The 230,686-nt window shown below is 53.4% G+C and carries 201 protein-coding genes, 6 tRNA genes, 3 rRNA genes and 1 pseudogene (2 of these 211 only partly in view); 89 read left to right on the top strand and 122 right to left on the bottom strand.

Features of this window, described 5'->3' with window-relative positions:
- From ARCH_RS09265 to ARCH_RS02495, 6 genes are all read left to right on the top strand, one after another.
- Nucleotides 1-407 carry the 3' portion of a MogA/MoaB family molybdenum cofactor biosynthesis protein gene (locus ARCH_RS09265; protein WP_013169739.1) on the top strand. It extends 103 nt beyond the left edge of the window, so the window shows 407 of its 510 coding nt (coding positions 104-510); its start codon lies off the left edge, out of view; its stop codon occupies nucleotides 405-407.
- A 58-nt stretch (nucleotides 408-465) separates the two neighbouring features.
- Nucleotides 466-1,551, top strand: coding sequence for a TDT family transporter (locus ARCH_RS02515; RefSeq protein WP_138975049.1), 1,086 nt, complete (start codon nucleotides 466-468; stop codon nucleotides 1,549-1,551).
- Nucleotides 1,552-1,704: 153 nt separating this feature from the next.
- Nucleotides 1,705-2,373 (top strand): deoxynucleoside kinase, encoded by a 669-nt coding sequence (locus ARCH_RS02510; protein WP_013169737.1) that lies wholly within the window; start codon nucleotides 1,705-1,707, stop codon nucleotides 2,371-2,373.
- 200 nt (nucleotides 2,374-2,573) lie between these two features.
- A complete protein-coding gene (locus tag ARCH_RS02505) occupies nucleotides 2,574-2,873 on the top strand; it encodes an ArsR/SmtB family transcription factor (RefSeq protein WP_013169736.1) in 300 nt (99 codons plus the stop codon).
- A 42-nt stretch (nucleotides 2,874-2,915) separates the two neighbouring features.
- Nucleotides 2,916-3,209: a hypothetical protein gene (locus ARCH_RS02500; RefSeq protein ID WP_013169735.1), complete on the top strand. Its 294-nt coding sequence runs from the start codon at nucleotides 2,916-2,918 to the stop codon at nucleotides 3,207-3,209.
- A gap of 309 nt (nucleotides 3,210-3,518) precedes the next feature.
- Nucleotides 3,519-4,343, top strand: coding sequence for an aldo/keto reductase (locus ARCH_RS02495; protein WP_013169734.1), 825 nt, complete (start codon nucleotides 3,519-3,521; stop codon nucleotides 4,341-4,343).
- A gap of 117 nt (nucleotides 4,344-4,460) precedes the next feature.
- On the opposite strand, the gene ARCH_RS02490 is transcribed toward ARCH_RS02495, so the two are convergent.
- Nucleotides 4,461-4,661, bottom strand: a complete 201-nt coding sequence (locus ARCH_RS02490; protein ID WP_013169733.1) for a YbdD/YjiX family protein — start codon at nucleotides 4,659-4,661, stop codon at nucleotides 4,461-4,463.
- 146 nt (nucleotides 4,662-4,807) lie between these two features.
- Nucleotides 4,808-7,165 carry a carbon starvation CstA family protein gene (locus ARCH_RS02485; RefSeq protein ID WP_013169732.1) on the bottom strand — a complete coding sequence of 786 codons (2,358 nt, stop codon included), beginning with the start codon at nucleotides 7,163-7,165 and terminating at the stop codon, nucleotides 4,808-4,810.
- 344 nt (nucleotides 7,166-7,509) lie between these two features.
- On the opposite strand from ARCH_RS02485, the gene ARCH_RS02480 reads away from it, so the two are divergent.
- From ARCH_RS02480 to ARCH_RS02465, 4 genes are read left to right on the top strand one after another with little or no spacing between them, the layout of a single operon-like run.
- Nucleotides 7,510-9,066: an anchored repeat ABC transporter, substrate-binding protein gene (locus tag ARCH_RS02480; protein ID WP_013169731.1), complete on the top strand. Its 1,557-nt coding sequence runs from the start codon at nucleotides 7,510-7,512 to the stop codon at nucleotides 9,064-9,066.
- Nucleotides 9,063-9,998, top strand: a complete 936-nt coding sequence (locus ARCH_RS02475; RefSeq protein WP_013169730.1) for a choice-of-anchor M domain-containing protein — start codon at nucleotides 9,063-9,065, stop codon at nucleotides 9,996-9,998. Before ARCH_RS02480 ends, ARCH_RS02475 begins: the two co-directional genes overlap by 4 nt.
- Complete coding sequence (locus ARCH_RS02470; protein ID WP_013169729.1) at nucleotides 9,995-10,717, top strand: metal ABC transporter ATP-binding protein; 723 nt, start codon at nucleotides 9,995-9,997, stop codon at nucleotides 10,715-10,717. Before ARCH_RS02475 ends, ARCH_RS02470 begins: the two co-directional genes overlap by 4 nt.
- Nucleotides 10,714-11,577, top strand: coding sequence for an anchored repeat-type ABC transporter permease subunit (locus tag ARCH_RS02465; RefSeq protein ID WP_013169728.1), 864 nt, complete (start codon nucleotides 10,714-10,716; stop codon nucleotides 11,575-11,577). The genes ARCH_RS02470 and ARCH_RS02465 overlap by 4 nt, the downstream gene beginning before the upstream one ends.
- Here ARCH_RS02465 and ARCH_RS02460 read toward each other — a convergent pair.
- From ARCH_RS02460 to rpmF, 3 genes are all read right to left on the bottom strand, one after another.
- The gene (locus ARCH_RS02460) at nucleotides 11,554-12,549 is read right to left on the bottom strand and encodes a sialidase family protein (RefSeq protein WP_013169727.1); all 996 of its coding nucleotides are present in this window, start codon (nucleotides 12,547-12,549) and stop codon (nucleotides 11,554-11,556) included. The genes ARCH_RS02465 and ARCH_RS02460 overlap by 24 nt on opposite strands.
- Before the next feature lie 28 nt (nucleotides 12,550-12,577).
- Nucleotides 12,578-13,210 carry a hypothetical protein gene (locus ARCH_RS02455; protein WP_013169726.1) on the bottom strand — a complete coding sequence of 211 codons (633 nt, stop codon included), beginning with the start codon at nucleotides 13,208-13,210 and terminating at the stop codon, nucleotides 12,578-12,580.
- 204 nt (nucleotides 13,211-13,414) lie between these two features.
- Complete coding sequence (rpmF, locus tag ARCH_RS02450; protein WP_013169725.1) at nucleotides 13,415-13,579, bottom strand: 50S ribosomal protein L32; 165 nt, start codon at nucleotides 13,577-13,579, stop codon at nucleotides 13,415-13,417.
- A gap of 159 nt (nucleotides 13,580-13,738) precedes the next feature.
- Between rpmF and ARCH_RS02445 the strand changes: the two genes are divergently transcribed.
- The 3 genes from ARCH_RS02445 (at nucleotide 13,739) to epsC (ending at nucleotide 16,023) form a co-directional block, all read left to right on the top strand.
- Nucleotides 13,739-14,392: an IMPACT family protein gene (locus tag ARCH_RS02445; RefSeq protein ID WP_013169724.1), complete on the top strand. Its 654-nt coding sequence runs from the start codon at nucleotides 13,739-13,741 to the stop codon at nucleotides 14,390-14,392.
- Between the two features lie 101 nt (nucleotides 14,393-14,493).
- Entirely contained in the window at nucleotides 14,494-15,420 is a 927-nt protein-coding gene (gene cysK / locus ARCH_RS02440) for a cysteine synthase A (RefSeq protein ID WP_013169723.1), read from the top strand.
- Nucleotides 15,421-15,441: 21 nt separating this feature from the next.
- The gene (gene epsC, locus ARCH_RS02435) at nucleotides 15,442-16,023 is read left to right on the top strand and encodes a serine O-acetyltransferase EpsC (RefSeq protein WP_013169722.1); all 582 of its coding nucleotides are present in this window, start codon (nucleotides 15,442-15,444) and stop codon (nucleotides 16,021-16,023) included.
- A 12-nt stretch (nucleotides 16,024-16,035) separates the two neighbouring features.
- On the opposite strand, the gene ARCH_RS02430 is transcribed toward epsC, so the two are convergent.
- Complete coding sequence (locus tag ARCH_RS02430; RefSeq protein WP_013169721.1) at nucleotides 16,036-16,479, bottom strand: ribose-5-phosphate isomerase; 444 nt, start codon at nucleotides 16,477-16,479, stop codon at nucleotides 16,036-16,038.
- Between the two features lie 36 nt (nucleotides 16,480-16,515).
- On the opposite strand from ARCH_RS02430, the gene ARCH_RS02425 reads away from it, so the two are divergent.
- A complete protein-coding gene (locus tag ARCH_RS02425) occupies nucleotides 16,516-18,516 on the top strand; it encodes a M13 family metallopeptidase (RefSeq protein WP_013169720.1) in 2,001 nt (666 codons plus the stop codon).
- 148 nt (nucleotides 18,517-18,664) lie between these two features.
- On the opposite strand, the gene ARCH_RS10070 is transcribed toward ARCH_RS02425, so the two are convergent.
- Complete coding sequence (locus ARCH_RS10070) at nucleotides 18,665-18,817, bottom strand: hypothetical protein (protein ID WP_170121753.1); 153 nt, start codon at nucleotides 18,815-18,817, stop codon at nucleotides 18,665-18,667.
- Between the two features lie 114 nt (nucleotides 18,818-18,931).
- On the opposite strand from ARCH_RS10070, the gene pepN reads away from it, so the two are divergent.
- The 3 genes from pepN (at nucleotide 18,932) to ARCH_RS02410 (ending at nucleotide 23,813) form a co-directional block, all read left to right on the top strand.
- Nucleotides 18,932-21,478, top strand: coding sequence for an aminopeptidase N (gene pepN, locus ARCH_RS02420; protein ID WP_013169719.1), 2,547 nt, complete (start codon nucleotides 18,932-18,934; stop codon nucleotides 21,476-21,478).
- A 67-nt stretch (nucleotides 21,479-21,545) separates the two neighbouring features.
- Nucleotides 21,546-22,322: a formate/nitrite transporter family protein gene (locus tag ARCH_RS02415; protein ID WP_013169718.1), complete on the top strand. Its 777-nt coding sequence runs from the start codon at nucleotides 21,546-21,548 to the stop codon at nucleotides 22,320-22,322.
- Nucleotides 22,323-22,607: 285 nt separating this feature from the next.
- A complete protein-coding gene (locus ARCH_RS02410) occupies nucleotides 22,608-23,813 on the top strand; it encodes a dicarboxylate/amino acid:cation symporter (RefSeq protein WP_013169717.1) in 1,206 nt (401 codons plus the stop codon).
- On the opposite strand, the gene ARCH_RS02405 is transcribed toward ARCH_RS02410, so the two are convergent.
- Both ARCH_RS02405 and malQ read right to left on the bottom strand, forming a co-directional pair.
- A complete protein-coding gene (locus ARCH_RS02405; RefSeq protein ID WP_013169716.1) occupies nucleotides 23,800-24,039 on the bottom strand; it encodes a PTS transporter subunit EIIB in 240 nt (79 codons plus the stop codon). The two genes, ARCH_RS02410 and ARCH_RS02405, sit on opposite strands and share 14 nt — an antisense overlap.
- Nucleotides 24,040-24,101: 62 nt before the next feature.
- The gene (gene malQ, locus ARCH_RS02400; RefSeq protein ID WP_013169715.1) at nucleotides 24,102-26,243 is read right to left on the bottom strand and encodes a 4-alpha-glucanotransferase; all 2,142 of its coding nucleotides are present in this window, start codon (nucleotides 26,241-26,243) and stop codon (nucleotides 24,102-24,104) included.
- Between the two features lie 239 nt (nucleotides 26,244-26,482).
- Here malQ and ARCH_RS02395 point away from each other — a divergent pair, with 239 nt between their 5' ends.
- Complete coding sequence (locus ARCH_RS02395; protein ID WP_013169714.1) at nucleotides 26,483-27,382, top strand: acyl-CoA thioesterase; 900 nt, start codon at nucleotides 26,483-26,485, stop codon at nucleotides 27,380-27,382.
- 117 nt (nucleotides 27,383-27,499) lie between these two features.
- Here the strand turns inward: ARCH_RS02395 and ARCH_RS09585 are convergent, their stop codons facing one another.
- Both ARCH_RS09585 and ARCH_RS02390 read right to left on the bottom strand, forming a co-directional pair.
- Nucleotides 27,500-27,769: a Txe/YoeB family addiction module toxin gene (locus ARCH_RS09585; protein WP_013169713.1), complete on the bottom strand. Its 270-nt coding sequence runs from the start codon at nucleotides 27,767-27,769 to the stop codon at nucleotides 27,500-27,502.
- Nucleotides 27,759-28,019 (bottom strand): type II toxin-antitoxin system RelB/DinJ family antitoxin, encoded by a 261-nt coding sequence (locus ARCH_RS02390; protein WP_013169712.1) that lies wholly within the window; start codon nucleotides 28,017-28,019, stop codon nucleotides 27,759-27,761. Before ARCH_RS02390 ends, ARCH_RS09585 begins: the two co-directional genes overlap by 11 nt.
- Nucleotides 28,020-28,185: 166 nt before the next feature.
- Between ARCH_RS02390 and ARCH_RS02385 the strand changes: the two genes are divergently transcribed.
- The 4 genes from ARCH_RS02385 to ARCH_RS02365 all read left to right on the top strand — a co-directional run bounded on the left by ARCH_RS02385 (nucleotide 28,186) and on the right by ARCH_RS02365 (nucleotide 31,228).
- Nucleotides 28,186-28,701, top strand: coding sequence for an NUDIX domain-containing protein (locus ARCH_RS02385; protein WP_013169711.1), 516 nt, complete (start codon nucleotides 28,186-28,188; stop codon nucleotides 28,699-28,701).
- A gap of 71 nt (nucleotides 28,702-28,772) precedes the next feature.
- Nucleotides 28,773-29,195 carry a Panacea domain-containing protein gene (locus ARCH_RS09260; RefSeq protein WP_013169710.1) on the top strand — a complete coding sequence of 141 codons (423 nt, stop codon included), beginning with the start codon at nucleotides 28,773-28,775 and terminating at the stop codon, nucleotides 29,193-29,195.
- 275 nt (nucleotides 29,196-29,470) lie between these two features.
- The gene (locus ARCH_RS02375) at nucleotides 29,471-29,860 is read left to right on the top strand and encodes a GNAT family N-acetyltransferase (protein WP_013169709.1); all 390 of its coding nucleotides are present in this window, start codon (nucleotides 29,471-29,473) and stop codon (nucleotides 29,858-29,860) included.
- 948 nt (nucleotides 29,861-30,808) lie between these two features.
- Entirely contained in the window at nucleotides 30,809-31,228 is a 420-nt protein-coding gene (locus ARCH_RS02365) for a hypothetical protein (protein ID WP_013169708.1), read from the top strand.
- Between the two features lie 370 nt (nucleotides 31,229-31,598).
- Here ARCH_RS02365 and ARCH_RS02360 read toward each other — a convergent pair whose 3' ends face one another.
- The 10 genes from ARCH_RS02360 to ARCH_RS02315 form a co-directional block, all read right to left on the bottom strand.
- Entirely contained in the window at nucleotides 31,599-34,220 is a 2,622-nt protein-coding gene (locus ARCH_RS02360) for a SpaA isopeptide-forming pilin-related protein (RefSeq protein WP_013169707.1), read from the bottom strand.
- A 392-nt stretch (nucleotides 34,221-34,612) separates the two neighbouring features.
- On the bottom strand, nucleotides 34,613-34,924 hold the full coding sequence (locus ARCH_RS09575) for a type I 3-dehydroquinate dehydratase (protein ID WP_081440740.1): 312 nt from the start codon (nucleotides 34,922-34,924) through the stop codon (nucleotides 34,613-34,615).
- A 353-nt stretch (nucleotides 34,925-35,277) separates the two neighbouring features.
- Nucleotides 35,278-35,655: an HNH endonuclease gene (locus ARCH_RS09570; protein ID WP_013169706.1), complete on the bottom strand. Its 378-nt coding sequence runs from the start codon at nucleotides 35,653-35,655 to the stop codon at nucleotides 35,278-35,280.
- A 1,009-nt stretch (nucleotides 35,656-36,664) separates the two neighbouring features.
- The gene (locus ARCH_RS02345; RefSeq protein ID WP_013169705.1) at nucleotides 36,665-37,258 is read right to left on the bottom strand and encodes a transcriptional regulator; all 594 of its coding nucleotides are present in this window, start codon (nucleotides 37,256-37,258) and stop codon (nucleotides 36,665-36,667) included.
- The gene (locus ARCH_RS02340; protein ID WP_145961619.1) at nucleotides 37,251-37,748 is read right to left on the bottom strand and encodes a hypothetical protein; all 498 of its coding nucleotides are present in this window, start codon (nucleotides 37,746-37,748) and stop codon (nucleotides 37,251-37,253) included. The genes ARCH_RS02345 and ARCH_RS02340 overlap by 8 nt, the downstream gene beginning before the upstream one ends.
- 520 nt (nucleotides 37,749-38,268) lie before the next feature.
- Nucleotides 38,269-39,915, bottom strand: a complete 1,647-nt coding sequence (locus tag ARCH_RS02335; protein ID WP_013169704.1) for an alpha/beta hydrolase — start codon at nucleotides 39,913-39,915, stop codon at nucleotides 38,269-38,271.
- Nucleotides 39,916-40,046: 131 nt separating this feature from the next.
- Complete coding sequence (gene ettA / locus ARCH_RS02330; RefSeq protein WP_013169703.1) at nucleotides 40,047-41,729, bottom strand: energy-dependent translational throttle protein EttA; 1,683 nt, start codon at nucleotides 41,727-41,729, stop codon at nucleotides 40,047-40,049.
- A gap of 93 nt (nucleotides 41,730-41,822) precedes the next feature.
- Nucleotides 41,823-42,383, bottom strand: a complete 561-nt coding sequence (locus ARCH_RS09255; RefSeq protein ID WP_013169702.1) for a single-stranded DNA-binding protein — start codon at nucleotides 42,381-42,383, stop codon at nucleotides 41,823-41,825.
- A 134-nt stretch (nucleotides 42,384-42,517) separates the two neighbouring features.
- A complete protein-coding gene (locus tag ARCH_RS02320; RefSeq protein ID WP_049765797.1) occupies nucleotides 42,518-43,981 on the bottom strand; it encodes a GTP-binding protein in 1,464 nt (487 codons plus the stop codon).
- Nucleotides 43,982-44,010: 29 nt separating this feature from the next.
- Nucleotides 44,011-45,564, bottom strand: a complete 1,554-nt coding sequence (locus ARCH_RS02315; RefSeq protein ID WP_187286515.1) for a GTPase — start codon at nucleotides 45,562-45,564, stop codon at nucleotides 44,011-44,013.
- Between the two features lie 125 nt (nucleotides 45,565-45,689).
- On the opposite strand from ARCH_RS02315, the gene ARCH_RS02310 reads away from it, so the two are divergent.
- Together ARCH_RS02310 and orn are read left to right on the top strand one after the other, a co-directional pair.
- Nucleotides 45,690-45,762 (top strand) — tRNA-Arg (locus tag ARCH_RS02310).
- Nucleotides 45,763-45,809: 47 nt separating this feature from the next.
- Nucleotides 45,810-46,466 carry an oligoribonuclease gene (gene orn / locus ARCH_RS02305; protein ID WP_013169699.1) on the top strand — a complete coding sequence of 219 codons (657 nt, stop codon included), beginning with the start codon at nucleotides 45,810-45,812 and terminating at the stop codon, nucleotides 46,464-46,466.
- 270 nt (nucleotides 46,467-46,736) lie between these two features.
- Here orn and ARCH_RS02300 read toward each other — a convergent pair.
- Both ARCH_RS02300 and ARCH_RS02295 read right to left on the bottom strand, forming a co-directional pair.
- Nucleotides 46,737-46,811 (bottom strand) — tRNA-His (locus ARCH_RS02300).
- A gap of 196 nt (nucleotides 46,812-47,007) precedes the next feature.
- Nucleotides 47,008-47,937: an ATP-grasp domain-containing protein gene (locus ARCH_RS02295; RefSeq protein WP_041640677.1), complete on the bottom strand. Its 930-nt coding sequence runs from the start codon at nucleotides 47,935-47,937 to the stop codon at nucleotides 47,008-47,010.
- Nucleotides 47,938-48,156: 219 nt separating this feature from the next.
- Here ARCH_RS02295 and ARCH_RS02290 point away from each other — a divergent pair, with 219 nt between their 5' ends.
- The 3 genes from ARCH_RS02290 (at nucleotide 48,157) to ARCH_RS02280 (ending at nucleotide 49,086) form a co-directional block, all read left to right on the top strand.
- A complete protein-coding gene (locus ARCH_RS02290) occupies nucleotides 48,157-48,774 on the top strand; it encodes an N-acetyltransferase (protein ID WP_013169697.1) in 618 nt (205 codons plus the stop codon).
- Nucleotides 48,775-48,877: 103 nt separating this feature from the next.
- A tRNA-Lys gene (locus ARCH_RS02285) sits at nucleotides 48,878-48,950 on the top strand.
- A 63-nt stretch (nucleotides 48,951-49,013) separates the two neighbouring features.
- Nucleotides 49,014-49,086: transfer RNA gene (locus ARCH_RS02280), tRNA-Lys, on the top strand.
- Nucleotides 49,087-49,278: 192 nt separating this feature from the next.
- On the opposite strand, the gene ARCH_RS02275 is transcribed toward ARCH_RS02280, so the two are convergent.
- From ARCH_RS02275 to ARCH_RS02260, 4 genes are all read right to left on the bottom strand, one after another.
- Complete coding sequence (locus ARCH_RS02275) at nucleotides 49,279-50,595, bottom strand: ABC transporter permease (RefSeq protein WP_013169696.1); 1,317 nt, start codon at nucleotides 50,593-50,595, stop codon at nucleotides 49,279-49,281.
- Nucleotides 50,592-51,350, bottom strand: coding sequence for an ABC transporter ATP-binding protein (locus tag ARCH_RS02270; RefSeq protein WP_013169695.1), 759 nt, complete (start codon nucleotides 51,348-51,350; stop codon nucleotides 50,592-50,594). Before ARCH_RS02270 ends, ARCH_RS02275 begins: the two co-directional genes overlap by 4 nt.
- 2 nt (nucleotides 51,351-51,352) lie before the next feature.
- Nucleotides 51,353-52,375: an efflux RND transporter periplasmic adaptor subunit gene (locus tag ARCH_RS02265; protein WP_013169694.1), complete on the bottom strand. Its 1,023-nt coding sequence runs from the start codon at nucleotides 52,373-52,375 to the stop codon at nucleotides 51,353-51,355.
- A 174-nt stretch (nucleotides 52,376-52,549) separates the two neighbouring features.
- Nucleotides 52,550-53,734, bottom strand: a complete 1,185-nt coding sequence (locus ARCH_RS02260; RefSeq protein ID WP_013169693.1) for a hypothetical protein — start codon at nucleotides 53,732-53,734, stop codon at nucleotides 52,550-52,552.
- Nucleotides 53,735-54,007: 273 nt separating this feature from the next.
- Here ARCH_RS02260 and ARCH_RS10265 point away from each other — a divergent pair, with 273 nt between their 5' ends.
- The 9 genes from ARCH_RS10265 to ARCH_RS02215 all read left to right on the top strand — a co-directional run bounded on the left by ARCH_RS10265 (nucleotide 54,008) and on the right by ARCH_RS02215 (nucleotide 64,929).
- A complete protein-coding gene (locus ARCH_RS10265; RefSeq protein WP_261974470.1) occupies nucleotides 54,008-54,130 on the top strand; it encodes a hypothetical protein in 123 nt (40 codons plus the stop codon).
- 303 nt (nucleotides 54,131-54,433) lie between these two features.
- Nucleotides 54,434-56,035 carry a mannitol dehydrogenase family protein gene (locus ARCH_RS02250; RefSeq protein WP_013169691.1) on the top strand — a complete coding sequence of 534 codons (1,602 nt, stop codon included), beginning with the start codon at nucleotides 54,434-54,436 and terminating at the stop codon, nucleotides 56,033-56,035.
- Nucleotides 56,036-56,063: 28 nt separating this feature from the next.
- A complete protein-coding gene (locus tag ARCH_RS02245) occupies nucleotides 56,064-57,143 on the top strand; it encodes a mannonate dehydratase (RefSeq protein WP_013169690.1) in 1,080 nt (359 codons plus the stop codon).
- A gap of 29 nt (nucleotides 57,144-57,172) precedes the next feature.
- Entirely contained in the window at nucleotides 57,173-57,817 is a 645-nt protein-coding gene (eda, locus tag ARCH_RS02240; RefSeq protein ID WP_013169689.1) for a bifunctional 4-hydroxy-2-oxoglutarate aldolase/2-dehydro-3-deoxy-phosphogluconate aldolase, read from the top strand.
- Complete coding sequence (locus ARCH_RS02235) at nucleotides 57,814-58,914, top strand: sugar kinase (protein ID WP_013169688.1); 1,101 nt, start codon at nucleotides 57,814-57,816, stop codon at nucleotides 58,912-58,914. The genes eda and ARCH_RS02235 overlap by 4 nt, the downstream gene beginning before the upstream one ends.
- A 78-nt stretch (nucleotides 58,915-58,992) precedes the next feature.
- The gene (gene uxaC, locus ARCH_RS02230; protein WP_013169687.1) at nucleotides 58,993-60,402 is read left to right on the top strand and encodes a glucuronate isomerase; all 1,410 of its coding nucleotides are present in this window, start codon (nucleotides 58,993-58,995) and stop codon (nucleotides 60,400-60,402) included.
- 158 nt (nucleotides 60,403-60,560) lie between these two features.
- Nucleotides 60,561-61,568, top strand: coding sequence for a LacI family DNA-binding transcriptional regulator (locus ARCH_RS02225; protein WP_013169686.1), 1,008 nt, complete (start codon nucleotides 60,561-60,563; stop codon nucleotides 61,566-61,568).
- Nucleotides 61,565-64,237 (top strand): DEAD/DEAH box helicase, encoded by a 2,673-nt coding sequence (locus ARCH_RS02220; RefSeq protein ID WP_013169685.1) that lies wholly within the window; start codon nucleotides 61,565-61,567, stop codon nucleotides 64,235-64,237. Before ARCH_RS02225 ends, ARCH_RS02220 begins: the two co-directional genes overlap by 4 nt.
- Nucleotides 64,237-64,929 (top strand): YggS family pyridoxal phosphate-dependent enzyme, encoded by a 693-nt coding sequence (locus tag ARCH_RS02215; protein WP_013169684.1) that lies wholly within the window; start codon nucleotides 64,237-64,239, stop codon nucleotides 64,927-64,929. Before ARCH_RS02220 ends, ARCH_RS02215 begins: the two co-directional genes overlap by 1 nt.
- Here ARCH_RS02215 and pflA read toward each other — a convergent pair.
- From pflA to aspA, 5 genes and pseudogenes are all read right to left on the bottom strand, one after another.
- Nucleotides 64,926-65,852, bottom strand: coding sequence for a pyruvate formate-lyase-activating protein (gene pflA, locus ARCH_RS02210; protein ID WP_013169683.1), 927 nt, complete (start codon nucleotides 65,850-65,852; stop codon nucleotides 64,926-64,928). The two genes, ARCH_RS02215 and pflA, sit on opposite strands and share 4 nt — an antisense overlap.
- Before the next feature lie 23 nt (nucleotides 65,853-65,875).
- Nucleotides 65,876-66,124 carry an autonomous glycyl radical cofactor GrcA2 gene (gene grcA2, locus ARCH_RS02205; RefSeq protein WP_013169682.1) on the bottom strand — a complete coding sequence of 83 codons (249 nt, stop codon included), beginning with the start codon at nucleotides 66,122-66,124 and terminating at the stop codon, nucleotides 65,876-65,878.
- 52 nt (nucleotides 66,125-66,176) lie between these two features.
- Nucleotides 66,177-68,264, bottom strand: coding sequence for a formate C-acetyltransferase (pflB, locus tag ARCH_RS02200; RefSeq protein WP_013169681.1), 2,088 nt, complete (start codon nucleotides 68,262-68,264; stop codon nucleotides 66,177-66,179).
- 267 nt (nucleotides 68,265-68,531) lie between these two features.
- Nucleotides 68,532-69,681 (bottom strand): annotated as a pseudogene (locus ARCH_RS02195) (branched-chain amino acid aminotransferase).
- Nucleotides 69,682-69,745: 64 nt separating this feature from the next.
- Nucleotides 69,746-71,191, bottom strand: coding sequence for an aspartate ammonia-lyase (aspA, locus tag ARCH_RS02190; protein WP_013169680.1), 1,446 nt, complete (start codon nucleotides 71,189-71,191; stop codon nucleotides 69,746-69,748).
- A gap of 226 nt (nucleotides 71,192-71,417) precedes the next feature.
- Between aspA and ARCH_RS02185 the strand changes: the two genes are divergently transcribed.
- Complete coding sequence (locus ARCH_RS02185) at nucleotides 71,418-73,019, top strand: aspartate:alanine exchanger family transporter (RefSeq protein ID WP_013169679.1); 1,602 nt, start codon at nucleotides 71,418-71,420, stop codon at nucleotides 73,017-73,019.
- A 125-nt stretch (nucleotides 73,020-73,144) separates the two neighbouring features.
- Here ARCH_RS02185 and ARCH_RS02180 read toward each other — a convergent pair whose 3' ends face one another.
- A complete protein-coding gene (locus tag ARCH_RS02180; protein ID WP_013169678.1) occupies nucleotides 73,145-74,470 on the bottom strand; it encodes a threonine/serine exporter family protein in 1,326 nt (441 codons plus the stop codon).
- A 115-nt stretch (nucleotides 74,471-74,585) separates the two neighbouring features.
- Complete coding sequence (locus ARCH_RS02175; protein WP_013169677.1) at nucleotides 74,586-75,341, bottom strand: class I SAM-dependent methyltransferase; 756 nt, start codon at nucleotides 75,339-75,341, stop codon at nucleotides 74,586-74,588.
- A 168-nt stretch (nucleotides 75,342-75,509) separates the two neighbouring features.
- Between ARCH_RS02175 and nhaA the strand changes: the two genes are divergently transcribed.
- On the top strand, nucleotides 75,510-76,892 hold the full coding sequence (nhaA, locus tag ARCH_RS02170) for a Na+/H+ antiporter NhaA (RefSeq protein ID WP_013169676.1): 1,383 nt from the start codon (nucleotides 75,510-75,512) through the stop codon (nucleotides 76,890-76,892).
- A gap of 170 nt (nucleotides 76,893-77,062) precedes the next feature.
- Here nhaA and ARCH_RS02165 read toward each other — a convergent pair whose 3' ends face one another.
- The 9 genes from ARCH_RS02165 to gatC form a co-directional block, all read right to left on the bottom strand.
- Entirely contained in the window at nucleotides 77,063-77,503 is a 441-nt protein-coding gene (locus tag ARCH_RS02165) for a DUF2871 domain-containing protein (protein WP_013169675.1), read from the bottom strand.
- A 428-nt stretch (nucleotides 77,504-77,931) separates the two neighbouring features.
- A 5S ribosomal RNA gene (rrf, locus tag ARCH_RS02160) occupies nucleotides 77,932-78,048 on the bottom strand.
- Between the two features lie 81 nt (nucleotides 78,049-78,129).
- Nucleotides 78,130-81,217: ribosomal RNA gene (locus ARCH_RS02155) — 23S ribosomal RNA — on the bottom strand.
- Nucleotides 81,218-81,451: 234 nt separating this feature from the next.
- Nucleotides 81,452-82,981, bottom strand: a 16S ribosomal RNA gene (locus tag ARCH_RS02150).
- The 16S, 23S and 5S rRNA genes sit together here, the layout of an rRNA operon.
- Nucleotides 82,982-83,067: 86 nt before the next feature.
- Nucleotides 83,068-83,334, bottom strand: a complete 267-nt coding sequence (locus ARCH_RS09845; protein WP_145961620.1) for a hypothetical protein — start codon at nucleotides 83,332-83,334, stop codon at nucleotides 83,068-83,070.
- A gap of 138 nt (nucleotides 83,335-83,472) precedes the next feature.
- Nucleotides 83,473-84,873, bottom strand: a complete 1,401-nt coding sequence (locus tag ARCH_RS02145; protein ID WP_013169674.1) for an NAD-dependent malic enzyme — start codon at nucleotides 84,871-84,873, stop codon at nucleotides 83,473-83,475.
- 79 nt (nucleotides 84,874-84,952) lie between these two features.
- Nucleotides 84,953-86,446, bottom strand: a complete 1,494-nt coding sequence (gatB, locus tag ARCH_RS02140) for an Asp-tRNA(Asn)/Glu-tRNA(Gln) amidotransferase subunit GatB (protein WP_013169673.1) — start codon at nucleotides 86,444-86,446, stop codon at nucleotides 84,953-84,955.
- Between the two features lie 5 nt (nucleotides 86,447-86,451).
- Nucleotides 86,452-87,951 carry an Asp-tRNA(Asn)/Glu-tRNA(Gln) amidotransferase subunit GatA gene (gene gatA, locus ARCH_RS02135; protein ID WP_013169672.1) on the bottom strand — a complete coding sequence of 500 codons (1,500 nt, stop codon included), beginning with the start codon at nucleotides 87,949-87,951 and terminating at the stop codon, nucleotides 86,452-86,454.
- A 3-nt stretch (nucleotides 87,952-87,954) separates the two neighbouring features.
- Nucleotides 87,955-88,251: an Asp-tRNA(Asn)/Glu-tRNA(Gln) amidotransferase subunit GatC gene (gene gatC / locus ARCH_RS02130; RefSeq protein ID WP_013169671.1), complete on the bottom strand. Its 297-nt coding sequence runs from the start codon at nucleotides 88,249-88,251 to the stop codon at nucleotides 87,955-87,957.
- 57 nt (nucleotides 88,252-88,308) lie between these two features.
- Between gatC and ARCH_RS02125 the strand changes: the two genes are divergently transcribed.
- Complete coding sequence (locus tag ARCH_RS02125; RefSeq protein WP_013169670.1) at nucleotides 88,309-89,568, top strand: phospholipase D-like domain-containing protein; 1,260 nt, start codon at nucleotides 88,309-88,311, stop codon at nucleotides 89,566-89,568.
- Nucleotides 89,569-89,613: 45 nt separating this feature from the next.
- Here ARCH_RS02125 and ARCH_RS02120 read toward each other — a convergent pair whose 3' ends face one another.
- Nucleotides 89,614-92,145: an NAD-dependent DNA ligase LigA gene (locus ARCH_RS02120; RefSeq protein ID WP_013169669.1), complete on the bottom strand. Its 2,532-nt coding sequence runs from the start codon at nucleotides 92,143-92,145 to the stop codon at nucleotides 89,614-89,616.
- A gap of 29 nt (nucleotides 92,146-92,174) precedes the next feature.
- Between ARCH_RS02120 and ARCH_RS09250 the strand changes: the two genes are divergently transcribed.
- The 5 genes from ARCH_RS09250 (at nucleotide 92,175) to ARCH_RS02095 (ending at nucleotide 97,691) form a co-directional block, all read left to right on the top strand.
- The gene (locus tag ARCH_RS09250) at nucleotides 92,175-93,365 is read left to right on the top strand and encodes a sensor histidine kinase (protein ID WP_013169668.1); all 1,191 of its coding nucleotides are present in this window, start codon (nucleotides 92,175-92,177) and stop codon (nucleotides 93,363-93,365) included.
- Nucleotides 93,362-94,054 carry a response regulator gene (locus ARCH_RS02110; protein ID WP_013169667.1) on the top strand — a complete coding sequence of 231 codons (693 nt, stop codon included), beginning with the start codon at nucleotides 93,362-93,364 and terminating at the stop codon, nucleotides 94,052-94,054. The genes ARCH_RS09250 and ARCH_RS02110 overlap by 4 nt, the downstream gene beginning before the upstream one ends.
- Nucleotides 94,051-94,779, top strand: a complete 729-nt coding sequence (locus ARCH_RS02105; RefSeq protein WP_013169666.1) for an ABC transporter ATP-binding protein — start codon at nucleotides 94,051-94,053, stop codon at nucleotides 94,777-94,779. The genes ARCH_RS02110 and ARCH_RS02105 overlap by 4 nt, the downstream gene beginning before the upstream one ends.
- A 3-nt stretch (nucleotides 94,780-94,782) precedes the next feature.
- On the top strand, nucleotides 94,783-97,296 hold the full coding sequence (locus tag ARCH_RS02100) for an ABC transporter permease (protein ID WP_013169665.1): 2,514 nt from the start codon (nucleotides 94,783-94,785) through the stop codon (nucleotides 97,294-97,296).
- Nucleotides 97,297-97,442: 146 nt separating this feature from the next.
- The gene (locus ARCH_RS02095) at nucleotides 97,443-97,691 is read left to right on the top strand and encodes a WhiB family transcriptional regulator (protein ID WP_013169664.1); all 249 of its coding nucleotides are present in this window, start codon (nucleotides 97,443-97,445) and stop codon (nucleotides 97,689-97,691) included.
- 68 nt (nucleotides 97,692-97,759) lie between these two features.
- On the opposite strand, the gene ARCH_RS02090 is transcribed toward ARCH_RS02095, so the two are convergent.
- On the bottom strand, nucleotides 97,760-99,184 hold the full coding sequence (locus tag ARCH_RS02090) for a sensor histidine kinase (RefSeq protein ID WP_013169663.1): 1,425 nt from the start codon (nucleotides 99,182-99,184) through the stop codon (nucleotides 97,760-97,762).
- Nucleotides 99,185-99,221: 37 nt separating this feature from the next.
- Between ARCH_RS02090 and ARCH_RS02085 the strand changes: the two genes are divergently transcribed.
- From ARCH_RS02085 to ARCH_RS02070, 4 genes are read left to right on the top strand one after another with little or no spacing between them, the layout of a single operon-like run.
- Entirely contained in the window at nucleotides 99,222-99,725 is a 504-nt protein-coding gene (locus tag ARCH_RS02085; RefSeq protein ID WP_041640304.1) for a DUF2505 domain-containing protein, read from the top strand.
- A complete protein-coding gene (locus tag ARCH_RS02080) occupies nucleotides 99,722-100,522 on the top strand; it encodes a thymidylate synthase (RefSeq protein WP_013169661.1) in 801 nt (266 codons plus the stop codon). The genes ARCH_RS02085 and ARCH_RS02080 overlap by 4 nt, the downstream gene beginning before the upstream one ends.
- On the top strand, nucleotides 100,519-101,058 hold the full coding sequence (locus tag ARCH_RS02075) for a dihydrofolate reductase (RefSeq protein WP_013169660.1): 540 nt from the start codon (nucleotides 100,519-100,521) through the stop codon (nucleotides 101,056-101,058). The genes ARCH_RS02080 and ARCH_RS02075 overlap by 4 nt, the downstream gene beginning before the upstream one ends.
- A 10-nt stretch (nucleotides 101,059-101,068) precedes the next feature.
- The gene (locus ARCH_RS02070) at nucleotides 101,069-101,740 is read left to right on the top strand and encodes an FMN-binding negative transcriptional regulator (protein ID WP_013169659.1); all 672 of its coding nucleotides are present in this window, start codon (nucleotides 101,069-101,071) and stop codon (nucleotides 101,738-101,740) included.
- A 3-nt stretch (nucleotides 101,741-101,743) separates the two neighbouring features.
- On the opposite strand, the gene mobA is transcribed toward ARCH_RS02070, so the two are convergent.
- The 6 genes from mobA to ARCH_RS02040 form a co-directional block, all read right to left on the bottom strand.
- On the bottom strand, nucleotides 101,744-102,328 hold the full coding sequence (mobA, locus tag ARCH_RS02065; RefSeq protein WP_013169658.1) for a molybdenum cofactor guanylyltransferase: 585 nt from the start codon (nucleotides 102,326-102,328) through the stop codon (nucleotides 101,744-101,746).
- Nucleotides 102,329-102,370: 42 nt separating this feature from the next.
- Entirely contained in the window at nucleotides 102,371-104,563 is a 2,193-nt protein-coding gene (locus ARCH_RS02060) for an FtsX-like permease family protein (RefSeq protein WP_013169657.1), read from the bottom strand.
- A gap of 6 nt (nucleotides 104,564-104,569) precedes the next feature.
- A complete protein-coding gene (locus ARCH_RS02055; protein WP_013169656.1) occupies nucleotides 104,570-105,232 on the bottom strand; it encodes an ABC transporter ATP-binding protein in 663 nt (220 codons plus the stop codon).
- The gene (locus ARCH_RS02050; protein WP_013169655.1) at nucleotides 105,202-105,750 is read right to left on the bottom strand and encodes a PadR family transcriptional regulator; all 549 of its coding nucleotides are present in this window, start codon (nucleotides 105,748-105,750) and stop codon (nucleotides 105,202-105,204) included. Before ARCH_RS02050 ends, ARCH_RS02055 begins: the two co-directional genes overlap by 31 nt.
- Before the next feature lie 323 nt (nucleotides 105,751-106,073).
- Nucleotides 106,074-106,517, bottom strand: coding sequence for a pyrimidine dimer DNA glycosylase/endonuclease V (locus ARCH_RS02045; RefSeq protein WP_013169654.1), 444 nt, complete (start codon nucleotides 106,515-106,517; stop codon nucleotides 106,074-106,076).
- Nucleotides 106,518-106,621: 104 nt separating this feature from the next.
- Nucleotides 106,622-106,695: transfer RNA gene (locus ARCH_RS02040), tRNA-Met, on the bottom strand.
- Nucleotides 106,696-106,852: 157 nt separating this feature from the next.
- On the opposite strand from ARCH_RS02040, the gene ARCH_RS02035 reads away from it, so the two are divergent.
- The 3 genes from ARCH_RS02035 to ARCH_RS02025 are packed head-to-tail and all read left to right on the top strand — an operon-like array spanning nucleotide 106,853 to nucleotide 108,704.
- Nucleotides 106,853-107,242, top strand: coding sequence for a GntR family transcriptional regulator (locus ARCH_RS02035; protein ID WP_013169653.1), 390 nt, complete (start codon nucleotides 106,853-106,855; stop codon nucleotides 107,240-107,242).
- Nucleotides 107,239-107,991, top strand: a complete 753-nt coding sequence (locus ARCH_RS02030; RefSeq protein ID WP_013169652.1) for an ATP-binding cassette domain-containing protein — start codon at nucleotides 107,239-107,241, stop codon at nucleotides 107,989-107,991. The genes ARCH_RS02035 and ARCH_RS02030 overlap by 4 nt, the downstream gene beginning before the upstream one ends.
- The gene (locus ARCH_RS02025; protein ID WP_013169651.1) at nucleotides 107,988-108,704 is read left to right on the top strand and encodes a hypothetical protein; all 717 of its coding nucleotides are present in this window, start codon (nucleotides 107,988-107,990) and stop codon (nucleotides 108,702-108,704) included. The genes ARCH_RS02030 and ARCH_RS02025 overlap by 4 nt, the downstream gene beginning before the upstream one ends.
- 123 nt (nucleotides 108,705-108,827) lie before the next feature.
- On the opposite strand, the gene ARCH_RS10065 is transcribed toward ARCH_RS02025, so the two are convergent.
- Complete coding sequence (locus ARCH_RS10065) at nucleotides 108,828-108,971, bottom strand: hypothetical protein (protein WP_187286514.1); 144 nt, start codon at nucleotides 108,969-108,971, stop codon at nucleotides 108,828-108,830.
- Nucleotides 108,972-109,198: 227 nt separating this feature from the next.
- Nucleotides 109,199-112,258 carry a UPF0182 family membrane protein gene (locus tag ARCH_RS02020; protein ID WP_013169650.1) on the bottom strand — a complete coding sequence of 1,020 codons (3,060 nt, stop codon included), beginning with the start codon at nucleotides 112,256-112,258 and terminating at the stop codon, nucleotides 109,199-109,201.
- Nucleotides 112,259-112,399: 141 nt separating this feature from the next.
- On the opposite strand from ARCH_RS02020, the gene ARCH_RS02015 reads away from it, so the two are divergent.
- Nucleotides 112,400-112,948 (top strand): PPA1309 family protein, encoded by a 549-nt coding sequence (locus ARCH_RS02015; RefSeq protein ID WP_013169649.1) that lies wholly within the window; start codon nucleotides 112,400-112,402, stop codon nucleotides 112,946-112,948.
- Between the two features lie 3 nt (nucleotides 112,949-112,951).
- Here ARCH_RS02015 and ARCH_RS02010 read toward each other — a convergent pair whose 3' ends face one another.
- Nucleotides 112,952-114,070, bottom strand: a complete 1,119-nt coding sequence (locus tag ARCH_RS02010) for a YlbL family protein (protein WP_013169648.1) — start codon at nucleotides 114,068-114,070, stop codon at nucleotides 112,952-112,954.
- A gap of 123 nt (nucleotides 114,071-114,193) precedes the next feature.
- Here ARCH_RS02010 and ARCH_RS02005 point away from each other — a divergent pair, with 123 nt between their 5' ends.
- On the top strand, nucleotides 114,194-115,558 hold the full coding sequence (locus ARCH_RS02005) for a zinc-dependent metalloprotease (protein WP_111724922.1): 1,365 nt from the start codon (nucleotides 114,194-114,196) through the stop codon (nucleotides 115,556-115,558).
- A gap of 92 nt (nucleotides 115,559-115,650) precedes the next feature.
- Entirely contained in the window at nucleotides 115,651-116,604 is a 954-nt protein-coding gene (locus tag ARCH_RS02000; protein ID WP_013169646.1) for a hypothetical protein, read from the top strand.
- Here the strand turns inward: ARCH_RS02000 and ARCH_RS01995 are convergent.
- A complete protein-coding gene (locus ARCH_RS01995; protein WP_013169645.1) occupies nucleotides 116,548-118,581 on the bottom strand; it encodes an ATP-dependent DNA helicase UvrD2 in 2,034 nt (677 codons plus the stop codon). The two genes, ARCH_RS02000 and ARCH_RS01995, sit on opposite strands and share 57 nt — an antisense overlap.
- 111 nt (nucleotides 118,582-118,692) lie before the next feature.
- A complete protein-coding gene (gene nudC, locus ARCH_RS01990; RefSeq protein ID WP_013169644.1) occupies nucleotides 118,693-119,481 on the bottom strand; it encodes an NAD(+) diphosphatase in 789 nt (262 codons plus the stop codon).
- A gap of 127 nt (nucleotides 119,482-119,608) precedes the next feature.
- Here nudC and glgX point away from each other — a divergent pair, with 127 nt between their 5' ends.
- From glgX to ARCH_RS01945, 9 genes are all read left to right on the top strand, one after another.
- Nucleotides 119,609-121,765, top strand: coding sequence for a glycogen debranching protein GlgX (glgX, locus tag ARCH_RS01985; protein WP_013169643.1), 2,157 nt, complete (start codon nucleotides 119,609-119,611; stop codon nucleotides 121,763-121,765).
- 620 nt (nucleotides 121,766-122,385) lie between these two features.
- Nucleotides 122,386-123,492, top strand: coding sequence for a tryptophan--tRNA ligase (gene trpS, locus ARCH_RS01980; RefSeq protein ID WP_013169642.1), 1,107 nt, complete (start codon nucleotides 122,386-122,388; stop codon nucleotides 123,490-123,492).
- 185 nt (nucleotides 123,493-123,677) lie between these two features.
- The gene (locus tag ARCH_RS01975; RefSeq protein ID WP_013169641.1) at nucleotides 123,678-126,044 is read left to right on the top strand and encodes a glycogen/starch/alpha-glucan phosphorylase; all 2,367 of its coding nucleotides are present in this window, start codon (nucleotides 123,678-123,680) and stop codon (nucleotides 126,042-126,044) included.
- 350 nt (nucleotides 126,045-126,394) lie between these two features.
- The gene (locus ARCH_RS09245) at nucleotides 126,395-127,072 is read left to right on the top strand and encodes a methylated-DNA--[protein]-cysteine S-methyltransferase (RefSeq protein ID WP_081440738.1); all 678 of its coding nucleotides are present in this window, start codon (nucleotides 126,395-126,397) and stop codon (nucleotides 127,070-127,072) included.
- A gap of 100 nt (nucleotides 127,073-127,172) precedes the next feature.
- Nucleotides 127,173-129,248, top strand: coding sequence for a maltotransferase domain-containing protein (locus ARCH_RS01965; protein WP_013169639.1), 2,076 nt, complete (start codon nucleotides 127,173-127,175; stop codon nucleotides 129,246-129,248).
- Entirely contained in the window at nucleotides 129,245-130,930 is a 1,686-nt protein-coding gene (gene treS, locus ARCH_RS01960; RefSeq protein WP_013169638.1) for a maltose alpha-D-glucosyltransferase, read from the top strand. The genes ARCH_RS01965 and treS overlap by 4 nt, the downstream gene beginning before the upstream one ends.
- Complete coding sequence (locus tag ARCH_RS01955; protein ID WP_013169637.1) at nucleotides 130,917-132,296, top strand: phosphotransferase; 1,380 nt, start codon at nucleotides 130,917-130,919, stop codon at nucleotides 132,294-132,296. Before treS ends, ARCH_RS01955 begins: the two co-directional genes overlap by 14 nt.
- A gap of 38 nt (nucleotides 132,297-132,334) precedes the next feature.
- A complete protein-coding gene (glgB, locus tag ARCH_RS01950) occupies nucleotides 132,335-134,521 on the top strand; it encodes a 1,4-alpha-glucan branching protein GlgB (RefSeq protein WP_013169636.1) in 2,187 nt (728 codons plus the stop codon).
- Nucleotides 134,522-134,744: 223 nt separating this feature from the next.
- Nucleotides 134,745-135,308 carry an NADPH-dependent FMN reductase gene (locus ARCH_RS01945; RefSeq protein ID WP_013169635.1) on the top strand — a complete coding sequence of 188 codons (564 nt, stop codon included), beginning with the start codon at nucleotides 134,745-134,747 and terminating at the stop codon, nucleotides 135,306-135,308.
- Between the two features lie 93 nt (nucleotides 135,309-135,401).
- Here the strand turns inward: ARCH_RS01945 and ARCH_RS01940 are convergent, their stop codons facing one another.
- The 3 genes from ARCH_RS01940 to ARCH_RS01930 all read right to left on the bottom strand — a co-directional run bounded on the left by ARCH_RS01940 (nucleotide 135,402) and on the right by ARCH_RS01930 (nucleotide 139,235).
- A complete protein-coding gene (locus tag ARCH_RS01940; RefSeq protein WP_013169634.1) occupies nucleotides 135,402-136,316 on the bottom strand; it encodes a sugar ABC transporter permease in 915 nt (304 codons plus the stop codon).
- Nucleotides 136,317-136,318: 2 nt separating this feature from the next.
- Nucleotides 136,319-137,935 (bottom strand): ABC transporter permease subunit, encoded by a 1,617-nt coding sequence (locus ARCH_RS01935; RefSeq protein WP_013169633.1) that lies wholly within the window; start codon nucleotides 137,933-137,935, stop codon nucleotides 136,319-136,321.
- Between the two features lie 67 nt (nucleotides 137,936-138,002).
- Nucleotides 138,003-139,235: a sugar ABC transporter substrate-binding protein gene (locus ARCH_RS01930; RefSeq protein WP_013169632.1), complete on the bottom strand. Its 1,233-nt coding sequence runs from the start codon at nucleotides 139,233-139,235 to the stop codon at nucleotides 138,003-138,005.
- 323 nt (nucleotides 139,236-139,558) lie between these two features.
- Between ARCH_RS01930 and ARCH_RS01925 the strand changes: the two genes are divergently transcribed.
- Both ARCH_RS01925 and ARCH_RS01920 read left to right on the top strand, forming a co-directional pair.
- The gene (locus ARCH_RS01925; protein ID WP_013169631.1) at nucleotides 139,559-140,569 is read left to right on the top strand and encodes a LacI family DNA-binding transcriptional regulator; all 1,011 of its coding nucleotides are present in this window, start codon (nucleotides 139,559-139,561) and stop codon (nucleotides 140,567-140,569) included.
- Between the two features lie 21 nt (nucleotides 140,570-140,590).
- The gene (locus ARCH_RS01920; RefSeq protein ID WP_013169630.1) at nucleotides 140,591-142,267 is read left to right on the top strand and encodes a glycoside hydrolase family 13 protein; all 1,677 of its coding nucleotides are present in this window, start codon (nucleotides 140,591-140,593) and stop codon (nucleotides 142,265-142,267) included.
- Here the strand turns inward: ARCH_RS01920 and ARCH_RS01915 are convergent.
- The 3 genes from ARCH_RS01915 to ARCH_RS01905 are packed head-to-tail and all read right to left on the bottom strand — an operon-like array spanning nucleotide 142,264 to nucleotide 145,274.
- Entirely contained in the window at nucleotides 142,264-143,196 is a 933-nt protein-coding gene (locus ARCH_RS01915; RefSeq protein ID WP_013169629.1) for a tetratricopeptide repeat protein, read from the bottom strand. The genes ARCH_RS01920 and ARCH_RS01915 overlap by 4 nt on opposite strands.
- Before the next feature lie 4 nt (nucleotides 143,197-143,200).
- The gene (locus tag ARCH_RS01910; RefSeq protein WP_013169628.1) at nucleotides 143,201-144,208 is read right to left on the bottom strand and encodes a hypothetical protein; all 1,008 of its coding nucleotides are present in this window, start codon (nucleotides 144,206-144,208) and stop codon (nucleotides 143,201-143,203) included.
- A complete protein-coding gene (locus ARCH_RS01905; RefSeq protein WP_013169627.1) occupies nucleotides 144,201-145,274 on the bottom strand; it encodes a hypothetical protein in 1,074 nt (357 codons plus the stop codon). Before ARCH_RS01905 ends, ARCH_RS01910 begins: the two co-directional genes overlap by 8 nt.
- 144 nt (nucleotides 145,275-145,418) lie before the next feature.
- On the opposite strand from ARCH_RS01905, the gene ARCH_RS01900 reads away from it, so the two are divergent.
- Nucleotides 145,419-146,726 carry a coiled-coil domain-containing protein gene (locus ARCH_RS01900; protein WP_013169626.1) on the top strand — a complete coding sequence of 436 codons (1,308 nt, stop codon included), beginning with the start codon at nucleotides 145,419-145,421 and terminating at the stop codon, nucleotides 146,724-146,726.
- A gap of 9 nt (nucleotides 146,727-146,735) precedes the next feature.
- On the opposite strand, the gene ARCH_RS01895 is transcribed toward ARCH_RS01900, so the two are convergent.
- The 22 genes from ARCH_RS01895 to argS all read right to left on the bottom strand — a co-directional run bounded on the left by ARCH_RS01895 (nucleotide 146,736) and on the right by argS (nucleotide 165,686).
- The gene (locus ARCH_RS01895) at nucleotides 146,736-147,515 is read right to left on the bottom strand and encodes an alpha/beta fold hydrolase (protein ID WP_013169625.1); all 780 of its coding nucleotides are present in this window, start codon (nucleotides 147,513-147,515) and stop codon (nucleotides 146,736-146,738) included.
- A 56-nt stretch (nucleotides 147,516-147,571) separates the two neighbouring features.
- Entirely contained in the window at nucleotides 147,572-147,859 is a 288-nt protein-coding gene (locus tag ARCH_RS01890) for a hypothetical protein (RefSeq protein WP_013169624.1), read from the bottom strand.
- Nucleotides 147,859-148,554, bottom strand: a complete 696-nt coding sequence (gene nucS / locus ARCH_RS01885; protein WP_013169623.1) for an endonuclease NucS — start codon at nucleotides 148,552-148,554, stop codon at nucleotides 147,859-147,861. Before nucS ends, ARCH_RS01890 begins: the two co-directional genes overlap by 1 nt.
- 175 nt (nucleotides 148,555-148,729) lie before the next feature.
- The gene (locus tag ARCH_RS01880) at nucleotides 148,730-149,134 is read right to left on the bottom strand and encodes a DUF2550 family protein (protein ID WP_013169622.1); all 405 of its coding nucleotides are present in this window, start codon (nucleotides 149,132-149,134) and stop codon (nucleotides 148,730-148,732) included.
- A gap of 3 nt (nucleotides 149,135-149,137) precedes the next feature.
- The gene (gene atpC, locus ARCH_RS01875; protein ID WP_049765794.1) at nucleotides 149,138-149,419 is read right to left on the bottom strand and encodes an ATP synthase F1 subunit epsilon; all 282 of its coding nucleotides are present in this window, start codon (nucleotides 149,417-149,419) and stop codon (nucleotides 149,138-149,140) included.
- A complete protein-coding gene (gene atpD, locus ARCH_RS01870; protein WP_013169620.1) occupies nucleotides 149,389-150,849 on the bottom strand; it encodes a F0F1 ATP synthase subunit beta in 1,461 nt (486 codons plus the stop codon). The genes atpC and atpD overlap by 31 nt, the downstream gene beginning before the upstream one ends.
- Nucleotides 150,850-150,885: 36 nt before the next feature.
- Complete coding sequence (locus tag ARCH_RS01865; protein WP_013169619.1) at nucleotides 150,886-151,791, bottom strand: F0F1 ATP synthase subunit gamma; 906 nt, start codon at nucleotides 151,789-151,791, stop codon at nucleotides 150,886-150,888.
- Between the two features lie 2 nt (nucleotides 151,792-151,793).
- The gene (gene atpA / locus ARCH_RS01860) at nucleotides 151,794-153,419 is read right to left on the bottom strand and encodes a F0F1 ATP synthase subunit alpha (RefSeq protein ID WP_013169618.1); all 1,626 of its coding nucleotides are present in this window, start codon (nucleotides 153,417-153,419) and stop codon (nucleotides 151,794-151,796) included.
- A gap of 40 nt (nucleotides 153,420-153,459) precedes the next feature.
- Nucleotides 153,460-154,275 (bottom strand): F0F1 ATP synthase subunit delta, encoded by an 816-nt coding sequence (locus tag ARCH_RS01855; protein WP_013169617.1) that lies wholly within the window; start codon nucleotides 154,273-154,275, stop codon nucleotides 153,460-153,462.
- Nucleotides 154,275-154,835: a F0F1 ATP synthase subunit B gene (gene atpF / locus ARCH_RS01850; protein WP_013169616.1), complete on the bottom strand. Its 561-nt coding sequence runs from the start codon at nucleotides 154,833-154,835 to the stop codon at nucleotides 154,275-154,277. The genes ARCH_RS01855 and atpF overlap by 1 nt, the downstream gene beginning before the upstream one ends.
- A gap of 5 nt (nucleotides 154,836-154,840) precedes the next feature.
- The gene (gene atpE, locus ARCH_RS01845; protein WP_013169615.1) at nucleotides 154,841-155,050 is read right to left on the bottom strand and encodes an ATP synthase F0 subunit C; all 210 of its coding nucleotides are present in this window, start codon (nucleotides 155,048-155,050) and stop codon (nucleotides 154,841-154,843) included.
- Nucleotides 155,051-155,079: 29 nt separating this feature from the next.
- Nucleotides 155,080-155,910, bottom strand: coding sequence for a F0F1 ATP synthase subunit A (gene atpB, locus ARCH_RS01840; RefSeq protein WP_013169614.1), 831 nt, complete (start codon nucleotides 155,908-155,910; stop codon nucleotides 155,080-155,082).
- Between the two features lie 145 nt (nucleotides 155,911-156,055).
- Nucleotides 156,056-156,472, bottom strand: coding sequence for a hypothetical protein (locus ARCH_RS01835; RefSeq protein WP_041640303.1), 417 nt, complete (start codon nucleotides 156,470-156,472; stop codon nucleotides 156,056-156,058).
- Between the two features lie 35 nt (nucleotides 156,473-156,507).
- Entirely contained in the window at nucleotides 156,508-157,656 is a 1,149-nt protein-coding gene (locus ARCH_RS01830) for an MraY family glycosyltransferase (RefSeq protein ID WP_013169612.1), read from the bottom strand.
- Nucleotides 157,653-158,300 carry an L-threonylcarbamoyladenylate synthase gene (locus ARCH_RS01825; RefSeq protein ID WP_013169611.1) on the bottom strand — a complete coding sequence of 216 codons (648 nt, stop codon included), beginning with the start codon at nucleotides 158,298-158,300 and terminating at the stop codon, nucleotides 157,653-157,655. Before ARCH_RS01825 ends, ARCH_RS01830 begins: the two co-directional genes overlap by 4 nt.
- Nucleotides 158,301-158,304: 4 nt before the next feature.
- Nucleotides 158,305-159,150, bottom strand: a complete 846-nt coding sequence (gene prmC, locus ARCH_RS01820) for a peptide chain release factor N(5)-glutamine methyltransferase (protein ID WP_013169610.1) — start codon at nucleotides 159,148-159,150, stop codon at nucleotides 158,305-158,307.
- Entirely contained in the window at nucleotides 159,147-160,259 is a 1,113-nt protein-coding gene (prfA, locus tag ARCH_RS01815) for a peptide chain release factor 1 (protein WP_013169609.1), read from the bottom strand. The genes prmC and prfA overlap by 4 nt, the downstream gene beginning before the upstream one ends.
- Before the next feature lie 119 nt (nucleotides 160,260-160,378).
- Nucleotides 160,379-160,591, bottom strand: coding sequence for a 50S ribosomal protein L31 (gene rpmE, locus ARCH_RS01810; RefSeq protein ID WP_013169608.1), 213 nt, complete (start codon nucleotides 160,589-160,591; stop codon nucleotides 160,379-160,381).
- A gap of 193 nt (nucleotides 160,592-160,784) precedes the next feature.
- A complete protein-coding gene (gene rho / locus ARCH_RS01805; RefSeq protein ID WP_049765883.1) occupies nucleotides 160,785-162,476 on the bottom strand; it encodes a transcription termination factor Rho in 1,692 nt (563 codons plus the stop codon).
- A gap of 338 nt (nucleotides 162,477-162,814) precedes the next feature.
- Complete coding sequence (locus tag ARCH_RS10060; protein ID WP_013169606.1) at nucleotides 162,815-163,069, bottom strand: hypothetical protein; 255 nt, start codon at nucleotides 163,067-163,069, stop codon at nucleotides 162,815-162,817.
- Between the two features lie 101 nt (nucleotides 163,070-163,170).
- Nucleotides 163,171-163,998 (bottom strand): homoserine kinase, encoded by an 828-nt coding sequence (locus ARCH_RS09240; RefSeq protein WP_013169605.1) that lies wholly within the window; start codon nucleotides 163,996-163,998, stop codon nucleotides 163,171-163,173.
- A gap of 14 nt (nucleotides 163,999-164,012) precedes the next feature.
- Nucleotides 164,013-165,686: an arginine--tRNA ligase gene (gene argS / locus ARCH_RS01790; RefSeq protein WP_013169604.1), complete on the bottom strand. Its 1,674-nt coding sequence runs from the start codon at nucleotides 165,684-165,686 to the stop codon at nucleotides 164,013-164,015.
- 140 nt (nucleotides 165,687-165,826) lie between these two features.
- Between argS and ARCH_RS01785 the strand changes: the two genes are divergently transcribed.
- A tRNA-Arg gene (locus tag ARCH_RS01785) sits at nucleotides 165,827-165,899 on the top strand.
- 97 nt (nucleotides 165,900-165,996) lie between these two features.
- On the opposite strand, the gene ARCH_RS01780 is transcribed toward ARCH_RS01785, so the two are convergent.
- The 4 genes from ARCH_RS01780 to ARCH_RS01765 form a co-directional block, all read right to left on the bottom strand.
- Nucleotides 165,997-166,773: a glycerophosphodiester phosphodiesterase family protein gene (locus tag ARCH_RS01780; protein WP_013169603.1), complete on the bottom strand. Its 777-nt coding sequence runs from the start codon at nucleotides 166,771-166,773 to the stop codon at nucleotides 165,997-165,999.
- Between the two features lie 3 nt (nucleotides 166,774-166,776).
- Nucleotides 166,777-167,787, bottom strand: coding sequence for a M23 family metallopeptidase (locus tag ARCH_RS09235; RefSeq protein ID WP_111724924.1), 1,011 nt, complete (start codon nucleotides 167,785-167,787; stop codon nucleotides 166,777-166,779).
- Nucleotides 167,788-167,881: 94 nt separating this feature from the next.
- Nucleotides 167,882-168,913, bottom strand: a complete 1,032-nt coding sequence (locus ARCH_RS01770) for a hemolysin family protein (RefSeq protein ID WP_013169601.1) — start codon at nucleotides 168,911-168,913, stop codon at nucleotides 167,882-167,884.
- A complete protein-coding gene (locus tag ARCH_RS01765) occupies nucleotides 168,910-170,226 on the bottom strand; it encodes a hemolysin family protein (RefSeq protein WP_041640301.1) in 1,317 nt (438 codons plus the stop codon). Before ARCH_RS01765 ends, ARCH_RS01770 begins: the two co-directional genes overlap by 4 nt.
- A gap of 180 nt (nucleotides 170,227-170,406) precedes the next feature.
- Between ARCH_RS01765 and ARCH_RS01760 the strand changes: the two genes are divergently transcribed.
- The 5 genes from ARCH_RS01760 (at nucleotide 170,407) to ARCH_RS01740 (ending at nucleotide 177,225) form a co-directional block, all read left to right on the top strand.
- The gene (locus ARCH_RS01760; RefSeq protein ID WP_013169599.1) at nucleotides 170,407-174,123 is read left to right on the top strand and encodes a multifunctional oxoglutarate decarboxylase/oxoglutarate dehydrogenase thiamine pyrophosphate-binding subunit/dihydrolipoyllysine-residue succinyltransferase subunit; all 3,717 of its coding nucleotides are present in this window, start codon (nucleotides 170,407-170,409) and stop codon (nucleotides 174,121-174,123) included.
- A gap of 534 nt (nucleotides 174,124-174,657) precedes the next feature.
- The gene (locus tag ARCH_RS01755) at nucleotides 174,658-175,272 is read left to right on the top strand and encodes a GDSL-type esterase/lipase family protein (protein ID WP_041640647.1); all 615 of its coding nucleotides are present in this window, start codon (nucleotides 174,658-174,660) and stop codon (nucleotides 175,270-175,272) included.
- 69 nt (nucleotides 175,273-175,341) lie between these two features.
- On the top strand, nucleotides 175,342-175,653 hold the full coding sequence (locus ARCH_RS01750) for a type II toxin-antitoxin system Phd/YefM family antitoxin (RefSeq protein WP_013169597.1): 312 nt from the start codon (nucleotides 175,342-175,344) through the stop codon (nucleotides 175,651-175,653).
- A complete protein-coding gene (locus ARCH_RS01745; protein ID WP_013169596.1) occupies nucleotides 175,650-176,054 on the top strand; it encodes a type II toxin-antitoxin system VapC family toxin in 405 nt (134 codons plus the stop codon). Before ARCH_RS01750 ends, ARCH_RS01745 begins: the two co-directional genes overlap by 4 nt.
- A gap of 91 nt (nucleotides 176,055-176,145) precedes the next feature.
- A complete protein-coding gene (locus tag ARCH_RS01740) occupies nucleotides 176,146-177,225 on the top strand; it encodes a DUF5692 family protein (RefSeq protein ID WP_013169595.1) in 1,080 nt (359 codons plus the stop codon).
- Nucleotides 177,226-177,306: 81 nt separating this feature from the next.
- On the opposite strand, the gene ARCH_RS01735 is transcribed toward ARCH_RS01740, so the two are convergent.
- On the bottom strand, nucleotides 177,307-178,332 hold the full coding sequence (locus tag ARCH_RS01735; RefSeq protein ID WP_013169594.1) for a hypothetical protein: 1,026 nt from the start codon (nucleotides 178,330-178,332) through the stop codon (nucleotides 177,307-177,309).
- A gap of 161 nt (nucleotides 178,333-178,493) precedes the next feature.
- Here ARCH_RS01735 and ARCH_RS01730 point away from each other — a divergent pair, with 161 nt between their 5' ends.
- The 3 genes from ARCH_RS01730 to ARCH_RS01720 all read left to right on the top strand — a co-directional run bounded on the left by ARCH_RS01730 (nucleotide 178,494) and on the right by ARCH_RS01720 (nucleotide 180,999).
- Nucleotides 178,494-179,735 carry a DUF5692 family protein gene (locus tag ARCH_RS01730; RefSeq protein ID WP_013169593.1) on the top strand — a complete coding sequence of 414 codons (1,242 nt, stop codon included), beginning with the start codon at nucleotides 178,494-178,496 and terminating at the stop codon, nucleotides 179,733-179,735.
- A gap of 78 nt (nucleotides 179,736-179,813) precedes the next feature.
- The gene (locus tag ARCH_RS01725) at nucleotides 179,814-180,779 is read left to right on the top strand and encodes an SPFH domain-containing protein (protein ID WP_013169592.1); all 966 of its coding nucleotides are present in this window, start codon (nucleotides 179,814-179,816) and stop codon (nucleotides 180,777-180,779) included.
- 4 nt (nucleotides 180,780-180,783) lie between these two features.
- The gene (locus ARCH_RS01720; protein WP_013169591.1) at nucleotides 180,784-180,999 is read left to right on the top strand and encodes a hypothetical protein; all 216 of its coding nucleotides are present in this window, start codon (nucleotides 180,784-180,786) and stop codon (nucleotides 180,997-180,999) included.
- A 256-nt stretch (nucleotides 181,000-181,255) separates the two neighbouring features.
- Here ARCH_RS01720 and ARCH_RS10430 read toward each other — a convergent pair whose 3' ends face one another.
- The 7 genes from ARCH_RS10430 to ARCH_RS01690 all read right to left on the bottom strand — a co-directional run bounded on the left by ARCH_RS10430 (nucleotide 181,256) and on the right by ARCH_RS01690 (nucleotide 186,066).
- A complete protein-coding gene (locus tag ARCH_RS10430) occupies nucleotides 181,256-181,330 on the bottom strand; it encodes a 50S ribosomal protein bL37 (protein ID WP_369801280.1) in 75 nt (24 codons plus the stop codon).
- A 138-nt stretch (nucleotides 181,331-181,468) separates the two neighbouring features.
- Nucleotides 181,469-181,750 (bottom strand): anti-sigma factor, encoded by a 282-nt coding sequence (locus tag ARCH_RS01715; RefSeq protein ID WP_013169590.1) that lies wholly within the window; start codon nucleotides 181,748-181,750, stop codon nucleotides 181,469-181,471.
- Between the two features lies 1 nt (nucleotide 181,751).
- The gene (locus ARCH_RS01710) at nucleotides 181,752-182,357 is read right to left on the bottom strand and encodes a sigma-70 family RNA polymerase sigma factor (RefSeq protein ID WP_013169589.1); all 606 of its coding nucleotides are present in this window, start codon (nucleotides 182,355-182,357) and stop codon (nucleotides 181,752-181,754) included.
- A 132-nt stretch (nucleotides 182,358-182,489) separates the two neighbouring features.
- Nucleotides 182,490-183,650, bottom strand: coding sequence for an N-acetylglucosamine-6-phosphate deacetylase (locus ARCH_RS01705; protein ID WP_013169588.1), 1,161 nt, complete (start codon nucleotides 183,648-183,650; stop codon nucleotides 182,490-182,492).
- A complete protein-coding gene (locus ARCH_RS01700; RefSeq protein WP_013169587.1) occupies nucleotides 183,647-184,423 on the bottom strand; it encodes a glucosamine-6-phosphate deaminase in 777 nt (258 codons plus the stop codon). The genes ARCH_RS01705 and ARCH_RS01700 overlap by 4 nt, the downstream gene beginning before the upstream one ends.
- Before the next feature lie 42 nt (nucleotides 184,424-184,465).
- Nucleotides 184,466-185,149 (bottom strand): N-acetylmannosamine-6-phosphate 2-epimerase, encoded by a 684-nt coding sequence (locus ARCH_RS01695; protein ID WP_013169586.1) that lies wholly within the window; start codon nucleotides 185,147-185,149, stop codon nucleotides 184,466-184,468.
- Nucleotides 185,149-186,066 carry an ROK family protein gene (locus tag ARCH_RS01690; protein ID WP_013169585.1) on the bottom strand — a complete coding sequence of 306 codons (918 nt, stop codon included), beginning with the start codon at nucleotides 186,064-186,066 and terminating at the stop codon, nucleotides 185,149-185,151. The genes ARCH_RS01695 and ARCH_RS01690 overlap by 1 nt, the downstream gene beginning before the upstream one ends.
- A 71-nt stretch (nucleotides 186,067-186,137) precedes the next feature.
- On the opposite strand from ARCH_RS01690, the gene ARCH_RS01685 reads away from it, so the two are divergent.
- From ARCH_RS01685 to rsgA, 4 genes are all read left to right on the top strand, one after another.
- Nucleotides 186,138-186,917 carry a FadR/GntR family transcriptional regulator gene (locus tag ARCH_RS01685; RefSeq protein WP_261974469.1) on the top strand — a complete coding sequence of 260 codons (780 nt, stop codon included), beginning with the start codon at nucleotides 186,138-186,140 and terminating at the stop codon, nucleotides 186,915-186,917.
- Between the two features lie 67 nt (nucleotides 186,918-186,984).
- A complete protein-coding gene (locus ARCH_RS01680; protein ID WP_013169583.1) occupies nucleotides 186,985-187,497 on the top strand; it encodes a hypothetical protein in 513 nt (170 codons plus the stop codon).
- On the top strand, nucleotides 187,497-188,882 hold the full coding sequence (gene aroA, locus ARCH_RS01675; RefSeq protein WP_013169582.1) for a 3-phosphoshikimate 1-carboxyvinyltransferase: 1,386 nt from the start codon (nucleotides 187,497-187,499) through the stop codon (nucleotides 188,880-188,882). Before ARCH_RS01680 ends, aroA begins: the two co-directional genes overlap by 1 nt.
- Nucleotides 188,879-189,907, top strand: a complete 1,029-nt coding sequence (gene rsgA / locus ARCH_RS01670; RefSeq protein WP_013169581.1) for a ribosome small subunit-dependent GTPase A — start codon at nucleotides 188,879-188,881, stop codon at nucleotides 189,905-189,907. The genes aroA and rsgA overlap by 4 nt, the downstream gene beginning before the upstream one ends.
- A gap of 1,249 nt (nucleotides 189,908-191,156) precedes the next feature.
- On the opposite strand, the gene ARCH_RS09230 is transcribed toward rsgA, so the two are convergent.
- On the bottom strand, nucleotides 191,157-191,789 hold the full coding sequence (locus tag ARCH_RS09230; RefSeq protein ID WP_013169580.1) for a SatD family protein: 633 nt from the start codon (nucleotides 191,787-191,789) through the stop codon (nucleotides 191,157-191,159).
- Between the two features lie 117 nt (nucleotides 191,790-191,906).
- On the opposite strand from ARCH_RS09230, the gene ARCH_RS09225 reads away from it, so the two are divergent.
- Together ARCH_RS09225 and ARCH_RS01650 are read left to right on the top strand one after the other, a co-directional pair.
- A complete protein-coding gene (locus ARCH_RS09225; RefSeq protein WP_013169579.1) occupies nucleotides 191,907-192,311 on the top strand; it encodes a hypothetical protein in 405 nt (134 codons plus the stop codon).
- A 433-nt stretch (nucleotides 192,312-192,744) separates the two neighbouring features.
- The gene (locus tag ARCH_RS01650; RefSeq protein ID WP_187286513.1) at nucleotides 192,745-193,509 is read left to right on the top strand and encodes a CAMP factor family pore-forming toxin; all 765 of its coding nucleotides are present in this window, start codon (nucleotides 192,745-192,747) and stop codon (nucleotides 193,507-193,509) included.
- A 53-nt stretch (nucleotides 193,510-193,562) separates the two neighbouring features.
- On the opposite strand, the gene ARCH_RS09220 is transcribed toward ARCH_RS01650, so the two are convergent.
- Nucleotides 193,563-195,002, bottom strand: coding sequence for a PAS domain-containing protein (locus ARCH_RS09220; protein ID WP_013169577.1), 1,440 nt, complete (start codon nucleotides 195,000-195,002; stop codon nucleotides 193,563-193,565).
- 124 nt (nucleotides 195,003-195,126) lie between these two features.
- On the opposite strand from ARCH_RS09220, the gene ARCH_RS01640 reads away from it, so the two are divergent.
- Both ARCH_RS01640 and ARCH_RS01635 read left to right on the top strand, forming a co-directional pair.
- Entirely contained in the window at nucleotides 195,127-196,314 is a 1,188-nt protein-coding gene (locus tag ARCH_RS01640; protein ID WP_013169576.1) for an exonuclease SbcCD subunit D, read from the top strand.
- On the top strand, nucleotides 196,304-199,363 hold the full coding sequence (locus ARCH_RS01635; protein ID WP_013169575.1) for an AAA family ATPase: 3,060 nt from the start codon (nucleotides 196,304-196,306) through the stop codon (nucleotides 199,361-199,363). The genes ARCH_RS01640 and ARCH_RS01635 overlap by 11 nt, the downstream gene beginning before the upstream one ends.
- On the opposite strand, the gene ARCH_RS01630 is transcribed toward ARCH_RS01635, so the two are convergent.
- The 3 genes from ARCH_RS01630 to ARCH_RS01620 are packed head-to-tail and all read right to left on the bottom strand — an operon-like array spanning nucleotide 199,349 to nucleotide 201,548.
- Entirely contained in the window at nucleotides 199,349-199,798 is a 450-nt protein-coding gene (locus tag ARCH_RS01630) for a DUF6912 family protein (RefSeq protein ID WP_013169574.1), read from the bottom strand. The two genes, ARCH_RS01635 and ARCH_RS01630, sit on opposite strands and share 15 nt — an antisense overlap.
- Nucleotides 199,777-200,967 (bottom strand): MinD/ParA family ATP-binding protein, encoded by a 1,191-nt coding sequence (locus tag ARCH_RS01625; protein WP_013169573.1) that lies wholly within the window; start codon nucleotides 200,965-200,967, stop codon nucleotides 199,777-199,779. The genes ARCH_RS01630 and ARCH_RS01625 overlap by 22 nt, the downstream gene beginning before the upstream one ends.
- Nucleotides 200,964-201,548 (bottom strand): SAF domain-containing protein, encoded by a 585-nt coding sequence (locus ARCH_RS01620; RefSeq protein ID WP_013169572.1) that lies wholly within the window; start codon nucleotides 201,546-201,548, stop codon nucleotides 200,964-200,966. Before ARCH_RS01620 ends, ARCH_RS01625 begins: the two co-directional genes overlap by 4 nt.
- A 109-nt stretch (nucleotides 201,549-201,657) precedes the next feature.
- Between ARCH_RS01620 and ARCH_RS01615 the strand changes: the two genes are divergently transcribed.
- A complete protein-coding gene (locus ARCH_RS01615) occupies nucleotides 201,658-201,870 on the top strand; it encodes a helix-turn-helix domain-containing protein (RefSeq protein ID WP_013169571.1) in 213 nt (70 codons plus the stop codon).
- Between the two features lie 17 nt (nucleotides 201,871-201,887).
- On the opposite strand, the gene ARCH_RS01610 is transcribed toward ARCH_RS01615, so the two are convergent.
- Nucleotides 201,888-202,436, bottom strand: coding sequence for a hypothetical protein (locus ARCH_RS01610; RefSeq protein WP_041640298.1), 549 nt, complete (start codon nucleotides 202,434-202,436; stop codon nucleotides 201,888-201,890).
- A gap of 520 nt (nucleotides 202,437-202,956) precedes the next feature.
- On the opposite strand from ARCH_RS01610, the gene ARCH_RS10055 reads away from it, so the two are divergent.
- The 4 genes from ARCH_RS10055 (at nucleotide 202,957) to ARCH_RS01590 (ending at nucleotide 204,557) form a co-directional block, all read left to right on the top strand.
- Nucleotides 202,957-203,163: a LysM peptidoglycan-binding domain-containing protein gene (locus ARCH_RS10055; RefSeq protein ID WP_049765792.1), complete on the top strand. Its 207-nt coding sequence runs from the start codon at nucleotides 202,957-202,959 to the stop codon at nucleotides 203,161-203,163.
- Nucleotides 203,160-203,735, top strand: coding sequence for an Rv3235 family protein (locus tag ARCH_RS09215; protein WP_049765791.1), 576 nt, complete (start codon nucleotides 203,160-203,162; stop codon nucleotides 203,733-203,735). The genes ARCH_RS10055 and ARCH_RS09215 overlap by 4 nt, the downstream gene beginning before the upstream one ends.
- 175 nt (nucleotides 203,736-203,910) lie before the next feature.
- Entirely contained in the window at nucleotides 203,911-204,147 is a 237-nt protein-coding gene (locus ARCH_RS01595) for a FitA-like ribbon-helix-helix domain-containing protein (protein WP_013169567.1), read from the top strand.
- The gene (locus ARCH_RS01590) at nucleotides 204,144-204,557 is read left to right on the top strand and encodes a type II toxin-antitoxin system VapC family toxin (protein WP_013169566.1); all 414 of its coding nucleotides are present in this window, start codon (nucleotides 204,144-204,146) and stop codon (nucleotides 204,555-204,557) included. The genes ARCH_RS01595 and ARCH_RS01590 overlap by 4 nt, the downstream gene beginning before the upstream one ends.
- 94 nt (nucleotides 204,558-204,651) lie before the next feature.
- On the opposite strand, the gene ARCH_RS01585 is transcribed toward ARCH_RS01590, so the two are convergent.
- The 19 genes from ARCH_RS01585 to ARCH_RS01495 all read right to left on the bottom strand — a co-directional run bounded on the left by ARCH_RS01585 (nucleotide 204,652) and on the right by ARCH_RS01495 (nucleotide 228,218).
- A complete protein-coding gene (locus ARCH_RS01585) occupies nucleotides 204,652-205,908 on the bottom strand; it encodes a class I SAM-dependent RNA methyltransferase (protein WP_013169565.1) in 1,257 nt (418 codons plus the stop codon).
- Between the two features lie 115 nt (nucleotides 205,909-206,023).
- On the bottom strand, nucleotides 206,024-208,831 hold the full coding sequence (gene secA, locus ARCH_RS01580; protein ID WP_013169564.1) for a preprotein translocase subunit SecA: 2,808 nt from the start codon (nucleotides 208,829-208,831) through the stop codon (nucleotides 206,024-206,026).
- A gap of 104 nt (nucleotides 208,832-208,935) precedes the next feature.
- Nucleotides 208,936-209,952, bottom strand: coding sequence for a polyprenyl synthetase family protein (locus tag ARCH_RS01575; protein ID WP_013169563.1), 1,017 nt, complete (start codon nucleotides 209,950-209,952; stop codon nucleotides 208,936-208,938).
- The gene (gene nuoN / locus ARCH_RS01570) at nucleotides 209,949-211,550 is read right to left on the bottom strand and encodes an NADH-quinone oxidoreductase subunit NuoN (protein WP_013169562.1); all 1,602 of its coding nucleotides are present in this window, start codon (nucleotides 211,548-211,550) and stop codon (nucleotides 209,949-209,951) included. Before nuoN ends, ARCH_RS01575 begins: the two co-directional genes overlap by 4 nt.
- The gene (locus ARCH_RS01565; RefSeq protein WP_013169561.1) at nucleotides 211,547-213,079 is read right to left on the bottom strand and encodes an NADH-quinone oxidoreductase subunit M; all 1,533 of its coding nucleotides are present in this window, start codon (nucleotides 213,077-213,079) and stop codon (nucleotides 211,547-211,549) included. Before ARCH_RS01565 ends, nuoN begins: the two co-directional genes overlap by 4 nt.
- A gap of 19 nt (nucleotides 213,080-213,098) precedes the next feature.
- On the bottom strand, nucleotides 213,099-214,970 hold the full coding sequence (gene nuoL / locus ARCH_RS01560) for an NADH-quinone oxidoreductase subunit L (RefSeq protein WP_049765882.1): 1,872 nt from the start codon (nucleotides 214,968-214,970) through the stop codon (nucleotides 213,099-213,101).
- 73 nt (nucleotides 214,971-215,043) lie between these two features.
- On the bottom strand, nucleotides 215,044-215,343 hold the full coding sequence (nuoK, locus tag ARCH_RS01555) for an NADH-quinone oxidoreductase subunit NuoK (protein WP_013169559.1): 300 nt from the start codon (nucleotides 215,341-215,343) through the stop codon (nucleotides 215,044-215,046).
- The gene (locus tag ARCH_RS01550) at nucleotides 215,343-216,335 is read right to left on the bottom strand and encodes an NADH-quinone oxidoreductase subunit J (RefSeq protein ID WP_013169558.1); all 993 of its coding nucleotides are present in this window, start codon (nucleotides 216,333-216,335) and stop codon (nucleotides 215,343-215,345) included. The genes nuoK and ARCH_RS01550 overlap by 1 nt, the downstream gene beginning before the upstream one ends.
- A complete protein-coding gene (gene nuoI / locus ARCH_RS01545) occupies nucleotides 216,335-217,018 on the bottom strand; it encodes an NADH-quinone oxidoreductase subunit NuoI (protein ID WP_013169557.1) in 684 nt (227 codons plus the stop codon). Before nuoI ends, ARCH_RS01550 begins: the two co-directional genes overlap by 1 nt.
- On the bottom strand, nucleotides 217,011-218,291 hold the full coding sequence (gene nuoH / locus ARCH_RS01540) for an NADH-quinone oxidoreductase subunit NuoH (RefSeq protein WP_408607772.1): 1,281 nt from the start codon (nucleotides 218,289-218,291) through the stop codon (nucleotides 217,011-217,013). The genes nuoI and nuoH overlap by 8 nt, the downstream gene beginning before the upstream one ends.
- Nucleotides 218,292-218,341: 50 nt before the next feature.
- On the bottom strand, nucleotides 218,342-220,939 hold the full coding sequence (locus ARCH_RS01535) for an NADH-quinone oxidoreductase subunit G (protein ID WP_013169555.1): 2,598 nt from the start codon (nucleotides 220,937-220,939) through the stop codon (nucleotides 218,342-218,344).
- A gap of 12 nt (nucleotides 220,940-220,951) precedes the next feature.
- The gene (gene nuoF / locus ARCH_RS01530) at nucleotides 220,952-222,277 is read right to left on the bottom strand and encodes an NADH-quinone oxidoreductase subunit NuoF (RefSeq protein WP_013169554.1); all 1,326 of its coding nucleotides are present in this window, start codon (nucleotides 222,275-222,277) and stop codon (nucleotides 220,952-220,954) included.
- Complete coding sequence (nuoE, locus tag ARCH_RS01525) at nucleotides 222,274-222,954, bottom strand: NADH-quinone oxidoreductase subunit NuoE (protein ID WP_013169553.1); 681 nt, start codon at nucleotides 222,952-222,954, stop codon at nucleotides 222,274-222,276. The genes nuoF and nuoE overlap by 4 nt, the downstream gene beginning before the upstream one ends.
- Nucleotides 222,954-224,303 (bottom strand): NADH-quinone oxidoreductase subunit D, encoded by a 1,350-nt coding sequence (locus ARCH_RS01520; RefSeq protein WP_013169552.1) that lies wholly within the window; start codon nucleotides 224,301-224,303, stop codon nucleotides 222,954-222,956. The genes nuoE and ARCH_RS01520 overlap by 1 nt, the downstream gene beginning before the upstream one ends.
- Nucleotides 224,303-225,001: an NADH-quinone oxidoreductase subunit C gene (locus tag ARCH_RS01515; RefSeq protein ID WP_013169551.1), complete on the bottom strand. Its 699-nt coding sequence runs from the start codon at nucleotides 224,999-225,001 to the stop codon at nucleotides 224,303-224,305. The genes ARCH_RS01520 and ARCH_RS01515 overlap by 1 nt, the downstream gene beginning before the upstream one ends.
- Nucleotides 224,998-225,555, bottom strand: coding sequence for an NADH-quinone oxidoreductase subunit B (locus tag ARCH_RS01510; protein ID WP_013169550.1), 558 nt, complete (start codon nucleotides 225,553-225,555; stop codon nucleotides 224,998-225,000). The genes ARCH_RS01515 and ARCH_RS01510 overlap by 4 nt, the downstream gene beginning before the upstream one ends.
- Before the next feature lie 3 nt (nucleotides 225,556-225,558).
- Nucleotides 225,559-225,918: an NADH-quinone oxidoreductase subunit A gene (locus ARCH_RS01505; protein ID WP_013169549.1), complete on the bottom strand. Its 360-nt coding sequence runs from the start codon at nucleotides 225,916-225,918 to the stop codon at nucleotides 225,559-225,561.
- A 91-nt stretch (nucleotides 225,919-226,009) separates the two neighbouring features.
- On the bottom strand, nucleotides 226,010-227,293 hold the full coding sequence (locus tag ARCH_RS01500) for an NAD(P)/FAD-dependent oxidoreductase (protein WP_013169548.1): 1,284 nt from the start codon (nucleotides 227,291-227,293) through the stop codon (nucleotides 226,010-226,012).
- A gap of 184 nt (nucleotides 227,294-227,477) precedes the next feature.
- Nucleotides 227,478-228,218, bottom strand: a complete 741-nt coding sequence (locus ARCH_RS01495) for a class I SAM-dependent methyltransferase (RefSeq protein WP_013169547.1) — start codon at nucleotides 228,216-228,218, stop codon at nucleotides 227,478-227,480.
- Nucleotides 228,219-228,256: 38 nt separating this feature from the next.
- On the opposite strand from ARCH_RS01495, the gene ARCH_RS01490 reads away from it, so the two are divergent.
- Nucleotides 228,257-229,576 (top strand): isochorismate synthase, encoded by a 1,320-nt coding sequence (locus ARCH_RS01490; RefSeq protein WP_013169546.1) that lies wholly within the window; start codon nucleotides 228,257-228,259, stop codon nucleotides 229,574-229,576.
- 174 nt (nucleotides 229,577-229,750) lie between these two features.
- On the opposite strand, the gene ARCH_RS10260 is transcribed toward ARCH_RS01490, so the two are convergent.
- Nucleotides 229,751-230,686: the 3' portion of a S1C family serine protease gene (locus ARCH_RS10260; RefSeq protein WP_013169545.1), read on the bottom strand. Its footprint extends 732 nt past the window's final position; 936 of the gene's 1,668 nt are visible here — the last part of the coding sequence; its start codon lies off the right edge, out of view; the stop codon is at nucleotides 229,751-229,753.

Raw genomic sequence — 230,686 nt, 5'->3', positions numbered from 1 at the left:
CGATTGACGTTTCAGTAATCCCCACGCTTTATTCGCGCGACGACGTTCGGGACATCGCGCAGGCAGTCGAAGTTGCGGGACTCAACCAGGTGGATGTGGTGATCACAATCGGCGGCACGGGAATCTCACCGCTCGATTACACTGCGCGCGCGATGGACCCTCTGCTACGGTTCGATATCCCCGGAATCCCTGAAGCTATCCGCGCCTACGCATACAGCCACGGCGATACGTCCGCCTTACTGTGGCGATGCCGAGCAGGTGTGCTGGTGGCAGGGCCGAAACGAATCCTCGTCGTCAATACAGCCGATACTGACCTTGGAGTGGAAGCCGCTCTAAACACACTCATCCCACTACTCCCTATCGCCCTCACAACGATCCACAAAAATAACAACACCCGGCAACTATGACATTCCTTAACCCGCAAGAAGTTTCATCCGTACGGAAGAAAAGCGAATAATAAACTACGTGAAACAACAACGCGCAATAATACTCCCGCCAATGGGCCCCGCATGGTTTTCGTCCGTGATGGGAACCGGAATCCTCTCAAATCTTTTGGGTAGGCACATCCATGCCCAACCATGGCTCATCGTCCCATCCGCATTCCTGCTGGGTGTGGGCGCGCTTCTCCTCACCCTCTACACATATAGTTACTGCGCGCGTTGGATAAAAAACACGAACAACATTCGCAGCAAACGCCACTTGCTTCCAGCAGTCGATCCAAACTGGGGCACTGTTTCCATGGGATACCTGTCCATAGGCGCAGCACTACTTACAGTTGGCCCGCACATCGGCCTATCGTCGATCGCTGTTCCAGGAGACACAATCTTGTGGTGGATCGGCACGCTCATTGGCATCATCACCAACTTTTCTTTCATGGCGCACGCAATCTTCCGCCACCTTGGGCAACCCGTTCCAGCCTGGGGGCTCGCAGTTGTTGGCCCAATGGTGTCTGCAACCACCGGCGCCATACTCCTCACCCACTACGCCTGCCTAGGAATGCAGTTCTTCATTCTCACACTCTCATTCCTCTGCTTCATCATCGCGCTCGTCAATGGTGCGATCATCTTCGCGCTCGCCTACGGGTCACACATGCGTTTCAACAAACTTCCAACTGCAGTAGCGCTAAGCGCCTGGATCCCTTTGGGAGTCGTGGGCCAATCGACGGCGGCAGCAGTAGCGATAGCGTCGTCGTCGGGACTCTTCCTCACGCAACTCGCCCACCCATACGCAACCCACATGGCAATCGGATACGGGTGCATCATGCTTCTCACAGCGATCCCCGTAATCGCGTTCGCGGCGCGGCAAACCATCTCAGGTTTCGCACGCAACCTGCCGTTTTCGCCTGGCTGGTGGGCACTCACCTTCCCCATCGGGACTCTCGCGCTCGGCGGCGCGTTCCTCTCAGAAGTACCGATGATCGCCGGAACGCTCCTCGCAACAATCGCAAGCATCATCGGCTGGGCAAGCCTCACAACCCTCTGCTTCACCTGGACTTTCTGCGCAATCGCAAGCTTGTGGGCAGTCAAAAACGGGCCACGCACCACAAACTAGCCACACAATCACACACCCATACCACTAAATCTGCCGATACGGTAGCGATACCGCCCATCTTAGACTTAATCACTTAACGTCAGGGAAGGTGCCGTCACGAATCAAGCAGTCATAAAATGGGGGCATACATTCTGCATAAATCTAAGGAGAACCATGCTCGTCGTTGGAGGAATGATCGGGGTTGGCAAAACTACTCTCGCATCAGTAATCGCAGCCGATCTTGATATCGATCTCTACACCGAAAACGTCGATGGAAACGATATTCTGCCACTCTTCTACACCGCATCAGAAGAAGAACAGATGCTCAAACGTTACCCATTCCTATTACAACTCGAGTTTCTCACCTCACGCTACCGGGACATCAAACACGCACTCTTCGGCGGGCCATCAATCATGGATCGCTCCATCTACGAAGATTGGTACTTCGCCAAAGTCAACACCGATCTTGGGCGGATTTCCAGCGAAGAGTTCAAGCTCTACGCCAAAATCTTGGACGAAATGATGAAGGAAATCGCGCAATTCCCCAAGAAAGCGCCGGAACTCATGATTTATTTGCACGCCTCCTTTGATACGATTTTGAACCGGATCGGCGCGCGCGGGCGCGATTTTGAGCAGGATGAAAAGCTCGTTTCCTATTACCGCTCCCTCTGGGAGGGATACGACGATTGGGTGTATAACCACTACTCCGCCTCCCCTGTTCTGTTGGTGAATGCTGACGAATTTGATTTCTTCCGCGGGGAGGATCGCACGTTGCTTGTTGATCAGGTTGCCAAGCTAAAGGACAACCCAACTGCGCAGTACATGACGTTGGCTCGGCCGTAAGTTTGGGCGGCCGCGGGGGTTGCCCCAGATACCGGAGCCCGATTGGCGGCACGGAGCACAGCATGGCGCTATATGGCGCTGCTGTCTTCCGTGCCGCTTTTTAGTGCCGTGGCATGTGCCTTATTGATGACAATAACGAGTATCATTACCATTTAAATAAACATATTGCTATTTATTTATATGTGTGCCATGATTGAGCTATGGACATCCAGAAAGGCCTCCCTCAGGCAGCAGAACTCTTCAAGGCGCTCGGCAACGAATCCCGCCTTGAACTGCTCGTATTGCTTGATAAGGAACCTCTTGGGGTAAGCGCGCTCGCAGAACTAGCGAACATGTCTCAACCACTGGTGTCTCAGCACTTACGAACGCTCCGGGCCGTTGGGCTCGTCACCGCAACCCGCCACGGAAAAGAAATGATCTACAGCGTAGCGGATGCACATGTGGCTCACGTCGTCACAGACGCCCTGATCCACGTTCAAGAAACACTCGATCCGCAATAGCTATAAACCCGAAACAACCACTAACAAGAAAGAAGTACGATCATGTCACACGATCTACATGCAGAACACACCGTTGAAGAACACATGCACGGCGAAGGCTGCGGCCACGAAGCCATCCAGCACGGCGATCACGTTGACTACGTGCACGGCACCCACCACCACGCTCTTCACGGCGATCACTACGATGAACACGAAGCGGTAGCAGAACACACCGTTGAAGAACACATGCACGGCGAAGGCTGCGGCCATGAAGCCGTAGCCCACGAAGATCACGTTGATTACATCCACGATGGTCACCGCCACGCTCTTCACGGCGAACATTACGACGAGCACTGAGAAGTTCTCTGTACCTAACGATTGATGGCTTGGTAACGATGCTACCAAGCCATCTTTCTATGTTCTTTTAGGCGTTTCGTAGTTTTAGTTCCCGCTACGGCTTGTAGGTCAGAGGCTACCTAGCGTCTCTCAAAATACACTCGAAACCCTCCTCAAATGATCTGGATTTATGCGACACCTCGGGGCATCCCCTTTGAGATGACGTTCCGCAAGTCAATAAGGTATGAGCGAACATAGCTTCAGCAGCAGGTGGAAGCAGGTAAATTGGTGTTTTACCGATGATCCATCCCCCTACAGAAAGGATTCATCATGACTTCCACGGTTTTACTCAATGATGCTCGCCAAATTCCGCAGATTGGCTATGGCACGTTTCTTGTTCCGCCGGAAGATGCGGAAGCACGCGTATCCGAAGCACTCGAAGCCGGCTACCGCCATATTGATACTGCTGCTATTTACCGCAATGAGGAAGGTGTTGGGCGAGCAATCGCCGCTTCTGGTATTGCACGCGACGAACTCTGGATCACCACGAAGTTGTGGAATGATCATCGCGGGCCAGAACAAACCCGGGCTGGGATGGAAGAATCGCTCAGCAAACTTGGACTCGATTATGTGGATCTGTACCTTATCCACTGGCCAGCGCCCGCCAACGGCCCAATCGCCTCTACGTGGGAGACGTTTGGCGAATTGCGTTCTGAAGGACTCACCCGTTCAATCGGCGTATCCAACTTCGATTACCGTTACATGCCGGATCTGTTCGCCACCGGCCTAGTACCTGCTGTGAATCAGATCGAACTTCATCCGCAATTCCAGCAACGCCAAACCACTGCTATGGCTGATTTCCATGATGTACGGATTGAAGCATGGGGGCCGCTTGGCCAGGCCAAGGTCGATTACAACTCCGGTGTGATCGCTGATATTGCGGCACGGTACTCTGTGAGCTGGGCACAGGTTGTGTTGGCATGGCATGTGGCTAAGGGACACATTGTGTTCCCGAAGAGTTCTACTCCACAACGGATGGCAGAAAATCTAGCAGCTGGGATGCTTATGCTTATGCCGTCTGAAGTTGCCGCGATCGATGCGTTAGATAAGGGCGTTGCAGGCCGTGTTTCGGCTGATCCGGCTGACGTAAGCTAATAGCTCCGTTACTCTCTTGCCGTCCGTTAACAAAAAATTCACCTATTTCCGGTGATAGGCCTCCTATAAGGCTCATCACCGGAAATAGGTGAATTTTGTGTAAAAACTAGAGACTATCTAGCAGCAGCGCGCCTGCACATTCCGTTCTGCTTCATCTGAGCGCTCCCGCCAGAATTCGCGTTCGGTCATAGGTTCATGATCAGGATGTTCGCGGCGGTGCCGTTCAACGTATTTATCGTATGCGCCTTCGCCTGTGATCGCACGCCACATGTAACGCGCCCGAAGGTACCGATCTTTCATTTCTTCACGAAAACTCATCGCTCCCTCTCCTTGTGACTTATTTCCTGCAGATTTAGCGCTGGCCAGTAGGATCTAGGCCGAAGGGAGTTATCTATTCTCCCCTAGGCAGACCTGGTTGGGTTGGCCCATAGCCAACCCAACCATCAGTGAGTCCGTGCCAACCATCAGTGAGTCCGTGGCTTTGCGCCCGGAATCAGGTTAGGATCGCCTACCTGCTCGTATTCAACCACAAGTTTCTTCTCAAGTGAAGAGGCAACAAGGTTGGTTGGAGCGTAGAAGTTGGACTCCTGGTATGGATCTTCGCTGTTGGAGTACTTGCCAGACTTGATGGTCTGGAAGATACGGATGAAGCCAGCAACGATTACGAAGGCCACTGCCACAACGAACACGATGGAGAGTGTTCCCTGGATGAAGGTGTTGCGGATAACCGCAGCGTTATCTTCGATAGCGGCTGGATCGGTCAAGGTTTCTGCCTTAGCCAAGGCATCACGCCACTGCTGGAAGTAGCCGATCTTCGCATCGGTGGAGAAGATCTTCTGGTAGGACGCGGTGAAGGTCACGGCTACATCAAATGCGAATGGGATGAGTGGAATCCAGATGTACTTCACGAACCCCTTGCGGGCCACAACAACGGTGCACAGCAACAACGCGATCGCCGCGATGAGCTGGTTAGCGATACCGAAGAGTGGGAACAGGGTTTGGATACCACCACGTGGATCGGTCACGCCCATGAGCAGGAGTGAACCCCACGATGCAACAACCAGTGCGGTTGCGAACCATGCGCCAACGTTCCAGTTTGGATCCTTGAACTTTGGCATGATAGAGCCGAGCGCTTCGGATACCTGGAAGCGTGCCACACGGGTAACGGCATCAACAGCCGAAAGGATGAAGAGCGCTTCGAACATGATGGCGAAGTGGTACCAGAAGCCCATCATGCCCTTGCCGCCACCAACTTGGTGGAGGATGTGAGCCATGGATACTGCCAAGGTTGGAGCACCACCGGTACGGGATACGATGGATGGTTCGCCTACGTCTTTAGCAACTGCCTTGAAGGCGTCTGCGCCGGTAACAACAACTTCGTTGCCGTTAGCGTCTTCTGTTTCCCAACGAGCTTCGATCTTGCCGCCCTTAACGTCGGTAACACCGAGCTTGCTGATCGCGTCAGCGGTGATTTCTTCACGGTTGCCATCGTATTGCTGAACAATCGCGGTGCCGGCGAGCTTGTCAACGGTACCTGCGGAGGTGTTCATGCCGAAGTAGATGCCCTGGTTGAGGGATGCTGCAGCAGCCAATGCCATGATTGCCACGAAGGACTCCATGAGCATGCCACCGTAGCCAATCATGCGAACCTGGGATTCCTTCTGAACCATCTTTGGCGTGGTGCCGGAAGAGACGGTTGCGTGCATGCCGGAGAGTGCGCCACAAGCAATGGTGATGAAGAGGAACGGGAAGAGTTCACCTGCGAACACTGGACCATCGGTATTGGAAGCGAATTCCGTGACGGCTGGCATTTCCAGGATTGGGCGAACAACGATGATGCCAACTGCGAGGATAGCAATGGTACCCACCTTCATGAAGGTGGAGAGGTAATCGCGTGGGGTCAGGAGCATCCACACTGGCAAAACTGCAGCGAAGAAGCCGTAGATAACCATGGCGATAACCAGGGTGGTTGGGCTGAGGTGTAGCCATTCACCGATTGGAGATTCTGCAACGTAGCGGCCGCCGATGATGCACAGAACAAGACCGAAGCAACCAGCGATGGATACCTGGGTGATCTTGCCTGGTTGAACGAAGCGGAGCCAGAGGCCCATGGCGATTGCCAATGGGATGGTCATGCCAACGGAGAACACGCCCCAAGGAGATTCGGCCAGGGCGTTTACACACACCATAGCAAGAACGGCCAACACGATCATGAGCATCACGAGCACGATAACGGTAGCAACGGCGCCACCGATCTTGCCGATTTCATCCTGTGCCATCTTGCCCAGCGAACGGCCGCCGCGGCGCATGGAGAAGAACAGAACGAGCATATCTTGAACCGCACCGGCAATAAGAACGCCGAAGATGATCCAGAGGGTGCCTGGGAGGTAACCCATTTGTGCTGCAAGAACTGGGCCAACGAGTGGGCCAGCGCCTGCGATAGCGGCGAAGTGGTGTCCGTACAGCACAACGCGGTTGGTTGGATCGAAATCGCGTCCATTGTTAATACGCTCGGCCGGGGTAGCGTTGGTATCGTCCGGGATCATGATCTTACGCTGGATGTAGAGCGCGTAGAAACGGTAGCCGATTGCGTAGGTACAAATGGCGGTAATCACGAACCAGATGGAGTTGACTTCTTCGCCGCGGATGATAGCGAGCATGGTCCAACCAAGCGCACCGAGTAGCGAAATTCCAACCCATAGGGCGATTTTGAATGGTGTCCATTTCTGATGTGGCTTCACACCAACTGGTACACCGTCTTTATTTCTGAGAATATATTTTTCTTCCTCCGCGGTGTATACCGGGGTGGTCGGAGCAGACATCTGTGTCCTCCAAACTAGAGTATCTGACATTCACGTCACGACGGCGTTAACGTTCCTCTGTTTGCGACATAGGCGTTCCAACGTCATGTATCACCAGCTTAATTGCTTGCACCTTAGAGACATACAGTACCTTTGGACATATTCTTTAATTTTGTTGATTTTACGCGAAAAAGTCTGGATGGGATATTTTTCATTGAAACTTACCAGGCGTTCAGGTAGCAATAAGCGACAATTTAATGTTAAGTTACCCTAACTTTATGAGGACAGTAACAGATCCCCGCTTCACATACACGATAATGGGAATTATTATTATCTAGTATTTATCTATCACATTCGGAGGTTCCGTGAAGCGATTTCTGGCGATGGCTTGCACAGCCGCCATGCTATCAGGGTGTTCCCCAGCCACCACCACGCACTCCCACCAGATAGTCGCGTCCACCCCATTTTTGGCAGATATTACTCGCAATATCGCCGGTTCGAATTTCACAGTCACGTCACTAACTCCCCCTGGCCGCGATCCGCATACGTACGAACCAACTATGTCTACGATTCGTTCGATCGCGTACGCAGACATGGCGATTACTAACCAGCTCCTCTTGGAGGACGCCGCGTTGATGGATACGATTGCGGCCAATTTGCCTCGAACGTCTCGCGTGGTTGCCTTGGGTGACGAAGCGGTTCCGTTTGGCGCTTACCATATTCCGCTTGTTGAGGACGTTTCACTTTCCACTACCTGGCTTGGTTTGCGCGTTGACGGCGCCGGCGGTTCGCAGGATTCTGTTTCGTTTCACGCCACGGACGTGAGTGGCCCGGCTCCGATGGCCGCGTTCACAACGGGTACGTTTGGGCAGGCAAATGCCTGGTTGACTAGTTCCGATGGTATCTCCGATGCCGATTCGCTCGCATTGCCTACAAACGCTCACACCCACATGTCCTGGGCTTTCATGAAGCCAGGAGTCTACAAGATCGCCTTGGCTGCCGAACTTTCCTCAGCCGCCACGCATGATTTAGGTTCTAGCACAGTCACTTTTGCGGTGGGAGTTGATCCCGCGAAAGTTGCGTCCACGATGATTGACGACGACGGGCGGCCGGCTCGCGTCATCAGCTCCGGTCACGTCGACATCACTGCATCGCTAGCAGACGGGATTAGCCTGCGCGGCGAAGATGGCAACGGCACGTCCTACGTCGTCGATCCCCACAAAACTGTGATCGCCGTTCCTCACTCAACTGCCACCACAATCCCTAACCAAGGAAACTGGCGTTTCCTTGGAAAACCGGGGCAAGACGTGTGGATTTTGGCGCAAGCCGTAATCGGAAAGCACGTCCACGGGGAAATCGATCCACACATGTGGCTGGACGTGCGAAACACGGCTGCCTACGTCGATACGATCGCGCAAGCGCTGGCTTCCTACGATCCCGCACACAAAAACGATTACCTCACCAACGCGCGCACATATAAAGAAAAACTGGCCAAGCTGGACCGTTGGATCAAACTAACCATGGCGGCAATCCCGCCCGAAAACCGGCGGCTTGTAACCAGCCACGATGGCTACGGATACTTCGCCAAAGGATACGGGCTTGACGTGGCCGGATATGTCTCCCCTAACCCGTCTGTTGAACCATCAACGCGCGATCTCACCAATCTTTCCGCAACGCTCGGATCGCTCAACATTCCGGCAGTATTTGCGGAACTCGGCGCAGCAGGCCAATCCCCTGCGCTCATCAACGTGGCCCGTGCTCATAACATCAACGTCTGCACAATCACCGGAGATGTCCTGCACGGAAACCAAACATATATAGATCTTATGACGAATCTGACAACCACCATATCCACGTGTCTGAACCCAGGGGCCCTCCCGCCGTGGCCCGCAGACCAAGACATTCCGAAAGTGACACCATGAAACACCGCATTCTCACCGCACTCACACTGACCACGTTGACTTTGAGCGCCTCCTCCGCATACGCCACCACAGATTCATCTGAAGCCGACCCGGCGCTCACGCAGCGCGTGGACGCTGACGAAGTGATTGCTCCCGCCGGTAAACAGGTAGAACTAGACGCCGGGCACATCGATCTTGGCCCTAAAATGATCGACGGCAAATGGCACTTCATGGCCCGCGACGATTCCCAGGCCACGCCAGTATGGCGCCAGATTGACGACATGCTCTATCGAGTATCCGACAACGGAATCCTCACCGTTCCAAACGATGCCACATATTCGTTTATTAAAAGCGACGATCAGAAGGTATGGGTTGTTCCTCAACAAGAAATCCCAGGCGTTGTGTGGCTGGGCTGGAACACGCAAGATCCAGCCGTGACCGAGAATGTGAACGGCACAGTCACATTGACGTACGGCGGCCACGACGGCCCTGGACAGTTCACCACATTCGTGCAGGCCGGCAACTTCGGCGCGCCGCAACTCCTGTGGACGTCCGATAAGAAGGAACAGCAGCCGATCGATGTCGAACTTCACTCCCATACCCACGCCAACTGGGTGTTTACGAAACCAGGAATCCACCGCGTCACCCTGACTGCGGCAGCAACCTTGAACGATGGCACAACCGTCTCTGAAACCAAAACCCTCACATTCGCGGTAGGAAGCGATACAGACGCTGCCACAGCGCTGGACGAAACGGCGAAACTCACGTCTGACACCACAGAACCTTCCAACGCACCGCACGCCGAAAAACCACGCCCAGCGCAACACGGCCCTTCCACGCTCCCGATCGTGGCCGGGCTTGCCGGAATCGGAATCGTCTCCGCGCTCCTGGCCATCTACTTCTTCAAGCGCCGCGAAAGCGCCACCAAAAAGTCAGCAAAGGACGAACTGTGACCAGACTCCTCCACGTCGATAACGTGGGCGTCAAACTCGGCGGACGCAACGTACTCCACGATATTTCGTTCAGTATCGAATCTGGGCAACTCGTTGGACTCATCGGGCCAAACGGTGCCGGAAAAACCACGCTCATGCGTGCTATTAACGGGCTCATCCCCACGGCCGCTGGAACGATCACACGCAACGCGAAAATCGGGTACGTGCCCCAATCACGGCTGATCGAATGGGACTACCCTATGTCACTCGAACAGCTCGTGGCTACCTCGTTTATTCCAACGCAACGCTGGTATTCTCGGCTGGGAAAGAAAGAATGGCAAGCTGTCTACCAGGCGCTCGATACCGTGGGACTCGCCCACTACTCTGATCGCACCCTGGCCGAACTTTCTGGAGGGCAAAAACAGAGGCTACTCGTGGCGCGGGCACTCGTGACGCAACCATCGTTACTCCTGCTTGACGAACCATTCACCGGGCTCGATCACCCAAACCAGGATTCGCTCACGGAGCTCTTCACCTCACTTGCCAATACGGGAGTTGGCATCCTCATGTCCACCCACGATCTCCCTGGAGCAGTGGACATGTGTTCCCAACTCCTCATGGTCAACCGGACAGTACGCGCCTACGGAACGCCTGCCGACCTGCGCGACCCGCACCTGTGGATGGAGACGTATGGCGTGCGCGAACATTCACCACTACTCAAAAGTTTGGGGCTGGCATGAACATCATCGATTTCTTCACTGATCTGACCAACCCTGCACTTAGTTTCCTGCCCCGGGCACTGATCGTTGCTATTTTGGCGTCAATCGTGTGTGGCGTGGTGGGCACGCACGTGGTGTTGCGCGGGATGTCGTTTGTGGGTGACGCGCTCTCCCACGCTGTTTTCCCAGGCATCGCGGCGGCGTTCGCGTTGCAGGGATCAATCCTGCTGGGCGGGGCCGTTGCGGGTGTAATCGTGACACTGCTGATCACGCTGTTTTCCCAGCACCGCCGGTTGAAAGAGGATTCGATTATCGGCGTGTTCTTCGCTGCCGCGTTCGCATTGGGCTTGGTGATCATGTCGCGAATTCCAGGCTACACCGGCTCGCTCGAATCATTCCTATTCGGTTCGCTTAACGGATCTACCGATTCGGATATGTTGGCTGTGGCCGGGCTAGGATTCGTCATTATTTCCGTGCTGGCGCTGTTCCACCGCAAACTGGTGGCCGTGAGCGTTGATCGCGATTATGCATCCAGCCTTGGAATGTCTACCCTTGCTGCCGATCTGATTATTTACTTGGCTGTAGCAGCTGCCGTAGTGGTATCTGTGCAAACAATCGGCAACATCCTAGTGTTGGCGTTGCTGATTACGCCGGCAGCGGCCGCGCGCATGCTCACCGATCGTGTAGCAACGATGATGGTGATCTCCCCGGCCCTCGGATCGTTGGGCGCGTTCTTAGGGATTTGGGCGTCGTGGACCTGGGACGTACCAACCGGCGCCACAATCGTTTTGATCCTCACCGTGATCTTCGTAGTGGCCTGGTTGTTTGCCCCGCGGCGCGGAGTGATTACTGGGAGGTTACGCGCCCGGCACGCCGGCTAAGCGCCACTCCCACAGTTCATTGTTGCGTTCGGCAACTACACACAGCGTGCCATCCGGTGCCCAAATCGCATCAGAATAGCCGAATTCACCTGGGCCAAAATCGAAAAGAATTCTGCCGGTTCGCATATCCACGATCGCTCCACGCTCCCGTGCTGTGAGCGAATGTGGGTGAATCAGCATGTGGCCTAAAGCTTTCGCGTTACTGCCCGGATGGGGGATCTCTACCCGATCCGGGCAGGTGAACGTTAGACCATCAGACGAATATGCGACAAGGCGGCCCCCTGCCCCACGCCCTTCGAATCCTTGGATGCGAGCATTAAGAATCACTGTGCCGGCAGGATCGTAGGCAAGGGATGTTTCATCAATCTGGGCGTGTGGTGCCGTGATTGGGCCAGAGAGATCTACCAGTTCGCCACGGCGGAAGTGAGCAATACGTACATGGGCCTCATCGCCACACCGCATGGTGTACGGCACGAACGCCATGTCATCAATCGTGATCGTGGAACCCGAGGTAGCAAAAAGGGCATCGGCTCGTGTTTCTTCGTAAAGCACGTCAAGGCGGTGATGTGCCAGCGAATCCAGATCTGCACCGTAGGCCAGCCAGGGCACCAGACGCGGGCCGGTAAAGCGAGACGACATATAGCTGACCGGCCCATCAACCGACCCATACGCCACCGTGATAGATGCTCCTTCAGATGCCACGCAAGCATCGGAGGAAATCGCCGGTTCATCAGTAAAACGAATCGGATCGGAGGGGTGATCCACAGAAACGTACGCCAGGTAATTCGGGTTCGGTAAATCTGATGCCATGACTTCGCCGGTGAACGCACGGCCAGCTCCGCTAGCCGGCGCCGGGCGAACATCAAACAAACACACGGTTTCGCCGGCTACATTGGCCAATGCCGGGATCCGAACTTCTCCCTTATCCGAAGGCGCACATAACCGCCGCGGTTCCCCAATCGCTTCAATCATCTGTTGCCTCTGCCGATCCCTCTACCGGTTAGTTCGCACTCCTGTGTTCTTTAGGAGTTGCTACCGTTGTAAGTGCGAACGGGCGGAGAGTATCAAGTAATTCGGGGCTCTTAGCATTCAACGTGAGCTCATATGCTACGCCGTCAACGGTAAAAGCAAAAATTTCTGAGTGATATGCTCCGCCTGAAACAGATATGTGGTGCGCTGAAACATCCCCAAATTCCACATCTTCTTGAACGTCTACGTTCTTCCCCTGCGCCTGGGAAGCTTCTCGCAGCATCGCAGCATAGTTTTCTGCATTCTGTGCAACGCCTGCGATACCAACAACAGCTAGCACGATGGAACGCGATTCATCAGCATCTTTCCAGAAACCGATCCGGCCGTCTTTCTTATCGTGCTGGCGTATCAGTTCTTTTGGGACTTCCAGGTGCAACACTGGGGCATCGTACACGTTGCGATCTTCTTGAGGTGTTTCTTTCAGATCGGTTTCTTTTAGCGCCCGCTTTAACGTGGTCTCTGACAGCGTAGGCTTCGGTTCTTCTTTCTTAGTTTCTGAGGCCGCTGGCTTGTCCGTTACTTTATCTGTAGCAGACTGTGTATCACTACAACCGGTCAACACAATCGTAGCGGCAGCAAGAATACCGAAGAATTTCCGAGACACGTTTTCTCCTTTGGGCGTGCGTCCAACATCTTCTTCCCAGTCTACGCCATCTTTTCGGCTCAATTAAATGAGCAAAACTGGGCTTCCCACACTGCTTCATCACATCTTACGGTGCGGACAAGATCAGGCCGCTCCACTGCAGCCTTATTCTATGTATACAAAAATAGCCCCGGATTATCCGGAGCCATCTTCGTTTAGCTTATCTCAGTCAAGCAAGCCCTTTTGTGCGGCCTTCGCCAAACGGCGCGGGATACGCACCTCGCGGCCACCAAGGGACTTGACGGTCTGAAGCTCGGTGAGCTCAGCCTTCCACTGGGAGCGGCGAGAGCGGGTGTTGCTACGGGACATCTTGCGCTTAGGTACTGCCATGAGTCCAACCGCTCCTTTCATAACGATCAATGTGCTTGGTTTTCACCAAGTAGCTTGGTTTTCCAAGCAGACAAGCAATTACTTTAGCACGCCTTCCCCTTTTTAGACGGATCCGAGTAGCGTTTTGTGCGAAGAACCACTGGGGTACACTTGGAACCGATGATTACTTTACTCCGTTTACCTGCCGGCACCGAGTTACGATCTGAACTTGAGATCAAACGTTCGCGCTTCATTACGCTGATTCGGCGCGTTGAATCTGCCGATTCTGCACGCCAACTCGTGGCGGACGCGCGCGCAGAATTTCCTGACGCCCGCCACCATTGCAGTGCATACGTAGTTTCGGTTCCTGGCGCCCAGCCACTGTCACATTCTTCTGACGACGGCGAACCGTCCGGTACCGCTGGACGCCCCATGTTGGATGTGCTCACGGGTGGCGGACTAACAGATATCGCCGCGGTTGTTGTGCGCTACTTCGGCGGTACCCTCCTTGGCACAGGCGGTTTAGTGCGTGCCTATTCGGACGCCGTACGGCTTACACTCTCCGACACTCCATTGGTTCAGCCTGTTACTAGGAGCATACAACGCCTGGTTCTCCCCCACGCGAGCGCCGGAAAATTTGAGGCGGAGGCACGTGGGCGAGGCTACGCCGTCGTCGAAACTCTGTACGAATCCGATGGTGTTGTGTTCCGTGTGGCGGTAGATAATGTGGATCAATTCGGCATATTCGTTTCGGAAAACTCGCGCGGGGAAATCGAACCAATCCCAGATGGGAGCCTAATTCTTGACCAACCAGCCGGCACGTGTTCACTCTAAAAACGCTGTGGGCGAAAAGGCTAGGCTTACCAACACAACTGACGTAGAGTATAAACGTTTATTTTTCAACAAAGTGTCCCCGAACAGAAATCCCAGGTCCAATGCTGTACAACAACGCAACCGAACTCATCGGTAATACGCCACTCGTACGAATCAACCGCATCGCAGGCACCGCCGCAACCGTGGCCGCAAAACTTGAATTCTACAACCCAGCAAACTCGGTGAAAGACCGCATCGGCGTGGCCATCATTGACGCCGCCGAAGCCTCCGGTGAACTCGCCCCAGGCGGGACCATCATCGAAGCCACCTCGGGAAACACCGGAATCGCACTCGCCTGGGTAGGCGCTGCGCGAGGCTACAAAGTCATCCTCACTATGCCAGAATCCATGTCCAAAGAACGCCGTGCGCTCCTACGCGGATTCGGCGCTGAACTCGTGCTCACACCCAAGGCAGACGGCATGCGCGGCGCGGTAGAAGCCGCAGAAAAGCTCGTTGCAGAAACTCCAGGCGCAATCAAAGCCTCCCAATTCGCCAACGCAGCCAACCCAGAAAAACACTACACCACCACAGGCCCAGAAATCTGGAATGATCTAGACGGAAACGTAGACATCTTCATCGCAGGAATCGGAACTGGCGGAACCATCACCGGCACAGGAAAATACCTCAAAGAAAAGAACCCAGAACTCCACATCGTTGCCGTAGAACCAGCCGAATCCCCACTCCTCTCCGAAGGGAAAGCCGGACCACACGGCATCCAAGGAATCGGCGCAAACTTTGTGCCAGAAGTTCTAGACACCGAAGTGTACGACGAAGTGCTCCCCGTACCAAGCGACGCCGCAATCGACTTCGCCCGCCGCGCCGCACACGAAGAAGGCCTTATGGTAGGCATCTCCGCCGGCGCAGCACTCTATGCTGCAGCCCAGGTAGCAGCCCGTCCAGAAAACGCTGGCAAGACAATCGTTGCTATCATCCCAGACTTCGGCGAACGCTACGTTTCCACCCCGCTTTTCGCAGGGCTGACCGACTAAACCTCTTAGGCAGAAACCCTCATGCATAACCACCCGCCACTGTTTACACAGATGAAAGAAGACATGCAGGCCGTGCTCAAACACGATCCTGCGGCACGAAACCTCGTGGAAGTCTTCCTGGCCTACCCTGGCGTCCACGCCGTCTGGGGATACCGAATCGCCCACCGTATGTGGGGGCACGAACGGCTCAAAACGCCTGCGCGCATCCTCGCACAGGCCGTACGAACCTTCACTGGAATCGAAATCCATCCTGGCGCGGAACTCGGGCGGAGGCTCTTCATCGATCACGGCATGGGTGTGGTTATCGGGGAAACTGCCGAAGTTGGCGATGACGTGGTGATCTTCCATGGCACAACGCTGGGTGGCGTTTCCATGTCCGAAGAGAAACGCCACCCCACCGTAGGTGATCGCGTTGTTATCGGCTCCGGCGCCAAGGTTTTGGGGCCAATCACCGTTGGGCACGACGTGGCCATCGGCGCGAATGCCGTGGTAGTTAAAGACGTCCCTGACGGCAATACCGCCGTTGGGATTCCCGCCAAAAATCGGCCGGCACGGAACCGGGCGGAAACCGGCGAACAGCTCGATCCGGCAATGTGGATTTAACGAAAGCAGTGATTACTTTTCGTAATCGCTCATCATGTCAATACGTGACTGGTGGCGGGATTCTGGATCGTAACCAGTGCTAAGGAAAACATCAACGAAGCGGGTTGCTTCCTCCAGCGAGTGCTGGCGGGCGCCAAGCGAAATCACGTTCGCGTTGTTGTGTTCGCGTGCCAAGGAAGCGATTTCTTCGTTCCATACGAGGGCCGCACGAACACCAGCAACCTTGTTAGCTGCTATCTGTTCGCCGTTGCCGGAACCGCCAATAACAATGCCGAGCGAACCCGGATCTGCAACTACCGCTTCGCCTGCCGCGAAACACACTGGTGGGTATGCGTCCAATTTATCGTATGTTTCGTAACCGTGATCAGTGACTTCATGCCCCTGTTCACGCAAATGTTCGATGAGATGGGCTTTCAATTCAAAACCGGCGTGGTCCGCCGCAATATGTACTCGCATGTGCACCAGTTTACCCATAACAGGTAGGCTTAATCCATGAGTATTGATAACACCGCCCAACAGGTTGCGGAACAGCTTAACTTCGCCGTCCGCCCTCAAGATGATCTTTTCCGTCATGTCAACGGAGCTTGGATTGATTCAACCGAAATCCCAGCAGATCAATCGTCCGCCGGTTCCTTCATCGATCTGCATAACCAGGCTGAAGAAGACGTCCGGACTATCATCACTGATTTAGCCGCCACGGGGTCGGAAGATCCTGATGCTGCCAAGATTGGCGCGCTCTACAACTCGTTTATGAACGAAGGCGTGATCAACGGCTTGGGCGCTACCCCGCTTGCACCAGAATTCAATGTGCTTGACAGTGCAGCATCCAAGGAAGATCTGGAAATCGCTATCGCCCAGTTCTACACCACGGGCATTGGCGCTCCGTTCGGAATTGGCACCGATGCCGATCGCAACAACCCAGATCAGTACATTCCTTGGGCATACCAATCTGGTATTGGCCTTCCAGATGAAGCGTTCTACCGCGCGGAAGAATACGCTGAAATCTTGGATGCCTACCGAACCTTTATTCCTACCCTCTATTCGCTGGCCACCGGTTCTACCGATGTGGATGCGAAGGATGCCGCCGAACAGATTTTGGCAGTTGAAACCGCTATTGCATCCCACCACTTCAGCGTTGTGGAATCGCGCAATGCGGAACTCACCAACAACGTCATGTCCTACGATGAGTTCACCCAGTTGGCTGGTAGCTTCAACCTCAAGGCTATCTTGGCAGCGATTGGCATTACCGCAGACAACGCTCCAGAAATCTTGTGTATGACACCACGTTCGTTCACTGGTTTGGGTGAGGTGTGGGAGAAGTTCGATATCGATGCGTTGCGCACCTACTTGCGTTGGCACGTTGTTTTAGCACGCGCTCCTTATCTTTCTGACGATATTTCCGCGGCGAACTTCGCATTCTACGGCACCACACTTTCTGGCCAGGAAGTTCAGCGTGATCGCTGGAAGCGCGCCGTTATGCTAGTGAACGATGGCCTTGGCGAAGCCGTTGGCAAGGTGTACGTGGCCAAGCACTTCCCGCCGGCCCACAAGGAAAAGATGGAACAGCTTGTTGCTGATCTTCTTGATGCCTACCGTGAATCCATCTCAACTCTGGATTGGATGACTGAAGAAACCCGCGAGCGCGCACTTGCCAAGCTGGCCGCCTTCACGCCGAAGATCGGCTACCCAGTGCGCTGGAAGGATTACTCTGATCTGGCCATTTCTTCGGATGATCTGATGGGTAATATTCGTGCGATCGCTGCGTTTGAGCACGCTGAAGATATCGCCAAGTTGGGTACCACGGTGGATCGCGATGAATGGCATATGACTCCACAAACAGTGAACGCTTACTACAACCCGGTTATGAACGAGATCGTGTTCCCTGCAGCTATCCTGCAACCGCCTTTCTTCGATGCCGATGCGGACGCCGCCTGGAACTACGGTGGCATTGGGGCCGTGATTGGCCACGAAATCGGCCATGGGTTCGATGATCAGGGTTCGAAGTACGATGGCACGGGCCGTTTGAACAACTGGTGGACTGATAAGGATCGCGAAGAGTTCGAGAAGCGCACGAAGGCGCTTGTGGATCAGTATTCGGCGTATGTTCCAGCGCAGTTCCCAGATGATTCCCCACACCACGTCAATGGTGAGCTTACTTTGGGCGAAAACATTGGCGATCTTGGCGGCCTCACGATCGCACTGAAGGCATACAACATTGCGTGCAAGCGCGATGGTCTGGCTTCCTCGGCGGACGCTCCAGAGATTGCAGGATTCACTGGCATTCAGCGTGTTCTTCTTTCGTATGCACGTATTTGGCAGGAAAAGCGCCGCGATGAATTGATGCTTCAGCGTGTGGCAACCGATCCGCACTCCCCGGCAGAATTCCGTGCCAACGGTGTGGTGAAGAACGTTGATGCATTTGCTGAAGCGTTTGACGTTCAGCCAGGCGATGCTCTCTACCTTGCACCAGAAGATCGCGTTCGGATCTGGTAACGGTACACACCGTACACGCGCAAATGCACTGCCGTAGAAATTACACAAGACCGTAGGAATACGGATACAGGGAGGGAGCCCGGCACCACGCCAGGCTCCCTCCCGCTTGTGTCTAAGATGCTCTCTTATTTCTTACTCGGCTCTATTCTCATGTTTGCGAAATCAACGTTACACAACGATCGTACACCGTACCCCAAACGAAGCTCACGCGGCCTTGGCGTTTGACATCCAATAAGATCGCGCCCAAGGTGGCGATCTCCAGCATGATCATCACGATCCCCATGCGGCGTCGTTTCCCCAAACTACCATCCTCCCCGTTCATCGGCGTAAACTGGATATGTTTCGTGACTTTTCGTCATCGCAAGGCGATGTTCCGCTCGCACCCGGCGTCGCCCCAACCTTGAAAGGACGTTCCGTGCCAGGACAAAACCTCACACGCGTCGAAGCGGCCGCACGCGCCGACATCATCACCTCCCACTCGTACCGGGTGGAACTCGATCTTCGCGGCGATACCACGTTCCGCTCGCAAACAACGGCAAAGTTCGGTGCCACGGCTGGTGCCTCCACGTTCATCGATCTGATCGCGCAATCGGTGGAAAAGATCGTGCTCAACGGCGTGGAACTCCCAACCGCCGCCTACGCAGATTCGCGCATCACCCTGGAAAATCTGAAGGAAGAAAACGAACTCTACGTGGATGCCACCTGCGTGTTCTCGCACACGGGTGAAGGTTTGCATCGCGCCACGGATCCGGCGGATGGCGAAGTTTACCTCTACTCCCAGTTTGAGGTTCCAGATTCGCGCCGCATGTACACGGTGTTCGAACAGCCTGATTTGAAGGCAGAGTTCACGTTTGTGGTGACGGCTCCGGAGGCGTGGAAGGTCTTTTCTGTGTCCCCAACGCCAGAAGCCACCCCAGCCGGCGATGGTTTTGCTACCTGGGAGTTCTCCCCTACGGAACGTATTTCCTCGTACCTGACCTGCATCGTTGCCGGCCCGTACGAAGGGGTCACGGATTCGCACCCGTCTAAGGACGGCCGCGTGATTCCGATGGGCGTGTACGCACGTAAATCGTTGGCAGAGTACTTGGATGGCGAAGAGATCATCACGATCACGAAGCAGGCGATGGACTTCTTCGAAGATGCGTGGGATGTTCCCTACCCGTTCCGTAAGTACGATCAGATTTTCGTGCCGGAATACAACGCGGGTGCGATGGAGCATCCTGGTTGTGTCACGATTTTGGACGATTACGTGTTCCGTTCTCGCCCAACGCAGGCGCTGGTGGAGCGCCGTGCAATCACAGTTGTTCACGAGTTGGCGCACATGTGGTTTGGCGATTTAGTTACGATGAAATGGTGGGACGATTTGTGGTTGAACGAATCGTTTGCCGAGTTCACGTCGCACGTTGCCACGGCTGAAGCGACAGCCTGGAAGGATGCGTGGGTGACGTTTAATTCTTCCGAAAAGTCGTGGGCTCAGATGCAGGATCAGTTGCCGTCTACTCACCCGATTGCCGCGGATATTCGCGATTTGGAAGACGTTCAGGTGAACTTCGATGGTATTACGTACGGTAAGGGCGCGTCTGTTTTCCAGCAGTTGGTTGCGTATGTTGGGCGCGATGCGTTCTTCACGGGCGTATCGAAGTATTTGAAGAAGAAGGCGTGGGGTAACGCCACGTTGGATGATCTTTTGGTTGAGCTTTCTGCCGCGTCTGGCCGCGATTTGACCGAGTGGGTGAAGTTGTGGCTTCAGGAGTCTGGGATCAACATTTTGCGTCCGCGTATGGAGCTTGATGGTTCCACGATTCGCGAGTTTGTGATTGAGCAGGCGTCGGATGGTCGCGCATCGTTGCGCCCGCACCGGATTGGCGTGGGTGGTTATTCGCGTGACGATTCGGGCAAGCTGGTTCGCGTTGTTCACACGGAACTTGATATCGACGCCGAAGCTACCGTTGTTCCTGCATTCTCCGGTATCGAACGCCCGGAGTTGATTTTGATTAACGACGGCGATTTGGCGTATGCCAAGGTGCGCTTGGATGATAAATCGTTGGCTTTTGCTGTTGAGAACATCAATTCGTTCACTGATCGTTTGCCACGCACGCTGGTCTTGTTCTCTGCTTGGGATATGACCCGTGATGGTGAGATGGCCGCGTCTGATTATGCGGCGCTCGTGTTGAAGGCATTGGAGACTGAAGATCACGGTACTGTGTTGCGTTCGTTGATCAACCAGCTCACCACGGCTGTCACCTTGTACTCTGCTCCAGCTAAACGCGATGCGTTGCAGGCTGAGGTGGGTGCTCATTTGGCACAGTTGGCGAAGGATGCGCAGCCTGATACTGATCGTCAGTTCCAGCTTGCAATGGCGTCCGTTTCTTTGGCTCACACTGATGAGCAGGTGGATACGGTTGCTGGTTGGCTGGATGGCGTGGATGTTCCAGAAGGCTTGAGTGTTGATGCGAACTTCCGCTGGGTTATCTTGACTCGTTTGGCTGCCGCTGGCCGCGTTGATGCTGCCATGATTGAAGCTGAACGCGTTGAGCGTGACAACACCGCATCGGGCGCCGCTAACGCCGCTCGCGCTCGCGCCGCGATTTCCACCCCTGAAGCTAAGGAAGCATCGTGGGAAGAAATCACGGGGGGCGAGGTTCCAAACTCGATCCAGCGTGCAGCATCCTACGGTTTCACCAACGGCAACCCTGCCTTGTTGGTGCCATTCGTTGAACGCTATTTCGCAAACATCGAATCACAGTGGGAGAACCGCACTGTGGAAATCGCATCGAACTTCATTGGTGGCGCATTCCCAACCAAGCTGACTGGCCGCACCGATCTTGGTGTGGATATTGTGGCGTTGGGCGAAGCATGGCTAGAAGAGAACACTGAGGTAGCTCCGGCTGCTCGCCGTTTGTTCTCTGAAGCGCTGGCACACGCACAGCGTGCAGCCCGCGCCCAGCAGGCTGACGCATAATCGTGCATGATTTGTGTGTGGGACAGGGGCATGCTCCTGTCCCACACCTATGGGATAGAGGACTGTCATGGATTCATTAACTCAGACGATTGAAAACCAGGCCGATGTAGGCGTGGCAAAAGCAAAGAAGGCTCAACATGTTGGCGCCTACCTGGTAGGTGGAGCATTGGCTGGTGCTTTCGTAGGCATCGGGTGTTTGTTCATGTACACCGGCCCGGCCGGGATGTATGTTCACCACTCTGATCTTGCAGGCACCATGATGGGGCTCGTGTTCGGCATCGGGCTCATTCTGGTTGTGTATGCAGGTGGCGAATTGGCTACCTCAGGCATGATGATCATGCCGTTGGCTGCGATCCGCCACAAGGTGTCGGTATTGCGCGCCGCATGGATGATTATGTTTATGCTGATCGGCAACTTGGTTGGTTCAATTGTTCTTTCGGCGCTGATTACGGGCGCTCACGTGTTTAAGCCAGGATCGCTCCCCCACCAGATGCTTGACGGCGTGGTGAGCGGAAAACTGGCAAAAGATTATTCGGAAGTTTTCTTCCGTGCAATCTTGTGTAACGTGATGGTCTGTTTGGCAATCTGGACTATCAGCCGTATGAAAACGGAGATTGGCCAGATCATCGTGATCGTCTGGGCAATCACTGTGTTCGTTGCCGCTGGTTTTGAACACGTGGTGGCTAACATGACCTCGTTCTCTTTGGCCATGATGAACGGAATCGACGGCATTACTGTGGGCAACGCTGCGATGAGCCTGCTGGTTGCCGGCGCGGGCAACCTCGTAGGCGGCATGGTTGTTGTTGGCGGAACGTACGTTCTGGCCGCAAAGATGGAAGCGTAAGGTTCTCGCCAACACATATAATTACATCTTGATTGGGCAGGGGTACGTGACATGTACGTACCCCCGCCCATCTGATGTGGGTGAGCATAGGTGCACCCAAAGGTTGCCCGGCTTCAGCCCCCACAACCCTATAGTTGAACAATAAATCATATTGTTGAGATTGTCCACACTATGAACCCACTAGCCAGGAAAGGGAAAGGATCCTAAGATAGCACACAATAAGCTCTCTATATATCCAGCTGTTTACATATAGAAGACATCTGGAAGAGAAAGGATCACACCCCCATGGAGCCTGCCATTATCGCCAAGCTCAAGAAAAATCTCTTGGCATGGATTGTCTTAGCCATCGTTGCCGGTGCGTTATTGGGAAAAATCCTCCCCACTACTGCTATCGTTCCATTCGCAACATTCAATGACGTCTTCGGAAAATTCCTCGGCTTTTCCGTTCCGCTTATCATCGTCGGTTTAGTAACACCCGCTATCGCAGACCTCGGCAAGTCCGGTGGGCGCTGGGTCATCCTCACCGTCGGCCTCGGCTACATTTCTACAATCTTGGCTGGTCTTGGCACATGGGGCCTCGCTTCTCTTCTCTATCCTTCTTTTCTGGCAGGCCAGGAAGTTCCTGATCTTGCAGAACCGGAGAACGCTGTTGCTTCCCTCATGGATGCCAGCTTCAGCCTACCGCCAGTATTCGGCGTGCTCACAGCACTGATCCTCGCATTCCTCGTTGGCTTTGGCGCAGTAGCAGCACAGGCAGAATCAATCATTTCTTTGCTTCAAGAGTTCCGGGACATCATTTTTATTGTTATTAAGAAATCGATCGTGCCACTCCTCCCGCTTCACGTGTTCGGTATCTTCCTCAACATGTCTAAATCTGGCCAATTCGAAACAGTGATCGTTGCAATGGCTAAGGTGATCGCATTCGCCTTCGCGCTCACGCTCATCATGCTTCTGGGCCAGTTCACGATTGCCGGCACAGTGGCAAAGAAGAACCCGCTCACGTCGTTATGGAATATGCGTGACGCGTACGCAACCGCACTTGGAACAGCATCGTCTGCTGCCACCATCCCAGTCACGCTCCGTTCTACTATGAAGAACGGCGTGTCAGAAGATGTGGCCGGATTCGTTGTGCCGCTGTGCGCAACCATCCATCTTGCTGGTTCCACAATCAAAATCACGGCATTCGCCCTGGCCCTACAGCACATGCTCGGCTTAGATATCGAACCCGGAAAAATCATCGGATTCATTCTCATGCTGGGCATCATCATGATCGCAGCCCCTGGCGTTCCAGGCGGCGCAATCACCGCAGCCCAATCAGTTGTTCAAGGAATGCTCGGATTTACCGATCCGATGTACGGAATCATGGTTGCCCTCTACGTTGCTGTAGACTCCTTCGGAACCGCAACAAATGTGACCGGTGACGGGGCAATCGCCATGATCGTTAACCGTTTCGTCACCCCAGAAAAATCAGCTGCCACTACGCAACAATAAGATCGCAGATTGCCCGCGCGAGTTCGTCCGCACTAGGCCCCACAATCAACTGAATGTAGTGCTTTTGCCGGACAACTCCGTGGGCGCCTGCAGCACGCAACAAATCTTCGTTCACGGCCCCGATCGAGCCCACTTCGATTCGAATACGCGTATACGCAGGCACAGCTTCAATAATATTTTCTGCTCCGCCTAGCCCTAAGACGAAATCTTCCGCCAATTCGTTCACGTCTCTACCTCTTTAAAGATGAGTGTGCGGGCAGGAAACTGCCCGCACACTCATCTACATTACTAGCTATTGAGAGCCTTCGTGAAGGTTTCAACAAGCGAAATCAACCGTGGGTTGGTTGCGAGCTCCTCAACCAACACAACTTTTTCGGTACCATCCGCCAGTGGAATCTTCCAGTTAGCATACTCTTGGTCAGTGCCAGGCTGGTTCTGAGCGCGGCGCTCCCCAACGGCGTCGACAAGCGAAATACACAACAAAGGTGACGGCGTCTTAGCCAAATACACGTGTATCGCTTCGATAACTTCGCGTTCGGACGGATCGTCACCAATCAAACCGTATTCACGCAACCGTGCGTAGACGGTCTCGCGTTCGTGGCGTGCCTGTGCGCGAACTTCTTCCTCCGCTTCAACCAACAAACCAAGCCGAGCACGCAAATCAACGTGCTCCTCAGCCAAATAGCCTGCAGCCGGTGGAAGATCATGCGTATCAACTGAAACCAACGCACCGTAACGGTAATCTTCGGCACGCAACGGATTCCCCTGTTCGTCTTTTTCGAACCAGAAAATCGACGTACCCCACATGCCCCGATCACTCAAATAATCGCGAACCCACGGCTCCACGTTACCCAAATCTTCGCCAACCACAACAGCGCCAGCGCGATAAGCTTCCAGGAGCAAAATGCCAACCATCGCGTCGTGATTAAAACGAACATATGTACCGCGGCTTGCCGGCGAGCCATCCGGAATCCACCACAAACGGAACAGGCCCATCACGTGATCAACACGCAACACGCCCGCGTGACGCAACACCGTACGTGCCATATCACGCAACGGAGCATAATCCATACGCTCCAGCGCATCCGGACGCCACGGCGGCTGAGACCAGTTCTGGCCCTGCTGATTGTACATGTCCGGTGGAGCACCAACCCCAATACCGCGTGCGAACGCTTCAGGAATAGTCCACGTATCGGAACCTGCCGGGTGAACCCCCACAGCCAAATCGTGCGCAACACCAAACGCCATACCGGCAGCCTTAGCGGCACGCTGCGCGTCCGCCAACTGCTCATCCATAACCCACTGAAGCCACGCCCAGAAATCCACACGTTCCTTGAGCGCTGTACGAGCCTTCGCCACGGCGCGGCCATGAATATCCTTCAGATCTTCAGGGAATGGGCGCCCTTCGTAGTGTTCAACCAACGCACACCACAACGCGAAATCTTCCAAGCCCTGGCCTTCATTATGGCGGTACTGGGCGAATTCACGATCACGCGATTGGGAACGGCCAGCCTTGAAAATCACCTCAAGCGCTTCACGCTTCGCCTTCCACGAAGAATCACGATCAATATGCGTATTCTTAACCGAATCCTTCTTCACATTTTCCGCAGCCCACGTAACCAGCGAACGCTCCGGCCCTGAAAGGTAGGCAACTTCACGGATGTTCTCCGGCCGAATATACATCGGGTTGAAGAAACGGCGAGTCACAGGCAAATATGGCGACGGTGAAATCGGTTCAATCGGTTCAGCCGCATGAAGCGGGTTCACTAACAGGTAATCCGCGCCCATCGAACCGAACAACGAAGCCATTTCCAGAAGATCGTCAGTATCGCCAATCCCCCACGATTGAGCAGAACGCGTGGAGTAGAGCTGAGCCATCATCCCCCACGACCGCTTGTCATCCAACGAACCGCGATCCAAGCGGGCTGGGGTAACGATCAATGTGGTGGTATCTTCAGCAAACTTGTCCGTCTCATTGTGGCTCACGCGAGCACGCAACGTGTGGTAGCCCAGTGGCAGACCTTCATCCAACACGAAACTTGCCTGGCCAATCTGATGCCCCTCCACCATGCGTGGAGGAGTGAAATCTTCACACTGGCGGACAGAGCGCTCCGTTCCATCCTCACACAGGATCGTGAGCACAACATCCCAGCCGTGCGGCACATGAACAGGAACCGTGAGTTCACGATCATTCCGGGTAACCACGCACGATGGGAGAATCTGACGCCATGGCGCTTCTTCCTTCGCAACCAACGCGGCTTCAATCATGTCATTTGAGGTTGCATCCACGCCCATCGCGGCAAGCACTGCAATCAGGGTGTCTTGATCTACGGAAACGTGTTCGCCGTTAAAGCCCCAAAATTCGGTAGCAACATTGTAGGCGTCTGCTAGCCGATGTAGTTTTTCAAGATCAAGCGAGTGATCTGGCATTATTTCTCCTTGAAGGGTGCCATGTAGCGCCGTCGCTACTCTTCTTGTTATCAATTGTGCCAGAATGAAACGGTTTTCTGTAACTGACATGCAAAGTTTTCCAAACTACTGTGGAAAGAAATCTCCGGGGCCATTCGCAGCCTCACAACCACACCTTAAATTCTCCCCTCATCTTGCCGTATGATGGACAAGAAAACAGACGGATAACCTACTCGCCACAACTTTTTACGGAGAACCCCATGCCAATCTATCTCCCAGTCCCAGCAAGTTCGGAAGAACCGCTCGCGTCCATTTTGCGTACGTTGCGTTTAGAGGTGCGCGAACCGGGGAGTTACGTTGGCACGAATCTTTCACAGTTCAACGGGCGCGTGTATGGCGGCCAAGTGTTCGGGCAGGCAGTGATGGCCGCGTGGGCGAGCGTGATGGATTCGTATCCTGATCGGGACATTCATTCGATTACGGCCGCGTTTATGCGCCCCGGGGATCAGAAGGAACCAATTTCGTTCGACGTGGAAGAAGTGAACGATTCACGTTCGTTTTCGACGCGGCGTGTACACGCCTCCCAGTTCGGGAAGACCATTCTTTCCTGCCGCGCGTCATTCCAAGAGCGGCAGCCTGGGGTTGAGCACGCTTCTGAGGTTCCGTGCGCTCCGGATCCAGAAACGTTGGAATCTTCCGTTGAGTTCTTCGCGAATTTCGATCACCCGGCGTCGAAGCACATGCATACCACCAGCGCTATCGACATGCGTCACGTTGACGGTCCCATTTGGGTACGTCCCGCCGCGAAGCGCGATGGCCACACGTTGATTTGGTTCAAGATTCGCGGGGAAATGCCTGCGGGTTCGTCACAGCTTTTGCACCGGGCGATGCTTGCGTACGCTACCGATCAGTTCATGCTGGAGCCGGTGATGCGTATGCATGGGATGTTTTGGTTAAGTCCCGACATTTCGCTGGCTACCTTGGACCATGCGATTTGGTGGCACCGTGACGTGGACATGTCCGATTGGGTTTTGGCCGAACTCGATTCGCCTTCCGCACAAGGTGGGCGCGGTTTGGCTGTAGCGAAGTTCTTCCAGCACGGCACACACATTGCCACCATGGCGCAAGAAGGCATGACCCGTTCCCGCCTTGTTGGGTAAAGTTTCGGTTGTTTTTGGGCGGCGTTTTTAGGAACGACGACGCGGCTGCGCGCAATCGTTAGTGCCGCTTAACGCATCTGCACGTAATATTTTTAGACCACAGATCGTCGTGAACGCCTATCTAGCACCATAATGTGATCTACATGAAGCGATTTCGATATGCCCATCACGTACACGATAAACAAGACGATTTTTATCATCAATTCGCCTTGACCAGAATCCCGACAACTCTCCCCTCAAAGGTTCTGGCTTACCAATCCCCTCATACATGGAACCACGCTCAATATCTTTAATTAGACTATTTATTCGCTTCAAGGTTTTACGATCCTGGGTTTGCCACCACACATAATCGTCCCATGCTTCGGGAGCCCAAATCTTATTCACCATCATCAACTAACTCGTGCGCAACGCCCCGGCCCGATTCTAAGGAAGCTATGGAGCGGCGTAAGTGCGCAAGATTTTCCTTGCTATAAAAAGGATCGATCGAAACTTCGAATGGAATACGCCCTTCGCGCCCCATCTTTTTAGCAAAAATCGTAAAGGCGGTTGTCATATTCATCCCTAATTCTTTGCACACCGCTTCCATATCGCTTTTCACTTCTTGATCAATACGGAGATTAATCGTTGTCGTTACCATAGCTTCCCTTTCGTCTATCACCTACAATATTTCTATTATTATAATCAATTGTAATTGAGATGTAAATACATTGAAATTACACTATTGCCCTATTTACCAAGCTTACTCCCTTACCGAGTACCAAACTTAACCAATAATTTTTAGATCTAACCCAGCAGGAACCCTCATGAACTCAGAACTTTTCCTTGAATTAACTGACAACGAATGGACGTGTGAATTCATTGACCACGATCGGGACATTGCCAGAGCAATCGTTATTGATGATGATGGATACTTCCATTTCGTGAGAGTCGAACGCGACGACGATTTCGGAAAGGCGACTATCATCGAAACTGCTGGCGGCGGCGTCGAACCTGAAGAAAACCTCGATACTGCAATCAAACGCGAGCTGAAGGAAGAACTGGGTGCGGAGGTCGATGTTCTCTGCAAAATCGGTGTAGTGAGCGATTTCTACAACCTCATCCACAGACACAACATCAATAACTATTTCCTGTGCAAAATCACCGGCACAGGCGCGAAACACCTGACGAAAGCCGAAATCGACGACTTCCACCTCTCCACGCTCAAACTCAAATTCGACGACGCGGTGGCGGAATACGAACGCTGCGCGACCACGCAGCTGGGCCGACTAATCGCCAATCGGGAACTGCCGGTGCTGCAGCGGGCAAAGGAGATGCTGTAACGCCGATCTTTTGACATGCCCGATATACTTGAAGTCTCGGAACACATCAAGAATGAGGAGGGGAAATAAACATGATTCTAAGTCCAGACGTTTCTCACAACGTTGACCCTGCGTCAGTAGCAAACTATATCCTCCACCTTGATACACAGCGTGAAGATTCTGATGTTACGCAGATGAAGCTCCATAAGTTGCTTTACCTAGCTCAAGCTCATTACCTTGCTGTAACAGGATATCGACTCATGGATAGTGATGTAGAAGCATTCGAACACGGGCCAGTAATCAAAGCAGTCTTCCCGATGTTCCGAGAGTACGGCCGCGAAGTCATCGTCAACCACCGCCCTTTGTGCCTTGTGACCTGCCCCAAGATGTCAAAGATTTCGTCAAGCAACTCTGGGATCTTTATTCGGATTACTCTGCAAGTTACCTTCGCAAGCTTACTCACGATCAAGATCCGTGGAAGGATAATTACGTCCCGAACACTCGGCACGTCCTGATTCCCGACAACGAAATACTTAAATTCTTCGCTTACAAAGTTCCCTGTAACGAACGGGTTATTCACCCCGATGCTCTCCTTGTAGACGAAGATTTTCTCGACACGTTAGACGACGACGCTTTAGCTGCCACCGCTCTGGAAGCACTCGCATGAACCAGCCTTGGGCTAATATTGAGGAAGTCAATTCGGCTCACGCCTTGACTTCTTTTCGCTCCGGTTCACTTGAAGTGGACAAATGATTTAAAACGAATTCACTGGCACAACAAAAAATGGGCCGTGTTCGTACGAAAGTGTGTAGCCGATAATAAGCAGGTAGTTGCCTTCTTTTCTTTCAAAATGATCGTTATCGAAGTGCAGTCATTTTCGAAAAGCTTACAAAAATCAGCAAATTCCAATTCTGCTGGGCAGAGCACCGGACTGCTCTTGGCATGGATGGGACGCGATGAAACCGTTGACAACTGTGGAAAAGCACTCATGCGCGAAGTCTTCCTTCATGCGATCACCGCACACAAGATTGCAGCATATAGTTTGCTCGTGGTCGATGCTTTATTAGATAACCTCGTAAGTTTCTATGAGCATTTTGGTTTCAGACGAGTCCCCAGCGATACCCGAAGGCTCGTCATGAAAGCCTCTGCGCTTCTAAAGATAGCTGAACGCTTAAACTGAAGTGCTCCGGGTTTTGTTCTTAGGCTTTTGTTTTGATTTCTAGTATTTTCTGTGGCGGGTTCTGCTTCTAAGATTCGGTTTCTGCCTCGATCGGGGTTCGGTAGCCTAAGCTGTGGTGGACTCTAGTCTCGTTCTACCAGGACACCGACTCGAATGTCGCGATTTCTACCTCGACGTCATCCCGCCTGCGAGTATGGATGAGCTCGTTGTAGACAACGCTGATACTGCGACCCGTGATCCCAATGGTGAATGAGACTTGTTTCCTTAGCACACACGATCAGTTGGTTGAGAGCTTGCAGCGGCAAAGCTTTGGCATGGAATCTGATAACGCCCACCCAACGATGTGTCGGGAGTAAACGTCGGTGACAAACGCGGCGTCCACAAAGCCGTTCTTCGTGCGCACATACGTAAATGTTAGCCACCCACAATTTGTTCACAACCGATATTCCCTCACGGCAAAGAGCATGCCACATGTTCCACACACCCTAGACACCGTCATTATCTCGATGAACAGCACTCATGCGTTTAAACAGCACAGCCACACGCGAAGGCGGCGAGCACGTAAACCACGAGCCTGATACCCACGCAAGGTGAGCCCACCAGCCCGGTTATGCTTCACCGTCTTACAGATAAACTCGACAAAGAAAATACTCCCGGTACCCATCGATAAACCGGATCATGTCTTAACGTGGCCTGGTTGTGACGCGAAAAAAGCTGAGGCAGCCTTCAGCAGTTCGTTAGTGTCGCGTAGCTGGTGATACGACGTAGCCTCGCGTTCTTGGCGGCCACATCTTCAGGCACAGGTTTCTGGGGATGTTTCGCGCACGGCGGGCCTGCTTAAAGTCCATTGACAGGCCGTGTGCCACGAGACGGCCAGCTTTAGAGCTACTGCCTGCGGCTTGCACCAGCATGTTGTCCACCAAGATGTCTTCCACGAGGTGCTCCTCAATGCGCATTATCCTGGCTTCCCTGCCCGGAGCCATCTATCTGCCCTTCGGATTCTGTGGCGGGCATGTCACATTCAAGGGGTGGGTAGCGGTACGCGCCCTCCCGCCGATCAACTCCATCGAAGAACGCCGACTAGCCCACACGCAGCTTGCGCTACGCCTACGCGAGAAATACGATTTGGGCAACGCTAACCTCGCGTGGGTGAGCGGCCTGGAATGGCAGGCTCCGGGGGTTGGAGTGTTCACCAGCGACAACATCATATGCGTATTCAACACTTCAAACGAAGACGTGTTCGTGCCCGTAGAAAATGAGCTCCTGCTACGTTCAGACTCTACACGCAAATGGGCCCTACCCGGCGCCGAAACCGCTCTCCGCACCGGGCCGCCGCAAATATTTTCCACCGCTGAACGAGAAGAATAAAACAAGCTCACATCCGGCACCACCGCCTGGTTTGTACCACCTGCAGTCAAAACCTCAAACAGGTAGGGCGATAAGCGCCGGCCCTAACAACCCGAAACAACAATCTACTACTGAGCATAACCTGAGACAGCACGTAAACCATGCGGCCTTACAGCTGTCAATTCCGGCACCCATCCCGCACCCGTCCTAGGTCAGTCGCGCCGCTACCAGCCCATCATTAGTAAACCGCGCAACTACTAGCCCCGCCCTAGCTCAACCGTGCTACTACTAGTCAAAATTGAGCTGCAGGGTAGTGATGCACATTTGTGCATCACTACCCTGCAGCTCAACAACCTGGATCGCTTTCAGTAAGCGAACCAAACTTTAGGGTTTAGCTCCTCTTACGGCGAGAAACTAGGACGACGCCACCAGCCATCAGCGCACCGGCCAGCAGCGTAAGCGTGCCCACCTGAGCGCCCGTTGTTGCCAAAGGCTTCTTACCAGCCTGCGGCTTGGACGGCGCCGAAGACCCAGAAGTAGAAGACGTATCCGGGTTCACATCGGTCTTCTCAGTCTCGTTGATAACAGTTAGCTTGTTACCAGCAGCACTAGCAACCTGCTTACCATTAACCGTTTGCTGCACATCAGTCGTGGTCACATTGCCATTAGCATCAACACTGAACGTGATATCAGAAACCACCTTAAAGCCCTCAGGCGCAACAGTTTCCTTAAACACATACCTACCAGCAGCAAGCTTAATCTTCTTAGACTCACCCGCAACCGAAGTCCACGACTCTAGCTTCTTAGCATCATCACCAGTAGACCAAACCTCAATCTTGGCCCCAGCAATCTCCTTACCAGCAACATCAGTCTTAGAAATCACCACATCAAAAGACTTAGGAGCCTTAGTCTCGTTGATAACAGTTAGCTTGTTACCAGCAGCACTAGCAACCTGCTTACCATTAACCGTTTGCTGCACATCAGTCGTGGTCACATTGCCATTAGCATCAACACTGAACGTGATATCAGAAACCACCTTAAAGCCCTCAGGCGCAACAGTTTCCTTAAACACATACTTACCAGCAGCAAGCTTAATCTTCTTAGACTCACCCGCAACCGAAGTCCACGACTCTAGCTTCTTAGCATCATCACCAGTAGACCAAACCTCAATCTTGGCCCCAGCAATCTCCTTACCAGCAACATCAGTCTTAGAAATCACCACATCAAAAGACTTAGGAGCCTTAGTCTCGTTGATAACAGTTAGCTTGTTACCAGCAGCACTAGCAACCTGCTTACCATTAACCGTTTGCTGCACATCAGTCGTGGTCACATTGCCATTAGCATCAACACTGAACGTGATATCAGAAACCACCTTAAAGCCCTCAGGCGCAACAGTTTCCTTAAACACATACTTACCAGCAGCAAGCTTAATCTTCTTAGACTCACCCGCAACCGAAGTCCACGACTCTAGCTTCTTAGCATCATCACCAGTAGACCAAACCTCAATCTTGGCCCCAGCAATCTCCTTACCAGCAACATCAGTCTTAGAAATCACCACATCAAAAGACTTAGGAGCCTTAGTCTCGTTGATAACAGTTAGCTTGTTACCAGCAGCACTAGCAACCTGCTTACCATTAACCGTTTGCTGCACATCAGTCGTGGTCACATTGCCATTAGCATCAACACTGAACGTGATATCAGAAACCACCTTAAAGCCCTCAGGCGCAACAGTTTCCTTAAACACATACTTACCAGCAGCAAGCTTAATCTTCTTAGACTCACCCGCAACCGAAGTCCACGACTCTAGCTTCTTAGCATCATCACCAGTAGACCAAACCTCAATCTTGGCCCCAGCAATCTCCTTACCAGCAACATCAGTCTTAGAAATCACCACATCAAAAGACTTAGGAGCAGGAGTAAGGCTCTCGTTGAAAATCTTAACTGTGCTACCTTCGAGGACCACCGAATCGCCTTCAGTATGAACAGTTACGCTGCCGTCGTCGGCAACATCAACCCGCGCGATCGGGAGGTTCGGCTTTTTAATAGGCTTGTAGTTTTGGGGTGCTTGGAGTTCCCTCAGCAGATACTCACCGGGCGACATCTTAATTTCCTCCGCCACATCCTTACTATCCCAAGCGAAATCCCCTGCTTTCCCATTAATAGTGGAGCTATTGCGCTGGGGTCGCAACTGCAGCTTCGCTCCAGCAACGAACGTCTTCGTATCTTTATCTAGCTTCCCAAAGTTAACTTTAAACTCGCCATCTCCTGGCTCGTTAGGATTATTCGGCTTCGGCGAGATCGGCTTATCATTCTTGTCAACAAACTGGCTGCTCAACAGGTTTTGCCACTGGGTATATTCGGCCGGCGGAGTAACGTTGTTGGTAGGTAGGTAAACATTTAGCCTAGAACCCTCAGGAACTGACTTTAGCTCGAATTTCGTACCAAAAGACAACGTCTCGGACTCGCTTTGGCCAATCATTACCTTGTAAGCCTTGAGCGTGTCTCTATCCAAATGACTCGCACCGTCGTAACCGTCAGTCAGACGCCAAATCGCATTCTGCGTAGCATTTCGCAACTGTTCTTTAGTCAGATCGCCATTCTTAATGGCTCCCGTCGCGTCATTGGGATAGCCAACCCACATCAAAGCCAAAAGCTTTTGCGTAAGCTCCGCGCCCTTTTTTTCAGTGAAAATCCCCAGGTTGGATGGGTCATCAGACTTCTTGAACTGCGGAAGGCCGCCCGCTCCCTCCTGCCCCAGCGCCGTGGGACGAGCACGATGAACGTTCATGCAATAGGCGGGCTCCCAGTCCCCTCCCTGCTGTGGCCGCACCTGGAAATGATTAGAGCCATGCTCGGTCATTGAACCTTCAAAAACCTGCTTATCATCCTGCGCCCACGCCGCTACCGCAGTGGACAGTACCATGGCTAGAACCACGAACAGCGCCAAAAATGCGCTACCGCTGTTCAGCCTTTTCAAAACGCTACCCTGCGGAAGCGTTCGGTGGAAATCCATCTTTTCCCCTTATCTAAAGTTATCACTCTAAGAACATCGAAGCTAACGCTTTCTCACAAAGAGAAAACAGACGTATCAACTTAGACCCCACTTAGATGCTAAAACACCCAAACTTGGTCCTAGTGCCAAGGATAGAAAGCTCCAGTGATTCAAATATTCTATCCTACGAAGATACCTAATCTAACAGCTAGATTCACCTTTCTGACATATCCCACACCTGACCATCAAAGCCGCACCGTGCGATACCATGGCCCGCTCATTCACCCGACTCCGCCAAAGCGAGAAATAGAAGATTTAGGTCCTAATCTGCGGATAAACAACCCGTTGCCTGATCAAACTCCACCAGCGCGTCCAACCCAACCTGCCCCGGCGCGGAAACCTCGCCCAAGAAGCTAAACGTAGCCGGCGCCGCGACTACGAACAGTCGCATTCTCATCAGCTCCATCAAGGAACTGTTCAAACCACTCCAGCAGTTCACCTTGCATCTGACGCAAGCTAGCAACAATCTCGTCGGCACCTGGCGTCACCCGAAAATCATGGCTTGATAACACTACCGGAACCCCCGCTTCGAAAGCGCTCAACACCACCCGGCGAGGTTGCTCCAAGCTATACTCCACGTCAAGCAGATCCGCCGCCTTGGCCTCCAAGACCGCGAGCGCCACTGCCCGCAACGGTGCGGGCTTTGTGCGCAAGCTCGGATGCATTCTTGCCCATCAAGGGCACGATAACAGCTGCCCGCTCTCCACCCAGTTCAATGCTTCCGGCATGCACCTCCATCTGCGACATTTCAGCCCCGTCCGCAACCGATTCAGCGGGAGGCCGAAACGCGCCCCTGGGCGCAGAAAAGGTGAGGACAGAGGTCAATACCCTGTTTGATTCGGGGACTTTGCGCGCGGTTGGCCCCGCACGCTGACCTTCCCAACACTTGTAGAGATCGGGAGCCCCCCAACCCCCGCATCACGCTTTCGACGTTGCCGCGTGTTCGGCAAAAGCCACGCAGTTGAGCAACTTTGAGGTTCCGCACCTTCGCGGCGACAGCAGCCAACGTGTGGGCTCGTCAATACGTGTAGACCCGAGGTTCTTGCCACCATCGGTCATCATCGAGCGCGCTCTGGCGCGAGTGGCAGGGTTTGTACAGGCTTCGCAGGTTCTCAAAGTTGTGGGTTCCGCCGTGTTCGAGCGGGAGAACGTGGTGGACTTCCTGCACGGGTGTGTAGCGACCAGCTTCAAGGCAGTCTTCGCAAAGCGGATGGGCGACGACGTAGGCGGCACGAATCTTGCGCCACCGGGAGCCGTAGCGACGGTTGATCTTCGGGTCACGCTGATACTTACGATACCGCGCGTCTTCCGTCTTCGCGTGCTGCTCGCAGTAGCGTTCGTGGGTGAGCTCAGGGCAGCCGGGATGGGAGCACGGGGACACTGGTTTGACCGGCATCGCTGGCTCCTTCCCGGACATGGTGAAGCCCCAAGTTCCGGGGGCTAGTTCACACTCGCACAGACCCCCTTAGGTCGAAACGCGCACCTACCGCGCGGACGTCATGGCAACGAGCACCAGATCACCGGACCTCCAGCGAGCCAACGAACAACCCCAGAAACGACAAAACCCCTGCTCAACAGGGGTTCAAGGGCTCACGCGGCTTTTATCATTTTTGACGTCTTTGTTTCGATATAAATACACTTCACCTGCCTCCTTATATGAGCCAAGGAGATGTTTGAGCGCGTCGAGGTTGGCACCGACGATATAGAGGTTCTCCGAATCCTTCCAGCTGACCGTTATGCGCAAGATCTGGCACCACAACCGTTTGAGTTTCCGTCGAAGTCAAGTACGTCGCATATGATTTTCCAAGGAATTTGAGCTCGTACCCTTCCTTAGTAACGCTAACGTCACCTTTCGTGAGGCTCTCTTGGAACTGGTCGAACATGAATGCGCCATTCTTGTCGAAATACTCCGGCAGTGCAGAGCAGATCCGTTCAATTTAAAAGTCGTTGGGAGTGACTGTTTCGTTGTGCTCGCGTGCATCACGGATCACTGTGCGGTCTCCTGTCCGTTCGGGAGATTTCTTCCCGAGTATCTCTCCGATTAAAGGAGGTTCAGATACAGATAACATTCTAAATAACGCTACCAGATTTCTGTTCTAGAAAATTATAGTAGAACACTTCTATTTTTCTTAGGACTTCCACGTTGAATCCACACTCTATTCCATTACATGCGAGGTTCTACTTTACAACATGTAGACCTGTTATCGAAGACGAGGTCTCGATCGTCGTCGTTATAGGAAGCGAAACCAAACCCTGCTCACAATTCCCTTCAACCGTATTCAAATCGGCCATCATCAGTGAATGAACGCTGCTAAGTGGAAAACTCATCGCATCAGCGATAGTACGAAACCCAGTCTTTCTACTGACAAGAGAATCCAGAACAACGGAAAAGACGCGTGACTTCTCTAACTCATCCGACTCTCTGGTTCTGCGGATTTGAGCCCTTGTCTGCTCAACTCAACGCACATCTTTCGATACGCCCAATCAGTCAAAAGCCCGGACCTATGCAACGCATGAACTGTAGCAAAGGCCGACAAACCAAACGCACCCTTATACGTCATAATCTGTTTTAGATCCGGATTCTTAACGCAATATTCATACTGCGCCACACGAGGAAATAGAAACTCCGTTGCAAAACCATTAAATGAAGGAATACCCAGAGAAGGAAGCGAGAATTTACTCTTGATCCATGTCATTAGTCCAATGCCTAATTTTGCATGGGCAAGGCTGGCTTTTCTTTCTTTTGCCGGCGTACCACGATACGAACGAAATTCAACACTGTGACGGTCTAATTCCGGAAGCAACTCCCCTAAGAAAAACTTCTCTGGGAAATTCAACGTGCTCGCAATCATCGTGAGCTTGTTAAGAGGAGCCCCAGAACGTTCGTAGTTAGTAGCCGTTCGCAAAGTAACATCAATCGACTTAGCAAAGTCAGTTTTAGATAACGTACGTAACTGACGAGCCAAAGTGATTCGTTCTGCTAACAACAATTCAGTCACCTAGCGGAATAATTTCGAATTCGATATCTCCGCCACCGACATCGATTGGTTTCGTATTTTCTTCGTACTCGAACCGACAAGGTTCAAGGATAATCCGCTCTTTCCAACCTGTAAATCTTCCGGCTGCTACGCCTTCAGGGAGAGAAATTTCTGCGCGGATCTCATCTTCATCTCGATAGTAAAGTAGCACCCACACATCGAATGAATCATCTAGCCCGATGCTTACAATCTGCAGTTGCTCATCAATACCGACAATCGGTTCTTGCGTAGAATAAAGTTCACTACTAACTGGTCCTTGCTTCCGCCGCGCATTGGGACCCTGCTCAAGATCCGCCCCATTTAATCCAGTCTCAGACGTTCCAGCTACAAAACTTAAGATGATTCCGCGCTTTTTATTCTCGAGCAACGGTTTCAGTTTTTCATCTTTAATCGACCAAGTTTCGTTTCCTAGCTGAACTAAATTTTGTCTTGCGACCGCCATCGTTTCCATCCATCTAGCTAAACCAGCAGCAGTCTTGGGGTAGAAGGAATTTATATTTTTACCCGCCAATTCACCTGCTTCTAGAGCTTCTCTAATGATTTATTCCGGAATATCTAACTCTAAAAGTCTTCCAGATGCGCTACTTGGTGATTCCGCAAATTCCTGGTTTTCATCGCGATAAACTCGTTCTAGATTATCGGTCATAGCAACACCAGCAACTCTCATTTTTGTGCTTAAAAGAGGAAAACCTTATATTGATCGTACGCCATTCCCGTTCGTCCTGGTAAGTAGATTCAGGGTCCCTATATTCACAAAAACTTCCTGAAAACAGGATGCACCATTCTTCTAGCGCACACGTTGAAACACACGGCTTCAACTCGAATAAAAATTTTATGCAACTTTTCTGATAACCGTTACCTTAACTTCTTTACCGCGCTAATCTGACCTTGCACTTGAGAACTACCCTATCTCCTCCTCCACACGAAGAACGTCCCCCTCGTTAAAAATCAATGTTTTTTGATTCTTGTGGTCACTCCCCCACAACATCCACGCCGCGCATCTCCACCGGCACACCACGTGATTCGATGCTCACGCCGGTTACCGCTACGCCTTTGAACACGTCTGCTGGCAACGGCACGCGAATCGTGGAGATCAAGTACTCGCCGTTGCTTGCTTCGGTTTTCATACTAGCGAGCGCCTTCCCCACTGCCGGATCAATTGCGGAAAGTTCCTTGCTCCATTGTTGCCCGTTCGCCAGAGTGAGAGTGAGGGTTACAATGGGGCCAGCTCCTTGCGCATCGTGCCCTGCGGGTAGGATGTGTAGCGCAACTTCTTGGGCGTTATCAATATGAGTATCCGCGTGTGCTCCCGTGGTATGCATCAGCTGAGAAACTGGTGTTATCACACCGTTTTCAGGTTCTGGGCATATATCTTTGCGTTCTGTGGGAACCATTGGATCCACATGGCCACATAGAGTCGCTTCTTTTCCGGGTATTCCAGTGAAGGACGACGCCGGTATCCGCGTCACGTTTTCCCCTTGCGTTGCAACAAGCCAGCGGACGTCAGTTCCGGCGTATGTAGCTGGTATTGGGGCGTGTGCCTTTAACGGAATGGAAGTTTCTGCGCCACGAATGGTTGCATCGAACCAATCGATGGCTGAGTTGATTAGGAGCTTTTCGTGGTCAGCTGAGCTTGGGCATGCTATGACACTACATGCTTTGCGGTCATCAGCTTCTTTAGTTTGTAGCTGGCGATTGATGAACATGTGGCCGTATCCGGGGATTTGAACACTGACGATCGGTGTTTTCCGCTTTTGTTGAACATGTTCGGTTAGCCACCAGTTAGCGGCCCGCTCCACGTCTCCATCTTCATCACCATTGACAAGGAATGTTGGCATATCAGGGCCTGCTGGATCGATGTCTGTAATATCTTTAGCGTTGTATGATCCACCGTATCCCATGGCTGACATAAGTTTATCTTTCCCGAAAAGATGTTGGGCGGCATCAACCATCATTGCGGAACGTGAGTGGAATACCAGACCTACCTGGTCAAAGTCGAGTGTAGCTTTGTAATCCGATCCTAGATCTTTTGATCCAGACGCCCCAGCGGCAATTCGATCGCGCAACTTCTTCACAATCGCAGTCCACATATCTTTTTGCGAATACGGTTTCGATTCGTCGCCACTCACCCATAACGGCGTGAGGTCCGGGATGAGTACGGCATATCCACGTTCGGCAAGTGCCTCCCCGAAGTAAGCCATGCCTTGATCGAAACGCGTTCCTTCTTTTTTGCCTTTACACGGAAAAGCAAACATGGCATCGGCACAGTTTGGTGCGCGTAGATGGGAAAATAGGATGAGTGGAGCGGCCTTGCCTGCTTCGGGTGTACCCTCTGGAGTCACAAGTACCCCACGCACCGGTGCCACGAACCCGTTCATCTTCACATTACCGACGTCCAGTTGTGTCACGCGCACCTTGCCATCGTGAGTAATTTCGTGGCTCACCGGTGCGAGTTTCCGGTTTGGATCCGCGTGTGGCCCGGTAAGTTCGGAAGTTTCCGTTCCTGTTTTGTTGTTCGACGCCGGTGGTGGAGTTGCGTCCGTACAACCAGCGAGTGCCAATGCTACGTTAGCGATTGAGGCTGTTACCAGGGCCAATATACGTCGATTGCTTTTCATAGTGCTGATGATACTCGCACACAGTGCAGGGGAAAAGTATCTGGGGAGAGCAGAGCGTGTGAGGCTCTGCTCTCCCCAGATTTATTGAACTTTCTTAGCTCTAAATTACGGTTCAGTTCTTAGCCGATGATTTAGCCACGAGTCAACTTGCGATAGGTGGATGCTCCTGGGCGAGCAGCGTCTTCACCCAAACGTGCGATCTTGTTCTTTTCGTATGCTTCGAAGTTACCTTCGAACCAGTACCAGTTGGATGGGTTCTCTTCGGTACCTTCGTAGGCCAAGATGTGCGTTGCCACACGATCAAGGAACCAACGATCGTGGGTGATAACCACGGAGCAGCCGGCGAAATCAAGGAGCGCGTTTTCCAGCGAGCTCAAAGTTTCCACGTCCAAATCGTTGGTAGGTTCGTCAAGAAGGATCAAGTTTCCGCCTTGCTTGAGAGTCAACGCAAGGTTCAAACGGTTGCGTTCACCGCCGGAAAGAACGCCGGCCTTCTTCTGCTGATCGGCACCCTTGAAGCCGAACGCAGAAACGTAGGCGCGCGACGGCATTTCAACGTTGCCAACCTGGATGTAATCGAGGCCGTCAGAGACTACTTCCCAAAGAGTCTTTTCCGGATCGATACCGCCACGGTTCTGATCAACGTAGGAGAGCTTCACGGTTTCACCGATCTTCAAGCTGCCTTCGTCTAGTGGTTCCAAACCAACGATGGTTTTAAACAGCGTTGTTTTACCAACACCGTTCGGGCCGATAATGCCCACAATACCGTTACGTGGCAAGGTGAAGGAAAGGTTATCGATGAGCACTCGCTCCCCGAAGCCCTTCTTAATATCCTTGGCTTCCAACACAACGTTACCGAGGCGTGGCCCTGGTGGAATCTGGATTTCTTCGAAGTCCAACTTACGGGTGCGATCGGCTTCCGCAGCCATTTCTTCGTAGCGAGCCAAACGAGCTTTCGACTTAGCTTGGCGGCCCTTAGCCGACGAACGAACCCAATCGAGTTCTTCCGCAAGGCGCTTCTTGAGCTTCGCGTCCTTCTTGCCCTGAACTTCCAAACGTTCCTGCTTCTTCTCCAAGTAGGTGGAGTAGTTGCCTTCGTATGGGTACAGGTGGCCGCGATCCACTTCAGCAATCCACTGAGCAACGTGATCGAGGAAGTAACGATCGTGGGTAACGGCGATAACGGCGCCTGGGTACTTAGCCAAGTGCTGTTCCAGCCACAACACGGATTCAGCATCCAGGTGGTTGGTAGGTTCATCAAGAAGCAACAGATCTGGTGCTTCCAGAAGTAGCTTACACAGTGCAACACGGCGGCGTTCACCACCGGAAAGCACGTTGACTGGGCTGTCAGCTGGCGGGCACTGGAGTGCTTCCATTGCCTGCTCTAGCTGGGCATCAATATCCCAGCCGTTGGCAGCATCGATTTCAGTCTGAAGCGTACCCATTTCTTCCATGAGAGCATCGAAATCGGCATCTGGTTCAGCCATTTCCATACCGATTTCATTGAAACGGTGAACCTTGGAGATCAGATCTCCAACGCCTTCCTGCACGTTTTCCAGAACGGTTTTTTCTTCGTTGAGTGGTGGCTCCTGCATCAAAATGCCAACGGAGTAGCCTGCGCTCAGGCGTGCCTCACCGTTAGACGGTTCATCAAGCCCTGCCATAATCTTCAAGATTGTGGATTTTCCGGCACCGTTAGGGCCGACCATACCAATCTTGGCACCTGGGTAGAACGACATCGTAACGTCGTCAAGAATCAGCTTGTCCCCGACTTTCTTGCGGGCACGCACCATATTGTAAATAAACTCAGCCACGTTTCTCCAATAGCTAGCAAATGGAACTGGTTAACCACCATCAACCTTAATCGACTTTATCCCTTAGGCTCAACAATTCTGCTACCTTTTTGCTCACGCCATAACCGCATCAAGCACTCCAGCCGGATCGTCGCTTTCTTCGCCTGGCTCATGATCCATCGCCGTCAGTTCATCGTCAACTCCAGTTGCGAACTGACGCTCGACGTCGTCGTCCACCGGCCCCTGATAAATCGTGGGCTCCCCTGGGACTCGCGGTAATGGCACGTTGGAAACTTTCGTAAACGCGGCGGTACCGGTACTTAAATCAATTCCCAGACTATCTGCGATAATCACATTTTCAGACCGCGAAATTCCCTGTTTATCTTGATATTCGCGCACACTGAGCCTGCCACGCACGAGCACCGGAGTTCCCTTCCCAACGCAACTTGCGACATTCGCCGCAAGACTTCCGTACGTTCGCACCGCATACCAGCTGGTTGGGCCGTCGCGAAACTCGCCTTGCGATTTGACGTAGTAGCGCGGCGTCACGCCCACCCGCAACACTGCGGTGCGATGTGTGGTTACCTCCCCCGATTCACTATCTACCGAGTTTGTGAATACGGTTGGCTGCCCGCCTGCAAAACCCCTGATCGTAATTGTTGTTTCGTTGGACATGGTATCTCCCTTCAAAGAGACGTTTTTACCTTACGTTTCCATTGTGGGAGGGAGAACGACGACGTTGCAGTGCGCTTTTAAAATCTGTGGAAAACCCTGTTTTTCAGGTGACTTGTGGACAAACTTTTCTCACATCACGTGAAGGTTTCCAAGGCAATGCGTGTGGTCTTATGCTTGATTAAAACCTCCGCAGGGGCCTCCACCATTTCTTCGTCTACCACAGCAGAAAGGGCTTGGTGTACATCATGTTCATATTGGGTTGCCAGTTGTTCGGCTTGCCACCGTAAATCAATCGTGGCGTATGCGTAGAGAGCGCCACCGATAAGTAAGCCGGAAAGAATCATCCCCAGGCGCCACACGATTGACGTGTACGGAAGCCCGATCGCACCCAGTGTTATTCCTGTAGCAGATACAAGCACAGCAATAGCGGATAAAATCCAGGCCTTCGTGCGTACGATCTGAGGAGGTTCAATGGATCGTACTGCTACTCCCGTGGAGTTACGAATTCGTTCGGCGCTTGCCACGCACGATTCAGCTGCCTGCTGCCAAATGTATGGTAATCCGCGCCGCACCGTATTAATCCAGCTATCACGGATGGCAACAGACATGGATTGGCCGAGCTTTTCAGGTTGGACGTATGCAGTAGCTAATAGTGATTGGCCAGCGTTACGGATAGATTCCGTGGCCGCTCCAACACCACTAGCACCAGCGATTCGTGAGATCATATCATCGCGTTCTTTACCGCGGAGATCAGATTCTTCGTTGCCAACGTTAACCCGCAAACGGCGGCCAATCGCATCCAACTCTGCGGCTGCCGTGGTAGCTGCGATGGATGGCTTATCCATGGCAGTCCTGATCGTATCGCGTAACACCTCTATTCCGTCTCCAAGAAGCGCAGAGGTGGTCACGATCGGTACATCAGGTAGGCCATCTTTGGCAAGCAATGCGCGCACATCGTTAATCAGCAGGTCACGATGCGATTTACGTACCGTATCAATCTGATTAATCACCACAACCATGGCATCTGAACGATCGGACAACTGTTCTAGATAGGACGCGTGAAGAACCTGATCTGCATATTTCTGCGGATCAAGTACCCAGATAAGAACATCAATCATCGGCAAAAGTCTGGCAACTTCCAAGGAATGCTTCACTGCGATCGAATCATGATCTGGCAGATCAACAAGAACAAGCCGTTCGAAAGTTGAAACACCTTCGTTAAGTTCCGATGTGTGGTTAATCCGGCGATCATGATCAACTGCAAGGTAGTCCAGGAGAGCCGTAGCATCCACCCCGTAAACACATGCGGCTGCACGTTCCGTTGTGGGCCGGATATCACCAGAATCTGCAAATTCTAAACCTGTAATCGCGTTGAACAGAGAGGATTTACCCGAACCAGTACCACCCACAAGTGCAACAACAGTCACGTCAAGGCCTAAGTTCATCCGTTCCTGCGTACGGCTCAGATCATCTTGTGCTCGGGCAGAAACGAAAGGATCAAAGAACTGCCCGCCTGCAGCTACTGCCTCTTGGAGATTCTTCAAACGGGTAGCAACAGCTTCTGCGCCTTGCAGGCGCTGTGATTGGCGTTCGTTCATCACGTATCTTTCTTCCCTCGTTCGTTACCTCATGAATGTGCCAAGTATTCACTTGCCCGCAACCGCAACGTGGCGGCATCAGACATGTGAACACTATCAGCAGCATCAACAAAAATATCCGTCAATTCAGTTAACGCTTGGTCCACACGTTCCAGCAAGGCTACTCGAACATCTTGAACTCGCGCTTCTAAACCTGCTGAACGCGCGGCAGAAACAGCACCTGAAATTCCACCCGCGGCACAGCCAAGCAACGCCGCCACACCAGATTCAGAAAGCCAAGGATTATCATGAACCTTCACAGCCACCTGCGAAAGATCGTTCTTCCACGCGGTTGCGGCATGCTCAACAATCGCATCCGTATCCATTACAGTACGCACACGCGCCAAAAGATCTTCAGTATTGACGATGTCCTTCATCCACGCATCTTCAGCATTATGGCTTGCTGTAACCAAAGCTTGGGTGAGAGCAACCTTCACAGCTGTATACAGCACATCAAACGTTGCCGTAGTGGCGTTATCACGCGCCACCCGGTGCCGATCAAAAAAACGAGGCCGCGAACGCGTTACCATCCCGGCAAGAACACCACCCGTAGACGCAAACGATAGCCAAGATGCTGTTGGAGCCCCTTGTCCAAAGCGGCCATGAGTGATGTTTGTACGCAACTTCTCCAAAGGAACCTGCGCACTTTCAATCGCTTTATCTTTCAAATCTTGGCGCGCATGCTCTTGCACCTCAAGCGCATCTGCCAAAGTCAACAGGCTTCCACGCAGACCAGGGAGAGTTGCACGCGTAGTACGTTCGATCAACGATTCCCCCATACGAGTTTCAGCAATCGTTTCCAACCAAGATCGGAGCCCAACCACGCATTCTTCCGGCAATAGCCCTTCATGCGCTCCCTGATCAGGAACAACAAATAAAGGAGCGTCCTGCAAGCCCAAATCCCGCATTCGGCGTGCCAAATCCGCACGCACATTCTGTAACACCCGATCAGATACACGGTCAAGAACAACCGCACACGTTATACCCCGATTGTGAGCGTCTTTGAGCGTGTTCCATGCTAAGGCATCACCATAGCGCGCCGCCGTCGTCACAAAAACCCACAAATCTGCCGCATCCAACAAACGTGCAGACAACTCACGGTTCGAATCATCAATCGAATCCAAATCAGGAGCATCCACAATCACAACCCCAGGAATCGCAGAAGGAACCAACGCCTGATCCCCCATCTGCAACAACGCGTGATCTTCCATCGCAGAAGCATCGTCGGGGTGAGTCAGCACCATCGGGACTCGCGTTGTTGGGCGCAATACCGAAGCTTCAGACACGTTGGCACGCACAAGCGAATTCACAAGCGTAGATTTTCCTGCGCCAGATGAACCGCCAAACACAATCACCGTAGGCAAACGCCGCGCACGAACATGAGGCAAAATACGAGACTCTAGCTGAGTTAACAACTGTCGGCGCGATTCTTCCATTGCAAAAGAACCCGGCATCTCCAGCGGTAAAGATGCATCACGAAGGGCATCGATAGTGCGTTGAACAAGGTCGGCAAGAGTATTGCGAGAAAAAACGTCGGAAGTCACTCTTCCATTAGAGCGTATTTCACCAATATTTTCGGTATCAACACGTAAAAAAGTCATTCTGTGACCCTCCTAAAACAAAAGCGATGTCGTAAAAGTAAAAGTTTCGTGTAAGATTCTGTGCGTGCGCCTCGATAGCTCAATGGATAGAGCAACAGACTTCTAATCTGTAGGTTTCGGGTTCGAGTCCCGATCGGGGTACTGAAATATCTGTATAACCGCTTCGCCGTCTGGCTTGGTATCCTTAGATGGTGAGTAATTTTTCTGCCCAAAATACGCCAATCGTTTGGATCGATTGTGAAATGACCGGCTTGGATCTAGAGAAGGATGCGCTCGTTGAGATCGCAATCGTTGTCACAGATGCCGAGCTTAACCCACTTGATAACGGACTCGATATTGTTATCAAGCCACCTGAAGAAGCGGCTGCGAACATGGATTCCTTCGTTCGCAATATGCACACCACCACTGGCCTGATTAAACGCTGGGAAACTGGAACAACAATCGAAGACGCTGAAAAACAATGCATCGATTACATTAAACGTTTCGTTCCTGAAATTCGGAAGGCTCCACTTGGCGGTAATTCTGTAGGAACTGATCGCACATTTTTAGCTCGCGATATGCCAACTTTGGTGGACCACCTTCACTACCGGATTGTTGACGTCTCTTCGATTAAAGAACTAGCGAAGCGTTGGTTCCCGCGTGCCTACTTTGCTGCCCCGGAAAAGACCGGCAACCACCAGGCACTTGGTGATATCTACGATTCGATTGACGAACTGCGCTACTACCGCAGTGTGCTCTGGCCAGAAGACGATGGGCCTTCCACCGATGAGGCAAAGGAAAAGGCCGCACAGATTAAAGCTGATTTAACAGTCGATCGGGCACAGCGCGCCCACGACGCCCTGTAATTTCCGCTGATTCTGCCAGTTCCTCAGGTTTTGCTGGTTTCGCACTTCGAAGAAGCTTCCCAGCATCTAAAGCCAGCACCAAAAAGCGCCCTGGTGATCAAGAGTGCCGTATATGGCCTCGCTGTTCACTAGGGCGCTTTTTTAGAACCAAAACTAAGGGGTAAAGGCCAAAACCAGGGGGGTAAAGGCCAAAACAAGATCCAATTCAGGATCGCCATCAGTTCTAACCATAAAAAATTCCCGCGATACCGAAATATCGCGGGAATCTGGTGGGGTGGCTGACGGGGCTTGAACCCGCGACCCCCTGGACCACAACCAGGTGCTCTACCACTGAGCTACAGCCACCATTATTGCGCTGCAACGAAGAAAAACTATACAGATTTTCTTGCTCCAGCGCTAATTATTTGAGAGCATTTGGTGCGTGATTACGATCACGAACTAGCTCGGCTTTGCAAGGGCAGTAATTTTTCCCCTACAACTCTTACGATTTGGCACGCACGCCCGCCAGAACCAGTCCCCCAAAAAACAGCTCCCGCCTCTATCACATGTCAACGCGCATCTGAATGGCGTCAGCGAACATGTTGAGGTTAGCTTCGCTCTGGCTGAGGTAGAGCGAGCCGTCGATGAGGGAGATTTCTACAACATAGAATTCTTCTTTGGAGCTTTCATCACCGCGAACAATATCTACGCGGTTGAACAGTAGCAGTTCGTCCTTGCCGTTCACGTCTTTAATGTGACTGTGCAGGGCCTTGCGGATGCGTTCACCCCAACGCCAGGTTTCTTCGGTGGCGTGTGATGCGCGAACAACTTCTTCAACCACTCCGGCTTCACGTGCACTACGGAAGCGCGGGTGAAGCATTGCTTCCTTCTCTACCTGATAGGCCGGGAGGCCGTTGAGGTAGACCAGCGAGGTTTCTCCCTGGCGGTCAATTTCTTCCAGGTAGCGTTGCACCATAACGGTGCGCCCGCGGGAGAGTTCATACATGGCGTGTTCAACAGCTTCGCCACGCTGCTGAGCGTCGATTGCCGAGTAGCGGCCGGTTCCACGGCCACCGGATGCCACGGCTGGCTTCACAACGAAATCGCCAGCTGCTGGGAAACGGGAGTGAATTTGTTGCTTGGACAGGCCTTGTTCCGGTTCAAGCCACATGGTTGGAATGGTTGGCAGGCCATATTTTTCGAGGGCTTTAAGGTAGTGCTTGTCAGAGTTCCAGGCGATGGTTGGAGCCGAGTTGAGCACGCGCGGGAGCGATGCAGACCACTGGAGGAATTCGTCGCGATATTTTGCGTAGTCGCGGACGGAACGAATGATAACCGTTCCGGCTTCTTCCCAGTTCACAGACGGATCATTCCAGACAGCAATACGAGGTTCTAGACCACGTTCACGGAGGGCGTCCGGCAGGTTCCGCTCGTCAGTATCTAGGTTCGGAAGTTCTTCCGAGGTTGCCAGAGTCACGATTGGTGCAGACACACTTACCGCCTTTTCTTTCACAGGTTTTGGTTCTTTATGGCTATTTTGGAGAGTTTTCATCTTGAGGTTTCCCAAAAATGCCTAATCGCATCTAGTCTAACCGTTCTCCTTTAAGTTCGCCTTACTTCGGTGACAGTTACCATATTCACCACGTTTGCCGGTAAACTTGAGGAGTATTTCTATACCGGTATTTTCCGTTTTATCTGCAAGGGGTTTTATATGAATTGGTGGGAAATTTTCGGCTGGGCTGGTTCGGTTCTCGTGGTTGTTTCGCTATGGGTTCCGAGCGTATGGCGCTTCCGTATCCTGAACCTTTCTGGTTCCTTGATTGCAACGATTTACAATATTTATTTCGGAATTTGGCCTTACGCCGCGATGAATGGCGTGATTGTTGGTATCGATGCGTATTGGATTGCGCGCCTTTCGCGTAAGGGGACGACGACGGAGCGTGGTTACGCCGTCGTTGCCGCTTCACCGTCAGATGCTCTAGTTCAGCATTTCATTTCCCGCAATGCTGCGGATATCGCAACTAGCTACCCTCATTTTTCCGCCAGCAAGCTGGAGGGAACTTACGTCCAGTTCATCATGCATGAGGATGAGATCGTTGGATTGTTTGCCATGTCTCAGCAGGGATCTGTTGGCTCTATCGTGATTGATTATGTGACTCCTCGTTTCCGTGATCTTGGCCCTGGCCGCTACATATATACACACATCACGATGTTCGCCAAGGCGGGAATTTCTGAAGTTCGTATCAGCCCAGCTGAAACTGCGGATCCTGCATACTTCTCTAAGCTCGGCTTTACGGAGGATTCAGGTTACTTGATTCGGACGATCTGATTCTTTTGCACACTACCGCAATAGGGTGCGCGTGATCACACTAAAATTTGATGTAAATAATTTGCCCAAGGTGATGCGGACGCGCTACAGTATTACCTGTTGCGCACCGCTAGCTCAACTGGCAGAGCATCTGACTCTTAATCAGAGGGTTCTGGGTTCAAGTCCCAGGCGGTGTACGGAGAAAAATTCTTAGATATTATCGGAGGATTTTGACTCTCAGGAATGAAAATTCTTGATGAGCACCGCTAGCTCAACTGGCAGAGCATCTGACTCTTAATCAGAGGGTTCTGGGTTCAAGTCCCAGGCGGTGTACAATAGAAAAGATCCGCAGGTTTTAACTAACCTGCGGATCTTTTTCGTTAACGTTAAATACTTCACCGCACCCTTGGGCCTCACTGCGCCCCTGAGCCTCACCCCCAAAATAAGCGGCTATCCGTACAGCAGGGCTCTATAGCACACTCCTGTACAGATAGCCGCCAAAGTAGCGCCGTATTACTACAGGTGTTAGAACCGAATCGCATCGATCGGACGCATACGCACCGCAACCGTTGCTGGAATAATTCCGCACAATGCACCCACACCGGCCGAAATAATCACGCCCAGCAACGCCGCCTGCATCGGGTAAGCAACGTTTTCAGCCACCATTCCCAATTCGCCAGGTAGGAAGCTGGCCGATACTAGTTGAGGAACTACTCGGATGGTAAATACAGAGAGTATGACTCCAACGAATCCAGCAACAGTTGTTGCCACCACGGATTCAAGGAATACTGAGAAGAACACACGTTTGGCAGATGCTCCAACGGCACGCCTGATGCCGATTTCACGTACGCGAGTTTTCACGGTCACGATACTCATGGTTAAGAGCCCCAGAGCTCCCAAAGCAATCACCATTCCGCCGATCACGGCAACAGCTGTTTCTAGTACTTTAGCGTTGTTAGCGCTTTGTTCGGCATATCCTTCATCCCAGAAAGCATCAACTCGATACTTGTCCCCAAGGATTGATCCGAGAACTGCCTGACTAACGTCTTTAGCGATTTCTTCCTGTCCTTTTGGCGCAAGGAAGAGCATAGTTGGGTAATCGCCGTGTCCGCTTTTCGGGAAGATAAAAGGTTGAGCGTCGGCAGGAATGTAGATTGATGCCATTTGGCCTTGGACCACATTTTTGATAACCCCAACAACCGTTACTGCCGTGCGATGATCTTTAGATAGCCACATACGCGGGTGGGTTGCTAGCGCAGGACGCCCAATAGTTTCCCATGCGGATTCATTGATGACCACTGGATTCATATTCAACGTGGCATCTTTTTCTGTCAGTAACCTACCCGCCACAAGATCGTGTGCATGGAGAGCGAAATAGGCCGGGTCAACGGCTTCTACCTCTGGATGTTCTCCAGGGCACTGCTTCTCGTAGATCGCCGGGCACGGATTGAAATATGGTGCATCGATTGATTCCAGGCTAGGTGTGGCTCGGGTTGTCCATACGGTCAGTTTTAATCGGCGTGCTGTTTCTTTCACCGCGTCACGGAATTTTTTAAATTCCTGTTGTTGTTCGTTTGATGGGCTGCTTTTTAACGGATTGCCTGCAGATTCTTCACCTTCTGAGCTATTCTTTGCCACAGTGAGTGTGACCGTGCCGGGTTGCCCACCCCAGTGAGCCATCGTTTGCTGGTTCGATGCGCTCACGATGCTTCCAAGCGCAATAACGGTAGACATGGCCCATACAGCAGCTCCCACACCGATTAATGAAAGAATCACGCGGGCTTTATTGATTTTGACTTCTTCCCACGCTTCGATGAGCGCTCCAATAAAGTTATGGATCACGTTAGATCCTCCTCTACCTTGTTGTCGCTCATTGCATGTTGCCGGCGTCCAGGCACACCGATAAAGGCATCGTTCGCTTTTTCCACGTCATGCAAAACCCCATCAGAAATCTGATATACACGGTTAGCACGTTGGGCGATCACCATATCGTGGCTGATCACGATGAGCGCCGCATTGTTCCGTAACGCCGCGCTTTCTAGCACGTCCATCACAAGCCGTCCAGTTTCTGGATCGAGAGCACCGGTAGGTTCATCGGCCAAGATCAAGCGTGGTTGGCGCACAAGTGCTCGCGCAATTGCCACACGTTGTTGTTCACCGCCAGAAAGCTGGCTTGGCATGGCATCCAGCCGGTCTCCTAACCCAACAGATTCGAGGATTTTTGCTGCACGATCTCGTCTGCTAAACAGTGCACGCCCAGAGTTGTAGAGCAACGGAACTTCAACGTTGTTTAGCACAGTGCGTGTGGGAAACAGGTTGAATTGTTGGAATACGAATCCTACTGAGTTTCCACGCAGTCGCGATCGCTGGGTATCGTTAAGTTCCAGCACGTCCTTGCCATCCCACGTGTAGGTTCCAGAGGTTGGCTGGTCTAGCAACCCAACAATATTGAGAAGTGTGGATTTTCCGGTTCCTGAATGACCAACGATAGAGATGTGTTCGCCGGCTTCTACATCCAGATTGGTTCCGCGTAGGATGTGCAGATCTTCCCCGTTGGGGAGCTGAACATCGCGCGTGATGTCGCGTAAAGAGAGCATTGTTACCCCCGGAAACCAGAATCATTCGGAGCATCCTTTTGCTCGTCGTTCTTGGTTTGTGGCGTGAATTCGAGGACTTCAGTATCTTCTTTTAAGCCTTCAGTAATCACGATCATTTGCCCATCGTTGATGCCGAGTTTTACGATCAGTTCCTGTGGTTTCTGTTGCCCGTTGGCTGCTGGAACGTAGACTTTTCCTTCGCGGAATCGGCCTTCAACTGCGGTAAGCGGGAGCAGGAGTGCATTGGTTGCGCTTTCACCAGTGATGCGGAGTTTTGCTTTGATTCCGTCAAATACGGTTTGTCCTGCTGGAATATCGCAGACGAGTTGTGGGGACGACGTTTGTGCTTCCCCTTCGTGTTTGTCTCCCCCGGATTTAGTGGTTGTTGTGTGGAGGTTCGTGCACATGAATGGCGCTGGCCCGTTGGCGATTGATACTTCGGCTTCCTTGGGGATTGATTGCAGTGCATACAACTGATCTGGGGTTACTGAAACGGATGCATAGAAGGAATCAGGAGCGATTGTACCGATTGAATCGTTGATTGCCACGCGTTGTTTGAGGATAGCATCGAGTGTCAGGGTGCCAGTTGCTGGAGCTACTATATTGTTGTAGGAGACGACGCTGCGGGTTTGGGGCGCTGAGGGTGTTGCGGATTCGTCGTCTGATTCGGATCCTGTGGCGGGAGGTTCGGTAACCTCCGTCGTCGTCTTTATTTGAAGAATCGGCGCGCCTTTTTCAATTTTTGCCCCGTCTTCTACGAAGAAGTGAACGATTTCGCCTTCCGCAGTAGATTTCACGGATTTGGAGGCGTTACGAATCAGGGTTGCGTCAAATTCAGTATCGTTTTTGATATCGCCACGCGTTGGAGTAACGGTTGGCATCACGAATTCGCCTCCGCCTACTAGCGGTTCGTGTGTTTTTTGCGATGGAAAGAACGCAAATTTGATCATCGCTACGGCGATCACTGTAGTAATAATCAAACGTAGTATTGTGAAAATCAGTTTTCGGGTTGGGTGCGCATCCATGTCAGAAAATCTCCAGGGCTGTAATCGAACAACGTGTGCCACGAATATCCAGACCGGCAACGTTACCGGAGACACCCAAGAGTTTCGGTGTCACGAACATTTCGACAGCTTACCGCTGATTTTACACAGATTTTCTGAAAATGATACAAAAATTATTCAAACGTTACGTTGTATTCAACGGAAACGACGACGCCGGAGTGCCTGTGCGCCCACTCCCCCAAGAAGGAGTGCGGCACCGCCAAGCGCTACGTCAGAGATCTGCATACCAGTGTCAGCCAGAACTTCCAACGGTTCATAGTTTGTTAGATTGGAAGCAGGCTCCAGAACGGCGGAATCCACCATACGAGGCAATGACTTCGAGCGTCCTATCGCACGGCCTGGATGCGGGATGTGCAATGGCTTAGCAGGATTGGCTGGCAAGACTTTTATTGGGTTAACGTCGATTCGAGGAGCGGAATCTTCTTGATTGGCGCTCTTGGGAACATACACTGGGCCGGCGATCTCGATTGTTGGCGGCTTTCCAACAACGGGCATACCTTGCGGCACGCCTGTTGATGGTTCGTCACCATCCGGAATAGTGTTGTGAGGCCGTTCTCTCACAGTAAAAGCTGTACCGCCTTCCACGATATGGAGCTGTTCTTTGAGAGTTGCAATCTTTTCTTGCGTTGCATGGAGATCGTTAAGCGCTTTCGCCAGAGCGGCTTTCGCAGATGCGAGGCGTGCCTGGGCACGAGTGAGCCGTTTTTCGATCACTTCCGTTTTCTCAGAAGCGATGCGCTCTTCCTCAGCTGCCTGCGTGCAGGAATCAACACTTGCTTTAATTCGGGCCATTGCCGCATCGTGGCGGGCTTGCGCTTGCGCCACATCGTTGTTCGCACGGTCAAGATCACGGGATGTAAATGCTAAGTTATCTTCCAGTTGGTTGCGTACTCGCTCGAGATTATCTCGTAGGTGAATCATCTGAGCAAGCAAAGCACGTGCTTGCTCTTGTTCTGTACGTGCGTTAGCTAGTTCTTCATTAGCCTGTGCCTTTGTCGCTTGAGCGACTTCAAGAACAGCTCTGTTGTTATCACGTTCCGCAGAAATCGTTGCTAAAACTGTGGCTACTCGCTTTACACGTGTTTCTAACTCGTCAATCATTTCGCGTTGAGCTTGTTCGAGTTCTTGCGCATCCTGAAGTTCTGCGATCTGCGCATCTTCTCCCATGTTCTGAATGGTTGCACGATCCACTTCTGGCTCAATCTGGGTAGCCGAACCGTTCTTACCTGAGGCCTGAAGATTCCCACTTGAGGGAAGTAGGCCTGTTCCCACTACGGCAAGCAGGATAACTGGAACTGAAACGATTTTATTTGCTGCCACGTTAGCGAGGGTACGAAGCGGTCCCAGATTACGTCAAGCAATTTTTCAGAATTAACGCAGAACGTTGGAGACTTCACAAGAGATTTCGGGCAAATGTCTCACGGGACCCACGTCCTAATGCTCAGTTAAGGGCTTCATGTTGCCAAAAGTTGCCTTGCTTAGAAAAGTATTTTTAGGGACACCTCAGCTTTCTTCTCACTAGAATGATGGTCAAGAAAATGGCACGAGTCACACGGATGTGGCACTCACTCCCCCACGATCAAAGGTGTAATTATGTGGGCTATCAGTGGTTTTGCAGACGAAATTTCTCACGATCTTACCGAGCAGATCAGCCTGCTTACATCGCTTCACATTTCCTTGAGTTCCGGAGCGCGTGGGGTACGAAGCTGGATCTAGATTCTGCACAGCTAGAGGAAGCGAAAGAGTTCCTTTCCGCCGCGGAACGCGCTAGCGGAAAAATCGGTATCTGTTTCCAGAATCGTTACAACGTACCTAGCCAAACTCTGGCAGCGCTGCTCGATACTGGGGAACTCGGCACTCCGCCGGAACATCGTGGTGGAAAACTCTGACACAGTAACGATCACCCGGTTAGCGGATTGCACTAAGAACGCTGGCAATTTAAGGCAACATCCGGCCATTTTCGGGTGTGCCTTACTAGAGTTGAATCATCCCCCTTATTTTTAGGTAAAGGCGCATGTCATGGAACTAAACTTTAACGGCCTGTCGGGTATTGAAGGAGATATTGTTCTTCCTTCGTTCGATGTGGCTCAGATGCAGAAGAGCGGCAAAGAAACGCCGCGTTGGGTGCAGATTGGCCCAGGTAATATTTTCCGTATTTTTGTTGCTCGTATCGCTCACGATTTGGTGGCGGATGGTCACATGTGGCCGGTTACGGGTGTGCAGACGTTGGCGGCAGAGGAAATGGACCGCCAGTTGGGCAAGCATGATTTGATGTCGCTTGGCGTGACGTTGAATCCGGATGGTTCGCGTGATCTTCGTGTGATTGCGGGGCTTTCGGAGGCGCTTGCAACGCAGCGTGACGATGATTTCGCGCGTTTGGTTGAGATTTTCCGTAACGATTCGCTTTCTCTCGTGTCGTTTACGATTACGGAGAAAGGCTATGCGGTTCACACGTCTGCTGGGGATCTTCAGCCTATGCTGGTTGAGGAGTTGGCTACGGATCCACGTGCGTACCATGCTCACACGATGGCGTTGATGGCTGGTTTGCTGTTCCATCGTTTTGAGGCAGGTGGCGCTCCGATCACCATGCTTTCTACGGATAACTTCTCCCACAATGGCGATAAGTTGCGCGAATCGATCATGATCGTGGCGCGTGGTTGGGAAGGAAACGGCGCAGTTTCGGCCGAGTTTATTGCGTGGCTTTCGGATGAATCGAAGGTTGCGTTCCCGATTTCGGTGATTGATAAGATCACACCGCGTCCGAACGATTCGGTTTCTGCCCAGTTGGCGGAGCTTGGTTTTTCGGATATGGATATTGAGTTTGTGGGCCGTACGCCGGTTGCGGGTTTTGTGAATGCGGAGCCTACTGAGTATTTGATTATTGAGGATAAGTTTGCGGGCGATCGCCCTCCGTTGGAGGATTACGGGGTTCAGATTGTGGATCGTCAGGTGTGTGACGATTTTGAGAACATGAAGGTCACCACCTGTTTGAATCCGTTGCATACCGCGTTGGCTGTAAGTGGTTGTTTGCTTCGTATGCCAACGATTGATTCGGAGATGCGCGATTCGGCGTTGGCTGCGATGGTTCACGAGTTGGGGTGGAACGAAGGTTTGCCTGTGGTTGTGGATCCGGGTGTGGTTGCGCCTGAAGATTTCTTGCGTGAGGTTCTTGAGGTTCGTTTCCCGAATACGTATCTTCCGGATGATCCGGCACGTATCGCGATGGATACGTCTCAGAAGTTGCCGATTCGTTTTGGTGAGACGATCAAGAAGTATATTGAGCGCGATTTGCCGTTGGATTCGTTGCATACTATTCCGCTTGTTTTTGCGTTGTGGTTACGTTATTTGACGGGGATTGCCGACGACGGCGAGGCTTTCACTTTGGCGTCTGATCCTCTTCTTGAGGAGCTTCAAGGGATGTTGGCTGAAGTGTCGGTTGGCATGGAACTGTCCAGCGACGAGGCTCACCGCATCGTGCAACCTATCTTGTCTAACAAGCAGATTTTCGGTGTTGATTTATATACGACTCCGCTAGCTGCCAAGGTTGAAGGCTACTTTATCGAGTTGGTTGCTGGCCCAGGCGCTGTACGTTCCGTGCTTGATCGTGAATACACCGCCTAAAAGACGTGACATTTTTAAAGGAGATATTATGAAGATGACATTCCGCTGGTATGGCGAAGGTTTCGATCCGATCCCGTTGCAATACATCAAGCAGATTCCTGAAATGACGGGCATCATGGGCACCTTGTCCGGTAAGCAGGCTGGCGAAGTGTGGGAAGATCAGGAAATTAAGGATATGATCGCCCCAGTTCACGCCGCTGGCTTGGAGTGCGAAGTTATCGAATCTGTGAACGTTCACGAAGATATCAAGATGGGCTTGGCTACTCGTGATGAGTACATTGCCAACTACAACACCACCCTTGAAAACTTGGCAAACAATGGCGTGAAGGTTGTTGTTTACAACTTCATGCCAGTGTTCGATTGGTTGCGCACCGAACTCGCTCACGTGACTGACGATGGTTCGAACTGCTTGTACTACGATCACGCTGAAGTCGAAGGCATGTCTCCTCGTGACATCGTTGAACGCACCGCTAAGGATTCCGGCGGCTTGACCCTTCCTGGTTGGGAACCAGAGCGCCTCGAACGCCTCGACGAAGTGATGGCACTCTACCAAGACATCGATCACGAAGCTATGCGTGCTAACTACCGTTACTTCTTGGAAGGCATCATCCCAACCGCTGAAAAGGTTGGCATCAAGATGGCCTGCCATCCAGACGATCCAGCATGGGATCTCTTCGGTTTGCCACGTATTCACCGCAACCGTGATGATATGGATAAGATCGCGAAGCTCTACGATTCGGAATACAACGGTTTCTGCGTCTGCTCCGGTTCGCTCGGCTCCAACCCAGATAACGATGTGCCAGCGATCTTCCGCGAGTTTGGCGAACGTGGCTTGCTCAACGCTGCTCACGTCCGCAACGTCAAGTACTTGGGTGAAAAGAAGTTCCATGAAGCTCCCCACCCATCCTCCACCGGCAACTTGGATATGCACGCCATCATGGAAGCTATCTACGATACCAACCCAGACGTCTACATTCGCCCAGATCACGGCCGAATGATTTGGGGCGAAACCGGCCGCCCAGGCTACCCGCTCTACGATCGTGCACTCGGCGCCGTCTACCTTTCTGGCCTGTTTGAATCCATCGCCAAGATGAAGTCTCGCGGCTGATCAACCAGATGTTAAGGAATTAAGAGATTATGGCTATCCCATCAGCTCGTCCATTTTTAGAAAAGAACCCGATCGTCCCCGTCGTCGTCCTCAACCGTGTGGAAGACGCCGTGCCTACGGCTCGTGCGCTACTCGCAGGCGGAATCACTAGTGCTGAAGTGACGTTCCGTACGCCAGTGGCCGCCGAATGCATCGCCAGCATCGCACGCAACGTGCCAGAAATCGCCGTGGGTGCAGGAACCGTCATTAATGCAGAACAAGCCAACGCGGCAATCGATGCGGGCGCAACCTTCCTCGTCTCCCCTGGCTTCTCAGCCACTGTGGCAGACGTCGCTGCAGAACGTGGCGTTCCACTCCTACCAGGTGTTGCCAACCCAACCGATATCATGGCTGCGGTTGAATACGGGCTAGACGTGATGAAATTCTTCCCTGCCGTACCACTCGGTGGCCTCTCAGTAATCAAGGCGTTCGCCGCTCCATTCCCACAACTGAAATTCCTCCCAACCGGTGGAATCTCAGAAAAGAACGCAGCAGAATGGCTCAGCCAGCCATTCATTGCAGCAATCGGCGGATCCTGGATGGTCACCACAAAACTCGTGGATAACGGCGAATTCGATACGATCACAGAACTCTCTGCACAAGCTATGTCCATCGCCAAGGAGGTAACTCGATGACCATCGCTCTGCGCCCAGCAAACGAATGCCGTTACGATATCGTATCGCTCGGTGAAGTCATGCTTCGCCTCGATCCAGGCGAAGGCCGTATCCGCACTGCACGCCACTTTGCTGCATCCGAAGGCGGCGGCGAATACAACGTCGCACGTGGTTCGCGCCGTGCATTCGGCCGCCGTGCCGCCATCGTTACGGCGCTCGTGCGCGACGAAGTTGGCATGCTCATCGAGGATTTGATTCTCCAGGGCGGCGTTGACACGTCGTTCATCACGTGGGTTCCATCTGACGGCGTGGGCCGAAGCGTACGCAACGGCCTAAACTTCACCGAACGTGGATTCGGCGTTCGCGGCGCTGTAGGAAACAACGATCGTGGCAACACGGCCGTTTCCCAGATGGTTGCCACCGATGTCGATTGGGATTATCTGTTCGGCACCCTCGGGGTTCGCTGGCTCCACACAGGCGGAATCTTCACCGCTCTTTCTGAAAGCACTGCTGAAGTTGCTAAGGCAGCCATGCAGGCCGCGAAGAAGTACGGCACGGTTGTTTCATACGATCTGAACTACCGCCCATCACTTTGGAAGTCCATTGGCGGCCAAGAAAAATGCCAAGAAGTTAACCGTGAACTTGCACAGTATGTTGACGTGATGATCGGCAACGAAGAAGACTTCACCGCTTCGCTCGGTTTTGAGGTTGAAGGGGCGAACGAAAACCTCGATAACCTCGAAGTCGAATCGTTTAAAAAGATGATCGAAACCGTGGCTACGCAGTTCCCGAACTTCCAGGCAATAGGCACCACACTACGCCAGGTCCGTTCCGCAACCGTGAACGATTGGGGCGCAGTGGCCTGGAGCCGCGAACAGGGATTCGTGCAAGCAATCCAGCGCGATGGCCTAGAAATCCTCGATCGTGTAGGCGGTGGCGATTCGTTTGCTTCCGGTTTGATCTACGGTTTGATGGAATTTGGAGACATCGAAAAGGCCGTTAACTACGGTGCAGCACACGGCGCACTGGCCATGACCACCCCAGGCGATACCTCGATGGCATCGCTGGCGGAAGTCGAACGGCTGGTAGGCGGCGGCAGCGCCCGCGTACAGCGATAAACACCAATTCTGCGGGGGCGCTTGATCGCCCAAGCGCCCCCGTTCATCTTCTATCTTTTGTGACAAGGACGTACACACATGGCTAGCCCACTTTTCCTCGATCCAGATCGTCTCTTCCCAGCAGACGAAAAAACCCGTGACCTGGCCCGAGAACTCTACACCACCGTAAAGGATCTCCCGATCATCTCTCCTCACGGCCACGTGAACCCACAGATGCTTCTGGATAACGAACCATTTTCAGACGCCACCAACCTGTTCCTCACCTACGATCACTACGTGTTCCGTATGCTTCATTCGGCAGGCATCGATCTCACCAAGATCGGTGTGGGTAAATCAGATCCTGTTGATCCGCGAACAGCATGGCGTATCTTCTGCGAAAACTGGCGCCTCCTTGATGGCACCGCATCTGGCTACTGGCTAACCCACGAATTCGTAACCCTCTTCGGAATCGATGAAGAACCGTGCGCAGAAAACGCCGATAAGCTCTTCGATATTATTGCAGAGAAGCTGTCGACTCCTGAGTTCCGCCCACGCGCACTCTTCGATTCCTTCCCAATCTCCGTTCTTGCAACCACTGATGATCCGCTGGATTCACTCGAATACCATGCCGCTCTTGCTGCAGATGAAACGTTCACTGGCCAAGTTATTCCAACGTGGCGCCCAGATGCATATGTGAATACCCGCAAGCCAGAATGGCGCTCCAAGGTTGAAGCACTCACCGCTTCCGTGGGCCAGCCGGTAGATTCCTTCGAAGGCTACCTGGAAGGCTTCCGCGCTTCGCGTGCTAGATTCATTGAGAACGGCGCGGTGTCCGCCGATTTCGGTGTGGCACACCCACTCGCAGTTGATATGGATGATGCTGAACTTGGCGCACTGTACCACAAGGCTGTTCACGAAGGCTTGACCGCTGAAGAATCTGACATCTTCGAAGGTGCCATGCTCTTCCGCTTCGCTGGCATGAGCGTGGAAGACGGCCTGGTGATGACAGTTCACCCAGGCGTGTACCGTAACCACAACACCGAATCGTTCACCACATTCGGCCCAGATACTGGCCACGATATTCCAGTACAAACCGAATACACGAAGAACATCCAGCCACTTCTTGATAAGTACGGCAACGATCCGCGCTTGCACCTGGTTCTCTTCACCATCGACGAAACCGTGTATTCGCGTGAGTTAGCTCCACTTGCGGGCTTCTACCCATCGGTGTTCATCGGAGCCCCATGGTGGTTCATTGACGCTCCTGATGCGGTTCTGCGTTTCCGCGCAGCCACCACGGAAACCGCTGGATTCTCCCGTTCTTCAGGGTTTATTGATGATACCCGCGCGTTCTTGTCCATCCCAGCACGCCACGATATGTCCCGTCGCCTCGATTCCGTGTTCTTGGCGCGTTACGTGATCGAAGGCCGCATTTCGCGCACTGCCGCGTTCCACTGGATCAAGGCATTGACCTCTGACCAGCCACGCAAGGTGTTCAAGCTGGACTAAGAATAACTGAAAAGCACGCGGATTCTTACCTCGATCATGGTCGATGGTGGGGATCCGCGCGCTTTTCCACAACTTGCGTAAGGTACCAACCTAGCATCTGTAAACATTGTTATGATGTAGGTGTGTAAGGCGGATCTGTTAAGAAAACTGGTAGGTACGTGAGTAAAAAGAAGACAGCCACGATTTATGATGTGGCTAGCGCAGTGGGGGTTTCTCCGTCTACGGTATCTCGCGCTTTTTCTAACCCTGCCCGCGTATCAACAGATACCGCGGAACGTATTTTTGCAGCTGCCCGTGATCTTGGCTTCCGCACATCAGGAGCGGCCTATGCCAGCTCAGATAAAGCCACACGGGTTCTATGCTTGGTTGTTGCCGATATTTCTAACCCTACTTTTGCAGCAATGTATAAAGGCTTTCATAAAGCCGCACACGAACATGGCTATGCGGTAGTGATCGCTAATTCTGATGAATCAGGCGCTCTGGAAGCCCATACTCTCCGCCGTGTGTTGCCTGATGTGGATGGGGTTGCCCTGGCAGCCTCTCGGCTTACCCCGGCTGCGATTCTTCAGGTGGAGAAGAGCAAACCGTTGGTATTGATGAACCGTTACTTGGACGGCCACACGTGCGTGGTGCCAGATACGAACGGCGGTATTACGGCGGTCTGCCGTGAACTGGCTGAACGCGGCCACAAGGACGTCATGTATCTTTCCGGCCCAGAAATGTCTTGGGCGAATGCAATGCGCTGGCGGGCGTTACAAGATCAGTGTGCCGCCACTAGTTTGCAGCTTACTCGCACTAAGTTTTTATCGCCTGATCTGGTAGGCGGTGCTGATGCGGCACGTATTTGGAACCGTGGCAGAACATCGGCAGTTGTGGCATACAACGATTTGATGGCATTTGGGTTCGTTCGCCAGGCACGCCGCCTGGGTGCTTCGATCCCGGATGATGTGTCGGTGATCGGCGTGGATGATTCCGTGATTTGCCATATGGCTGATCCTGAATTGTCATCGCTCAGCACGGGTAGTTTTGATATTGGTTATAAGGCCGCGATGTCGTTGATTTGGCAAGCAGCTAACCATACTCGTAGGGAACGTTCCACGATCGTTGTTCCGATGGAGTTTAAGATTCGTGGCAGTATTGCGTCACGTGGGAGCGAAAAAGAATGAGCCTTTCCGAACCAGGCCTCAATGTTGCACTAGATGCCCTTGAAGACGCGTATGGAATTTCGCCATCTGACGAGGCGATCTATGACGCCTTCGCCAGCTGGGTCGAATCCACCGGTAAGCACATGTATCCGCATCAGGATGAGGCGTTGTTGAACATTGTCTCGGGCGATCACGTGATTGTGGCTACCCCCACCGGCTCTGGTAAATCGCTGATTGCGATGCAGGCGTTGTTTGCCGCGTTGGCTACGGGCCGCACGGCGTATTACACGGCACCGTTGAAAGCGTTGGTTTCTGAGAAGTTTTTTGAGCTTATTCGCCATTTCGGTGCCCATAACGTCGGCATGGTAACGGGCGATTCGTCGATTAACGCGGGTGCTCCGATTGTGTGTGCTACGGCGGAAATTTTGGCGAATATTGCGTTGCGTGAAGGCGCGAGTGCTGACGTGGGTGTGGTTGTGATGGACGAGTTCCATTTTTACGACGATCCACAGCGCGGCTGGGCGTGGCAGGTTCCGCTTTTAGCCTTGCCGCAGGCACAACAGATTTTGCTTTCGGCTACGTTGGGCGATACTCGTTTTTTGGTTGCGGATTTGGAACGGCGCACAGGGCGTTCGGTGAGTATTGTGGACGACGCCGTTCGGCCAGTTCCCTTGCACTTCACGTGGTCTACTGAACCGATCGGTGAGGTTATCAAAGAGCTCGTAGCCACCCACATGGCTCCAGTGTATGTGGTGCACTTTTCTCAGAAGGAAGCAGTATCGCAAGCGTTGGCGTTGCAATCCATGCCTATCGCATCCAAAGAACAAAAAGAACGGATTGCGGCGGCACTCGGTTCCTTCACATTTTCTCCAGGCTTCGGCAAAGTCCTCTCCAAACTCCTCCGATCCGGAATCGGTATTCACCATGCGGGGCTACTCCCCCGTTACCGCCGGCTTGTGGAGAAGCTCGCACAAGCCGGGCTCCTCAATGTTATTTGTGGAACGGACACGCTCGGTGTAGGAATCAACGTCCCTATCCGTACTGTGCTTATGACCTCACTGACCAAGTTTGATGGAACAAAACAGCGCCACATTACCGCCCGTGAGTTCCACCAAATTGCTGGCCGCGCCGGCCGTGCAGGATTCGATACGGTTGGCTACGTCGTCGTCCAAGCCCCTGAACACGACATCGAAAACGCACGCCGCCTGCGCAAAGCCGGCGACGATCCCACGAAGATCAAACGCGTGCAACGGGTCAAGGCGCCAGAAGGAACAATTAGCTGGTCCGAAAATACGTTCACCACACTGATCGAAGCACAACCCGAAACGTTGACCTCGCGGATGCGTGTGGACCACTCGCTCATCCTCAACTTGCTCCAACGCCTCGATCCCATCGCGGGCGCCAAAACGATTCTGTGCGATAACCACGAACCCAAAAAAGATCGCAACACGCTAGTACGCAAGGCAATTACTATCTATCAATCGCTGCGCACAGCCGGCGTCATTACGCACGAAGATCGCGATTGGCGTGCCCAACACGGCGATACGGGCGCTATCCACTTCACTCGTGACGTGCCTTCCGATTTCGCACTCAATTCGCCGCTCGCACCATTCGCGCTGGCCGCGTTCGATTTACTGGAGCCGGAAAGCGCGACGTATGCACTCGACGTCGTCTCAATCATCGAAGCTGTCTCCGAAGATCCACTCCCCGCGCTCTACGCACAACAGCGCCAGGCCCGCGGCGAACTCATCGGGAAACTCAAAGCAGATGGCGTGGACTATGACGAACGCATGGCGCTCGTAGACGAAGTGACCTGGCCAAAACCGCTTGCCGACCTGCTCGAACCTGCCCTCGAACTCTATGCGAAAACCAACCCGTGGGTGCGCGGGCAAGAACTCAAACCTAAATCGGTAGTCCGCCAGCTCATCGAAGAAGCGCTCACCTTCTCCGAATTCATCTCACGCTACGATCTCTCCCGATCCGAAGGCGTGCTCCTGCGCTACATCACCGACGTCTACCGGGCTATGCGCCAATCTGTTCCTATTAACGTTCGCACCCGCGAAGTTGAGGACATCATCGATTGGCTCGGGCGGCTGGTACGTTCCATCGATTCTTCACTCCTCGACGAATGGGAGGCGCTCGCCGACGGGCGCGTTACCTTAGACGAACTCACAACCTTGGGATCAGACGATTCCGTCCATGGTGAAGAAGCCGCCTTTGGTGCTGATGCTGACGGGAACGTTGCCTTCACACGCAACAAGCACGCCTTGCGGGTTGCCGTTCGCAACGCCATGTTCGAACGGATCGAACTGCTCGATCGCGAAGATTACGATGCGTTGCACGATCTCGATTCTGCTGCCGGCTGGGATGCCGACACGTGGGCAGACGCGATCGCCCCGTACTTTGACGAATACGATTTCCTCGGAACCGACAACGAAGCTCGCAGTTCGCGCTTCTTCTCTATCCTGGAAGATCCAAGCTACGCCGATCTTCTTCAGGCGGGAATGGCAGAAGATTCCGCGTCCGATCTGCTTGAATCACACCAGACTGGGCGCGTTTGGTTAGCGTTGCAGGTGCTTGATTCTGGAACCGACGATGCCGCGTGGGGGCTGTGGGCGATCATCGATCTGGATGCGTCGGATGCAGCTGGCACGCTTGTTGTACAGCCGATCCGTTTGGGAGAACGTTGATGGTGGCCATTGCTGAGAGCCTTGGCCGCATTCGTGACATCGTTGATCGGTATGCAGGCGGACGGCACGTGGATATCATGCTGGCTACCAAACACCAGCCGATTGAGCGCCTGATTGAGGCATATGACGCTGGCGGTGTTCTGATGGGACATAATCTTGTAGACCAACTGGTGAGTGCCAATGCTGGCCTTGCCGAACATGGGATTCATCCATACACGTCAATGATTGGCCATGTTCAATCAAACAAGCTTTCTAGCGCAATGACTGTGGCTGATCGGATCGACACGGTTGATTCATTGAAGACTGCTCAACGAATCAACCGGCGCCAAGAAGAACGCGTAGCACGCGGAGAAGCCACCGGCCCCTATCCTGTATTGATACAGATTAATTCAGCGGCAGCAGACACCCAGTTCGGAGTGGCTATTGGTGATGTCATGCAACTCGCTGTGGCTATCGCAGATCTACCACGGGTACAGATTCGTGGTGTCATGACCATTGGTGCTCGCGGATCTGAAACCAATATACGGGCGTCATTCGCTACTACCCGGCGGTTGTCCGAAGAAATGCGCACGTTGCCCGCATTAGCAGATGCGGATGTTATCTCTATGGGGATGAGCAACGATATGCACCTTGCTATTAGCGAAGGTGCAACGGTTGTGCGTGTAGGAACTGCAGTTTTCGGAGAACGTTAGAATACTGTGAGGCCGCGGGAACGGAAGATATCCCGGACTGCTTCGGTAGCTTCCTTCGATGGCGGTTCAACATCGTTCAATTGGTATTCCAACCCGAGCGATGCCCACTTATCACGTGCCATCTGGTGGAACGGAAGCACTTCAACACGTTCAACGCTAGAAGCCCAACTTTGAACAATATCCGCAACCGCATTCACGTTTTCTGGAGCATCAGTGAGCCCCGGAACAAGAACAAAACGGATCCAGATCTTCTTGCCGTTTTCTACAAGACGCTTGCCGAACGCCAACGTTGGCGCAAGATCGCGGCCCGTAGTGCGCTTGTATTGTTCTGGAACACCAGATTTCACATCAAGCAAAAAGAGATCAACGTTTGCGAGCATCTCTTCAGTCATGTTTACGCCCAAGAAACCAGACGTATCAACTGCAGTGTGGATGCCTATTTCTTTACAGCCGGCCAACAAACGGGCCAAGAACTTCGGCTGCATCATCGGTTCACCTCCAGAGAAGGTGACACCGCCCTTCGACACCGTGAAAACCGCCTTGTACCGGGCGATTTTTTCCAGCATATCAGTAGCCCGAACTGCTGTGCCTTCCTTCATCTTCAGGGTGTCAGGATTATGGCAGTACAGGCACCGGAGCGGACAACCAGCAAAGAATGTGGTCAAACGCGTACCAGGCCCATCAACTGCCGTCACGAGTTCCCAGGAGTGGACAGAGCCGATGTCACCAGCTTGCACACCAGAAACATGCTCATGGTGTGACATCGGCCCTGCCAGGGAAACTCCGTCCAGACCCGCTCCACTTAAACGTGGGACTTCATCTTCGATCGGCTGGGGGCGGTATTCGCCAGTGCTCCCTTCAGAGCCCCAATACCGGGTAGCGTCAAATAAGTCGCTGCTCTGGTGTTCAATCGATGTAGTCATAAAAGCGGATCCTTAAAAGATTCTCACATACCCTGGTGGAAGGTACGGGAGATGACGTCGAGCTGCTGCTCACGGGTGAGGCGAACAAAGTTCACTGCGTAACCCGAAACGCGAACGGTGAGCTGTGGGTACTTTTCTGGGTGCTCCATGGCGTCCTCAAGGGTGTCGCGGTTAAGCACGTTGATGTTTGCGTGGTAAAGACCCTGAACGCCACCCTTGGCAGCGCGCTGTGCCTTCATCGATTCGAGACGCTCTTCGTACGTCGTAGCCATGATATTTTCCTTTCGTGGGGATTTAAAATGTTTCGTTGAGCGAAACTGGGCGTCAGCCCTTCTTGATGAAGCCAGCATCCATGATGCCAACCAGGTTATCGACCTGTTCAGCCAAGTCACGGCCGAGGGACGATGGGACAATCGTGTTAGTCAAAGAAATGCCATCAAGAGCATCCTTGTAGTGAAGCTTTCCAACGGAGAGCATCGACGCCAACATGCCGTGGGTATCCATACCGTTTTCTGGGTTTGCACCTGGAGCGAACGGAGTACCTGCACGGTGACCCGATGGGAAGTTACCGGTTGCCTTGCCGTATACAACGTTCGAGGTAATGGTGAGAACCGACTGCGTTGGGATTGCGTTGCGGTACATTGGGATGCGCTTGATCTTCTCCATCACGGTGTGAACGATGGTTGCGGCGATGTCGTCGGCGCGATCGTCGTCGTTACCGTAGGTTGGGAAGTCACCTTCAGTCTTGTAGTCAACGATCAAGCCGGTTTCGTCACGAACCGGGGTGACTGTTGCGTACTTGATAGCAGCCAAAGAGTCAGCAACGATGGACAAACCTGCGATGCCACAGCCCATGGTGCGAACGATCTCAGAATCGTGCAACGCCATTTCCATGGCTTCGTATGCGTACTTGTCGTGGCTGTAGTGGATGATGTTGAGAGCTTCAACGTAGGTTCCAACAACCCAATCGAGCATGTCTTCGTACTTTGCCCAGACTTCGTCGAAATCGAGCGGGCCATCGCCCTGGATGCCTTCAAAACCATCAACGATCTGCTTCCCAGACATTTCGTCACGGCCACCGTTCATGGCGTAAAGAAGAGCCTTAGCAGCGTTCACGCGAGCGCCGAAGAACTGCATCTGCTTACCAACAGCCATTGGGGAAACACAGCAAGCGATTGCGGCGTCATCGCCCCAGTAGCCACGGATCTGCTCATCAGCTTCGTACTGGATCGACGAGGTTTCGATGGACACCTGCGCACAGAAGCGCTTGTAACCCATTGGGAGCTTCTCAGACCAGAAGATGGTGATGTTCGGTTCTGGAGCTGGGCCAAGGTTAACGAGAGTCTGAAGCAGACGGAACGAAGTCTTGGTAACCAATGGACGGCCGTCTTCACCGAAGCCGCCATCGGACCAGGTTGCCCAGTATGGATCGCCGGAGAAGATTTCATCGTAAGCGGTGGTGCGCAGGAAGCGAACGATACGGAGCTTGATAACAAGCTGATCGATGATTTCCTGAGCGTCCTGTTCGGTGATTACACCGGCGGCCAAGTCACGTTCGAAGTAGATATCGAAGAACGCGGAGAGGCGGCCGAAGGACATTGCGGCGCCATCCTGAGACTTCACGGATGCAAGGTAACCGAAGTAAGTCCACTGGACTGCTTCCTGAGCAGTCTGAGCTGGACGGGAAATATCGAAGCCGTAAGAAGCAGCCATGTTCTTGAGCTTCTTGAGAGCCTTGATCTGTTCGGAGATTTCTTCACGATCACGTGCCCAATCCTGGGTGAACGGCTGATCGGCGAAGAGATCCTTATCCTTCAGCTTCTCTGCGATGAGGTGATCCACACCGTAGAGAGCAACACGGCGGTAATCGCCGATGATGCGGCCACGGCCGTATGCATCTGGCAAGCCGGTGATGATGTGGGAAGAACGTGCTGCACGAATACGTGGGGTGTACATATCGAAGACGCCATCATTGTGAGTCTTACGGTACTTGGTGAAGATTTTCTTCACTTCTGGATTGGCTTCCTTGCCAGCTTCCTTGATAGCTGTCTCAACCATGCGCCATCCGCCGTTTGGCATCATTGCGCGCTTGAGTGGAACATCGGTTTGAAGACCAACGACGACGTTGTCATCTTCAGAAATGTAGCCTGGGCCAAAAGCATCGACATCCGCAGGAGTGTCAACATCGACGTCGTACACGCGCTTCTGACGTTCTACCGAAAGGTACTTCTCTTCCAAGGTTTCCCAAACGCGGCGAGTCTTGTCAGTTTCACCTGCAAGGAACGAGGAATCGCCTTCGTACGGCGTGTAGTTCTTCTGGATGAAGTCACGAACATCAATGGCATTCTGCCAAAGGCCGTCCTTAAAGCCTTCCCACTCTGGGTGTGTAGCAGTTTCGGCTGTTTGAGTCACGGTTTACTACTCCTTCTCATTGCAATCAACGCGGGACCTTAGATGTACGCCAGTCCGCACTGACCGCTTTTATTCCCCAGCAACTACTGCTGGCGCTACTTCTAGATTAATAGCCCCCAGCACCCGATACTCAACTCAAAAAGCTATCAGCGCAAAACAGACGGTAGCCCTCCTCACAGTCCGCAATTGACGGGGACTAAAGTCCCCACCATATCATGGGACTAACCAAAATGAGAATATGTGATACAACAGCCGTATCGCTGAATATCACTCCCCTTTCGCCAACTGATACATCCACCCAAAACGATCCGGCGCCACCCCAAACTGAATATCAGTCAGCTTGCGATAAATACTCTGAGAAAATTCGCTATGCTTCACAACAACACGCTCATCCCCCTGCGTCAGCGAACCAATCGCCACCACAGCAGCGGCCGTGCCACACGCAAACATTTCTGCCACATCGCCTGCTTTAATACCGTCCCACAGCTCGGCCAACGTGATGCTCTCTTCACTCACCGCCACCCCGTCGTCGTCCAACAACTCCAAAATCGCAGAACGCGTGGAACCAGGCAAAATCGTGCCAGAAAGCGCAGGGGTGCGCACACGCCCATCAGCCATCACCACAAAAACGTTCATCGCACCCAACTCATCGATACACGTATTCGTTGCAGCATCAAGGAAAAGCACTTCATCAAAACCACGCTCAAACGCGTGCGACTTCGCATAAAACGACGCGGCATAATTCCCGCCCGTCTTCACGTCACCCATCCCACCAGGCCCAGCGCGATGATGTTCCCGCTCAACCCAAATATCAATCGGCGTAAAACCATGCGTGAAATACGGGCCAGAAGGCGATGCCACCACGCCATACTCAAACCGATGCGCGGCACGCACCCCCAAAAACGCCTCAGACGCAAAAATAAACGGACGCATATACAACGTTGCGCCAGGCGTGCGCGGAACCCAACGCTCATCAGCACGAACCAGTCCCGCCAAGGACCCCAAAAAAATCCTCCACCGGGAACTCCGGAATCATCAACCGATTATTCGACACGTTCAGGCGCGCCGCATTATACGCAGGCCGAAAAGTCCACACGGAACCATCCGCATGCCGATAGGCCTTGAGTCCCTCAAAAACCTCTTGCCCGTAGTGCAAAACCGCCCCCGCAGGATCCAATGAGAGCGGCCCATACGGCTCAATCCGCATCCCGTGCCACCCCTGCTCAGGAGTCCACGACCCCCGCGCCATATGATCCGTAAACTCCACGCCAAACCCCAGCCGCTCCATCGCGCCTTCGTACGCTTCCTGCGATGCCGGATTCGGATGCGAGGCCACGGCAAAACGGCCCGCAACCTGATCGGCGCCCGGCCACGCCGCCTGCGCAAACTGTTCGAGTGAAGTCAAAGAGCGTACCATACCTATAGTCTCCTAAACGTTCCCGTTGTCAACTAACTTATGGTACGCCCTTTGGCGCTGGTAGCTAATCGTGGATTTCTTTTTCGGATTCTTCTGGGAAGGTTTCACCCATATAAACGGGGGTCATGAGGTTTTCTACGGAGAGTGTGCGGTTCAGTTCCGTTTCGCTCATCAGCCCGCGTTCCAGCACGATGTCGCGTACCGATTTTCCGGTGCGAGCTGCTTCTTTTCCGATCAGATCGCCGTTGTGGTGGCCGATAATATCGTTGAGATATGTGACAATTCCGATCGAATTCATCACGTAGCTCATGCAGATATCTTCGTTCACGGTAATTCCATCGACGCAGCGTTCACGCAAGGTCACCATTGCCCTGGTGAGGAGCGAAATCGATTCGAAGATTGCCTGGCCGATCACCGGTTCCATCACGTTGAGTTGAAGCTGGCCTGCTTCGGATGCCATCATCACCGTGGTGTCATTTCCCATGACTTTGAAGCAGATTTGGTTCACGACTTCCGGAATTACCGGGTTGACTTTCGCTGGCATAATCGACGAACCGGCTTGCATTTCAGGCAAGTTGATTTCATTGAGGCCTGCGCGCGGGCCAGAGGACAGCAGGCGCAGATCGTTGCAGATCATGGATAGTTTCACGGCTAGGCGTTTGAGCGCACCGTGGACGGAAATATAGGCTCCCGTGTCCGATGTTGCTTCGATGAGGTTTGGAGAGGCGGTAACGTTTAGACCGGTAACTTCCGCGAGTCTGCCGACGACGATCTCCTGGAACCCATCTGGCGTGTTCAGTTTCGTTCCGATTGCAGTGGCACCGAGGTTGACTTCAAGAAGCAGTTCTGAGGCGCGTGTGAGGTTGCGGATTTCTTCACTCATCAAGACGCCGAAGGCATCGAACTCTTGGCCGACTGTCATAGGTACCGCATCTTGAAGTTGGGTACGGCCCATCTTGAGCACGTGGGCATTCTTGGCGCCGATGGCAGCGAACGATGCACGCATACGATCCACTTCTTCAGCGAGTTGTTGGATCATCCGGTAAACCGCGATACGGAATCCTGTTGGGTAGGCATCGTTGGTAGATTGCGATTTATTGACGTGATCGTTTGGGTTGATGACGTCGTATTTTCCCTTCGGCTCGCCAAGCGTTTCAAGGGCCAAGTTGGCCACGACTTCATTCGTATTCATATTGACCGACGTTCCTGCGCCGCCCTGGAACACATCGACGGGGAACTGATCCATGCACCGGCCGTCGTTCAAGATGAGATCGCAGGCGTCGACGATCGCGCGCGACACGCGCGCGGAGAGCACATGCTTATCGCGATTGGCTAGGGCTTCTGCTTTTTTCACGCTCACCATGCCACGGATAAATTCAGGAACGTCGTTGATTGTGACTCCAGAAATATGGAAATTGTCGATCGCTCGTTGGGTGTGAACGCCGTAATATGCTTCATCTGGAATTTCTCTAGTGCCGAGTAAATCTTCTTCGGTACGCGTTTGTACCATCGTCGTCTCCTTGAATCGATAGTGACTCTTCACACACCAGCTTAATCCGCTTAGCGACAGGTGTCAGTATAAGCGGAAAAATGCTCGCAATTTTGTTTGATAATGGCTTTTTCTAGGGATTTCCGGGACTATGTGCTCATAATTTCTCAGAACGCCAGCTATGATTAGGAAGAACTATCTACTATGTCATAGTGTCTTGTCCATCACTACGCTCTTCAGGAGTCCAATGTCGTACTTATTTCAGCTTTTTGCTGACAACCAAGTGCTGCTGCTCTTCTTCCTTGTAGGAAGCGGCACAATTTTGTCCAAATTCCGCGTTCGTGGAGTTTCTCTAGGTGCTGCCGCCGTCCTCTTCCTTTCTATCGGAATCACGGCATGGGCATTGTACTCAGGCTACAAGATCGAAGTTGAACACGATCTTGGCGTGCTGGGTCTGGCGCTCTTCGCATTCGCGATCGGTATTTCATCCGGCCCGAACTTCTTTAACACACTCAAATCCTCAATCGTGCCTGTGTTGTTGATGCTCGCAACATTCGCCCTCGCTGGCGGTGCCGCAGCACTCGTGGGCCGCGCACTAGGCATGGACTGGGCATTGATCGCCGGTACCTTCGCTGGTGCAACCACTAACACCCCGGCCCTGTCGGCTGCTGGTGCAGCATCCGGAAACCCTGCACTGGCAACTGTTGGTTACGCAATCGCTTACCTCTTCGGTGTTATCGGCATGCTCGGCTTCTCGGCTCTCGCACTCTCACGCCGTAGCGCCGATCAGGATAAGCCTTCTCCTATCTGCAACCGCACTATCCGTGTGGAACGTGAAGATCAGCCAACTGTTGCATCGTTGCGTGAAATCATTGGCGGAACCCTTCACTTCTCCCGTATTCGCCGTGGCGAAACTGGCCCCATCTGGTTGCCAGCCGATACAGATGTTCTAGAAAAGGACGATCTAGTTACCGTTATCGGCACTGTTGCCGAAGTTGATCAGGCTATCAAGCTGGTTGGCCACGGTTCCAGCCACTCGTTGATCGCCAATCGCCGTTACCTCGATTTCCGCCGTATCACGATTTCAAACTCTGCTATTGCCGGCCGTAAGATCGGCGAATTGGATGTGGAGGAAAAGTTCGGCGGCACAATTTCCCGTATTCGCCGTGGCGATACGGATATGGCCGCAAGTTCCACCATCCGCCTCCAGCTTGGTGATCGCGTTCGTGTTGTTGCGCCAACTCACTCCATGTCAAAGATTTCCAAGTACTTTGGCGATTCCTCACATGGTTTGACTGACATCAACCCAATCGCACTCGGCCTTGGTATGGCCCTTGGTATTATCATCGGCGAATGGAAGATCCTCACCCCTTCTGGCCTAACCTTCTCAATCGGTTCTGCAGCAGGCACCCTGATTGTTGGCTTGATTATGGGCCGTCTTGGCCGTATCGGCAAGTTCGTCACTACTCTCCCATTCACCACCTGCCAGGTACTTTCTGAACTCGGCTTGTTGATCTTCTTGGCCTACGCAGGAACGAAGGCCGGTTCACAGATTCTTGTTGCCTTTACAGGTGGTGCATGGCTACAGATCCTGCTGCTCGGCATGATGGTCACAGTGATTGTCGGTGGCGGCTTCTACCTCTCTATGCGTCTGTTCACATCCACTGGCGGCACTCGCTTGGCTGGCGCTCTTGGTGGCATTCAGACTCAGCCAGCAGTCTTGGCCTTCGCAAATGATCGTACGTCGTTCGATCCACGCGTTGCTCTCGGCTACGCCATGGTTTACCCAGTAGCAATGGTGGCCAAGATTTTCGTTGGCCAAGTTCTCGGCTCATTCGGAGCAATGTAACCCCCTGTAAAAACATTGAGAATCCGGCACACCCTCGCCGCATATTGCAGGCTGTGCATTCCTATCAAAATGCAGGTACTAGAAGGACCGGGCTAGAAAAGCCCGGTCCTTCTAGCGTTCAAACCTCACACAGCATCTCGCACATCAGAACCAAGGGTATCTGGCAAGTGAGAGGTATCCATATCGTGGCGCCATCCGTTGTCCATCAACACTCGCGCGATCGCCAGGCCAAAGCCAATCGACATGATAACGAAGAATACCTCCGCAAACGTTGCGATCGCTCCTTGGAAATCCCCCTCATTTAAGGCAACCAGGCCCCGATAGAACGGAACACCCGGAATCATAATAACAACGGCAGGAACGGACAAAGATACACGCGAATGCGAAGTCTTCCATGCAATAAGTGTCGCAGCAATGCCAACAACAAGTGCGGCCAAGCCAACCCCTAGTTGCCACGGCAGGTGAAGATGGTTTTGCAACAGTAAACGGCCGGTGTTAGCAAAGGCCCCAGCCATGGCCGCAGCAGCACACACTTTCCACGGGGCGTTGAATAGCACGGCAAACCCATAGGCGGCAACGAACGACGTGAGGATCCGAAGAAGTGTCATGGTCCAGAATGGGAGCGGCACAACAACAGATGCCTCAACATGCCAATCCAAAGCATGCACAACGATCCACACGGAGAATCCGGCAGACCCAATCACCATCAAGCAGTATGAGAACCGGGCCAGTGCCGATTGTACATCGTTACGCACAAAGTCCAACATGGCGGTAGTCAATGGGAAGCCAGGAATGAGATAAAGGATTGACGAGATCAGGCCAGATTCATACTGGCTCAGGTAGAGCAAACCACCGAAGCTACCAACTGCAAGGAGGGTAATGTATACAAGCGTGGAGGCAACAGCACACACGATCCAAATAAGGAAGTGCGCGATTCCGCGCCCCAACAACAGTTTACGAATAAGCTGCCCGATTCCTGCAGCGAAGAACACGGTTGTGCATTCCACGGCACGCCCGCCGTTGAGGAAGCAGAATCCAGCACAGGCGATTGCGGAGGCCAGCACGGTTGTCCAGAGCCCGTAGTGCCGATCGCGTGCGGTTGTTTCTTTGAGAATCAGGCGCAGGTCAGCGGCGCTCATGCCTTCGCGAAGTTGCGAGACGCCTTGCATGATCCGATCCAGCTTTTCGGCGTTCACGCCCACGCGGCGTTGTTCTGCGAAGCTGGTGTAGGATTCTTTTCCATTCCATGCGGTTGCGGTGATGTCTGTCATGGACACGGCCGAATCGAGCCGCGTCAGTCCGATTGCTTTCGCGGCGCGTGCCATGGCGGCTTTCACGCGGTAGGCCCCAGCGCCACAGGCTAGGAGCATGGTTCCGAGCATGAGGATTGAGCGTAGTTTTTCGGCTATCGTTTCGGAGCTAGTGGCTGATTCTGTTGACTGATGGTCCATACTTCTCTCACAACTGCTTAAAAATGGTGGAATATGCGCGAACATTCTATTCCCGCATGTGAGAGATCTACCGGGCCGTAACGCCCAATTATGATTTTTGTCCCCGATCTGTATCTCACATTTTGGGGAGGGTTGCTACCCACATGTATGTCACGTATGGGATTTCTACGGTGTGGTGTTCCTCGTATCCTAATTTTTCGTGGAGGTACCAGCGCAGATTTGCTTGCATTCGCTCTTGGTTCGCGGGTGTGGAGGTAATCCAGGAGGATCGCGTTGTGCCGAGTTTGCATACGTTGCGTGGGGTGAGGTGATCTTGCCACACGTTCACGGTGAGTTGTGGGGTGGAAAATTTTTCGACGACGACGGGCGTATCGGTTACTCTGTGCACGTCTCCTGATCTCATGATTCTAGTCAATCGTTTGACCCAGGGGATGGAGACATCCATCTGGTTGAACAAGATCACGAGCTTGCCTCCTGGTTTGAGGATTCGGGCCGCTTCGGCACTTGCCGCACGAGGATCTACCCAATGCCAGCTTTGAGCGTAAAACACCACGTCACACGAGTTATCTGGAAGGGTAGTGTGTTCTCCTGTGGCATCAATAATCCGAACGATGTCCAAGATCCGATTGGTGAGCTGCTCGCGCATATCTGGGCTTGGTTCGATCGCCCACACGCTCCCCTTAAGCCCCACAATTTCCGGCAGCATCGTCGTCAATTTCCCTGTGCCTGCCCCGATGTCCGCAACGCAAGGCGCCCCATCGACGTCGTCAAATAGGGGCTCAAGTAACGTACGTGAATAACCGGGCCGCACGTCAACGTACGTGGCTGCGCTCGTGCCGGCGTTGTGAAACGGATTCGCTAGGGAAGTCATACCTATTATTGTGAAACAAAGCGGGGAAAATATCTCGAACTAAAGAAAACTTGACCAATCTAACCACTCGCAACGCTCGATAGGCGCGCAACTCCCGTAAAATGGAACATAGGTGAGCCGGGAAGTCTGGTCGGCACGTTTAAAATAACCAACCGGAAAAGAGGCACCGTGACTCAACGCCCCACTGCTCTCCGTCATGTTCTTTCGTACGGAAGCTATGCAGAACACTTGCGTATCGGAAAAATCCTACGCCGCGAAACCACGGGCGGAATCGCCCTCATGATTGCCGCGCTTGTTGCGATCATCTGGGCAAACTCACCGTGGGCAGAATCGTACACTGCGCTGCGCGATATGAAACTTGGGATCGATGCGCTCCACCTCCAGCTGTCAGTTGGGCACTGGGCGGCAGATGGTCTGCTGGCAATTTTCTTCTTCCTGGTGGGGCTCGAACTCAAACAGGAATTCGTGGCGGGCGATCTGCGCTCCCCAAGCCGCGCCGTTGTTCCCGTAGTGGCGGCGGTGGGCGGCGTGGTTGTGCCTGCGCTCATTTACGCGTTCTTCAACTGGAATTCTCCTGAAACGTTGCAAGGTTGGGCGATTCCAACCGCTACGGACATCGCGTTCGCTGTGGCTGTGCTGGCCATTATAGGATCACATTTACCTAGCCCGTTGCGGTTGTTCTTGCTGACGTTGGCTGTAGTTGACGATTTGATCGCTATTACTATCATCGCCATCTTCTATACCGGCGAGATCCACGGCACCTACTTTGCGCTCTTCCTGATCCCTGCTGCGATTTTCGGGGTGCTCGTGCAGCGCTTCCACGTGTTCTGGGTGAAACATCGCTGGGCGTCCTGGTTTATCCTCTTCCCTATCGCCGCTGTGGCCTGGTACTTCCTTCACGAAGCCGGCATCCACGCTACGATCGCTGGTGTTGTGTTGGGCTTCCTTGTGCCTGTGGCATTCAAGCATGAGGGGGCACAAGAGGCTCTCTCGGAGCATCGGCCGGATGTGCATGGCCACGGCGATCACGCTCCGGGGCTTATTTCGATGTTTGAACATGGGATCCGGCCAATTTCGTCTGGGTTCGCCGTTCCGGTGTTCGCGTTCTTCTCTGCGGGCGTGACTGTTGGGGGTTGGGACGGATTCGTGGCGTCTCTTTCTTCGCCAGTTGCTCTTGGCATCTTGGCCGGGCTGATCATTGGCAAGCCGTTGGGTATTGTGGCGTCTACGTTCGTTTTAACGAAGCTGACCCGCGCTAAGCTCGATGACTCTATCGCGTGGGCCGATATGATCGGTGTGGGCTTCTTGGCAGGGATCGGTTTCACTGTGTCGTTGCTGGTTGGCGAACTCTCCTTCGGTTTGGGTGATGCCAATAATGACGCTGCCAAAGTGGGTATCCTGCTGGCGTCGGTGCTGGCTGCGCTGATCGCTGCACTCATTCTTGTTCCGCGCAACAACCGTTACCGCAGGATCGAAGAAGCAGAGCACGCAGACGCCGATGCGAACGGTATTCCGGATGCTTTCGAGCGCGCCAACAAGGAGCTTGCCTAGCTCTTAAGCCAACGCAACGAACTCAATCGGAACCCACGTGCTGCTCCACTGGCCTGCGTGTTCCACCGACTCACGCTGCTCCACCCAACCCCGCGCTGCTCCACAACGCAGGGAGGCCGTATCTTGCGATACGGCCTCACTTGTTACTAAACACAGATGCTAGCGATAATTTATCGGTATAAAACCGAATCCGCGTTAGTACTATCTCCACGGATCGCGGTGTAAAGGATCTGGAACAGGCGAATCAAGCCGAAAGCAAGAATAATATGTCCAAAGCCAGCGATGCCTGAGAATGCTGGAATCCATTCTTCCGGGCCATATACGATATTCACAACTCCCTGAGTGAACATCGCTGCTGTTGTCCATGCCAAGCCCACGTTATAGAGAATAAACCACATGTTAAAGCGCTTATCTTCGGAAAGATCAAAGAGCTTATTTAGTCCGATAAGAATCATGAAGAAAAGCGTGCCGAGCACGAGAGTATGAGTGTGAATCCGGCTCAGTTGGGTATCCCCCACATAGGCGTATGCGCGAGTGAACTCACGATAGAAGACTCCAGAGATAAGCCCGACCGCCAAATATGATGCCGCTGCAATAAATAATTTCCGCATGCCTTCACTGTAGCCTATTTTTAACCATTTAGAGACGAAATACCCCTTGCGACGTCTCTATCTTCAATATTTACACCATAAAACATCGGATTAGCTCAGGCCCGCGGCATGCCGGGCCGAAAATACGCACCTCTAGGCCAACCTCTAGACCAAAATTCACCGCTTCTAGACCGGTGCGATGTCTAAATAGGCGGGAGATTGCACGGGAGTGCTGTATATGGCTCTCTTGTCGTCTGTGGCGCTTTTTGATGACATATGGTGATTGTTGTAGTGTTTTACGCTGTTTGATAACTACTGTGTCGTTTTTAGCGTGTTGTTGGTGTGGGTTATATATAGATTTAGCCCACGTGTGTGGGCTTGGTGTTGTTGTGTTGTGGGGTGTGTTTGAGGGGCTGACCGGTGTGTTGGTTAGCCCCTCGATGGTGTGGTGACGGCGGTGTCCTACTCTCCCACACTCTCTCGGGTGCAGTACCATCGGCGCTGGTAGGCTTAGCTTCCGGGTTCGGGATGGGTCCGGGCGTTTCCCTACCGCTGTGACCACCGTCAAAACGGTTGGATGAATAGTTTCTGTGGTTGGTTTGGGGGTTGGGAGTTGTATAGTGGACGCGTGCGTGTTTGTTACGTGTTTTTGTAGGTGGTTGGCCATTAGTACCAGTCAGCTTCACCCGTTACCGGGCTTCTACGTCTGGCCTATCAACCCTATGGTCTGTAGGGGGCCTTCCGATCGTTAGGATCGTGGAAACCTTATCTTAAAGCAGGCTTCCCGCTTAGATGCTTTCAGCGGTTATCCCTTCCGAACGTAGCTAACCAGCGATGCTCCTGGCGGAACAACTGGCACACCAGTGGTTCGTCCGTCCCGGTCCTCTCGTACTAGGGACAGCCCTTTTCAAGTTTCCTGCGCGCGCAGCGGATAGGGACCGAACTGTCTCACGACGTTCTGAACCCAGCTCGCGTGCCGCTTTAATGGGCGAACAGCCCAACCCTTGGGACCTACTCCAGCCCCAGGATGCGACGAGCCGACATCGAGGTGCCAAACCATGCCGTCGATATGAACTCTTGGGCAGGATCAGCCTGTTATCCCCGGGGTACCTTTTATCCGTTGAGCGACGGCGCTTCCACAAGCTACCGCCGGATCACTAGTTCCTACTTTCGTACCTGCTCGACCTGTCGGTCTCACAGTCAAGCTCCCTTGTGCACTTACACTCGATACCTGATTGCCAACCAGGCTGAGGGAACCTTTGAGCGCCTCCGTTACCATTTAGGAGGCAACCGCCCCAGTTAAACTACCCACCAGGCACTGTTCCTGAACCAGGTTATGGTCCGAGGTTAGACATCCAGTACGACCAGAGTGGTATTTCAACAATGACTCGATACCAACTGGCGTTGGTATTTCATAGTCTCCCACCTATCCTACACAAGCCGTACCGAACACCAATACCAAGCTATAGTAAAGGTCCCGGGGTCTTTCCGTCCTGCTGCGCGTAACGAGCATCTTTACTCGTAATGCAATTTCACCGAGTTCGTGGTTGAGACAGCGGAGAAGTCGTTACGCCATTCGTGCAGGTCGGAACTTACCCGACAAGGAATTTCGCTACCTTAGGATGGTTATAGTTACCACCGCCGTTTACTGGGGCTTAAATTCACAGCGTCGAACCACGAGGGTTCTAACCGTTCCTCTTAACCTTCCAGCACCGGGCAGGCGTCAGTCCGTATACATCCACTTACGTGTTCGCACGGACCTATGTTTTTGATAAACAGTCGCTTCTCCCTGGTTTCTGCGGCCATTACCCCTAGCCCGTGAAGGGCTTCAGGGTTTTGGCCCCCCTTCTTCCGAAGTTACGGGGGCATTTTGCCGAGTTCCTTAACCACGATTCACTCGCTCGCCTTAGTATACTCTACTTGACTACCTGTGTCGGTTTAGGGTACGGGCGGCTAGAACCTCGCGTCGAGGCTTTTCTTGGCAGCACAGGATCACTCTGCTTCCCCACTAGTGTGGGTCATCATCCAGCCTCACCCCTTGATGTTCCCCGGATTTGCCTGGGGAACGGGCTGCGCTGTTAAACGTGGCAAGCCATTAGCCACGCGGAGCTACCACTCTGCGTCACCCCTGTTAACACGCTTGTCTACTACAAGATCAGGTCCCACGCTCCCCGATACCATCACGCCCGAAGACGTGGATGGATGGTTTGGGTGGTTAGTATCCCTTGGTTCGACAGGGACGGTTCTTCGCCGGTACCAGAATATCAACTGGTTGACCATCGACTACGCCTGTCGGCCTCGCCTTAGGACCCGACTAACCCAGGGCGGACGAACCTGGCCCTGGAACCCTTAGTCATTCGGCGGACGGGATTCTCACCCGTCATTCGCTACTCATGCCTGCATTCTCACTCGTACGAAATCCACAACCAATTACTTGTGCTGCTTCACCTCACGTACGACGCTCCCCTACCCAACAAACAAAGTGTTTATTGCCGCGGTTTCGGCGGTGTACTTAGCCCCGCTACATTGTCGGCGCAGAATCACTTGACCAGTGAGCTATTACGCACTCTTTCAAGGGTGGCTGCTTCTAAGCCAACCTCCTGGTTGTCACAGCAACTCCACATCCTTTCCCACTTAGCACACGCTTAGGGGCCTTAACCGGCGGTCTGGGCTGTTTCCCTCTCGACTACGAAGCTTATCCCCCGCAGTCTCACTGCCGTGCTCTGACTTACCGGCATTCGGAGTTTGGCTGACGTCAGTACCCCGATAAGGGCCATCGGCCATCCAGTCGCTCTACCTCCGGTAAGAAACACACGACGCTGCACCTAAATGCATTTCGGGGAGAACCAGCTATCACGGAGTTTGATTGGCCTTTCACCCCTACCCACAGGTCATCCCCTCCATTTTCAACTGAAGTGGGTTCGGTCCTCCACACGCTCTTACACGTGCTTCAACCTGCCCATGGGTAGATCACCCCGCTTCGGGTCTAGAACATGCAACTCACACGCTTTTTAAAACTCGCTTTCGCTACGGCTTCCCCACACGGGTTAACCTCGCTACATGCCACTAACTCGCAGGCTCATTCTTCAAAAGGCACGCCATCACCCCTACCAAGGAGGCTCTGACGGATTGTAAGCGTCCGGTTTCAGGTACTATTTCACTCCCCTCCCGGGGTACTTTTCACCATTCCCTCACGGTACTTATCCACTATCGGTCACACAGAGTATTTAGGCTTACACAGTGGTCTGTGCAGATTCACACGGGATTTCACGGGCCCCGTGCTACTTGGGCACCACATAAAGCAGGCAGGCATGTTCCAACTACCGGACTCTCACCGTCTACGGTCCAGCTTCCCAACTGATTCGTCTACACACCATACATTTATCACTACCCGACCCAGTATCGGCTGGATCAAACATGGCCCCACAACACCACACGCGCAACGCCCGACAGCTATCACACACGCATGGTTTGGCCTCATCCGCTTTCGCTCGCCACTACTCACAGAATATCTTTTCCTGCGGGTACTAAGATGTTTCACTTCCCCGCGTTACCCCCACACACCCTATACATTCAGGTGCGGGTAACCAGAAATAACTCTGGCCAGGTTCCCCCATTCGGACACCCCCGGATCACAGCTCGTTTGCCAACTCCCCGAGGCTTATCGCAGGCTACAACGTCCTTCATCGGCTCTGCATGCCAAGGCATCCACCGAACGCTCTTGAACACTTACAAAAAACCAAAGATGCTCGCGTCCACTATACAATTCTCAACCACCACACCAACACCACACCCACACGCCACAACAACCGTCGCAACACGCAAGCACAGGCAGCACAGGATCTATTATCCCACACCCCAACAGCATGCCAACCCTCATACGATAAACCACTAAAAACCACTACCCAACCACCAGGCTAGGCACCACACAACAATAAACACAATAACGCGTGGTACGTGACTCCTTAGAAAGGAGGTGATCCAGCCGCACCTTCCGGTACGGCTACCTTGTTACGACTTCGTCCCAATCGCCAATCCCACCTTCGACCGCTCCCCCTCAAACGAGTTAGGCCACGGGCTTCGGGTGTTACCAACTTTCGTGACGTGACGGGCGGTGTGTACAAGGCCCGGGAACGTATTCACCGCAGCGTTGCTGATCTGCGATTACTAGCGACTCCGACTTCATGGGGTCGAGTTGCAGACCCCAATCCGAACTGAGACTGGCTTTAAGGGATTCGCTCACCCTCACAAGCTCGCAACCCTCTGTACCAGCCATTGTAGCATGCGTGAAGCCCAAGACATAAGGGGCATGATGATTTGACGTCATCCCCACCTTCCTCCGAGTTAACCCCGGCAGTCTCTCGTGAGTCCCCACCATAACGTGCTGGCAACACAAGACAAGGGTTGCGCTCGTTGCGGGACTTAACCCAACATCTCACGACACGAGCTGACGACAACCATGCACCACCTGTACACCAGTCCGAAGACTCACACATCTCTGCATAATCCCGGTGTATGTCAAGCCTTGGTAAGGTTCTTCGCGTTGCATCGAATTAATCCGCATGCTCCGCCGCTTGTGCGGGCCCCCGTCAATTCCTTTGAGTTTTAGCCTTGCGGCCGTACTCCCCAGGCGGGGCACTTAATGCGTTAGCTACGGTACAGAACCCATGGAAAAGGCCCCACACCTAGTGCCCAACGTTTACGGCATGGACTACCAGGGTATCTAATCCTGTTCGCTCCCCATGCTTTCGCTCCTCAGCGTCAGTAACGGCCCAGTAACCTGCCTTCGCCATCGGTGTTCCTCCTGATATCTGCGCATTCCACCGCTACACCAGGAATTCCAATTACCCCTACCGCACTCTAGCCTGCCCGTACCCACTGCAGCCCCGGAGTTAAGCCCCGGTCTTTCACAGCAGACGCGACAAACCGCCTACGAGCTCTTTACGCCCAATAATTCCGGACAACGCTCGCGCCCTACGTATTACCGCGGCTGCTGGCACGTAGTTAGCCGGCGCTTATTCAACACCTACCCTCAACTTTCGCCTTGTTCAGTGTTAAAAGGAGTTTACAACCCGAAAGCCTTCATCCCCCACGCGGCGTCGCTGCATCAGACTTCCGTCCATTGTGCAATATTCCCCACTGCTGCCTCCCGTAGGAGTCTGGGCCGTATCTCAGTCCCAATGTGGCCGGTCACCCTCTCAGGCCGGCTACCCGTCGACGCCTTGGTAGGCCATCACCCCACCAACAAGCTGATAGGCCGTGAGCCCATCCCCCACCAGAAAAAACCTTTCCAACCCCCACCATGCGGCAAGAGCAGAATATCTAGTATTAGACCTCGTTTCCAAGGCTTATCCCAAGAGAAAGGGGCAGGTTACTCACGTATTACTCACCCGTTCGCCACTAATCCAACCCCGCAAGCAGGAGCCTTCATCGTTCGACTTGCATGTGTTAAGCACGCCGCCAGCGTTCGTCCTGAGCCAGGATCAAACTCTCCAAACAAAAAACCAAACACCCACAAAAGGCATCCAATCAATACATCCGAAAAGCCCAACAGGCTCAACAAAAAAAGACAAACCAAAACTAGCTCATCCAAAAAACAGCATCAAACCAACCAGCAACAAAACCAGCCAGCCCAACACCAAAAAAATATCGTAAAAAAGCTGACACACTATTGAGATATCAAACAACACACCCACACCCAACAACCACCCACCACAAAAGCAGACAACCATCAAGAAGGCCAACATCACGAAGAAAACCATCCCGCAAGAACCGTTCCAGCCCCTCGCAACGAATAAATACTCTACCCACCCACACCCCACACCGTCAAACCAAACCAACGTAACCCCCATCACACACCCACAAAACCCCACCACACCAACAAAAAGTCCCCAATAATCAAAAACCCAGGAGGCTTTCGCCTCCTGGGTCAGGGCGATTCACCCTTGCCGGCAGTTACTTTTTAGATTCCCCAGCCAAAGGCCACCGGTTTAGGCGTCCTTTGCCAAAGATTGCTGGAATTCCTCCCGGATTGCCCGCGCAACCTGCTTGGCGGCAGTTGGATGGAAGACGCCTGGGATGATGAAGTTGGCATTCAGTTGTTCTGGCTGAACAGTTTCTGCGATCGCTTGAGCTGCCACCACGAGCATCCGATCGGTCACGTGTGTTGCGCGCACGTCTAGCATTCCACGGAAGATTCCTGGGAAGGCCAGAACGTTATTGATCTGATTTGGGTAATCGGAACGCCCGGTTGCCACGATGGCTGCGTGGGTGGCGGCTTCGATTGGGTCCACTTCTGGGGTTGGGTTGGCAAGTGCGAACACGATTGCGTCGTCGGCCATGGTTGCGATGTCCGCGCCGGTCAAGATATTTCCAGCTGACACACCGATAAACACGTCCGCACCCTTCAGTACGTGCGTGAGGTTGCCTTCGATTCCGCGTGGGTTCGTGTTTTGTGCGATCCAGTTTCGGTCTTCGCCACTTTCTTCGCGGAATGGGCCGAGTGCCCCGTTGCGTCCCACGCCGATGATGTCACGGGCGCCTTGGCTTTGTAGCAAACGGATGATTGCGTTTCCTGCCGCACCCACGCCCGATACCACGATTCGGATGTCTTCGATCTTTTTGTCCACAACCTTCAGTGCGTTGATAAGGGCTGCGAGGACGACGACGGCGGTGCCATGTTGATCGTCATGGAAAACAGGAATATCGAGTTCGGCACGTAGACGGCGTTCGATTTCAAAGCAGCGCGGTGCAGATATGTCTTCCAAATTGATGCCACCGAAGCCTGGCGAGATCGCCTTGACGATCTTGACGATTTCTTCCGTATCAGTAGTATCCAAGCAGATTGGCCATGCATCGACGTCACCAAACTTCTTAAACAGCGCGGCCTTACCTTCCATGACTGGCATGGCGGCCTTCGCGCCGACGTCACCCAAACCGAGCACGGCCGTACCGTCAGATACCACAGCCACAGTATTACGCTTCACTGTCAACTTACGGGCCAACTTCGGATCCTTAGCAATCAAGGTACAGATCCGTGCCACACCCGGCGTGTAAATCCGCGCCAAATCCTGGCGCGTATTCAGTGGCCGCTTCAACGCGATCTCAATCTTGCCACCCAAATGCGCCTGCACGGTGGAATCGTGAATACCCAACACGTGAACGCCATCTAGCATCTCCAGCTTGGCAGCGATCTGTTCTGCGTGTTCGATATCGTCAACCTTCGCAGTCACATCGGTAAGCAGATTCGATTCATCAGATTCGACCATGTCAACACCGGTCACGATCGCACCGAAATCAGCGAATTCCTTCACTAATGTTGCCGTTGCTCGCGGATCGAACGGAAGCGCGATACGCAACGTCACGTTATAACTTGGCAATGCTTTGGACATTTTTCTCCTTCAATAGCCACAAAATTTAGGTGCGGAAAGCAAAACGCAGGGCCGTTCCGACCCTGCGTTTTTAAGCACATCAGGCCTGTACTCGCTCCATAATAAGTTCTCGAACGCGAGCCGCGTCAGCCTTGCCATGAGTTGCCTTCATAACAGCACCCACAATCGCACCGGCTGCCTGCACCTTACCGCCCCGGATCTTTTCAACAACATCCGGATTAGCTGCCAAGGCGTCATCAACGGCTGCGTTGAGCGCAGCGTCGTCGTTCACAACTTCCAAACCACGCGCGGCCACAACCTCAGTTGGCGAACCTTCCCCAGCCAAAACTCCCGCAAGCGCCTGGCGCGCAAGCTTGTCTGTCAGCTTGCCCGATTCAACCAGGGAATCAAGTTCCGCAACCTGTTCAGACGTTACTGGAACCGAGGCCAACTCCACTTCGTTATCTTTAGCGAAACGGGCCAATTCGCCCATCCACCACTTACGCGCGCCAGCAGACGTAGCGCCCGCCTTCACCGAATCTTCAATCAGACCAAGAGCACCCGCATTCACGATATCGCGCATTTCGGTAGCAGAAACGCCCCACTCAGCCAACAGACGGCGGCGCTTATCTGCAGGCAATTCTGGCAACGACGCCCGCAGTTCCTCAACCCAGTCACGCGGCGGCGCCAACGGCACCAAATCTGGTTCAGGGAAGTAGCGGTAATCGTCCGCGTCAGACTTCGGACGCCCAGGAAGGGTTGTACCATCCAGCTCCTGGAAGTGGCGTGTTTCCTGAAGAATCGAACCGCCAGCATCCAAAATTGCAGCCTGGCGGCACATTTCGAACTCCACTGCCGACGCGATCGACCGGAACGAATTCACGTTCTTCGTTTCGGTACGGGTGCCAAGTGGGGATTCTGGGGTCTTGCGTAACGAGACGTTGATATCCGCACGCACGTTCCCGCGTTCCATGCGAGCTTCAGACACACCGATTGCGCGAGCGATATCGCGGATAGTCTGAACGTACTTCGCAGCGACTTCTGGAGCACGATCACCACAGCCTTCAATTGGGCGGGTAACGATTTCTACCAGCGGCACGCCCGCACGGTTGTAGTCAACCAGCGAATGATCGGCGCCGTGGATACGGCCTTCGCCACCAATGTGGGTGTTCTTGCCGGCATCCTCTTCCACGTGGGCACGCTCAATGTTCACTCGGAATACTGCGCCATCATCAAGTTCCACATCCAGGTAACCATCGAACGCAAGTGGTTCGTCTGATTGGGAGGTTTGGAAGTTCTTCGCCAAATCTGGGTAGAAGTAGTTCTTGCGAGCAAAACGGCACGATTCCGCGATCTGGCAGTTGAGCGCGAGGCCCAGCTTGATCGCGTATTCGATAGCCTTCTTGTTCACCACTGGCAACGATCCTGGCAAGCCCAGCGATACTGGGGTGACGAACGTGTTTGGTTCACCGCCGAACGCGTTTGGCGCGCCGTCAAACATTTTAGTTTTTGTGGACAGTTCCACATGAACTTCGATGCCCAGTACTGGATCGAAATTAGCGACGACGTCCGAGTAGTCCATCAATTCAGTCATTATTCTTAATCCTCCCACATTGCCATATCTGGACGCGATGCGGCCGGATCGGCCACCTTTTCAACCATCGCAGCCGCCTTGTACATCCGAGCATCTTCAAACGTTGGCGCCATAATCTGGGCGCTAACTGGCAGACCGTCAGACAGGCCGATCGGAACGGTCATTGCTGGGGCGCCCGCAAGGTTGGCAGGAATCGTAGTCATATCGTTCTTGTACATTGCCATCGGATCATCAAGCTTTTCACCGAATTTGAACGCTACAGTTGGCGTTGCTGGGGTGAGCAGCACATCAACCTGTTCATAGGCAGCGGCCAGATCGCGCTGGACTAGTGTACGTACGCGCTGTGCCGAACCATAGTAGGCATCGTATGTACCTGCGGAGAGCGCGTAGGTACCGAGGATGATACGGCGCTTCACTTCGGTGCCGAAGCCGGCTTCGCGGGTAGCGGCCATCATCGTTTCCGAGGTGAGGGCACCTTCCGTTGGTTCTACGCGGTTTCCGAAGCGGACCCCATCGTAGCGGGCCAGGTTGGATGACATTTCTGCCGGCATAATCAGATAGTAGGCGGCCATCGCATAATCAAAAGATGGGCAGGAAACTTCAACGAACTGTGCACCCGCAGCCTTGAGTTTATCTACTATCGCGTGGAACGCATCCAACACGCCTGCAGCGAATCCATCACCATCGAGTTCTTTCACGATGCCGAAGGTAACACCGGATAGATCGCCGAGTTCTGCACCTTCTGCGGCGGCAGCAACCAGGTTGGAGAAATCGTTAGTCAGCGAGGTGGAATCGAATGGATCGTGCTTGCTGATGATCTCCTGCAACGCGGCAGCATCGCGAACATCGCGAGCCACTGGGCCCACCTGATCCAATGATGATGCCATAGCAATAATGCCGTAACGGGACACGGCGCCGTAGGTTGGCTTGGTGCCAACCGTGCCAGTCATTGCGCCTGGCTGACGGATCGAACCACCGGTATCGGAGCCGAGCGCCCATGGGGCCAAGTAACCTGAAACAGCAGCCGCGGAACCACCGCCGGAACCACCAGGGATCAAGTTATGACCCCATGGGTTTTGGGTTGGACCAAATGCGGAGTGTTCAGTGGACGATCCCATAGCGAATTCATCCATGTTAGTGTGTCCAAGAATTGGCAGGCGCGCTTCTTTGAGCAGGCGAACAACGGTGGCATCGTATGGTGGCTTCCAACCATCGAGCATCTTAGACGCTGCAGTTGTTGGAATGCCACGCTGGCACATGTTGTCCTTCAATGCCACTGGCACACCAGCAAAGAACGGGAGTTCCTTGCCGGCGGCACGATCGGCATCAACAGCCTGAGCTTCTGCCAGTGCGCCGTCACGATCTACAGCCAAGTACACGTTCATCTTCGGGTTCAAGGCATCGATACGATCCAGGAACATGGTGGTGATCTCTACGGAAGTCACATTCCCGGCCTGCAATAATTCTGCAAGCTCCCACGCGGTTTTCTTATGCAAATCTGCCACGGTTTACTCCTCACCCAAGATTGCTGGAACACCAAACTTGCCATCTTCAGCGTGTGGTGCCATTGCCAAAACTTCATCACGATCGAGGCCTGGAACAACCTCATCTTCACGCCACACGTTAGTGAGCGGAATCGGATGGGATGTTGCTGGAATATCAGAGCTCACAACCTCTTTGAGACGTGAAACAGATTCGTTAATCACTTCGAGTTCAGCTGCGAACTGTTCAAGTTCATGATCTGTGAGAGAAATACGTGCGAGGTCAGCCAGCCGGGCTACCTCTTCCTTTGAAAATGTCGACATACTCTAATGGTATCTTCCCCTCCCCTCTTGTTGCGAAACGTGTCGTAAACTATAGCCATGTCTTTTTGGAAGAATCGCTCAACATCGTCAGCTAAACGGGTGCTGAAATACGCCGTACTTGCTGGTATTGGCGCCCAGATCGCATCGATCGGCGCGATCATTGCTGTTGATGCTCATCGCAAACGGCGTAATCCGCAAAGTGGCGAATTCCCGCATCTCCCGCCCCGGTCAGCGCGCGTCTCCGATTCGGAAGTGACAGTGTACACATTCGGCAATCATCTTTATGATGCGATGATTGAGGCAATCGATAACGCGAAAGATCGCGTCTACTTTGAGTCCTATATTATGAAGGCAGACGACGTCGGCTACCGCTTCCGCAACGCGCTAATTGCAGCGGCCATGCGTGGCGTTCAGGTGTTTATCATTTTAGATACGTTGGGAAACCTCAATCAGGATCCGAAATCGCGCCGTTTCCCGCCGCTCCCATCGTTGCATGTGATTCGTTTTCCTCTGCTACGCCCGTGGATTTTGACTGCGCGTTCTAAAGATTCTGGTTTCGATCATCGCAAGATTTTGGTGGTTGATGGTGAGGTTGGTTTTGTAGGGGGCTACAACATTGGCCGCTTGTATGCCGATCATTGGCGTGATACGCATATTCGCGTGGTGGGCCCGCGTTCGTGGGAGTTAGAGTGCGCGTTTATTGATATGTGGAATGTGTATCGCGCGTCTTATCATCCAGTTCTTCCGGATAATGCGGTGCGCAGTTGGGTATCCACATTCACGGTATCGCAAAATATTCCTGCTTACCGTTCGTATCCGATTCGTGCCACGTATTTGGATACGATCAACCGCGCGTCGAAGAACGTGTGGATCACGATGGGGTATTTTATTCCTGATTATGCGATTAAGGCATCGTTGATTAACGCAGCGAAGCGTGGGGTGGACGTACGGATTTTAATCCCTCAATATTCAAACCATATTATTGCGGATTGGGTTGGGCGCCCGCATTATTCAGAGTTGTTGGCTGCCGGGTGCCGGATTTTCTTGTATAAGGATGCGATGGTTCACGCGAAAACCATGACCGTGGATGGCATTTGGACCACGGTTGGCACCGCGAATTTGGATCGGTTATCGATGGCAGGAAACTATGAGGTAAACGCCGAAATTTTCGACGCCGATCTGGCCGCGATCATGGAAGAAACCTTTGAGTTGGATATGACTAACTGTGTGGAACTCACGCGGGAAGAGTGGGATTCGCGTACAGGTTTGGCCCGGTTGGCTGAGCGGCTGATGCGGCCGCTTGCTCCTTTTGTCTAAAAGGAGCAAGCGCGCGTAAGCGAGTCACATTCCAGCGAATCGCGCTTAGGCGAGTTCGCCTGATTCGAGTAGCTGTTGGAATTGGGCTTCGTTGAGTATTCGAATCCCGAGTTCTTCTGCCTTGGTGGCTTTCGATCCAGCGTTTTCGCCAACAACTACCAGATTCGTTTTCTTTGAAACGGATCCGGTGGCTTTTCCGCCGTGGGCTGCGATGGTTTCTTTGATTCCGTCACGGGTGAAGTGCTGGAGGGATCCGGTGGCCACGATTGTCAGGCCAGCAAGCGTTTGCGGCACGTCCGCATCACTTTCTTCTTTTTTGAAGGTGACGCCGGCGTCCTGCCACCGCTCCACGATCTGGCGGTGCCATTCTTCGCCGAACCAGGCTAGGAACGAGCTGGCGATGATTGGCCCCACGCCTTCTACCGCCGAAATATCCTCCAGACTAGCTTCCCGCATCGCGTCCAACGATCCGAACGTGTCCGCGAGCGCCTGTGACGCCACCGGCCCGACGTGCCGAATGTTGAGCGCCACGAGTTTACGCCACAGATCTTTGTGTTTGGCGCCTTCGAGTTCGTCAAGGATTTTGAGGAGAGTCTTTGAGGGGTGCGTTTCTTTGGAGATTTCGCGTGCGTCTCCAGTTCCTTTCCAGGTTGGTTTCGTCCAGGCTGCGCGAACGTACTTCCAGTTTCCGGTAGGTTCGCCGGCTTTCTTTTCGGCTTGCCAGATCCACACGTCACGGGCTTGGTCTGCAGTGAGGTGGAAGAGTTCCGCTTCGGTGGAGAGGATCGGGTGTTGTGGTTGCGGGATCCCTAGTTCGCGTTGGAGTTCTGGCGCAACGATGTGGTGGTGATCGAGGATCGCACCGTGTTTATCGACTATTCCGCGTTCGATACGCGCTTGTTCGCTTAAGTGGAGTTTGTGGGTTTTTCCAGCGTTATCTTCGACGATAAGCGCAGATCCGGTTGCAAATGCGGTGAGTGCGTCTGCCCTGTTTTTATCTGGGTTACACAGCCAGACTGCCGATTCGTCACCTAACGCTTCCACGTCCAGTGCCCCGCGGGATCCGATATGGACAACGCGTTGTGTCAGTTGGGCTGGGCACGATTTTTGGTTGGTACAGCGAAGATCGATATCACCTTCGGAGATGGCCGCGATTGGCGCACCGCAATCTGGGCAGTGCGTTGGCATCACGAATTCGACTTCGCTTCCGTCACGTTCCGATTCGATTGGCCCCACAACTTCCGGGATAATATCGCCGGCTTTTCGGATGACGACGACGTCCCCGATTCGCACTCCCTTACGTGCTACTTCGGTTGGGTTGTGTAAGGTTGCCTGGGAGACTGTTGATCCGTCCACAAACACGGGTTCCATCACCGCATACGGCGTGACGCGGCCTGTTCTTCCTACCTGCACCCGAATATCGAGCAGACGCGTTTGGACTTCAGTTGGCGGGAACTTGTAGGCCACCGCCCAGCGCGGTACACGAGTTGTATAGCCGAGCCGCTCTTGCGTGGCACGATCGTCAATCTTGATCGCTACGCCGTCGAACTCAAACGGAAGCGACGTACGGGCGTTCTGGAAGCGATCCAAAAAATCATTGATTTCTGCCAAACTCGAATGCGTTTCCGTCACGTTCGAGACGGGCAAACCCCACTCAATAAACATGGAATAGACGCCCTCTTGGCTAGAAAGAGAAGCACGCAAAACGTCGTCGGCACCGTCCAACGCACCCAAACCGTGCGCCAAAAAATCGAGCGAACGCAACGCCACCGAACCCGTATCTTCCTGACGCATCGTGCCCGACGCGGCGTTACGCGGATTCACGAACGGCTTCACGTGGGCTTCGCGACGCTTCGACGGAATCTCCGCAACCTGCTGATCAGACGGCAAACTTGCGTTCGCAGCCCGAATCGCGCGGTTCTGCGCGGCAATCTCACGGTTCGCCGCAGAAATACGTTCGTTACGTGCGTCAATCTGGGCGTTACGTGCATCCACGCTCGCGTTGTACTGCGTAAACGCAGCCACCGGGAAAAACACTTCCCCCCGAATCTCAACCAACTCAGGGATACGATCACCGCGCAACTGATCCGGAATCGACGCGATCATGCGAACGTTACGCGTCACGTCCTCCCCCGTCACGCCGTCGCCACGCGTGGCCGCACGCTCCAACCAACCGTTCCGATACGTCAGGTTTAACGCCAAACCATCAATCTTAACTTCGGTCGTGAACGAAACCCCATCAGGCAATTCCTTACTCACACCCGTAAACCATTCCGCCAACTCATCACGCGAAAACACATCCTGCAACGAATACATGCGCGAAATATGCGTCACAGACGGCAAACCGCCCCGTACAGGTTTCGCACCCACCTTCGTTGACGGCGAATCGGGGCTCCACAACTGAGGAAACTCCTCCTCCAACGCACGCAACTCACGCATCAACGCATCGTAGGTAGCATCCACCATCACCTGATCGCCAGTGGAATAATACGTTTCCTGCGCATCCAACAACTGCGGCGCCAATTCCTGCCAACGAACCTGAGCATCATCAAAATTATCTATAGCCACATGGCTCATCGTACCCAAAAACACGTATCCTAAAAGGCATGAAAGAAGAAACGTCGGATACCTCGCCAAACATGGCAGACGCGGTACTTGCCTGCCTCTTCGGATTATCAGGCTCCGCACCGCTTCTGATCGCATCCGGGGCATTCGCGTTTCCCCACATTTTCTACCTGTGGATCCTCACCCTCATGGCGTCACTCATCATACTCATGAGAAGAACCGTACCAAACGTTGCCTCCACGCTCCTCATCATCACACTGATTTTTAGATGCCTGCTCTTTCCAAACCTTCTTTTCATCACAGACATCATCGTGCTCATCATGGTGTATACCGCCAGCGCTCGCGCCCGCGTTCCCGTAGCTGTTCTTGTTATTTTGTCTGCGATTGGTTCGCTCACATTCATCTGGGTTCAACGCCTGCCGCAATATTCATGGCAAGACGCGTGGTTGTTCGTCACTGTGTTAGCACTTATTGGAACAACATCCCTTGCAGGTTTCGCACGGCGCTCACAACGCGATCAGGCACAAAAATTCCAGGCCGCCGAACGCCTCCTCCAACAAGAAACCTCAGAAAACCAACGCGGCGCAATCGTGCGCGAACGTACCCGAATCGCACGTGACCTCCACGATATCGTGGCGCACACACTCGGCGTCGTCATCGCCCAAGCAGACGGCGGGCGGTACGCAGGGCGAAAAGACCCCGAACAAGCACTCCGCGCACTCGACACGATCTCGGACATGAGCCGCGCAGCACTAAGCGATATCCGATCCATTGTTGGCGTACTCCGCGAACCGTCCGATTTCGATTCCTCACTCACCCCACAACCAGTCACACACGATATTGCCAGCCTGATCGAACGTGTCAAAGAATCAGGAATTGATATCGCGTTCGTTGAACTCGGAGTGAACCATCCTCTACCCGCCGGAATCGGAAACGCACTCTTTCGGATATGCCAAGAATCTGTCACTAACTCGATGAAACACGGTGGGCCACACGTCGCTATCGTCATCAAACTCGAATGGCAAGACAGGGATGTAAGCCTCTCAATCGTGGATAACGGACGAGGAGCATCAGTGATAAGCGACGGAAAAGGAAACGGCATAATCGGCATGTCTGAGCGCGCGGCACTTTTTGGTGGCACACTAGAAGCTGGAGCTCGACCAGGCGGAGGTTTCATGGTTCGCGCAACAATACCGTACGATAGAGACTTCCACGAAAGGAGACCGCAATGACGCAAGAAAAAATTCGTGTTGGCCTTGTTGATGATATGGATCTTATGCGCTCGGGCCTCTCGATGATGATCAACTCGCTCGACGATATGGAAGTTGTTCTTGAAGCGCGCGATGGCCTCCAGGCTATCAACCGGCTACAGCTAGTCCCCGTGGACGTCATACTCATGGACGTTCGTATGGAAGGAATGGATGGCCTAGCCGCAACACGCGCCATCACCAGTACCACTCCGCCAACCGGTGTAGACCCCAAAATCCTCATCCTCACCACCTTCGACGAAGACGATTACATGTTGGAAGGCATCCGCGCAGGCGCCTCCGGGTTCCTCCTCAAAGATGCTCCCACTGCGAAGATGCTCGAAGCGATTCGTACCATTTATCAAGGCGACGCGGTTATCGCACCTTCCACAACACGGCGCCTCGTAGATCGGCTTGCCACTGATTCTATTCGGCTTCACGCCAGCAAACCAGAAGTACTCGACGATCTCACAGACCGCGAGCGCGAAGTCTTCTACCTCATCGCACGCGGGCTCACAAATACAGAAATCGCCGATCGCCTCTACGTTGCAGAAGCTACCGTGAAAACACACGTCACCCGCATCTTCGCAAAGCTGGGCGTACGCGATCGAGTACAAGCCGTCGTGATCGCCTATGAAGCCGGAATCGATACCCCAGGGCGTGGAGACGTATGAGTATTGCCCAACTCGTCAACGTGTCAGTCGCGTCCAGAAAACTTCCTGAAGGCCGCGCCCTCAACAATGTTTCGATGAGTTTCGGCAACGGAAAATTCTCTGCCGTTCTCGGCCCAAACGGTTCCTCAAAATCGCTTCTCATCGAAGTACTTGGCGGCCTCGCTCCCATATCCACAGGCCAGGTCATCACATGCGGAATCGATATCACTCATAGCGGCAATGACGAACTCGCAGAACTGCGCGCATCATCCGTATCCTATGTGTTCAACAAACACAACGTGATCGATACACTTACGATCCGCGAAAATCTCCTCCTTGCACACACGTTTTCATCCCTGCATCTTGACAACGTGCTCTACCGGGATGTGATCGGATCATTTAACCTGCGCAAATACCTAGATCTGCGCCCTTCCGCTACCACAGCAGACGTTCATCAACGCGTTGCCATCGCCCGCGCTGTTCTCAAACGATCACGGCTAATCCTGGCGCATGAACCAACACAGTTCCTCCGCCAAGAACCATCCGAAAACGTACTCGATTCACTACGGCGTTGTAACCGCGAATACGGCATGTCCATCATTATGTCCACCCACAACAACTTTGCAGCATCCTATGCGGATCACGTCCACCTCTTTCTGGATGGCGAACCCACGGGCATGGTTGCCAACCCATCTCTTCAATCCCTTGCTTTCGCTCAAGAAAGCAGCGCATACTGGGCGCGATGATCCATGTTCCCTTTCATCTTCGAGCATGTTGTGGCATTCTGGCGAGCCTACATTCTTCCATCAATCGTCATTATTCTGTCCACCATGCTCATCTACATGGGGCTAGCAACTCAAGAATATATTGATCAATCCGAACCCTACGCGGCCCACGCATCAGTATCAGATGCCGATATTCGCATCTTCAACACGCAACTTCCAGCCCGCGATTTCCTCCGCCAAGTAGAAAACCTACACACAGTCCGGCTAGCCTACTCCCCAACCTCTTTGTGGGGAATGGTGATGACCGCAGCCGGATCCGCCCATCTCAACATCAAAAGCGTGCCGCCGAAATCCCTTCGTATAGAAGATTTCTACCAAGGCACCTACCCAACTACAACCGACGAGATCGCGCTCCCCACCGCCGTCGCCCAACGCCTCAAAGTGTCCCTTGGCGATTCAGTACTCCTCACTATCCCAGCCGTAGGAAAACACGGAACCTTACGCCAACTCACTGTCTGCGGAGTCTACTCCTACAGTCCGCTCAACCGAAACTTCCAGTCGCTCTTTAACGCCATAGTCGGACTCGACACAAAAGAACTCTGGATCGATACCGCAGGAAAACAACCCATAGATAACCACGGGATACTGGTCAGCGGGCGCCCCTCTGTTGGACTCGACAAACTCAAAGAATCAGTCCTCTCAATCCCCGGAACCATTGTTCAAACCCGTGAAGAAGCCTACGAAAAATACCTGACCGCAACACGTGCCTACGTAGCAAACCTGCAAGGATCAGGCCGTGCGCTACTCATCGTTCCGTTACTCGCCACGATACTCACGCTCTATTACACAGGGCGCCATATTCTGCGTACCCGCGAACGGGAATACCGGTTGCTCGTAACCATGGGCGCCACGCAAACCCACATCTTCATACTCGCATTCCTGCAACTGCCTTTCATCGGAATCGCAGCCATCACAATCGGTATGCTGCTCGGGCACATCGGCGGAAAACTCCTCCACGCACTCATCCAACTCCTGCCCGGATTGCACTTCCTTCTCCCGTATTTCCAACCATCGCTCATGGTGAGCATCCAAACCATCGTGGTTATGATCGCTGCTGTCAGTGCCGCAACTATCGCAGCAGTCTGGAACGCCACCTACCTTCCGTTGTTTCATTTCGCAAAAAACACACGTACATCACCTATGCTTCTGCGCGTCACAAACTGGTTCGGAACAGTCTTCCTCACCACGGCTCTCCTTGTGCTTGCAGCTCTGGCTACCCGGCGCGGGCAAATCCCGGACACGTGGGCAACCTATCATGCTACGATAGCGTTGCTATCCATAGCATTCCTGACGTTAATTGCGATGGTGGCACACGTGGCCGTCACTCACCAATTCCGAGACGCGCTGACTCGCGGCAAGGCGCCGCTATCTGTTTCGCTCCGGCCACGCGAAGCCGGCGCATTTGATGTTTTAAACAACTCGCTTTTCAGTTCACGGCTTGTTGTTACCAGCGTGGCAATGTTGGTGGTTGCGTTAACAACAAACGCTTCATCAGCCCATTTAGTAAACACGATCGCTGACGAAATCAGCCCGTACGATATTGCTGTGAGCACGGATGAAGAAAACGGGGTGATGCTCAACGATGACGTGATTCATTCCGTCCTGTCGTATCCCGGCGTGAAAAACACGTTGCTTGTATATAGCGCAAACGTCCATATTAAAGAAAAAGGGGCTGATTTCGAACCATTCGATATGAATATCCGTAGCGTTGATCGGAGGGCTGCAGAAAAATATTTTGCCGACGACGATCATGCGGACATCCCTGAACGCGGTATTATTCAGATCCCGTCTGATGTGATGCGATATCTGAACATCCATAGTGGGGATGCGCTCGCGTTGCCCGCCGCCGATGGCGGCGCCGTGTCTTTTAAGGTTCAGCGAAGCGCAAGCCCGTGGATCGTGATGGAACTGGCCGATTTCCACTTAGTTAAGACCCCAAACGTTGTGAACGAATTATGGGTGAAGGCTCAGGCGGATCAATTGAAGAATTTCGCAAATTTCTTTGTGGATTTCAGAACGTCGATCGTGACTAATCATTTGACCGATGAATTCCGGGTGAAAGCTGGTATTACGTTGGATATCTTGACTATCGCGGAAAAGGCAAGCTGGACTTTGCCGATTTTGACTGGATTGATCGTGTATGCGATCGTTGCAGCGGTGATTGCGTTGCTTTCTGCTACGTCGTATTGCCATGGGCGCCGGCGCCGGGAAGCGCGTCTATTATCCAGTATGGGCGTCCCGGAACGTCACATCCGGCGAGGTTACATGATTGAAAGCTACGGGCTGGTGCTCATCGACATGATCATCGGAACGCTGCTTGGCTTGGCCGCGATGCCGATGATTTGGTTCGATTTATTGGGCTTACGCTATCACAAAAACCTGGCATTCCCATTCATGGATATTGTACTGATTTTGGGTGGAATCATGGTGTTTACAGGGATTTTCGCGTTCACACGATCACTGTGCCGCAGGCCTTAGATCCTGCATACTCACCATCCTTTGTGTGACGTATCCCCAAACTGATGAACGTCACAGCATTAGCTCTTTATTCTTAGAGCAAAAACTGCCAAGGTATCCAGTAGACATTTAAGAAACACCTGACGTTGGAGAGTAGATACATACCCATGGATTGGCGACACGATGCTGCATGCTTGGATGAAGATCCGGAACTGTTTTTCCCGGTGGGTAGCTCCAGTGCGGCTTTGGCGCAGGTGGAGCGGGCAAAAAATATTTGCCGTACCTGCGACGTTGTGGATACATGCTTGAAATGGGCAATGGATACAAACCAGGATGCTGGAGTGTGGGGTGCGATGTCAGAAGATGAACGCCGCACGTTAAAACGCCGCAGCGCACGGGCACGCCGAGTCTCCTAAAGTATAGGGCCACCTAAAGTTTAGGCCGGATCGGAGGAAGTCCTCCCGATCCGGCCTTCTTTTATCGCCTACTTCATCATCATCGTAATAGTAACGAGCGTGCCGCCTTCTTCTGCCTTCTCCCATGTGATTCGCCCGTGGAGTTCAGATGAGACCATGGTTCGCACGATCTGCGTTCCCAAGCCAGATCCTGGACCTTCAGAGCCGATACCAACACCATCGTCTCGAACAGTCACTGTGAGTTCATAGCCGTCTCGCAGAGCATCCACGCTCACATGCCCGCCTTCTGGCAAGCCATGTTCTACAGCGTTGGAGATGATTTCGTTCAACACCACAGACAGCGCGGCAGCCTGTTCGGCACGAATCAACCCGAAAGATCCTGTGAATGAAGATTCCACATGCACATCGTTTACCGCAATATCTACGGCCATGCGAAGCACAGGAATAAACAGTTCATCGAAGTCCACCACTTCGTTGATGGTTTGAGAAAGCTGCTGGTGAACAAGCGCAATCGTTGCCACACGGCGCTGGGCCGTGGCCAGCGCCGTGCGGGTTTCTTCTGACGACGCCCGCCGCGATTGCAACCTCAACAATGCGGACACCGTTTGCAGGTTGTTCTTCACGCGATGATGGATTTCGCGAATCGTGGCATCCTTAGTGATGAGTTCTTTTTCTTGCCGGCGAAGTTCGGAAACGTCACGGCACAAGATGATGGCGCCCAAACGTTCGCCGTCTTTGCGCAACGGCACGCCACGGAGTGAAATAGTGACGGAGTGTGATTCTACTTCGGCCATCCACGCGGCCCGGCCCATCAACACAACGGGCAACGATTCGTCCACGGTGGAGTAGTCATCGATTTTGGCCGTTACTAGTTCAGCTAGCACCCGATCGTGCAACGGCTCATCAACACCGATTCGGCGCAAATGCGATACCGCGTTCGGCGAAGCGAACACCACCACGCCTTCTTCGTTCACATGGATCAGACCGTCAGATACACGCGGAGTACCATGCCGGTATCCTGAAGGAGCTTCACTGAACGGGAATTCCCCGGTAGTAATCATGTAGGCAAGTTGTTCCGCCAACGAATCGTAGTTTTGCTGGGCGTGCGAAAGGATCCGATCAGGATAGAGCGCATTCACGGCCACGACAACGGCAATGTTGCGCCCTCGATAATTGACAGGGATGTAGGTGGACTCCACGACGTCGTCACCCCACGTCACAACTTCCCCGGTGCTCAATGCTTCTTGGATCCGGTTCAATCGCCAACGCTCAGCGACTTCCCCAACCACGTCCACTTCGTAGAGTGTGGCGGCGGTGGCAGGGCGTGCTTGGGCAGCAATCACGGGGCCGTCAACGGTAGCCGTGACAAGGAATAAGTCGGCAAACATGATGTCTGCAAGTAATTGCCAATCCCCTGTAAGCATGTGGAGCCATTCACGTTGATCGAAGGCTAGGGCGGTTCGCTGTTGCAAAATATTTGTAAGTGTAGACACAGTTTAACAATAGAGCTAAATAGTGTTGAATAGAAATATGAACATTACTGAAGATCTTCATTATGCTGCTCCTCTTGAGGATGTCCTTGCACTTTTCCGTTCGGAAGAGCTGGTTTTTCGCCGTTTGCAGGAGGTTGGCCATTCTGATTATGAGTTTGAGGCCGATACGGTTGATGGTAAGCATCGCACCACCGTGTCGCTTGCGATTAACTCGGCCCAACTTCCTGATCAGGCAGCAACTTTTCTCGGCAAGCACATAACTGCACAGATCATTGGTGTAGAAAACGTAGGTGATGTTGGTGCACATATCGATTACACGATCAACACGAAACTTCCGATGTCGTTTAAGGCGCGGATGCTTCTTGTGTCTAGTGGCGCTACCACTGCCGGTAAGCTTGAGATTCATATGGATGTCAATATTCCGTTTGCTGGTTCCATGATTGAGCGGAGTGTCGCTTCGAAGATTCCACGTGTGATTCGTCAGGATACTGAGCTTGTGAATACGTTGTTGGTTGAGCGCCGTGCGAAGGAGAGCGAATGATTGATCGCCAGTATGAGGATTTACTTGCGGACGTTTTGGCGAATGGCACGGTGAAGGGCGATCGTACGGGTACGGGTACGTTGTCTGTTTTTGGCCGGCAGCTTCGGTACGATTTGTCGCAGGGTTTTCCCCGGATTACCACGAAGTTTGTGGCGATGAAGGCTGTGAAGGGTGAACTTTTGTGGTTTTTGCGTGGCGATACGAATATTTCGTGGTTGCGTGAGCGTGGGATTTCGATTTGGGATGAGTGGGCGAACGACGACGGCGATCTGGGCCCCGTCTACGGCTACCAGTGGCGTTCGTGGCCTGCTCCGTCTGGGGAGCATATCGATCAGATTGCGAATGTGATTGATCAGATTAAGAATAATCCGGATTCTCGCAGGCTTATTGTAAGTGCATGGAATGTTGCCGATTTAGATGCGATGGCCTTGCAACCGTGCCATGCGTTCTTCCAGTTTTATGTGGCGGATGGAAAGTTATCGTGCCAGTTGTATCAGCGTTCTGCGGATTTGTTTTTGGGTGTGCCGTTTAATATTGCATCCTATGCGTTGCTTACGCACATGGTTGCGCAGCAGACGGGGCTTGACGTTGGCGATTTTGTGTGGAGTGGCGGGGATTGCCATATCTATTTGAATCATCTTGAGCAGGTGCGGGAGCAGATTTCGCGCGAACCTTATCCGTTCCCAACGTTGGCGTTGACGAAAGCACCAGATATTTTTTCGTACACCATGGATGATATTTCTGCTGCGGATGGCTACCAGCATCATCCTGCGCTTCATGCTCCGGTGGCAGTATGAGACTGGGAGCTATTTGGGCGCAGGCGCGTAATGGCGCAATTGGCAAAGATGGAACGATTCCGTGGCATATCCCAGAGGATTTAGCACTCTTCCGGAAAGTTACATGGGGTAGCCCGGTGATTATGGGCAGGCGAACATGGGAATCGCTCCCGCCACGTTTTAGGCCGCTTCCTGGTAGGAAGAATCTTGTGGTGACTCGCGATCGTGGTTTTCTAGCTGAAGGCGCGGATGTGGTTCACACCGTGGATTCAGCAATTACTGCTGCTTCTGAGTCTGGCGCCGATTTTTCGTGGATTATTGGCGGCGCTCAGCTCTATTCCTCGACACTCCCACTATGCGATCTGCTTGTGGTAAGTCACATCGATATTGAAATCGCTGATGCGGATGCACTTGCGCCCTTAGTCCCAGATAACTGGAGGGCACACCCGGCATGTATCCAGACAAATATAGAGAATCTGGGCTATCATGTATCCGTTCTATCCAACCCCGAGTCAACGATCTCCGAACAAGAGATCCGCGCTCTTCTCGCTTCTTAGGAGTTGTGATATGTACATCGCGCACCAGCACTTAATGAATCCAACCGATGCCCTTGCGTATGCGGTATCTGTTGGGGTTGGTGAACTTGTTACGTCTGGCTTGAATGGGCTCAACGCTACTCGGGTCCCATTCGTGGTTGTTGAGCGCGATTCGCAACTGATTATTCAAGCTCACCTCAGCCGCGTAAATCCGCAAGTGAACGATTTTGGTGAAGCTTTGCTGATCGTCACGGGTGCAGACGCTCATATTCCGGGTCATTATCTTCCGCCAGAAAAACCAGAATCGATGGTACCTAGTGCACCTACGTGGGATTACGTTACCGTACATTTACGTGGCCCGATGGTCACCTTCGATGATCCAGATTGGAAGCGTACGCATTGGGAAGCTCTTGTGGAACAACATGAAAAAGTTTGGACTCTAGCTGACACGAAGGAGGAACGTCTTGAGCGGGTCTTCAACGCAGTTGTAGGCGTGGAAATTACGATCACTGAGCAACTTGGCAAGGCAAAACTCCACCAGAACCTGGCCTCTGACGATATTTCTGCATTGGCTGACAAGCTGGAATCAGACGGCGATACGAAGATCGCGTGCCTCATGCGCGATATCTCGGTGCCGTGGGCTCAGGCACGTGAAGCTCGCGTTGAAAAAGCGCGTCGTGGGCATACTGCTCCAGAGTTCTAATCCTTAGGCAAGCATCTCAGCTAAACGGTACGCATCGTCAGGTGTATCGACGTCGATACACCAGTTACTGCAATCACTCACTGTTGCCACATTCAGGTGACGGAATGCGGAACGAAATGGGCGATCCCGTTCTGTGACAAGGTTTTTTAGTACCCCAAAGCGATATACGCCGTGCATGTACTGGATCCAGTGTTCTGCATCGGCTGTTACTGGAGCAGCCCCATCGCTAGTTGGATCATTGTTTACTGCTTCAACAAGTTGCGAATACATCCGGGAAGCGAGTGGAGCATCGCACGTACCAAACGCAACAAGATCGCTATCTGCCAGGTCAAGGCAATCTACTCCGGCACCTATCCCAGCCAGTGGGCCTCCATACGGCGGATCTTCCAAAACGCGGCGAACCCCTGTAGGAACAGACAATGTTGGTGGGCCAACAACAACCACACGTTCCGCTGGAACATTGTGCATATCAAGTTCGTCTAACACAATATCGAGCAGGCGGCGCCCAGCAACGTTATAGTCAGGTTTAGAAACCCCACCTAAACGCCGGGCAGTACCGCCTGCCAGAATAATTGCTGTGTGTACCACGGGTATCCTCCATTCGATACCGCACACACTACACGTAACTACCTATTCATGCCGGTTGTTCGCTGGTTGAGTCATGCGCTTCATCGTTGGCACAAGTGAGAGCATTGCCAACGCGGCCAGCGTTAACGCAAGTCCAAGCGCCACAAACAACATCACATCGAAACTCGCATCCAACGCTGGCGAGAAGATCTGCAACATCACCCATCCAGTAGCGAAACCTAGCATGGATGCGATCAGAGCCATCACCACCAACGGGCCAACAGATTCGATCAGCATCATCGCCGTCATATCTTTCGGGCGCATACCGTTCAAACGCAGAGACAACAGCGAGCGCCGGCGCTCCAGCAAGCTCGCATACGTGGAAACCAACATAGAAATCACAGCAATAACGAGTGTTCCCGCAATTCCGCCATACACCAGATACGTCATCAACACGATAGTCGCAGCACCTGAAACCGTTGCTTTTTCACCACCGAAAGCGACTGAATACCACTGATCGAGAGTGAAAATATCAAGCCGCGCCAGCGTTGAACGGAATTGCTCCACTGAATCCGGATTCGTCAAACGAACAAGAAGAGACGATTTAGGATCACTCGTTGCCGCACCAAAATCTTGCGCCACATCCGCCTTAAAATCATCAAGGTTATCTGCATAGACGACACCAGCCCGATCAATGGCCGACGCGTGTAGGTTCACTCCAGCTACGCCATCCGCGCACTGAATATCCATAAACCCACCGATCTCAGCACAGTCAACAACACTCCACGCCCCAGCTATATACGGCACCTGACGGATATCATCAACCTCCGGTTCACCTTTCAGCAAGGCCACGGTGCGCGCAGCATCGTCGTCGTCAAAATTAGTTATCACAACGCTGCCCGTACGCAACGAATGAACCTGGCTAGATTCGCGAGCAAACACCGATTCTGCTTCCGAAACCGCCGTGAGGAACAACGTGCCTGCAAACAACGCAAGCAAAACCCCAGAAACGGAACGTGAAATACGTGAAGCGTGCGCACGAACATACGTGAGCCCAATAACCGACGGGGCGCGGCGGGCTCGCTTCGCTAAAAACCCCGCAACCAGGTACGTTACCCACGGGCTCGCAACCACAATGCCAACCATCATTACGATAACGCACCCGAGTAACACGAACGCGTCATCAGTAACTCCCGCATTATGATCCACAGTGATGTAAAGAAACGCAAGAACGCCTGCGCTCACAAGCATCGGAAGAATCCGAAGCGGGCTCGGGCGCCCCTGAGTCTTTTGCCGGCGAACCACGCCCAACGGCGATACGCGAATCCCCCGCATACCCCACGCGTGAGCCGCCACCACCAAACCGGCCGCAACCAAGGCAATAACCCCAGCCTGAAGCGGACTTACGCCGAAGCTATCTGCCCACAAACGCTCCCCATCAATCGGAATCATCGGGTAGATCGGGCGGATCGCAAGCCACCCAAACACGCCCACAAGATACCCAAGCACTGCGCCAACCAGCGCTTCCACAACCATAATGTTGGCAATCTGGCGGCTCGTAGCACCAACTAAACGTAACGCAGCATAACGCTGCTCGCGCTGAACACTCCCCAGCGTTGCCGAAATCGCAATCAGCATCAACACCGGGAAAATCACTACAATCAGCCCCAGATACATAATGATCTGACTAACCCGCAGACTCTCCGGCTCTCCTTGCGTGAAATCGGAAATGCGCGTGCCTGAATCTGGGAGAGCACGACCTCGGAACACCAATAGATCATCCGGGCCAGCCGTGAGCTGCGGCGGCAAATCGCCACGATCTTTCGTTCCAAAACGATCTTCCAAGCGATACTCTGGATGTTCATTCATGATCGCGCGCAGGCCAGGCGATACCAAAAACTCGCCATCCTTCGGCCACGTCATACCGAAAAGATCAGGTGGATTCACCACGCCTGCAGTATCCACATCCACTGGGAAAAACTGACGTGTTCCCACCGTACGAAGCGGATCGTCTACCGCAATGTGGATCTTCACAGACTCTTTCACGTCCGGTTCCGGAGCGCCATCTGCTTGAGCGCGCGCTTCGTTTGCAACTGCCCTGCCCCACGCCGTGTACGTATCGTTGCCAAGAGCATTATGGAACGACGCCGCCGTAAACAAAAGCATCACACCCAAGGCTACCGCCCCAGTAATCAGCGCCAGACGCCCCTTCGTGCGTTGCAACGAATTCTTAAATAAAATCCAAGAAAGATGCATCCGAACTCATCCTTCCAACAAGCCGTCACGCACGATCACTTCACGATCGGCATAGGCAGCGATCAGCGGTTCATGGGTGACCATCACAACGGTCATGCCAGTGTTGCGGGCAATATCCATAAACATGGTCATCACGCTTTCCGAATTGAGGGAATCGAGCGCGCCCGTTGGCTCATCCGCGAACAGCACTGACGGCTTTGGGCACAAGGCACGGGCGATGGCCACGCGCTGGGCTTCGCCGCCAGACAGCTGGCCGGGGAGCGACTGCGCATGATCGTACAGCCCCACCTTTTCCAGCCATTCTGCCGCCTGATAGTAGGCCTTGGACTTAGCCATGCCGTCAAGCAAAAGCGGGACCGCCACGTTATCGAGCGCTGTTAGTTCCGGGACGAGTTGGCTGAACTGGAACACAAACCCAAAATCGCGGCGGCGCAGGATTGTGCGCTCCGCATCGGACATCGTGGTCAGTTCCAGGCCGTTGAACGAAACTGTGCCGCTATCTGGGAGTTCGATGCCAGCCAGCGCATGGAGGAGCGTTGATTTTCCTGAGCCCGATGGGCCCATGATCGCGAGCGCTTCACCACGTGAAACATCGAGCGATATGCCGCGCATGGCGTGGGTGGATCCGTAAGTTTTCGTCAGATTTGTGGCTTTGAGGATTTCAGACATAATTCTTCCTTGAGTTGTGCGAGGCGTGCAGACGCGAGTTCGATCCAGCGTAGGTCTGCTTCAATATGGAAAATCGCGTTGTCGATGAGGAGTTTTTTAGCTATCGGTGCATCCGCTTTGCGGGAGGTGAGCGTGCGCATTCGCTGCAAGTGGTATGCGCGTTGAGCACGTAAGTACGGTGCCGCATCACCATCAACAATGAGGGCGATCACCGTTTTGGCATACATGTTTGCTTGGAGGGTAGGCGATGGGACTTCGGGTTGCTGGAGCCATTCGGCTACGGCATGACGGCCTGTTTCCGTGAGAGCGTAGCGCGTGCGCGCAGGGCCGCCCGGCGTGCCTTCGTCGTCAATTTCTATCACCTTCGCATCGCGTAGGAGCCGGGCAAGTGTGGCATACACTTGCCCGGGCAAGATTGGCTTATCGCCGGCGAAGAGTTGATCGTAGAGCTTCTTTAACTCATACCCGTAGTTTGGTTCACGGGTGAGGAGCCCGAGAAAGGCGTATTGGGGTTCCACGTTCGCTCCTATACACTGAGTGAGTAGTCCTTCTAGTCACTCAGTGTATAGATGTTGCATCCAGTTGTAAAGCACGCCTTGAATTTATTAGCTTTCAGTAGCATCAGGAGATTGTTTTTCTATACAGATAGATTGTTCACCCAAACCGATCCAATCAGTACCAGTACGCTCCCCATACATCCATCGATAGCGGAGGCGCAAGCAGACGGATCGCCAGTACCAGCAGTGAAAGATTCGGTGAAGATCGCCCACAAAATTTTGGATAGTTATCCGCAAGACGCTGCCACCACGTTTAATTACTGAGGCGGCCGGCGTTATGTAGGTTAGGCGATTTTTTCCCAGGGTTCGATTGGCCCTGGAACGACGACGAAGATCGGGTGCGCACGAAACTCTCCCGATATCCACGGTTCGGATGTTAGAAGGTGTGGAGCGCGCACCGCTATCTTTGAGCGCAACCATGCAGCTTCGTATGCGAGTTGGCCGTCTGTAACAGGAATGTTGATCGGATGTTCAGGGATAGCTGGGAACGTTATCTTTGTGGCGTCGAAGGAGTAGCCGCGAGCAGTGGCTTCTTCCTGAAGTCCAGAAAGCCAAGCGCCGATTGCTTTCATTGGTTCCGGTTGAGCTTTGAAGCGATCAAGTTGCGGGTGGTTTTTGTAGCCCTTTGTTAATCCTGCCAAAACCTTTTGGGCAAGCAGGCCTTCACGCCAGCCAGCGATGAGAGCGGCTCGATCAAGTTGTGACGGATGGATAGTCCAGAGTCTCATCTATACCTCCAACGATTTTCGCCGTGTAGAACAGCCACTGTAGAAACTGTACGAAAATTAGGTAAAGAAAAACCCGATCTCGCTTCAGATCGGGTTTTCACTAGTTGCGGGACCAGGATTTGAACCTGGGACCTCCGGGTTATGAGCCCGGCGAGCTACCGAACTGCTCCACCCCGCGTCGGTAGTTATTAGCTTAGTGGGATCGGAGCGAAATATCAAAGCCGCACATGGTGCCCTTGCTCACGTACCCCCTCATAGCAAGTATTGCTTCCATCTTGACAGCACGGCTAGTTGCGTGGTTAATTAGTCATGTAACTAACCAAGGAGGTGATGGTATGGCATCCGATTCTTCAGCCCTGAACTTTAATTCCACTACCCCGATCTATTTACAGATCGCCCAGGATATCCGGGACAAAATCCTCAACCAGGAACTTCAAGCAGGAGCACAAATCATGTCTACCACCCAATATGCGACCACCTATCGCATCAACCCAGCCACCGCCAACAAAGCGTTCACCATTCTTCAAAACGAAGGACTCATCTACAAGCAACGCGGCATCGGCATGTTCGTCACTGACAACGCCGAAGAAATCCTTCGCAAAACCGGCCAGCAAACCTATGTTAATTCAACCCTAGCGCCGGCCATCAACGAAGGGCTCGCGCTCGGATTCACATCCACAGACATTCTTTCACTGATTCACACCCTACTTGAGGAGACAAAATGACAGCCCTTCCACTGCAAGTACACCTTGACAAAGCCGGGTACTCCTATTTCAGACACAACGCCCTCACGTCTGTGAGCACCACAATCGAAGCAGGAAAAATCACCGGACTACTCGGCCGCAACGGATGCGGAAAATCAACCCTCTCCATGATGCTGGCCGGCCAACTCAAGAGTAAAGGACACGTCCGATTCACGTGGGACAGCGAAACGTCGTCGTCCCCAATCTGGAACAACCCGAAACTCATGCCGCACGTGACACTCGTATCCGACGAAACCTCGGTACTACTCGAAAAGAAACTCAGCGACACCATCAAAATCTGGGAGAAAACTCGGCCAGAATTCGATACCGAACTCTGCCACACACTCCTAGACCAGTGGGGAATCAAACTCAAGCGCAAACCAGGCAAACTATCACGCGGGCAAAAATCGGCGTTCTACGCCTCACTCGGCCTCGCCTCCCGCGCCCCACTCACGATCTTCGACGAAGTCCACATCGGAATGGACGCCGTAGTACGCCAAGAATTCTACGACGCGCTGCTTGCCGACTACGTTGCCCACCCGCGCACGATCATCATCTCATCGCACCTCGTCAACGAAATTGAAGACATCATCGAAAACGTTGTGATCCTCGACGCTGGGCATGTGGCAGCATCCGGAACCGCAGACGAACTCCGCGAACGCCACTCCTCCCCCGAAAAACTCGCCTCACTCACCGACGTACTCATCGCCACCACCCGGAGGAACTCATGAAACTCGCATCAAAAGTCTTTTTTAACAAGCAACTTATATGGATGAGCTTAGCCATACTAGGCACCGTTATTGGCGCCCTCCTTGCAAACCTCGGGCTCACCTACTACCTCTCGAACGCTGGCTTCATCGTAAGCGACTTCTATATGGGCGTTACCGAAGGCGCGAACCTCACCTGGTACTCCAAAGCAATCGGAGCCAACGTGCTAGGGCTTTCCTCGCTGTTCCCGTTCATTGCAGTCGCCGTGATCAGCACATACAGCGCGCAACATACCCGCGTTTTTCTTGGGGCAGGAATGGAACGGCGATCCATCTTCTACATCATGCAACTATTGATCATCTCCCTTACCGCATTCTTTACCGTAATCGTGACCTTGCTTTTCTCCGGAACTAGCGCTCTTGGGCTAGCTAGCTATGACGGATACGGCGTTACGACAGTTGTGTACACGGCAATGTTGCTGGTGACGATACAAGAAGTTACCCTACTAGCGATCGCGATTTTCTTACGCTTTTCCGCAGGCATGGCGTTGGCAATCGTGTTTGCGCCCCCGCTCCTGTTCGGCGCGTTCGTGGGATACACCGGCTTCTTCGAGATTCCTCGCGTGATCGAATTCCTCAATAATCCATATGGGTTGATTGGCCTGTATGCGGCTGGCTTCGTGGCCGTGGTTGCCCTAAACTGGGCGATTATTACCCGGTTGCCGATGCGCCGATGAGAGGCACTACGGATCTCCCCTAACTGACGAAAAACTCACCTATTTCCGGTGATGAGCCTTATATGAGGCCTATCGCCGGAAATAGGTGAGTTTTTCGTATGGACGCGGTCCTGGTCGCAGTGGCTAGCTATCGGCTCGAACCTCAATATCGCCCAGGCCCAACCAAACCAGCCCAACCAAACCAGCCCAGGCCAGCCAGCCCAGGCCAGCCAGCCCAGGCCAGCCGCCGCGCCTGATCATTTCGAGAATAGTGACAAATATTGCCACTATTCTCGAAATAATCAGCATTACCGAACCGTAAAGCACCAAACAAGCCAAAACCAACCCGATGTGACCCGTGGATACTAATCAGCAACATCCAACGCCAAAGGGACCGAATATCGAACGGCATGTTCGATATTCGGTCCCTTCTAGGCACAAGCCAGATAAGCTAGCCTATCGGCACGCTACACGGGCTTAGACTCCGCAGAGCTCGCGAATCCAGCAAGCCAACCCTACTTGCCCGCATCAACCTTTTGTTGTGCTTCGGCAGCGCGGGTAATTGCTGCATTCAGCTTCTTCTGGGCATCACCATAGGCCGCCCAATCTCCTGACTTCATCGCGCTATCTGCCGACTTGATCGCGTCCTTCGCATCATTCAACGCGGCGGCAAGATCTGCGGCAGGAGTGCTTGGTGTTGCTGGCTTCCCGGCATCCGGTGCAGATGGACCCGCCGGTGCCGGCTTTTCAGCAGGATCTGGCTTGGCGTCCTTCTTTCCATCTGGCTTGGCTGGAACTTTCACTTGATTGCCATCAACAGGGGCTTCCTTATTGCCTACAATGTTGGCGTCACCAGCATTAACGCCGGCATCGCCACCAAATACCATATCTAGCGATTCTTGGAGTGTTGGCGCGAAGCCTACCGAATCACCGAACAGGGTGAGCACGTATTGCAGGGTTGGGTACTGGGTTCCCTTCGATGCCTGGACGTAAACCGGTTGCACGTAGAGCAAACCGCCGCCAACTGGCAAGGACAACAGGTTACCTTCCAGCACCTTGGTTCCGCCTTGGCGCAAGAGGTTCAGATCGGTAGAGACCTTCGGGTTTGCGAACATTGTGTTTTGAGCCTGCCCTGGGCCAGGGACAGTCAGGTCTCGTGGCAGTTCAAGCAAACGCAACTTGCCGTATCCCGGAGCAATCTTGCCGGTTTCGTTGCCTGCATTCGAATCGGCGGCAAGGAAGCCAGTCATGACGTTTCGCTTGGTGTTACCGCCTGGAATGTATGCAGAGTAGAGAGAGAAGGATGCTTCATCTTGCCCCGGCATTTTCATTGTCAGATAGTACGGAGGCTGGGCTGGAGCCCCGACCTCAGTTTCAGACTTGGCCGTTGGTTCACGTGGAATCTGCCAGAAATCGCCACCGGAGTAGAACGAGAGGGCATCTTCAACGTGGTAGCGAGCCAACAGAGTACGCTGCACCTTGAACAAATCTTCTGGGTAACGTACGTGTGCAATCAGATCGCCTGGCATCTTCTTCAGCGGAGTAATTTGCCCTGGGAAGATTCCGTCCCATGCTTTGAGGATTGGATCCTTATCATCCCACTGATAGAGGGTGACTTTGCCATCGTACGCATTCACAACTGCCTTGACAGAGTTGCGGATGTAGTTGATTTCGTTCGTACCACCTGCGATTCGCGCCCCGGCCCGGTTGTTGGAATCCGCGGTTGCTTCGTTGAGCGTTTCGCGCGCGGAGTATGGGTAGTTATTTGTGGTGGTGTAACCATCGATGATCCAAACGAGTTCGCTTGGGGTGTCCGGGTTCGAATCCATATCGACGACGGCGGGCACGGCTTTCGAATCGAGGGTTAAGTATGGTGCAACCTTGGCCACACGCTTGTGTGGATCGCGATCGAAGAGGATCTGTGAGTGTGAGGTGACTCTATCGGAGAAGAAGAGTTCAGTTGACCTGTACTTGATGGCAAACATGAGTTTGGACCAGAGGTTACCGATGGATGGGCCGCCATCACCCTTGTAGGTGGTGTTGACTTGGCCGTTCGGGGCGGCATCGTTTGGATAGTCAAGTTCCCATGGTTTGGCTTTTTCAGGCGCACCTACGATGGAGTATTCGGGAGATTGCTGACCGAAATACACGCGTGGTTCAAACTTTCCAAGCTCACCGGTTGATGGGATTCCGGCTTCCCAGAAGGCAGGATCACCCTTGGACGTCACGGTGTTGCCGTAGGCGGCAGCCACACCAAAACCGTGTGTGAACACCGTATGATCGTTCACCCAGGAGCGGCGTTCATTATCGAGCCCGTCCAAATTGAGTTCACGAACTGCGATCACTGTATCGCGCAGTTCCCCGTTAATCGTGTAACGATCAACGGTAAGTGGTTCCTTGAAGGAATAGTATTGGCGGTTTTGTTGCAACTGGTTGAATGACGGATCCACGATGTTCGGATCGAGCAAGCGGATCTGTGCAGTTGTTTGAGAATCTTGGCGCAACTGGCCGGCTTCGGCTGTAGTGCGCGCTTCGTATTGTTGCTTTTCTACGTTCGCCAAACCATACGCATCCAATGTTGCGTTAATATTGCGCTGGATAAACTCAGATTCAAGTTCTGCCGCGTTCGGATCAACTTTGAAACGCTGCAACAATGCAGGATAAGCAGCGTTAACAACCAAAGCCACAGCGAAAACGGAGGCGATACCAACCACGGCTGGCTTCCAGCGTTTCACGATTCCCGCATACAAGAACATGAGCGCAACAAGCGCAGACGCGATGGCAAGAATGGTGAGACCAGGCTGGGACGCATTGATATCCGTATAGGTTGCACCAGAAAAACGTTGTTTATTTCCAAGGAGAAGATTGTAACGACCCAACCAATAGTTACCAGCAAACAAGAAAGCACCTGCGGCTAGCAAAATACCCAAATGAAGTTGAGCTTTACCCTTCAAATGTGGCTTGTTGCCGCGGAAGACGAATGCACCATTCGCCCAGTATCCAACGATCGATGCACCGAGAGAGATCACAAGAAGAGTGCTCAAGAAACTCAACACAATCTGTAATGCCGGCAACGAGAACACGAAGAATGACACATCTAATCCGTATTCCGGATCTTTCGTTCCAAACGAAGTTCCGTTGAACCAAAGCAAAAATGTACGCCAGCTCCCGGCCAAACCGGCGCCAAAAAGTGCACCGATCACTAACGGAATTAGCCCATACGTGATCACCGAATGCCGGCGTAACCACTGAACATTCTTAGCTAACGGGTTGGTGGAGACAACGACGTCATCACTAGAACGCGCCTTCCCCAACGCAACTCGCAAATTCAGCGCGAACACAATCGCAGCCAACAGTGCTCCAACAACACCTAAACTAATGGCTGCCCCATATTGAGTCCAGAAAACGCGAGAAGCCCCGATCTGGCTAAACCAAGCCATTTCTGTCCAAAATTCTGCCACAATAATCAGCGCAAAAACGATCACGCCCAACACCACAAGCGTTGGCGTGAATGCTCCTCCAGGAAGCCCTTGCTTCGCAGGCGGACGTGGCATATTCGCCGTTGATGATGACACTACTTGTCCTTAAAACTCGTTTGTAACTCGTGCCGAATGCACAAATTCTCTCCTTAACCGTATCTTACTTGGATGTAAAAAGAAGGTCGATAGAAAAGCAGGAGATATGCCAGAGAAGAACAATATGCGAGAATAGGGAGCATGACTACAGAGATTTCCCCAGAACTAAAGTCCTTGCGCGACGCTACGCTCGATATCGAACGCCACGTGGCAACCGGTGGATGGGATGCCCCAATTCGCCTGTTCGCGCTGGTTCGTGCGCAAGCCGCGCTGGCCGCAAACCCTGAGTTGGCAAACGAACTTCCTGCTGACGTTCACGCCGAATCCATCGCTGATCCCCACCTCCTTTTCTCGGTGGAACAGGAGGACCTTCCACAAACAGCATCGTTGGATGAGTTGTTGGGCCACATCGTGTGGCCTGAAGAAGTTGATGGTGCGGCGATTTCGGTGGAACGGATTGTTCTGCCACCGTCGGCAGAGTCGGATATTCCAGACGACGACGAAGCCGCACTCTCCTACCTACAAAACCACCCGGAGCGCCAGGATGTGCGCATGGTGGTAGCCGCGCTCCGCATCGGGGCCACGTGGAGCGTGATCCGGATGCGTTCGCATGATTCGGATGCGGATGTGCTGTCTGGCGAAAATTTGGTGGAAGGCCTGACCGCAGCCATCAAAGCAACGTTCGAATAAGCTTTATTCGCCCATCCGCATTTTTGGTGCCGCCACTGCGGAGCACGGAACCAGCTTTGACGTATCACCATTCGCGATAGCCTCTGCCGCCTGAATAGAATCGTCGATCGTACGCACAGCCCACACGTTCATTCCGGTGGGAACGTGTCCGCGTGTTTCAGAGCAGTTGGCGGCAGGGGCTAAAAAGTTTTTTACGCCCGCTTCGTTAGCACCGGCAAGCTTTTGGTTAATTCCACCGATTGGCTGGATCGAACCGTCCCATGAAATAGCTCCTGTTCCGGCGATAGAGTTCTTGCCACCAAGTGAACCTGGTGTGAGTTGATCATAGAGTGCCAATGAGAAAATATTTCCGGCGCTTGGGCCACCAATACCGTCAATAAGGTATGAAACTTGGACTGGCAACTCAAGTTTTGTCACCGTGATAAATACGCCCATGACGGAACCAGGGCGTACGCTGCCATCAAACTCTGGCTGGCGTGGCACGGTGGTGACGGGAACAACTGTCTCTTTACCATCGCGTATCACTGTCACTTTGATGCCCGTTCCAGGCTTCACTTTTTCTAGAGCGGATGACAGTTGGCTGAACGATGCTATGTTCTGCGGCTTATCCATATCTGGCGTTTGCACTGCCGAAATGATGTCACCTTTGTTAACTTGCGCATTTTTGTTGGTGCTCCCAGTAATTTCCAGCGTCATTTTCACGTCGAGCCCGGCACGCTCCATGGCCACGGCGGCAGCGGTTTCTTGAGATGACTTCATCATTTCGTGATCGCGTGAGGACACGGCGTCGTTCGTTTCTTCCGAAGCGTAAAGCGCGCGAACCGGAACAACGCGTGCACTGCTATCAAACAGCGCGGATGCCACGGTTCCCCCACTCGCTCCCGTATCCGGATTCCCATATGCAGATACGGTTGTCATATAAAGATGCGTATCGGATGGGTACGGCTTTTGCCCACTGATGCTCACAATCCGTTTCCCGTCATACAATGCTGTCACATCATTGGCGGGGCCGGGAGCCATGACAATGAAGCTCGTTGGCATAACGAGCGTTGCCACGGCAAACAGCCCGAATAGGATTCCGGGAATAAAAGGGGACTTTGCGGGCCACGAAACTTTTTTCACCCTTTAATCATGCCTGAGGGCAAACTGTTCTCTCCACAACGTTCGCCCTGCGCGCACGAACTCACTGACATTGAATAGTGGAAGGCAAGCCAAGTAATCTTAGTATTACAGTGGTGAAGGAGAATGATGGCTGAGGATAACAAGGATCAATGGGAAGAAATGCTCCGTGCGATTATGGGCGATTCTGCTGATGAAGTGATTCGTTCCATGAAGGATTCGGGGATGGATCCGAGCGCGCTTGGGATGGCTATTAGCCCAGATCAGATGAATGCTGTTACCGCTCAGTTGCGTGCAATGTTGGGTTCTTCTGGCGAGGGTCCGGTTAATTGGAAAATTGCGGAGGAAGTTGCGCGCGATACGATTATTCGTTCGCACATGGATTCTTTGTCTGGCACGGAGGGCGATAAGATTCGTTCCGCGTTGTCTGTGGCATCGTTGTGGTTGGATGCGGTGACGGATATTAACCCTACGTCTGGTCCGAATCTTGCGTGGACTCGCCTTGATTGGATTGCTCATTCTCTTCCAACGTTTCGTAAGCTTCTTGATCCGCTTGGTTCCAACATTAACCGCGCGTTTAGTGACGTGATGAAGCAGCAGATGGGTCACCTTCCGTCTGACATGGCTGGGATGCTTGGCGATCCAGCCACGTTGATGGCCGGTTTGGTTTCGTCATTTTTAGGCATGCAGTATGGCGGCGCGTTGGCTCAGTTGGCGATTTCGTCGTTCGGTACGGCCGATATTGGAGTTCCGTTGATGGAGGGTTCGTCGGCTGCGTTGGTGGGCGCGAACGTTTCTGATTTCGCGAGTGATCTTGAGGTTTCTGACGACGACGTTCGCATGTATATCGCCGTGCGGGAAGCCGCTGCGGCTCGTCTGTTCGCCTCTGTTCCGTGGCTCCGTTCGCGAATCATTGATACGGTTGCCGAATTTGCACGGGGTATTGAGATCGATATGCAATCGATTGAGGATCAGGCTAGATCGTTTGATTTCAGTAATCCGGAAGCGTTGCAGGGAATGGATTTCACTGGGGTCTTTTCAATGGAGCAGTCGGAGGCTCAAAAGGATGCGCTTGCCCGCCTAGAGCATATTCTTTCACTGATCGAAGGCTGGGTTGCCGCCGTGTCAGCACGCGCAGTGTTGGCTTATATTCCAAGTGCTGTTGCGTTGCGGGAGATGTTTGCCCGCCGTAATGCCACATCTCATCCGGCTAAGGCCGTGTGGGGCGTGCAGTTGGGCGTGGATCTGACACCACGGCATTTGCGTGCGGCTACAAGTTTCTGGGAGCGTGCTGCCCGGGAGCGTGGCGATGCTGGTCGAGATCAGCTGTGGTCGCATCCCGATCTTCTTCCTACATTGGAGAATTTGGAGAATCCTGATTCGTTCTTTTCTCCTGAAGCTGCCGCGATTGAGTCTGAACTCGATTCGTTCTTGGCCGAACTCCTTGATGGCGGCACGGATGATAGCTCATCGAAGGCTACGGGCGAATAATTTATCCACACGTGTGGATTACTAGATCTGCACGTGTGGCGGTATCCGTATGCTGTTTTCTTATAAGAAGGATTCTTCTGTAAGGAGGACGCATGCAGATTATTCCCGGGTTGCCGGTGTTGTGGCGTGAAGTTGATCAGATCCAGATTGGTTATGATCCGCGAACGGGTGTGATCCTTTCTGGCTTGGCTCCTCATGAGTTGGAGTTCGTTGATTCTCTCTCACGTCCTCAATCAGATTTGGAACTAGCACATCGAGCACGGCAGTTGCATCTCTCTCAGCCACGAGTTCGTGACATCGTGGCGATGTTAGACAAGGCTCAGGTGATTACTACTAGTCAGGTAGGTTCTCCGGATGTTGCTTCGTCATTGCGCGTGCGCGGGCACGCTCCGCAGTACCGTTCAACAGCTCATGTGCGGTTCGCCCGCGGAGATTATGTGAGCGTGGTGGCAGCGCTTATTTTGGCTGATGCTGGGGTTGGAATAATAACGTGCCGTGATAACGCGAGTGTGCAGGAAACAGATCATCCTCAGATGGCAGAAAACTACACAGGAATACCGCGGCATCTGGCGTTAACTCATGTCTTGCGTGCCCGTGGAATGATGAATGACGAAGTAATTCCTCCTACCGTGGCAGTGGAAACTGGCCCGTACGTTATCAACCCCGTAAACGGTAACCACTGGTTATCTGCAGGAATTCCGGTTGTTCACGCGTGTATTGAGGAAGTGGATGTTGTTGTTGGCCCAACCACGATCCCCCATGAATCCGCGTGCGCATCATGTATGTATTTGCATTATGCCGATGCTGATCCGTTCTGGAACCGGTTGGCGATGCAAGCGTTTGGGCGCACCGACGTGTTGGCCGATATCGCATCGATGGAGTTGGCAGGCGCACACATAGCACGTGAAGTGTTGGCGCTTATTGACCGTCTTTCTCCATCACTTACGAACCGCATCGTACGGATTGGCCCTACGCCAGCAACACCTCAGTTATTCGAGGTGCCACCGCATCTCTCCTGTGGATGCAGCGCGGCCGGATCCGATTGATGTTCGGTTAACGATTTCTAGCACGGCTTCGCCAAAATAGGCGAGTTTCATGGCACCCACGCCTTTAATCTTGCCCAGTTCGGCCAAGTTGCGTGGTTTGTTCACGGCGATGTCACGCAACACCGAATCGTGGAGAATCAGGTATGGCTTGCGCCCAGATTCGTCTGCAACACCGCGCCGCCACCGCACAAGATCATTGAAAAGATCCATGTCCTGTGGATGGTACGTTTCGAATTCGTAGGCGAGTTCGGCAGATTTCTTCCGTGCCTGGGTTGCCCGAGATTGAGTGGTTGCCCAGACGTCCTCTAAGAATCGCGAGCGCTTTCTATCTGTTCGCCCACTGTTGCCACGAGCGTAGGAGATTGAGAGATGGTGTTTTGCACGGGTGATGCCAACATAGAATAGCCGGCGTTCTTCTTCAATTCCTTCTCCCGCTTTGGCAAGAGAGATAGGCATGAGCCCTTCGCTCATCCCTACAAGGAATACGCTGTCCCATTCCAAACCTTTGGAGGCGTGGAGTGATGCTAGCGTGACGGAATTGGACACGGGTTCGTTCATCATTTCTGCACGTTCGCGCATTTCAGCCAGGAATTCTTCCACATCAGCCCCGCGTTTTTCTTCCATTTCTGCGGCGATTTCACGAAGCGCGTTCAGGGCGTCCCAGCGTTCCCGGATCGCGCCACGGCCGGTAGGCGCTTCAGGCCGCCACCCCATCTGGATAAGGCCATCAACCACAGTATCTTCTAGCCCCTTGTGTTGCGGTAACCGCGCCACGGAGCGAAGCATAACCATGGCTTCTTTGACGTCTTTTCGTTGGAAGAATCGTTCGGCATCCTTGATGGACACCGGTATGCCCAGATCTGTGAGTGCTGTTTCAAACGCCGCCGATTGGGCGTTTGTTCGATACAAGATGGCAATATCTGAATACTTCGCGCCGTGGTTAACAAGCGACACGATTTTTTGTGCGATCGACGTTGCTTCATCCGTATCATCTGCATACGCATCGAATGCAACGGGCCTGCCAGATGGGAGCATGGATGTCAGGTGTACAGCACCATCCAGCCGTGCTTGGCTAATCACCGTGTTAGCCAAGTCAACGACTTGAGGCGTGGAACGGTAATCTCTGTTGAGTGTGACTATTTTGGCCTGCGGGTAATGCCGTGAAAACTCTGATAGATAAGCAGATTGAGCGCCGGCGAACGAATAGATTGTCTGTGCAACATCGCCCACCACACACAGATCACGCCTATCCCCTAGCCATAAATCAAGCAGGCGGTGTTGCATTGGGGAAACGTCTTGGTATTCGTCCACAACAAAGTGCCGGTACTGGTGGCGAATAATCCTGGCAATTTCCGGTTCATCCCGCATGATTCCAATGAGGAGCAAGATGACGTCCTCAAAATCGATGACGCCACGTTCCGTTTTGGCTTCTTCGTATCGCCTAATCAGATGGGCGATATCTTGGTATGTAGCACCGGCAACAGGATCACGGTGAAGTTCGGTTGCACGTTGTACATATTCTTCCGGCGGGCAGAGTGACACCTTCGACCATTCGATTTCTGCCGCCAGATCCCGAACGGCCGGTTTGCTATTATCCAGCCCCAACGACGCCGCCGCGCCAGATACCAAGGCAATCTTCGATTCTTTGATTTCAGGAACATACCCACCGATAGCCTGCGGCCAGAAATGCCGCAGCTGCGCCAGCGCCGCCGAATGGAAGGTTCGAGCATTCACTGGACGCACACCCAAATCCCGCAACCGTGAACGCATTTCAGATGCGGCCTTGGTGGTGAACGTGACGGCCAGGATATTGCGAGGATCGAATGCCCCACTGTGAACGGCATACGCGATACGATGCGTGATCGCCCGGGTTTTACCAGTTCCCGCGCCGGCAAGTACTGCCATCGGGCCATGGACGTTACGCGCGACTTCACGCTGATCTGGATCCAATGATTCCAGTATCGCTTCAGGGTGCATCGGCCGTTCCTTTCCTACGATCAACACTCATGTTTAGCATCTAGGAATGATTCTATCCACCGCCTCCACCACCTTTTGATGTCAGATGCCAAGATGTGGATTCTTCCTCGATTATCCACACAACCAGTGCATGACCAGAGCACGCCCCACAGAAGCCGCAGATGGCAAGCTTAGTTCTCCCGCATCAACACGCGCCCGCAACTCGTCTTTCCCAATAAAGAAGGCCTCTACAATTTCATCCCCATCAGGCCGAACCTCACGATCTGCGGTATATCCATAGAACGCCACCATCATCGATCGAGGGAACGGCCACGGCTGCGAACCGGCATACTCCACCGCACCAACACGTACCCCTGCTTCTTCCCACACTTCACGCCGCACGGCCGCTTCGAACGTCTCGCCCGCCTCCACAAAACCAGCCAACACAGAGATTCGCCCAACAGGCCATCGGCGGTTTCGGGCCACAAGCAACTCCCCCGCACCGTTAATGATCCCCATAATCACGGCAGGATCCATCCGCGCAAACACCTCATGCCCGTTCTCGCACACACGTTTCCGGCCATAATTCGCAGATTCCAATGCGCTCCCACAACGTTCACAAAACAAGGCCCGCCGATGCCATGCGGTCAACGCCAACGCCGACCACACCAGCTGTATGTCCGCGTTATCCAGATCGGCCACGCCCGCACGCACGTCAATAAAGTCAAGATCGGCCATTTCAGCCCCGTCGTCGTCAATCACGCAAAAATCGTGATCCCCATCGGACCCAAGATACACAAGCCCAACCGGCTCCGTACGCAACCGCTCCCACGCCACCGCGCCCGCGCGCACCCCAATCAGCCCGTCACAAACGCGCATCACCCGAACGCGCCCCAAGCCACAACGAAACTCCGGATCCACCGAGATTTCCCTGCTATTCCAACGTTTACTTAACGGATCAAAGGCACATGTTAGTTCATCCACACCCCAACCCTACCCCGTGAGTACCCGAAATCCGCGCAAATTTGCCACAATATAAGGCGTGACTATGCCGAATACTCCATATATAACCGCCCCGCTGGCCGAACCGAGTCTCACCGTGCCGCCTCGTTTGGGCGCACACCTTGTTGGCGACGGCGTGGATATTGCCATCGAAGCGCCCCACGCATCGGCCGTGTGGGCGTGCTTTATGGACCCCGCGGATCCCACCTCCGAATGGCAGGTTGCGTTGCGGCCGGGAATGCATGGGGTGTGGTCTGGGCACGTTTCGAGTATTTCTGCCGGGCAGTTTTATGGGGTTCGCGCCGATGGGCGCTGGGATCCTGCCGCCGGGCACGTCTATAATCCTGCGAAACTTTTGTTGGATCCGTACGCACGCGCGGTGGGGCGCGCCCCGCGTTTGGATTCGGCGCTGTATGGGCATGCGGTTGACGACGCCGCAGCTCCGCTTGAACAAAGCACGTTGGATTCTGGGCACGTTGCGCCACTGGGCGTGATTGTTGCCGATGAGCCGGCGCGCGGTGCGCGGCCGAATATTCCCTGGGATAAAACCATTGTGTACGAAGCCCATGTTGTTGGGTTAACCAAGACGTTGCCTAGAGTGCCAGAAGAACTGCGCGGAACCTATGCAGGGCTTGGTCATCCGGCCACGATCGAGCACCTGACTTCACTTGGCGTTACCGCCGTTGAATTGTTGCCAATCCACGCCAAGATGAACGAACCATTCTTGGAAAACAAGGGATTGGAAAACTACTGGGGTTACAACACGCTAGGGTTCTTCGCACCGGAACCGAGTTACGCGAGTGCGGCCAGCCAGAGTGCCGGCGCGCAAGCTGTTATCGATGAAGTTAAAGGCATGGTTGGCGCACTTCACGATGCCGGTATCGAAGTGCTGCTGGACGTGGTGTATAACCATTCGTGTGAAGCCGGAGTTGACGGGCCAACCGTATCCTGGCGCGGGCTGGACAGTTCGTTGTACTACCGCCACGATTCGTCGAATCCTGCGGCTCTTAAAGACACCACGGGATGCGGAAATTCGTTCGATTTCCGCCGCACATCCGTGATGCGTATGACCTTAGATTCTCTACGTTACTGGGTGGAGATCATTGGTGTGGACGGGTTCCGGTTCGATCTGGCCGCCACCCTTGGGCGCGAAGGCGATAACTTCAACCCAAACCATCCTCTTTATATGGCGATAGCTACCGATCCTGTACTCTCCGGGGTTAAGTTGATTAACGAACCGTGGGATGTAGGATACGGCGGTTGGCGTACTGGCCAATTCCCTGTGCCAACTGCTGATTGGAACGATCGATTCCGTGATACGTTGCGCGCGTTTTGGCTAACTGAACCAGCAGCGATTCTAAATGGCGGGCATGGCTCCGATCTGCGCGATCTGGCAACTCGTATGGCCGGATCAGCAGATTTGTTCGGGCACGGGCGGCTCCCGGGCGGGCGGGGAGTACATGCGTCGGTCAATTTTGTGACTGCCCACGATGGCTTCTCCCTCAACGATCTCACCGCTTACTCCATGAAACACAACGATCTAAACTTGGAAGAAAACCGGGACGGATCGGACAATAATCTTTCCTGGAACCACGGCGTTGAAGGAACAGCATCCGAAACGATCGCCGCAATGCGCCGCAAATCCGCCCGCAACCTCATGGGCTGCCTGGTGATGGCTGCCGGAACGCCGATGCTCACCGCTGGCGATGAAATCTTGAAAACACAGCATGGCAACAACAACGCCTATTGCCAAAACACTCCTATTTCGTGGCTCGATTGGAATATCGGAGAACACGAAGCCAACATGCTGGCCACCACGTCGTTCCTGCTCCGTTTACGCCAGGAACACTCGGTTTTCCGCCCGGTTCAATTCTTCACTGGCAGCCCGCGTGATGGCGATGAACTGCGCGACATGGAATGGCTGGATGCCGATGGCAACCGTATGAATGATTACACCTGGTTTAATCCGCAAGAACGGTTAGTGCAGATGCTCCGTTCTGGCCGCGGTGTGGATCGTGACGCCCTGGTGATTATCAACGGACAAGACAACTCAGAACGAGTCATCATTCCGTGGGGTCGTGGAAAATCGTTCGATCTGGTGTGGGCAAGCCAATGGGAACGCCCGCGCGATTCCTTCGATTCATACGAACCAGGCGAATCGTTAATCATGGCTCCATTCTCCATGGCGATCCTCTTGTCCTGAACTAACGGCATTCCACCGATTCTTTCTAGCCTATTTTTATCCGCCTCGACGGCACATCTCAAAGATTTAATTCCTACTGAACAACGTGTATCTGCATTCGGGAAATTTGAATCAACTTTTTGGCTTTTTACAACATTCGGTCCGATATTAGGTGGACTGATTACTCAAGTCATTGGGGCTGGCCTCACCCTTTATCGCAAGTACTAGGGCTTTTAGGATCAGCTCTGGGTTTACCAACGCCTGAAAGAGAGGCGCCAGCTATCCACGTCTTACTCTCAACAACTTAGTGAAGGTTTCCGTTATATCGCCGCCGATCCTACTCGCACATATTGGAAGAACAGCGCATACTCTGCCATATCGGAATACTGCGTTCACTTCCTATTTTTGCTAGCTTATTCTCTAGAATCTCTGGTCCTCTCCTTGCCTTAGTTGGCGGAGTTGTTGGCCAGATCTTCGGTGTACAAACTTGCAAGTAGGATACCCGCGACCACTGCGACGTGCATTTTACTCGCTCATGATGATGTCACCGTTGGCAATATGCGACCCGTCCGTCGTCGAAAAACTTGTGTAAAACCAAAGGTGAAATAAAATGTGGTGGAGCAACACGCTAAAATAAAACCATGAGTGAAAATACCCCTGAACTTGCAGTTGAAAACGCAACGTCGGATGCTTCCTTGGAAGCAACGCGCCAGATGAGCGACAAAATCAATCTCGCGATTGATGAAGATCCATCGAAATTCCGTGTCCTTACCGGAGCTCGCCCAACCGGGCACCTCCACATCGGGCACTACTTCGGAACCCTCCAAAACTGGGTCAAACTCCAAAAACGTGGAGTTGATACGTGGCTACTCATCGCGGATTACCAAGTTATTACAGATCGTGACGAAGCCGATTCGATCCAAGAACGCACCATGTCCCTCCTCACCGATTATCTTGCGGTGGGAATGGATCCGGAAGAAACCGTGTTCTTCGCCCACTCGCAAATCCCGGAACTAAACGAACTGGTACTGCCCTTCCTGTCGGTAGTAACTGACGCCGAACTGCGCCGTAACCCAACCGTCAAGGCGGAATTTGAAGCGACGCACGGGCGCCCAATGTCCGGTCTGCTTCTCACCTACCCAGTCCACCAAGCCGCAGATATTCTCTTCTGCAAAGCAAACCTGGTGCCTGTAGGCAAAGATCAGCTCCCCCACCTCGAACAAGCGCGCGTTATCGCCGACCGGTTTGAAAAACGTTACAACAAGGGGAAGAAAGCCAAGCGTATCTTCCCACGTCCGCATGCGTTACTCTCGGATGCAACGCACGTGCTGGGGCTCGACGGGGAAAAGATGTCCAAATCTCGCGGAAACACCATCGAACTGCGCATGAGCGCCGACGAAACCGCAAAGAAACTGAAGCGGGCAGTCACCGATTCGGATCGCCACATCACCTACGATCCAACCAACCGCCCAGAAGTTTCCAACCTTCTTCTCATCGCATCCATGTGTATCGGCGAAACACCAGAAACGATCGCAGAACGAATCGGCGATGGCGGCGGCGGAACACTCAAGAATGTGGTTACTGAAGCGCTGAACGAACACCTCGCCCCAATGCGTGCACGCCGGGCCGAACTTGAAAAAGACCAAGCCTACCTGCGCGAAGTCCTCCAGCGTGGAATCGAACGGGCACGCGAACAAGCTCAAGAAACACTTGACGACGTTCACGCGGCACTCGGAATGCGGTACTAAACCCTCCTTTCTACTATCCAACTACCAAATTGGGACTTTAGAACTATTTTCCCATCTTCGTGAGCGAAGAATGCGACGGAAGCGGCGCCGTCGTCCATGAAAAAATTTTCGCAACGTTACATCTAGGCTACGATTGCCTTGTAAGGTCCTGGGCTGTGCGCCCAGTCAGTCATGAAAGGAAGACCATGACCAAACCAGATACCACAACAGCACTCGGCATGCAGGTGCGTGCTGTTTCTGGCCGTAATGAACATTCCGGCACCCCGATGGAATACTGGACCGCGATGTCCAACACGGTCGTTGATCGAATTGCAGACAACTGGCAGCGCACCGAAGAAACCTACAACGCTACCCGTATGCAACACTACTTTTCCGCGGAATTCCTCATGGGCCGCGCGCTTCTCAACAACCTCACCAACCTTGGCATGGTCGAAGAAGCAACCGAAGCCCTGAACGCATTCGGACAAAACCTCTCCGACGTTCTCGAAGAAGAACACGACGCTGCGCTCGGCAACGGTGGCCTCGGACGCCTCGCAGCCTGCTTCCTCGATTCCTGCGCCACCATGGATCTTCCCGTGCGCGGCTACGGAATCCTCTACCGTTACGGACTCTTCCGCCAGCTCTTCAACGAAGGCTTCCAAGAAGAAGAACCAGACGCATGGATGGAAGAAGGCTACCCATTCGTAGTGCGCCGCGAAGAAGAACAACGCCTCGTTAAGTACGCTGACCTCGACGTTCGCGCCGTCCCATACGATATGCCAATCACCGGCTACGGCACCAAGAACGTCAACACTCTGCGCATGTGGAAAGCCGAACCTACCAAGGAATTCGATTACGACGCCTTCAACTCCCAGCGCTTCACCGATGCCATCGTGGAACGCGAACGAGTACACGACATCTGCCGCGTACTCTACCCGAACGATTCCACCTACGAAGGCAAGGTGCTGCGCGTACGCCAACAGTACTTCTTCTGCTCCGCATCCTTGCAAGCGATCGTTGACAACCACCTGAAGCAGCAGGGCAGCCTGGACAACTTCCACGAATTCAACTGCATCCAGCTCAACGATACCCACCCGGTTCTGGCCATCCCAGAACTCATGCGTATCCTGCTCGATGAACACGGCTACTCGTGGGAAGCTGCCTGGGACATCGCCTCCCATACCTTCGGCTACACCAACCACACCGTTCTTGCCGAAGCACTCGAAACCTGGGAGATGACGATCTTCGATCGCCTCTTCCCGCGCATCAGCGAAATCGTGCGCGAAATCGATCGCCGCTTCCGCGAAGAACTCGCAACCGAAGGCTACCACCCAGGCAAGATCGAATACATGGCCCCAATCCAGGGCAACCGTGTACACATGGCATGGATCGCCTGCTACGCCTCCTACTCGATCAACGGCGTGGCTGCGCTTCACACTGAAATCATCAAGAAGGACACGCTCCACGATTGGTACGATATTTGGCCAGAGCGCTTCAACAACAAGACCAACGGCGTTACCCCACGCCGCTGGCTCAACCAATGCAACCCACGTTTGGCTTCGCTCCTTACCGAGTTGCTTGGGTCCGACGCTTGGGTGCGCAACCTTGACGAGCTCAAGAAGCTGGAGAAGTTCGGCGAAGATCTGACCGTGCTTGACCGTGTAAACGACATCAAGGCCGCCAACAAGGCTGACTTTGCTGCGTGGATCAAGAACCGCCAGGGCGTGACCGTTAACCCTGACGCCATCTTCGACGTTCAGATCAAGCGTTTGCACGAATACAAGCGCCAGCTCATGAACGCCATCTACATTTTGGATCTCTACTTCCGTTTGAAGGATGATCCAACCCTGGACGTTACTCCACGCCTCTTCATCTTCGGCGCGAAGGCTGCTCCTGGATACGTTCGCGCGAAGGCCATCATCAAGCTGATCAACGAAATCGGCCGCCTAATCAACAACGATCCAGACGTTGCTGGCAAGCTGCAGGTTCTCTTCGTTGAAAACTACAACGTGTCCCCGGCCGAACACATCATTCCTGCATCGGACGTTTCCGAACAAATCTCCACTGCAGGTAAGGAAGCCTCTGGCACATCGAACATGAAGTTCATGATGAACGGCGCGTTGACGCTAGGCACGTTGGACGGCGCGAACGTTGAAATCCTCGATTCCGTTGGAGAAGAGAACGCCTACATCTTCGGCGCCAAGGAAGAAGAACTGCCAGAACTGCGCACAAACTACAACCCGCGCGCAACCGCAGAACATACCCCTGGCTTGAAGCGAGTTCTCGATGCCTTCGTAGACGGCACATTGAACGACGGCGGAACCGGCATGTTCCACGATCTGCTCAACTCCCTCTACGAACCAAGCTGGGAGCCAGCAGACGTCTACTACGTTCTTGGCGATTTCGCTTCCTACCGCGAAACCCGTGACCGCATGGCTGCCGATTACACGGATCGCCGCCACTGGGCACGCATGGTCTGGAAGAATATCGTGGAATCTGGCCGCTTCTCCTCCGATCGCACCATCGGCGATTACGCACGCGAAGTGTGGAAGATCGATCCGCAGACGATCTGATCGGGTTGGCTGGTTAGTTGGCCGCTTAGGCTGTGCATAGCCCGCCGACCCTGATTATTTCGAGAATAGTGGCAAATATTGCCACTATTCTCGAAATAATCAGCATTACTAACCCGCCCAGACCTGCATTTTGCTTGAGGATCTGGCACGGCCTCGCCGTATATTGCAGGGCGTGCCGGAATCTCAATGTTTTTGCAGGTGGAGGCAGGGCAAGATCTGCCGCGCCGGCCGGCTGCTGGCTGCCACACCGCCAGCCTGGCCACACCCGCCAGCCTGGCCACACACCCGCCACCCGCTACTTCGCCTCTGCTTCCGTCCCACACGAGATCGCCGACCCGTGCGATAGAGTGATGAGTATGCATATCCGTTTAGCACTACACACGGGCAACAGCGTCATCGATTCTTATGGCCTTGAGGCCACAATCTGCGAAGGCTTCCTGGTAGCAACCACCTTCGTTCCGCACAGAGATACTGGTGAATGGCTGGACACACAACTAATTCAAGCTGGAAGTATCAGTACTGCGGATACTGCCAACACTACTGACCACATCACTACTACAGGTCGGGCCAACGCCACAGGCCGCACCACAGATCACGCCAACGGCACCACCGCCCCAGCAGCCTCAGAGGATCTCCACACCGCGGCGTTGCTCGAAACTGCGTTCGCCGGCTGGCGCAATACCGGAGATCCCAGCCTTTTCCGCCACCTTCCTTTAGCCCCAGCTCACACAGCTTTCGCGGCGCAAATCCGCGCAGCCCTCCTGGCACTCGCTCCAAGCCAAACAATCAGTTACCACTCCCTGGCCGCCTGCACCCACAGCCCTAATGCCATCCGAGCGGCGGCATCGGCCTGCGCCCGCAACCCGCTCCCGCTCATTGTGCCGTGCCACGCGGTGCTCCCAACGCCTGCCCAGCATATGCTCGCCAGCACACCGCAAGCCCTCAACACCCCGGATTTCTCCCCTGGAAAATACGCGTTCGGTTCAGATCTCAAACTGGCGATTCTCCGCCACGAATCATGCTTTTAGTCCCACCGCCCGAAACAGCCGCACCTTTATTCATGTCAGCACAGAGCTTAATTACTCTAAGGATTTTTGAGACGTAGGTAACTCGATTAGACTAGAGGCTGTGAGTACTTTGCAACATAAAACCAGTTCTGCCCGCCGTTCCTCGCGCCGTTCAGTTGCGGCGCCTGATTTTGTGGCTGTGAGCCGTATTCCGATAGTTGAGGTGTCGCCTCAACTGCTTGATGGGACGGCTCCGGTTAAGAGTACGGTGGATGAGTCTTTCCCTGTTCAGGCAACAATTTTTCGTGAGGGACATGATAAGTTTGCCGCGCGTGCGGTGCTTGTTGATGGTGCTGGGCATACGGTCGATTCGGTTCCAATGTGTGACGTTTCGCCTGGTTTGTTTAGGTTTGAGGGGTGGTTGACTCCTCGGGTTCCTGGCCCGCATCGGTTTTTTGTTGAGGCGTGGTCTGATCCGTATGCTACGTGGCTTCATAATGCGGAGATTAAGGTGCCGGCTGGTATTGATGTTGGGTTGGTTTTTGCTGAAGCTGAGGTGTTGTTTAAGGCTGCTTTGAAGGGTACTCCGGTGCGTTCTGGGGAGCGTGCGGCGATTCGTGATGCGTTGACTGTGATTTCGAAGAGGCGCGCGTTGCCTGAGGTGAAGTTGGCTGCGGCGCGTTCTGAGGAGGTTCGGGCTGCGTTTGCTGCGTATCCGGTGAAGGAGCTTGTGTCGCGGTCGCGTGAGTATCCGGTTTTCGTGGATAGGGTGCGTGCGCTTGTTGGTTCGTGGTACGAGTTGTTCCCGCGTTCGGTTGGTGCTACGCGTGATTCTGAGTCTGGTGAATGGACGTCGGGTACGTTGCGTACGGCTGCTACGGATTTGGATCGCGTTGCGGGTATGGGTTTTGATGTTGTGTATATTCCGCCTGTGCATCCGATTGGTTTGACGAATCGTAAGGGCCGAAACAATTCGTTGACTGCGGTTCCGGGGGATCCGGGTTCGCCGTATGCGATTGGTTCCGACGCCGCCGGTGGTCACGATGCAATTGAACCTTCGCTTGGCACTTTTGAAGATTTCGACGTTTTTGTTGGCCGCGCTCATGAACTGGGTATGGAAGTGGCGTTGGATTTAGCGTTGCAGTGTTCTCCTGATCATCCGTGGGTGAAGGAGCATCCGGAGTGGTTTACTGCTCGGCCAGATGGCACGATTGCGTATGCAGAAAATCCGCCAAAGAAGTACCAGGATATTTATCCGTTGAATTTTGATAATGATCCGGAGGGTATTTATAAGGAGATCAAGCGGGTTGTGGAGTTGTGGGTTGCTCATGGCGTCACGATTTTCCGTGTGGATAATCCGCACACGAAGCCGGTTGGTTTCTGGCAGCGTCTGCTGGCTGAGTTCCGTGTGGAGCACCCTGAGGTTATTTTCTTGGCTGAGGCGTTCACGAATCCGCCGATGATGCAGACTTTGGGTACGGTTGGCTTCCACCAGTCGTACACGTATTTCACGTGGCGTAACGAACGTCAGGAGATCGAAGAGTACTTGATGGAAGTCTCACACGAATCGTCGCACCGAATGCGTCCGGCTTTCTGGCCAACAACTCACGATATTCTTACTCCATATATCCAGCGTGGCGGGATTTCTGCAGCAGCTATCCGCGCGATTTTGGCGGCCACGGGTTCGCCTACATGGGGTATTTACAACGGCTACGAACTGATCGAAAACATTGCCCGCCCAGGGGCAGAGGAACATATTGATAACGAAAAGTATGAATTTAAGCCGCGCAATTATGCTCTTGCGGAGCAAAACGGTATGGCTACTCTGCTGACGATGCTCAATTCGATCCGTTCTAAGCACAAGGCGCTCCAGCGTTTGCGTAACGTCACGATCAATCCAACATCGAACGATAAGATCGTGTCGTTTACCAAGGTGGCACGCCCAGAGGAAACGGCGGATGGGGTGATGGATGCGGTGATCGTCGTCGTCAATCTGGATCCGTACGCATCGCGTGACGCAACTGTTTACCTCGATCTTTCCCCGTTCGGAATTTCGCCACGCTGGGATGGCGGGCCGATCATTGAGGTGACCGATGAGATGAGCGGCGAAACTTACCTGTGGAACGAAGCGCCTTATGTTCACCTCGATCCGCATGGCCAAGTAGCACATGTCCTATCCGTGAAGGTTCTATCTTGAGTTCATTGCATTTCCCTACCGAAAAACCGGGCCTCGCCTCCGATCCAGAATGGTTCCGCACGGCAGTCTTTTATGAAGTCCTTTTGCGTGCCTTCGGCGATACGGAAGGGAGCGGTACCGGGGATTTCCGTGGGCTGATTGAGCACCTCGATTATTTGCAATGGTTGGGGGTGGATGCGCTGTGGATTCCGCCGTTCTATCCGTCTCCGATGCGTGATGGCGGCTACGATATTTCGCACTACACGGCCATTAAGTCCGAATACGGAACGATGGAAGATTTTGCGGAGCTGGTGGAACAAGCCCATGAGCGCGGGATCCGGATCGTCATTGATATCGTGGCGAACCATACGTCGGATCAGCACCCGTGGTTCCAGAGTTCGCGGGCGAATCCGGACGGGCCGTACGGCGATTTCTACGTGTGGCGGGATACGGATGAAGAATATGCCGATGCGCGTATTATTTTCATCGATACGGAGAGTTCTAACTGGACTTTCGATCCGGTGCGGCGCCAATATTTCTGGCACAGGTTCTTTTCGCACCAGCCGGATCTCAATTTTGAGAATCCGGCTGTGCAGGACGCGATCATTGACGTGGTCAAGTTCTGGTGTGAGATCGGGGTTGATGGGTTCCGGTTGGATGCCATCCCATACTTGTTTGAAGAAGAGGGCACGAACTGCGAAAACCTGCCGCGTACGCACGAATTCATTGCGCGGTTGCGCCGTGAAATCGACGCCGCCTACCCCGGCCGTATCTTTATTGCCGAAGCGAACCAGTGGCCGCAGGACGTGGTGGAATACTATGGTTCGGACGATTCGCCAGAATGCCACATGTGTTTCCATTTCCCTGTGATGCCGCGTATTTACTATGCGTTGCGCGATCAGCGGGCTACGGCTATTCGGGAGATTTTGAAGGCGACTCCAGATATTCCGGCGGGCGGCCAGTGGGGCACGTTCTTGCGTAATCATGACGAACTCACGTTGGAAATGGTTTCTACGGAAGAACGCGCCAAGATGTATGGCTGGTATGCGGAAGATCCGCGGATGCGAGCGAATGTTGGTATTCGGCGCCGGTTGGCTCCGTTGCTGGGTAATTCGCGTGCGGAAATCGAATTGGCTAACGCGTTGTTGCTTTCCTTGCCTGGTTCTCCGTGTTTGTATTACGGGGATGAGATCGGTATGGGCGATAACATTTGGCTGGAGGATCGCGATTCGGTGCGTACGCCGATGCAGTGGACTCCGGATCGGAATGCGGGCTTCTCCCTTGCCGATCCTGGCAAGTTGTATCTGCCGTTGGTGCAGTCGCTGGTGTATCACTATCAGGGTACGAATGTGGAGTCGCAGTTGGCTCAGCCGGCGTCGTTGTTGCATTGGATGCGTGGCATTATTCAGGTGCGTTCGCAGTATCCGGTTATGGGTAACGGCGCGTTCACGTTGTGCGATACGGATAATGAGTCTGTGTTGGCGTTTACTCGCACGAACGCCGATCAGGTGATGTTGTGTGTGATGAATGTGGCGAATACGCCGCGGGCTGCCACGATTTCGGTTCCTGATTTTGCTGGGTTCGCTGCGCGGGACGTGTTCGGTGGGGCCGATTTCCCTTCTGTTTCGCCTGGTGGCACGTACCAGTTGACTCTGGGTTCGCGCGATTTCTTCTGGTTGGAGTTGTCCGATGATAAGGATTAGTAGTAACGACGTCGGTGCGTGCGTTGCGCCGTGGATGGCCGAAGCGCGGTGGTTCCGTGGCGCAACGGTGGAATCGATGCGTTTTGTGGCGTCGTGTGCGTTGCCGCCATCGCAGCCTGGAGCAGTGACTGTTCTTCACCTGGTGGAGTGCGGTTCGCTCATGTTCAGTGTTCCACTCACCTACTATGTTGGCGGTGTTGCTGAGAATGCGATTGGCGTTGTGGCAGGTTCTGTGGCGGTTGTTGATGCTACGGATGATCCGGTAGGCCAACACGATCTCTACCATCTCTTTTATGGGGTGAGCGAACCTGATGTTGAACCTGCCGTGTGGATCGATGATGCCGGCGCGGAACTTGACCTCACGATGGTTCCGGCTAGATCGATTCGGGATCTTCCTGCACCAGCGAGTTCACACAAGCTCACCTCAGAACAATCTAATACTTCGATCATCTATCGGTACGATCACCTGCCTGAAAACCAGCCTGCCGGCATTATCTGTAAGTTGTTGCGCGTGATTGACCGCGGCCACAATCCGGATGTGGAACTCCAGCAAGCCTTGGATTCTGCCGGATCATGCAGCGTTCCCCGGCAGTACGGATCTGTGAATGGTACCTGGGATGATGGATCTTCAGCCGATCTGATTGTTGCGCAAGAGTTTCTTGCTGGATCCGTTGATGCCTGGCAGGTCATCACCAACGAACTTGCCACCTTTGGGCCAACCATGTCCTCTGGTCAGCGTGAACGAATCGTTGCACTAGGAAGGCTCACTCGCGATATCCATGACCAGCTCAGCACGGCCTGTGGAACGTCAGTAATGTCCAACCACACCGTCGTCGAGCATCTCAAAGAACGTGCGGAACGTGCCATTGCAGACGCACCGCAACTCGCCGAATATCGAACCGATATCACCGAACTATACGATTCGGTGCGTGACCTGGCCTGGCCACGAGCGCAACGAATCCACGGCGATTTCCACTTGGGGCAAGTATTGGACGTGCCGGAACGTGGCTGGGTGGCGCTCGATTTCGAAGGAGAGCCGCTGCGGCCGCTCTCACAACGAACGCAACCAGACATCGCACTACGGGACGTGGCTGGAATGCTACGATCGTTCGATTATGCCGCCGGAACCGCAGAAAAGGCGGGTGCGGATCATGACGCATGCCGATCTTGGGAACGCGCCGCGAGTGCCGCCTACCTCGAAGGATACGGGCACCTCACAGCCGCTGAAACGCACCTTCTTAACGCGTTCGTCCTAGACAAGGCGCTCTACGAAGTCAGCTACGAAACCGCCTCACGCCCAACCTGGGTTGACATTCCACTTGCTGGAGTCAAAACCGCATTATTACGCAAAACACGAACCACGTAATAGATGTACATCACACAGAAACATGGAAAAATAGACCTATGAACGCAAAGCTTGAACCACTCAACGTTGGTACCGATATCCTCGATGCCATCTCACATGGCTACTACCATGCGCCACACGATGTGCTCGGCCCTCATTCGGACGGAACAAACCTGACCATCCGAGTGATCCGGCAACTCGCGGACGCAGTTACTGTAGTTACCCTTGACGGCGAATACCCCGCCGTCCACGAACACAACGGCGTGTGGGTAGCAGTACTCCCAGGCAAGGAAATCCGCGATTACCGAATCCGGGCACGCTATGGAGATTTCGATTCCACCGGCGATGATGGCTATCGATTCCTCCCAACCGTAGGTGAAATGGATACCTACCTGTTTGGCGAAGGCCGCCACGAACGCCTCTGGGAAGTTATGGGCGCTCACCTGCGCACTTACGAAACCGATATGGGTGTGGTTACTGGTACATCGTTCGCCGTATGGGCCCCGAACGCGAAGGCCGTGCGGGTAGTTGGCGATTTTAACGCATGGAACGGAACCGTATCATCCATGCGCACAATGGGAACCTCCGGTGTGTGGGAACTCTTCATTCCAGGCGCTAAGGAAGGTTCGCACTACAAGTTCGAAATCCAATATCCAGACGGATCGTGGCACCAGAAAGCCGATCCGTTCGCACGCCGCACCGAAGTCCCACCATCAACCGCATCTATCATCACCTCTACTCATTTCACGTGGAGCGATGAAGAGTGGGTTGAACAGCGCGGCGCAAGCGATCCGCATGCAGGCCCAATCTCTATCTATGAAGTTCACTTAGGTTCCTGGCGTATGGGCCTGGATTTCAAAGAGCTGGCCGAACAGCTGATCGGGCACATCAAGTATCTTGGATTCACACACGTTGAATTCATGCCGTTGGCCGAACATCCATTCGGGCCGTCGTGGGGCTACCAGGTTACGGGCTACTACTCCCCGACTGCCCGATTCGGGACTCCTGATGAACTGCGCTACCTGATCAACGAACTTCACAAGGCCGGCATTGGCGTGATCATGGATTGGGTGCCTGCCCACTTCCCGAAGGACGATTGGGCATTGGCCCGCTTCGATGGCACTCCGCTGTTTGAAGATCCAAACCCATTGCGCGGTGAACATCCGGATTGGGGCACATACATCTTCAACTTCGGCCGTAATGAAGTGAAGAACTTCCTGGTTGCGAACGCTTTGTACTGGTTGGAAGAGTTCCACATCGATGGCATCCGTGTTGATGCTGTGGCTTCCATGCTCTACTTGGATTACTCGCGTCAGGCTGGCCAGTGGCAGCCAAACCAGTACGGTGGCCGCGAAAACCTGGAAGCAATCTCGTTCATTCAGGAAGCGAACGCTACCGCTTACCGCAATCATCCAGGCATCATGATGATCGCCGAAGAATCCACGTCGTGGGAAGGCGTCACACGGATGACGTCTGAAGGCGGCCTCGGCTATGGCCTGAAGTGGAACATGGGCTGGATGAATGACACCCTGCATTACATGGCCGAAGAACCGATCAACCGGCGCTGGCACCACGGCGAAATCACATTCTCCATGGTGTATGCGTTCTCTGAACATTTCGCATTGCCGATTTCGCACGATGAGGTTGTGCACGGCAAAGGCTCCTTATACGAAAAGATGCCTGGTGATGCGTGGCAGAAGCTCGCCGGCGTGCGTTTGCTGTTTGGTTACCAGTGGGCGCATCCTGGCAAGCAGTTGCTCTTCATGGGCCAGGAATTCGCTCAAATTTCCGAATGGAACGAAGGCAAGGGCTTGGATTGGTGGCTCACCGATAATCCAAACCACGATGGGGTTATGTCCTGCCTTGCTCGCCTGAATGAGGTTTACAAGGAGCATCCGGCTTTGTGGTCTGATGATTTCACTCAGCGCGGTTTCGAATGGATTGATGGTTCGGATGGGGACAACAACGTGTTGACCTTCATCCGTAAGTCGTCTATTGACGACGACGTGGTGGTGGCCGCCATCAACTTCGCTGGTACTCCACATCTGGATTACCGTATTGGTTTACCAGAGGCTGGCGAATGGGAAGAAATCGTGAATACGGATGCCCTTGAGTATGGCGGTTCTGGCGTTGGAAATATGGGCTGCGTTGTGACTGAAGACGTGGCGTGGAACGGGCGTGCACAATCCGCACTCGTTCAGTTGCCACCGCTTGGCGTTGTGTACCTGACTCCAAAGCGCGCATGATACTGGCGTTTTCCATGTGAATGATCGCTGGCTAAGGCTAGACGGTGGAGGAGGTGCTGGATTATCCGGCACCTCCTCCACTTCGTCACATCGAATACATAATTACGCACATGCTTATGTTTGTGTGTTTATTGTTGCTAGCATAGAAAAACAGTGATTGAAAGGGCCTCGTGTCGATGTGCACGTGCCCAACAACGTTAGACGATGCGAACGGAGCAATAACATGACAAAGAAGGTGTCTGTTCTTATTGGTAGCCTGCGTGCAGGATCTTATGCACGCAAAATCGCTCATGTAGCAATGGAGTTCTTCCCTGCAGATTATGATGTGCAGATTGTAGAAATCGGCAATCTGCCGCTCTACAACTTCGATTGCGATGATCCAAACGTTCCAGAGGTTTCCGTTCCAGCAGAATGGACCGCATTCCGTGAAACAATCAAAAATTCCGATGGGATCTTGTTTGTGACTCCAGAAAACAACCGTCTTGTACCGGCATGTTTGAAGAATGCGGTAGATATTGGCTCGAAACCAAACTCAGATGTGGCATGGAAGAACCTCCCCGCTGGCATCATCAGCCACTCGGTTGGGAAGATGGGCGGCTACAGCTCACAAAAGACCTTGCGCCTTGCCCTGTCTTACTTCGATATGCCAATGCCAGGGCAGCCAGAAGTCTTCATCGGCAACTCCCCTGAGCTCTTCGATAACAACGGCATGATGACCGCCGAATCAACACGCGAATTCATCGCGGACTACATTACGCGCTTCACCGCGCTGATCGAAAAGCAGTAAACGCGATCGCAGCATATATCGCTTACTCTTCACAGTAGAACACAAAGGGAGTGGGTTGAGATTTCGCTCAACCCACTCCCTGCTTGAGGATTATCAGCCCTTCACAGCGCCTCCGGTCAAGCCGGAAACGATGTACTTTTGCAAGAACAGGAAGAGCAGAAGGATCGGAACGGCAGCGATAATGGACCCGGCTGCGAACCAGTCCCATGCCTTTTCGTTACCGCCAACCCAAAGGTTCATGCCAACAGCTAGAGTCCAGTTCTCTTGCGACGTGAGAATGGTTCGAGCCAAGATGAAATCGTTGAACGAGCTGATGAAACTTAGCAGGCCAACAACTGCAAGGATCGGAATAACTAGTGGCATGATGATGGTCCAATACACCTGGGAGTGTGTTGCACCATCGATCTTGGCCGCTTCATCCAATTCCATTGGGATGGAGTTGAAGAAGCCGTACATGAGGAACGTGTTTGCTCCCAAAGCTCCACCGAGGTACACGCAGATCAACGCGAGCTTGGAATCGATACCAAGAACTGGGAACACATCCCCCAAGGTGGTGAGCAACAGGAAGATTGCTACGAAGGTTAGCAACTGCGGGAACATCTGAATAACCATGAGGGACATCAGAGTCATTCGCCGGCCAGAGAACCGGAAACGCGAGAAGGCGTAAGCAGCGGCCGCACCCATCAGAACAGTGCCGATTGCAGTAGCAATACCGATGATCAACGTGTTGGAGAACCAGGTCCAGAACATCGTATCGGAGAGCTCAGTGAAGTTATCAACCGATACAGATGTGAAGAGCTTGTTTGCTCCAGTCAGGGTGGTTTTGATGTCCGGGTTCAAAGCCGCCGAAACGATGTAAAGAATCGGGAACGCAGCATACAGAACCGCAAGAACGGCGAGTACGTGCCGAAAGCCGGTTTCCCGGAACCACTTTCCGAAAGGCACCTTGTTGTTCGCCACGGTACCAGTGGCAGCAACAGCCGAACGGGTTTCACGTGTTTTTTCCATGATCACAACGCCTCCATCGACTTAGACTTCTTGAACGAGTACAGTGACACCGCGCCAACAATCAAGAAGATCACGAGCGACATAGCCGCAGCCAAACCATAATTTGGTGCCGCTTCGCCGGTCAAACCTGCAATCTTATAGACCATCGAAATCAGGATATCGGTGTGTCCAACTGGCACGGATGCATCGCCCATTCGCGGCCCGCCACCGTTCAACATGTAAATCAGGTTGAAGTTGTTGAAGTTGAAGGCGAACGATGCGATCAGGAGCGGAGTCAAGGAAATCATCAACTGTGGCAGGGTGACGTTACGCCATACTTGGAACGATGTTGCACCGTCGATCTTTGCTGCTTCAGTGAGTTCGCCCGGGATAGCCTGCAAAGCGCCGGTGACGATCAGGAACATGTATGGGAAGCCCATCCAGAGGTTCACGAGGATCACGGACACCTTGGCCATGGTTGGATCAGTCAGCCACGGAATTTCTGTTCCGAGCAACTGGTTGAAGAAGCCGTAGCTGCGGTTCATCAAACCTGCGAACAGGAACGCAGTCATGAATGACGGGAATGCGTATGGCAACAGCAGCAAGGTTCGGTAGAGTTTGCGGCCCTTGAGGCGTTCGTCGTTCAACACGATCGCCAAGAGCATACCCAGCAGGAATGTGGTAAGAACGGACATGAAGGCGAAGATAACGTTCCACACAAGCACCTGGAAGAACGGCTGTGCGTAACGGCTGTCCCCGAAGCCCTTGAGGAAGTTATCGAAGCCAACAACAACACGCCAACCAACGTTCAGCGTGGAACCGTCATCGGCTTTGAAGAAGCCAGCGTCATCATCTGCATGGTAGACCGTACCGGTTTCAACGTCGGTCATCGTATCGGCGTCGGCATCGTACGTTATCGATGAGGTGAACTGGTAGCCCACCGTACCAGTTTGGGTTCCGATCGCGCCATCTTCCGGATTATCACTGATTGGAACACGCAACTTGGTGACTTCGTCCTGGCGGTTTCCGAGCTCCGAAAGTGGGACGATCGTGTAACCAGAGACTTCAGAAATCTGAGTGCCGGAGAAGGTTCCATCCACTTCCGTTAGCTTGTGACTTTCGGTTCCAGCCTTGAGGACATTCTTGTCAGGATCGACGACGGCGAAGCCCAATTCGCCATCCTTTTCCACAACAACGAGCGGATATTGAGGAGAATTCTCTACGCGCTTAGTTGAGTTTTGCAAAAGAATGGATTCGATCGCTGTGGACTTGTCTAGTGTGTGCTGGTGGCCATAGTTCGTGAACGCAATGTATGCAGTATAGAAGATCACGAATGCCTGGAACACTAGGAGAAACACGAGGCCCGGAGCGAGGTATTTAAGTGCCAAAGTACGGCGTGAGAAATACACCCAATCCAGTGCGACCAAAAGAACGGCCATGAGGCTTCCCAAGATGTTTGATCCAACTCCGAAAGCCGTAAAGATAATAAAAATGCCTAGAGCGTTGACGATGCCCATCAGCACAAGCTTGACAATAAATCCGGTTCCCCATGTGGTTGCTGGCGAATCCAGCTTGGATCGTTCTGCCCGCCGTGCCGCACGCTTCTTCGACGCCTCTGTAGGCTTGATCATCTGCGACATTTTCTACTCCTGATATAAGAGACGGCCCCGCCACTAGTTGGCGGCGGGGCCGTAACTCTACGCGTGATTACTTCTTAGCAATCTCTGCTTGGATGTCACTGATCATCTTCTCCCATGTGGAAGCAGGATCAGCGCCACCCATGACCTGTGCTTCAGTGGTACCCCAGAAGGACCAGACTGCACCCATCTGTGGGAGTGCTGGCATTGGGAGACCGGCTTCGCCAGCCTTAGCGAAACCTGCGGCAACTGGATCGGAAGCGATCTTCTCTGCGGAAGCCTTGAGAGCTGGAGTACGCTGGCCAGCCTTGAAGAGAGCATCCTGAACCTTTTCGGTTCCAACGTAGTTCACGAGGAAGTCAGTTGCGAGGAGCTGGTTCTTGGAGGTTGCGGAAATGAAGCCGCCTTGAACGCCAACGAATGGAGCTGCTGGCATATCACCTGCGGATGGAATTGGATCAACGGCAACGTTCATGCCCTTGAAATCGCCAAGCATCCATGGGCCACCAAGGATGAACGGGACTTCGCCGTTCTTGAAGGCTTCAACTACGATATCGTAGGTCCATGCAGTGTTGAGTTCGCCTGCTGCAGCCTTATCTGCCAGCCACTTGGCGAATGCGCCACCCTTTTCGCCACCGAGGTTGAGTTCTGGGGTGTAGTTGCCTGCTTCGTCAGTCTTGAAAACTGGGCCGGAGAAGGAGGATTCAAATGGGTACATGTGGAAAGGATCGCCCTTTTCACCAATTTGAACCATGAATGGAGTCTTTGCGCCGGTTGCCTTGCCTGCAGCGATCATGTCATCAAATTTTGCTGGAGTCGGTTCTTTGGCAAGGTCCGCGTTACGGATGATGGCAAGGTTTTCAACAGCGTATGGAACGCCGTAGGTCTTATTTTCGTATGTGAAGCCCTTGAGTGCAACATCGGAGAACTCCTTGGCTTTATCACCAAGTTCAACTGGGGCAACAATACCGTTGGTGACGAATTCACCTAGCCAGTCATGAGCACCGAAGGTGATATCTGGGCCCTTGCCTGTTGGAACCTGTGCGGCGAATTCGGAACGGATCTGGTCATTTTCTTTTACAACCAGTTCAACCTTGTGACCGGTTGCCTTTTCGTATTCCTTAGCAGCGATTTCGAATGCTGGTTTACGATCAGCATCAACCCAAATGGTAAGGGCTGCATCCGACTTCGTGTCAGAAGTTGCCGGCTTATCAGCCTTCTTAGCGGAATCATCCGAACCACAAGCTGCAAGGCCAGCAACAGCCAATCCAGCAACAGCCGCGAGTGCAATGCCACGACGCATATTTTTCTCCTCAAGTGTGTAATCCTTGGCATGTGTGAGCTTTTTGCGTGAACTCCACGATTGGTGAGCGACGTTGCTCAGATGCCGTGTCTTTAAGTATAACGACGAAATCTCCCTATGCAACACTTTGCAGAGATCGTGCAAAAAATATGCCAATCTGTTATCAAAAATACCGACTTGTCCGTGTCTACACACGCCTAGATTTATTCCGTAATCCCATGCAAAACAAGCAAATTAGGTTCGATTCGGGGTATCCTTGAAAACCGGAAAGCATTTCATTTCTGCAAATTTTCTTACCGCACGTGTCAAGCAAAGGAGCCCACATGGCAAAGCGGATCCGGTTGGCCGATTTGGCCAAACAGGCAGGAGTCTCTACTGCCACAGTATCGCGAGTTTTGAACGGAAAGCATTCAGTGGCGCCTGAAACGCGGCAGGCGGTGTTAGCGGCGCTTGATTTGTTGGGGTATGAACGGCCAGATCAGCTTCGCGAACGCAGTGGCGGTTTGATTGGTTTGGTTCTTCCGGAGTTGACGAACCCTATTTTTCCTCAGTTTGCTCAGTCGCTTGAGGGTGCGATGAGTCTTCATGGTTACACGCCGTTGCTTGGTACGCAGGTGGCGGGTGGCGCTACGGAGGATTCGTATGTTGAGGCGATGTTGGAGCATCGTGTGGATGGTCTTATTTTCGTGTCGGGTTTGCACGCGGATTCTACGGCTAGTTTGGAACGGTATCACCGTATTTCTGCGCGTGGTATTCCTTTTATTACGATGAATGGTTATAACCCAGAGCTGGGTATGCCTGATTTTTCTGCGGATGATTCGTCTGCGATCCGCCAGGCAGTTCGCCATTTGAAGGGATTAGGGCATCAGAAGATTGGGTTGGCTACGGGGCCGCTTCGTTTTGGCCCGGCGCGCGTGAAAACGGAGACGTATTTGGATGCGATGGCTCGTGTTCTTCCACAGGAGAAGCCGCGTCACGCGCACACACTTTTCACGGTTGAAGGGGGTGTTTCTGCGTGCGCCGATTTGGTATCGCAGGGTTGTACGGGAATTATTTTTGCGTCCGACGTGATGGCGTATGGCGCGATTCGCTATTGCCAATCGTCTGGGTTGCGTATTCCTGACGATTTATCGATTGTTGGTTTTGATGATTCTCCGTTGAATGCGTTTACGAATCCCCCGTTGACTACGTTGCATCAGCCGGTTAAGGCGATGTGCGATGCTGCCGTGAGTACGTTAATTGGCATGATTAATGGGACACATTCTCCGATGGGTCCGATGCGTTTTGAGCCTGAGTTGATTGTCCGTGAGTCTACCGCGTTGCCGCGTCGGTAACGCACGGTTGGAAGGAATATTGTGAAGATTCACCAGCAGAGCACCCCGGTTCAGTGGTGGGAAGATGCTGTTATTTATCAGATTTATCCGCGGTCGTTTGCGTCGTCGTCGGGAAAAATTGGCGACTTGCGTGGGATCACGCAACGTCTTGGTTACGTTGCGGAGCTGGGTGTGGATGCGGTGTGGCTTTCGCCGTTTTACTGTTCCCCTCAGAAAGATGGTGGGTACGACGTTTCGGACTACCGCCGTGTGGATCCGCTTTTTGGTTCTAACGACGACGTGGCAACGATGATCGCACAAGCTCACGATTATGGGCTGAAGGTTATTGTTGATCTGGTGCCGAATCATACGTCGGATGAACATATCTGGTTCCGAGCTGCGTTGGCTGGGGATCATGCTGCTCGCGCACGTTATTATTTCCGTGATTCCGATGGTTGCCCGCCGAATGATTGGATATCGATTTTTGGTGGTCATGCGTGGACCCAAGTGTGCCAACGTGCCGATGCTCCAGGTAGCCCATGGGAGCATGATACGAGCTGGTATCTGCATCTTTTTGATTCGTCTCAGCCCGATTTGAACTGGGATCATTCTGATGTATTGAATGAATTTGATGATGTTTTGCGTTTTTGGCTTCGGCTAGGAGTTGATGGGTTCCGAGTTGATGTTGCCCACGGGTTAGCGAAAGATCCTGAACTACCTAATTGGCAATACCATTGGGATATGGTTGCCGGTGGCAGTGAAGTGCCAGATAATGTTCCGCCACCGCCGATGTGGAACCGCCCAGAAGTCCACGATATCTACCGCCGTTGGCGCGCTGTGTTGGATGAATTTGGCCCAGATCGGATGCTCGTTGCTGAAGCGTGGGTTGATGGGGAAGAAAATCTTGCCACGTATGTTCGGTCAGATGAAATGAGCCAGGCCTTTAATTTTGCATTCTTAATGGCTCCTTTTACTGCCAGTGATTTACGTGAAACGGTCAGGTCGTCGTTACGTGCCATGGATTCTGTTGGCGCCCCAACCACCTGGGTCTTGTCTAATCACGATATCGTTCGCGCCACGTCACGCCTTGGCCTTTCTTCTACAGGAAAGGGGCCGAATGGGATTCGCTCCTGGGAAGAACAACCAGATGCCAAACTCGGGCGTAAACGTGCATTGGCGGCGCACCTACTTCAGGCGGCACTGCCAGGTTCGTCGTACATTTACCAGGGCGAAGAACTTTCGCTTCCCGAACACACGAGTTTGCCAGATGACGTGCGTGAAGATCCCGCATTCTTCCGCACGGAAGGCCGTGAAGCGGGGCGTGATGGCCAGCGTGTTCCGATGCCGTGGAGTAGCACAGAGCCCGCGTTCGGCTTCTCCGCTACAGGAGAAAGTTGGCTACCTCAGCCTGCAGAATGGGCTGAGATCGCCGTAGATGTACAAGAACAACATGCAGATTCGTCGCTCAATCATTTCAAGCGCATGCTCGATCTGCGCAAGGTGTTGAAGATGGGAAGCGCAGCTTTGAGCGACGCCGAACCGACCGCCAATCATCTACACTACGTCTCATCGCGTGACGATCGTGCAGATGTTCACGTAATGTTGGCGTTCGATACGCCAGTGCTCTTGCCTGAGGACGCAAATCTGCTCATCGCCACCTGCGAAATAACCGATGGTGTGTTGCCTGCCAATTCGGCAGTCTGGTTTGAACGGGATTAAAAGAGTGCGTTGGTCAGTGCTTTCCGAGTCTGGGAAACCAGATCGGAGTGCTGACCAACCACGTCGAACAAGGACAGCAGGCGCGTGCGTGCCTTGTCCCGATCATCTGCGCTCGTTGCTTTCACAACCTCCAGTAAGCGGGCAAACGCCGCATCCGCACGCCCAAACGACAGTTCGAGATCGGCAGCTTTGAGGTGAGCATCAACATCGGTAAATGGCGCGCTAGCAGCAGCGTGGAGAATACTCTGTGCTTCTAGTGGCGAACCATCAGGATTGATCGCCTTCACACGTTGCAGGAGTTCAACCTGGTGCAATGCTGTGATCGCTTCTGAATCACCTGGATTTTCTTTGATCGCTGCACTGTAGGCCGCGTAAGCGCCTTCCAAGTTACCAGCTTCCAAAGCTTCCAAGCCTTCCTTGTGAAGTGGTGGAATTTCTGGTTCCGGTGGCGTGCCGTCCGGATCTCCATCCAACACGCCAGTTAAACCGTACTGGGCGGCCGCATCGAGGAGCTTAGTCACGGTTGTCGTCAACGAATCCATGTCAGGTAAACCTTGGAACAGTGGAACTGGTTGGCCTTGAAGCAGAGCGATAGCTGTTGGAACTGCATTCACACCGAAAGCTTGAGCAATCCCGCGTTCGACCGATGCATCAACAACTGCCAGCTGGATTTTCCCGGCATGTGCGTTGACTACCTCGGTGAAATTCTGAACCAGAGTTTGCGAATGTTCAGATTCTGGAGCCATAAACACGAAGAGCACAGGCAGGCTCATCGATGTTTGCACCACGTGTTGTAGATTCGCCTCAGCTGCTTCAGTAACCCACGGACCAGGGATTGTATTACCCGTATCTACAGGCGCTTGAGGTGTTTCAGGTTCCTTCTTCAACGTTGACAGATCGTAGACTCCGCCGAATCCTGGCATGTTCATCGTGTTACTCCGCCTTTGTTACGCTCAATAATGCTGGTACAGATCCGCCAAGGACGTGGATAGGATCCTTCGAACCCTTCGGTGGAATATAGAACGCCACCGACGTTGAATATTGTGCCACCACAGGCTTATCTACCACAGCGATACCATCCTTCTTACCTTCGGCAAGAGCACCGATGGAGGATCCCAGTTTGAGCGTGGCGCGATCTTTGGTGCGGGTTACGGTCATGTTATATCGAAGCTCCCCCACCATCACAAGCCCGCCATCCTTGGTAGAAATAGCACGGATATCCTTGTTAGGAACTGTGAAGGCAATCTTCGCTTCACCCAATTCGTTCAAAGCCGCTGTGAGATCATGAGCTTGCTTCTCCGTCTGTTTATACAGCGGATCGCCTTCATTAAACTTCACATCACCCATCGCCCGCGCATTGATATAGGCCACATACGAATCCAGCACGGTGGCTGGATCAACCGAATACTCAGAAGGTTTTGCTTCAGGATAACCCGGCTTATCATTCTTCGTATTAACGATTTCGATCTTTGGAGGCGCCGGGAACATATCCATGGCAGCCCATAGCTGGTAATTCTGGCGGGCATCTGGTTGTTGCCACACGGTGATTGTTCCAATACCGCGCCCCGTCTTTGTCATATCGATCGCCATAAATGAGCGAGGGAATGCAGAACCTGACGACAAGGCCGATTCTTTTGGATCAATCACTACCGATGTAGGAGCAGTTGTTTCCGTTGCTCGCGCTAGAGCATATTCTGCTTCACGTTGTACACGGAACGGACCTGCGATTCGAGGACCCAACGCACCAGCGTCACGGTTCTGATCCGCTTGTGTTAACGCTTTTGCCACGTCTGACGCGATCATCGCGTACTTCTTTTGCGGAACGATATTCGATGCGCTTTTCGCTACTTCCGGTTCTGGAACTGACGAATCATGTGCACAGCCTGCAAGGGTAAGCGAGGCAGCAGCCATCACGGCTAGAGCAAGACGCGTTTTACGCATTGGTATTACCCTCTTCTTTCTTCCACGGTGTTCCCCACGAGAAATTCCATAAAGAACGCCAATCATCCTTCTCAGACCGTTCATCCATCTTTTCTTCTTCATCATCGCCAGAGCCAACATCTGCTTTTAGCACTGGTTCAGACACAGCTTCTTGAGCGGTATCATCAGCCCTATCAGGCGTCTCTACCGAATCCGTATCCGCGATCGGAATAATAATCCGATCCTCTTCTGCCAATTCTCGGTTTCGGAACACACTACTGCGTATTGTCCCTGGAAGAATCGCAGCGCCAAACGCTGCATCAGTATGAACACGTTGAATATCACGTTCAAGATCAGGATCTGCAAGATCGCCATCATACGATGGCAACACCGATGTTGCTTCATCGGATTGGCCACGCGAGCGAAGCTTCACCGATGCTTTACGTTGAACACAAGTGCGTGCAGCTTCTTCCTGGTGCCAATTCAGCAACAAGAACGCGCCGATGAGCCCAAGAAGAACACTCATCACGTAAAACACGAGCAAGTTTGCCACTTCATGGATGCGCTGCCACTCCAGTGTGATCTTCGGGGCAACGCCCTGATCAGTAGTCGCAATAAGAACCTTGTTCTCCAGATCACTAGCTTTCAGCTCAACATTGGCTGAATTTTTTGCGTGCCCTTCTTTGGCCCACATATCTGATCCAAGAAGCGTAAACGACTTAGCACCCACCGCTTCTTTCACAGCGGTATTCGCTTCAGCAGATCCCTTATTTTCAGCAACCTTCAGTGCTTTCCACGATTCCAAACCGGCAACATCCACAGATCCAGCACCCCCAACGAAAGCCTTCACATCGGTAGGGGTACCAAGTGCCCACTGAACATCGTGACCTTTCGATTCTAAGGTGACCGCAACGACGTCGTTCACAAGCGTTAAAACGCCAGGCGCGGTAGTTGTGAAAACCGCTGACTTCGAAGCAGAAGAAAGCTTGACTGTGGAAACTTTCTGCTGGCTAAACGAAACCACAAAAGTACCAGCCAACATCACAACGCCCATGAAGAGGGCAACTATCCCCAGAATTCGCTTCATTCTTCTGCTTTCCTCAACCACATACTGTATATAACGATTAAATAACATTACCTTATGTGGACGACTCTAACACTCTGATGTGAGTGAAGTGACCTACTACAGGTACTCTTAAACTACACCACTAAGTATATGGAGGAAATTGACGTGGCAGAAGAACCTCTATTCCCCGTCGTCATGCGTGGATATGACCGTGCACAGGTAGACGACCGGATAGACAGCCTAAATACTCACCTTTCCCAAGCGCGCGCCCACGTAGCTCATTTGGATAACGAAGTCCTTCAGCTATCAGCGCAACTTGCTGAGGCAAATCATGCGTTAAAAGAAAACGATCGGCCATCATACTCTGGGCTCGGAAGCCGCGTAGAACGCCTACTGCGCTCCACCGAAGAACAAGCGCTCGATCTCATGACGCGCGCTCGGCAAGAAGCAACCAGCATCGTCGCTACTGCAGAACAGCGCGCCGATGCTCTCCGCAACGCGGCGCTCGAAGACAGCCAAAAAACTCTCTCCCGTGCACACACCGAAGCCGATTCGGAACTCGAACGTGCCCGTGCAGAAGTCGATTCACTCACCACTATTGCACGCCGTACCAGCGAAGAAATCGTCTCTTCGGCAGAACGTGAAGCAGACCGCCTCCGCACTCAATCCGAAGCTGACGCAGCTGCGCTCCGCTCCGCTGCGGAACACGACGCGGCCCAGATGCGCGCCGAAGCCGAAACCGCTGCCACCAACCTGCGTAGCGAAGCCGAAACTGACGCAACCAACCTACGCACTGAAGCAGAAAATGCCGTGGCACAATTACGGGCAGAAACTGAAGCAGAACTCGCCCGCATGCGTGCCGAAACGGAACAAAGTATCGCCAGTGCCAAGGCAGAATCCGAACGCGCTATCGCGGACGCAACCGCAGCCTGCGAACGTTCCATCGCCGAAGCCCACGAAGAAGCAACCGCCAAGCTCACCGCAGAAAATGAACGCCTCACCGCACTCGCAACGGAGATGGTAAGCAAAGCTGAAACCGATGCCCGCACCGCGGAAGAACGCGTGGTTGAAGCAACCCAACGCGCCAGCCAGCTCACCGCAAGTTCAGAAAGCGAAGCAGCCGATCTTCTCAACAGTGCACGTGATGAAGCCGACGCCATCCTCACACACGCACGCGACGAAGCCAGCCGCATCATGAGCGAAGCAGAAACCGACGCCGCCAAGAAGCTCACCTCTGCACGCGAAGAAATCGATGCGCTTCAAGAACAGCGCGAATCGCTGACCTCCTACATCGAAGACATGCGGGCAATCCTCACCGGATCAGACCGCTCGCTCGCACTCTCCCAAGTAGTGAACTCCGCAGCAAATAAGCGCGAAGAAGACGAACCAATGCCGGTTGAAGAAAAATCGGAGCCGGCGGCCGAGGAAGAGCCTCAAGCCGACGACTCCGAGAAGCTCGAAGCAGCCGAATAACCTGGAACTTTAGCGGGCGCAACGCTGAACGAACTCACTCAGCGCCTGTGCCAATTCCTCCGGCTTTTCATCCGCAGTAAAGTGCCCTGCACCCTCGATTTCGAGGATGCGGGGTTCTTTCGCTTTCAAAGCCAAATTCATGAAATACTCCAAGGATGCCGTTGGATCATCCGTGCCGCGAATAAAGAATACTGGGCCTTCCACCAGCTCAACCGCATCGCTACGATCTTCACGTGTAGCAAGCGCACGTTGAATCCACGCCAGGCCTTCCCCTGGGGCAGCCTTGAAACGTGCAACAAGTGATTCTTGGATTTCTGGAGTCACTTCAGAGCCGGTCATAGAATCCTTCCAGTCCTCTAAGATCTCAAAGGCACGGCCTTCTTCTGCACGCTGCGCCATATCACGGCGGAACGCCTGACGATCCTGGTTATCCGCGCCGATCCCCGTATCCATGAGCGCCAGACCACGGATCATTTCTGGATATGTAGCCACGAATTCCGCGGCCACCGAACCACCCATCGAAAGGCCGCCAAGCAAGATCTGCTGGACCCCATGGTGATCGAGCGTTTCCTTCAACGCCTGCACATAGGCGGCCACCGATGGATCTTCTGCGATCTCCGAACCAGCAGGCGATTCGCCAAATCCAGGAGCATCAACCGTAATCACATCAATCGGCGCAAGAAGTTCGCGAACACGATCCCACATCGTGGCATCCAGCGGAAGAGCATGAAGAAGCACTAGCGGACAATCAGAAACATTGCCTGTACGGCGAAAACTTAACATAGTCATATATCCACCGTAGCACTCCCCTGTGTTAAGGCTGAGGAGGATGCGCTGATAGCGATTTAGCGGCGGCGCCCCCGCGCGTTCCAACACCCCGTATGCCAGTGGCGCCGATCTTGCTGGCCAAAATCCTTGCCTAAAATATGATCTTCAGTCCAAGCCACCTCATGAGATTCCCCGCGCCGAATAACCCCCTGGCAGCCAGGGCACACATAGTCTTTGGCACCAGAGACAATATGGTGAACCTTGAAATCGCGCCCGTCACGCCCCTGCTCCACGCGAGTATAGCCCATCAACGCATAAGAGTTAATCTCGCGCACAGGCCGATCATATTTCTTAGAACGGCGCATCAGAATAAACGATCCTCAGGATGATCCACGCCGCGCATCGCATCATAATCCAACACGATACATTCGATACCACGATCTTCTGCAAGCACGCGAGCCTGCGGCTTGATCTCCTGAGCCGCAAAGATTCCGCGAAGTGGCTGCAATGTGGAGTCACGCCCCAGCAACTCAAGATAGCGGGTGAGCTGCTCAACGCCGTCGATCTCCCCACGGCGCTTCACTTCAACGGCAACGTGCCCGCCGTCTTTCCCCAAAAGCATCAAATCAACCGGACCAATCGGGGTAGGGTACTCACGGCGAACCAACTCAAGATCTGATCCCAGAACGTCAACCTGTTCAGCCAAAAGCTTCTGCAAATGGGCTTCCACACCATCCTTCACAAGGCCAGGTTCGATACCCAAATCCTGCGTCACATCATGCAAAATTTCGTAAATGTTAATCAAAAGAACATCGTTCGTCTTATTATGTTCAACCGCCCACGATTCCACAACCCCAGCCTTGCGATCAATATCCGCAACAGGAATTTCCTTAAACGTAGCCGGAGGAGACATCCAGTTCAGCGGCTTGTACGAACCACCATCCGAATGCACCAAAACAGAACCATCTTGCTTGAGCATCAACACCCGCGTAGCAGGCTCCAAGTGAGCATCTAGCCGACCTGAATAATCCACACTACAACGAGCGATAACAATACGCACAGAACTCCCCTTTTGATTCTTCTTGTGATGTGCCATCCAACAAACAGACCATCACAAGTATATATCGAAGGACAAAAGCATACCCGCACCATAGGAAGAAACGCTATCTGGCATTAGCCGGCTAATGCCAAATAGCGTTTCTTTAACAACCGAAATACCCCTAGGAACCCAGGTGTTAGAACAGTTCTGGTTCTTCCACAGGAGGAGCCGAATCAATCCAGGACACGATCCCTGACACAGCCAGCGGAGTTGTCGCCAAGCTCCATTCTTCTGCCCCACGGGTAATGTGGACTACCTGAATCCCGTCCCCTGATGGCGGCATCACCTGGAAATCAAGTTCACCGCGCTTCCATTGGATGTTCGGATACGGGCTCAACGAATGAGTGGAGAACCAGTTGAGCTGGAACGGCTGGAACACGGCAACACCTGTTTGCCAGCGCTCCTGCCCTCCTTCACGCACGGCCACATGGAATGAGCCACTTCGCGAAAACAGAATCCGTAATCGGAGCAGGCTGTATAGCCCCACCACGATAACGATCAATGCTGTTATAACGATTGCCCACCACAGTAGCCACGGCATGTTTTACTGCTCCTCGTGATTTTCAACAACGATCATGACGTCATCATGATCCACTGTGAGGAATCCTTTACCCACGGCGATCTCACGACGTTCACCAGCAACGGTAACGAAGCGGACTGTTCCTGGCATCACCACAGAGAGCACTGGTGCGCGCCCCGGGAGAATACCCAATTCGCCGTCATATGCCGGCACAACGATCTCAGTAACATCTCCGGCATAGAGATTCCCTGAACGTGCAACAATATCGAGCTTCATCAGCGCATATCCTGCTGGATCTTGTGCCATGCGCGTTCGATATCTTCGATACCGCCGATGTTGAAGAACGCCTGTTCTGGGATGTGATCGTATTCGCCATCGGTGATACGGCGGAATGCTTCCACGGTTTCAGCGATCGGAACAGTGGAGCCTTCAACACCGGTGAACTTCTTAGCGGTGTACGTGTTCTGGGAGAGGTACTGTTCGATACGGCGTGCGCGTGCAACGGTGATCTTGTCTTCTTCAGAAAGTTCGTCAACACCAAGAATCGAGATGATGTCCTGGAGTTCCTTGTTCTTCTGCAGAATCGACTTCACCTTGGTAGCGGTATCGTAGTGTGCCTGGCCCACGTACTGTGCATCCAAAATACGCGAAGTGGAGGTGAGTGGATCCACTGCCGGGTACAAACCACGCGATGCGATGTCACGCGACAGTTCGGTGGTTGCATCCAAGTGAGCGAAGGTTGTTGCTGGAGCAGGATCGGTGTAATCATCAGCTGGCACGTAGATTGCCTGCAACGACGTAATCGAGTGACCACGAGTTGACGTAATACGTTCCTGCAATGCGCCCATTTCATCTGCCAAGGTCGGCTGGTAGCCCACTGCTGATGGCATACGGCCAAGCAACGTGGACACTTCCGAACCTGCCTGGGTGAAGCGGAAGATGTTATCGATGAACAAAAGCACGTCCTGGTTTTGCACGTCACGGAAGTATTCCGCCATGGTCAGGCCGGAAAGTGCAATACGCAAACGAACCCCTGGCGGTTCATCCATCTGGCCGAACACAAGCGCGGTCTTATCAAGAACGCCCGCATCTTCCATTTCGTGGATAAGATCGTTACCTTCACGGGTACGTTCACCCACACCCGCGAACACGGACACACCGCCATGATCCTGTGCAACACGCTGGATCATTTCCTGGATAAGAACGGTCTTACCAACACCAGCACCGCCAAACAGACCGATCTTGCCGCCCTGTACGTATGGGGTGAGGAGATCGATCACCTTGATGCCTGTTTCGAACATCTTGGTTTCCGGTTCGAGTTCGTCGAACTGTGGAGCCTTGCGGTGGATTGGCCACCGTTCCTTGACGTCAAGGGTTTCGCCTTCGCCCAAGTTTAGGACATCACCGGTCACGTTGAAAACATGACCTTTAGTTGCGTCGCCAACTGGCACGGTGATTGGGGCGCCGGTATCGATAACGGTGGCGCCGCGAACCAGACCGTCGGTTGGCTTCATGGCGATGGTACGGACGATGTTATCGCCGAGGTGCTGAGCAACCTCAAGAGTCATCTTGAGAACGCTTTCGCCTTCGCCTTGGCCGGAGAGGTCTACTTCGGTGAGGAGGGCGTTGTTAATTTCTGGGAGAGCATCCGGCGGAAACTCCACGTCCACAACAGCGCCCACAACCTGGACGATACGTCCGGTGGTGACTCCCTGCGTATTGTCTACTGCAGTCATTGTTATTCCTTACTGTGTCCCGAGCAGGAGGGACGTTTAGCTCTTACCCAGGCTGTCAGCGCCCGAGATAATTTCTGTGATTTCGGTGGTGATTTCAGCCTGACGCGCGTTGTTAGCCAAGCGCGTGTAGGACTCAATCAGGTTGCCCGCGTTTTCCGTTGCGGAGTGCATCGCCTGCTGGCGTGCCGCAAGTTCGGAAGCTGCAGACATCAGCATGACTGAATGGATACGCTGCCCCACGTACATCGGGAGAAGTTCATCAAAGACCTTCTGCGCTGATGGTTCGAATTCGTAGAGTGGTTCATCGTGTTCAGGGGCCGTTGCTTCTGCATTCGCTTCTTCATCCACGATCTGGATTGGAAGCATGCGACGTACCTGCACCGTTTGGGTAACCATTGAAACGAATCGAGTGAAGATCATGTACAGTTCAGAAACTCCACCGGCGTTCGCATCGGCAAGGAAACGGTTAAGGAATTCGTCTGCGATATCCGATGAGGTGTCATCGGATGGCTTATCGGATTCGCCCGTCCAGGAGCGTTCCACTGGAACATCCCGGAAACGGAAATACGATTCGCCGCGACGCCCAGAGACGTACAAGACGGGTTCCTTGCCCTGTTCCTTGAGCTCATCCATCAACCGTTCTGCTTCACGCAGAACAGATGACGAGTATGCTCCTGCCATGCCACGATCGGACGTCACTACAAAGACGATCACACGATTGGTATCAGTACGTTCTTTGACTAGTGGGTGATCTTCGTGGGCATGAGCTGCAACAGTTGCGATTGACCGAGTGAGTGCCTGCGTGTACGGATCTTGCCCGAGCGCACGATCACGAGCCTTGCCGATACGTGACGCTGCAATGAGCTCCATCGCACGGAAGACCTTTTCGAGCGTTTTGGTTGCTCGGATCTTCTGTTTATAAATCCGTTGTGCGCCTGCCACTATTAGCCTCGCTTCGGGCGAACGATCTGCTCTTGAGACTGTTCGGCCTCTGGCTCATCATCGTTTGCTTGCAGTGTTGCGTTGTTCGCGGTGAAGCCGGCACGGAATTCTTCCACAGCAGCACGGAGTGCGGCTTCGGTGTCAGCTTCCAGTTTTCCGGTGGTTGCGATGTCTGTGAGAACCGACGTGTTGGTACGCAGGTGGCGAATCAGGCCAGCTTCGAACTTCGCGACGTCAGAGACCTCAATATCATCGAGGTAACCGTTGGCGCCTGCCCAAACGGATGCCACCTGATCTTCAACAGCGTATGGAGTGTACTGAGGCTGCTTGAGCAGTGCCATCAGGCGCTCACCACGGGTGAGCTGCTGGCGTGTAGCAGCATCAAGATCGGATGCGAACATTGCGAAGGCTGCCTGTGCACGGTACTGTGCCAGGGTGATCTTCAAGGTACCTGCAACCTTCTTCATAGCCTTGATCTGGGCGTCACCGCCCACGCGAGAAACCGAGATACCCACATCAACTGCTGGGCGCTGGTTGGCGTTGAACAGATCGGACTGCAAGAAGATCTGACCATCCGTAATCGAAATGACGTTGGTTGGGATGTATGCAGAAACATCGTTTGCCTTGGTTTCGATGATGGGAAGGCCGGTCATGGAACCGCCGCCGAGTTCATCGGAGAGCTTCGCACAACGTTCGAGCAGGCGTGAGTGTAAGTAGAACACGTCACCTGGGTATGCTTCGCGCCCTGGCGGGCGGCGAAGAAGGAGGGAAACTGCACGGTATGCTTCTGCCTGCTTCGATAGATCGTCGAAAATGATCAAAACGTGCTTACCCGAGTACATCCAGTGCTGGCCGATAGCCGAACCGGTGTACGGTGCAAGGTACTTGTAGCCTGCTGGATCGGAAGCTGGGGAAGCCACGATAGTGGTGTATTCCAGTGCTCCGTTGCGCTCGAGCGTTGCGCGAACTTCAGCAATCGTGGAACCCTTCTGGCCGATAGCGACGTAAATACAACGCACCTGCTTTTGCGGATCGCCAGATTCCCAGTTAGCTTTCTGGTTCAGAATAGTATCGACTGCAAGGGCGGTCTTGCCCGTCTTGCGGTCACCGATGATCAGCTGACGCTGGCCACGGCCAATCGGAATCATGGCATCAATAGCCTTGATGCCGGTTTGCAGTGGTTCGTGAACAGACTTACGCGCCATAACGCCTGGAGCCTGAAGCTCAAGAGCACGGCGGGTTTCGATGTCCGCGATTTCTCCAAGACCATCGATCGGGTTACCTAGAGGATCGACGACGCGCCCCAAGTAGCCTTCACCGACTGGCACGGAGAGAACTTCTCCAGTTCGGCGTACTTCCATGCCTTCTTCAATGTGGGAGAAGTCGCCAAGCACAACAACGCCGATTTCGCGTTCTTCAAGGTTCATCGCCAAACCAAGGGTGCCATCTTCAAACTTGAGTAGTTCGTTTGCCATTGCACCAGGCAATCCTTCAACGCGGGCAATACCATCTGCGCTGAGGGTGACGTGACCGACCTCTTCGCTGCTGGCTTTTGCGGGCTCGTAAGAGTTCACAAAATTATCCAGCGCAGACCGGATGTCATCGGGCTGGATTGTCACTTCAGCCATTCATCATTCCTTCGCTCGAAGCAGCCAAAAGGCCGCAGTTTTAGTTAGTAAAGGTCTCTCGAAGAGCCGTGATTCGGCTTGCGAGAGTCCCATCAATCACGTCATCGCCCACGTGGATTCGGATTCCGCCAATAACGGCCGGATCGATAGACACGTGGATTGTTACGTCGGTTTTGTAGGTACGGGTAAGAATTACGGAGAGCCGTTCCTCTTGCTCACGGGTGAGTGGGATCGCGCTAGTTACGGATGCCACGATGTGGTTATCTAGTTCTGCAGCCAGATCGAGATATGCGGTGAGAGACTGAGCCAAGGTTCGGCCACGTTCGGTGCGGACGACTGCTCGTGCAAGAAGCTCCTTTGTGAACACGTTGTACGAATCAAACACGTTACGTGCCAGGCCCGCACGTGCCAAAGGTTCGTAGATCGAATCGCTCAGAGTCAATCGCAGCCCGCGTTCGTTTCGGAGGGTACGCATTGCAACGTACAGTTCCTCTTCTACGCCAGAGAGCTGACCAGATCGACGCGCTCCGGCAAGGAGCGTATGAACACCGAGGTGTTCGAGCGCGAGCGTGAGATCGCCGCTTTCAGACCAGCGTTCCCGAGCTAACCCCATAAGGAGTTCGACGACGTCGCCACGAACCTTTCCATCGAAAAGATCGTGGGCTAGTTGGGCGCGATCTTCTGGATCACGAGCGTTATCTTCAAGTGCCGCAACCAAGTGGCTGTGTGAAACAAGAAGATCTGCAACGGAGAAAATAGATTCTGCCGCATCGATTTCTGTTTCAGGAACGGTTTCAAGAACTGCTCCCCACCTATCGCGAGCTCGATCGAGAGCTGCTTGACTTCCCGAACGCATTAGGCCTCCTGTGTAGCTGGCACTGTAGATGCCTCAAGTTCATCAAGGAAACGATCAGTGACGCGCTTTGCTAGTTCGACGTCCGTTAAGCTTTCCCCAACGATTCGTGATGCCAGTTCAGTTGCCAGAGCACCCACATCTGAACGGAGGGTACGCCGTGCGGCATCCGTATCAGCCACGATACGGAGCTGAGCGGTGTCAATGATCTGGCCTGCTTCAGTACGTGCCTGTGCTTGAGCATCCGAAACGATGCTCTTAGCGTTCGCGGTTGCCTTTTCACGGATCTGCTCTGCATCACGGTGCGCATTGCGGATCTGTTCATCAAGATCTGCACGCTCCTCTGTGATTTCCGCACGGGCAATATCTGCTGCTTTGAGGCCATTTTCGATCTTTTCGGCACGCTCATCTAGTGTGCTCATGAAGGCTGGCCACGCAAACTTGTAGATGGCCGTTGCAACAATCAAGAAAGCTACAGTTCCCCAAACCAGATCCGGCACTGCCGGCCACAGAAGGTGAAAGGTTAAACCTTCACCTTGTGCGAGGATTGTTGTACTTTCCATAGATATCACGCAGCGAAGACGAAGCCTGCAGCAAAGCCAATAAGACCGAGAGCTTCAGCAAATGCGATCGAGAGGAACATGTTCACACGCAGGTAGCCCTTGAGCTCTGGCTGGCGTGCAGTTGCTTCCTGGTTCTTCGCACCGATCAAACCTACACCGAGGCCCGGGCCGATTGTTGCAATACCGTAACCGATGGTGGCGATGTTACCGATCATGGATGTTTTCCTGTCTGTTTATATGGTTCTCAGTGTTCTGAGATGGACAACGAAATGTAGGCAGCAGCAAGCATCGCGAAAATGTATGCCTGCAGTGCGCCAACGAACAACTCGAAGGCGACGAAGATGACGCCAGCGAGAAGAGTAAGGCTTCCCAACACGGTGCCGAACGCGCCCGAGATGGTGAAGTAGAGGTAGTGCGTTCCAAGGAAGCACAACACCAAAATGAAGTGGCCGGCAACCATGTTGGCAAGCAAACGCACAGTCAACGTGATTGGGCGAAGAATGAACGTGGAAAGGAATTCAAGTGGCACCATCAAGAAATACAGTGGCCATGGAACGCCTGGTGGCATGAGCTGTTCTTTGAAGAAGCGGCCGATTCCGCGTTCTTTCATACCTGCATACAAGAATCCCACATACACGAACGCTGCATAAATGAGTGGCATGCCGATCAACGATGTACCAGCGATCTGCAGGCCTGGGATAACACCCGTAAGGTTCATAAAGAGAATACCAATGAAGATCGTGGCCAACATTGGCTGATACTTCCCAGCATGTTCCTTACCAAGAATTTCTTCACCAACCTGGACTCGCGAGAAATCCAGAAGGGATTCCACTGCAGCCTGCCCGCGGCTTGGCACCAATTTAGCTGTGCGCGAGTACCACACCATCACGGCAAGTAACACAAGAACTGCAACCAGGCGAACAAGAATCAAGCGGTGGATTTCAAATGGAGATCCAGCAAAGAGGATGGGATCTGGACTGAATTCGTGATCTAAGGTTGGAGCTCTAAAACCATCGCCTGTTGAAGACGAAAGAAGAATCGGCACGGTTCCCGTAGCAGTTAGAAATGAATGCACAGCTCTTTAGATCCCTCAGTATCGCACGGACTGGACTTGGAGACGTTGGCGCGACTTCGCACGGCGACTTCAAGGTATGAACAGAGATAACTCTACCCGAGTTTACGAACCTTAGCCAAAGGGCACGAACGCATTAGTTCACACTTTAGTCCCAACTGCCAATTTCTGGCCCATCGTTACGCATAATAACCAACGAGCTCACAACTAGCCCGATTAAGATACAACAAGCCAAGGTTAGGGCAACCGTTCGCGGCACCAAAACGTTGATCTGGTACACCAGGATGAAGGCCAACAGGATAATTCCCAATTTTCCAACATACCCCACAAGCATGACCGCACTTGTACTATTTGCCCAGATGTGACCCAAGATCGATGCACCCCATGAAAGCCCGTGGATCAGCACTGCCACACCTCCGGCAAACAAAACCGATGGAATAGTGTGCGATTTACCACCCAGATAGAGCACGCCAGATCCAGTCAAAACAGACACAAACACCACGAGCATACTCCCCCACGATGCCCGAGCAATAATCTCCTGCGCAGAATAACGTTCGCCAGGCACCCGGCGTCGTCGTCCCCCAAAAACACCGTTCCCCATCACCGCGCGCTACGCTCCAACGCGCGTTTCACCGCGGCTTTAGTCCTACGCATCTCAAACAAGCGGCGCGCGGAACAAAAACGTGACGTCACAACCGTGGCAACCACAATTCCCACGCACCCAATCAACGCAACCCACCGCAACGGAAACGCCACAGCAGAAACCGCACTAAAAGACGCAACCGCGGTCCACATATACAACACCAAAACCGCGTTCGTATGCGAATGGCCGTGCCGCAGCAAACGGTGGTGAAGATGCCCGGCGTCGGCAGAAAAAGGCGAACGCCCCTGAGCCAACCGGCGCACCACGCCCCACACCAAATCAATCAACGGAATAACCAACACAAGCAGCGGCACAATCAACGGCATGTACGCCGGAATCGCCTGCGGAGTATTCGCGGACGCAGGATCGATCTGGCCCGTCACGATAATCGAGGCGCCGGCGATGATAGTCCCCAACATGAGCGCGCCCGAATCCCCCATAAAAATCTTCGCCGGATGAAAATTATGCGGAAGAAAACCCACACAAATTCCCACCAACGCAGCCACCACGGCAGTCGCAACTGACGTGTAATCCCCCGGCGAATTCTCACGCGTCAAATAATACGTGTAAGCAAAAAACGCCAACGCGGCAATCCCCACCACGCCCGCAGCAAGCCCATCAAGCCCGTCAATAAAGTTCACCGCGTTCACAACCATCACGATCGACACGATGGTGACAAACAACGTGAGGCGCGCAGAACCAACCGTCAGCCCAAGCAACGGCACGCTCACCAACTGAACACCAAACCACACCATCACGCCCGCAGCCAGCATCTGCCCTGCCAACTTGGCATACCAAGGAAGCTCGTAAATATCGTCAATCACGCCGATCGTACAAATAATTCCTGCACCTGCCACCACAGCCCACGCCGTGGAGCCACTCCCCAACACGATATGGAAATACGGAATCTGCGAAGCCACAACCAGTGACACCACGAACCCCACATACATCGCCACGCCCCCTAGGCGCGCGATTGGAACCTTGTGAACGTCACGGGCACGGATCTCGGTCACAGCGCCCATCGCCAGGGAAATTCGGTGTACCAGCGGAACCAAAAGATACGTGACGATCCCGGCAAGCACCATGATCAGCAGGTAGGCTCTCACGCGTTATCCTCCGCACTCTCTTCGATGCGGACGATTCGGCTCAAATCGGCGATGCTCAGGGCTCCCAGGCGCACCACGTCGTACGTGTCTGTGGCCGGGTGCCAGCGCACGATACTTGAGGGGACGCCGCCCGGCGATGTTCCCCCGTCCACGTAGACGGCCACGGATTCGCCCAGCTGGGTTTCCGCGTCCGCGATTGTTGTGGCGGGCGGCTGGCCGGTTTTGTTCGCGGAAGTCACGGCGAGTGGGCCGATGTGTGCTAGAAAATCGCGGGTTGCAGAATCGTCTGGCATGCGCAGGGCCACCGTGCCGAACGTTTCGCCTAGGTCCCATCCGAGTGTTTCGCGGGCTGGCAGAATGATTGTGAGGGCGCCGGGCCAGAATTCTTCCATGAGCGCGCGGGCGCTGGCTGGAACGGTTTCGGCTAGCGATTCGGCCTGTTCTATCGAGGCGACGAGCACCGGGGGTGGCATGGCGCGCGTGCGGGATTTTGCGGCAAGAAGGGCCGTGACGGCATCGTACGAAAATGGATCGGCGCCAACGCCATAGACAGTATCGGTTGGCAGGCACACGACTTTTCCTGCGCGCACCGCTTTCTGCACAGCCGTGCGGGCTTGGGTATCCGTGCTAGAAACAACAACCACGTTTTTATCCCTCTTTTTCTGGTTTTTCTGCGTAGAGCCAGCGATCGCGGCCGGTTAAGTCACGCCCTGTATAGGCGTGAGTGAAGCCGGTTTCGATCGCTTCCGCAACGAGCGCTGGTCCCTGTTCGTCTCCGTGTTCCATGACGAACACGCCGCCTGGGCGCAATAGCGTGTGGGCACGGTGGACGAGGGTGCGCGGCACGTCGAGTCCGTCGTCTCCCCCACCGTATAACGCGAGGTCAGGATCACGGTGGACATCCGCGGGAAGTTCTTGGGTACGGGGAACGTAGGGTGGGTTTGTGATGAGGAGATCTACGGCCGATTCGAGGTGCGCAAGTTCGGTTCGGGCATCGCCGTGGACGATTGTTACACGGTTCCCGTAGCGTTCATTATTTGCGGTGGCCAGGGCGTACGCGGTTTCGTCGCGTTCTACTGCCCACACGCGAGTTCGCGGTTTTTCAGTTGCGATCGCGATGGCGATAGCGCCTGACCCGGTGCAAAGATCGACGACGACGGGGTTCTCCACCGTCATCTTTTCAAGTGCATCTAACCCTGCTTGGGCAACCATTTCGGTTTCTGGGCGAACGATGAACACGCCTGGGCGGCTGGCCAGTTCCAGGTATCGGAACCACATCTTTCCCATGATGTGCTGGACGGGTTCGAAACTGGCACGGCGTGTGATGGTTGCTGCGAATTCGCGGGCGTGTTCTGGCGTGATGAGATCTTGCGGGAATGGGATGCTCCCCCACACGTGTTCGGCGAGTAGGCGAACGTCTGCGTGTGGGGATGGTAAGCCTGAGCTGGCGAGTTGTTCTTCGCCAGCGCGCATGGCATCACCCCAGGTCATCATACTTCTGTGGCCTCTTTGGCGGCTTGTTCGAGCCGTTCGGCTTCGTCCATTTCGCGTAGCGAGGTGATAACTGGTTCGAGTTCACCGTTGAGCACAGCGTCAAGGTTGTGTGCCTTGTAGCCTGTGCGATGATCTGCGATACGGTTTTCTGGGAAGTTATAGGTGCGCACGCGTTCGGAGCGATCCACGGTTCGCACTTGGGAACGGCGCTGATCTGCTTCTTTAGCTGCTTGTTCTTCCAGTTGGAGTTGGCGCAGGCGAGCGAGCAACACACGCATAGCCGCTTCACGGTTCTTGATTTGGGATTTTTCATCCTGCATGGACACGGTGATTCCGGTTGGCAAGTGAGTGATTCGCACGGCGGAATCGGTGGTGTTCACGGACTGGCCGCCCGGGCCAGACGAACGGAACACGTCGATTCGCAATTCGTTATCTGCCACCTGGACTTCTTCAGGTTCGTCCACTTCTGCAAACACGAGCACACCGGCTGCTGAGGTGTGGATGCGGCCTTGAGATTCGGTGGCAGGCACGCGCTGAACACGGTGAACGCCTGCTTCAAACTTGAGGTGTGCCCACACACCATCTGCCGGATCTTCTGGGATCGACGACGATTTCACGGCCAGCTGGATATCCTTGTATCCGCCTAACTCGGTATGTGTGGCGGAAAGGGTTTGTACAGACCAGCCCTTGGATTCTGCGTAACGCTGGTACATGCGAACAAGATCGGCTGCAAAGAGGGCTGATTCTTCGCCACCTTCGCCGGCCTTAACTTCCACAATGGCATCGCGGGAATCGTCTGGATCACGCGGAATCAGAGCATCACGTAGGCTGGCGGCTGCCGTGCTGGCGGCTTCTTCCAGGCGTGGAAGTTCTTCTTCGAACAGTTCGGCGTCGTCGCCACCAAGTTCGATAATCTCACGAATATCGGCTAGATCTGCTTCGGCTTTTTCCCACGTGCGGTACCGGCTAACAACGCGGCCCAGTTGGGCGTATCGGCGGCCGAGGCTACGCAGTTTTTCTGGGCGAGCTAACACCTCGGGCGAAGCCATTTGTTCTTCGATGTGCTGATATTCCGCTACCATCGCGTCAGCTGCGGGAAATGCGCTCATGATCGTCCTTATCATCGCAAGAGAAGGCCATACCTTCTGCTTCGTGTATCTATATCTTCTAGTATTAAGTGTAAAACAAACGCCGGTACGACGAATCGTACCGGCGTTTGTTATTAAAGCTACTTGGTGCGCTTGCCGTAACGAGCTTCGAAGCGAGCCACGCGGCCACCGGTATCAAGAATCTTCTGCTTGCCGGTGTAGAACGGGTGGCATGCCGAGCATACGTCAACACGCAATTCTCCGCCAGCCTTAGTAGAGCGGGTTTCGAATTCGTTGCCGCAGGTGCAGGTAACATGCACTGGTGCGTATTCTGGGTGAATAGTCTTCTTCATAATGAGGAATTCTCCTTGGATCGTTTTATGCTCTGGGTCCACATCGCACGTGAAGGACACGGATCCTTCATCGTTTGCTTGCATGTTCATGCCAGCGGCCATGTGGTGAACCAAAAGCCGACGCATAATTACATCACATCGGCCATGATTTTGCACACTTGTGGTGAGCAAACTCATGGCCGATGTTCAAGGTTTATTCTTCTACGCCAGCACCTTGCACGCCACGCACGATGGACATGAGAAGGGCCGAATTAGATTCGGTCTTCCGCATCCGGCCAAGGAGCTGATCTGAGGCTTCTTGAACGTCCAGCTGCCCCAAGCCACGGCGGAGGTGCCACATGATCTTGAGTTCTTCTGGAGAGAGTAGCTGTTCTTCACGGCGGGTTCCCGATGCGTTGATATCAACGGCTGGGAAGATACGGCGGTCAGCGAGCTGGCGGGACAGACGCAGTTCCATGTTGCCAGTGCCCTTGAATTCTTCGAAGATCACTTCATCCATCTTCGATCCTGTTTCTACAAGCGCGGAGGCGATGATGGTAAGTGATCCACCGTTTTCGATGTTGCGGGCAGCACCGAAGAACTTCTTTGGCGGGTAGAGTGCAGCTGCATCTACACCACCGGACAGGATTCGGCCTGATGCGGGAGCGGCTAAGTTGTAGGCGCGCGATAGGCGGGTGAGCGAATCAAGAAGGATCACCACATCCTGGCCTAGTTCAACGAGGCGCTTTGCGCGCTCAACAGCCAATTCAGCAACGATCGTGTGATCGGAGGCTGGACGATCGAAGGTGGAGGCGATTACTTCGCCCTTGACCAGGCGCTGCATATCGGTAACTTCTTCTGGGCGTTCATCAACCAGAACAACCATCAAGTGAACGTTGGGGGTGTTGTGCGCGATCGCCATAGCGATCTGCTGCATAACAACAGTTTTGCCTGCCTTTGGAGGCGAAACGATCAGACCACGCTGCCCCTTGCCGATTGGCGCAACCAAATCGATCATTCGGGTGGTGAGCGCCTTCTGGGTGGTTTCCATCCGCAGCATTTCTTGCGGGTAGAGTGGGGTGAGCTTGTTGAATTCTGGGCGGGTTGCCGCATCTTCAACGCTCAGGCCGTTAATGGCAACCACATCAACAAGTGGGTTGTATTTGTGCTGGCGGCCGCGTGGATTTTCAGCGTGTGGGCGAACGGAGCCCTGGACGGCATCCCCCCGGCGCAGACCGAAACGGCGGATCGTTTGCGAGGATACGTAGGCATCGTTCTTGCCTGGCAGGTAGCCGCCAGTGCGAAGGTATGCGTTGTTTCCATCGATATCCAAGATGCCAGCGACCGGGATAAGAACATCTTCAGCTGGGGCTTCTTGAGCGGAGTCAGTTTCCGTATTTTCTTGGTAGCGTTCGCGGCGATTGTTGCGATCGCGGCGATTGTTACGTTCACGGCGATTGTTGCGATCGCGGCGGTTGCGCTGGCGGCCATCTTCTTCGCCGTCACGGTTTCCGCGGCCTTCTTCTGCGCGGCGTTCCGCAGCATCTCCGAGAGCATCGAGCGCAGCTACCTTTTCTTCTTCGCTCAGCTTGTTCTTGTTGTTGCGGCGGCGATCATTGTTGCGTTCGCGGCGGTTGCGCTGGTGGCCTTCTTCTGGCAGATCCAGTTCAATTTTCTTTTCGCTCTTTGGAGCGGTTTCTTCAGATTGGGTTGGCTGCTTTGGGGCGCCGTTGGTGGTCTGGTTTTCTTGGGGCGCCGGCTGAGCTGAGGCAGATTTTTCTACACGAGCTGTCTTCTTTGTTGATATGGCACCCTTGATTGCCGCAACATAATCAGCTTTCTTTGATTTCGCAGGCATATCAATGCCCATGGATGTTGCAAGTGCTTTGAGTTCAGGTAGCCGCATAGTTGAGAGGGCGGGCTTACGACCAGTCGTGGTTTCGCTCACGAGGTTCCTTCCTCGGTTTTCTAGATAAAATTAGCCATAACGGCCTAAGTGATCTGTAAGGATTAGCGGCGATGATATGATCAGCCGCGCGGATCAAGGCTCACTAGAGATGAGTTTTCGGCCAGAAATGACCATCCGCACTATCAGCATACAGCGTTTAGCGCTAAAACGCTATGTGATGCTTGCCTTACCTTCTCACCTCAGAGAAATATGCCTTGCTTTTCTGATAAGTATTCACGGAAATCCCGGAATATCGAAACTCACCCCACGGGATCGTTCACCAATTATTCCTTGTTCTAAAAGCCGCCGGCGATACTGTGAGACATAATTTGAGCTACATCCCATTTACTGATAGCGCTAATACTGCTCTGTTTTCCATCAACAAGCATTGCATTAACAAAACTAATATCACCTTCAGATAATTCTCGGTATGTAAGATCACGTATTCGAGAGATCATTTCTGCGCGGGCACGTTTGATCCCTACACTTGCCGCTTCCTGATCCCGATCAGCTCCAGCTCGCCACGCATGGTAACCAATTAATTGCATCATGTATGGGAATCCGTCTGTCGCTCGCGATGCTTCCTATAGCTTCATCAGCAACATTTCTTCCACCTTCTGTAAAAGTAGGCAGGAGTGCTTCTTCTATCTCTTCAGCGGGTACTCTGAACTTCAGAACTGTGGCACTCGAAGCCGTGATCTTCAAACATGCGTCGCATCTGCTCATTTAACTGCGAAAACACAAGCAAAGCAGGCCCACTCCCAGCTATGAGCACTGGCCAATGTGCATCGTGTAATGCCCGAAGAAGATGCGCGCTCTCCCCTACTCGTGGATCTGTTGCCTGAGCACGTTCCACTTGGCTGCACACATCTGACAGTAATCGGCGATTCTGAGTTAACGCATGAGAAAGCACGCCAACAGGACCCTGCGGAAGGCCGCCACCATGCACAGTCCGTGCATCCTTGGGAACCAGCACGGCCACAGGGCACGGTTTACTCAAAGGGAGTTTGGTAGCTCGTGAATCCCAGCCCAAACACACGCCGCCATTAATACTGGCTAATGCCCGAGCAGGAGAAATATTGAAGGATGCGGCGATGGCAACGGCGTCGTTATCCGAAAAAACAGAACCACCCATCAACTCCCGCACCAAAAGAATCCCAGCCATCATCGCGGCCGTGCGGGAACCTAACCCTACAGCAGGCGGGATTTTTGTCTGGGAAATCAACGCAACCCCAGCGTGCGGAGCCTGAATCGTATCCAGCGTGGCCCGCATGGCAACAAGCGTTGGATGCTGATCGTCACGCGAAAAAACGTGCTTTGCAGGGCCAGTCACGGTAACTCGAGAATCGCCGATCCCGATCGTAGCCGCAACATCATCCCAGACGTCCACCGCGATCGCTACGCTCTCGCGCTCCCGGCTACCACACAAAACCGTGGTAGCCGGGACGCGAATACGAGCGTACTCTTTCACCATTCGCATGATATGAAACTAGCTCACATCTTCTCCGGTGCGCTCACGCCAAGCAAGCTCAAACCGTTGGCAAGAACCTGGCCAGCGGCATCATTCAACCAAAGCCGTGTACGGTGCAGATCCGACACCTCTTCATCCGCACGCGGCGTCACACGCGACGCGCCATACCAAGCGTGGTATGCGCCAGCGAGCTCCTCCAAATAGCGGGCAACACGGTGAGGCTCACGCAACTGAGCAGATTGCGCAACGATCTCCGGGAACTGTGCCAACTTGGCAATAAGCTCCGAATCAGCTGCAGAATCAAGCAACGCAGGCGTAAACACTTCCCGCGTAACACCGTGCGATGCCGCGTTCGCATCCACAGACTTCGTGCGCGCGTGCGCATACTGCACGTAGTACACCGGATTTTCGTTGGTGCGGGACGAAATCAGGCCAAGATCGATTTCCAGCGTGGTATCCATCGCGGCACGAACCAGCGAGTAACGCGCAGCATCAACGCCAGCAGCATCAACCAAATCAGACAGAACAACAATCGTGCCTGCACGCTTCGACATACGAACTGGCTGGCCGTCCTGAACCAAGTTCACCAACTGTCCAATCAGCAATTCAAGGTTTTCGCCCTTACCCGCCGTATCGCCGAACGCGCGAGCCATCGCGTACATACGGCCAATGTAGCCGTGGTGATCCGCGCCCAACATAATAATCACATGATCGGCACCGCGTTCGCGCTTGTTCAAGTAGTACGCGATATCGCCAGCGAAGTAGGCCGCATCGCCGTCAGACTTAATAATGACGCGATCCTTATCATCCCCAAAATCGGTGGAACGCAACCAGGTTGCACCATCTTGTTCGTAGATAACGCCCTTGTTGCGCAGATCGTCAATCGCCTGGTTAACCGCACCCGATTCATGCAACGAATCTTCATGGAAGTACACATCGAATTCCACGCGGAAATCCGCCAGTTCCTTCTTAATTTCACCGAACATGCGGGTAACGCCATGCTCACGGAAGAATTCCTGTGCCTGTTCATCAGCCAACGCGAGCGGATCAGAACCGTTCGATTTTTCTTCCAATACCGCACGAGCAATATCTTCAATGTATTGGCCGCCGTACCCATCTTCTGGAGCTTCCAGGCCGCGGGCGCGTGCCAATAACGACTTTGCAAACCGATCAATCTGTGAGCCGTGATCGTTGAAGTAGTATTCGCGAATAACGCGAGCACCGGACGCTTCGAGGATACGCGCCAACGAATCGCCCACCGCTGCCCAGCGAGCACCACCAATGTGGATTGGGCCAGTTGGGTTTGCAGACACGTATTCGAGGTTAATCACATCACCCTTGAGTGATTCACCGAGGCCGAACGCTTCCCCCTTCTCCAGGATGGTACGCGCTAATTCGCCAGCAACTGCCGCATTAACCGTGATGTTAATGAAGCCAGGGCCTGCGATATCTGCGTGATCCACACCGGGATCTTCAATAAGCTTATCTACCACTAACTGGGCGAATTCACGCGGATTCATGCCAGCTTTCTTACCCAGCTGCATGGCCACGTTGGTTGCCCAATCGCCGTGTTCACGCACGCGTGGGCGTTCAACACGAACCTCTGGAAGTGTTTCTGGATCAAGTGCGATCGTTCCTGCAACAGCAGCATCACGAATAATGTTGCCGATAAGTACCTTGAGTTCTTCTGGAGTCATAGTTCAAGTGTATCTGCCTATCCCACCAAATTTTCTTTGAGCTTTGCGGAAATGCCCATGCGCTTTGCCACATTCGCACGCTTAGGGCGGGCTAAAGATTTTTATTGGGCACGTAATACTGCTAGACTATCCAAGTCTGAGCCCCGATAGCTCAGGGGATAGAGCGTCTGCCTCCGGAGCAGAAGGTCGCTGGTTCGAATCCAGTTCGGGGTACTTTCAAAATCGCTTTGGTTCAACAAAAATCGTTGATAACCGGGGCGATTTTCTTTTAAAAAGTACTAAAATCCCCTATTTGGGCACGTTTTCGTTTTTACCGTTTATCGATGAGTGCTTTTATTTGGGTGGGAATATCCGTTACGATTCCATCTACGCCGATTGAGAGCAGATCAGCGGCGGTATCGAGATCGTTGATTGTCCACACGTGCACAGCCCATCCGCACGCGTGCGCCACGTGCACAAATTTTTCATCCACCAGGTGGATTCCACGGAATGTTTTCGGGACTTGAATAGCTTGCACTCCCTGATTTGCTGTGGGAAGCGTTGCCACAATGCGGTTTCGTAGAGTTCGAGGAAGTTTGAGTGCGAGGGCAAGTTTGACGACGACGGAGACGCCAAGTGACGTTGCCACGCCCGGGAGTGCTTTCCTTAGTGTGATAAGGCGGCGTTCGTTAAATGAGGCAAGGCAGACTCGGTGTTGGGATCGCGTTGAAGTAATTGCTGCGATCAGCGGAGCAACTACCCTATTTTCTTTAGCATCGATGTTGAAAATAGCTTCAGGGAAAGCCTCCAAGGCATCTTCTAGGCGCATAAGCCCCGCGCCGGAATGATCGTGGATAGATACTAAATCTGCCCACGTATAATCGCGCACTAACCCATGCCCATCAGACACTCGATCCAGCAACGGATCATGGATAATGACGGGGATTCCATCTTTTGTTGCATGCACATCGGTTTCAATGTGACGGATGCCGAGCCCATGGAGGCGTTCGAATGCGGCAAATGAATTCTCTGGCGCTTCAAGCCCTCCACCCCGGTGCGCAATGACCACCGGTTGTTCGCCAATTGTCCAGAGCCGGTTGTGATTCATGGGTTACTTTGCCCCGCAAACGTCATGAATATCAACTGCACCGTGTTCTTTCATGAATGCAATTGGATCAACCGGGCCTGCGCCTGTGAATCCTGTGAACGTTCCAGGATGGATTTCAAAGTGGAGATGAGCGCCTGTGGAACGTCCCGAATTGCCGACGTCCGCTACATGATCTCCCATCTTCACCTCATCACCCTCTTTAACATGAATACCTTCACTGAATGAGTGCAGGTACCAGGAGGTAAATTCCACACCGTTGACCTTGTGTTGGATGATGAGTACTGGAGCACCTAACGTGTAGGAATCACTTCCGGAGAAGACTACCTTGCCGTCCGCAACAGCGTAGATAGGGGTTCCAATTGGCGCTGCGTAATCGACGCCTTCGTGGAGTTTGGAGGAACCAAGAATCGGGTGGATACGCCATCCGAACGGCGAAGATTCACGGAATGTTCCTGCAGCCATTGGATGAATGAAGTGATCCACTTTATCGCGCAAAACTGACGTAAGAGAGTTGGCACTTGCCGTGGTTTGGCACACGATTGGCTTGCCAGAGAACTGTTCTTCGTAGGCTCTGTATCGTGCAGAATCTGCGGCGCCTGAAAGCGCACGTAAATGCGATGGCGTAGATTCATCGAGTTCTTGGACGCCTTGAAGTACTGTTTCTTCTGATTTAGCTACCGCTGATGATTCAAACACCAGCGGCCCCATCGCGAATCCGCTTCCAACAGCAACGGCGAATGCACATGCTGTAGAGAGAATGACTTTTGTTGGGCTTTGAGTACCAAAGAACCGCTTAAATTTATCTACGAGGTGTGAGCTGCCAGCGTATGACACAACAGCTTCAGGTTCCGGGCAAGCAGTTAACGGAGTAGAAATCCGCGTAACATCACATGGTTTAGCGGCGTCTTCTGCATGATCTAGTACAACGGTGTCAGAATTACTACTGTTTGCCTGGTGTGAAAGGCGTGCGAGCCGTAGTTCACGGCGTGTGGGCCGAGTATGTTCTTCGCTCACCACGTTTCCCTTCAAATTTTTCCCTCAGACACATCAAGAATAACGGTTTGATAACAATCCCGCTAGGTGAACCCCAAGTGACAGCAACCACACCTCACCGTTGCATTGCATCGCGAACCTCACCAATGAGTTCTTCAAGAACATCTTCGAGGAAAATAACCCCTTGCGATCCATCCTTCAGATTCACTTCCGCCATGTGTGCTCCTGCTTTTTGCATGACGCGCATCGCTGTTTCGATCTCATCTCCAGGTTCAACTGTTACAAGCCGGCGGATCTTCCACCCTGGAATTGGATCTTCACGATGTTCTGGTGCAATATCCAAAATATCTTTCACATGAACGTAACCAATAAGCACCCCATTAGAGGCCACAACAGGGAATCGAGAATACCCTGTATGGGCAACGCGATCTTCCAGTTCTTGCGGAGTAAGCGAATCTGAGACGGTTTCCAGATCTGCTTCGCCCACCATGAGATCGCGTGCGGTGTGTTCCGAAAATTCGATCGCAGACGAAATGAGGCCAACATCAGCATCCAACACGCCTGCCGCTTTGGAAACTTCTACGATCGACGCTACTTCATCTGCCGTAAACGCAGAAGCAACCTCATTTTTCGGTTCTAAACCGAAGATCCGGATCACATGGTTTGCCACCCAGTTCATCGAAGCCACCACCGGATAAAAGATCTTAGAAATAATCACAAGCGGCGGCCCTAGTACAAGTGCCGCACTTTCTGGGTTAGTAACAGCTAAGTTCTTCGGCACCATTTCACCGATAACCACATGTGCATACACCACGATCGCGAGCGCAATAAGTATCGCGATTGGGTGAAGCATGGAACTAGGAACGCCAAGTTTACCCAGCGGACCTTCGAGTGTGTGCGCGATAGCTGGTTCAGCCACGGCACCCAATGCAACCGATGCGATCGTGACGCCGAGTTGGCAGGTAGCAAGCATGAGCGTGACGTGTTCGAGCGCGTAGAGAACTGTGCGAGCACTCTTCTTACCGTTATCAGCAAGAGGTTCAATACGGGAACGGCGTGAACCCATGATGGCAAACTCTGCTCCCACAAAGTAGGCGTTGATTGCCAGCAAACCAATAGTTACTGCGATAGCAGGCCCTAGATTCATTCGTTCTCTTCCTGCTCAATATTGACTGTGAGACGTACGGTTTCGACCCTTCGCCCATCCATCTTTTCCACGCGAGCCGTGATCCCATCTTCTGTGTATTCATCGCCCACGTCCGGAATCTTCCCAAGTCCGGCCATAATCCAACCACCAAGCGTTTCCCACGGGCCGTCATCCGGCACTTCTATATGGAATTCACGGCTGATTTCATCAGGGCGCATGAGCCCTGGCACGATCGTTTCCCCTGTAGCAAGTACGCGCGAACGAGCACGCCTGCGATCGTGTTCATCCGCCACATCGCCTACGATTTCTTCAATCACATCTTCGAGCGTAACGATTCCCGAAACACCGCCGTATTCATCAACAACCACCGCAACTTGAGATCCAGATGCACGCAGACGCACAAGCAGTGGCGCAAGTTCCAGTGTTTCCGGGACGCGTGGTACAGGAATCATGAGCGACGACGACGTTACGATCACCTCTCCCCGACGTTCAAAAGGAACTGCGATCGCACGGCGGAGGTTGACGATTCCACGAATATCATCCATATCTTCCCCAATCACGGGGAAACGCGAATGCCCTGTGGAACGCGCGAGATCGATAATATCTGCAGCGGTTTGATCTGCGTGAAGATGGCGGACGCGCCCACGATCAGTCATCACATCAACCGCTGTGAGGGCGCCAATATCGATCGAACGAGTAAGCAGACGCGCAGTGGAAACATCTAATGTGCCCTGTTCCGCCGAGCGGCGCACGAGTGCCGACAGTTCAGTGGCTGAACGAGCCCCCGACAATTCTTCTGCCACCTCTACCCCAAACCGATGCAAAATCCAGTTAGCCGAATTATTCAATCCAACAATGACCGGTTTAAACACAGCAGTAAATGCCCGCAACGGAAGCGATACCAGAGATGCTGTACGCAATGGTTCCGCGAGCGCCATATTTTTTGGCACAAGTTCACCAAAAACCATCGAAAACAGATTGACCACGATAAATGCGCCAATCACCCCTGTTGCCAACACTGCAGTATAGGCCAGATCGGTTCTCCCCAAGAGCTTCACAAAAAGATCCTGCAACGGAGCCTGCGCTACATAGCCCAACAAAATTGTGGTAATCGTGATACCCACCTGGCACGATGACAATTGGAGGGAAAGATGATGAAGAGCCTTCGTTACTTTCTTCGCGCGAACATCCCCCGCTTCAGCCTTCGAATCCACAGTTGCTGGGTCTAAGGCCACCAGAGAAAATTCCGCTGCCACAAAAATGGCAGTACCGAGAGTCAAGAGAACTCCCAGCCCCATCATTACAAGATCCATTAGCAAGTACAACCACCACCATTGACATTCATACACATATCGTATCGCAGGCCTCCGACAACACTCGCACACACCCCACATCATTCGTCTTACATCACCATATGATGCTGACTAACGTTGCCGAATCGAGTATAGTTTGAAGTTAAGATAAATTTTCGATCGCAGAGCGAGGCAAAGACAGTGGCGTCATCTCAATCGGAAGAATTTGGAGCTAACCAAGGCTTCATCGAGGATCTCTACTCCTCATTCCTTCAAAATCCCCAAAGTGTAGGACCGCAGTGGCACGAGATGTTCCACGCATGGCAAGCAGAAGGACGCGAAGCCCCGTCGTCGTCCCTTTCCCCATCAGAAGAAACCCAAGAAGCCCAACGAACCGTGCATTCATCGCACTCTCGCGAAGCAACACCAGCTACCAACGTGACCCGTTCGGATCTTCCGCCGCAACCGCGATCGGCAGCACAACCGGCGGTCACCCCATACGCAAAGAAATTCGATCTCAAACCAAAATTCGATGATATCTTCACCAAAAGCGACACGGAATACGTCCAGCTGAAAGGCGCAGAACGTGGCCTGGCGAAAAATATGGATTCGTCACTGGAACTTCCAACTGCTACGTCGGTGCGTGCGCTCCCAGCCCGAGTCATGTTTGATAACCGCACTGTCATCAATAAATACCTTGCCACAACCCGCGGCGGAAAAATCTCCTTCACACACCTGATCGCCTACGCAATGGTGGAAGCCCTCTCTGAAATGCCGGAGATGAACTACTCGTATCAGGTGAGTGACGCGGGCAAGCCAACACTCGTGAAACCCTCCGCAGTAAACCTGGGTATCGCAATTGACGTTGCCAAACCAAACGGTGAACGCACGCTCGTTGTGCCATCCATCAAAAACGCGGAACACATGACCTTCTCTGAGTTCCTGGCGGCCTACGAAAATCTGGTGAAACGAGGCCGCGAAGGCGCCCTCACCATCGAAGATTACCAAGGCACAACGGCTTCCCTCACAAACCCCGGCGGGCTCGGAACTACGCACTCAATCCCGCGCCTTATGAAAGGCCAGGGGCTGATCGTAGGCGTTGGATCGATGGTTTACCCACCTGCGTTCGCTGGAACTGCCGAAGCGCAACTGGCGCGCATGAGCGTATCGAAAGTCGTACACGTCACTTCAACCTACGATCACCGCGTGATCCAGGGCGCAACGTCCGGGCGATTCTTGCGCCTCATGGAACACAAGCTCCTGGGACTCGATGGATTCTACGAACGCATCTACATCGCACTTCACGTGCCATACAAGCCTTTCGTCTGGGAAACGGACGTGGAGTATGACGCCGAACGGGAACTCGGCAAACCAGCCCGCATCGCAGAACTCATTCACGCGTATCGTTCGCGCGGGCACCTGATCGCGGATACCGATCCGCTTTCGTTCCATATCCGCCGCCACCCCGATCTGGAAATCGGATCGTATGGCCTCACGCTGTGGGATCTTGATCGATCGTTCCCAACGGGCGGATTTGCTCATTCGTCTCACTTGACCTTGCGCGAAATCCTTGACCAACTGCGCGAATCCTACTGCCGCACCGTAGGCATCGAATACATGCATATTCAAGATCCCGTGCAGCGGCGCTGGTTCCAAGAACGCATCGAAAAGCCGGCCGAACCGGCAACAATCGACCAGCGACGCCGAATCCTCACCAAACTCAACGAAGCCGAAGCATTCGAAACCTTCCTACAAACTAAGTATGTGGGGCAAAAGCGGTTCTCACTAGAAGGCGGCGAATCGTTGATTCCAGCGCTCGATTCGATCCTAGAAGGGGCTGCCGAATCCGGGCTTTCTGACGTGGCGATCGGGATGGCTCACCGCGGGCGATTGAACGTGTTAACGAACATTGCTGGGAAATCTTACGGGCAGGTCTTTAACGAATTCGACGGGCGCATCGATCCGTCATCCGTGCAAGGATCTGGGGACGTCAAGTATCACCTGGGAACCGAAGGCGTTTATACCTCACCTAAGGGCGATAAAGTTGGTGTTTACTTGGCCGCGAACCCATCGCATTTGGAAGCTGCCGACGGCGTGTTGGAAGGTATCGTGCGCGGCAAGCACGATCTCATAGGCACAGATGGTACGTTCTATCCTGTTTTGCCGATTCTCATTCACGGCGATGCTGCCCTTTCTGGCCAGGGCGTGGTGTGGGAAGTGTTCAACCTTTCACAACTGCCAGCCTACAAGAACGGTGGAACCATCCACATCGTGGTGAACAACCAGATCGGCTTCACCACCTCTCCATCATCCGGCCGTTCTTCGCGTTACACCACCGATATTGCCAAAGGTCTGCAGATCCCGATCTTCCACGTGAATGGCGATGATCCCGAAGCCGTGGCGCGGATGGCGCGGATGGCTCAAGAATTCCGCGAAGCCTTCCACAAAGACGTGATCGTTGACATTTCTTGTTATCGCCGGCGCGGGCATAACGAAGGCGACGATCCTTCGATGACCCAGCCAGTCATGTATTCTTTAGTTGATTCCAAACGCACCACCCGCCATATTTATGCCGAAGCGTTGATCGGCCGTGGCGATATGACTGCCGAAGACGTTGCCGAACTCGAATCCGCGTACCATGACACTCTAAATGAGGCGCTCAATTCTGTGCGCGCTTCCGAACAGACTCGTACCGAATCTGAAGAACAGGCATCGCGTTCTTTGGGCAAACCTCAATCTCAAGAAGACGACGCCGGGGCGATGATTGGCTGGCAGACTGCCGTTTCGCCGGATGTTGTTGCGCGCATTGGCGCTGCTCATGTTCAGGTGCCGGACGGGTTTACGCCACACAAGAAGATCATGCAGCTGTTTAACAAACGCAACACGATGTGTTCCGAAGGGAAGATCGATTGGGGCTTTGGCGAACTGCTGGCTTTCGGTTCCTTGTTGATCGAAGGCGTACCAGTGCGTATGTCTGGCCAAGATGTTCGCCGTGGAACATTCGTACAACGCCACGCTACCGTTCATGGCGAAGGCACGGGTACCGAATGGACCCCACTGCAACACTTAACCGAAGATCAGGCTCCACTGGCAATCTACGATTCCGCGTTGTCTGAATATTCTGTGATGGCGTTCGAGTACGGGTATTCCGTAGAGCGCCCTGATGCCCTGGTGGTGTGGGAAGCCCAGTTCGGTGATTTCGCCAACGGCGCTCAAACCGTGGTTGATGAATTCATTTCTTCTGCGGAACAAAAGTGGAACCAGCGTTCTTCCGTTGTTCTCATGTTGCCGCACGGATACGAAGGCCAGGGGCCGGATCACTCGTCGGCTCGTATCGAACGGTATTTGCAGTTGTGCGCAGAAAACAACATGATCGTGGCCCAGCCGTCTACCCCGGCAAACCACTTCCACATGTTGCGCCGCCAGGCCTACCAGCGGCCACGCAAGCCACTCATCGCAATCACGCCTAAACAGTTGTTGCGCCGCAAGGGAGCAACATCTGCCGTGGAAGAGTTCACGTCAGGCACGTTCCAGCCGGTGATCGGCGAACACCGCACCGATCTGAATGTCACGCGCGTCATCATGTGTACCGGCCGCCTCTACTACGATTTGGTAGAACGGCGGGATCAGAACAACGATACGTCCGTTGCCATTATCCGCCTTGAACAGCTCTACCCGAACCCAGTAGCCGAACTGAAGGCTGAACTCGATAAGTATCCGAACGCAGAACTGCTGTGGGTACAAGACGAACCAGCTAACCAAGGCGCATGGCCACACCTTGCTCTGGAAATGTTCATGCCGATGGGGTTGCAGGTACGCCGCGTATCCCGCCCGGCAGCCGCTTCAACCGCCACTGGTTTGGGCAAGATTCACCAGGCGCAAGCACAAACTCTTCTGAATGAGGCGTTTGCTAGGTAGGTTGTGCCGGTGCAAGCTACCGGCACTTGCCGCCTACCGGCACTTGCCACTTACTGACCATTGCCGACCCCAATAAGCGGCTGGCAGCTCAGCGATGCTCTATAGCGCACTGCTGAGCTGCCAGCCGCTTTTCTAGCCCCATATACACAGAAGTGCGAGACAAAATGAAGTGTCCCAGGTTTTGTTCTGTTTGAGTAGATGAAAGTCTTCGAATATGCCAAGGAAATTTGGCCAGGATGCCAAGGACCGTGTGGTCCGTCTCGTGGAAGACCGTATCTTGGCAGAAAACATGTCGATGCAAGCCGCAGGCAGTAGCTCCAAAGCTTGGGATACCGAACCCCGATCGAGGCGGAAATCGACTTTTAGAAGCAGAACCCGCCACAGGAAATAATAAAAATCAAGGCAAAAGCCTAGGAACAAAACCCGGAGCACTTCACACGTACCTCACCACAACCTCCCCTCATCACCACCACGAAAAGCCTGATTCCATTTAGAATAGACGTGATTGACACGTTGATTGTGGAAGAGCTAGGCATGAGCAACATTGAGACCGAACATCCCACCCGCATCTTTTTCATCGGAGATGAACTAGTTGCGGGCTTTGGCGACGCCCGCGCGATGGGGTGGACTGGGCGCGTGATGGCGCGCACCGCGTGCGAACCTCCACTCATGCATCTCACGTTGGCTACTCCCGGTGAAGGAACGGAAGCACTTGCGTCCCGTTGGGAGAACGATATCGTTCCACGCCTAGATCGCGACGCCGAAAATCGTCTTGTGATCGGGTTAGGATCACATGATTTGGAAAGCTCGCTATCGCTTGCACGCTCACGCCTCTATGTGGCGAATATTCTTGATAATGCGATGAGTATGGGGTTGGCACCGTTCGTCGTCGGACCTCCTCCACGCAACGATCAACCGTTACGCAACCAAAACGATCTCAGCCAAGCCTACGAACAGGCGTGTACGCGGCGAAACATTCCGTACGTGGATTGTTTTACGCCGTTGTATAACCATGAACAGTGGGCCACGGATATGTCGATGAATGCGAGTTACACCCCACGTCAGGCGGGATATGGATTGATGGCGTGGCTCGTGTTGCATAAGGGGTGGCATGACTGGCTGGGAATCACACAACCAGATGTGATGTAACTGGGGCTAGATTTTCCGTTCCTCCCACAGATAGAATTGTTCTACAACATGTAGAACAATGGAGGGAACATGTTAATAACTGAGCAGGACACAGCCCACTATGTATCCCTGCGGGAACTAAATCAGCAGTCAGGCAGAGTCATGGCTCGTGTTCGCGATTCACAGCAAGAAGTGATTGTAACCGACCGCGGTAAGCCAATCGCTACAATTGTGCCCATTCAAGCAGAAGTATCACCGTTAGCGCGCCTTATCGCAGAAGGCAACGCGCTACCCGCATCTCAATCAATATCCAGCATTGATATCGATTCCCTTGTCATCACTACCCAATCTAACCATTCATTAGATGACGTAATCCAAAAAGATAGAGATGACCGGCTATGATCTACCTTGATACGTCTGCCGCAGCCAAACTTTTTCTACCAGAAAGTGGAACCGAACGTGTCAAAGGATATTTACGTTCGGGAGAAACAATAGTTTCATCCACTCTCTTACGCACAGAGCTCATCCGCACACTGGTACGAAGTCTTGATTCAGTAGTGGAACATACCCTAATCCCCGATTATGTTGACGCTCTTCTACCAGCGATCACGCTCATATCAGTGTCAGATCCGATCCTTTCCCAAAGCGAAGGAATTCTTGGGCATTCAAAAACGCTTGACGCTCTTCACATTGCTACAGCACTCAGTGTCAACTCATCTGGGGATCCGGTGAAAATTCTGACTTTCGATAAGAACTTTGCCGCCTGTGCCAAGCGATGCGGCTTCGACGTTCTGGAGACATAGCGCCAATCCCGGAGCATAAGTCCCATTCTATTCTCTCCAAACACGCTAGAATGGGTGTATCCTAAAACACACTTTCCAATGAAGTAGAGTGATGATCTTGATGACCCTTACCTCCACACCAACGGTGGATTACCCTGTGCTATTCGCGTTCGAAACAGGCGAATGGTGGGACTACGTGATGCTTATTGTTGTCACGGCAGCCCTTGCCATTACTGCTTGGCTAGCCCAACGAAATAAGTGGGTGGTGCTTGCAGTATTTGTGATTGCCCCAGTTCTGCTCACTATTTTCTGGTGGCCGTATTCCACCCAAGGAACCGGATCTGCAGGCTGGTTCCCGATCGTGAAGCAGTATTCGGCGCTCGCTGGTTCACTCTGTTTGGTAGCCTTGCAATATTCACAGAAGCTCCGCCGAAACCAATGGTATCTGCTGATCCCCCCAGCTATTTTGGCAATCAATATTTTGGAAGCAGTCATCCGTGATTTCCAGTGCGCATCAATCCACAACCTGCACCCAGAAACAGGCCTAGCCACTTGGGGCGGCCCATGGAACTACATGAACGGAATCGCCGGAATCCTCAACCTTCTTGCAATCTCCGGCTGGGTGGGCATCTTCGTTGCCAATAATAAGAGCAAGGCGATCATGTGGGGCGATCTCACGCTCGGCTGGATTATCGCCTACGATCTGTGGAACTTCGCATACGTCTATAACTGCCTCTCAGATCGGGCTTGGTACTCCGGCGTAGCACTACTCGCTTCCTGCACGATTCCAGCACTCTTCCCACGGCTTCGCGGTTCATGGATCCAATTCCGGGCGTATACACTCACGTTGTGGTCTGCGGTTGTTCTTACTTTCCCGCATTTCATGCACGATTCAATGTTTGCTCACCGATCTGCACACAACACCACAGCACTCTTCCTCTTCTCATTCTTGGCACTCGTGGTCAACATCGTGGTATTCGGCTATCACATCTACCGAATCTCCGTACTCAAGCGAAATCCGTTCAAAGTTGAGGTCTACTCTGACACCCCAGAATACGTTCGGATGGTTCGCAAGAATGCATCGAATGAGGATAAAGATCTGATCGCCGCACGCCTTGACACCACGCCAGAACGGCTCGGCTATCGCAAGGCTGTAAAGCGCCGGCGGGGTATGCGCCCGAAGAAAGGCTAAATCAAGCGTTTACTACCAGGCGGCCGGGGATGCTTCACAGCATCCCCGGCCATTATTGCGCCGAACCGACGTCGTCCCTAACTACTTCTTCTTACCCCACCCCTTCAGGTACGTCTTCTCGCGCTTCTGGCGAATCTGTTCATCCCACGAAAACTCTGGTTCTTCCCAATCGGTAAAGTAATCTTCATCCACGGTATCTGCCCACGGAGTTCCTGGGCCTGTTGGTGGCCAATTCGGGTTATCCGTTACTGGTTCGCGAATCTCCTTCACGGCAGGGTTCTGACGGCCGAAACGCATCCACTGAGTGAATGTCTCTTCGAAAAGCGGGGTATCATCCCAACGTCCAGCAGGAGTGCCAGTCTTAAACCAGCGCCCGCCCAACAAACCACGCATAATCTTGCCGCTGTGCTGCTGCTTCTTCTTGAACTCAACAGTGCGCTTCACGTACAGATTCTGCAAGTGAGTCATAACGCCACCGATCAATTCAATGTTGAGCCAATTGATCGTGCTTATCACCTTGTTATCTGGTTCGAAACCGATACGCCAGTGGTTAATTAAGCGGCAGCGTTCGCCCTTTAACGGAACAAAGTAGAAGCACCACGCCGCAGCGAAATGCTTCATGAACGGGAAACGGAACGCATACGCACCCGGAGCAGCTGGCGGATTCTTCGTATCAACCCACTGAACAAGGTACTTACCTGGAACAACATCTGCCCATTCCATCGACATGCCGTGATAATCGAACGCGGCCACATCGCCTGGCATCATCGAATCTGGTTGCTGGAACTCTTCCTGGATCTCATACGAATTGAAAAAAGGCAAGCGAGCAAAGGTGCGCTCCAAGAACTCCGAACTAAACGATCCTGACTTATCGCACCCAATCTGCTTGAAGATGCGGTAGACGGCGTAGGCAGGAGCGTCGATATCAATGGCGTATGTTGATGAATAGCCATTCTTGTAATTCGCATCGATCAAATCATCGGCTGGGTATACCCATTCTTGTTCTTCTTTCGTTGCTTTACCACTGAACTGGCTGAAAGCAACCAGGCCAGAAAGTCCCGCTACGGCGGCAGTTCCTCCCAGTTTCAGCAATGTAGATTTCTTCATGTTTGAGACTCCTTCGTCTTCACTTCACCTTGTTGTGACGTTAGTCTCCATTATTCCAGTTTTTCGTGGCTAATATTGAGGGATAAGGTCCCAAAAAACTATCGCGTTTCACCTCTGCAACGGAGCATGAGCGGATAACGCGCTTTATATAAGGAAATGTCATGTCTTCATTATTCCTCTGGGAAATCGGAACGCCAGCGGTCTATCTTTTCTGGGTTATCGTGCTCATTGCTCAAATCGCCATTGCAGAAATCAACCGGCGGTGGAATTGGACGATTTTTGCACTCTGGACTATCGGTGGGATCGCCGTGATGCCTTACGTGATCGCACACGGGGTGCCGATGGTGGGATGGTTCCCGTTCGGCAAGTTCGTGATTATGATTGCCACCGCAACCATGACCGGCTACCTGCTGGTTCTTGGGAAGCGCCACCCGGACAAGGCGCGCAAGTATGCGTTGTGGATGGGCGTGGCGTTGTGGCTTGGGCTTGCGATTAACATTATGGAAGCCAATATCCGTGACATCACGATTTTCTTTGAGGCAGATACGTATTATGCATGCGGTGCCGATCCGCAGTGTTTGCAAGCGATTAACGACGCGCGGACGATCGACGTGCTTAACGGTCTGCCCGAATCACGTGGCATTTCCGCACCGCTCCATTCTGCGGAATGGTATCAAGCTCTGGCAGCAAACTTTGAAGCCAACCATATTGGTATTGATCCAGCCACTGGCTTCCGCACGATCGGCGGCTACTGGAACTTGCTTTCCGCAGCAGCCGGGCTTCTCAACATCATCACGATCACCGGCCTTGGCAAGATCTTCGTAACCTCCGAATCGAAGGCCGTTAAGGCCAACGGAAAGAAGCAAGTTCGCGGTTTAATCTGGGTTGATATGGTGTGGCCATGGGTAATCGCATACGATCTATGGAATCACGCGTTCCTTTACAATGCGCTTGCCGATTACACCTGGTATTGCACGCTGGCACTGTTGCTGGCTTGCACGATCCCAGCATTTACCTGGGCAAAGGGCCAGTGGATCTGGTTCCGATGCTTCACACTCATGTTCTGGATCGCAGCTAACAACTTACTTCCTGAACTCCTTGTGAAGCCAAGCGAGATGACCAACTTTGCCACCATGAACCCTGTAGCAAATATCGTGTGCGCATGGGCGGCTCTCATCTTCAACCTCGGCCTGTTCGTGTACTGGCTCTACAAGATCGTAGCCAAGAAACGCCATCCACTCACCGGTTGTCTCTACTTCGAACTGAGCGAATTCCGCACGATCGTACGCCAACATGCTGATAGAGAAACGGCCACATGGCTCACCCGCGAAATTCCAGAGACTCCCGAACAGCTCGGCTTCATTGATCGACAATCCGGAAAGCATTCACCCCGTAACCAATGAGAGGTTGCTACCCCAACCCGTTAAAAAGTGATATCATTTTTCTATCACTTTTTAACGGGTTAGGTTAGGAGCCTTCTCATGAACACAACCGCTACAGTTACAGTCTCTGAAGATCCAGTAGGGCACTCAGGAATCCGCGTAGACGTCAAAGAAAAAGAAGCCTGGACGCTCGGCTCCGGAGGCGCCGCGACTCTTGCTCTCCTCTCGCTTGCTTTCATCGCGCTCAGCGCATGGGGAATCATCAGCGGAGCAATCGCCCAGGACAACCATACTGACACAGTGGCATCGAACATCGTCCTGCTCGTATCGTGCGTCGCGCTCGTCGTCGTCACCTTCGCAAGCACAGGATTCACCGTGATCTCCCCCGGCGAATCCCGAACCGTCCAATTCTTCGGAACATACAAGGGAACAATCCGTGCAACGGGTTTCAACTACACAATCCCGTTCTCAACCCGCACCAAAATCTCCGTGCGCGTTCGCAACTTCGAAACCAACGAAACGAAAGTCAACGATTACTCCGGAAACCCAATCAACATCGCAGCAATCGTTGTATGGCAAGTAGCCGATACCGCCAAGGCAAAATTCTCTGTGGAAGACTACGAAAACTTCATCAAATCCCAGTCAGAATCAGCCCTGCGCCACATCGCAACCCAACACCCCTACGATTTCCCAGTTGATGGACGTTCATCGCTACGCGGATCAACCGAAGATATCAGCGTCGAACTCGCAAACGAAGTCGCAGATCGCGTAAGCGTTGCCGGCCTTGAAATCGTGGAAACACGCATCTCATCCCTCTCCTACGCGCCAGAAATTGCCCAAGCCATGCTGCAACGCCAGCAAGCCGCCGCAATCGTGGACGCCCGTGAAACAATCGTTGACGGCGCAGTATCCATGGTTCAGATGGCACTCGATGAACTCGAACGCAAAGAAATCGTTGATCTCGATCCGGAACGCCGCGCAGCGATGGTCTCCAACCTGCTCGTTGTGCTTTGCTCCGATGGGCAAACCCAACCAGTCATCAACGCGGGAGGGCTCTACCAGTAACATCATGGCAGAACGCAAAGCCATATCTCTTCGGTTAGACCCAGCGGTACACGATGCCATCGCCCGCTGGGCTGCCGACGATTTACGTTCCGTAAACGCCCAAATCGAAGTCATTCTTCGCGATGGGTTACGCCGTGCCGGGCGCCTATCGAACAACACTGGCGAACTGCCAAAACGCGGGCGGCCACGGAAAGATGCCGCAAAAAGTAATGACGCCTGATAAGACACATCGTTTTATCAGGCGTCATCGCCAATCAGTTCACTCTAGTTAGCCATCATTCTTTTCATTGCCGGCAGACTTATCACTACTACCAAGGCACATATAAATTCTCCTTTGAATTTAACATTTCCGATCAGTCCTTATTTTTTAACCCTTACTTTTTAGATCTAATCATTCGCACCTAAACAAAAAGAGAGCGGTATAAAAACCGCTCTCTTTTCATAGGATTATTCATCCCTAAGCTTCGAACCCAAGATCAGGTGTTCGGACGCTTGCCGTGGTTTGCACCGCGCTTCTTGCGGTCACGGCGCTTACGCGAACGCTTCGACATTGTGTACTCCTTTAACTTCGGCCATAGTTTTTTATGGCACGACAGATCTTTATTGTACCGGTTTCCTAGCCTTCTCGTCACATCGATATGTGATGGGCATATTCACGACCCGATCACAGTCACAAGGCCGCCTACCCTCTAACGTTCGATTACCCTAATGATCCGAGCCCGCAGATCTTCAGAAGCCACATCTCCGCAGCACGATTTCCGTAAAACAACCCGCACATTCACTTCGGCCCGGATCATGTCCGCACAATGCTCACACCCTGCACTGTGTTCCAACAACCGTTGTGCCTGATGTGACGGCATGTGTTCATCAACTAGTTCGAACAGGTGCTCCATCACTTCCGAGCAATCACATCCCGAATCAGCGCAGTGGCATTCATCAAGCCGCTTTAACAAATCTTCAAAACGTTTCACGTTACTCCCCTGCCTTCTGCTTCACCTTATATCCAAGCTGTAGGGCGTAGTCACGAAGAATCTCTCTGAGCTGAGTACGCCCCCGGTGAAGCCGGGACATGACAGTACCGATTGGCACTCCAACAATATCGGCGATTTCTTGGTAAGAAAAGCCTTCCACATCGGCCAAATACACAACTGTGCGCCGATCGTCAGATAGTTGATCCAACGCATCCTTGATTTCTGAATCAGGCAAGTTTTCCAGCGCTTCGGCTTCAGCGGACACGAGGCCACGCGAATCATGCGAAGCGGCCGAATATTCTTGCCAATCCTCCACCTGATCGGATTCGGCTTCTTTCGGGCGGCGCTGGGCTTTGCGATAGTTTGAAATGAACGCGTTATTCAAGATCCGATACAACCAGGCTTTCACATTTGTTCCTGGAGTGAACTGGTGGAAAGCGGCAAAGGCTTTCGCGTATGTTTCCTGCACCAGATCTTCAGCATCTTGCGGGTTACGGGTAAGCCGCAGGGCGGCACCATACAGTTGATCTAGTAGCGGCAACGCTAGTTCTTCAAACTGCTGTGATAATTGCTCAGGTTCGTGAGCAGGACGTTGATCAATCTCCACGCCCCAATCCTACTACACACGCACAAAAATCCCGGTTTCTAGCCGTAAAAGAACAGTGCCCTCAGCACCACTCCCAAGCCAGATCCCGGGATTTTCACGTGAAACATGATTCACGCGGCGAACCGCCGCAACTCACACGCGTTGGAACGTTTCCATTGCCAGATCTTCTGTGAACACAACGAAGTTGGCCTTCTGCCCCACAACGAAGTCCAAAGTCACACCCGCTTCGGAGCCGTCCAGTCCGAGCGCATGTGCCGGCCCTGCCACGCAGCAGCGCACAGCAGATTCCATCGTGGTGTGCCCACCGCCAACCATGCGTGCGATTTGTTCAGCCAACCGCGAGGTGCCACCGGCGATAGCACCACCTTCGGTCAAACGCGCCACGCCACCTTCGATAGTGACGGCCTGGGAGCCAAGCACGTAATCGCCGTCGGCCATACCTGCGCCTGCCATGGCGTCGGTTACCCATGCAACGCCAGCCTTCTGGCCGGAGTTTTCGATCACTGCTACCACGTCACCCACCAAATCGGCGTTGACGTGAACGGTATCGGCAACGAGTTCCACCACGGCGTCTCCGCGCGTGGCCGCCTTGATGAGTTCGCGCACTGGGCCTGGTTCGCGGTGTGCGAGGGTTGGCATGGCGTTGAACAGGTGTGTTGCAGTTTGCGGTACGTCGATTCCGATGGAGCGGCCGTATTCGGTGGTGCGTTCGATGAGGTCACGTGCCGTTGCGGAGGTTCCGCTGGTGTGGCCCCACGATGGGAGTGCGCCGTGATCGAGGAGCATGCAGGCTGCGCCGTATGCGTTCTCGACTTCCGGTGCGATAGTCATGGTTTTGATCCAGCCTTTTCCAGCCTCCAGCCAGGATCGCAGTTCGTCCAGGTCAGGGTTACGAATTGCGGCCGGGTTTTGGGCGCCACACTTGTGTTTGGAGATGTATGGGCCTTCGAGATGGATTCCGATGAGATCTCCTGATTCGCAGGCCAGCACGAGGTTTCGAATGGCTGGGAGCGGATCGATGAGGGACACGGTTGACGCCACGAGTGCAGTGGTTCCCATGCACCGGTGGGCTTCGACTGCGGTTGCGGTTCCTTCTGGCGTGGTATCGTCTGGGAACGATGCACCGCCGCCACCGTGGTTGTGAATATCGATCAGCCCTGGGGTGATCCAGCCTTCTGGCAGGGTTTCGGTTACGGGAAGGATATTGACGACGACGCCGCTGCCATCAACCTCAAGCCCCGATCCAACGAGCTCTCCGAATCCGTTGAGGACTTTGCCGGTATAGGTGCTCATCGTAGCGACTCCCAGCGTTCAACGTAGTAATCCTTGAGTTCGAGCTTGGATGCTGCGGCTTCGTCAAGGAAAACAACGGTTTCTTGGTGCATCTGCAGGATCGTGGCTGGCCACTTGGCGCTCACGCCGCCTTCAACGAGTTCGCGTACGGCGTCTGCCTTGCCTGCGCCGGTTGCGATGAGGAGCGGGCAGCCACATTCCATGATGGTGCCAAGCCCTTGGGTGATGCACTGGCTTGGCACCTTGGCAAGATCGTCATCGAAGAAGCGGGCGTTGTCTTCGCGCGTACGGGCTGTGAGGGCTTCAACGTGCGTGCGGGACGTGAGAGCGCCAGATGGTTCGTTAAAGCCGATGTGGCCGTCAGAACCGATGCCGAGGATCTGAACTACGATTCCGCCGGAATCCTTAATGGACCTATCGTAGGCGCGAGCGGCTTCGTATGGATCTTCCGCAGAACCGTTTGGAGTGTTGAGATCTTCTTCGCGCAGGCCGGTGCGTTCGTCTCCAACCAGTTCGGCGCGCAACACGTTGCGGTAGCGTTCTGGGTGGTTTTCGTCGATTCCAATGTATTCGTCCAACGCGAACGCCTTGAAGCCTTCGAGTGAGAAGGTGCCTGCCGCGTGAGCATCGCGCAGTTCCTTGTAGAGCGGAAGTGGCGTGGAACCGGTTGCAACGCCTACAACCTTGCGATCAGATTCGTTGAGCTTGGTGATGAGGTAGTCGGCTGCTGCCTTGGCTAGGGTTTCTTCATCTTTGAAAATACCAACGTACATGTGGCCTTCTTTCAGTGCTTAATTTTTATTGCTTATTTACGTTTACTTGTGGGCTTTGGCTGCGGCGTCCACGAACCACGACGTGATCGAAGTTGGGTGCGTGATTCCGGTTCCGACGACGGCGGCGAACGCGCCCGCTTCGAGTACCTGTTGCGCGTGTTGTGGCGTGTGAACACGGCCTTCGCAAATCACGGGGACGTCTGGGAATGCGTCGAGCATCTGGGCAAGAAGCTCAAAATCTGGGCCGGGAGTCTTTGGGCGATCTCCGGTGTAGCCAGAGAGCGTGGTGGATATGATGTCGGTTCCCGCATCCACGGCACGTTGAGCATCGTCGAATGAACCGCAATCAGCCATCACCAAGATGCCGTCTTTCTTCAGTTCAGCAACGGTTTGCCCGTAGGTAAGACCGTCTGGGCGTGGGCGCCCGGTTGCGTCGATAGCAACGATGTCTGCACCGGCCATGGAGCAGGCGCGTGCATGGCGCAGGGTTGGGGTGATGTAGACCCCTTCGTCGCCTTCCTTCCACAAGCCGATCACGGGGATCTTCACGCGGCCTTTGATTGCGGAAATATCTGCGAGCCCCTGGCAGCGAATTGCTGAGGTGCCGCCGATTTCAGCTGCACGAGCCATTTGTGCCATGGTTTCTGGGTGCCGCATGGGTTCGCCCGGATATGCCTGCACGGAGACGATCACGGTTCCGCGCAGCGATTCGATGAGATGATTCATCAGTTGTTCTCCCTTGAATAGTAATAGAGTGCGGCGCCAAAGAGAGGGGCGTCTGATCCTAGTTCACCGTTGCGTAAGTCAACATTCGCAACGAAATCCATTGCGCTTGCGCGGTATCCGCGGCGCACTTCGTTCCACCAGTTTTCTCCCGATCGGGTCATGGATCCGGAGAGGACGACGACGGAGGGGTCGATTGAGTTTGCGAGGGAACCGAGCACTTCCCCAAGTGCATATGCCGACTGTGTGAACGTGAGTGCGGCTAGTTCGTTTCCCGATTCTGCAAGTTCTTGGAGTTCGCGGCCGTTTGCTACCGTGAGATCGGTGCTGCGCGAATTGAACCAGGAGGTGATTCCAGAACCGGAGCAGATGGCTTCGATGTGGCCTTCGCGCCCGCATGAACACGGCTGGCCTGCCGCGAAGTGGTGGTGGATATGGCCGAAGTGGCCAGCCAGGTAGTGATCGCCAAACACGATCTGGCCATCAACAATATGTGCACCACCAATGCCTGTGCCAACAGCACAGGCCATAACAGAGCGGAAACCACGGCCAGCACCGAGCACCGCTTCGCCGAGCCCGTGGGCGTGAACATCGTTGATTGCCCACACTGGCTTGCCTGTTGTTTCCCGCAAGAGATCGCCTAGAGGCGTGCCGCCCCAACCTGGCATGGTGCCTGTAGCAGACACAATCGCACCAGTTGTTGGATCGACAACGCCAGCGGAAGCAACAGCCACGCCGTCGATCTCCACCCGATCCAACTCAGCCACAAGATCGCAGATGCGCTGGGCCACCCGGGGGCCGCCGTCGAACGCTTGTGTTGGAATCGAACCACGTTCCGAAACGGAAAGTTCACCGGGTTCTCCAGTGATGATGGCCCACCCTACTTTAGTGCCACCAATATCTAGTGAAAGAAGAACCACCCTTGCTCCTTTGACGAATTCCCACCAAGTGTCAGTGAAAAAATCTTGTGAATAACGCGCAACACAACCTCGTGTTCGTTACAATTAAGCCTATGTTGTCAGACAAGTCAATGCAAGCCATCCTGGGTAAATACGGATCGGCACAAACCGCCGATAGTCCGCAAATTGGCACCGTCATGCGCTCAACCGCAACAATGGATGCCATCAAAGGCTATATTCTTAACCATAATCTCAAACCGGGTGATCCCCTCCCCACCGAAGCGGAGTTGTGTGCAGATCTCGGTGTGTCACGTTCGTCAGTCCGCGAAGCCTTCCGTCAACTCACGGCACTCGATATCGTGACCGTCCACCAAGGCCGTGGCTCGTTCGTCGGCTCCATGTCACTCGAACCACTCGTACAAACCCTCATTTTACGAAACGCACTGGATCAATCGTCTGGAAAAGCAAGCCTGCGTCAAGTGGTCTCAACCCGGCAAGTACTCGATCTTGGGATCGCCGAAGATGTTGTTCGTCAATTCTCCGGAACCCACAATCCCAAACTCCACGCGCTCGTTGCCACCATGGTGGAACGCGCGAAAGCCGGGAAAACCTACCTCGATGAAGATATCGCTTTCCACGAAGCCCTTACTGAATTCGCTGGTGACTCCCTTATTTCACAGCTCATTAGCGCGATGTGGCTCGTACACCAAGCGTTCATCCCAAGTCTGGAAACCCCAGCCGCCGATGAACTCATTGCTACCGCCAAAGCACACCAAGCCATGCTCGAAGCCGCGGAAGCCGGAGATATCGATGCCTACAAGGCAGCAGTCTGTTCCCACTACGGGCCGCTAGCGAAAATCATCGATCTGTAACGTGCCCTTTGAGCGAAATTTGCTCTGCACACCACCATGTGTCGGAGGATACACGTAAACTAGTGCTATGACTCTTGTAAACAAACTTGCACGCCCGCTACTCGCCGCACCGTTCATCGCCACTGGCCTGGATGCTCTCACCAAGCCAGAAGGCCACCGCGAACCTGCCCGCAAACTTTGGGCACTCGCACAAAAATTCGGCATCGATGAAAAGCTCGGGATCTCCGAACCAACTGATGCCACACTCGATCTGGTCACCCGCGCATCCGGCGCAGTTGTGACTCTTGCTGGCGCACAGCTCGCCCGGTCGCGCGCGCCGCGATCCGCCGCGCTCATCTTGGGTCTCACACAGATCCCGCTTGCTCTGGCCAACAACCCTGTCTGGGAAAAGAAGCCATACGCCGCCCGTAAAAAGGACGTATCTGGGCTTCTAGCCGCCGCTGGCCTGATTGGCGGTGCGCTTATCGCGTCCACCGATCGTTCTGGTAAGCCGTCACTTGGCTGGCGTGCAGCCCGGCTCGGTGAAAAGGCCGTTGGTGGAGCACAACAGCGGATCGAACAGATCACACCTGGCCGCTAATGGAACCCGGGGATTCATGGTGGAATGCCCCCTACCTTCCGCGAACTGAAAAAATCCATGGCAACGTGCGGATTCCGGGATCCAAATCCCTCACCGCACGCTGGCTCGTCTTAGCCGCTATCGGACTGAATCCAGTGCGCCTTGCCGGGGCACTGGATTCGGAGGATACGCGGGCCATGGGCAACGCGCTGGTTGCCCTTGGCGCGGGCATTGAATGGCATAAAAATTGGTGTCACGTTACTCCAATACCGCGCGATACGAATGGTGTGATCACGGTTCGCGGGGGCGCATATATCAATGCCGGCCAGGCCGGAACTGTTATGCGTTTTATTCTGCCGTTGGCCGCGATGGCTCACGGCGATGTTACTGTGACCTGCGCTGATAATGCTCGCCACCGCCCCATCGCCGGCTTACTATCAGCCCTGACGCAACTCGGTGTGAACTATACGTGTGCCAGGGACGTTGCGGAAGGCACCGGGGGCGGCTTCCCCCTCACTATCCACGGACGCGGGCCGCTACGCGGTGGTGAGGTGAGTGTGGACGCGGCGGCGTCGTCGCAATTCGTCTCTGCTCTTTTACTTGCAGGCCCACTCATGGAACGCGGGATTACTGTGCGCAACTGCGCCGATACTCTCCCATCCACCCCGCATATTTCCATGACCATCGATACGCTACGCAAGGCCGGAATCAACGCAGCTGGCACAGGCGAAACGTGGCACGTCCCGCACGGCTCCCCCAATCGGAAACACATCACAATCGAACCCGATCTATCCAACGCGGGCCCGTTCCTCGCGGCAGCGCTCGTCACGGGCGGGCGCGTGCGAATCGAAAACTGGCCCAAGAAAAGTCAACAACCAGGAATGGCCTACCTGGATATCTTCCGAAACGCCGGCGCAACCTTCACCTGGGAAACGAACGGGCCACTCACCCACCTGATCTGCCAAGGCCACCGAACCATCTGGGCCACGCACAAAGACATGGGCGACCTGGGAGAACTCGTCCCCACGGTAGCCGCCGTACTTGCGTTTTCAGACGGCGTGAGCGGACTGAGCAATATCGGGCACCTACGCGGCCACGAAACCGATCGAATCGCGGCACTCACCGAAACACTCAGCGCAATCGGAACCCAGCCCGAATACGATCCGCACTCAGAAACTCTCTGGCTCAGAAGATTCGACGCACGCTACACGACAACCGATATCGATTCACACGCGGACCACCGCATCGCAACCTTCGGCGCAATCCTTGGACTACGAATAAAAGGCCTGCGGGTTGCTAATATGGAAGCAACCGCAAAAACGTTCCCAACCTTCATAGAATTATGGGAACGCCTTGTAGCAGACTCTCGATCCTATTGGGCACGGAAACGAAAAGAGAACACGTGAGTAGACGCGACATCGGCACCGACGATCACCGGGTAAAAGTTCGGCCCGGAAAGCGATCACGCCCACGCACCAAAATCCGGCCGGACTATTCCGACGCTCGGCGCGGGCGCGTGTTTCGCGTAGATCGCGGCCGCTACCACGTGCGGATGGTGGACGATTCGTGCGAAGTCATCGCTGTGAAAGCCCGCGAACTTGGGCGGCGCGGGATCGTTGTTGGAGATCTGTGCGCGATGGTTGGCGATCTTTCCGGGCGCAAGGATACGTTGGCGCGGATCGCTCACGTTGACGAACGCGAAACCGTGTTGCGGCGCGTTGGCGAAGAAGGCGAAGCGGCCGGGAACGAACGCGTGATCGTGGCGAACGCGGATCAGTTGGTGATCGTGACCGCTCTGGCTCAGCCCGAACCGCGCACCGGCATGATCGATCGATGCGTTGTGGCAGCCTACGACGCGGGCATGGACGTGGTGCTGGTGCTGACCAAGGCCGATTTGGCGTCCCCAGATGCGTTGCGGGCCATGTACGAATTGATGGGGTTGGACGTGATCGTCACCCAAGTGTTGGGGGACGATGCGGATTCCGACGCCGGTTTGGCCCAGTTACGTGAAAAGCTGAGCGGGCGCGTGTCTGTGCTTGTTGGGCATTCTGGCGTTGGAAAATCTACCCTGATTAACGCGCTCATTCCTGAGGCTTCGCGCGAAACCGGGCACGTGAACGAAGTGACTGGGCGCGGGCGGCACACCTCGACGTCGGCTATGGCGTTCGATTACGCAGGCGGGGGCACCGTGATCGATACCCCCGGCGTGCGAACGTTCGGGTTAGCGCACGTAACGCCCGATGGGCTACTGCGCGGATTCCCTGACTTGGAAGATATTTCCGACGAATGCCCACGCGGCTGCAACCACGAAGACGGCGTGATCGATTGCGCTTTGGACGATCCAGAACTCGTTACCCCCGATTCAGTGCTGGCCGCGCGCGTAGATTCCTTCAGGCGCCTTCTGGCTTCGCGGGCGAAGCAGGAGTGGTAACCTCTTCCGATTCCTTCCGTTCTATACAAAACTTTAATACCACCACGACAATTGTAATGACTGCGGGGAGTATTAGCCGAAGATAAAAAATCCAGTCGTTAGGGGTAGGATCGGTCAAAACAAACTTATGCTCTATGACACCCTTCAGCTCGAAACACTTGCTTGTATAATATTCTGAGCATCCCTCAGCTAAACCTATCGCAGAACCTTGAACTTTCTTATACGTATCCTGAAACTCTTTCACGAGTGTCCAGTATCTCGAATGAAGACACAACGTAATACCTATTTCAAAACCAAGTAGGATCCTATGACTCTTCATCCTACAGAGATTATTTTCCTTTTCTTCCGATTTACACGAATTGCGTCTTCTATAAGAATCCCAGACTATAAAAAATCAGTAGCAATTCTTGCTGCCACAAAAGATAAAGCAATTGAAAACACTGCAGGGAGAGTCAAGAAAATCAAAATTTCTTCTTCGAAGGATCCTTTCAGATTAAACGCAATATAAGCAATACCAAGAAAAATGAACGCAGCAATAATATATGCGAAGACTCTAGAATTTCTGGAGTAAGTATTCGTTTACTCTTACTCTCACTCTTCCCTGATTTCCATAAGCCCATAAATACTCCTTAATACAGTTTCGAAAAATTCCCGATATAAATATATTGACCGATGAAGACTGAATCAGTTACTCACTAAGCCTGACACTATAGCAGATGAAAATATTGCAAAAATGAGCGTAGACATCGCTCGGGAAATCACGATTGAGCATGAAAAGTTGCACGTATCAACGCGCCGATTTTAGCCAAAACATGCGATAGGTATAGGGCTGGCGTTTACAGTACTTGTATCAACTGCAGCTTTTAGCACTCATCTGTTCATGGTTGAAACCGGAGATTAGGCAATCCTACATATTCAGAGACGGACACTTCGCAGTGGTTGGATATTTGCGCAAAAGATCTACCACACTATATGGAACAGTTACCACAGCCACAGGTAGCTCCTCTTGGAATGACAACATCCTCGAGGCATAGTTGGCACGCAGACATCTTGCAAATCAGCATTGAACTTGTTCTAAGGGACGGGCTGCCCTTAGAACAAGTGGCACAGATATGTGAAATCCGTCCAGATACTGCAAGAAAACGCTTGCAACGTGCAAGAGATAGGCTTCGGACAATCCTTCAAAAATCCTCACGTGAGCATACATTGTGCTGATAGATAAGGGTTTCTTATTGTGGGAGTTGCAGTACTACGGTAGCTCCCACAAACTTTTCATAGCAGCTGCCAGCGGGCGGAGATCATTATCGTTCACTCTCATGCTATTGGCAGCTGGGCTGATCTTTAAACGGCGCGCCACCTGCTGATTAGAATCACCACGTAGCACCCCTCTTAAGGTTGTACTCGTAGATGGATTTAACCGGGTCATATGCACGTCAATCATGTGACTCAGTGGCAATATCCATTGCCCAAAAGAGCTTCTTTCCTTTTCTTCCGTATAAAAATACGTCCGTATGTTAGACCATCCAGCTTTCTCTTCTACACTAACAAGTTGATTTAAGGCCTCACGAGCATTCCACCACCCTGAACCATCTTGGATATCAAGTTTCGGATCAATCGTAACGATCTCCCCATATCCAATTCCCCAACGGATGTCAGCTCCCCGAATCATTAGTTCGATTCGGCACTGATGCATAGCTCGAAAAGCATCTCCAATAGTTGCAAAAACACCCTGGATTTCATCTCCCACTGTCGGATGAAGGCTTTGAACACTCCCTGCATCTACACGAGCCAAGCTATCTGTAAGAGCATGATGGCTACTTACACGATTAACTCCACGAGAATCCACCATATCCCCAATAACGGCAATATATTTTTCTACCACATCAACCACCTTCCAAAATTAAGCATATACCTTAATTTCTATAAAATTAAGTACATACCTTAATTGAAGAGAAAAGCTTATAAGAGTAGAATCTTGCAAAACCGAGGGGAGACAGCGATGCAACAACCTTTTGCTTTCACCATACAAGCCTTTATTTTCACAGCCTTCCTCACTATTACGATTTTCGGAAATCCTCTTATCCGATACTTCCTCAATCGCATCCACATACTCCCCCAAGAAACTCCTCCCACAAGCGATCAAAACTCAAAAACCGAAGTATTCAAAGGAGGCCGCTGGATCGGCATTCTTGAACGCGTGGCCATCTACGCCTGCATAATTTTCTCTTTCCCTTCAGGAATCGCAATGGTTTTAGCTATCAAAGGCCTTGGGCGTTACCCTGAATTACACAATGAAAAACACCACCACGTGGGCGAGCTCTTCATTATCGGCACCTTTACCTCCGCATTATGGGCATTAACGTGGGCAGGTATCGCCCACACCCTCATTGCTTTTATAGATTGACGCCCACCAACAAATTCAACACATCGTACGATTTTGTCAACAATGTGCCATGGCTAAAAAGACACACATAAAGTGAAAACTTTCATAATTTTTCACGACGTACGCCACACATAGCGTCGCAAAAACCTCCAGTTCGCCTCAGAATCGTATGGGGAAAAATTAAAAAATACGACGTTTCGCATGAAACCTCTACGAGCATTAAACTCGCAATATTACCGCGCCTTACTACACCGAACCGAAAATTATACCACGAAATTTTTCAGAACGCCTCATCCAGAGAGCACCCAGATTACCTCCCTCACATCTCCTATCGCTATGCTCTTAGCACACGCACTGCACTACCCCTCATATATTAATCGATCTGCAATGGAGAAAATCGATGTTAAAACCCCTCGCGTCATTAGCCTTATCAATTTCGCTTATAGCACCTGTTATGGCAGGTCCGGTTGCTGAAACGTCGTCGTTAAATTTCAATACAAGCGCGAACGTCTCAGTAGTGTCCGCGCACGTCACCCCAACTGAACCCGCTGCTCCAATCGGAAAAACAGAAGCCAAAGAAAAAGCCGCTGACGTTGATACTGTAATCGCTGAAATTAAAGAAATTGGCGCCACCTCGCGCCCCGATATCAAATGGGGCAAAGAATTCGAAGGCCTCTTCAAAACACTCTATGAATTAAAAGACGAACTAATCGCAATATCGACTGGTAACGTGCCGGCTTTCGATACCACAACGATCCTCTCGCGCGCCAAGCTCGCAGCAAAGATCGGTCAAGCGATCAACACCGGTGCAACCACCCTCCGAGACAAAGTCCAGGCAGCCCACGTCAAAATCGGTTTCGCAGTAACCCGCTCGATCATTCGCCTAACAAACCTGTCCTCCACTGAAGCACAACTCAACGAATCAACAGAAGAACTTGGCAACATCCTCACGGAAGTCGCAGACTACCCGGATCTCACCCCAGAAGACAACGCAACCATCTACGTACGAAACGAACTCACCCAGAAGATCTGGAAAACCCGCTGGAACCGCGACACCAATATTCTGCGCAAGAAATCGTTCGCTACCTACAACAAGCTGAACCGCAATATCACCAAGGCGGTAGGCATCGAACTCGGCCCACGCTCCACGGTCAAGCAAGTCCGCGAGGCAGTAACCGCGCTCGATAATGCATACAAGGAAGCACTCGCTGGCAAGTAAAGCCCGCTAGACTTCAAGTAAAATCCCCATCGCCCACACAGCGTCCTTGCATATCACCCAATCATCACAAGAACTTTGGCATGAATTTCAAGAACGATCTGGGATAGGGCATCGTAATTTTCCACATCGCTGACGTTACCGAGTTCCTGTTGGAATGCAGTAAGGCGTTCCAATGACACTTCCGCGTGGTCAATAGAGCGCGCCACGGTGGCGTCCACAGAAAGGTTAAGTTCTGGCAGGTTGAGATCTGCCGCCGACATCTGCCACAGTTGCAGCAGCTGGCGCGGGATCGCTACTGCGTGCAGGACTTGATCGAGGTAATGCGCAATATCGCCGGCAAGTTCGCGGTATGTTTGGGCGTGCTCTTGCAACGCTTCCACATCCGCAGTGAGCACGGTGCTGAGCATTTCCAGTGATTCTAGGCGTTCGCGGATTTCACGTTGTTCTTCCGTTTCGTTATCGGCTTCCGCGAACACATCGCGGGTGACGAAGCCGGGTGCCAATCCTGGAACTCCGATTTTCGCATCGTAGCCAGTATCGATAAGTTCTGCGATGAACACGCCACACATATTCGTGTGGAGGCGTGAAAGTGCGATACGGAAGCGCGTGTGGGCGATGTGGGATTCAAGCGCATCGATTTTGGCGATGAGGTTGGTGAGGTATGTGCCCACCACGCCTTGCATACGGTTCCACACGAAGAGCGGTTCGAGTGCCGTGTGGAGCGCCGGGTTTCCTTCGCCGAGCGCGGTGAATTCGTGCGCGGCTGCGGCTACCGTGTCCATATCGGTGCGCACATGTGCCACCACGGCCGCTAGGCGTTCGCCCAGTTTTACCAGGTCATCTTGGTGTTTCATCCACGCATCGAGCGTTTCGTGTTCTTTGCGTACCGCCGCGAGCATTTCGTGGAGTTGCGATTCGCCGGCGCGGTGCGGGAAGGTGTTTTCTTCCGTTTCACGTTTCGCTGTTTCCGCAGGTAACGCTTCGGTTTGGAAGTCTTCGTACGATCCGATTCCAGCTTCCGCGAGCGCCTGGTTCACGTACGGGAGGGCGGCTTCGGCGGCTTGGCGGCGGTTCATTCCGCCGGCGATGAGGTTTTGTTCGTGGGAGAGGATTTTTGCGTATACAGCGCGGATTTGTGCGAAGGTTTCTTCACGCATCGGCTTGGCGCGGACCGAGAGGTAGCCGCCGTTTGGCAGTGGCGTGATGGTTGCGAAAACGTCATATTCCGAACCGTCTCCAGCCAAGTTGAGCATGTAGGCTGCGAACGGTTTCCCGGCTTCGAGCGTGTCCCATATGAGTTTGAAGATGGAGGCTGGCATATCCGGGTGGCGCACGATATTGTGTGGGGCACCGCGGAGCTGTTCGGCGTCGTACCGCGAAAGTCGCGTAAAAACTTCGTTTGAAAGTTTTATCACGCCTTTGGGATCAGTTGTGGAGAAAAACAGTTCCTGTGGGGTGATTTCTTGGATTTCTCCGGTTGGTTCAGGCTTCACTTTTTCTCCTTTAGGATTGACGACGACGAACGGGGTGCGTTCTGTTTACGCCTTTCGTTTTATTCCAAAATCATATCGCAGGTGTACACCAAAGTATGTCGGAGGCTTCCGTTAGGCTACAGATATGAAGTTTTTACATACCTCCGATTGGCATTTTGGCCGCACGTTGCACGGCAGTGATCTTACTGCTGCTTTTGAGATGTGGGCTGATCATGTGGTGGATCTTGCGGTGTCACATGATCTGGATGCTGTTCTTGTGTCTGGGGATGTCTTTGATCGTGGCATTCCTCCGGTGGCAATGGTGAAGCTGTTGTCTACAACCTTGGAACGCCTTGCCGGGCACACGGCGGTTGTTCTTATTTCTGGTAATCATGATGCTCCAACGCGGCTTGGTTTTACTTCTGGATTGTTGCGTTCAGGTATTTCGATTGTGTCTGATCCTCGTGAATGTGGCATGCCTATTGAGATCATGCGTGATGGCGAACTGGTTGGGCGCGTATATGCGTTGCCGTATCTGGATCCGGATGTGGATCGGGTGCGGTTGGCGGAGGATCCTGATAAGCCGCTGGAACGTAGCCATGAAGCGGTGGTTGGGGCTGCTCTTGATCTAGTTCGGCGTGATATTACGGATCGGGGAACGCGGGTTCCGCACGTGATTATGGCTCATGAGTTTGTGGTGGGCGGAGAACCTTCAGATTCTGAACGCGATATCCACGTGGGTGGCGTGGATTCGGTACCTAGTGGGCTGTTTGATCTGCAGGGCGATTCTGGTTCGCTTATTGATTATGTGGCGTTGGGGCATTTACATCGGCCACAGAAAGTGTGTGATCGCCCGTTGATGCGATACGCGGGTTCTCCGATCGCGTTTTCTTTTTCAGAAGAACACCATCACAAGTCCTCGGTGTTGGTCACGATCGATGAACCTGGCGCTATTCCAGCGGTGGAGATTATTCCGGCACCGGTTTTCCGGCCACTTGTTACACTGGAAGGAACAATGGACGAACTCTTATCGTCTACATACGCCGCATATCACAATCATTTCGTTCGCATTATCGTCACGGATGTTGATCGGCCTGAACGAATGCTGGCGCGGTTGCGCGTGCAGTTCCCGCACACGTTGGAAGCTCGGCATAATGCTCCTTTTACACAGGTAGAAGCACATGAAACATCCATATCAAAAGTTAATCCAGTAGATATTCTTGCGGAATTTTTTGCCAGCAGCGGAGGGCGTGAACTAACGCCAGAAGAACACGATCTTATTACTAAAGAATGGGATTCATTCATGATGGAAAGGAAAGAAGATGCTCTTTAGGCGGTTAGAGATTGATAGTGTTGGCCCTTTCGCCGGGCACCATGTGATCGATCTTGATTCACTTACTGCAGGCGGCCTTTTCCTTCTTGAAGGCCCAACTGGTTCAGGAAAATCGTCGCTTATTGATGCGATCGTTTTCGCGCTCTACGGCGAAACTGCGGGGGCAGAATCTGATTACAGCCGTATTCGTTCAACATATGCAGATCCGGCCACTCCATCGCGTGTTGAACTCGTGTTCACGGTTGGTGCAGGAACATTTAAAGTCACTCGCACTCCGCGTTGGAACAAACCAAAACGTGGCGGCGGTACTACACCTGTATCTGAAAAGGCAACATTGATACGTCTCTCTGAAGCTGCTGTGGAACAAGAATTGTGGGATTCTGGCGAAGTCCTCGCAACCAAATCATCTGACGTTGGTATTGAACTCGGTTCCATCCTGCCACTTTCGCGGGCACAATTCGTTCAAACAGTGGTACTCCCCCAAGGCCAGTTCGCAGATTTTCTCCGTTTGAAATCAGAAGATCGTTCCCAATTGTTGGAAACGTTGTTTAACACCCGGCTCTATCGCGATTTCGCTACTCGGCTCCACCGGAAAATGAGCGATGCTTCCCAAGGTGTTGCGGAAAAACGAACCGCTATTACCCACGCAGTCTCCGGATGGCTCGGAAATTCCGCAGTATCTGAATTGAAAGATGAGTTCCTTGAACTCGATAGCCAGCTCACCGAACCGGACGATTCGCGCCTCGTAGATCGTGTGGAATCCTGCTTATCTGAACTCCATGAACGGCATGGTGTTCTTTCCCAACAGCTGGCTGAATCTGCTTCTGTTCTCCAGAAAGCTCAAGCTTGGAGCGAAGAACAACACGCTCTGGCAGATAACCTCAAGCGGCGTTCACAACTCTTGCTTCAAAAAACGGAATGTGAAGCCCAGGCGGAAGATATTGATGTTGTGCGCCAACGCGTTGCCCGCCATCACCAGGCAGTGATTCCGGCGGAACGGTACTCTGTTCTCCTCAATCTTGAAAAGCGGCTAAAGAAACGTGAAGAAGTTACCCGCAGTGCGTTCCGTGCCCTGCCAGAATCAAACTTCCCCACTCTTGGTGGATTAGATCCGGCCACCTGCGATATTACGCAAACGCTTACGGAACTCCATCAAGCAGAAGAACAACTTCGCGAATCGTTAACGTATTTACGTATGATGCGTGAACGCGAAGAAACTACTGTTATCCAGGAACACGAACTCCACAAGCGTCAGGAAGAACTGGCAGAATCGCTGAAGAAGCTTGAAACTATTCAGGAACGCCAAGATCGCATCCCTGAAGAGTTGGTAAAGCAGGAAGCACAACAAGCAACAGCAGAAAAGCACGCGCAACAACTCCCTGCGATTGATTCTGAGATCAGCACTCTCACCGAAAAACTCGCTCGTACAACAGAACATGATGCTCTACGTGAGCACATCCACCATGCAGAAATATCCCATGCTGAATTAGTTGAAGCGAATACTAATGCTCACGCTCATTTTGTTCTTATCAACTCGCGATGGATCGCCTCCCAAGCTGCCATTCTTTCTGCAGAACTAGAAGAGAACCAGCCGTGCCCCGTCTGCGGTTCTGCCGCACATCCTGCCCCTGCGCAACCAACCGATGAACACGCAAGCAAAAGCGATGTTGAGCAGGCCCAAGAAGAATTAAATCGCGTACGTGTGCAGCTCGAACAGTCCAGTTCAAACATCTCGGCTTTGCGTGCCCGCAGTGCAGCTCTTCTTGATCAGCTCGGAGAACTCACGCATGAATCAATCACCAGTTCTCTGAACGCACTCCAAGACCAGAAAGATGAAGCACAGGTGGCACAATCGTCGTTAGAAAAACTGCGTTCTACGATTTCTGCACTTCGTCATGAAAAAGAAGAAGCAGGATCGCGTTACGCGCGCCTAGAAGCCGAATGCCAGGGGCTTCGCGAACGTATCACAGAAGAAGAACACGCGATTGCAACTGCACGGGAAGAGGTTGCGAAGGCTCAAGGCGATGCGTCCTCGATTTCGGCACTCATCAGCGCTACGGAAGAAAACAGCGCCACGATTGCACGGTGTAGTGACGCATTGAAGGCATATGAGGCAGCTCAAGCGGACGTTATACAAGCTCAGGCTACTCTATCTGTTGCGTTGAAGGATGCCTCCCTGAACTTAGAAGAGGTCCAGGCCGCAACACTGAAACCGTCCGAAGCTGAATCATTAACGGCATCGATTCAGAACTTTGAATCTGCGTGGGCACGAATTCACGGCCAGTTAGAATCACCTGAGCTATCCGCACTCACTGGGGAAGAAACTGCCCACGTAGATGAAGCTGATACAGCAGCGAAGGTTGCACAAGAAACCCATTCGGATCTTGCCAGCCAAGAAGCAATCATGAAGGAAGGCATCAAGGTTGCTACCGCATCAGGAAAAATGATATCTACTGCAGTCACCGATTGGGCGCATGAACTTCAGAAAATCGGTCCACTTGTACGGCTCGATCAACTTGCCCAGGCAGGAAAAGCATCTCGCACGAATGTCAGCCTTCAAGTCTGGGTACTCATGCGGCGCTTTGATATGGTGATTGACCGCGCGAACGCCTACCTCTCCCGGTTCTCTCACGGGCGCTATGAACTTATCCGTTCTGAAGCGAGGGAAAATGAACGCCGAACAGGGCTTGGGCTGTCAATCATTGACTACGATGCTCGCGGAGAAGGCGAATCAGAGATCCGTTCCACTCGTAGTCTTTCAGGTGGCGAAACGTTCTACACCGCACTATCACTCGCCCTTGGCCTTACTGAAGTTGTGCAAGAAGAAAACGGCGGCATCCGCATTGATACTCTGATGATCGATGAAGGGTTCGGTACGCTCTCTAGCGAAATTTTGGATGATGTGATGAGCACTCTCAGTGAACTTGCTAAAGAAGGCCGCAAGGTAGGCATCATTTCACACGTTGATGAACTCAAATCGCGCGTACCTAACCAGGTACGAATCACCCCTAGCAAAGGGAAGGGATCAACGCTTTCAGTGATCAGTTAAACGGAGCCGTTCAGTGATGTCGAACCACAACAATTCAATATCGCCCGTTGCCATGAATGCATCCTCATCACCAGCAATCGCACGTTCCACAAGATCTTCTGATCCGGGAAGATCTATGTGGAACGATTCCACATTCTTCCACCGCACCTGCGAAAAGAGATCCATTTCGGTAGGAAGCTGAGCATCCACCGCCACAGCTACGGCCGTATCAGGCACTTCAGCTACCGCAACAACACGGCGGCGTTCCGTATCTGGATTCTGCCCAATCAAACGCAACGAATCATCGGCAGCAGCCAGCGTTGCCATGTATTCATACCCTTCGGCATCCTCATCAGGCACGGCGGCACACAGTGCAGGAGTAACCGCATGAACACGGCGAACATCGATCTGCTCAGCAGCAAGATCGCTCAGAATCAATGGGATATAGATGCGCATACACGCATTCTATCCTTAATCCACTCACATATTCGCCCAACATCCTTCGTGTACCCGCACTTTGGGCGAGCATACGGAACTGCTTGAGCATCAATCAACGCCTTATCCAGAATCGATCGCTCCTCCCGCACGCCAAAAACAGGAACATCTCCGATCCCCACTGTATCCAGCACGTCACGCGCCTGTGCCAACAGGCCAACACCCAAAGCAGACGAACGAACGCCAGTTAACACGATCGCATCACGGCCCGGTTCACGATCACGCAATTCGTCAAAATGCTCGATCAACCGCCTCAACCCACTTGGCGTCGCTGACGCAACATGAATTAACGCATCCGCCGAATCCATCGCAGATCGAGAAAGCGCCCAACGATCTACCCGTTCCGCCCGCTCATCCATTCCACCTGTCACATCAGCAAGAACAAGATCAGATCCCGAACTCAACAGTGGCCATAGCCGATCAGCAACCGGCCGCGATACCTCCCGCCATCGCTGCCCCGTGTTCATCCCCGTCACAAGCCGAACATTGCCAAAGGAACTCACTGGCCGGGTAACACACAATTCCAACTCAATCTTGCGCCCCTGATCGATCATGCGCGCCAAACCAATCAGATCCGAACTCTCATCCACATCAAAAACCTGCGCGAGCGATGGCGCCATCGAATCAGCATCAACCACAATAACGTCATGCTCTTTCGATAAAATCGCCGCAGAATCACGCACCAAGCACGATCTGCCATGCGAACCAAACGGACCCCAAAACGCAACAAACGCGCCCTTCGAAACGTCACGATCGGCGTCGTCATCCAAAAACGAAGGAACGTATTCGTGCGAACCCACGCTGGCGCGAATCCGGTTCGCAATGTCGGCCGCGTGCGGAGAGAAAACTTCAACAGAACCGAGGGAACGAACGTCGATGGAACGTGTGCTTCCCGTCCCAACCACAATCGCAACAGCCAAATACTGCCGCAAATCAGAAAGAAGCGTGACGTCCAAAAAATCGACGTCTTCAGCAATAATCGCAACAGACGCAATGCGGGCGCGAGCCGCGGCCAAAACTTCAGCCATATCAGCACAACGGCGAACTACCAAACTGGCATCCCCGGTGTGCGTCAATTCGGAAATCACGTCCGTATCCAAACGTGATGGCAAACACGTAATCGCACTCACGATCCGCTCCCGACCACAACGAAACCATCCCCACGCCCCAGCGCCTCCACAATATTTGCCACGCCGCCCGAATTCACACGGATATTCACGAACTTCTTTCCGTCCGCGATCACCTTGCGCTCCTCCACGCCCACGAAAATCGCATCGCGTGCAATGATCTCCGAATGCGCGTCTTTATCCCGCGGGACGCGCCAGACATTGATTGTGGTTCCGGGTTTGAGGGCCGACGACTGTGGCACCGCCACCGGAACCGCAATATCGATACCTACGTTCTTCTTTCCAACTGCATTTTCTGGCAGAAATTCGCCGGCAGAAAGAGAACGTTGAGTGATCGAACCTGGCGCGAAATCCAGGCCATGCACGTACGAATGTGCGATATCGCGCGGCATCTGGACCAGCGTGAAGTTGTTCTTATCTAGGGTATCGCCTGCTGCTACGTCAGTTGTCGCTTGCGGAACCAGAACGGAATCCGGTTCACTCATCAACAATGCGCCTGCCGTGCCACCGCCGATAACAAGAACCATGCCTAGAAGGAGGCGTGGATCTCGCGCTTTCCGTATTAACTTCGCAAATGAAACCATATCCCTATAGTGTCAAATTTCAGTTATTAGCGGCGAAAGTTATCCACAGGTTCGGAGTGTTTGGGGATAACAGTCGACGCGATAAATGCAGAAGTGGGAGACTATAGGTATGCAAAAATTTCTTACTATCGCAGACGTCGCAGAAAGTCTTTGTGTTTCAGCCGGCCAGGTACGCACCCTTATCAAGAACGGAGAGATTCCCGCCATTCAAGTAGGCGGCCGTGGGCAATGGCGGATTTCCGAAACTGCCCTTGACGATTACATCCAATCAGGGTACGAAAAAACGCGCCAGAAAATTAGCGCCGGAGAATTCGACGATTAATTAGCGTGACTTTCTCTTTAAGCCCCATCACTGACAGTCTGTACTTGCCATAGTGGCATGTAAAGATCAGTGGTGGGATTTCTTTTATTTATCCTGCAGCTATACCCATGTGCCCATTCACGCTGTTCAGAGGCTTCAAGCACAATATAATCCACTCCCACAGAGCACAACCGGCCACTCATTGGGTGAGATAGCCTGTTGATGATCACGTATTCGCCTATCAGCCTGCGCAACACTGAATTGAGCGTACGCGAATAACGCGATTTTTCTCCGATCGCCAAAGATAGGCCGGACACTCCCTTAACAGCCGACAACACAACGATGTCACTTCCCTGCATCCCCTTGAGAACGAACCAATCCTTACCTGATTCTTCGAGAGTTCCAGATAGTTGAGCTTTCTCTAGACTGACTGCTACGAATCGCCCCAGCGAACCGCGTAATCGTTCATGCAGATATACGCCAGCATGTTCGGCATCTGTTAAATCTTCGACTTCTTCGAGCATCGCCGCGCGTTCTTCGTTTTCTATCCGCGCACCGATGCTTTCAATTATGGTTCGCCAACTCATACCTATAAATATATGGCAATTATTTTTCCTCCCTAATAAGTTATCCACAATCCCCGTGCCGGGCTTACCCTCTTTCATATCATTAAAAATCACGTAACAATATCAAACGTCATTAAACATTACAAAAAGAGGTGATTGAGATGCTAAAAGGGGTGTTTCTCTTACTCTGTTCCATAGGAAGTGGAACAGAGATAGCATATTTGAGCCATTCCGAACGCCCCTTTACGCCCGATCAACTCTTAGGAATTAGCGGTTTATCACTATTGGCAGGATTATTCCTGTGGAATAGCTTATCGTATATTTTGCCGTTTTAAAGCGTCACCATCAACTTTTGCGTGTGATTGCGGCAGTTGGTTCACCTAAGGCTCGGCGGATTGCCATAGGAACTTTGCTATTACTTCCCACACCAGCGTATGCAGCGCCGCTTTCCGATAGCACACCCGTAGTCGTTACAAGCGAATTTGGTAGGCAAATCCAGCGAACTCCTGATTCTTTACGTGCACATATCACAAAGCCTCGCGTGCTTGACGAACAAACCTCTATTTTCACGATCCAACCAGGCGATTCATTGTGGAGTATCGCAGAAAAAATCGCACCTTACAGTTCGCCTACCGAAACCGCTTCTTTAGTTAAACGCATCGTGGCAGCAAACCCGCAGATTTCCGATCCTCAGCTTCTTTACCCAGGACAGCAGATCATTCTTCCACCCGTTGAAAGGACCCTATGATGACCAGCGTTTTATCCGAGGTTACTTCCGAACCTCGCGCTCTCCGTTTTGTCCCCGTTTCACAGGAAAATCGACCAGATTTTCAACGTGTCCCAACCGTTTCGGTGATGGAGCGCCGCGCCACCCCGCCAGTTACCTCGCCAGAACGTCCTTTTGATCGGATCGCGATACGTTTGAGTTGTACGGAAAGAGTTGATGACGAAGATGATCGGTTCTCCCTTGACCACCCTTTGCCTGACTCGGTTATTCCTGCACCGAAATTTGCCGCACGAGTCATTGGGCAGGCAATTGAGGTACTGCTGGGGCACCGGCCAGTTCGGCAACTTCAATCGTGGCTAGCTCCTGGTGTTTATCGTCATTTATGTTCACGGGCTGGGCTCAATGCTCGGATAGCAGGCGCTGCTCCACACACCACTCCTCCATTAATTCGACGTCTCCATGTGACTCACCCGCGGCGTAGAGTTGCTGAGGTTGGGATCGTTATCCATGACGGTTTTCGGATTCGTGCTGCCGCATTGCGGTTGGAAATCTTCCGCGAACGCTGGCAGGTGACGGCCTTGGAGATTGCATAACCCCGTTTCATAGGCAAATAAAAGCGGCTGACAGGCCGGAAGTATCGTATATGGCACTGTTGCCCTGCCTGGCGCTTTTATATGATTCCGTGAGGGGGAAGCCTGGGCAATAGGAGCATAGAAGCGTAAGATATCGAATATGTGATATCAATGATTGGAAGGGCGTGAGGAATTTATGGAGCAACTATTGATTCGTGATTTGCCAACAGGAACGAAGCAAGCACTGAAAAACCTTGCTGCTCATAAAGGAACCTCGATGGAAGCAGAAGCCCGTGCAATTCTCCGTTCTGCTTTGAACGCAAAGTCCCGAAGTATCTGTGAAGCACTGGCACAAAAAGAACCAGATCTTTCGGAAGATTTTATCTTTGATCCCGGACGCAACGGTGTAGGAATGCGAGAGATTGTGCTGTGAAGTATCTATTAGATACCAATGTTGTTTCTGCACTTCGCCGGCCAGATAAAAACCCGCAGGTTGCACAGTGGGCACACAACATTCCCCAAACTGATTGTTATATATCAAGCTTGACGGTTGCTGAAATAGGCAGAGGTATCCGTGCTATCGCGAAGCGCGATATACAACAGGCTCAGATTCTTTCACGGTGGTTTGAGCACGATTTATTGCCAACATTTGACGGGCGAATCTTGAGTTTTGATCTAGCGGCGTCTCTACGATTTAACACATTCGAGGTGCCAGAAAAAGCACCGATTGATGATGCCTATATTGCTGCTATAGCTGATGCTCATCATCTACTTTTAGTTTCCCGTAATGAAAAACATGTTAAACCGCTACACGTTCCAGTTCTCAATCCTTGGGAGTCTTAACTCATGCGGCTGACAGGCCGGGAGTATCGTATACGGCACTGTTGCCCTGCTTGGCGCCGATCTGGCTCCAGATTCTACGATACGACTCCGGATTCTACGATACGACGCACACTGTTTCAACAAAATGGGTGTTCGGGAAGATATCCACCGCGGCAAACGATTCTAAACGGCGGCCTGCGTGAAGTAAGGCGCTCACATCCCTAGCCATGGAGGCCGAATCGCAGGAAACTAGGGCGATTCGGCGCGCATCCGATTGCGCCAGCATCATAGCGGCATCAACGCCAAGTCCGGCACGTGGCGGATCAGCGATCACGATATCGGCACCGTCAGTGAGGGAACGGATGTTCTCTGCATCGATCGTTGCCGCTTGGGCGCTGGCCCATGGTACGCTACGGAGATTTTGTTGAGCGTATGAGGTGGCACGTTCATCGCCTTCAAAAGCCAACACGCGGCCGCCAGGACCTACGATATTTGCTCCCACCAGGGAAAACAATCCCGATCCTGAATACAGATCCACAAGAGTATCGCCTAGTTCCACACCAAGAGCATCAAACACGTGAGCAACAAGCGAACTGGGGGCGTATTCGTGGATCTGCCAAAAACTGTTTACATTGATCGTGTAGTCGTAAAGTTGCCCGCGATACGTCACGATTTCGTGGATATCAGATCCGATTCTGCGCCCTGGTTCACAGAACGCCACGCCGTCGATCACGGCAAGAGGCTCTCCCCCACTCGGCGCAACCAAACGCATCCGCTTCTTGAATGGAACGTGACCGTCCCATGCGGTACCAAACACGTCTAATTTTTCCATCGCCCGAACAGCCAACGGAATCCGCTCTAACGGAACCAGATCGTTGGTTCGCATCACGTGCATGCCAACGCCCGTATCCAGTTTCAGCACATCGATCCGAGTGCGGTAATGCCAGCCTTCACTCCCAGGAGCACCGTCAAGGGAACCGTCGCGGCCACCTTCTGCACTCTCAACCTCAAGCATCCCTGTAAACTGTGCCAGCATCGATTCGCCGCCGAACTGACGCAACTGCCCCTCGAGCATTCGCGAAATCATGTCATGCTGCCCGGCCAGAGTCATGTGCCCATAATCCGCCGCCCCGGTAGCCCCCACGGAACCAAGTGGCCAAGGGTGAGCAATGCGCGTAGGAGCAGCCTCCTGCACGTCCCGCACGATCGCGCGGCAACCATGCGCCTGCACCTTGGTGACTTCTGCGATTACTCGTTCGCCCAAGATTGCACCACGAACAAACACCGGCACGCCATCATGGTGAGCAACGCATTCGCCCCCATAAGCAACATCGGTGATCTCAAGGTCAACGTAAGAACCTACATTTAGCATGTGCGCCCCATTACTATCTCACGGCAGTCGTAACTGTGTGGGCCGGATCGGAAAGCCTTCCGATCCGGCCCACACGTTCACATACAGCCCGATCAAGGACCATATGCAAGACCAACTACTTGTTCTTCTTGGCAGCCCGGCGCTGTGCTCGATTCATTTGCTGGCCAGCCGAACCAGCCGTAGTCTGCTCATGTACTTCACGGCCTTGTTCGTTGGTGGCACGGGCTTCACCGGATCCATCCTTGGCAGATGATGTGTACGTCATCTTTGTAGAAGCCTGTGGCCGCTTGAGGCCCAAGATCTTCTCTGTTGCCGCCTTAGTGGTTTCGGACTTTGCCGCCGCAGCAGCAGCCGCACGTGACACGGCCTGGGCGCTCATCAACGATTCCTGACCAGCCATGACTTCAGCAGCCTCAGCAGCTTCCCGTGCGAGGCGTTCGGATGGCAGTTCAAAGCCCATCAAGAACGCAACGGTTTCACCGCGAATCTGATCGTTCATGGATTGGAACATCTGGTAGCCCTCTTGCTTGTATTCAACAAGTGGGTTGCGCTGAGCCATGGCGCGAAGGCCGATACCTTCCTTGAGGTAGTCCATTTCGTACAGGTGCTCACGCCAGTTGCGATCAAGAGTCTGCAGAAGAACCTGGCGTTCGATGTTGCGCATCTGTTCGGCACCCAGTTCTTCTTCACGTTCTTCGTACTGTGCGTGAATATCTTGGTTGAATTCATCGCGGAGCATTTCAGCACTGAGCAGCTTCTGATCGCCGTGTTCTTCGATGAATTCTTCCGGCGTGAAGCTTGGCTTGAAGTAGCGGCGCATATCCGCCCACAACATATCCAAATCCCAATCGTCAGAAGGCCCATCGGTGTTGGCCGAAACGATGTCATCAACAACGAAATCCATGAAGTTCTGGATCTGGTTCTCAACGTCATCCCCGCCCAAAATACGGCGGCGTTCGGTGTACACAACGGTACGCTGATCGTTCATCACGTCATCGTACTTGAGCACGTTCTTACGTTGTTCGGCGTTGCGGCCATCAAGCTGAGCCTGTGCCTTCTGGATTGCCGAGTTCATCATCTTGAAATCAAGCGGTTCTTCCTGTGCGCTGTTGCGCAACGTGTTCACAATCGTAGAACCGAAGAGCCGCAACAGATCGTCATCAAGAGACAGGTAGAAGCGGGATTCGCCCGGATCGCCCTGGCGCCCCGCACGGCCGCGGAGCTGGTTATCGATACGGCGGGATTCGTGGCGTTCAGAACCGAGCACGTAGAGGCCACCGAGTTCGGTCACTTCATCGTGTTCAGCAGACACCTGATCCTTGGCAGCCTGTAAGATTTCTGGCCAGCGCTCTTCGTATTCTTCAGAGTTTTCTTCCGGATCAAGGCCAAGCTTGGACATCATTTCCACCGCGATATGTTCAGCGTTACCGCCAAGCATAATATCGGTACCACGGCCTGCCATGTTGGTTGCCACGGTAACGGCGTGCTTGCGGCCTGCCATAGCAACAACGGATGCTTCACGTTCGTGCTGCTTTGCGTTGAGCACTTCGTGTGGGATGCGTGCCTTCTTCAGAAGCATGGAGAGAAGTTCGGAGTTTTCCACGGATGCGGTACCAACTAGCACTGGCTGCCCCTCGGCGAAGCGCTCCTTGATATCTTCCACGATCGCCGCGAACTTGAGTTCGGCGGTGGCATACACGATGTCACGCTGATCGATACGAGCAACCGGACGGTTGGTTGGGATTGGGACGACGCCGATATCGTACGTGGATGCGAATTCTTCCGCTTCGGTTTCTGCCGTGCCTGTCATGCCCGAGAGCTTGTTGTACATACGGAAGTAGTTCTGCAAGGTGATGGAGGCCAAGGTCTGGTTTTCTGCCTTGATTTCCACGCCTTCTTTAGCTTCGATCGCCTGGTGCATGCCGTCGTTGTAGCGGCGGCCTGGCAAAACACGGCCGGTGTGTTCATCAACGATCATGACTTCGCCATCGCGCACGATGTAATCCTTATCGCGATGGAACAGTTCCTTAGCCTTGATGGCGTTGTTCAGGTATCCGATCAGCGGGGTGTTTACGGATTCGTACAGGTTATCGATGCCGAGCAGATCTTCAACCTTGTCAATTCCTGGTTCTAAAATACCGGCGTTGCGCTTCTTTTCGTCTACTTCGTAATCTTCATCGCGGCGCATCTTCCCCACTGCGTCAGCGAAGGCAACGTACCAGCGGTTGGCATCGCCGTCGGCTTGACCCGAAATAATCAGTGGGGTGCGGGCTTCGTCGATAAGAATGGAATCGACTTCATCGACGATCGCGAAGTTATGGCCACGCTGAACCATCTCAGATTCGTTCATTGCCATGTTGTCACGCAAGTAATCGAATCCGAACTGGTTGTTTGTACCGTAGGTGATATCGGCGGCGTACTGTTGGCGACGTTCATCGGGAGTCTGGCCTTCGAGGATACACCCGGTTGTCATGCCTAAGAAGCGGAACACGCGGCCCATCAATTCTGACTGGTAGGACGCCAGATAATCGTTGACGGTAACCACGTGGACGCCATCGCCTGAGAGCGCGTTTAGATAGGCAGCAAGGGTGGCAACAAGGGTCTTGCCTTCACCGGTTTTCATTTCTGCGATGTTGCCAAGGTGCAAGGCGGCGCCACCCATGAGCTGAACATCGTAGTGGCGTTGGCCGAGGGTACGTACTGATGCTTCACGTACGGCGGCGAACGCATCTGGCATCAGTTCATCGAGGGTTTCGCCTTGCGCTAGACGTTCGCGGAATTCGGCAGTGATTCCCTTGAGTTCGTCATCAGACATCTCCTTGTAAACATCCTCAAGCAGGTTCACTTGTTTGGTGATTGCTGTGAGCTTCTTGAGGATACGGCCTTCTCCTGCGCGAAGAAGTTTGTTCAGAAGATTACGCACGTTGCGGCTCCTTGGTTCGGGGCGCTCTTATGAAGCGCTTACACTGCGTTCCAGTTTACCTCCTCTTCGTGCTTTGCAAGGAATAGGAACGTGTGTAATTCGCTTTAAGCGAGGCGATCGACCATTGCGCGCGCGAACGTCTCTAACGCGTTTCGAACTGGGCCTTGTGGAATAGCGGAAAGATGCGTGAGGGCATCGTTTACCCACTGGTGGGCTAGGGTTCGGGTTTCATCGACGACGGAGTGGTTGCGTAGCAGTTCAACAACCGTATCGAGGTTGTTGCCTTCCGTGAGGTCTGTGTGATCGAGGAAGGTGAGGATACGCTGGCCGGTTTCATCGAGTGTGCCTTCTGCTGCGTGTTTGCGCAGGAGGAGGGTCGGCATGGTGGGAACGCCTTCGAGCAGATCGGTGCCTGGGGTTTTCCCTGTGACTTCTGGATCGGAGACTAGATCGATGACGTCATCTGCGATCTGGAATGCGACGCCGACTTTGTCCCCGAACTGGGCGATTTCTTCGGCTAGGGCTGGATCTCCGCCGGAGTAGAGCACGCCGTAGCGGCCGGAGGCGGCGATGAGGGATCCGGTCTTATCTGCCAGCACTTGGATGTGGTGCTGGATTGGATCTTCGCCTTCACGCGGGCCGATCGTTTCGTGGAGTTGGCCCATGCAGAGGCGTTCGAATGTTTCTGCGTGAAGAAGCACGGCTTCTGGGCCGAGTTTGGCAACGATGCCGGATGCGCGCGCGAAGAGCACGTCCCCTGCTAGGATCGCGGACGAATTGCCGTACACGTACTGGGCAGATGGCACGCCACGGCGAAGTGGGGCTTCGTCCATGACGTCATCATGGTACAGGGTTGCCAGGTGTGTAAGTTCAACAACAACTGCTGAATCGAGCACATCAGGGCTGGCTGGCCGTGGGCCAAGCTGAGCCGTTAATAGGCACAATGCTGGCCGAAGCCGCTTCCCACCGGCCTTCGCCAGGTGGGAAGTGGCTTCGTCCACAACAAGATCATCAACCTGCACAGCTAGGCGTAGCTGTGCTTCTACCTCCCCCATTCGGGAGGTTAATTCCTCTACGAGGTTGGCTGATTGCTGATCAAAAAGATTCGATATTAGACTCACTGGAATGTACCCGCAATGAACTCGAGGATCGGACTTGGGAAGATACCAAGCACGATAGTACCAGCCAGTGCAACACTGATGGCAACTACACTCAAGCCTTCGGAGGTGGCAATCTCAATAGTGTCTTCTTCTGCTTCTGTAAAGAACATGAGTTGGATTAGGCGGAAGTAGAAGAATGCGGTGGCTACGGAGGCGATGATGGCAATCACAACGAGCACAACATCACCTGCAGCGATACCGGTTGCGAACGCTTCGAACTTTCCAATAAAGCCGGCCGTCAATGGGATTCCTGCAAAGGAGAGTAGGAAGATCACCATGGCGGAGGCGAGGAATGGACTGCGCTTGCCTAGGCCTGCCCAGTTAGACAGCGAGGTGGCTTCGCCAAGAATATTGCCTTCTGAATCCTTGCTGCGGATCAGGGTGACAACGCCGAACGCGCCTACGGTTGCCAGGCCGTAAGCCAGGAGGTAGAACACGATCGAGTTGAGCGCCGCGAGTTGGATTCCTTGCACATGTGCCAAGGTTGCTTTCACGGCGATCAGGATGAAGCCTGCGTGAGCAATGGACGAGTAGGCCAGCAGACGCTTAATATCCGTCTGCACCAAACCCATCACAGTACCGATCACAACAGTTGCGATAATGATGATCCACATGAAGATCCGGAACGTATCTGGCACAGCCATAACGATCCAGACGAACACGCGCACCATCGCAATAAACGCGGCGGTCTTTGTTCCGGCTGCCATGAAGGCGGTGATTGGAGTTGGGGCGCCTTGGTAGACGTCCGGAGTCCAGGAATGGAACGGCGCAGCGCCCACTTTGAACAGCAGACCAACAACCAGCAAGATTACACCGATCGCAAGGAAGAGCGCGATGATCTGCTGTTTTTGGGCCAGTACGGCAACGCCGTAGAAGCTCAAGGTTCCGGTTGCGCCGTAGATGAACGCCGCACCCATGAGGAAGATTGCCGACGAGAAGGCTCCCAGCAGGAAGTACTTCAGTGCCGCTTCTTGTGAAAGTAGACGACGCCGGCGTGCAGTTGCGCTCAACACGTACAGTGGCAGGGACAAGAGTTCGAGTGCGATGAACAACGAGAGCAGATCGAAAGCTGACACGAATGCCATCATGCCACCTGTGGCAAAGAGTGCCAGCGGGAAGATTTCGGTTTGTTCACGGCCTGCTTCTGTCGATTCCTGTTCGGCTGCTGAACCTGGGCGTGTAGCGGCAGATGCAGCGAACGAACCGTCACGCAACGATGTGCGATCGGCGATCAGCATGAAAGACAGGAATGCACAAACAACAATCACAGTCTGGCCCAAGATAGAGAAACCATCTTCAACCAGGGAGACACCCGAAAACGCTGCTCCTTTAGAGAAAGAGAGTGGGCGAAGCATACCTGGGGTTTTTGCGCCTGCAAGATCACTCCAGCGCCAGATGATGGCAACGAATGCAGATCCTAAAGCAAGAAGAGACAGGGCAATCTGAACTGCCCGGCGAATATTTCGCGGCAGGAATGCTTCAAGCAGAGTACCAACAACGCCAGCTCCCAGCACGATGGCGAGTGGGATTATTGCGAGCCAATTAATTGTGAGATTCACTTGGTGCTCCCTTCAGTTGAAGCTGAACCATTATCATTCATGGCCACCGGAATAATCGTGGCGTTATCTGCCACTGGGGTCACGATATCGAGTACCGGAGCCGGATAGAAGCCAAGCGCCAGCATGAACGCAATAAGGCCTGCCACAACAGTCTTTTCACGCATTCCTAAATCCTTGACCTCAACATCTGGCTTCGGACCAGTGAATGTTCGCTGGTATGGCAACAAAATGTAAATCGATGCCAACACAACACCAATCGCAGCCACCATAGCAACAGCAGGCCACAACGTGAACGTCCCCATCAATACGAGGTATTCAGGAATGAAGCCGGAAAGGCCAGGCAACGCAATCGTTGCCAAACCAGCAACTAAGAACGTGCCTGCGATCAGTGGCGTTACACGCTGCCAGCCGCCGTACGACGAAATCAGGTAGGACTTTCCACGGCGCTCCAAGAAGCCAACAATCAAGAACAGCGCTGCCGTTCCGATACCGTGTGCCACCATATACAAGATCGCACCAGACATAGCCAGCTTAGAGCCTGAGAACACGCCCATCACAATGAACCCGAAGTGAGACACGGACGTGTAGGCAACCAGGCGCAACAAGTTATCCGATGAGATCGCCATAATGGCACCCCACAGAATCGAAATAACGGCAAGCACCAGCACGATTGGAGCAATAGCAGTAGCTGTGCGTGGGAAGAGCGGCAAACAAATCGCGATCATACCGAACGTACCCAGCTTATCTAGAATGCCAACAAGCAAGGTAGATGTACCTGTTGATGCACTTACTGCCGTATCTGGAAGCCACGTGTGAACTGGCCACATTGGCGCCTTAATCGCGAACGCGATGAAGAAGGACAAGAAGATCCACAATTCAGCCGTATCGCTCAAGTGCAACGCTCCGCGCAACGAATCGAGCAAGAATGCCCCTTCACCGCCCTGGCCGTACGCATAAATTGCGATCACGCCAGCAAGCATGATCAACCCACCTGCCAGCGAGAAGAGCAAGAACTTCATCGCTGCACGAGCGCGTCCCACTCCCCCGTAGCGGCCAATCATGAAATACACCGGAACGATCATCGCTTCAAAGAGAACATAGAACAAGAAGACATCACGGGCGGCAAAAAGACCGATCATGATTGCTTCAAGAACAAGAACCCATGCGAAATAACCGGCGTCGTCGGCTGAACCAAAATCGTCCCACTCCGCCACAATAACGAACGGAACCAACACGGTAGCCAACCCAATCATCACGGCACCCATGCCGTTAATACCCCAGGTGAACGACGCACCAATCTGAGGAATCCACGGATATGATTCGTGAAGTTGGGTAGCGCCAGCCTGCGCCACGTCGAAACTGGTGACCATCGCGGCCACAAACCCAACAAAAACAAGGACTGATACGGCTAATGCGAAGTGACGTGCGAAAGCTCGCAACGGAGCCACAAGCCACAACAACAAGCCGGCAAAAAATGGAATCGCAACGAGGATCGTGAGCCACGGAGCGGTTGCTTCAATGATGTTCATGTGAATAAATCTCCTTGTCTCACAACGCAGCCTGGGCCACTAAGGCCAGCGCCAAAACAACGCCAACCATAATCCAACTTGCGTAAGAGCGAACATAACCTGTTTGGAGCTTGCCGATCACCGAACCGGAAGCCACCGTGGCCTTACCAAGGCCTTCGAAAGCGCCATCAACAATGGTGTGGTCTGCAACGTCGGTGCCGGCCATCACCGCAATGCCTGGCTTCATAAACACGTTTTCGTTAAACGCATCCTGGTACAAATCTGCACGAGCCGCACGAATCAGTACGTTGCCTTCCGGAGCGAGCTTTGGAATATCGGACGCAACGTAGAGCTTCCACGCCACGCCAACACCTGCGGCTACCACAACAAGCGTAAGAACCGTGATTGCCCAAATCGGCAATACTGGGTGCGGATGTTCACCGTGTCCGATTGCTGGCTCCAGCCAAGTCAGGAACCCGGTGTAGTTCAAGACCGCGCCAAGTCCAAGCGAACCGAGCGCCAAAATAGCCATCGGAATCCACATGAACGGCGACGGATCGTGTGGGTGCTTTTCGCTGTGGTCCCACCGTTCCTTGCCCAAGAAGATCGCGAAGAATACGCGGGACATGTAGAACGCGGTCAAACCAGCAACAAGAACAGTGATCGTCCCGAAAATCCATGGCTGAACGCCGTGGCCCGAGAACGCCACCTCAATAATCTTGTCCTTTGAGAAGTAACCGGAAAGGAACGGGAATCCGATGATGGCCAAGTAGCCGGTGAGGAAGGTGGCGAACGTGATCTTCATGTGGCGGCTCAATCCGCCAAAACCGCGAATGTTCACGTCGTCATTCATCGCGTGCATAACCGCACCCGCTCCAAGGAACATGTTTGCCTTAAAGAAGCCGTGCGTGACCAGGTGGAAGATTGCAAACGCTGCACCGATCGGGCCCATCGTTGCTGCCAGCATCATGTAGCCGATCTGGGACATGGTGGAGGCCGCCAAGACCTTCTTCATGTCATCCTTCGCGGCACCCACAATCGCACCGAAGATCAGCGTGATCAGGCCGATGATGGACACTACGAGGGCAGCTGTTGGGGCCACCGCGTAGATCGCGCCGGAGCGAACCATCAGGTAAACACCGGCAGTCACCATCGTTGCGGCGTGGATCAGCGCGGACACTGGGGTTGGGCCGGCCATTGCATCGCCCAACCAGGCTTGCAACGGGAACTGTGCCGATTTACCACAGGCGGCAACCAGGAGGAAGAGGCCGATGAATGTTGCGGTGGCGGTGGAAAGTTCTGGAGCGGCCGCGGCCACGTCCGTGAACTTCACCGAACCGACGTTAGCTACCATCGCCATCATGGCGATGAGCATGCCAAGATCACCCACGCGGTTCATCACAAACGCCTTCTTACCTGCGGTGGCGTATGCCGGAACGTGGTTCCAGAAGGAGATGAGGAGGTAAGACGCGAGGCCCACGCCTTCCCAACCGAAGAACAACACGAGGTAAGAATTGCCGAGCACCAACAGGAGCATCGACGCAATAAAGAGGTTGAGGTAGGCGAAGAACCGGCGGCGATCCGTATCGTGTTCCATGTATGAAATGGAGTAGATGTGGATGAGTGTACCTACGAAGGTTACGAGCAGAACGAACGTGAGCGACAGTGGATCCGCGCGGGTTCCGAAGTCTACCGTAAGGGCGTCTGCTGGCACCCACGTGTAGAGGGTGGTTTCCACAACGCGCTGGGTTGCGTCCATTCCCAACAGTTGGAGCGTGGCAAGGAGGCCGACGACGAACGAGCCGGCCGATGCCAGCGTGCCTAACCAGTGACCCCATGAATCGGCTTTACGGCCGGCGATCAAAAGGAGGCCACATGAGATAAGTGGGATTGCTACAGCAAGCCAGATCATGCTTGCTGCTCCGGTTGCCTGCTGGGCCTGCGCTAGTGCAGTTAAAGTAAACAAGAGCTTCACCTGCTTTCGATCAGTGCTTCATGAGGTTGGCACCGTCGAGCGATGCAGACCTGCGGGTTCGGAAAATGGACACGATGATGGCCAAGCCAACAACAACTTCTGCTGCGGCAACAACCATGACGAAGAACGCGAACTGTTGTCCTTCAAGGTTTCCGTGCATCCGCGAGAACGTAATGAACGCGAGGTTGCATGCGGACAACATGAGTTCGATTCCGAGCAGGGCGATAACGCCGTTTCGGCGGGTCAATACTGTTGCTGCTCCGATAGCAAAGAGAACTGCTGCGAGCGCAATATAGAACATGAGGGTCATTAGTTATCCTCCGACTTTTCAGTATTTTCTACCGTGATCTCGGTTTCGCGTTTCAGGGTTTCTGCATCTGGAATCGCATCTGGCGTGACGTCAGCAGATTCTGACTTTCCAAGGCGCTTCAACGCTGCATCGTGATCTGGGGCAGATTCGCCTGGCATGCCTGGAACGTGTGCACGGCTGGTGACACCGTATGTTGCTGGGCCATGGATACCTTCCGTCATTACGCGCTTTACTGTTGCTGGCGATACTTCGGTAAGCGAACGCACCTGGTGACGAATGTGGAGCACGTGGCTGGTGGATTCTTCTAGTGGCTGGCCGCCAACGGTGAGCGCTGGGTTAGCCGACGAATTCGATTCGGCGTAAACGCCCGGCGGCGGCTTCTGGCCAACGTGAACGCCCGCCTGGGTGAACTCTTGCATACGCTTGTGCGCCAGTTCTTCCTGGGTGATACGTTCCTTGACGCGATCACGGTGAGTCAGAGTCATTGCACCGAGTGCAGCAACAATGAGCAGTGTTCCCGTCAGTTGCAAGGTCAGAACGGAGCTGGAGAAAATCAGCGTGGCCACGCCAACCGGGTTGGTTACTGCGTTGGCTTGTTCTAGGCCGATACCTGCTGGAGCGTGGGCGCCGAAGGCCACGCCGATCAGGATCAAGGCAATGCCAACGCCGCCGAGGATGGCGACTGGGCGCTGAACCTTGAGCGTTTCATGGCCAGAATCGGCCGAATCAACGCCGATCAGCATGAGCACGAACAGGAACATCATGAGGATTGCGCCGGTGTACACCACAACTTGCACAACGCCCATGAACGGCGCTTCGAGTGCAGTGTAGAGAACCGCGAACCCTACCATCACGCCAATCACACTGAGCGTGGTAAGAACTGCCTTGCGGGTGATCAGCAAACCGAAGATGGCCAGAGCGACCATGCCCACGGCAGTAACAGAGAAGAGAATGGTTTCGCCCATTCCAATTGTGAGTGTTTCGGTGTGCATCAGATCTGACCTTCTTTCTGAGGCGCCGATGAAACACTCGCGGTGCGGATCGTTGGATCCTCTGGGCGGGCGTTCTTTACCCATTCAACCTGATCGTGAGTTGGGCCGGTGATCTCACCTTTATAATAGTTGGCATCGGTTGTGCCTTCTGCCATCGGGTGAGGTGTTGAGAGCATTCCCTCTGCCAGTGGCACCAAAATATCTTGCTTTTCGTAAATCAATGATTCACGGCTTTGATCGGCAACTTCATATTCGGTGGACATGGTGAGCGCGCGCGTTGGGCACGCCTGGATACAATACGAACAGAAGATGCACCGCAAATAGTTGATCTGATAGACCCGGCCGTAACGTTCCCCTGGCGAATACTGTTCGCCAGGCTTGTTGGAGGCCGCTTCAACGTAGATCGCATCTGCTGGGCACGCCCATGCACACAGTTCACAGCCGATACACTTTTCGAGGCCGTCCGCGTACCGGTTCAACCGGTGCATTCCGTGGTAGCGCGGGCGCGGCGGTGTTTTTTGTTCTGGCTTGTGCGGCAGGTACTGTTCGGTAACTGCCGGCCGGAACAGGGTAGAAAATGTGACACCGAAACCGGCAACTGGTGCCAGGGCCCGCCCTAAAATGCCCTTTTTGTTCGGGCTGTAAAGAGATTCATCTGGCTGAGCGAATTCCTTGTCAGTCATTCTTAGCCTCCTCAAGTGTGGTTGATGCGGACTGGGCGATTCGGCGTGCAGCACGTGGCGATGGTGGAAGGTGCTGCCCTGGAAGTGGCGGAACCGGGTATCCATCTTCGAAACCGTCAAATTCTTGGCTTTCACGTTCTGCGATGAGTTGTGCTTGTGGCACGGTTTCGTCGTCTCTCACTAATGCCCAAATGAGCATGATTGCAGCGAAACCAGTGGACAGGATGATCGTTGGCCAGCGATCGTCGAACTCTGGAGTAACCATCTTGTAACCGTGAATAACCAGAACGATTGCGAGCCAGATAAGTGCCGATGGGATCAGGCCTTTCCAACCGAGTTTCATGAACTGGTCATAGCGGAAACGGAGCAAGGTGGCGCGAACCCAAATGAAGATCGCAATGAAGATCCAGACCTTCACAATGAACACGAGCATCGGGAACCAGCCCACGTTCGGATCGAATCCGATCAGTCCGCCCAGGTATGTGAGGATTGGGCCGGAGCGCCAGCCGCCGAAGAACAAGGTCACGGCAAGCATCGATACGTTGAACATGTTCACGTATTCGCCCAGGTAGTACCATGCGAACTTCATTGACGAGTATTCGGTGTGCGGGCCTGCCACGATTTCGCCTTCTGCTTCTGGAAGATCGAAAGGCAAACGGTTGGTTTCGCCGAACATGGTAACGAGGAATACCAGGAACGCTGGGAGCAACGTGACAACATTCCACAGGTCTTGCTGTGCCTGGACGATTCCGGAGGTGGACATCGTGGCGGCAGCCAAGAAGATGGTGACGAGGCTCAGGCCTTGCGCGAGTTCGTACGAAATCATCTGGGTTGCGGATCGCACGGAACCGTAGAGCGGGAGCGTGGACTTTGCAGACCAGCCACCGAACACCATTCCGTATTCTCCCAGTGCCGCAACCGCGAGCACGAAGAGCATCGCAACCGGAGAATCGGTGAGTTGCAGCGGGGTGTGGATTCCGAAGATGGACACTTCCGGCCCCATAGGGATCACTGCCATCGCTGAGAAGGCGCAGATTGCGGTGATCACTGGAGCTACCAGGTACACCACCTTTTCGGCGCCGGCCAGCCAGAAATCTTCTTTCAGCAGCAGTTTCAGGGCGTCTGGGAACGATTGTCCCAGGCCGAATGGGCCAACAGTGTTTGGTCCAACGCGGTTCTGGAAACGCGCGATCAGGCGGCGTTCAAACCAGAGTGCGAAAATCACTGAGAAGATCAAGAACACGACTATGAACAGCGCTTTGATAACAGACATCCACCACGTATCGTGGGAGAAATCTGCAGCAACTTGCGTGAAGATGGGGTTCACTTCGTTACCTCCGTTGCTTCGATCCGAACGATATCGCCCGCGGCACTTCCTAGGGAAGAGATACGGCATTCGGCAGAGTTTTGTGGCACCCAGACAACCGCGTCAGGCATTGGGACGACGACGGTGTCCAGCGTAAGTTTCCCAGCCGGGCCAACGATTGTGACCTGATCCGTGATTCCTGCGTTGGATGCGGTGGTGGCTGACATGAGAGCGACTGCGCGGCGCGCTGTTCGAGCCAAGTGTGGTTCGTGTGATTGCAGCGCACCAGAATCCAGCATGAGCTTCCACGACGCCAAGACTGCTTGGCCAGGCGCAACCATAGGGGCTGGTTTTGGCGATACGGTTGGTTCTTCTCCACGTTCACCATCCCAGTGGCGCATGGTTGCCCATTCGTTCACGGCGTCTGCCAATGTGGATAGTCCCAGATCTACGCTGAATTCGGCGGCAAGTTCGTGGAGCACCTTGCGGTCTGGAACATTGGTGGATACCAGCGTTTGACCGAATGGACGCAAGCGGCCTTCCCAGTTGACGAAAGTTCCGCCCTTTTCGGCCGGCGGTGCAACTGGGAACAGAACATCAGCGTATTCTGTGTTGTCTGTTGCGCGAACGTCAAGTTGAACCACGAACACCTTATCTAGTGCCTTGCGAGCATCACCTGGAAGATCACTGAGTTCAACACCGCCCAAAATAACGGCACCAAGTTCACCAGCAGCGGCAGCAGAAAGGATTTCTTCCGTTGCTAAACCGCGCTTTTCTGGTAGGTTAGCCACGCCCCAGGCCGATGCAAGGTCAACGCGTGCTGCCGCGTCAGAAACTTGACGTCCGCCAGGAAGCAGATGTGGAACTGCGCCGGCATCGAGTGCGCCTCGATCGCCCGCCCTGCGCGGGATCCAGGCAAGCTTGGCGCCGGTGCGCTTCGCTAGGCGGATAACAGCAGAAAGAGCACCAGCAGAATCGGCTGTGCGTTCACCCACGAGGATCACGGTGTCAGATACGGCCAAATCACGGAACGTATCAGCGAATTCGTCTGACGCATGTTCGTTGATCGCATCCAGGACTTCTGCTTCCGTGCCTGGAGTGGTTGGAAGGAAGCGGGCCATCATCTTGGATGTACCGCGAGTCTGGTAAGCCGAAAGAACGGTCACGTGAGCGTTCTTCTTCTCCAACGCCGCCTTACGCAACCGCAAGAACACAGAACCGATTTCTTCTTCGGCTTCCAAGCCCACAATCAACACGTGGTTGGCATGCTCGATATCCGCATACGTCACATCAAGTTCCGTACCGGCGATTCGCGATGCCAAGAACGCATCTTCTTCAGCGGAATGGCGGCGAGTGCGGAAATCGATGTTGTTCGTGCCCAAAACCAGGCGAGCAAACTTAGAGTAGGCGTACGCATCTTCTAGGGTCAACCGGCCGCCCGTAATCAGGCCAACGCCTTTCTTCTGCGCAGCCTTCAAGCCGTCTGCGGCGGCTTGAAGCGCTTCGGCCCACGATACTGGTTCAGATGGATCCACGCCCTTCAGCCGTGGATAGACCAGCCGATCAGCACCATTCTGCCACCGGAACGCGAACCGATCCTTATCAGTGATCCAATCTTCATTCACGTCCATGTCCTCAAGCGCCAAACGGCGAACCACCGTACCACGGCGGTAATCAACGCGAAGAGCAGAACCAGAAGCATCATGTTCGGTCACAGATGGAACCGACACCAAATCGAACGGACGAGCACGGAAACGGTACGACACCGAGGTGAGCGCACCCACCGGACAAATCTGAATCACGTTGCCAGAGAAGTAAGACGAGAATGGAGCACCAGTAGCATCCATCTCCCCCGCTTCCACAGGGCCAGCCGCATAACCAACAGCCAAACCAGATTCACCGGCAGGCCCTGAATACGAATTCAATGCAGCCACGGACGATCCGTTCGCGGACGAATCGAAATCAAGCACTCCGGCGTCGAAATTACCAATCTGCGAACCGTGCAAACCGTGAACTTCCATGCCAGCCGAACCACCGGAACGGCCCTGCAACTGGATAAACGGATCGCCCGCGATCTGCTGAGAAAAACGTGTACAACGCTGGCACAAAATACAACGATCGCGATCCAACAAAATGTTTGCTGAAATCGAAATCGGCTTCGGATACGTACGCTTAATATCCACGAAACGGGACTTGGTGCGGCCATCCGTCATCGCCTGGTTCTGCAATGGGCATTCGCCACCCTTATCGCACACCGGGCAATCCATCGGGTGGTTAATCAGCAAAAACTCCATCACGCCATGCTGAGCCTTCTTCGCCACCTCGGACGTTTCCGCCGAAAAAACTTCCATACCTGGAGAAACCGCAACCGCACACGCCGGCTGAGGCTTCGGCATCTTCGCAACAGTGCCGTCACGCCCAGGCGCGGCCACCTCAACCAAACACTGACGGCACGCAGCCGCAGGCTTCAACAACGGGTGATCGCAAAAACGCGGAATATGAACGCCAACCTTTTCGGCTGCACGGATAATCAACGTGCCCTTTGGAACAGACACCTCACGGCCGTCAACTGTGAGTGTCACTAACTCTTCTGGTGCTGGTACTTGGGTTGTCATCACACACCTACTTCACTTAAAAACAGCCGATTTAACGATTGGATACTGCTCTGCCACAGGCATCCGGCACGCATCTTCGAACTCTGAACGGAACAGGTCGATCGCGGAACGAATCGGGGTGGCTGCCGCATCACCCAGCGCGCAGAACGAACGCCCGGCAATATTCGATGCGACGTCGTAGAGCAAATCGATATCGGCTTCCGTGCCCTGCCCGGCTTCAAACCGATGCATGATCTGGCGCATCCAGAACGTACCTTCGCGGCACGGCGTACACTTTCCACACGATTCGTGCTGGTAGAAATCAGTCCACCGTGACACCACGCGCACAACAGACACCGTTTCATCGAAAATCTGGATCGCGCGCGTTGCCAACATCGAACCGGCCTGCGCAACTTCCTCATATCCGAGTGGCACGTCAAGGTGCTCAGGCGTGAAGAGCGGAGCGGACGAACCGCCAATAGCGAAGAACTTGAGTTCGTGGCCTTCGCGGATGCCGCCAGCCATATCCAACAGTTCACGCATGGTGATGCCGAACGGGGCTTCGAACTGGCCGGGGTTCTTCACGTGGCCCGAGAGCGAGAAGATGCCGTGACCTGGAGAGTTCTTGGTGCCAGCGCCCATCGCCGTGAACCATTCGGCGCCGTTGTTAATAATTCCGGGCACGGAGGCGATCGATTCCACATTGTTCACCACGGTTGGGCGGGCGTACAAACCTGCCACGGCTGGGAACGGTGGCTTCAGGCGCGGCTGCCCGCGGAAGCCTTCCAGCGAATCAAGAAGCGCGGTTTCTTCACCACAAATGTAGGCGCCGGCGCCGGCGTGAACGGTGATGTTGATGTCGTAATCACCGTTCGGGCCGCAACCGGTGCCGATGATGCCGGCTTCTTTGGCTTCGCGCACGGCTGCCAGCAGGCGGCGGTACACGTGAACAACTTCGCCACGCAGGTAAATAAAACCATCGTGGCCGCCGATTGCCATCAGGCAGATAGCCATGCCTTCAATGAGCAAGTGCGGGTTAGCCATGAGGAACGGGATATCTTTGCAGGTGCCTGGTTCGGATTCGTCCGCGTTCACCACGAGATAGCGCGGGCCGCCGTCTTCTGGCGGGAGGAACGACCATTTGAGGCCTGTTGGGAAGCCTGCGCCGCCACGCCCACGTAAACCAGATTCCTTAATCAGATTGGTGAGGGCGCCTTTTTCTTGGTTGATATCCCAAGCGCGTGCGATGGCCTGGTAGCCGCCGGTTGCCCGGTAGCCGTCCAGAGTCCATGGGCGTTCGGTATCCCAGTTGTTTGTCAGTACGGGGGAAAGAGTTCCCGGTGCACGGAATGCAGTCACTGTGCGTTGCCTCCTTCTGCACGTGGCGCGGTCCAATCGTGGGCGCGCGCGATCTTTAGGCCGCGGAGTGAGGCATCGCCTGCAGCGGGGCCTTCGTTCACATGGCCGTCTTCAAATCCGGCAAGAACGCGGGAGATTTCTTTGAAAGTGTGGACTTTTTCTGGGCCACGAGTTGGGTGGATATCGTGGCCGGCGCGGATGTCGTCCACAATTTTCTTTGCTGTTTCTGGAGTCTGGTTATCGAAGAATTCCCAGTTCACCATGACGACGGGCGCGTAATCACACCCTGCGTTACATTCGAGTTGTTCGAGAGTAATTTTGCCGTCTTGTGTGGTTTCGTCGTGTCCAACTCCCACGTATTCGGAGAGTTCGTCCCAGATCAGATCGCCGCCCATAACTGCGCAAAGCGCGTTTGTGCAGACCCCCACGTTGTATTCGCCGTTTGGGTGGCGGCGGTATTGGGAGTAGAAGGTGGCGACGGCGGAGACTTGTGCCCGGGTCAAGCCCAAGATATCTGCCACGAGTGTGATACCGCGTGGTGAGCAGAAGCCGTCAACTGATTGCACCAGGTGCAACAGTGGCATGATTGCCGACCGGGATTGCGGATAGCGGGCGATGATCGCGGCCGCATCCTGACGGAACTTTTCTTCTACCTGTGGTTCGTATGGGGTGCTCATTAGCGATCGACTCCTCCCATAACCGGGTCAACTCCTGCAAGGGACACAACAAGATCGGCAAGCATTCCGCCTTCAGCCATCATGGAGAGTGACTGGAGGTTGTTGAAGCCTGGATCGCGGAAGTGTGCACGGTATGGGCGGGTGCCGCCATCCGAGACGAGGTGAACGCCAAACACGCCCTTCGGGTGCTCCACCATGGTGAACGATTGCCCTGGTGGCACGCGGAAGCCTTCAGTTACCAGCTTGAAGTGGTGGATGAGGGATTCCATCGATTCGGTCATGATTTCCCGAACGTGTTCTGGGGTGGATCCTTGGCCGTCACCTGCGATAGAGAGTTGTGCTGGCCAGGCGATCTTCTTATCGCCTACCATCACTGGCTGGCCGGCAGTCTTATCCAGTTCGTCCAGAACTTGGTAGCAGATGCGCAACGATTCGTAGCATTCACGGAACTTGACGTCAATACGGTTGTAGGCATCAGCCTTGTCCGCTACTGGCACATCGAATTCGTACTTTTCGTAACCGCAGTATGGTTGAGTCTTACGAAGATCCCATGGGATTCCGGCTGCGCGTACCGATGGGCCGGTCATTGACAGGGCCATCATGGACGACAGCGGCGATACGCCCACGTTGACGTGACGGTCCAAGAAGATTGGGTTCTTCATGGTCAGATCTTGCATTTCCGAAATGGTGAGGCGGATCTTTGGCAAGAGTTCACGGCAGTAATCGGTGAAGCCTTCTGGAATATCGTTGAGTACGCCGCCTGGGCGGATGTATTCGTGGTTCATACGCAAACCAGTGACGTCTTCCAGCAGGCGGAGGATATCTTCGCGTGCGCGGAAGGTCAGGGTGAGCATTGTGGTTGCACCCAGTTCGTTTCCGCCCGAACCGATACCCACCAGGTGGGAGGAGATTCGGGTGAGTTCCATGAGAAGGACGCGAATTGCTTGCGCACGTTCCGGCACCTGATCTGCGATTCCGAGCATCTTTTCGATCCCGAGGCAGTAGGCAACTTCCTGGAAGATTGGAGCAACGTAATCCATACGAGTACAGAACGCCACGCCCTGAGTCCAGGTACGGTATTCCATATTCTTTTCGATTCCGGTGTGGAGGAAGCCGGTTGCTGCGCGAACTTCCTTCACGTTTTCGCCATCGAGTTCCACCTGGACTCGCAAAACACCGTGCGTTGATGGGTGGACAGGGCCAAGATTGACGACGATGTGTTCTTCGCCTACCTGTTCCGCTTCGCGGGCGATATCAGCCCAGTCTCCACCGACTGCATCGAAGCTGGTGAAGTTTTCAGCTTCTTCTTCATTAATTCCACGCGTTGCGTGTGGCATTGAGGTAGTCATTAGTTGTACTCCCTACGTGTATCCGGTGGCGGAATTACTGCGCCCTTGTATTCAACTGGAATACCGCCCAATGGGTAGTCCTTACGCTGTGGGTGGCCCACCCAATCATCTGGCATCACGGAACGTGTTAAGCCTGGGTGACCATCGAATACGATTCCCATGAGATCCCATGCTTCACGTTCTGGCCAATCGTTGCCTGGGTAAACAGACACGATCGACGGGATGTGCGGATCGCTTTCCGGAGCTGCCACATCAAGTGAAAGTGAACGGTTGTGTGTGATCGAGAAGAACGTGTAGAAACCGTGGAGTTCACGGCCGCGATCTTCTGGATAGTGAACTGCGGAAACACCAAGGCAGAGTTCGAAACGAAGATCTTGATCGTCACGCAGGTAGCGGGCTACACGCACCAGGTGTTCCCGCTTGATGAAGATAACCAATTCACCGTACTGGGTGGTGACCTTTTCGATCACGTCTTCTGGCTGCAGGCCGTCAGCCATGGCGAGTTCGCCGATGATATCCACGACTTCATCGAACCAGCCGCCGTATGGGCGGTGTGCTGGAGCAGCGATGGTTACCACGTTTTCCTGGCCGCCGAAACCAGTGGTATCGGCACCGTTCTTCACGCCCCACATTCCCTTGCGGGTAGTGATGTGTTCTGCCCCGGTTTCTCCTTGGGTTACTGAACCATGGTTGTTCATGCAAGCAATCCCTTCTGCGATTCGAGTGGAAGAGCCGCGAGTGCAGCCGCTTCAGCCTTGCGGGCAACTTCCTTGCGGTGTTCACCAAGTGGGCGGTTCTTCATCACGTTGTTGCGCAGTTCAAACACTGCGTTGATAAGCATTTCTGGCCGTGGAGGGCAGCCTGGAAGGTAGATATCAACTGGGACGATGTGATCGATACCCTGCACGATGGCGTAGTTGTTGAACACGCCGCCCGATGATGCGCAGGCACCCATGGAGATAACCCATTTAGGATCTGGCATTTGATCGTAGATGTTACGAACAACGGGAGCCATCTTGTGGCTGACACGGCCGGAAACGATCATGATGTCTGCGTGGCGTGGCGATGCACGGAAAACTTCCATGCCGATACGGGATGCATCGAAACGAGTTGCGCCGAAGGACATCATTTCGATTGCACAGCACGCCAAACCCATGGTCACTGGCCATGGGGAACGCTGCTGTGCCCATCCGGCCAGCGCTTCAACAGTTGTTAAGCCGATTCCGGCTGGTACTTTTTCTTCAAGACCCATTGTTTACTCCCAGTCCAAGCCGCCACGGCGCCATTCATAGATGAATGGAATCGTGATCAGGAAGACGAATGATGCGATAGCGATCAGGCTGGCTAAACCTAAACGACCCGCGGATACGGCCCACGGGTAAAGGAACACGACTTCAATATCGAAAATAATGAAGGTCATAGCAGTCAAGAAGTACTTGATTGGGAAGCGGCCAGAGGCACCTGCTGATGGTGTTGGCTCCAACCCGCATTCGTAATTAGCTACCTTGACTCGGTTGTACCGCTTTGGACCGAGGATGGCACTGACTGCCAAACCTCCAACAGCCACCAGTGAAGCAACTGCGATCATAATCAGCAATGGCACGTAGGGATTCATGCGACCTCCAACCCTTCGATGTGTGCCTGCATTAAACAGACGAAATACGTACTAAGCCTATGCTTTTTAGCGACGAATGTGTGATGTGGTGTCACGCCTTCGGCACCACCTTTGTTAACGATGTAATGACCTTGTCCATCCAGTCCCCATCATGACGATCGTAGGAATCGGACAGCAGTTTCATCACAAGTTTCATGAGCGTTGGGCGTGGAAGCCCGTACTTCACGCACACATGCATAATTTCTGGGCGTTCGATAAGCGATGCAAAAATACGCCCCAGAGTGTAGTAACCGCCCAGTTCATCGCGAAGTTCCCGCGGATACTGAGCCATCACGCGATCTTGTGCCCCAAGAGTTGGGCGAATGAGTGCCTGTGCGATTGAATCTGCCACCATACGGCCGCTGGCCAACGCGTATGCGATACCTTCACCATTGAACGGGGAGACCATACCGCCAGCATCGCCAACCAACGCTAAACCGTTGGCGTAGTGCGGCTTACGGTTGAACGCCATCGGCAAGGCGGCACCACGCAAACGCCCCACCTGATTTTCTGGGGTCAATTCCCATTCTGGTGGCGTGTTCGCAATCCACTTCGCAAACACATCACGGTAATCAACGCCAGTTGGCTGCGCGGTAGAGGACAACGAACCAAGGCCAACATTAACTAGCCCATCACCCACGGCAAACATCCATGCGTACCCTGGCAGCAGTTCGGATTCGCCTGGCTTGCCTCCCCACAGTTCCAGTTGCGATTCCATCATGTCCGTTTGCGCAAGCGGCGAACGGAAGTATGTACGGTGAGCAACGCCCATCGGCCGGTTCATCGCCTTTTCGCGGCCAGTAGCAATAGCCAAACGCGCAGCCACACCGCCACAATCAACCACGAAACGAGCCAAAATGGTGAACTCTTCACCCTTGGCACCATCAGCAGTGTTGCGCGCACGAACACCAATAACACGACCAGACTTTTCATGTATCACCGGGCCAAGCACGGTAACACCTTCACGCAGCCGAGCGCCGGACGCCACCGCGTGCTTAATCAGCAAATGATCTAAATCTTTACGCGGCATACCAGAACCGAAATTCGGCACAGACGCCAATTCCGGCCATGGAACCTCAATTACGTGCCCAGCACCGTAGCCGCGCACGCCCCAGTTACGAACCCAGCCATCTTCTTCACGCATAGAAATTCCCATGCGGATAAGTTCAGCAACAGCGCGCGGGGTTAAACCGTCCCCACACACCTTGTCACGTGGGAACGTAGCCTTCTCCAGAACTAAAACATCAACGCCGTTCTGAGCTAGATAATGGGCGGTCGCGGAACCGCCAGGGCCAGCGCCCACGACAACAACATCAGCGTGTTCAGGCCGAGACAATCTTCACCGCTTTCGCTCATAAAACAGGACTTCCTGCCCCAGTTTACGGACTTTCGCAGCGTCGATAGTACTTATAACACAGCCATTTACGTCAGTATTTACTTGCTAAATTAAAGGCGTCTATTCCGCCACAGTTACGTACGATTTTTAACGACGACGAAAGGGCCGCCGCGTCGTCGTCCCCTTATGGACGTACCGCGCGGTGCAAAGCAACGATGCCGTTCGTCAAATTCTTAAACTCAACCGAACGCCACCCGGCCTCCTGCAACACCTCAGCCAACTCGTCTTGCGTATACCACGCCTCAATGGACTCACGCAAATAATCGTAGGCTGGGGCGTCGGAGGAAAAGAGACGTGAAAGAACCGGCATCCCAACGCGCATAAAACCAAAATAGGTGGAACGGAACAGCGAATTCGTTGGGCGTGAAAACTCGGCAATCACAATCTTGCCACCACGCTTCGTCACGCGAAGCATCTCACGCAACGCCCCCGGAGCGTCCACCACATTCCGCAAGCCGTACGAAATCGTGACCACGTCAAACGTTTCGTCAGGGAACTCCAAATTCGTGGCGTCCCCAACCCGCAAATCAAGATCCGGATGCAACTCCAAGCCACGCGCAACCATGCCAGGCGAAAAATCGCACCCAATCACGTCCGCACCATCCGCAGCATACCCAGCCGCAGACGCACCCGTACCACACGCCACATCCAACACCGAAACACCAGGAGCGCCACCCACGGCCTCCCGCGTTACGCGCCGCCACACATGAACCAAACCGCCGGTCAGAACGGTATTCGTGATGTCATAATGCTCCGCAACATCGTCAAACATATGAGAGACATCCGTTGGCTTCTTATCCAACTGGGCGCGGTATTGCGAGGACTCATCGGAAGGCTGTGTCGTGTGTGATAACGGAGTTTTCATGTCTGCATTTAACCACTTTCCGCACTAACATTCGAAACATGTTTACCATCCCACACTTGCGAGCCCAAACCACCCGACTCCCCCGCACCCCCGAATTAACCCGGCTTTTGCCCGCTTCGCGCGGGCAAATCGCCTGGCTTCGGGACGGCCGCGGGTTTGTTGCGGCCGGGCAGGCCGCGCGCTTCGATCGCGGGGCGGGTGGTGAAGGCGGCGCTAGTGCCAGCGCCGGTTCGGCGGGCAGTGGTGCGCGCGAAAACGGGCGGCGCTTTGCCATCGCATCCCAATGGTGGAATGCGGTGAAGGACGCAGCCGAAATTCGTGACGACGTGCGGGTGGCCGGCAGTGGGCTCGTGGCGTTCGGGTCGTTTAGTTTTTCACCGGTTTCTACTGCCGGTTCTTCCCTGATCGTTCCACAAGTGATCGTTGGGCTTGGCGGGGCGGCTGGCACGGAGGCCTTCCTCACCTTGATCGGCCCCGATGATCAGGACGTTTTTGAAACGCTCACCCCAGAAGCGCGTACGCTTTTGGATGCTGTGCTGGTGGACACCGAACCCGAGTACGCCCCGATCGGGGCTGTGCGCGCCGAACCAACTATCGATGCTGCCGGCTACCGCGAGCGCGTCGAACGTATCCTGGCCCAGATCAATGCTGGTTCTGTTGAGAAGGTGGTGTTCGCCCGCCAGTTGGATATTGTGGCCGACTCTCCTATCGATGAGCGCAGCCTCCTGCATCACCTTGCCGAACAGTATCCGCAATGCTGGGTGTTTGGCATAGATGGTTTGATTGGCGCTACACCAGAAATGCTGGCAGAAACCGATTCTGGCACGGTTGTTACGCGCGTATTGGCGGGTACATTCCCACGCGGCGTTTATGCAGACGACGCCCTGCTTTCCTCTCCGAAAAACCTCCACGAGCATGCGGTTGCGGTTGATTCGGCACTCGAATCGTTGAGCAAGATTGGCACTGTGGAGGCGGGTGAACCGTTCGTGTTACATCTGCCTAACGTGAGCCACCTAGCCACGGATATCCGTACCACTTTGGGTTATTCTGCTGACGTCTTGCAAGTTGCTGGTGCATTACACCCCACGGCTGCATTGGGTGGTCAGCCACGTGAGATGGCTTTGGATCTGATTGCCGAATTGGAAGACGATCGGGATCGTTTCGGTGCCCCTGTGGGCTGGATCGGTTCTGATGGTTCTGGCCAGTGGTGTGTGGCATTGCGTTGTGTTCGCATTGATGGTGATTTGAGCGCACGCGCCTGGGCCGGCGGCGGAATCATGGGAGATTCGCAGCCAGATGAAGAATTTACGGAAACCGAAGCGAAGTTCGCACCGATTCTGGGGGCGTTTGGAGCCTAAACCGCTCGCCACTGAACCGTTCTCCATAAACTTTACTTCGGCGCTAAAAAGCGCCCAGCTACACAGGAGGCTCTCTGAGAGCACTGCTGTTCAGCCGGGCGCTTTTTGGATTCAAGACCTACTGGATTAAGGATCGACTAAAATCAGGTCCAGAATCTACTAGATCAAGCTGTTTTACCGCGGATCTGGGCGGGTTGCCAGCGTGACGTTAGTTTCCATCAGCTTTCCACCGCGTTCAAACTTGACGGTGATAACGTCACCAGCCCGGTATTGGCGTACAAAACCGGTTAGCGCGGTAGCTGTGGAGACCTTCTTGCCGTCAATTTCAACGATGTTATCGCCTTCTTTGATTCCAGCCTTAGCAGCTGGGGTTTCGGGTTCAACGGTCTTGACAACTGCAGCAGTTCTGCGAGTCTCATCGAACTTCGCCAAACCGTTGGAGATCGACACGCCAAGGTAAGCGTGTTCTGCACTCCCCTTCTCTACGAGTTGCTTGGAGATGTTCTTTGCCAAGTTCACTGGGATAGCGAAGCCAAGGCCGATCGAACCGGCGCTTTGGCCGTTGAAGCCGGTTTTCACAGTAATGATCGACGACGCAATACCAATCACCTTGCCCTGCTGATCGAACACTGGGCCACCAGAATTTCCTGGGTTGATCGCGGCGTCGATCTGGATAGCGTTCGTCACTGCGCCTGCACGGTCTGCCTGAGTTGGGCGATCGAGAGCAGAAACAACACCGGTTGTGAGTGTGGAGTTCAAGCCCATCGGGTTACCGATTGCAGCAACGGCCTGACCAACCTTGACAGTGGAGGAATCGCCCAGTTGCGCAACGGCAATATCCTTTGGCGCGTCCTTGATTTTCACAACAGCCAAATCGGTTGCTTCGTCAGTGCCCATAACGTGGCCTTCGAACACGCGCCCATCTGAGAACCTGACGAAGATTTCGTTTGCACCTGCAACCACGTGGTTGTTTGTGAGGATGTGGCCGTCCTTGGAGATGATCACACCCGAGCCTTGCGATTGCCCGTTATCCGTTGATACGTCAAGGGATACCACGGTATCGCCCACTTCTTTGGCAACAGCTTCCCAGTCAGCCGCACCCACGGTGCT

The sequence above is a fragment of the Arcanobacterium haemolyticum DSM 20595 genome (assembly GCF_000092365.1).
In the GTDB taxonomy this organism is placed as follows: domain Bacteria; phylum Actinomycetota; class Actinomycetes; order Actinomycetales; family Actinomycetaceae; genus Arcanobacterium; species Arcanobacterium haemolyticum.
This window is presented reverse-complemented; position numbering and strand designations above follow the sequence as displayed.

What these genes read in the sequence shown, in the direction of transcription:
- nuoK (WP_013169559.1), bottom strand. Translation starts at nt 215,343, where the DNA reads ATGACCCTCATGTTCTATATTGCGCTCGCAGCAGTTCTCTTTGCTATC.
- ARCH_RS09250 (WP_013169668.1), top strand. Translation starts at nt 92,175, where the DNA reads ATGAAAGAAGAAACGTCGGATACCTCGCCAAACATGGCAGACGCGGTA.
- ARCH_RS01750 (WP_013169597.1), top strand. Translation starts at nt 175,342, where the DNA reads ATGTTAATAACTGAGCAGGACACAGCCCACTATGTATCCCTGCGGGAA.
- ARCH_RS01705 (WP_013169588.1), bottom strand. Translation starts at nt 183,650, where the DNA reads ATGAGCACCTATACCGGCAAAGTCCTCAACGGATTCGGAGAGCTCGTT.
- ARCH_RS01735 (WP_013169594.1), bottom strand. Translation starts at nt 178,332, where the DNA reads ATGAAGAAATCTACATTGCTGAAACTGGGAGGAACTGCCGCCGTAGCG.
- ARCH_RS01770 (WP_013169601.1), bottom strand. Translation starts at nt 168,913, where the DNA reads ATGAATCTAGGGCCTGCTATCGCAGTAACTATTGGTTTGCTGGCAATC.
- ARCH_RS02215 (WP_013169684.1), top strand. Translation starts at nt 64,237, where the DNA reads ATGGTGGCCATTGCTGAGAGCCTTGGCCGCATTCGTGACATCGTTGAT.
- ARCH_RS01780 (WP_013169603.1), bottom strand. Translation starts at nt 166,773, where the DNA reads ATGAATCACAACCGGCTCTGGACAATTGGCGAACAACCGGTGGTCATT.
- ARCH_RS02510 (WP_013169737.1), top strand. Translation starts at nt 1,705, where the DNA reads ATGCTCGTCGTTGGAGGAATGATCGGGGTTGGCAAAACTACTCTCGCA.
- ARCH_RS02390 (WP_013169712.1), bottom strand. Translation starts at nt 28,019, where the DNA reads ATGGTAACGACAACGATTAATCTCCGTATTGATCAAGAAGTGAAAAGC.
- ARCH_RS01635 (WP_013169575.1), top strand. Translation starts at nt 196,304, where the DNA reads ATGCTCTTTAGGCGGTTAGAGATTGATAGTGTTGGCCCTTTCGCCGGG.
- ARCH_RS01915 (WP_013169629.1), bottom strand. Translation starts at nt 143,196, where the DNA reads ATGAACATGCCAGGATTCGGCGGAGTCTACGATCTGTCAACGTTGAAG.
- ARCH_RS09240 (WP_013169605.1), bottom strand. Translation starts at nt 163,998, where the DNA reads ATGCGAATGGTGAAAGAGTACGCTCGTATTCGCGTCCCGGCTACCACG.
- grcA2 (WP_013169682.1), bottom strand. Translation starts at nt 66,124, where the DNA reads ATGGCTACGACGTACGAAGAGCGTCTCGAATCGATGAAGGCACAGCGC.
- ARCH_RS01585 (WP_013169565.1), bottom strand. Translation starts at nt 205,908, where the DNA reads ATGCTAAATGTAGGTTCTTACGTTGACCTTGAGATCACCGATGTTGCT.
- ARCH_RS02270 (WP_013169695.1), bottom strand. Translation starts at nt 51,350, where the DNA reads ATGCTCTCTTTACGCGACATCACGCGCGATGTTCAGCTCCCCAACGGG.
- ARCH_RS01595 (WP_013169567.1), top strand. Translation starts at nt 203,911, where the DNA reads ATGGAGCAACTATTGATTCGTGATTTGCCAACAGGAACGAAGCAAGCA.
- atpD (WP_013169620.1), bottom strand. Translation starts at nt 150,849, where the DNA reads ATGACTGCAGTAGACAATACGCAGGGAGTCACCACCGGACGTATCGTC.
- ARCH_RS01640 (WP_013169576.1), top strand. Translation starts at nt 195,127, where the DNA reads ATGAAGTTTTTACATACCTCCGATTGGCATTTTGGCCGCACGTTGCAC.
- uxaC (WP_013169687.1), top strand. Translation starts at nt 58,993, where the DNA reads ATGGCTAGCCCACTTTTCCTCGATCCAGATCGTCTCTTCCCAGCAGAC.
- ARCH_RS02385 (WP_013169711.1), top strand. Translation starts at nt 28,186, where the DNA reads ATGAACTCAGAACTTTTCCTTGAATTAACTGACAACGAATGGACGTGT.
- gatB (WP_013169673.1), bottom strand. Translation starts at nt 86,446, where the DNA reads ATGACTGAATTGATGGACTACTCGGACGTCGTCGCTAATTTCGATCCA.
- atpE (WP_013169615.1), bottom strand. Translation starts at nt 155,050, where the DNA reads ATGATCGGTAACATCGCCACCATCGGTTACGGTATTGCAACAATCGGC.
- ARCH_RS02290 (WP_013169697.1), top strand. Translation starts at nt 48,157, where the DNA reads ATGAATTGGTGGGAAATTTTCGGCTGGGCTGGTTCGGTTCTCGTGGTT.
- ARCH_RS09215 (WP_049765791.1), top strand. Translation starts at nt 203,160, where the DNA reads ATGATGACCAGCGTTTTATCCGAGGTTACTTCCGAACCTCGCGCTCTC.
- argS (WP_013169604.1), bottom strand. Translation starts at nt 165,686, where the DNA reads ATGACTCCAGAAGAACTCAAGGTACTTATCGGCAACATTATTCGTGAT.
- ARCH_RS02165 (WP_013169675.1), bottom strand. Translation starts at nt 77,503, where the DNA reads ATGCGGAAATTATTTATTGCAGCGGCATCATATTTGGCGGTCGGGCTT.
- ARCH_RS02005 (WP_111724922.1), top strand. Translation starts at nt 114,194, where the DNA reads ATGATGGCTGAGGATAACAAGGATCAATGGGAAGAAATGCTCCGTGCG.
- ARCH_RS02015 (WP_013169649.1), top strand. Translation starts at nt 112,400, where the DNA reads ATGACTACAGAGATTTCCCCAGAACTAAAGTCCTTGCGCGACGCTACG.
- epsC (WP_013169722.1), top strand. Translation starts at nt 15,442, where the DNA reads ATGCATAACCACCCGCCACTGTTTACACAGATGAAAGAAGACATGCAG.
- ARCH_RS02425 (WP_013169720.1), top strand. Translation starts at nt 16,516, where the DNA reads ATGAGTATTGATAACACCGCCCAACAGGTTGCGGAACAGCTTAACTTC.
- ARCH_RS02080 (WP_013169661.1), top strand. Translation starts at nt 99,722, where the DNA reads ATGATTGATCGCCAGTATGAGGATTTACTTGCGGACGTTTTGGCGAAT.
- glgB (WP_013169636.1), top strand. Translation starts at nt 132,335, where the DNA reads ATGAACGCAAAGCTTGAACCACTCAACGTTGGTACCGATATCCTCGAT.
- ARCH_RS02105 (WP_013169666.1), top strand. Translation starts at nt 94,051, where the DNA reads ATGAGTATTGCCCAACTCGTCAACGTGTCAGTCGCGTCCAGAAAACTT.
- ARCH_RS02070 (WP_013169659.1), top strand. Translation starts at nt 101,069, where the DNA reads ATGTACATCGCGCACCAGCACTTAATGAATCCAACCGATGCCCTTGCG.
- aspA (WP_013169680.1), bottom strand. Translation starts at nt 71,191, where the DNA reads ATGGTACAAACGCGTACCGAAGAAGATTTACTCGGCACTAGAGAAATT.
- ARCH_RS02250 (WP_013169691.1), top strand. Translation starts at nt 54,434, where the DNA reads ATGGAACTAAACTTTAACGGCCTGTCGGGTATTGAAGGAGATATTGTT.
- trpS (WP_013169642.1), top strand. Translation starts at nt 122,386, where the DNA reads ATGAGTGAAAATACCCCTGAACTTGCAGTTGAAAACGCAACGTCGGAT.
- ARCH_RS09570 (WP_013169706.1), bottom strand. Translation starts at nt 35,655, where the DNA reads ATGCCGGTCAAACCAGTGTCCCCGTGCTCCCATCCCGGCTGCCCTGAG.
- atpA (WP_013169618.1), bottom strand. Translation starts at nt 153,419, where the DNA reads ATGGCTGAAGTGACAATCCAGCCCGATGACATCCGGTCTGCGCTGGAT.
- ARCH_RS02220 (WP_013169685.1), top strand. Translation starts at nt 61,565, where the DNA reads ATGAGCCTTTCCGAACCAGGCCTCAATGTTGCACTAGATGCCCTTGAA.
- glgX (WP_013169643.1), top strand. Translation starts at nt 119,609, where the DNA reads ATGCCGAATACTCCATATATAACCGCCCCGCTGGCCGAACCGAGTCTC.
- ARCH_RS09260 (WP_013169710.1), top strand. Translation starts at nt 28,773, where the DNA reads ATGATTCTAAGTCCAGACGTTTCTCACAACGTTGACCCTGCGTCAGTA.
- ARCH_RS01740 (WP_013169595.1), top strand. Translation starts at nt 176,146, where the DNA reads ATGATCTTGATGACCCTTACCTCCACACCAACGGTGGATTACCCTGTG.
- ARCH_RS02030 (WP_013169652.1), top strand. Translation starts at nt 107,239, where the DNA reads ATGACAGCCCTTCCACTGCAAGTACACCTTGACAAAGCCGGGTACTCC.
- ARCH_RS01615 (WP_013169571.1), top strand. Translation starts at nt 201,658, where the DNA reads ATGCAAAAATTTCTTACTATCGCAGACGTCGCAGAAAGTCTTTGTGTT.
- ARCH_RS02000 (WP_013169646.1), top strand. Translation starts at nt 115,651, where the DNA reads ATGCAGATTATTCCCGGGTTGCCGGTGTTGTGGCGTGAAGTTGATCAG.
- ARCH_RS02235 (WP_013169688.1), top strand. Translation starts at nt 57,814, where the DNA reads ATGACCATCGCTCTGCGCCCAGCAAACGAATGCCGTTACGATATCGTA.
- pflA (WP_013169683.1), bottom strand. Translation starts at nt 65,852, where the DNA reads ATGACTACATCGATTGAACACCAGAGCAGCGACTTATTTGACGCTACC.
- rpmF (WP_013169725.1), bottom strand. Translation starts at nt 13,579, where the DNA reads ATGGCAGTACCTAAGCGCAAGATGTCCCGTAGCAACACCCGCTCTCGC.
- ARCH_RS01935 (WP_013169633.1), bottom strand. Translation starts at nt 137,935, where the DNA reads ATGTCGCAGATGATCAAGCCTACAGAGGCGTCGAAGAAGCGTGCGGCA.
- ARCH_RS02125 (WP_013169670.1), top strand. Translation starts at nt 88,309, where the DNA reads ATGTCTTTTTGGAAGAATCGCTCAACATCGTCAGCTAAACGGGTGCTG.
- ARCH_RS01700 (WP_013169587.1), bottom strand. Translation starts at nt 184,423, where the DNA reads ATGTACGTTGGTATTTTCAAAGATGAAGAAACCCTAGCCAAGGCAGCA.
- ARCH_RS02075 (WP_013169660.1), top strand. Translation starts at nt 100,519, where the DNA reads ATGAGACTGGGAGCTATTTGGGCGCAGGCGCGTAATGGCGCAATTGGC.
- ARCH_RS02120 (WP_013169669.1), bottom strand. Translation starts at nt 92,145, where the DNA reads ATGAGCCATGTGGCTATAGATAATTTTGATGATGCTCAGGTTCGTTGG.
- rho (WP_049765883.1), bottom strand. Translation starts at nt 162,476, where the DNA reads ATGCGGCTACCTGAACTCAAAGCACTTGCAACATCCATGGGCATTGAT.
- ARCH_RS01725 (WP_013169592.1), top strand. Translation starts at nt 179,814, where the DNA reads ATGAACACAACCGCTACAGTTACAGTCTCTGAAGATCCAGTAGGGCAC.
- ARCH_RS09245 (WP_081440738.1), top strand. Translation starts at nt 126,395, where the DNA reads ATGAGTATGCATATCCGTTTAGCACTACACACGGGCAACAGCGTCATC.
- ARCH_RS01620 (WP_013169572.1), bottom strand. Translation starts at nt 201,548, where the DNA reads ATGGTTTCATTTGCGAAGTTAATACGGAAAGCGCGAGATCCACGCCTC.
- ARCH_RS01535 (WP_013169555.1), bottom strand. Translation starts at nt 220,939, where the DNA reads ATGACAACCCAAGTACCAGCACCAGAAGAGTTAGTGACACTCACAGTT.
- ARCH_RS01895 (WP_013169625.1), bottom strand. Translation starts at nt 147,515, where the DNA reads ATGACTATGTTAAGTTTTCGCCGTACAGGCAATGTTTCTGATTGTCCG.
- ARCH_RS02320 (WP_049765797.1), bottom strand. Translation starts at nt 43,981, where the DNA reads ATGAACGAACGCCAATCACAGCGCCTGCAAGGCGCAGAAGCTGTTGCT.
- orn (WP_013169699.1), top strand. Translation starts at nt 45,810, where the DNA reads ATGGTGAGTAATTTTTCTGCCCAAAATACGCCAATCGTTTGGATCGAT.
- ARCH_RS01515 (WP_013169551.1), bottom strand. Translation starts at nt 225,001, where the DNA reads ATGAACAACCATGGTTCAGTAACCCAAGGAGAAACCGGGGCAGAACAC.
- ARCH_RS02335 (WP_013169704.1), bottom strand. Translation starts at nt 39,915, where the DNA reads ATGAAAAGCAATCGACGTATATTGGCCCTGGTAACAGCCTCAATCGCT.
- ARCH_RS01490 (WP_013169546.1), top strand. Translation starts at nt 228,257, where the DNA reads ATGTTTACCATCCCACACTTGCGAGCCCAAACCACCCGACTCCCCCGC.
- ARCH_RS02265 (WP_013169694.1), bottom strand. Translation starts at nt 52,375, where the DNA reads ATGGATGCGCACCCAACCCGAAAACTGATTTTCACAATACTACGTTTG.
- ARCH_RS09845 (WP_145961620.1), bottom strand. Translation starts at nt 83,334, where the DNA reads ATGGGGGTTACGTTGGTTTGGTTTGACGGTGTGGGGTGTGGGTGGGTA.
- atpC (WP_049765794.1), bottom strand. Translation starts at nt 149,419, where the DNA reads ATGGCACAAGATCCAGCAGGATATGCGCTGATGAAGCTCGATATTGTT.
- ARCH_RS10265 (WP_261974470.1), top strand. Translation starts at nt 54,008, where the DNA reads ATGTGGGCTATCAGTGGTTTTGCAGACGAAATTTCTCACGATCTTACC.
- ARCH_RS02475 (WP_013169730.1), top strand. Translation starts at nt 9,063, where the DNA reads ATGAAACACCGCATTCTCACCGCACTCACACTGACCACGTTGACTTTG.
- ARCH_RS10060 (WP_013169606.1), bottom strand. Translation starts at nt 163,069, where the DNA reads ATGATGCAATTAATTGGTTACCATGCGTGGCGAGCTGGAGCTGATCGG.
- ARCH_RS02110 (WP_013169667.1), top strand. Translation starts at nt 93,362, where the DNA reads ATGACGCAAGAAAAAATTCGTGTTGGCCTTGTTGATGATATGGATCTT.
- ARCH_RS09255 (WP_013169702.1), bottom strand. Translation starts at nt 42,383, where the DNA reads ATGTCCAACGAAACAACAATTACGATCAGGGGTTTTGCAGGCGGGCAG.
- ARCH_RS01940 (WP_013169634.1), bottom strand. Translation starts at nt 136,316, where the DNA reads ATGGAAAAAACACGTGAAACCCGTTCGGCTGTTGCTGCCACTGGTACC.
- prmC (WP_013169610.1), bottom strand. Translation starts at nt 159,150, where the DNA reads ATGATGACCTGGGGTGATGCCATGCGCGCTGGCGAAGAACAACTCGCC.
- ARCH_RS02395 (WP_013169714.1), top strand. Translation starts at nt 26,483, where the DNA reads ATGCCAATCTATCTCCCAGTCCCAGCAAGTTCGGAAGAACCGCTCGCG.
- ARCH_RS01890 (WP_013169624.1), bottom strand. Translation starts at nt 147,859, where the DNA reads ATGCGCCGTTCTAAGAAATATGATCGGCCTGTGCGCGAGATTAACTCT.
- ARCH_RS01765 (WP_041640301.1), bottom strand. Translation starts at nt 170,226, where the DNA reads ATGGATCTTGTAATGATGGGGCTGGGAGTTCTCTTGACTCTCGGTACT.
- ARCH_RS09585 (WP_013169713.1), bottom strand. Translation starts at nt 27,769, where the DNA reads ATGGTGAATAAGATTTGGGCTCCCGAAGCATGGGACGATTATGTGTGG.
- ARCH_RS02485 (WP_013169732.1), bottom strand. Translation starts at nt 7,165, where the DNA reads ATGTCTGCTCCGACCACCCCGGTATACACCGCGGAGGAAGAAAAATAT.
- ARCH_RS02445 (WP_013169724.1), top strand. Translation starts at nt 13,739, where the DNA reads ATGATTACTTTACTCCGTTTACCTGCCGGCACCGAGTTACGATCTGAA.
- ARCH_RS09225 (WP_013169579.1), top strand. Translation starts at nt 191,907, where the DNA reads ATGCAACAACCTTTTGCTTTCACCATACAAGCCTTTATTTTCACAGCC.
- nuoI (WP_013169557.1), bottom strand. Translation starts at nt 217,018, where the DNA reads ATGACTGACAAGGAATTCGCTCAGCCAGATGAATCTCTTTACAGCCCG.
- ARCH_RS02185 (WP_013169679.1), top strand. Translation starts at nt 71,418, where the DNA reads ATGTCGTACTTATTTCAGCTTTTTGCTGACAACCAAGTGCTGCTGCTC.
- prfA (WP_013169609.1), bottom strand. Translation starts at nt 160,259, where the DNA reads ATGAGCGCATTTCCCGCAGCTGACGCGATGGTAGCGGAATATCAGCAC.
- ARCH_RS02430 (WP_013169721.1), bottom strand. Translation starts at nt 16,479, where the DNA reads ATGCGAGTACATATTGCGGCGGACCACGCCGGTTTTGAATTGAAAGCC.
- ARCH_RS02415 (WP_013169718.1), top strand. Translation starts at nt 21,546, where the DNA reads ATGGATTCATTAACTCAGACGATTGAAAACCAGGCCGATGTAGGCGTG.
- ARCH_RS02505 (WP_013169736.1), top strand. Translation starts at nt 2,574, where the DNA reads ATGGACATCCAGAAAGGCCTCCCTCAGGCAGCAGAACTCTTCAAGGCG.
- ARCH_RS02410 (WP_013169717.1), top strand. Translation starts at nt 22,608, where the DNA reads ATGGAGCCTGCCATTATCGCCAAGCTCAAGAAAAATCTCTTGGCATGG.
- ARCH_RS01745 (WP_013169596.1), top strand. Translation starts at nt 175,650, where the DNA reads ATGATCTACCTTGATACGTCTGCCGCAGCCAAACTTTTTCTACCAGAA.
- malQ (WP_013169715.1), bottom strand. Translation starts at nt 26,243, where the DNA reads ATGCCAGATCACTCGCTTGATCTTGAAAAACTACATCGGCTAGCAGAC.
- nuoL (WP_049765882.1), bottom strand. Translation starts at nt 214,970, where the DNA reads ATGATCTGGCTTGCTGTAGCAATCCCACTTATCTCATGTGGCCTCCTT.
- ARCH_RS09575 (WP_081440740.1), bottom strand. Translation starts at nt 34,924, where the DNA reads ATGCATCCGAGCTTGCGCACAAAGCCCGCACCGTTGCGGGCAGTGGCG.
- ARCH_RS01550 (WP_013169558.1), bottom strand. Translation starts at nt 216,335, where the DNA reads ATGCACACCGAAACACTCACAATTGGAATGGGCGAAACCATTCTCTTC.
- aroA (WP_013169582.1), top strand. Translation starts at nt 187,497, where the DNA reads ATGGAACCCGGGGATTCATGGTGGAATGCCCCCTACCTTCCGCGAACT.
- ARCH_RS01505 (WP_013169549.1), bottom strand. Translation starts at nt 225,918, where the DNA reads ATGAATCCCTACGTGCCATTGCTGATTATGATCGCAGTTGCTTCACTG.
- ARCH_RS01930 (WP_013169632.1), bottom strand. Translation starts at nt 139,235, where the DNA reads ATGCGTCGTGGCATTGCACTCGCGGCTGTTGCTGGATTGGCTGTTGCT.
- ARCH_RS01925 (WP_013169631.1), top strand. Translation starts at nt 139,559, where the DNA reads ATGGCAAAGCGGATCCGGTTGGCCGATTTGGCCAAACAGGCAGGAGTC.
- ARCH_RS01695 (WP_013169586.1), bottom strand. Translation starts at nt 185,149, where the DNA reads ATGAATCATCTCATCGAATCGCTGCGCGGAACCGTGATCGTCTCCGTG.
- ARCH_RS02025 (WP_013169651.1), top strand. Translation starts at nt 107,988, where the DNA reads ATGAAACTCGCATCAAAAGTCTTTTTTAACAAGCAACTTATATGGATG.
- atpF (WP_013169616.1), bottom strand. Translation starts at nt 154,835, where the DNA reads ATGGAAAGTACAACAATCCTCGCACAAGGTGAAGGTTTAACCTTTCAC.
- ARCH_RS02500 (WP_013169735.1), top strand. Translation starts at nt 2,916, where the DNA reads ATGTCACACGATCTACATGCAGAACACACCGTTGAAGAACACATGCAC.
- ARCH_RS01975 (WP_013169641.1), top strand. Translation starts at nt 123,678, where the DNA reads ATGACCAAACCAGATACCACAACAGCACTCGGCATGCAGGTGCGTGCT.
- ARCH_RS02055 (WP_013169656.1), bottom strand. Translation starts at nt 105,232, where the DNA reads ATGTCTGAAATCCTCAAAGCCACAAATCTGACGAAAACTTACGGATCC.
- ARCH_RS02180 (WP_013169678.1), bottom strand. Translation starts at nt 74,470, where the DNA reads ATGGACCATCAGTCAACAGAATCAGCCACTAGCTCCGAAACGATAGCC.
- ARCH_RS01880 (WP_013169622.1), bottom strand. Translation starts at nt 149,134, where the DNA reads ATGCCGTGGCTACTGTGGTGGGCAATCGTTATAACAGCATTGATCGTT.
- ARCH_RS01650 (WP_187286513.1), top strand. Translation starts at nt 192,745, where the DNA reads ATGGCAGGTCCGGTTGCTGAAACGTCGTCGTTAAATTTCAATACAAGC.
- ARCH_RS02085 (WP_041640304.1), top strand. Translation starts at nt 99,222, where the DNA reads ATGAACATTACTGAAGATCTTCATTATGCTGCTCCTCTTGAGGATGTC.
- ARCH_RS02175 (WP_013169677.1), bottom strand. Translation starts at nt 75,341, where the DNA reads ATGACTTCCCTAGCGAATCCGTTTCACAACGCCGGCACGAGCGCAGCC.
- ARCH_RS02060 (WP_013169657.1), bottom strand. Translation starts at nt 104,563, where the DNA reads ATGCATCTTTCTTGGATTTTATTTAAGAATTCGTTGCAACGCACGAAG.
- ARCH_RS01510 (WP_013169550.1), bottom strand. Translation starts at nt 225,555, where the DNA reads ATGGGTCTTGAAGAAAAAGTACCAGCCGGAATCGGCTTAACAACTGTT.
- ARCH_RS01755 (WP_041640647.1), top strand. Translation starts at nt 174,658, where the DNA reads ATGAGCAACATTGAGACCGAACATCCCACCCGCATCTTTTTCATCGGA.
- ARCH_RS01995 (WP_013169645.1), bottom strand. Translation starts at nt 118,581, where the DNA reads ATGCACCCTGAAGCGATACTGGAATCATTGGATCCAGATCAGCGTGAA.
- ARCH_RS02100 (WP_013169665.1), top strand. Translation starts at nt 94,783, where the DNA reads ATGTTCCCTTTCATCTTCGAGCATGTTGTGGCATTCTGGCGAGCCTAC.
- ARCH_RS01905 (WP_013169627.1), bottom strand. Translation starts at nt 145,274, where the DNA reads ATGAAGCGAATTCTGGGGATAGTTGCCCTCTTCATGGGCGTTGTGATG.
- ARCH_RS02460 (WP_013169727.1), bottom strand. Translation starts at nt 12,549, where the DNA reads ATGATTGAAGCGATTGGGGAACCGCGGCGGTTATGTGCGCCTTCGGAT.
- ARCH_RS02045 (WP_013169654.1), bottom strand. Translation starts at nt 106,517, where the DNA reads ATGAGACTCTGGACTATCCATCCGTCACAACTTGATCGAGCCGCTCTC.
- ARCH_RS02365 (WP_013169708.1), top strand. Translation starts at nt 30,809, where the DNA reads ATGCGCATTATCCTGGCTTCCCTGCCCGGAGCCATCTATCTGCCCTTC.
- nuoH (WP_408607772.1), bottom strand. Translation starts at nt 218,291, where the DNA reads ATGTCTGTTATCAAAGCGCTGTTCATAGTCGTGTTCTTGATCTTCTCA.
- ARCH_RS01945 (WP_013169635.1), top strand. Translation starts at nt 134,745, where the DNA reads ATGACAAAGAAGGTGTCTGTTCTTATTGGTAGCCTGCGTGCAGGATCT.
- ARCH_RS01855 (WP_013169617.1), bottom strand. Translation starts at nt 154,275, where the DNA reads ATGCGTTCGGGAAGTCAAGCAGCTCTCGATCGAGCTCGCGATAGGTGG.
- ARCH_RS02145 (WP_013169674.1), bottom strand. Translation starts at nt 84,873, where the DNA reads ATGTCCAAAGCATTGCCAAGTTATAACGTGACGTTGCGTATCGCGCTT.
- ARCH_RS01630 (WP_013169574.1), bottom strand. Translation starts at nt 199,798, where the DNA reads ATGCGCATCTATATCCCATTGATTCTGAGCGATCTTGCTGCTGAGCAG.
- ARCH_RS01720 (WP_013169591.1), top strand. Translation starts at nt 180,784, where the DNA reads ATGGCAGAACGCAAAGCCATATCTCTTCGGTTAGACCCAGCGGTACAC.
- ARCH_RS01520 (WP_013169552.1), bottom strand. Translation starts at nt 224,303, where the DNA reads ATGACTACCTCAATGCCACACGCAACGCGTGGAATTAATGAAGAAGAA.
- eda (WP_013169689.1), top strand. Translation starts at nt 57,173, where the DNA reads ATGGCTATCCCATCAGCTCGTCCATTTTTAGAAAAGAACCCGATCGTC.
- cysK (WP_013169723.1), top strand. Translation starts at nt 14,494, where the DNA reads ATGCTGTACAACAACGCAACCGAACTCATCGGTAATACGCCACTCGTA.
- ARCH_RS01610 (WP_041640298.1), bottom strand. Translation starts at nt 202,436, where the DNA reads ATGAGTTGGCGAACCATAATTGAAAGCATCGGTGCGCGGATAGAAAAC.
- ARCH_RS02360 (WP_013169707.1), bottom strand. Translation starts at nt 34,220, where the DNA reads ATGGATTTCCACCGAACGCTTCCGCAGGGTAGCGTTTTGAAAAGGCTG.
- ARCH_RS02490 (WP_013169733.1), bottom strand. Translation starts at nt 4,661, where the DNA reads ATGAGTTTTCGTGAAGAAATGAAAGATCGGTACCTTCGGGCGCGTTAC.
- nuoE (WP_013169553.1), bottom strand. Translation starts at nt 222,954, where the DNA reads ATGAGCACCCCATACGAACCACAGGTAGAAGAAAAGTTCCGTCAGGAT.
- ARCH_RS01495 (WP_013169547.1), bottom strand. Translation starts at nt 228,218, where the DNA reads ATGAAAACTCCGTTATCACACACGACACAGCCTTCCGATGAGTCCTCG.
- ARCH_RS01730 (WP_013169593.1), top strand. Translation starts at nt 178,494, where the DNA reads ATGTCTTCATTATTCCTCTGGGAAATCGGAACGCCAGCGGTCTATCTT.
- ARCH_RS02495 (WP_013169734.1), top strand. Translation starts at nt 3,519, where the DNA reads ATGACTTCCACGGTTTTACTCAATGATGCTCGCCAAATTCCGCAGATT.
- gatC (WP_013169671.1), bottom strand. Translation starts at nt 88,251, where the DNA reads ATGTCGACATTTTCAAAGGAAGAGGTAGCCCGGCTGGCTGACCTCGCA.
- ARCH_RS02245 (WP_013169690.1), top strand. Translation starts at nt 56,064, where the DNA reads ATGAAGATGACATTCCGCTGGTATGGCGAAGGTTTCGATCCGATCCCG.
- ARCH_RS02095 (WP_013169664.1), top strand. Translation starts at nt 97,443, where the DNA reads ATGGATTGGCGACACGATGCTGCATGCTTGGATGAAGATCCGGAACTG.
- ARCH_RS01565 (WP_013169561.1), bottom strand. Translation starts at nt 213,079, where the DNA reads ATGAACATCATTGAAGCAACCGCTCCGTGGCTCACGATCCTCGTTGCG.
- ARCH_RS01910 (WP_013169628.1), bottom strand. Translation starts at nt 144,208, where the DNA reads ATGCGTAAAACGCGTCTTGCTCTAGCCGTGATGGCTGCTGCCTCGCTT.
- ARCH_RS02340 (WP_145961619.1), bottom strand. Translation starts at nt 37,748, where the DNA reads ATGGAAACGATGGCGGTCGCAAGACAAAATTTAGTTCAGCTAGGAAAC.
- rpmE (WP_013169608.1), bottom strand. Translation starts at nt 160,591, where the DNA reads ATGAAGAAGACTATTCACCCAGAATACGCACCAGTGCATGTTACCTGC.
- ARCH_RS01680 (WP_013169583.1), top strand. Translation starts at nt 186,985, where the DNA reads ATGACTCTTGTAAACAAACTTGCACGCCCGCTACTCGCCGCACCGTTC.
- ARCH_RS01955 (WP_013169637.1), top strand. Translation starts at nt 130,917, where the DNA reads ATGATAAGGATTAGTAGTAACGACGTCGGTGCGTGCGTTGCGCCGTGG.
- ARCH_RS02465 (WP_013169728.1), top strand. Translation starts at nt 10,714, where the DNA reads ATGAACATCATCGATTTCTTCACTGATCTGACCAACCCTGCACTTAGT.
- ARCH_RS02035 (WP_013169653.1), top strand. Translation starts at nt 106,853, where the DNA reads ATGGCATCCGATTCTTCAGCCCTGAACTTTAATTCCACTACCCCGATC.